Here is a 230,686-nt window from a genome sequence, read left to right as displayed (position 1 = left end):
TGCCCCCGGCCGGACTCCGCACGTTTATTCTGGTCGTCCTGATCCTGGCACCATCCAGCACACCGTCATCATGGGGGAACGAGTCATGCGGGAACCAGACGTTCAGGTACAACCCAATGCATTGGTCACCTACAGCCAGGTGATAGACCAGGAGTACGGCGTACTGAGCCAGATACAGGCGACGCTCGCCCAGGTCCAGATCCCCGACGGGGCGTTCGGCAAGCTGCCGAACTCCGCCGAACTGCTGGACGCGTACAGCGGCCACGCCACCGCCGAGCAGCAGAACTGCAGCGATCTGATGGACTGCCTGGACTACGCCACTGGCGGCCTGCAGACCACGGCGGTCAACTACAGCGGTACCGACGCCGACATGGCCGGGATGTTCGGGGGTGGGCAGTGAGGGCTCCCGACCCGAGCGGCAACGCCTACGGGTGGGCCGGCGCACAGCCGCCGGCGCCGCTGAAGCCGCTGCCGCAGATCCACGGCGACAACCCGGGCGTGATCGGCTCGTTCCTCGACGACGTGGTCAAGGGCGTCCTCGAAGCAACCGGGCTGCTCGACCAGCTCGACAAGGTGACCGGCCAGCCGCAGGCCCTGCTCACCGCCGCCCAGACCTGGCAGGACCAGGCCATGGCGCTGCGCGGTGTCGCCGAGGCACTGCGCCAGGGCGCCGGGCCGGTCTCCCAGCAGTGGCACGGCAGCGCCTCCAACGCGTTCGGCACCCACATGGGCCAGCTGGTCGCCGCCATCGACGCCACCGCCGACGACGCCGCCAACACCGCCCAGATCATCGGCTCGGCCGCGGCGGAGTGCCAGCTCGCCGAGGACACCGTGATCGGCATCATCCGCGAGGCCATCGAGTGGATCGGGATGACGGTGGCGGCGGGGTTCGTCGCGGACATCCTGACGCTGGGCCTGGCCTCGATCGTGGACGGGCTGGTGGCGGACGCGGAGATCACGGCGTTCGTGGCCCGGGTGACCAAGGTGTCGGAGGCGCTCGGGGCGAAGCTGAAGAAGCTCCAGGAGGCCATGAAGGAGCTGCGGGAGGCGGAGAAGATCGGCAAGGAGATCAAGGCGGCCAACGAGGCCCGCAAGGTGATCAAGAACATCCGCACCGGGGACCGGCAGCTCACCAAGCTCAAGAGCTACGGGAGTGCGTACAAGGGCGCCAACCTCGCGGGCCAGCTCTTGGTCAAGCCGATCAAGAGCGGCCTCGCCGCCCCGCTCCTCGGAGCCGTCACCGGCGTGCACCCCGACCTGAAGGGCGAGGCCGAGAAGCTGGCGGGCCAACTGGACGGCCCGCCGCCGGCCGACCCACCGGCGCCCTACCACGTGCCGGCCAGTCGGATCGAGCAGGCGTTCGGCTGAAGGTCCGTCCAAGGGTTCAGGCGCTGAGAAGAGAGAGCATGGCGAACGAGGCACGGAGGCAGCGGCTCCTCACGGAGATTGCGGCCCGCGAGGCGCAACGGGAGCAGGCGACGCGAGACCTGATCTCTCCGTGGCTCCAGCCGCAGGAGCGGGTGCGCGGTGCGATGGACGTCGAGTTGCACGGGCTGATCCCGATGCGCGTTCCTCGGCGCCTGCGGATCGCCAAGCCGGTACCGCCGGACGGCTGGGACACCGGTCTGGGCGATCAGGTGTTCCGGATCATCGCCATTGCGTTGTTCGGTCCGCGAGTTGTCGCCGTGCGGATTCTCTGGCAGTACCCGCACGGCCGACCGTTCAAGGGCGGGTGGGCAAGTCAGGCCGGAGTCTTCCTCCGCATGGTGCGCACCGGCCCGTCCAGGCACCGGTACCACGAGAACCACGAGGCATTCCTCGTCTTCACCGACCGCCGGGTCCTGGTGCTGCACCGCAAGAGCGGTGAGCGCTTGGGCGAGCTGGCCCTGCATCAGCTGGTCGTCGGTGAGCCCAAGGAACGCGAGTGGCGCCAGCCTGAGCGGGTCGACCTGAGCTTCACCGACGGCTCACTGCTCGCGCTGGACGCCGGGATCAGCGAGCGCAAGAAGCTCCGCGACCTGCTCGCCGGCCGAGCCTGACGCAGCGACCACGAAGGGGCCGCCCCCGCCGAAGCGGGAGCGGCCCCTTCACCACGTGGGTGGCCGGATCAGCAGCCGATCAGCCGCGCGCCCAGGTAGGACTTCACCTGGTCCAGCGAGACGCGCTCCTGCGCCATGGTGTCCCGCTCGCGGATGGTGACCGCGTTGTCCTCGAGGGTGTCGAAGTCGACGGTGACGCAGAACGGCGTGCCGATCTCGTCCTGGCGGCGGTAGCGCTTGCCGATCGCGCCCGCGTCGTCGAACTCGACGTTCCACGCCTGGCGCAGGTCGGCGGCGAGGCCGCGGGCCTTCGGCGAGAGGTCGGCGTTGCGCGACAGCGGGAGCACCGCGACCTTGACCGGGGCGAGCCGGGGGTCGAGCCGCATGCCGACGCGCTTCTCCATGACGCCCTTGGCGTTGGGCGCCTCGTCCTCGAAGTAGGCGTCGAGCAGGAAGGCCAGCATCGCGCGGTTGAGGCCCGCTGCCGGCTCGATGACGTACGGGAAGTACCGCTCGCCGGACTCCTGGTCGAAGTACTTGAGGTCCTGGCCGGAGGCCTCGCTGTGGGTCGCCAGGTCGTAGTCGGTCCGGTTGGCCACACCCTCCAGCTCGGAGAACTCGCTACCGCCGAAGTTGAAGCGGTACTCGATGTCGACCGTGCGCTTGGCGTAGTGCGAGAGCTTCTCCTTCGGGTGCTCGAAGTAGCGCATGTTCTCGGTGCGCAGGCCCAGGTCGGTGTACCAGTTCCAGCGCTGCTCGAGCCAGTACTCGTGCCAGGTCTCGTCCTCGCCCGGCTTGACGAAGAACTCCATCTCCATCTGCTCGAACTCGCGGGTGCGGAAGATGAAGTTGCCGGGCGTGATCTCGTTGCGGAAGCTCTTGCCGACCTGGGCGATGCCGAACGGCGGCTTCTTGCGCGAAGTGGTCTGGACGGCCTTGAAATTGGTGAAGATGCCCTGCGCGGTCTCCGGGCGCAGGTAGGCCAGGCCACCCGCGTCCTCGGTGACGCCCAGGTGCGTCTTCAGCATGCCCGAGAACTCCTTGGGCTCGGTGAAGGCGCCCTTGGTGCCGCAGTGCGGGCAGTTGATGTCGGCCAGGCCGTTGGCCGGCAGCTTGCCGTGCTTGGCCTCGTAGGCCTCCTCCAGGTGGTCGGCGCGGTAGCGCTTGTGGCAGGAGGTGCACTCGGTCAGCGGGTCGTTGAAGGTGGCGACGTGGCCGGAGGCCTCCCAGACCTCGCGGGCCAGGATCACCGAAGAGTCGAGCCCGACGACGTCCTCCCGAGCGGTGACCATCGCACGCCACCACTGGCGCTTGATGTTCTCCTTGAGCTCGACGCCCAGTGGCCCGTAGTCCCAGGCGGCACGCGTACCACCGTAGATCTCGCTGCAGGGATAGACGAAGCCACGGCGCTTGCTCAGGCTGACGATCGTTTCGATCTTGTCGGCGGCCACAGTGCTCTCTTCAGACGACGTCGCAACTCGGTACGACGGCACGGTCAAGGCGCGGCTGGTTGCACGCACCCGAATACCTCAGGTTACCGGGCGGGCGGGTGGCGGGTTCAAATCGATAATGTCCGCGCGCGTTCGAGGCGGCGAACAACCTCCCCCCTCCACCGTCGGAAGTTGACAATCATTTCCAATTAAGATGAGAATGGTTGTCATGATGCACCGCCCCCTCCGTACCTCCATAGCCCTGGCGGCCACCGCCACCGTCGGCGCGCTGCTGCTCACCGCCTGCGGTTTGGGCGGCACCGACAGCTCCGACGCCAAGGGCGCGAGCGGCAGGCTGGGCGTGGTCGCCTCCTTCTATCCGATGCAGTACCTGGCCGAGCAGATCGGCGGTGACCAGGTGAAGGTCACCGATCTGACGCCCGCCGGCACCGAGCCGCACGACCTGGAGCTCACCGCCAAGCAGGTGGGCACCGTCCAGAAGGCCGACGTCGTGCTCCACCTCAAGGGCCTGCAGCCCACCGTGGACAAGGCCGTCGCGCAGTCGCACAGCAAGCACGTGGTGGACGCCGCCGCGATCTCGCCGCTGGTCGACCACCACCTCGACGAGGGCACCGAGGAGACCGACAGCGCCGGGCACACCCACGAGCACCCGGGCCCGAGCGGCGACCCGCACCTCTGGCTGGACCCGACCCGCTACGCGGCCGTCGCCCAAGGGGTCGGCGCGGAGCTGGCCAAGGCCGACCCGGCACACGCCGCCACCTACCAGCGCAACACCGAGGAGTTGGTGGGCCGGCTCGGCGCCCTGGACCAGAGCTTCCGCAGCGGCCTGCAGAGCTGCACCGACACCTCGTTCGTCACCAGCCACGCCGCCTTCGGCTACCTCGCCGACCACTACGGGCTGCACCAGATCGCGATCAACGGGGTGGACCCGGAGTCCGAGCCGACACCGGCCCGGATGGCGCAGATCCAGCAGGCGGCCAAGGCCAACGGCGTCACCACGATCTTCTTCGAGACCCTGGTCAGCCCGAAGCTGGCGGACAGCGTCGCCAAGGACCTGAACCTGAGGACCGCGGTGCTCGACCCGCTGGAGGGCGTCAAGAAGGGCAGCGGCGACGACTACTTCTCGATCATGCAGCAGAACCTGACCAGCCTGCGGTCGGCGCTCGGCTGCGCGAGCTGACGGGACAGGAGGTCGGTGACGATGAACACCCCCGACGAGACGGTCCGGCCCGACGAGACGGTCCGGCCCGACGAGACGGTCCGGACCGACGACGTGATCCGGCTCCGCGGCGCGCACGCCGCGCTCGGCGGTCGTCCGGTGCTGCGCGGGGTCGACCTGCGCGTGGCCCCGGGCGAGGTGGTCGCGCTGCTCGGCGCCAACGGCTCGGGCAAGTCCACCACCGTGAAGGCGGTGGTCGGCTCGGTGCCGCTGACCGGCGGCGAGCGCGAGCTGTTCGGCACACCGGGGGCGCGGTTCCGCGCCTGGCACCGGATCGGCTACGTCCCGCAGCGCACCACGGCGGCCGGCGGGGTGCCGGCCACCGTGCGCGAGGTGGTCGCCACCGGGCGGCTGGCGCGGCACGGGCTGCTGCCGCTGCGGCGCCGGGACCGGGCCGCGGTGGACCGGGCGCTGGACGCCGTGGGCCTGCTCGACCGGGCCGGCGACTCGGTGGCGAACCTGTCCGGCGGGCAGCAGCAGCGGGTGCTGATCGCCCGCGCGCTGGTCGGCGGTCCGGAGCTGCTGATCATGGACGAGCCGATGGCCGGGGTGGACCTGGCCAGCCAGCGGGTGCTCGCCGACACGCTGCGCCACGAGGTGGCCAAGGGCGTGGCGGTCCTGCTGGTGCTGCACGAACTGGGACCGCTGGAGCCGCTGATCGACCGCGCGGTGCTGCTGCGGGACGGGCGGGTGTGGCACGACGGGCCACCGGCGACGGCGCCGCGGCCCGACGGCCACCACGACCACGACCGCCACGAGCACGCCGCCACTCCCCCGACCACCCATGACCTCTCCCAGCCTGGACTGTTGATATGACCGGCCTGACCGACATGCTGTCCTTCGACTTCATGCAGCGCGCGCTGCTCGCCGCCCTGCTGGTCGGCATCACCGCGCCGGCCGTCGGCGTCTACCTGGTCCAGCGCCGCCAGGCGCTGATGGGCGACGGCATCGGGCACGTGGCACTGACCGGCGTGGGCCTCGGCCTGGTCTTCCAGACCAGCCCGGTCTGGATGGCGGTGCTGGTCTGCGTGGTGGCCGCGGTAATCATGGAGCTGGTCCGCTCCCGCGGCAACCAGCGCGGTGACATCGCCCTGGCCATGCTCTTCTACGGCGGGATGGCCTGCGGCCGGCTGCTGATCAGCAAGGCACCGTCGGCCAGCGGGACCAGTGGCAGCCTGGACAGCTACCTCTGGGGCTCGATCCTGGCGGTGGACACCGGCGACCTGGTGACCATCGGGGTGCTCGGCGCGGTGGTCATCGCGGTCACCCTCGGGCTGCGGCGCCAGTTCTTCGCGGTCTGCCAGGACGAGGAGTTCGCCAAGGTCACCGGGGTGCCGGTGCGACTGCTCAACCTGCTGCTCGCGGTGATGGCCGCGGTCACCGTCACGGTGGCGATGCGGGTGGTGGGTCTGCTGCTGGTGAGCGCGCTGATGGTGGTGCCGGTCGCGGCCGCGCAGCTGCTGACCCGTTCGTTCCTGGGCACCCAGCTGCTGGCGATCGGGCTCGGCGTGCTGGTGTCACTCGGCGGGGTGGCCACCTCGTACCAGGCTGACGTGCCGCCAGGTTCCGCGATCGTGCTGCTGGCGATCGCCGTCTTCGCGGTGTTCAGCGTGCTGGCCGCACCGCTGGCCCGACGCCGACACCGCGGCGCCGGCACGAGCCACGACACGAGCGGCACCGGCACGAGCGACGACGCTGGTGCCGGGAGCCGCGAGGCCGCCCGCCCGGCGATTCCGGGGCCCGCGAAAGCCGCCGCACCGCACGACCCGGTCGGCAGTGCGAGGCTGGCACAATGAGGTGTGACCCGCCCCGACCTCCAGGAGGAGCACCGGTGACCACCGCAGGCCCGTCGCCACGCGCCCGATCCACCAGGCAGCGCGCAGCCGTCTCCGCGGCGCTGGACGAGATCGAGGACTTCCGCAGCGCGCAGGAACTGCACGACATGCTCAAGCACCGGGGCGATTCGGTGGGTCTGACCACCGTCTACCGCACGCTGCAGTCGCTCGCCGACGCCGGCGAGGTGGACGTGCTGCGCACGGCCGACGGCGAGGCCGTCTACCGGCGGTGCAGCAGCGGACACCACCACCACCTGGTCTGCCGGCTCTGCGGCAGCACGGTGGAGGTCGAGGGCCCGGCGGTCGAGCGCTGGGCCAACACGGTGGCGGCCGAGCACGGTTTCAGCGACATCGCGCACACCCTGGAGATCTTCGGGACCTGCGCCGAGTGCACGGCCAAGCAGCGGGCCGGCGCCTGATCCGGCCGCGCCGGGGCCCGGTCCGGTCCGCCGGCACCGGGCCCATCAGCTCCGGACCGCCGGACAGGCCCTGGCCTCAGGACCAGCCGCGCCACTGCCAGACGGCAGCCGGAAAGGCCGCCACCAGCAGGTCCAACCGCTCGGCCAGCGCGATGAGTTCCTCGTACGGACGGCGCCCGTCGGTCCAGCCGATCAGCCGGGCGCCGTCGATCCGCCAGCCGCAGTCGGCCGCAACGGTCAGCTGCTTGAGCCGGTCGGTGATCAGCAGCTCGCCGAACTCGTAGTCGGCACACACCCGTTCGACGTGCGCGCCGGGCCCGCCGCCCGGCAGCGGACGGCGCTGCCACAGGCCCGGCGGGATCGGCCAGGACCGCTCGCCGCGCCACTTGGCCGCCAGCCGACGCGGCGTCACGGCGGTGGCGGGCAGCGCCCGGGGCAGGTCGAGCGCGACGAGCGAGAAGTCGTGCAGCGCTCCGCCCCGGCTGGGCGCCGCCGGCGCCACCAGCAGGTGCGCCAGCACCGCGTCCCGGCCCGCCACCTGACCGCGCGCCAGGTCGTACAGCCGGTCGGTGCCGGAGCCGAGGGTGAACGGATAGCCCCGGGTGCCGAGGCCGACGTCAGCAGCCGTCGCCCGCCTGCGGTGCTCCCAGTGCGGGTCCTGCCGCAGGCGCCGGATGCTGCGCCGGACCTCGAACACCCGAAACGCCTCGCGGACCCGGGACGCTCAGCGCTGCGCCGGCAGGTCGGCGGCGCCCGGCAGCCCGTCCGACGGCTCACCCGGCAGCTCGTTGGGCAGCGCGCCGCCGAAGCGGCGGTCGCGCATCGCGTACTGCTCGCAGGCTCGCCACAGGTCACGGCGGTCGAAGTCCGGCCAGAGCACGTCCTGGAACACGAACTCGGCGTAAGCCGACTGCCAGAGCCAGAAGTTGGAGGTGCGCTGCTCGCCGCTGGGGCGCAGGAAGAGGTCCACGTCCGGCATGTCGGGGTGGTACATGTACTTGCCGAGGGTCTTCTCGTTGACCTTCTTCGGGTCCAGCTTGCCAGCCGCCACGTCGGCGGCGATCGCGGCGGCGGCGTCGGCGACCTCAGCCCGGCCGCCGTAGTTGACGCACATGTAGAGGGTGACCAGGTCGTTGCCCTTGGTCTGCTCCTCCGCGACCTGGAGCTCCTGGACCACGCTCTTCCAGAGCTTGGGCATCCGCCCGGCCCAGCGGATCCGCACGCCCAGCTCGTCCAGCTCGTCGCGGCGGCGGCGGATCACGTCCCGGTTGAAGTTCATCAGGAACTTCACCTCATCCGGGGAACGCTTCCAGTTCTCGGTGGAGAAGGCGTAGAGCGAGATGTTCCTGACGCCCAGCTCGATCGCGCCCTTCAGCACGTCCAGCACGACGCTCTCGCCGACCTTGTGGCCCTCGGTGCGGGGCAGTCCGCGCTCCTTGGCCCAACGGCCGTTGCCGTCCATGACGATGGCGACGTGCTCGGGGACCAGCTCTCCGGGGATCTTCGGCGGCCGGGCGCCGCTCGGGTGCGGGTCCGGGGTGCGGTAGGTCCGCTGCTTGCTGCCGCCGAAGAGCCGTCGCGCTGCCATGCTCACTTCTCCACGTATCTCATCGAGCGGATACCCCGCTCAAGGTGCCACTGCAGGTAGGCGGCGACCAGACCGCTGCCCTCCCGCCAGTACCGGGGTTCGCTGGCGTCCGCCGTCCGCCAGTCTCCGGAGAGCAGGGCACCGAGCAGAACCAGTGTCTCAGGGGAGGGTACGGCACAACCGGGCACGCGGCAGTCCGCGCAGAGCACGCCGCCGGCCTGCAGCGAGAAGAAGCGGTTCGGGCCGTCCAGGCCGCACTTGGCGCAGTCGGTGAAGCTGGCGCCGTAGCCGTTGACGGCCAGCGAGCGCAGCAGGAAGGCGTCCAGCACCAGGTGGGACTCGTGGGTGCCGGCGGCCAGCGTGCGCAGCGCGCCGATCAGCAGCAGGTACTGCTGGACGGCGGGCTCGCCCTCGTTCTCGGCGAAGCGCTCCGCCGTTTCCAGCATCGCGGTGCCGGCGGTGTAGCGGCCGTAGTCGGTGACGATGCCGCCGCCGTAGGGGGCGATGGTCTCCACCTGGGTGCACAGCGGCAGCGAGCGGCCGACCAGTTCGCTGCCCCGGCTGAAGAACTGCACGTCCACGTGGGAGAAGGGCTCCAGGCGGGCGCCGAACTTGGACTTGGTCTTGCGCACCCCCCGGGCCACCGCGCGGACCCTGCCGTGCTGGCGGGTGAGCAGCGTGATGATCCGGTCGGCCTCGCCGAGCTTCTGGGCGCGCAGCACGACGCCGTCGTCACGGATCAGACTCATTCCCCCATTGTCCCGCACGGCGCGGGCGTCCCGGACAGCCGGGCGCCGCACCGGGCACTCGGGGGGAGCCGATGCGGGCACGGCGGGCCCGGAGGGGGGAACGGGCCCGGCTCGGGCGCCCCGACGCACGAGGCGGGCGAGGAGCTGGGTCGGTGCGAGGTGCGAGGTCAGTGCGGGGTGCGGGCCGCCTCCAGCAGCCGGAGCACCACGTCGTCGGCCAGCCGCAGGCAGCGGCCCGCCGCGGCCAGCGCGGCCCGCTCCTGCGGCAGGTAGCGGCCGTCGGCCAGCGCGATCCTGGCCCCCTGCAGCACCAGCCGCTCGCGCCCCTGCTGGGCCAGGTGCGGGGCCAACGGCTCCAGCGCGGCGTGCAGTTCGATGGCCAGGCCGGCGCCGGGGCCGCGCAGTTCGAGCGGCTCGCCGCTGTCCAGGCCCGACAGCGCGGCGAGCGCGGCCAGCACCTGCGCCTCGCCGCAGTCCTCGAAGCCCGCGGACCGGACCAGCTCACAGGCCTCGGCCCGGGCGGCGGCCGAGCCGGTGCCGCCGGCCGCGAGCAGGGTGAGCGCGATGGAGTACTGCGCGTCCCGCAGCAGCCCGGTCAACCGCCCGCTGGTGGGCTGCTCCAGGCACTCGACGCCGTACCGGCCATGGCAGTTGGTGCACTGCACGGTGCTCAGCACCGGCCCGAGCGGCAGCACCGGGGTGCCGAACAACCGCAGCCACCGCCGACCGTGCTGCCGACGGTAGTTGCGGTCCCCGCCACAGCCCGGACAGAAGAACTCACCGAGCACATCCGTCCGCCACCGCGGACGAACACCCCACAACCGTGTCACGGCGCCAACTCCCCAGACCTGGCAGGCGGCCTGCACGACAACGGGCAGGTCACGCGACCGCAGGCGCCGGCCGTCCCACCGACCGCGCTTCCGGTGGGTCGATGGTGCCACGGTTGCCTGGCGGTGTCAGCACCCCGAACGAGTGCCGAGAGGAAAAAATGTGGCCCAGGACACAGCTGCTCGAAATGCGCCGACTACCAGCCGGTAACCTGGCGGATGTAGACACACTCGTGCCGGGGAACCACCAAAGAGACGAACATGCCCCCGGGCACCAGGGCATCCTGCCCCTTCGGCCCGTCGCCCTCGTAGCCGGTCCCGTCGAGGTAGAACGCCGAAGCGGCCCGGACCAGTTCGTCCGCCTTCTTCTCCACCTCGGCGATCAACGCCGCAGGTGCGCCGCCCGCCACGAACTCCTCACCGGGGCCGTACTCCCTAGCGCTGGCTCGCGTCGCGGCGCATCGCCTGGCGGAGATGGAGCGGCAGAAGAACGAGACGTTCGCGCTCGCCGCGCAGCATGACACCCTCGGCCCGCTGCACGGCTGGCTCACCATCTGGGCCGACGAGGTGGAGATCGAACGGCGCCCCGATCTCTACGAGCGGCGACTGAAGGCCGAGGAGCATCATCTGCTCCTCCTCTGGGCGCTCGATCCGCCCTATGGCACGGTGGCCTGCCGCCCGGCACGGGCGGCAGGCCACCGTGGAAGAACCCGGACGGCGGATATCAGCGCCGGCCGCTCCGGTTGACGGCGCTGATGATCGCCTTCAGCGAGGCGCGCACGGTGTTGGCGTCGATGCCGACGCCCCACAGCACCTGGCCGTCCACCGCGCACTCGACGTAGGCGGCGGCCTGGGCGTCGCCGCCCTCGCTCAGGGCGTGCTCGGCGTAGTCCAGGACGCGTACGTCCACGCCGATGCCGGCCAGCGCGTTGGTGAAGGCGGAGACCGGGCCGTTGCCGGAGCCGGTCAGCTCCACCTCGGCGCCGTTCAGCAGCGCCTGCACCGAGAGGGCGTCGCGACCGTCCTCGGTGGTCAGGCTCTGCTGCTCGCGCAGCGCGATCCGGCCCCACGGGTTCTCGGGGGTCGGCAGGTACTCGTCCTGGAAGACCGCCCAGATGTCGGCCGGGGTGACCTCGCCGCCCTCGGCGTCGGTCTTGGCCTGGATGATCTTCGAGAACTCGATCTGCATCCGGCGCGGCAGGTCCAGCTTGTGGTCGTTCTTCAGCACGTAGGCGATGCCGCCCTTGCCGGACTGCGAGTTGACCCGGATGACCGCCTCGTAGGAGCGGCCCACGTCCTTGGGGTCGATCGGCAGGTACGGCACGCCCCAGGTGTACTCGCCCACCGGGACGCCGGCCGCCTTGGCGTCGGCCTCCAGGGCGTCGAAGCCCTTCTTGATCGCGTCCTGGTGCGAGCCGGAGAACGAGGTGTACACCAGGTCGCCGGCGTAGGGGTGGCGCTCGGGGACGTTCATCTGGTTGCAGTACTCGTAGGTGCGGCGGATCTCGTCGATGTTGGAGAAGTCGATCATCGGGTCGACGCCCTGCGAGAACAGGTTCATCCCGACGTTGACCAGGTCCAGGTTGCCGGTGCGCTCGCCCTGGCCGAACAGGCAGCCCTCGACCCGGTCGGCGCCGGCCATCACGGCCAGCTCGGCCGAGGCGACCCCGGTGCCGCGGTCGTTGTGCGGGTGGGTGGAGAGCGCCACGAACTGCCGGCGGGACAGGTTGCGGGACATCCACTCGATCTTGTCCGCATACACGTTGGGCGTCGAACGCTCCACCGTGGTGGGCAGGTTGAGGATGATCTCGCGGTCCTCGGCGGGCTGCCAGACGTCCATCACGCCCTCGCAGACCTCCAGCGCGAAGTCCAGCTCGGTGTCGATGAAGATCTCCGGCGAGTACTGGTAGCCGAAGACCGTCTCGTCGCCCAGCAGCTTCTCGGCGTACTCCATCACCAGCCGGGTGCCGTCCACCGCGATCTGCTTGATGTCCTCCCGGCTGCCCTTGAAGACCACCCGGCGGAACAGCGGCGAGGTCGCGTTGTACAGGTGCACGGTGGCGCGCGGGGCGCCGACCAGCGACTCCACGGTGCGCTCGATCAGGTCCTCGCGGGCCTGGGTCAGCACCGAGATGGTGACGTCCTCGGGGATCGCGTCCTGCTCGATCAGCGAGCGGACGAAGTCGAAGTCGGTGGCCCCGGAGGACGGGAAGCCGACCTCGATCTCCTTGTACCCCATCGACACCAGCAGGTCGAACATCTTGCGCTTGCGGGCCGGCGACATCGGGTCGATCAGCGCCTGGTTGCCGTCGCGCAGGTCGGTGGAGAGCCAGCGGGGGGCCTTGCTGATCACCGTGTTCGGCCAGGTGCGGTCCGGCAGGTCGACCGCGCCGAACGGCAGGTAGCGCTCGAAGGGCATCCCGGACGGCTTCTGGCGCACCGTCCCCGCGGTGATCGGCGTGGGCCGGTCGACGAAGGGGCGGGCACGGAAAGCGCCGGTGACAGAAGGCTGCTCAGTCATGTGATGAGACTCTCGGCTTCTCTTCGAATGCGGGCGGGTCGGGGGCTCTGGTCACCCGACGGGCCGACTGGGTGCGGCGCTCCACGGTCCACGCGTGCGCACAGCACAGCCTCCGCGACGAGGGAGCCGGCCTTCAACGGTCTTACAGGCCCTCGCCGCGGCAGCTAAGAAGAAGCAGCCCGTAACGCATGATGGGGCCAGCGTAGCCGAGCGACCGGCGAGGCCGAAGCCGGCAGCGCGACATTTCCACTCCGTGAGACGGCACCTGCGTGACACCCGGTGTCTTTGCCCGGACGCTGGGTGCCATGACGCAGCCCAGCACTCCGATCTGCTCGATCGTGCCGCCCTATCTGCTGGACCGACTGGTCGAACTGGGCGACGAGGACGCCCGGCGCTCGCGCGAGACGGACGACGCCCTGCGCGCCACCCGCGCCGCGCTGCCCGCCGCCGCCCGGCCCGCCCCGGCCGGACGCCCCGGGCGGACCATCGCGAACGCCGGTCACCACACGGCGCTGCCCGGGCGCACGGTGCGCACCGAGGGCGGGCCACCGACCGCCGACCCCGCCGTCAACCGCGCCTACGACGGCCTGGGCGCCACCCTCGCGCTGCTCCTGGAGGTCTACGGCCGCCGCTCGCTGGACGGCGCCGGCCTGCCGCTGCACGCCACCGTGCACTTCGGCGAGGGGTACGACAACGCCTTCTGGGACGGCGGGCGGATGGTCTTCGGCGACGGTGACGGCGTGCTGTTCGACGACTTCACCGGCTGCCTGGAGGTGATCGGCCACGAACTGGCGCACGGGCTGGTCCAGTACGGCCCGGCGCTGGCCTACCACGGCCAGTCCGGGGCGCTCAACGAGTCGGTGGCGGACGTCTTCGGCTCGCTGGCCAAGCAGTACGCGCTGGGCCAGCAGGTCGCGGACGCCGACTGGCTGATCGGCGCGGGGCTGCTGGGCCCGGGGGTGCGCGGGGTGGCGCTGCGCTCGCTCAAGGCGCCGGGCACCGCCTACGACGACCCCAGACTCGGCCGCGACCCGCAGCCGGACTCGATGGACGGCTACCTGGAGACCACCGCGGACGAGGGCGGGGTGCACATCAACTCCGGTATCCCCAACCGGGCCTTCCACCTGCTCGCGGTCGAGCTCGGCGGCGCGGCGTGGGAGCGGGCCGGGCGGATCTGGTACGACGCCGTCACCGGCCCCGCGGTGCACCCGGACACCGACTTCGCCGGCTTCGCCCGGGCCACCCTGGCCGCCGCCCGGGCCCGGTTCGGCGAGGGGCCGGTGCCGGAGGCGGTGGCCGGCGCCTGGAAGCAGGTCGGCCTGGCGGTGGGCTGAGGGGGTTCGCCGGTGGGGCCAGTGCCGCCTCTTCTCGGGCCTGACGACACGCAGTTGAGGACTTCTCAGGAAAATCCCAGCATCGGCCAGCGGTGCGTAGCAGACTGGCGACCATGCGTATACAGGTGTGCAGGAGCGGCGGCTTCACCGGACAGGTTCTACGGGCCGAGCTGGACACCGCCACCCGGATCGACGCGCCGCACGTGCACGCGCTGGCCCGCGAGGCGGTGGCCGGCGCCTCCCGGGCACCCGGGTTCGGCGTGCCCGACGGCTACCACTACGAGATCAGCGTGGACGGCCGCACCGTGCACTGCGCGGACCCCCGACTGACCGACTCGCAGCGGGAGTTGATCTCGCTCATCCTGCACCAGGGCATCGAGCTGCCGCCGCTCTCCCCCGGTGGCGGCTGGTTCGCCGCCGGAGCCTGAGCGGCCTGCCACCGACTGCTGGCCGCTTGCCCCTTGCCCGCTTACCGCCCACCGGCGCGCGGTCGGCTACCGCCGACCCTCGAAGCGGACCGCGCCGCGACCGTGCGCGACGGCCCGGGAGACCGGCGAGTGGCCGACCAACTGCACCGGCAGACCGAAGAGTTCACACAGCTGCCCGAGCAGCGGCGCACCAGCGGCCGGCCCGTCGGCGACGGCCGCCGCACGGCAGAGTCCGGCCAGCGCGACACCCCGCCCGGGGTGGCCGGCCATGGTCGCGAGACGGATGCAGCGCCGCTCCCAGTCGGCCCGGCGCGCCGCCGCCCCGGCCGGCCAGTCGAGCCCGGCCGCCGCACCCTCGGGGGTGAGCACCGTGGCGCGGGTGCCGCCCGCCCGGTCCAGCAGGTGCCAGACCGGGGCCGCCAGCTCGACGGCGAGGTCCCGGGCGAACCGGCGGACCCGCCGCTCGCCGGCCGGCTCCGGCCATGGTCCGGGCCACAGTCCCGACCGCAGTCCCAGCCGCAGGCGCGGCGGATCCGGCAGCAGGGCCGTGCCGCCCGGACCGGTCGCCAGCAGATAGCCGCCGGTGCGCATCCGGGGCAGCACCGCGCGGACCTCTCCGGCCGGGACGGCGACACCCACGGCGTGGGTGATCACGGCATTCTGCATCCACTGATGATATTGAATTGTTCAGCTTTCCCAAATCTCTGCCCCATTTGGGCAAAGCATGGGTAAAGCGCTGGCGGTCAGAAGCCGAGCTTGCGCAGCTGCTTCGGGTCGCGCTGCCAGTCCTTGGCCACCTTGACGTGCAGGTCGAGGTAGACCGGCGTGCCGAGCAGCGCCTCGATGTGCTTGCGCGCGGTCGTCCCGACGTGCTTGAGCCGGGCCCCCTTCGCGCCGATCACGATGGCCTTCTGGCTCTGCCGCTCGATGTAGACGTTCGCGTGGATGTCCAGCAGCGGGCGGTCGGCCGGCCGGTCCTCGCGCGGGATCATCTCCTCGACCACCACGGCCAGCGAGTGCGGCAGCTCGTCGCGCACGCCCTCCAGGGCGGCCTCCCGGATCAGCTCGGCGACCATGATCTGCTCGGGCTCGTCGGTCAGGTCGCCGTCCGGGTAGAGCGGCTGGCCCTTGGGGAGCAGCTTGGTGAGCAGCTCGGCCACCAGGCCCACCTGCTTGTCGCCGACCGCCGAGACCGGGATGATCTCCGCCCACTCGATGCCGAGCTCGGCGCCGAGCTGGGAGATGGCGATCAGCTGCTCGGCCAGCCGCTTGGAGTCGACCAGGTCGGTCTTGGTGACGATGGCCACCTTGGGGGTCTTCTTGATCTCGGCCAGTTCCTTGGCGATGAACTTGTCGCCGGGGCCGAGCTTCTGGTCGGCGGGCAGGCAGAAGCCGATCACGTCCACCTCGGCCCAGGTGGAGCGGACCAGGTCGTTGAGCCGCTCGCCGAGCAGGGTGCGCGGTTTGTGCAGGCCGGGGGTGTCGACCAGGACGAGCTGCGCGTCCGGGCGGTGCACGATGCCGCGCACGGTGTGCCGGGTGGTCTGCGGGCGGTCGGAGGTGATCGCGACCTTCGTTCCCACCAGGGCGTTGGTCAGGGTCGACTTGCCCGCGTTGGGTCGGCCGACGAAGCACGCGAAGCCCGAACGGTAGGGGGCTGCCGGGGAGGAGGGGGTGTCGCTCATGGGGACCATTCTCCCTGATCGGCCGATCGCCCCCGGCCACCCCCGCCCGAGCGCCGCGTCGGACCCGGCAGCCGGGGCCCGCGGCGGCCGCAGGACGGGGTGGCCGCGGTCACTTGCGGCGCGACTGCAGCGCCCCGAGCAGGGTGAGGACCAGCAGCGCGATCGATCCGCCCAGCCAGTAGGGCGAGCCGGTCTCGTGCCAGCGCCCCATGCCCATCACCACGGCCAGCAGCGCCGCGAAGAATCCGAGTGCCCCGAGCATGACCCCACCCCCTCGGGCGAGATTATCTGCTTTTCCTACTTACGGGGCTCTGCTGGAGCTCTCGGGTGGCTCAGGCCTCGGCGCGGACCCGCAGGGTGCCGTCCGGCCCGGCGAGCAGCAGCGGCGTGCCCGCGCCACCGAGGTCGCCCACCACGGCCAGGTCGGCCGCCGCCGGGGCCGCCTCGGCCGTCACCACGGCCGCCGCCTCCAGCCCCTTGGCCCCGCTGGCCACCGCCATCGCCACGGCCGCCTGCACGGCGGTCAGCCGCAGCGACGCCAGCTCCACCGAGCCGGCCACGTAGGTGCGCCCGGTCTCGTCGCGCACCGCCGCGCCTTCGGCCACACCGTTGCGGGCCCGGGCGGAGCGGGCCAGCGTGATGATCTTCTGGTCTTCGGGATCAAGGTCAGTCATGCCGCCGAGCATAAGCGGCCACCCGCGGGGCCCCACGCCTCACCCCGCGGGGCGCCACGCGGCCCGGCCCGGAGGGCCGGCCGGCCGGGGTCAGACAGGTTCGCCCTGCTCCTGCTGGACCTGCGGCTGCGGCCCGACCGGCGCGGCCACCACCGTGCCGATCCGGTTGCGCCGCCCGGCCGAGCTCTCCGCGGTCAGCCGGATCGCGGTGATCGCGGCCGGCCCCGAAGGACCGTCCGGCGGCAGCGGGATCTCGCAGGCCGAGCCCGGGATCGGCACCCGGCCCAGGTGCTTGGCGAGCAGGCCGCCCACCGTCTCGACGTCCTCGTCCTCCAGCTCGATGCCGAACAGCTCGCCGAGGTCCTCCACCAGCAGGCGGGCGGTGATCCGGTAGGAGCCGTCGCCGAGGTCCTGCACCGGGGCGGTCTCCCGGTCGTACTCGTCGGTGATCTCGCCGACGATCTCCTCCAGGATGTCCTCGATGGTGACCAGGCCGGCGGTGCCGCCGTACTCGTCGATCACGATCGCCACGTGCGAGCGCATCTGCTGCATCTCGCGCAGCAGGTCGTCCACCGGCTTGCTGTCCGGGATGAAGACGGCCGGGCGCATCACGGTGTCCACCTGGTCGGCCTCCGCCTCCGGGTTGACGTGGGTGCGCCGGACCAGGTCCTTGAGGTAGACGATGCCGACCACGTCGTCCTCGTTGTCGCCGACCACCGGGATCCGCGAGAAGCCGGAGCGCAGTGCCAGGGTGAGGGTCTGGCGGACCGTCTTGTGCCGCTCGATCATCACCAGGTCGGTGCGCGGCACCATCACCTCGCGCACGATGGTGTCGCCCAGCTCGAAGACGGAGTGCACCATCCGGCGCTCGTCGTCCTCAATCAGGTCGTCCTTCTCGGCCAGGTCGACCAGCGCGCGCAGCTCCGCCTCGGAGGCGAAGGGGCCCTCGCGGTAGCCCTTGCCGGGGGTGAGCGCGTTGCCCAGCAGGATCAGCAGCCGCGGGATCGGGCCGAGGACCGCGGCCAGCGGCAGCAGCACGAAGGAGGCCGCGGTCGCGGTGGTCAGCGGGTGCTGGCGGCCGATGGTGCGCGGCGAGACGCCGACCGCGACGAACGAGACCAGCACCATCACGCCGAAAGCCAGCAGGATCGCCTGCCAGGCCTGGCTGAGGTTGCGCACGCAGACCACGGTGACCATGACCGCCGCCGCCATCTCGCTGGCCACCCGGATCAGGGTGGCCAGGTTGAGGTAGCGGATCGGGTCGGAGGCCAGGGTCAGCAGCCGGTCGGCGCCGCGCCGCCCGGCCCGCACGGCCTCCTCGGCCCGGAACCGGGAGACCCGGGAGATGCCGGCCTCCGCACAGGCGGCCAGCCAGCCCAGCATCACCAGCAGGAAGGACGCAACGAGAAAGCTCGTACTATCGCCACTCATACCGGATCAGTGCGTCGTCGGGGCCGGGGAGATCCCCGACAGCCCGCGACCGGCCCGCCAGTCGTCGAGGATCCGCTTCTGGAGGCCGAACATGGCCTGCTCCTCCTCCGGCTCCTCGTGGTCGTAGCCGAGCACGTGCAGCACCCCGTGGACGGTGAGCAGCTGCAGCTCCTCGTCCATCGAGTGCTTGGAGGGCGCGGCCAGGCCCTGCGCCTTGGCCACCTCGGGGCAGAGCACGATGTCGCCGAGCAGGCCCTGCGGCAGCTCCTCGCCCTCCTTGCCGGGGCGCAGTTCGTCCATCGGGAAGGACATCACATCGGTGGGACCGGGCAGGTCCATCCACTGGATGTGCAGCTGCTCCATCGCCTCGGCGTCCACGAGGATCACGGACAGTTCGGACAGCGGATGGATCCGCATCTTGTCGAGGGCGAAGCGGGCGACGTCGAGGATGGACTCCTCGTCGGCCTCCCAGCCGGACTCGTTGGCGATGTCGATGGACATGGAGCGGTGTCGACTCAGCTTTCGGTGCGATGGGGCTGTCGGGGGGTGCGGCTGCGGGGGCCGCGCGGGGCGCTCTTGCGCGAGGACTGGCCCTGGGCCTCGCGGCCCGGGTCCTCGCCGTTCTCGGCGTCCCAGCGCTCGTAGGCGTCCACGATCCGGCCGACCAGCTTGTGGCGGACCACGTCGGTGCTGGTCAGGATCGAGAAGTGGATGTCCGGGACGCCGGCCAGGATCTCCTGGACCACCTTGAGACCGCTGCGGGTACCGCCCGGCAGGTCGATCTGGCTGGTGTCACCGGTGACCACGACCCGGGAGTTGAAGCCAAGGCGGGTCAGGAACATCTTCATCTGCTCGGGCGAGGTGTTCTGCGCCTCGTCCAGGATGATGAAGGCGTCGTTCAGGGTCCGGCCGCGCATGTAGGCGAGCGGAGCGACCTCGATGGTGCCCGCCGCCATCAGCCGCGGGATCGAGTCGGGGTCCATCATGTCGTGCAGCGCGTCGTAGAGCGGACGCAGGTAGGGGTCGATCTTCTCGTAGAGGGTGCCGGGCAGGAACCCGAGCCGCTCGCCGGCCTCGACCGCCGGGCGGGTCAGGATGATCCGGTTGACCTCCTTGGCCTGCAGCGCCTGCACGGCCTTGGCCATCGCCAGATAGGTCTTGCCGGTACCGGCCGGCCCGATCCCGAAGGTGATCGTGTGCCGGTCGATGGCGTCGACGTAGTTCTTCTGGTTCACCGTCTTGGGGCGGATCGTGCGGCCCCGGTTGGAGAGGATGCTCGCGGTGAAGACCGCCGAGGGGCTCTCGGCCGCGCCGTCGGGGTCGGCGGCGGCGCTCTTCAGCATCGCGATGGACCGCTCCACGGAGTCCTCGGTCAGCGGCTGGCCGGTGCGCAGCACCAGCATCATCTCGCTGAACAGCTGCTTGACGAGGGCGATGTCGGCGCTGTCGCCGGTGGCGGTGACCTCGTTGCCCCGCACGTGGATGTCGGTCCGCGGGAACGAGCGCTCGATCACCCGCAGGAGGGAGTCGGTGGCACCGAGCAGGGTGACCATCGGGTGCTTCTCGGGGATCACGATCCGGGCGGTCGATCCGTCACCGTCGCGGGTGGCGGCCCTCGCGCCGTTCTGCGCGCCATGCTGTGCGGTGTCACTCATCGGTTCGCTCATGGGTCGGCGCTGAGGCCTGCCTCATCCCATCCGTCTCTCGGGGTGCCGCTCGGTCGGTTCCGGGGTCACCAGGGTACGCCGCGCAGGTGTTCGCTGTGACGCGGCCCGATCGATGGTGGGCCAGTTCCGCGAGGGACGCCAGCGCTTTTCGCCCCCCTGGGCGGCGCACCGCGGACGTCACCGTCGCGGCGGCACCGGCACCCGGGCGAGGTCCTCGGCGATCACCAGCTCGCCGTCGAAGTGCTCGCGGGCCTCGGCCAGGTGACCGGCCAGGTCCGGGTAGCGCTGCGAGAAGTGGGTCAGCACCAGGGTCCGCACACCCGCCGCGGCGGCCAGCCGCGCGGCCTGGGCGGCGGTCAGGTGGCCGTGCTCCTCGGCGAGCCGGGCGTCGGCGGTCAGGAAGGTCGCCTCGATCACCAGCAGGTCCGCGCCCTCGGCCAGCGCCTCGGCGCCCGGGCAGAGCCGGGTGTCCATCACGAAGGCGAAGCGCTGGCCGCGCCGCACCTCGCTGACCTCCGCCAGGGTGACCAGCCGCCCGTCCAGCTCGATCGCGCCCTCGCGCTGCAGCCGGCCCACCGCCGGACCGGCGATGCCGAGGGCGGCCAGCCGCTCGGGCAGCAGGCGGCGCCCGTCGGGCTCGGTCAGCCGGTAGCCGAAGGCCTCCACCGGGTGCGAGAGCCGCACCGCCTCCAGCGCGAACGGCGCGCCCTCGGCGGGCAGCGCGCCCGCCTCTTCGACCGGGTGCGGGCGCAGCTCGGCCGTCTCGTGGAACGCCGTTGCCCGGCGCAGCCGGTCGAAGAAGACCTGCCCGCCGGCCGGGTAGTAGGCGTGCACCGGGTGCGGGACCCGGTCCAGGTTGATCCGCTGGACCACCCCGGCCAGACCCAGGCTGTGGTCACCGTGGAAGTGGGTGACGCAGATCCGGGTCAGGTCGGTGGCCGAGACCCCGGCGTACTGCATCTGGCGCTGCGTGCCCTCCCCCGGGTCGAAGAGCAGTCCCTCGCCGTCCCAGCGCAGCAGGTAGCCGTTGTGGTTGCGGTGCCTGGTCGGCACCTGGCTGGCCGTGCCGAGGACGACGAGTTCGCGCTGCGACACCGTCAGACCATGCCCTCGCGCAGCGGCTTGCCGCCGAGCACGTGGACGTGGACGTGGAAGACGGTCTGACCGGCGCCGGCCCCGACGTTGGAGATCAGCCGGTAGTCGGCGAGCCCCTCGTCGGCGGCGACCGCGGCGGCCTCGGTGAGCAGCTCGGCGGCGACCTCCGGCTCGGCGGCGGCGAGCTCGGGGGCGTTCGGGTAGTGCGCGTACGGCATCACCAGCACGTGGGTGGGTGCCTGCGGGTTGATGTCCCGGATGGCGATGGTGCGCTCGGTCTTGCGGACCACGGTGGCCGGGATCTCACCCGCCACGATCTTGCAGAACAGGCAGTCCGCCTGCGGCTCGCCGGACATCCGGGGCTCCTTCGCACTACATCGTCGGCATCTGACGGTCTGACGGAACCGCAGCCTAGCCGAGCCGGCCGGCGTCCGCGGGCCCGGCGGGGGTCTCCCGCCGGGCCCGCGGACGGGCCTGGAGCGCTCAGAGCTCCGGCAGCGGCGGCGGCGTCCTGGCAGGCGTGGTCGCCAGGCTCTCCAGCGCGATCCGCACCGCCTCGGCCAGCTGCGGATCCTGCCCGGCCGCCCAGTGGTGCGGGGCGATCGGGACCTCGACGTCCGGGGTGACCCCGCGGTTCTCCAGGCCCCAGCCGTAGCCCTCCACCCAGGTCGCGTACTTGGGCTGGGTGACCGAGGTGCCGTCCACCAGGCCGTAGCGGCTGTCGATGCCGATCACCCCGCCCCAGGTCCGGGTGCCGACCACCGGGCCGATGCCGAGCGCCTGGATCGCGGCGTTGACGATGTCGCCGTCCGAGCCGGCGTGCTCGTCGGCCAGCGCCACCACCGGTCCGCGCGGCGCCTCGCCCGGGTAGGGCTCGGCGGTCGCCAGGCCGCGACCGCGGCCCCAGCCGATGATCCGTCGGGAGAGCTTCTCCAGGATCAGCTGCGAGGTGTGGCCGCCGCGGTTCTCCCGCAGGTCGACCAGCAGGCCCTCCTTGGCCAGCTCCACCCGCAGGTCGCGGTGGAGCTGGGCCCAGCCGGCGCTCATCATGTCCGGGATGTGCAGGTAGCCGAGCCGCCCTCCGGAGAGCCGGCGCACCTCCGCCCGGCGCCCGGCCACCCAGTCGTGGTAGCGCAGCGCCTCGTCGTCGGCGAGCGGGACGGCCACCGGGTGGCGCACCGTGCCGTCGGCCCGCTGGACGGTCAGCTCGACCGGCTGCCCGGCGGTGCCGGCCAGCAGCGCGGCGGGCCCGGTCACCGGGTCGACCGGGCGGCCGTCCACGGCGAGCAGCGCATCACCGGCCTTCACCGCGACGCCGGGGGCCATCAGCGGGGAGCGGGCCCTGGGGTCGGAGGACTCGCCGGGCAGCACCCGGGCGATCCGCCACACCTCGCCGTCGCGCACCAGGTCGGCGCCGAGCCGGCCCTGCGGCCGTGCGCCGGACGCGCCCCGCCCGGGCGGCGAGACGTAGGCGTGCGAGGTGCCGAGTTCGCCGACCACCTCCCAGAGCAGGTCGACCAGCTCGTCGTGCGAGCCCAGCCGCTCGACCAGCGGGCGGTAGCGCGCCAGCACCCCGGCCCAGTCGACCCCGCCGAGGTCGGCACGCCAGAAGTTGTCGCGCATCAGGCGGCCGTTCTCGTCGAACATCTGGCGCCACTCGGCGGCCGGGTCCACGGTGACCCGCAGCCGCGCCAGGTCCACCCGGGTCTCGTCCTCCTCGGCGGCCTTGTGGTCGGCCGGCACGATCCGCAGCTCGCCGCCGTCGAGCACGGCCAGCCGGTTGCCGTCCGCGCTGACCGCGAAGGTGTCCAGGCTGTCCAGCAACTGCTCGACCCGCAGCTTGGCCAGGTCGTAGCGCTCCAGCACCGGACCGGGGCGCTCGTCCTCGGGCGTGGCGGCGTCGTCACCGAGCTCGCCGACCACCTGGTAGCGGGTCCACAGCACGCCGTCCTTGGCCGCCCGCAGCTCGCCGAACCGGCCGCCCTCGACCGGGAACGGCACGATCCGGTCGGCCAGCCCCGCCAGGTCCACCACGGTGGTGGGCGCCGACGGGCCCTCGGCCGCCTCCGCGGCCGGCTGCCCGCCCGCCTCGGGCTGCCCGGTGGACGGCTCGGAGGTCTCGGCGCTCTCCTCCGCGCCGTCCACCGGGCGGCCACCGCGCCGGGGCCCGAACGGCGAGGGGGTGTCCGCGGCCAGCGTCAGCAGGTAGGGCCGGGCTCCGGTGGGGAAGCCCAGGTCGAAGCTGTGCGCGTCGTAGACCGGGTCGAAGTTGCGCATCGACAGGAAGGCGAGGTGCTTGCCGTCGGCGGTGAAGGCGGGCGAGGTGTCGATGAACCGCTGCGGGGTGGCCTCGGCGACCTCGCCCGAGGCGAGGTTCACCAGCATGATCTGGCGCAGCAGCCACGGGCCCAGGGTCGGCTGCGACCAGGCCAGCCAGCCCGAGTCCGGGGCGAAGGCCAGCCCGCTGACCTCGCCGTCCACGCTGCGGGCCAGCTCGCGCACCGCTCCGTCGGCCAGCGCGACCAGCAGCAGCCGACCGTCGTCCGCGGCGACGGCGGCGTGCCGGCCGTCCGGGGCGACCTGCAGGCCGAGCACCCGGCCCAGGCCGCCCGCCGCGTACCGGCGCCGCTCGGCCGCCAGCGCGTCCGGGGCGTACTCCAGCGCGTCGTCGCCCTCGGCATCGGTCACCCAGAGCGCGCCCTGCGGGCCGCCCGCCTCGGTGGGCGGGACCACCCGGGCCAGCCGGGCACGCGCCCCCGGGGTCTCGGCCAGCACCCGCGCCGGGCCCTCGCGGTGGGTCAGCCAGTGCACGGTGCCGCGCACCACCACGGCGGCGGCGCGCCCGGTGGCGTCCGGGGCGGCGGTCGACAGTTGCCCGGCCGCCGGCAGCGGGTAGGGGCGGCGGCCGGTGCGCGGGCCGGCCGGGTGCACCGCGAGGCGGCGCGGCCGGGCCACGCCGTCCAGCGCGTCCAGCAGCCACAGCTCACCGCCGCTGTGCCAGACGACCCGGGTGCCGTCGGTGGCGGCGTTGCGGGCGTAGAACGGGGCGCCGGGCGAGGGGTGGGTGTGGCGGCGCAGGTCCGAGCCGTCGGGGCGGCTGGAGTAGAGGTGGCCGCTGCCCTCGTGGTCGCTCAGGAAGGCGATCCGGTCGCCCACCCAGAGGGGGGACTCGATGTTGCCGTCCAGCTCGCTGTGCAGGCGGGTGAACTCCCCGCCCTCGGTGCCGATCCACAGCCGCCCGGCGGTGCCGCCGCGGTAGCGCTTCCAGCGGGCGGGCTCGGCGCTGTAGGCGGACAGCAGCAGGACCCGGTCGCCGGACGCCTCGTCGGGAGCGGCGTCCGGGGTCGCCTCGGGGGTCGGGGCGGCGGCCTCGAAGGCGAGGTGCCCGATCGGCCCGAAGGGCAGCCGGCGCGGCTGCCCGCCGTCCAGCGGGACGGCGAAGGCCCAGGCCTGACGGGCCGTCGCCTGGCCGGCGCTGGTGACCGCCACCGGCTCGCCCTGCGGGGTCCACCCCCGCAGCAGGGTCCGGGCGGTGTGGCCCCAGTGGGTCAGCCGCCGGGCCTCGCCGCCGTCGACGGGCGCGAGGTGGATCTCCGCCGCACCGTCGCGGGTGGAGGTCCAGGCGATCGAGCGGCCGTCCGGCGAGAAGCGCGGGTGGGAGACCGGGGAGCGGTCCGCGGTCAGCCGCCAGGCCCGGCCACCGTCCAGCGGGGCGAGCCAGATGTCGTCCTCGGCGACGAAGGTCACCAGGTCGCCGTGCAGGTGCGGGTGGCGCAGGTAGGCGCCGGCAGAGGTGCTCTCGGATTCCGTCACGGCGTCAGGTTATGCAGCTCCCGGCCGGTGCCACCAGCGATTCCCAGGAGGAACGGGATCAGGACCAGCGACCGGTGCCGCCCAGCAGCAGGGCGCCCGCCGCCACGCCCGCCGTGGAGGTGCGCAGCACCGAGGAACCCAGCCGGTAGGGGCGCGCGCCGCACTCCGCGAAGGCCGCCAGTTCCTCCGGGCTCACCCCGCCCTCCGGTCCGACGATCAGCACCAGGTCACCCTCGGCGGGCAGCGCGGCGGTGGCCAGCGGCTCGGCCCCCTCCTCGTGCAGCACGGCCGCGAACGCGGCGCCGGCCAGCAGCGGGGCCAGCTGGCGGGTCGTCATCGGCTCGCGCACCTCGGGAAAGCGCAGCCGGCGGGCCTGCTTGCCCGCTTCGCGCGCGGTGGAGCGCCACTTGGCCAGCGCCTTGGCGCCGCGCTCGCCCTTCCACTGGGTGATGCAGCGGGCGGCCGCCCACGGGATCACCACGTCGACGCCGACCTCGGTCATCGTCTCCACCGCCAGCTCGCCGCGGTCCCCCTTGGGCAGCGCCTGGACCACGGTGATCCGCGGCCGGGGCTCGGCCTCGGCGCGCACCTCGGTGAGCGTGACGTCGAGCGCGTCCTTGCCGTGCACGGCGGTCACCGTGCCGTGGCCGCCCAGGCCCAGACCGTCGGTCAGGGTGACCGCCTCGCCGGGCAGCAGGCGCTTGACGGCGGCCGCATGCCGGCCCTCCGGTCCGTCCAGGCGGATGGAGTGCCCGGCCGCGGCGGTGGCCAGCTGGGCGGTCTCGACGACGAAGACGGGTGCGGTCATGGCGCGCTTTCCTCGGTACGGGTCGGGCCTCGAAACGGGTCGGGGTGGGCCTGGATGCTCCGGGCCCACCCCTGTGCCGATGAAACTGGTGGCCGCTCAGCGGCCGTTGAAGGCGTCCTTCAGCCGGGAGAAGAGCCCCTGCTGACCGGGCGAGAACAGGCCCGAGGGCCGCTCCTCGCCGCGCAGCACCGCGAGGCGGCGCAGCAGGTCCTCCTGCTCGGGGTCGAGCTTGGTCGGCGTCTGGACCTCGACATGCACTATCAGGTCGCCCCGGCCTCCCCCGCGCAGGTGGGTGACGCCCCGTCCGTGCAGCGGGATCGACTGGCCGGACTGGGTGCCGGGCCGGATGTCGACCTCCTCCGGACCGTCCAGGGTCTGCAGCGGCACCTGGGTGCCGAGGGATGCGGCCGTCATCGGGATGGTGACGGTGCAGTGCAGGTCGTCGCCGCGACGCTGGAAGGTCGGGTGGTTGATCTCGGCGATCTCCACGTAGAGGTCACCGGCCGGACCACCACCGGGGCCGACCTCGCCCTCGCCGGCCAGCTGGATCCGGGTGCCGTTGTCGACACCGGCGGGGATCTTGACCGTCAGCGTGCGCCGGGCCCGGACCCGGCCGTCGCCCGCGCACTCCGGGCACGGGGTCGGCACCACGGTGCCGAAGCCCTGGCACTGCGGGCACGGGCGCGAGGTCATGACCTGGCCCAGGAAGGAACGGGTGACCTGGGAGACCTCGCCCTTGCCGCGGCACATGTCGCAGGTCTGGGCCGAGGTCCCGGGGGCCGCGCCCTCGCCGCTGCAGGTGGTGCAGGTGACGGCGGTGTCGACCTGGAGTTCCTTGGTGGTGCCGAAGGCGGCCTCCTCCAGGGTGATCTCCAGGCGGATCATCGCGTCCTGGCCGCGCCGGGTGCGCGAGCGCGGGCCGCGCTGGCCCGAGGCCGCGCCGAAGAAGGCGTCCATGATGTCGGAGAAGCCGAAGCCCGCCGCACCGCCGCCGAAGCCGCCCCCGCCGCCGCCCGGCGAGAGCGGGTCCCCGCCCAGGTCGTAGACCTGCCGCTTCTGCGGGTCGGAGAGCACCTCGTAAGCGGCGTTGATCTCCTTGAACCGCTCCTGCGTCTTCGGGTCCGGGTTGACGTCCGGGTGCAGTTCACGGGCAAGGCGCCGGAACGCCTTCTTGATCTCGTCCTGCCCCGCGTCCCGTCGGACGCCGAGTACCGCGTAGTAGTCCGTGGCCACCAAATACTCCGCTTGTTCCGCCTCTAGAAAAGTGCTGCTGGTACTGCCGCTGCGCCACCCAATGTACGCAGGGACCGGTTAGGACTCTGCCAGGATCTGCCCCACATACCGGGCGACCGCCCGCACCGCCCCCATGGTGCCGGGGTAATCCATTCGGGTGGGCCCGATCACGCCGAGCTTGGCGACGCTCTCGTCACCCGAGCCGTAGCCGACCGAGACGACCGAGGTGGAGTTCAGGCCCTCGTACTCGTTCTCCCGGCCGATCCGCACGGTCATCCCGGCCTCGTTGGTCTCACCGAGCAGGCGCAGCAGGACCATGTGCTCCTCCAGCGCCTCCAGCACCGGCTGGATGGTGAGCGGGAAGTCATGGCCGAAGCGGGTCAGGTTGGCCGTGCCGGCCAGCATGATCCGCTCCTCGTTCTGCTCCACCAGGGACTCGAAGAGCGTGGAGAGCACGGTGGAGACGATCGGCCGATCGGCCGGCTCGAAGGCCGCGGGCAGGTCCTCCACCAGGGACGGGACGTCGGGGAAGCGCCGGCCGCCGGCCCGGGCGTTGAGCCGGGCGCGCAGGTCGGCCAGGGTGCTCTCGCGCACCGGGCCCGGGCAGTCGACCATCCGCTGCTCGACCCGGCCGGTGTTGGTGATCAGCACCAGCATCACCTTGGCGGGCGCCAGCGCGACCAGCTCGATGTGCCGGACCGTGGAGCGGGTCAGCGAGGGGTACTGGACCACCGCGACCTGCCGGGTCAGCTGGGCCAGCAGCCGCACGGTCCGGGCGACCACGTCGTCCAGGTCGACCGCACCGTCCAGGAAGTGCCGGATCGCGCGCCGCTCGGGGGCGCTCATCGGCTTGACCTCGGCCAGCCGGTCGACGAAGAGCCGGTAGCCCTTGTCGGTCGGGATCCGGCCGGCGCTGGTGTGCGGCTGCTGGATGTAGCCGTCCTCTTCGAGGGTGGCCATGTCGTTGCGCACGGTGGCCGGCGAGACGCCGAGGTTGTGCCGCTCGACCAGCGCCTTGGAACCCACCGGCTCCTCGGTGCCGACGTAGTCCTGCACGATGGCACGCAGCACGGAGAGCTTGCGCTCGTCGAGCTGGCGGACCTCCAGGCCGCCCGGCTCGCCGCCGGGGCGCGCGGCGGCGGCGCCGGAGGCGCGCCCCGCGGCACGCGGCGGCGCGGACTTGGCCGCTGCCCGAGGGCCGGCGGCGGTGCGCTGCACTCTCGTGGCCTCGGTGGCCGCCGGCTCGCGGCCGCTCGGACGCGGATCGGAATCGGGTTCGTCGAACATGGCACGCACCTCCCTCTTCGCGCGTTGTCCAGGTACCAGGTCCTGCCCTGACAAGTACTGCCCGGTGATCGGCTTGGCACTCTGCCCAGACGAGTGCCAAAACCGTACCTGCCAGTGTAAGGCCCGGGTCCGATCGCAGGAACGCCCTGGCCCGGGATGCCGCGCGGATCACTCCGCATGACGTCCCGGTCCGCCGGGCACGACACGCCTGGTGCGAACGTCTCCGGACAGGGTGGTGCCCGGCGCCGGACGAAGTGGCAGCATCGATAGCAACTGAGACCTGAGCACCCGCAAGGACCGCTCGGGCGATGGAAAACCCGGTGGATACGTTGAAGGACCAAAGAGGAGCAGCCATGTCGGCGTCCGGCCCCCACACCCGCTTCGCTCCCGATCGTGGACTGACCGGGCGGATGGTCACCACGATGTTCCTGATCGGGCTGCTGTACGTCGGCTTCACGGGTGTGCTGATCGTCCTGCTGCGGGGCGCCTGGCCACTGATCGTCCTGCTCATGGGCGGTCTCTTCGTCGCGCAGTTCTGGTTCAGCGACAAGATCACCGAACGGGCGATGGGCGCCCACGCGGTCACCCCGGAGCAGTACCCGCAGCTGCACGGCACCATTGACCGGCTCTGCGCGCTGGCCGACATGCCCAAGCCGCGCGTCGCGGTGGCCGACAACGACATGCCCAACGCCTTCGCCACCGGGCGCAACCCGGAGAACGCCGTGGTCTGCGTCACCACCGGGCTGCTGCGCCGGCTGGAGCCGGAGGAGTTGGAGGGCGTGCTGGCGCACGAGCTCTCGCACGTGGCGCACCGGGACGTCGCGGTGATGACGGTGGCCGGCTTCCTCGGCGTGCTGGCCGGCGCGATCACCCGGATCGCGCTCTACAGCGGCATGATGAGCGGCGGCAACCGGAACAACAACAACAATGACAGCGCCGCGATCGCGATGATCCTCATCCCGCTGGTCAGCATGGTCGTCTACGCGATCAGCTTCCTGCTCACCCGGCTGCTCTCGCGCTACCGCGAGCTGGCCGCCGACCGGGCCGCCGCCCAGCTCACCGGCCGGCCCAGCGCGCTCGCCTCGGCGCTGACCAAGGTGACCGGGCAGATCGCCGCGATCCCGACCAAGGACCTGCGCCAGGCCCAGCCGTACAACGCGTTCTACTTCGCGCCCGCGCTGAGCGCCAAGGAGACCGCCTCGCAGCTGCTCTCCACCCACCCCAGCCTGGAGCAGCGCCTCGAGCAGCTGGGCAAGATCTCCGCCGAACTGGGACGCTGACCTCCGGTCACCCCGCCGCGCTCCCCGGCCCGCGCTGGGGAGCGCCCGCTTGGAAGGAACAACCCGTGGGATTCCTGGACTCGCTGCTCGGCCGGACCAAGCCGGTCAAGCCGGACCTCGACCAGCTCTTCGGTGTGCCCTCGGCCGCCCTGACCCTGGAGGCCGCCGCCGGCTTCACGCCCACCGGCCTCGGCTCGGTCTGCTTCGCCGCGGTCGAGGGCGGCGCGTTCGGCGAGGTGGAGCGCCAGGTGCGGGCCCTGCTGGACGCCGACACGCCGAACGGCGGCACCCCGGTCGAGGCCAGCCGCGACGAGTACGGCTACTCCTGGCTGCTGGCCCGGCACACCCCCGAGGAGCTGCCGGAGCTGGTCAACGACCTGCACGCGGTCAACAGCGAGCTGGAGGCCAACGGCTTCGGCCCGCAGCTGCTCTGCTCACTGGTCGGCTTCCGCAACGAGGCGGGGCAGTCGCTCGCGCTGGTCTACCTCTACAAGCGCGGCTCCTTCTACCCCTTCGCCCCGATGCCCGGCGGCGGCGAGCGGCGCAACAGCCCGCTGGAGCTCCAGGTGAAGGCGATGCTCGGCAACGACCTGCGGCTGGAGAACGACCTGAGCCGCTGGTTCCCGGTCTGGGGCGCGCCCGGCCTGTGAGGCTGACGGGCCGTCCGTCCCGGGGCCGCCCGAGGGCTTTCCTATAGTTCCTCCATGCGCAGCACTCAGTACGGTCCCGATCTCACCCCGCCCTGGAAGCGGCAGCAGCCCGCCCCCGAGGTGGCCGCCGAGCGGGAGCTGGTGGTCGAGGAGGTCGTCACCGGCTTCTGCGGCGCGGTGGTGCGCTGCGAGAAGACGGCCGAGGGCCCGACCGTGACCCTGGAAGACCGGTTCGGCAAGCACCGGGTCTTCCCGCTGGTGCCGCGCGGCTTCCTGCTGGACGGCCAGCTGGTCACCCTGGTCCGCCCGAGCGGGCCCGCGCCGGCCCGGGGGCCCGCTCGCACCGCCTCCGGCTCGGTCGCCGTCGCCGGGGTCCGGGCGCGGGTCGCCCGGGAGTCGCGGATCTACGTCGAGGGCCGGCACGACGCCGAACTGGTCGAGCGGGTCTGGGGCGACGACCTGCGGATCGAGGGCGTGGTGGTCGAGTACCTGGAGGGCATCGACGACCTGCCCGCCATCGTGGCCGAGTTCAGCCCGGGCCCGCAGCGGCGGCTCGGCGTGCTGGTGGACCACCTGCTACCCGGGACCAAGGAGCACCGGATCGCCTCGGCGGTCACCGGCGAGGCCGTCCTGGTGGTGGGCCACCCGTTCATCGACGTCTGGCAGGCCGTGAAGCCGGCCAGCGTGGGGATCCCCGGCTGGCCGGACGTGCCCTACGGGGAGGTCTGGAAGGAGGGCATCTGCCGCCGCCTGGGCTGGCCGGTGGACTCCCCGGCCGCCTGGAAGCGGATCCTGGCCTCGGTGAACTCGTACAAGGACCTGGAGCCGGCCCTGCTCGGCCGGGTCGAGCAGCTGATCGATTTCGTCACGGAGCCCGGGACCTAGCTAGAGCCTGTCCGATGGATGTTGTCGGACAGGCCCGAGCCCCCGCAGGGCCTCAGTCCACCAGGTCGCGCACCACCGCGTCGGCCAGCAGTCGCCCGCGCAGGGTCAGCGCGGCCCGTCCGGCGGCGAACGGCTCGGCGGCCAGCAGGCCGTCCGCCAGTGCCTGCTCGGCCGCGCGCAGCCCGGTGGCGGTGAGCAGGTCGAGCGGGCAGCCGTCGACCAGGCGCAGCTCCAGCAGGATCCGCTCGACCCGCTGGTCCTCGGCCGGCAGCACCTCGCGCCCCTGGGCCGGCGTGCGGCCCTCGGCGAGCGCCTGGGCGTAGGCGGCCGGGTGCTTGGCGTTCCACCAGCGCACGCCGCCCACGTGGCTGTGCGCGCCGGGGCCGGCGCCCCACCAGTCGCCGCCGGTCCAGTAGAGCTCGTTATGCCGGCAGCGGCCGGCCTCGGTGGTGGCCCAGTTGGAGACCTCGTACCAGGCGTAGCCCGCCTCGGCGAGCGCCTGCTCGGCGATCAGGTAGCGGTCGGCGTGCACGTCGTCGTCGACCATCGGCAGTTCGCCGCGCTTGATCCGGCCGGCCAGCCTGGTGCCTTCCTCGACGATCAGCGAGTAGGCGGAGACGTGATCGGGTCCGGCCCCGATCGCGGCGGCCAGCGAGGCCCGCCAGTCCTCGTCGGACTCCCCCGGCGTGCCGTAGATGAGGTCCAGGTTGACGTGCTCGAAGCCGGCCGCGCGGGCCTCGGCGACGCAGGCCTCCGGACGGCCGGGCGTGTGGTGGCGGTCCAGCACCTTGAGCACGTGCGGCCGGGCGCTCTGCATCCCGAAGGAGATGCGGTTGAAGCCGCCCTCGCGCAGCTCGGTCAGGTAGGCCGGGTCGACCGACTCGGGGTTGGCCTCGGTGGTCACCTCGGCGTCCGCGGCGAGCCCGAACTCCTCCCGGATCGCGCCCAGCATCGCCACCAGGTCACGGGCCGGCAGCAGGGTCGGCGTGCCGCCGCCGAGGAAGACGGTGCGCACCGGCAGGTCGACCGGGCCCAGCACCTTGCGGGCCAGCCGGATCTCGCCGATCAGGTTCTGCGCGTAGGTCTCCTGCGTGGCGACGGGGCCACGTCCGGCCTGCGCGTGCAGCTCGGTGGCGGTGTAGGTGTTGAAGTCGCAGTAGCCGCAGCGGGTGGCGCAGTACGGCACGTGCAGGTAGAAGCCGAAGGGCCGTTCGCCCAGCCCTGTCAGGGCGTGGGCGGGCAGCGAACCATCGGACGGCACGGGTTCGCCGTCGGGGAGTGCGGAGGGCATGCGTCCATTGTCCGGTACGGCGCGAGTGACCTGGCCGATCGGTCGCGCCGTACCGGTGTGATCATGCGACTCAGGCCTCGTTGGCGCCCGCGTACATCTGCGCGACGGCCTCGGCGTAGGTCCGCTCGACCACCGGGCGCTTGATCTTCAGGCTCGGGGTCAGCTCGCCGTGCTCGACGTCCAGGTCGCGCGGCAGGATGGTGAACTTCTTGACCGTCTGCCAGCGCTGCAGCTCACCGTTGAGCTTCTTCACGAAGCCCTCGATCAGCGTGTGCACCTCGGGCGAGCCGACCACCTCGGCGTAGCTGCGGCCCTTCTGGCCGTGCTCGGCGGCCCACTGCATGATCACCGGCTCGTCCAGTGCGATCAGCGCGGTGCAGAAGTTGCGGCCGTTGCCGATCACCAGGATGTTGCTGACGAAGGGGCAGAGCGCCTTGAACTTGCCCTCGACCTCGCTGGGCGCGACGTACTTGCCGCCGGAGGTCTTGAACATGTCCTTCTTGCGGTCGGTGATCCGCAGGTACCCGCCGGGGCCCAGCTCGCCGATGTCGCCGGTGTGGAACCAGCCGTCCGCCTCCAGCACCTCGGCGGTCCGCTCGGGGTCCTCGTGGTAGCCACGCATCACGCCGGGGCCGCGCAGCAGGATCTCGCCGTCCTCGGCGATCCGGACCTCGGTGCCGGGCAGCGGCAGGCCCACGGTGCCGATCCGGACGTCCTCGGCGGGGTTGACCGCCGAGCCGGCGCTGGTCTCGCTGAGCCCGTAGCCCTCCAGGATCGGCACGCCGGCACCCATGAAGAAGTAGCCGATCTCGGGGGCCAGCGCGGCGCTGCCGGAGACCGAGCCGCGCAGCCGGCCGCCGAAGGCCGTGCGGATCTTGGCGTAGACCAGTTTGTCGGCGATCGCGTGCTGCACCGACAGCGCCAGCGGAGCGCTGTCGCGGCCGGTGGCGATCCGGTTGTCCTGGGTGGTGCGGGCGTACTCGCGGGCCACCTTGGCCGCCCAGAGGAAGATCTTGTACTTGGCCCCGCCCTCTGCTCTGGCCCGGCCCGCGATGCCGTTGTAGACCTTCTCGAAGATCCGCGGCGCGGAGGCCATCAGGGTCGGCTTGATGACCGGGAGGTTGTGGATGATCCGGTCGACCCGGCCGTCCACCGCCATCACGTGGCCGGTGGCGATCTGGCCCGAGATCAGGGTCTTGCCGAAGACGTGCGAGAGCGGCAGCCACATGAACTGCACGTCCTCGGCGCGCAGCAGGCCGCTCTCCTGCTGCGCGATGCCCTCGTAGGCCCAGCAGTCGTGCACCAGGCGCACGCCCTTGGGGCGCCCGGTGGTGCCGGAGGTGTAGATCAGGGTGGCGAGCTGCTCGGGGTCCAGCGCGTCGACCGCCTCGCGGACCGCCTGCGGGTGCTCCTTGAGGTGGGCCGCGCCGCGCTCCTCCAGCTCGGCCAGGGTGAGCACTGTCAGGCCCTCGGCCTCGGGCCGCTCGGCCGGGGCATCGAAGAGGATCACCCAGGACAGCGCGGGCAGCTGCTCCCGCTGCTCGACCGCCTTGGCGAGCTGGGCGGCGTTCTCGGCGAAGAGCGCCCGGCTGCCGGAGTTGGCGAGGATGAAGCCGGTCTCGTCGGCGTTGGTGCTCGGGTAGACGGTGGTGGTGGCGGCGCCCGCACACATGTTGCCGAGGTCGGCCAGGATCCACTCGACCCGGGTCGAGGCGGCGATCGCGACCCGGTCCTCGGACTCGATGCCCAGGGACATCAGGCCGGCCGCGATGTGCTGCACCCGCACGGCGGTCTGCGCCCAGCTGAGCGAGCGCCACTGCTCGGCGCCCGGTGCACCGTCGGCCGCGTGCTCGTCGACCGGAACGGGGAACCGGTATGCCTCGTCGTCCGGGGTGGCCTCTACCCTACTGAGAAAGAGATGCGCCACTGAGGCCGGGCGCCCGGCGATCTTGTCGGAGCCGATGACGGACTGCGCTGAACTCAACGAGACCTCCGGGGGACCAGGTGGCCGAGGGTGGATTCCGTACGGGGGCTGAGGGGTGGACCACCCGACGGGCTTGGTGACCGGCGAGTAATTAACTGGCGGGTAACAAGACTGGCGACAGCCTAGGCCCAACAGGGCACCCCTGTTAAGAGGGCACGAATGTCTGACACGTCCCAAAGGCACCGGTGCAGCAAACCGGTGGTGGGCACCGGCCCGTTCACCGATGGGGGACGAGCGCAGCGACCCCGGCCCGGCCCCGGCCGGATCGAGTGATAACGCCGCAACCCTGCGGTGGGAAGGCAGAAAATGAGGGTACGAATCCTCCCGTCGACAACGAGAGTGTCCGAGTGCTGATCAGACTCCTGAGGGCCCACCTGAGGCCCTACACCAAACCCATCCTGCTCCTGGTCCTGCTCCAGCTGGTATCGACCGTCGCCACCCTGTACCTGCCCACCCTGAACGCCGACATCATCGACAGCGGGGTGATCAAGGGCGACACCGGCTACATCATGCGGATCGGCGGGGTGATGCTCGCGATCACCCTGGTCCAGATGATCGCCTCGGTCGGTGCCATGTACTTCGGTGCCCGCACCGCCATGCAGATCGGCCGCGACATGCGGGCCTCGGTCTTCGACCAGGTGCAGAGCTTCTCGGCCCGCGAGGTCGGCCAGTTCGGCGCGCCCTCGCTGATCACCCGCACCACCAACGACGTCCAGCAGATCCAGATGCTGGTGCTGACCTCCTTCACGCTGCTGGTCGCCGCGCCGATCATGTGCGTGGGCGGCATCGTCATGGCGCTCAACCAGGACGTCCCGCTCTCCAGCCTGCTGATCGTCGTGGTCCCGCTGCTCGGCCTGGTGATCTATCTGATCGTGCGCAAGCTGCGCCCGGCCTTCCGCGGCATGCAGGTGCGCATCGACGCGGTCAACCGGATCCTGCGCGAGCAGATCACCGGTATCCGGGTGATCCGCGCCTTCGTCAAGGACACCCACGAGCAGCAGCGGTTCGGCGGCGCCAACGACGAGTTGACCGACTTCTCGCTGCGCACCGGCCGGCTGCTGGCCTTCATGTTCCCCTCCGTGATGCTGGTGGTGAACATCTCCAGCATCGCCGTGCTCTGGTTCGGCGCGCACCGGATCGAGAGCGGCGGCATGCAGATCGGGGCCCTGACCGCCTTCCTGTCCTACCTGATGCAGATCCTGATGAGCGTCATGATGGCCACCTTCATGTTCATGATGGTGCCGCGGGCCGAGGTCTGCGCCGAGCGCATCATCGAGGTGCTCGACACCGATTCCAGCGTGGTGCCACCGACCGCACCGGTCACCGAGCTGCGTCAGCACGGCCACCTCGAACTGCGCGACGTCGACTTCCGCTTCCCGGGCGCCGAGGCCTCGGTGCTGCGCGGGATAGCGTTCATCGCCCGTCCCGGCGAGACCACCGCCGTGATCGGCAGCACCGGCAGCGGCAAGAGCACCCTGCTCAGCCTGATCCCCCGGCTGATCGACGCCACCGACGGACAGGTGCTGGTCAACGGCGTGGACGTGCGCGAGATCGCGCCGGCCACGATGGCCGAACTGGTCGGCCTGGTACCGCAGAAGCCCTATCTGTTCAGCGGCACGGTGGCCAGCAACCTGCGCTACGGCAAGCCCGACGCCAGCGACGAGGAGCTCTGGCACGCGCTGGAGACCGCCCAGGCCCGGGACTTCGTGGAGCGCCTGGAGGGCGGCCTCGACGCCCCGATCGCCCAGGGCGGCAGCAACGTCTCCGGCGGCCAGCGCCAGCGCCTGGCGATCGCCCGGGCCCTGGTCCGCAAGCCCCAGATCTACCTGTTCGACGACTCCTTCTCGGCGCTCGACTACAGCACCGACGCCAGGCTGCGCGCGGCACTGGCCCAGGAGACCGCCGACGCGACGGTGGTGATCGTCGCCCAGCGGGTGAGCACCATCCGCGACGCCGACCGGATCGTCGTCCTGGACGAGGGCGCGGTCGTCGGCACCGGGACGCACCACGAGCTGATGGCCGACAACCCGACATACCGGGAGATCGTGCTCTCCCAGCTCACCGAGCAGGAGGCGGCGTGACCACCGTGCAGAAGCCCGGCGGCACCGCCGAGCCGGGCAACGGGACGTCCTCGGCCTCCACGGAGGCGGCGGCCCGCCGGGGACCGGCCGGTCCGGGCCGCATGATGGCCGGTGGCGGCACCGAGAAGTCGATGAACTTCAAGGCCTCCAGCCGCCGGATGCTCGGCCTGCTCGCTCCGGAGCGGGCCTCGCTGATCGGCCTGCTGGTGCTCGGCACCCTCAGCGTGGGCTGCGCGGTGACCGGGCCCAAGGTGCTCGGCCACGCCACCGACCTGATCGTGGCCGGCGTGATGGGGCACACCTTCCGCTCGCCCCAGATGCTGCAGGCGGCCATCCAGCACGGCGGCAAGCAGGCCGACCTGCTGCGCTCGCTGCACTTCACGCCCGGCCAGGGCATCGACTTCGACGCCATCGGCACCGTGCTGCTCTGGGTGCTGCTGATCTACGTGTTCTCCTCGGTCTTCGGTGTGCTGCAGGGCCGGCTGGTGGCGCGCGCGATCAACCGCTCGGTCAACCGGCTGCGCGGCGACGTGGACGCCAAGCTCAGCCGGCTGCCGCTGAGCTACTTCGACAAGCAGCCGCGCGGCGAGGTGCTCAGCCGGGTCACCAACGACATCGACAACGTCGGCCAGTCGATGCAGCAGACCATGAGCCAGGTGATCAACTCCGTGCTCACCATCGTCGGCGTGCTGGCGATGATGTTCTGGATCTCCTGGCTGCTGGCCCTCATCGCGCTGATCTCGGTGCCGCTGTCGGTCCTGGTGGCCGCCCGGGTCGGCAAGAAGGCCCAGCCGCAGTTCGTCGCCCAGTGGAAGACCACCGGCAAGCTGAACGCGCACATCGAGGAGATGTACACCGGCCACGCGCTGGTGAAGGTCTTCGGCCGGCAGCACGAGGCCGCCGAGACCTTCCGGCAGGAGAACGAGGAGCTCTTCGCCTCCAGCTTCAGGGCGCAGTTCATCTCCGGCATCATCCAGCCCGCGATGATGTTCATCGGCAACATCAACTACGTGCTGGTGGCCGTGGTCGGCGGTCTGCGGGTGGCCAGCGGTGCGCTGACCATCGGTGACGTGCAGGCGTTCATCCAGTACTCGCGCCAGTTCAGCCAGCCGCTGGCCCAGGTGGCCAGCATGGCCAACCTGGTGCAGTCCGGCGTCGCCTCGGCCGAGCGGGTCTTCGAACTGCTCGACGCCGAGGAGCAGTCCGACGAGCCGCAGCAGCCGGAGCGGCCCGCCGAGCTGCGCGGGCTGGTCGCCTTCGAGGACGTGGCCTTCCGCTACACCGCCGAGAAGCCGCTGATCGAGGACCTCTCGCTGAAGGTGGAGCCCGGCCAGACGGTGGCCATCGTCGGTCCCACCGGGGCCGGCAAGACCACCCTGGTCAACCTGCTGATGCGGTTCTACGAGGTCAGCGGCGGACGGATCACGCTGGACGGCGTCGACATCGCGGCGATGTCGCGCGAGGAACTGCGTTCCGGGATCGGCATGGTGCTCCAGGACACCTGGCTGTTCGGCGGCTCGATCGCCGACAACATCGCCTACGGGTCCACCGACGCCACCCGCGAGCAGGTGATCGAGGCCGCGAAGGCGGCCCACGTCGACCGCTTCGTGCGCACCCTGCCCGAGGGGTACGAGACGGTCATCGACGACGAGGGCACCAACGTCAGCGCCGGCGAGAAGCAGCTCATCACGATTGCCCGGGCCTTCCTCGCCCAGCCCAGCATCCTGGTCCTGGACGAGGCCACCAGCTCGGTCGACACCCGTACCGAGGTGCTGATCCAGCGGGCCATGGCCCGGCTGCGCAGCGGGCGCACCAGCTTCGTCATCGCGCACCGGCTGTCCACCATCCGCGACGCGGACGTGATCCTGGTGATGGAGAACGGCGCGATCGTGGAGCAGGGCACCCACGACGAGCTGATCGCCGCCGAGGGGGCCTACGCCCGCCTCTACCAGGCGCAGTTCGCCCAGGCCGTCGCCGAGATGGACTGACGGACGGGCCGACCCAGGAGCACTGACCCGGCACACCGAAGGGGCCGCCGTCCGAGCGATCGGACGGCGGCCCCTTCGGCATCGGCGCCTCGGGCGGACCCGGCTACTTCTTGGCGTCCTTGGGGGCGTCGGCATCGGTGGACAGCGCGGCGATGAAGGCCTCCTGCGGGACCTCCACCCGGCCGACCATCTTCATCCGCTTCTTGCCCTCCTTCTGCTTCTCCAGCAGCTTCCGCTTACGGGAGATGTCACCGCCGTAGCACTTGGCGAGGACGTCCTTGCGGATCGCGCGGACCGTCTCACGGGCGATCACCCGGGAGCCGATCGCGGCCTGGATCGGCACCTCGAACTGCTGGCGCGGGATGAGCTTCTGCAGCTTGCCGGCCATCATGACGCCGTAGTTGTAGGCCTTGTCCTTGTGCACGATGGCGGAGAAGGCATCCACCGCGTCGCCGTGCAGCAGGATGTCGACCTTGACCAGGCTGGCGCTCTGCTCGCCGACGGGCTCGTAGTCGAACGAACCGTAGCCGCGGGTCTTGGACTTCAGCTGGTCGAAGAAGTCGAAGACGATCTCGGCCAGCGGCAGCGTGTAGCGCAGCTCGACCCGGTCCTCGGAGAGGTAGTCCATGCCCTGCAGGTTGCCGCGGCGGGCCTGGCAGAGCTCCATGATCGCGCCGACGAACTCGTTCGGGGCCAGGATGGTGCCGCGCACCACCGGCTCGTAGACCTCGGCGATCTTGCCGGTGGGGAACTCGCTCGGGTTGGTGACGGTGTGCTCGGTGCCGTCCTCCATCACCACCCGGTAGATCACGTTGGGGGCCGTGGAGATCAGGTCCAGGTTGAACTCGCGCTCCAGGCGCTCCCGGATGATCTCCAGGTGGAGCAGGCCGAGGAAGCCGCAGCGGTAGCCGAAGCCGAGCGCGACCGAGGTCTCCGGCTCGTAGACCAGCGCGGCGTCGTTGAGCCGCAGCTTGTCCAGTGCATCGCGCAGCAGCGGGTAGTCGGAGCCGTCCAGCGGGTAGAGGCCGGAGAAGACCATCGGGCGCGGGTCCTTGTAGCCGCCCAGCGGCTCGGTCGCCCCCTTGTGCATCGAGGTGATCGTGTCACCGACCTTGGACTGCCGCACGTCCTTCACGCCGGTGATGATGTAGCCCACCTCGCCGACGCCCAGGCCGTTGGCGACCTTGGGCTCGGGCGAGATGACGCCGATCTCCAGCAGCTCGTGGGTGGCGCCGGTGGACATCATCGCGATCCGCTCGCGCTTGGTCAGCTCACCGTCGACCACACGGACGTAGGTGACCACGCCGCGGTAGGAGTCGTAGACCGAGTCGAAGATCATCGCGCGGGCCGGGGCGTCCTTGACGCCGACCGGGGCGGGAATCTTCGCGACCACGTGGTCGAGCAGGTCCTCGACGCCCAGGCCGGTCTTGGCGCTGACCTTGAGGACATCCTCCGGGTCGCAGCCGATGATGTGCGCGAGTTCGGCCGCGTACTTCTCCGGCTGGGCGGCCGGCAGGTCGATCTTGTTGAGGACCGGGATGATCGTGAGGTCGTTCTCCAGGGCCAGGTAGAGGTTGGCCAGGGTCTGCGCCTCGATGCCCTGGGCCGCGTCCACCACCAGGATGGTGCCCTCGCACGCCGCCAGCGAACGGGACACCTCGTAGGTGAAGTCCACGTGGCCGGGGGTGTCGATCATGTTGAGGATGTGGGTCTTGCCCTCGTCGGCACCGCTGCGCGGGGCCCAGGGGAGGCGGACCGCCTGCGACTTGATGGTGATGCCGCGCTCGCGCTCGATGTCCATCCGGTCGAGGTACTGGGCACGCATCTGACGCGGGTCGACCACGCCGGTGATCTGCAGCATCCGGTCGGCGAGCGTCGACTTGCCGTGGTCGATGTGGGCGATGATGCAGAAGTTGCGGATCAGCGCCGGGTCGGTACGGCTGGGCTCTGGCACGTTCGTAGGGGTCGCGGGCACCTTGGTCCGATTCTCCGTTGGTCCGGTGGGCCGGACGCTGTCGTCCGATCCAGGAGCCCTGGGATGTCTCACTCACTACCAGGGTTCTGCCCATCTTCCCACGAGCGCGCCGTCGCACGCCGGTTTGGGGGGCGTGGCAGGGCCCTGGTAGCGTGGGGCGCTGCACCTCGCTTTTCGGCATGCCCTCTCAGCCTGGCGGAAGCGAAGGTCACACCCGTAGAACCCTCCGGCCCATGGGCCAGGGGTGCCCACAACACAGACAAGACTGAGGCTCCTTCGTGGCGAACATCAAGTCCCAGATCAAGCGCAACAAGACCAACGAGAAGGCGCGCCTGCGCAACAAGGCCGTCAAGTCCTCGCTGAAGACCGCGCTGCGCAAGGCCCGCGAGGCCGCTGCCGCCGGTGAGACCGAGAAGGCCGCCGTGCTGGCCCGCGAGGCCTCCAAGGCCCTCGACAAGGCCGTGAGCAAGGGCGTCATCCACAAGAACCAGGCCGCCAACAAGAAGTCGGCGATCACCAAGCAGGTCGTCGGCACCCAGGCCTGAGCCTCGCGCTCACCCTGGGGCCCGCCGCTGGGCGGGTCCGGCAGGACTTTCGCAGTACCCCTCGGGTGACCCCGGCCCTCTACCCGGAGCCCTGAGGCGCACAGACTCGTACCGCACGCGGCCTGCGTTCGCCACGCGGGTGCGGTGCACAGCTTGACCGGCAGGCGCCGTGGCTCGTCCCCTTCCCCGGGACGCCACGGCGCCTGTCGGCGTTCCCGGCGGTATTCGTTCGCGGCGCTCCTGCGTTCCCTGCGGTATTGCGTTCCAGCGCTCTTGCGTTCCCGGCGGATTTTCGGCGATATAGGGTCGAGCAACAGCCGCCCAGCCACGCTCCGTTCGGCCTCGTCACGCTCCGCCACGCCCTGGGGGACCGCCCATGTCGACACCGCCCTCGCACGCTGCGCCCGGCCACGACCGCCCGGGGCGACGGTTGCTGCGGCGGGCCCGGTGGGGGTTCGGCGGGGCGGTCCTGGCTTCGGTGGTCTGGACCGCAGCGGTCTGGACCGTGCCCTCGATGGTCAGACCGCCCTCCGCCGCGCTCCCGGCCGGGCGGTACCGGATCGCGGACAACCTCTGCGCAACGGCGCCGCTGAGCCAGTTCGGCCGGCTCTACCCCGTACAGAGCGGCGCCCCGTACCACTACACGACGCGGACCGGGGCGCTGGACGACATGTACTGCAGCGAGTACCTCAAGAAGACCGGCACCGACAGCGGCTACGTGACCCTCTACCTGGAGGTCCAGCTGCACCACGCGGTCAACCCGGCACCGGAGTTCGAGGCGCAGCGCGCCGGATTCGCGCAGCGTCGGTTCCAGCTGAGCGACGTCCCGCAACTGGGCAGCGAGGCCTTCGTCGCCTACCTGGACGATCAGAGCGGGGCGGACCGCACCCGGCACTACCTCACACAGACGCTCTACGTGCGCGATGGCGCGATGACGTGCTACCTGAACTGGTCCGGCTCCTACCAGGCGGCCACGGAGACACCACCGGACCGGGAGACGATCCGCGAGGCGCTGCTGATCGACACCCGGGACGCGCTGCGGGCACTGGGCGGCCAGGGCTGAAGCGACCGGGGTCGAAGCGGCCGGGGTCGGAGCGACCGGAGCTGCCTCCGGAGCTGCTTCCGGACGGCGGAGGGCCGCCCACCCCGCGGTACGGGCGGGAGGCGGCTCAGTACGGGCGGGAGCCGGACCGGGCGGCCCGGGCCACCGTGACCACGGCGCGTTCCAGGGCGTAGGCCGGGTCGTCCGAACCGCCCTTGACGGCGGCGTCGGCCTGGGCGATCGCGGTCAGCGCGAGGGCCACTCCATCGCCGGTCCAGCCGCGCATCTGCTGGCGGACCCGCTCCACCTTCCACGGGGGCATCCCCAGTTCGCGGGCCAGGTCGGCCGGACGCATCGAGCGGTCCGCGGTGGCGAGCCGGCCGATGCTGCGGACTCCGGACGCCAGCGCATAGGTGATCCCGGTCGGCGGCTGACCCACGGCCAGCGCCCAGCGCAGCCGCTCCAGCGCGTCGGCGGCGCGACCGGTCACGGCGAGGTCGGCGACCTCGAAGCCGGTGGCCTCGGCCCGGCCGCTGTAGTAGCGGGCCACCACCCGCTCGTCGATGGTGCCCTCGACGTCGGCGGTGAGCTGGCTGCACGCGGCGGCCAGCTCGCGCAGGTCCCCGCCGAGCGAGTCCAGCAGCGCCTGGCAGGCCTCCGGACTGGCGGAGCGCCCGAGGGTGCGGAACTCGCCGCGCACGAAGGCGATCCGCTCACTCGCCTTGGTCAGCTTGGCACAGGCCACCTCACGGGCCCCGGCCTTGCGGGCCGCGTCCAGCAGACCCTTGCCCTTGGCCCCGCCGGCATGGACCAGGATCATGATCACTTCGTCGACGGGCGCGTCGAGGTAGGCCTTGACCTCCTTGACCGACTCGGCCGCGAGGTCCTGCGCGGCCCGGACCACGATCACCTTGCGCTCGGCGAAGAGCGAGGGAGTGGTGAGCTCGGCCAGGCTCCCGGGCTGCAGCCCGCCCGGGGCGAGGTCGCGCACATCCGTGTCCGGGTCGGCCGCCTTCGCCGCGGCCACCACCTGGGCGACCGCACGGTCGAGCAGCAGCTCCTCCTGGCCGACCGCGAGGGTCAGCGGGGCGAGCAGGTCATCGGGTGCACTCTTCCTGGCCATCGCGTACCAGCATCCCACGCCCGACCGACAGCACCGGGCGCCCGGGCGGCGGCCGAAGGCGGGGCTGCGGCAGGGAGAATGGCTGTCGTGAGCTCTCCCCACGTCGACGACACCGATGCCCAGAACCACCGCCCGCTGACCCGTGGCCGACAGCTGCTGGTCCTCGCCGACCGCGACGCCGCCGAGGAGGTGGCACGGACCCTGCTCGAACGATGGCCCTCGCTGGGCCCCTTCGAGCTGGTCCGCGACGCCCTGGCCGGCGAGGACGACGCCGAGGACGCGCAGTGGCTGGTGGTCCTGGAGGAGCCCGCGCAGGCCTGGGACCCGGTGCTCGTGGCAGCGGTCGACGCGGTGGTGGCGGCCCACGACGGCTGGCGCGAGGAAGGCTGAGGGGGCGCGCGACCCCAGGGCGCGCGGCGGCCTCGGCGGCCGGGCGGGGGTGGGTGACCGCGCGCAGGGTGGCCGGGGTGTCGCCCAGCACCGCAATGTCACCGGCCCGGTCGGTGCGCAGCACGGTGCTGCCGAGCGCCCGCAGGCGGTCCACCGTGCGCACGGACGGGTGGCCGTACGGGTTGCCCTCCCCGACCGAGACCAGCGCCAGGCGTGGGTGCAGCGCGCGGGCCAACTCCCAGTCCTGGTTGGCCGAGCCGTGGTGCGCCACCTTGAGGACGTCCACCGGCCCCGGCCTGGCCCGGCTCAACAGCTCGGCCTGGGCGGCCGGTTCGAGGTCGCCGAGCAGCGCGAAGCGCAGCGCTCCCGCAGTGACCAGGAGGGCGACGCTCGCGTTGTTCGCCCCGGGCGTCTCGGGGCCGAGCCGCCCGGTCGGCCACAGCACGTCCCAGGACAGCTCCGGGCCGGCGCTGCGGTGCTCCCCCGGCGTGACCCGCAGCAACGGCACCCGGGCCTCGGCCGCCCAGCGGGAGACCCTGGCCACTTCGCCTTCCGGCAGGTCCACGGTGGTCGTCTCGACCGCCCCGACCGACCGGTGACGCAGCACTCCGGGCAGGCCCTCGCTGTGATCGGCGTGGAAGTGGGTCAGCAGGACCAGGGCGACCCGGGTGATGCCGAGGTCGCGCAGGCAGGCATCGGCCGCCGCCGGGTCCGGGCCCGCGTCGACGACCACCGCGGTGTCGGGCGCCCCGGCGGCGGGGCCGGCCGGAACCGGGAGGACGAGCAGGTCCCCCTGGCCCACCGAGCACATGACCAGCCGGGCGCCGACGGGCGGCCAACCGGTGGCGATCCGCACCAGCGCGGGCGGACGGAGCAGCAGGGCGACGAACCCGGCGACGAGCAGGGCGACCACCAGCGCCCGGGCAACCCGGACCAGCCGCCTGCTGCGGCGCACGGCAGGCGGCCCGACGCCGGGCGATCGGGCGTCGGCGAATCGGGCGTCGGCGAATCGGGGGTCGACTGCCAGAGCCTCGAATGACGGGGCGTCGGGTGACAGGGCGTCGAGCGACAGGGCGTCGGATGTCACGACCTCGGGCGGACGGGCAGCCGACCGGGCTCTCGACCACCGGCCCGCAGCGGACCCGCCCGCGCGCTCCTGCTCCCGCCGGCCGGGCGGCAGGAGCAGCGGCGCGGCGAAGCAGGCGGCCAGGACGGTGACCGCGAGGGTGACGGCGCCCAGCCAGCCCGGGGTCCAGGCCAACTCCGCGCCTGGCAGCGCCGCACCGTGCCGGGCCACCGCTGCCAGCCACTCGGTCGGCCATCCGGCCAGCTCGGCGAGGAAGCGGGCCAGGCCGGCCGAGAGCGGGGCACTGACCAGCGCGGCGAAACCGATCAACGTCGCCGGGGCGACGGCGAGTTCGGCGAGCAGGTTGCACGGGATGCCGACCAGGCTGACCCGCGGCGCGAGCAGTACCGTGGCCGGGGCGCAGAACGCCTGAGCGGCGGCGGCTGCGGCGATCCCGTCGGCGAGGTGGTGCGGCCAGCCCCGCTCGTGCAGCGCCGCGGCCCAGCGCCGACCGGCGGTGAGCAGGCCGAGGGTGGCCAGCGCCGACAGCAGGAACCCGTAGGACCGGGCCAGGAAAGGATCCACCAGTAGCAGGACCAGCACGGCGCCGGCCAGCGCCGGCACTGCCTGCCGGGGGCGCCCGAGGGCGAGCGCGAGCAGGCCGAGCAGACCGGTCGCGGCAGCCCGCAGCACGCTCGGATCCGGCCGGCAGAGGGTGACGAAAGCCACCGTGAGGACCGCGCCGAGCAGCGCCGAGACGCGCAGCGGGAGCCCGAGGAGGGCGGCCAGCCCACCGCGCTCGGCGGTACCCGCCCGGGCGGGCGCGCCGAGCAGCACGGCGAGCACGATGGAGAGGTTGGCCCCGCTGACCGCGGTGAGATGGACCAGGTCGGTGACGTGAAAGGCCTCGTCCAGCTCGTCCGGGATCCCGGAGGTGTCGCCGATCACGAGGCCCGGCAGCAGGGCGCGCGCATCCGGGGACAGGCCGGCGCAGGCCTGGCGCAGACCCGCCCGCAGGCGCCCGGCCAGCCGCTGCGCCCAGTTCGGCGGCGACAGTAGCCGTGGCGGGCCCTGGGCGATCAGGACGGCTCCGGTGTCCTGGCCGGTACGGGAGGCAGGCAGGACCCGGGCCTCCGCGGCGATCCGGGCGGACGGCAGCAGGCCCTGCCAAGCCGCGGTGTCGGGGTCCTGGACGATCACGACGACCGGGGTGCGGGTGCGCGTGCGGGTGGCAGCCGCCGGGGCGCCGACCTGGTCGACGGTCGCCTCGACGGTCAGCACCGGCCGCCCCGGGCTCGAACCGCGCGCCCGGGCGGTACGGGAGCGCGGGTCACCGGTGACGGTGAGGTCGACGCTGACCGCGCTGCGCGCCGCGGCGGGGCCCGGCCCGGCACCCGGGCCCCCGTCAACTTCCTTGCTGGCAGCCGATTTGAGCGCGAGCGCGGGGATCGGTCCGCGGTGCAGATCGGCGGTGTGCAGCACGGTGCAGGTAGTGGCTGCCGCACAGGTCAGCAGCACGGCTGCGGTCATCGCGACGGGCGAGCGCGGACGCCGACGGGGGTCTCGTTCGTGGTTCCGGTCGTGATCGTGGTCCTGGTCGCCGTCACCCGAGGGGCCTGGAGGCCGACGGTCGGGGAACGGACGGTCGGGAAGCGGGTGATCGGGCGGAGGGTGATCGGGCGGAGGGTGGCGGCGGTCACGGTGGCGGGCGACCAGCAGGAGCAGGGCGCCGCAGCCGGCGGCACAGGCGGCGGCGATCAGGAGTCCGGGGGCGGCGTGGGCATCGGCGCCGAGCAGCAGCGCGGTGACGCACCAGGCTGCGACGGTCGGCAGCAACAGGCGCAGGTCATGGGAGGGTGGCGACGGGGCCGCCGGGGACCGGCCGGCCGCGGTGCGAGGCTTGGACATCGGAGTCCCCCGAGGGTGGTGACGTGGCAGGTGCGGGGCTGCGGTGGAGAGCGTTCAGAGAGTGAGCAGCGGTTTGAGGTCGCTGAGCTTGCGCTCACCGATCCCGCTGATCTGACGCAGTTGCTCGACGGACCGGAACAGGCCGTGCGAGCTGCGGAAATCGAGGATGTGCCGGGCCAGGACCGGTCCGACGCCGGGCAGTGCGTCGAGCTGGTCCAAGGTCGCGCGGTTGAGGCTGACCGGCGACCTGGGCGCTGCCGACGGCTGGGCGGCGACCGGCGGGGCGGGTGCGCCGACCAGGACCTGCTCACCGTCGACCAGCACCCGGGCCAGGTTGAGCCCGTCGGTGTCGACCCCGGGCAGCGCGCCGCCGGCCGCCCGCAGCGCATCGGCCACCCGCGAGCCGCCCGTCAGGGTGCGGACGCCCGGGTGCGTGACGCGGCCGGCGATGTCGACCACGACGGGTGCGAGGGCAGGCGCACCACGCGCCGCACCACCGCTCGGCGGCGAGGCGGGCCCCGAGCCTGCGGCATCCGCCGGCTCGACCGGGGCAGCCGGGGCAGCCGGTTCCGACTGAGCCGCAGTCTCCGGGCCGGCCGGCTCGGGCGGGGCGCCCGGATCGGACTCGGCGACCGGGCGGGCCACTGGTCTGGCGGCGGCGACCGGGACGGCCACGGCCTGCGGGCGGCCGAGCCAGAAGTGCTGTACCGCATAGCCGACGGCGATCAGGAGCAGCAGCACCAGACCGAGCACCGCCTTGCGGTCGACCCAGAACAGGGACTGGAGAGCGCCGGGCAGGCGGGATCCGAACCGACTGGCACGGTAGGCGTGTTGGGCGGAGGGCACAGCGATCGGGTCGTGCGGGTCGAGCGCAGCAACCGTGCTCAGGGCGGCACGCACGGGGTCGGCCACAGGATCGGCCGCGCGGTCGGACCCAGGCGTGGACGCGGCCCGACGGCGACTGGTGCGGCGCCCGTACCCGTGCGGCCAGTCGTCCGGCAGACTCTTCGCCGCCCGGTCGGCGCCCCGAGCCGAGGCAGCCCCGGACAGTGCGGACGGAGGATCGACCATGGCCACGGAGCCCGCGCCTGGCGGGCCGAGCCCCGGTGCATCGCCCGGCGAGCCGAACGGCGCATCGGGTGACGACTGCGATGGCGGCTCAGGTGGCGACTGGGACGGCGACTCGGGTGGTGCGTCGAACGGCACCTCGGGCGGCGACTCGGATGACAGGAGGACCGCGAGCCGGCTCCGGGTGAGCTCGGCGGCCTCGTGACGGCGGATGGCGGCGGGAGCGATGAGAGCTTTCATGCCGCCGAACGTACGCAGACCCCGCACCACCCGCAGACTCGGCTCAGAATCTGTGGACAACCCCACCACTGTGGACAACTGACCGGCCGTCAGATCAGATCATCGCCACTCATCCCGTCAGATCAGCACACCGTACAAGCAGTGCTTCAGCCACCCACCGGCGCGACCACCACGGCCAGCAGCCCGGGCCCGACATGAGCGCCGATCACCGCCCCCACCTCCAGCACCTCCACCGCGCGCACCCCGGGCACCCGCTCCCGCAGCCGCTCCGCCAGCGGCTCCGCCCGCTCGGCAGCGGCGAGATGGTGGACGGTGATGTCCACCTCCCCCTGGCCGGCCTGCTCGACCGCGATCTCCTCCAGCCGCGCGATCGCCCGCGAGGCCGTCCGCACCTTCTCCAGCGGCTCGATCCGCCCGCCGGCGAGGTGCAGCAGCGGCTTCACCGCGAGCGCCGAGCCGAGCAGCGCGCGCGCCGTACCGATCCGGCCGCCGCGGCGCAGGTGCTCAAGGGTGTCGACGTAGAAGAAGCCCCGGGTGTCCGCAGCCTGACGGACAGCTGCCCCGGCGACCTCGGCCGGGGGCAGTCCCGCCTCGCGCGCCCGGGCGGCGGCCAGCACCGTATACCCCAGCGCCATCCCGACCAGTCGGCTGTCCACCACCTCGACCGGAATCGGCGCCCGGGCGGCGGCCAGCCGGGCCGCCTCGGCCGTGCCGGAGAGCTCGGCCGAGAGGTGGACCGACAGGACCGCCTCGGCGCCCCCCTCGGCCGCCGCGCGGTAGGCGGCGGCGAAGGTCTCCGGGTTGGGTCGCGAGGTGGTCAGTCGCTGCTTGGCGCGCAGCGCCTCGGCGACGTCCTTGGGGGTGATCTCGACGCCCTCGGTCAGGACCTCCTCCCCCAGCACCACGCTCAGCGGGACCACCGAGATTCCGTGCCGGTCGAGCGCCTGCTGCGGCAGGTAGGCCGTGGAATCGGTGACAAGAGCGAGGTCGGCGGGCATGTGCCGGAGGTTACTCCCCGAAGGCGACCGAGGACAGCCGGGCCCGGACGGCCCGGTCTCAGCCCACCGAGGAGCCGGGGTCGGCCTTGCGCAGCCGCTGGCCGAGCCGGCTCAGCGGCTCGCCCAGGTTCAGCGCCTCCTGAGCGCTGAGTCGCCCGACCCGTGCGGCGATCCCCGGCCGGGCGGCCCCGGCACCAGCCCCGGCACCGCTACCAGCACCGGCGAAGCCACCGGCCGCGGACCCCGAACCGGCAGCGGCAGCACCCGGAGCGGCGCCACCAGCAGCACCGGTACCCCGCTGCGCCACCCGGTCCCAGTGCCGCAGCGCCCCCGCCTCGCTCTCGCACTCCTCGCTCAGCCGGCTCAGCTCGTCGTCCGCGAAGCGCTGCATCCGGTCCTGCGCCGCCCAGCGGATCGACTCGGCGGAGTGCGTGATCCGGTCCGCCCGCTCGCACAGCTCGGGCAGCTTGGCCGCGATCCGGGACGACTCCGGTTCGCGCTCCAGCATGCGCAGTTCGGCGTCCAGCTCCTGCGCGTGCGCGTCCAGCCGGTCCAGCAGCCGCAGCGCCTCGGTGAGCTGCCCGTCGGAGCCGACGCCGCCCGCCAGGACCTCGCGGGTGCTGGTGAGCGAGGTGCGCAGCCCCAGGCGGGCCGCGGCGATCTCGCCCTGGGCGCCCGGCTTGGTGAAGGTCTTGGCCTTCAGCGTGACGTTCTCCACCGCCCGGCGGGCCTGCTGCTCGGTCCGCTCGACCTTCGCCGCCACCGCCTTCGTCGCCTTGACCGCGCCGACCACCACCAGCGTGACCACGGCGATCCCGAACAGCGAGAGCAGGATGACCAGTGCGCCGATCGCTTCCATCAGGGGTGCCGCCTTCCACCAGGGCGGGCTCGTACGGGCTCCGCGTCAGCTTCCACGGTAGCCGCCGCGGAGCGGGCGGAACCCGGTCGGCGGCCAAATCGCGGGGCAGATCAGGGTCGCTTCAGGGATGTCCCTGAGCGGGAAAGAGCGGCCCGGCCCGCCCCGTGAACGCACCGGGCCGACCATCCCGTGAACGCACCGGGCCGGCCGCCCCGTGAACGGAGCGGCCGGCCCGGTGGTCGGCGTGCGGAGGTCAGCCCGTGACGATGTTCACCAGCTTCGGCGCCCGCGCGATCACCTTGCGCACCGGCGCGTCCCCGATCGCGGCGACCACCGCGGGGTCGGCCAGCGCCAGCGCCTCCAGCTCGGCGTCCGAGATGGTCGGCGGCACCTCCAGGCGGGCCTTGACCTTGCCCTTGATCTGGACCACGCAGGTCACCGCCTCGTCGACCACGTAGGCCGGGTCGGCGACCGGGAAGTCGGCGAAGGCCAGCGAGTCGGTGTGGCCCAGCCGGTGCCACAGCTCCTCGGCGATGTGGGGCGCCAGCGGCGCGACCATCAGGACCAGCGACTCGGCCACCTCGCGCGGCGTCGAACCACGCTTGACCAGGTGGTTGTTCAGCTCGATCGCCTTGGCCACGGCGGTGTTGAAGCGCAGCCCGGCCAGGTCGCCGCGGATCCCGTCGATCGCCTTGTGCAGCGCCCGCAGGGTCGGCTCGTCGGCCGGCTCCTCGGCGACCACCAGCTCGCCGGTCTCCTCGGAGACCACGTTGCGCCACAGCCGCTGCAGGAAGCGGTAGGAGCCGACCACCGCACGCGGGTCCCACGGGCGGGAGACGTCCAGCGGACCCATCGACATCTCGTACAGGCGCAGCGTGTCGGCGCCGTACTCCTCGCAGATGGTGTCGGGCGCGATCGCGTTCTTCAGCGACTTGCCCATCTTGCCGGCCTCGCGGGTGACCGCCTCGCCCTGCCAGAACCAGCCGCCGTCGCGCTCCTCGACCTCGACCGCGGGCACCGGGAAGCCGCGCGCGTCACGGTAGACGTCGGCGGTGATCATGCCCTGGTTGAACAGCTTGTGGAACGGCTCGACCGAGGAGACGTGGCCCAGGTCGTGCAGCACCTTGTGCCAGAAGCGGGCGTACAGCAGGTGCAGCACCGCGTGCTCGGCGCCGCCCACGTACAGGTCGACACCGCCGGCCGGCTTCTGCTCGGTGGGGCCCAGCCAGTAGGCCTCGTTGGCCGGGTCGACCACCTTCGCGGCGTTGACCGGGTCGACGTAGCGCAGCTCGTACCAGCAGGAACCCGCCCAGTTGGGCATGGTGTTGGTCTCGCGGCGGTAGGTCCGCACGCCGTCGCCCAGGTCCAGCTCGACGGTGACCCAGTCCTCGTTGCGCGACAGCGGGGTCTTCGGGGTGCTGGCGGCGTCGTCGGGGTCGTAGGTGTGCGGCGAGTAGTCGTCCACCTCGGGGACCTCGACCGGCAGCATCGACTCGGGCAGCGCGTGCATCACGCCGTCCTCGTCGTAGACGATCGGGAACGGCTCGCCCCAGTACCGCTGACGGCTGAACAGCCAGTCGCGCAGGCGGTAGTTGACGGTGCCCTCGCCGATCCCGCGCTCGGTCAGCCAGGCGGTGACGGCGGCCTTGGCGTCGACCACCCGCAGGCCGTCCAGCGAGATGCCCTCGCCCGTCGAGTTGACGATCACCGAGTCGTAGGTGTCGAAGGCCTCGTCCCAGGCCGCCGGGTCCGCCCCGCGCCCGTCGGTCGGCTCGACGACGCAGGTCATCGGCAGCGAGAAGGCGCGCGCGAAGGCGAAGTCGCGCTGGTCGTGCGCGGGCACGGCCATGATCGCGCCGGTGCCGTAACCCATCAGCACGTAGTCGGCGATGAAGACCGGGATCGGCTTGCCGGTGACCGGGTTGGTCGCGTAGGCGCCGGTGAAGACACCGGTCTTGACCTTCGCGTCGACCTGGCGCTCGACGTCCGACTTGGCCGCGGCCATGGCCCGGTAGGCGGCGACGGCCTCGGCCGGGCTGTGCGCCTCGCCCTTCCAGTCGGCGTGCGTCTGGGCCGGCCAGGCGGCCGGGACGATCGAGTCGACCAGCTCGTGCTCGGGCGCCAGCACCATGTAGGTGGCGCCGAACAGGGTGTCGGGACGGGTGGTGAAGACGGTGATCGCCCGGTCCTGCGCGCCCCCGTTGTGCGCCTTGACCGGGAAGTCCACCCGGGCGCCCTCGGAGCGGCCGATCCAGTTGCGCTGCTGCAGCTTGATCGCCTCGGGCCAGTCCAGCTGGTCCAGGTCGGAGATCAGGCGGTCGCCGTAGGCGGTGATCCGCATCATCCACTGGCGCAGCTTGGACTTGAAGACCGGGAAGTTGCCGCGCTCGGAGCGGCCGTCGGCGGTGACCTCCTCGTTGGCCAGCACGGTGCCCAGCCCGGGGCACCAGTTGACCGGCACCTCCTTGCTGTACGCCAGGCGGTACTCGCCCAGCACCTCCTCGCGCTCCAGGCCGGACAGCTCGGACCAGGCGCGGCCGTCGGGGGTCGGGCGCGAGCCGTCGGCGAACCGGGCGATCAGCTCGGCGATCGGGCGGGCCTTCCCAGCCTCCTGGTCGTACCAGGAGTTGAAGATCTGCAGGAAGATCCACTGGGTCCAGCGGTAGTACTCCGGGTCGATCGTGGAGATCGACCGGCGGGAGTCGTGGCCCAGGCCCAGCCGGCGCAGCTGGGTGCGCATGTTGGTGATGGCCGCCTCGGTGGAGACCCGCGGGTGCACGCCGGTGGCCACCGCGTGCTGCTCGGCGGGCAGGCCGAAGGCGTCGTAGCCCAGCGTGTGCAGCACGTTGTGGCCGGTCATCCGCTGAAAGCGGGCGTAGACGTCGGTGGCGATGTACCCCAGCGGGTGGCCGACGTGCAGGCCGGCGCCGGAGGGGTACGGGAACATGTCCATGATGAAGCTGTGCGGCTTGGCGGCGACCTCGGCGGCACCGGCGGTCGCGGAGGCCAGCGGGCCGACCGGGTTGGGGGCGTTGAACGTCCCCTCCTTCTCCCAGCTGTCCTGCCAGCGGGCCTCGATGTCGGCGGCCAGGCTCGCGGTGTACCGGAACGGCTCGGTGGCCGCCGCGGTGGCGGCGGGGGTCGTCTCGCTCATGATCCTTCAGGCTCCATCGTGTCAGATCGCGAATCGTCAGCGGGGGTGCCGGGCACGGCGCGCAAGGCCCGGAGAAACAAAAAAGCCCCTCGACAGGAGGGGACGCCACGCTGACTCCGGCGTGGCCCGCTGGGCTCGGCCGGTCCTGGTCAGCGCGGCCGGCTAAGGAGCAGGCGCACGGTTCGCATGGCAGCAGGGTACCGCAGGCGTGCTCGGGGCGTGGTGCGCGCCCCGAGCACGGGGCGCTCAGGCCAGCCGCTCGTCGCGGATCGCGGCCCAGCGCAGCGAGTCGCGGATGCCCTCGGCGAGGCTGAGCTGCGGCTCCCAGCCGAGCAGCCGCTTGGCCCGGTCGCTGCGGGTGTAGGCGCCGGCCACGTCGCCGGGGCGGCTCTCGGTCTCGACCTTCGCCACCGGCGGGGTGACCACGCTGTTGAAGGCGTCGATCAGCTCGTTGACGGTGGTGCCGGTCCCGGTGCCGAGGTTGATCACCGAGGAGCGCTTGCCCTCCAGCGCCGCCTCGAACCCCTTCAGCGCCGCGACGTGCGCGGCCGCCAGGTCCCAGACGTGCACGTAGTCGCGGATGCCGGAGCCGTCGCGGGTCGGCCAGTGGGTGCCGGTGACCTGGAACGGCACGCCGGTCTCCTGCGCCTCGATCAGCTTGCCGAGCGCGTGGCTGGGCCGGCGCACCTGCAGGCCGGTCCGCAGCCGGGGGTCGGCGCCGATCGGGTTGAAGTAGCGCAGCGAGAGGATCCGGATCGGCTGGGTGGCGGCGATGTCGGCGAACATGCCCTCGCAGACGGCCTTGGTGCGCGCGTACGGGCTCTGCGGGGCGATGCCCGACTCCTCGTCGACGCTGAAGTCCTCGCCCGGCAGGTAGATCGACCCGGAGGAGGAGAAGATCATCTTCTCGCAGCCGTTGCGGATCAGGTGCCCGACGAAGTCCAGGCTCTTGGCCACGTTCGCCCGGTAGTACCCGATCGGGTCGCCCACCGAGTCCGGCACCACGATCAGCGCGGCGCAGTGCACGACCGCCTCGATCTCCGGGTGCTCGGCGAAGATCCGGTCCACCAGCGCGCCGTCCGCGATGTCGCCCTGGTAGAAGGCACGCCCCTCGGCGAACTCCTGACGGCCCGTCACCAGGCTGTCCAGGACGACGGGCGTGACACCGGCGTCCAGGCAGGCCGAGGCGACGGTGCTGCCGATGTACCCGGCGCCACCGGAGATCAGTACCTTCATGAGCTGCGAGCCTTCCCGTCCGTCCGCTGTTCCCCGGGAAGCCTAACCGAGCCCTTCCTGCCCGAACTCCGCCCAACGCCCGGGCACTGCCGGGGCGGCGCCCTGTCCGGGGCGCCCGTCCAGCTCCCGCAGCGCCCGGGCGACCACCTGCGACTGCATCCCGGCGGCCAGTCGGCGCGCCTGGTCGGCGGCCTCGGCCGCGCGCACGGCCTCGCCGGTGCGCTGCCAGGAGCCGGCCAGGCGGATCAGCAGCAGTGCCCGGGACCTGGCCCCGGCCGCACCGGCCACCGCCTCGGTCAGCATCGGCCGGGCCTGTTCGTGCTCGTCCAGGAAGAGGTACGCCCCGCCGACCAGGCCGAGCAGCTCGGCCCGCCGCCACCCGCCCTCCGCGCCGAGCAGGGCGAAGGCCTCCTCGGCCGCCGCCTCGGCACCCGCCCGCTGCCCGGACCGGGCGCGGGCCAGCGCCAGCCGGCCCAGCTGACGGGCCCGCTGGCGCTGCGAGAGCCGGTCGCCGACCGCCGCCAGCGCGCGGCCGAGCAGTGCGGCGGGGTCCAGGCCGCGACCGGCGCCCTGGTAGGTGACCTGGACCGCCAGGCTGCCGACCACGCTCATCGCCAGCCGGGGCCGCCCGGCCGCGTGGGCGGCCCGCAGCGCCGCGACGTACGAGCGCTGGGCCGCCGCCTCCTGCCCGAGGTCGGCGGCGGCCCAGCCGACCAGCCGGGCCAGCCGCCCGGCCGCGCCGTAGAGCGCCCGCCCCAGCCGCTCGTCGTCCGCGTAGCCGCCCAGCTCCAGCAACTTGCCCGCCATCGCCAGCTCGGCCCTGGCCGGCTCCAGCACCAGACCGCCGCCGCAGGCCTGGGCCAGCCGGCGCTTGCCGTGGTAGCCGAGCCGCAGATCGGTCAGCTGTCCGCCCGTGACGCGCAGCGCGCCCTCGCCGCCGGTCAGCGGCGGCGGCGGGCTCGACCAGTGCTCGACCGCCGCCGCCAGCTCCCCGCCGCGGAACAGGTCGGTGAGCCGGACCGGCGCGGCCTGCGCCCCCGCCTCGCGCAGCGCCAGCTGCGCGGTGTCCGCCGTCCACGGATCGGTCAGCAGCCGGGCCGACAGCACCTTGGCGCCCCGGTTGCTGCCCATCCGGCCCCACAGCTGCTCATAGGTCACCGCGATGCCCACCGCCCGGCTCAGCACCTCGCAGACCGTCAGATCGTGCGGGGCGCGCGGCACCATGCCGCGGTCCCGCCACTTGTACGGCGCGGTCAGGCTGATCGACAGGCCTGCGGGGAGCACCAGGTTGACCTCGCGCGCCAGCCGCTCCGGGCTCCAGGAGAGCTGGTGGAGTATCCGGGCGAGTTCTTCGTTGCGCTTGCGGACGAGGTCGGCCATGGCCCGACCGTAGCGGGCCGTGGCCGGGACTCGGGCGCTATCACACACAGGTCACCCTCCGTATTCAGAACCGCCGATTGGGTCAGACGATTCACCAGCCCAGGGCCGCACCCGCCGCAGCGCGTAACCAGAAGCGGTCACGGAGCGTAAGACAGCCGGAACCCGGCGTCCGCGTGCTCGGCTGCCCGTCACGCGGCTGGGAGATGAGAAGAGTGCCATGAGAAGAACGGTGATCCCCGTGCAGTCAGCCATCCTGCTCCCCCGCCCCGGCCTCGACGGGGCCGCTCCGCCCAGGCGCCGCCGGCGGATCGGCCGCCGCCGGGGCCTGGTGGCCGCCGCCGTGGTGCTCAACCAGCTCGCCTACGGGGCCATCTACTCCTGGAGCATCCTGTCGGCCGGGCTGCAGAATCCGGACAGCAGCTTCGCGCTCGGCCGCGGGGAGGCCGGGCTGCCGTTCGCCACCGCGCACGCGCTGGTCTTCCTGGGCACCGTGCTGGGCGGACTGCTGATGAGCAAGCGGCCACCGCGCGGGATCGCCCTGCTGGCCGGTCTGCTCTACTCCGGCGGCCTGCTGCTGGCGGGCTGCGCACACGGCCGGGCGGACTTCTGGCTGGTGCTGCTGGGCTACGGCGTGGTGAGCGGAGTGGGCCTCGGGCTCGGCTACATCGTGCCGACCACCCTGCTGCAGCGCTGGTTCCCCGGACACCGGGCGCTCGCCGCGGCGGTGGCAGCGGGCGGCTTCGGGCTGGGCTCGGTGCTCAGCGCGCCGCTCGCCCGGCTGCTGGTGGCGCACTACGCGGCCGACCCGGCGCGGGCGCTGCTGGTGCTCGGCGGGATCTTCCTGGTGACCACGCTCACCGGCGCCGCCTTCTTCCGCAATCCGCCGCGTCCGCTCGCCGTCCCGGCCCAGCACGGTCCGCTCGCCGCCCGTGACTACCGTCCGGCCCAGGCACTGCGCACCCGGCAGTGGTACCTGCTGACCCTGATCCTCTTCTTCAACACCGCGGCCGGGATCAGCATGCTCTCGGTGCTCGCCCCGGCGGCCCGCAGCCTGACCGGGCTGAGCCCGACGGCAGCCGCCGCCGTGACCGGCGCGCTCGGGGTGTTCAACACGGTCGGCCGGCCGATGTGGGCATGGCTGTCGGGGCGGACCGGGCTGACCGGTGCCTTCGTGCTGATGCTCGCCTCGCAAGGACTGTGCCTGGTCGCGCTCTCCCAGGTCAGCACCCCCGGGCTCTTCCTCCCGCTGGCGGCGCTGGTCTGCCTCTCCTTCGGCGGCGGCTTCGCCACGATGCCGGCCATGGCCTCGGAGTTCTTCGGGCTGACCCACGCGGGCGGGGTGTACGGGCTGATGCTGATCGGCTGGAGCCTCGCGGGGATCGCCGGACCGCTGGCGGTCTCCGAGCTGGCCGCGCGGGCCTCGTACGGGACGGCCTTCCTGGTGCTCGGCACGGTCACCGTGGCGGCGGCGCTGCTGCCCAGGTTCGCCCGGTCGCCGCGACGGGTCTGAGCCGGGCACCGGCTGACGGTCACCCGCGAAACGCCCGAGGGTCGCCTCCCGATGTGGAAGGCGACCCTCGGATCACTGTGGAGCTACGGGGAATTGAACCCCGGACCTCTTGCATGCCATGCAAGCGCTCTACCAACTGAGCTACAGCCCCGTATGCGATTTTCGTGGCGCATATTTTTGCCGCCCTGGTCTCCCGCGGCGACACGTCTTACTTTACACGGTCGACGGGATGGTTAACGAATCCGTTCCCCGCCCCGCCCCGGGGAGGCCGGGAGCGGGACGCGGGCGGGTCGGGAACGGACGGGAGATCGCCGCTGCGCCGGGGCCCGGTGCCGGTTCAGCCGAGGGCCGCCGCGCGGCGGGTGCGCGCGGCGAAGCCCGCCGCCACCACCGAGGAGGCCACCAGCACGGCGGTGGTGACGGCCAACGCGTGGCCGGAGACGGCAGCCGGGGCCGGGTAGTGCACCGAGCTCAGAAAGACCGTCCCGACCAGGGAGACGCCGACCACCTGCCCGAGTTGGACCATCGTGACCAGCACGCCGCTGGCGTCCGCCGCGTCCGCGGGTGCCACCCGGCTGAGCGCCCGGGCGAACAGCGGGCTGTAGGCGCAGCCCGATGCCGCCCCCACCACCACCAGCAGCGCTCCGCCGGCCAGGCCCAACTGCCCGCCCGAGCGCATCAGCTGGCCCACCGCCAGGTAGCCGAGCGCCACCACCAGCAGGGCGGCCACCGGCAGCGGCAGGTGCAGGCGCGCGGGCAGCCGCTGCCAGTGCAGGCCGCAGAGCCCGAAGCCGAGCGCGACCGGACCGAACAGCAGGCCCGCGCGGAGCGGGCTGTCTCCCAGGCCCGCCTGCAGGTGCAGCGCGAAGGAGAACATGAAGCCGGAGAAGTTGAGCATGACCACGAAGATCCCCACCGAGGCGGGCAGCAGACCCGCCGAGCGCAGCACCCGCCCGTGGATCAGCGGCTGGCCGCCGCGCGCCGCGATCCGGCGCTCGACCAGCACGAAGAGGGCGAAGGCGAGCACCGATGCGGCCATCGCCAGCCAGCTCCAGCGCGGCCAGCCGAGGTCGTGGCCGAGCACCAGCGGCACCACCAGCAGCCCGATCGCCAGCGCCAGCACCACCAGGCCCACCAGGTCGAGGCGGCGCTCGCGGTCCACCGGCAGCCGGGGCAGCGCCCAGTGCCCGGCCACCAGCAGCAGCACGCCGATCGGCACGTTCACCAGGAAGACCGGCCGCCAGCCCGAGCCGAAGAGGTCGGCGCTGACCAGCACCCCGCCCAGGATCTGGCCGACCACGGTGGCGCCGGCCAGGACGGCGGTGTAGATGCCCAGCGCCCGGGCCCGGGCCGCCCCGGTGAAGGTCTTCTGGATCAGGCTCATCACCTGGGGCACCATCAGCGCCGACCCGATCCCCTGGAGCACCCGGAAGGCGATCAGGCTGCCGGTGTCCTGGGCCAGGCCGCAGGCCAGCGAGGAGGCGGTGAAGACGGCCAGGCCGGCCTGGAAGAGCGGCCGGTGGCCGAACCGGGCGCCCAGCCGGGCACCGGTGATCAGCAGCACCGCGTACGCGATGGTGTAGCCGGCGATCACCAGTTGCAGGCCGGCGCCGGAGGCGTGCAGGTCGAGCCGGATGGTCGGGACCGCGACGTTGACGATCGCCACGTCCAGCACCGCCATGAACTGGCCGGTCAGGATGAGGGCGAGGAGCAGGCCCGAGCGGTCGCGGGCCGCGCCGGTCGGCTTCGGCCCCGAGGGGCGGCTCCGGGTCGGTCCCAGGGACTCGGCTGGTCCGGCGAGCTGAAGGTCCGTCATGGGGACCAGCCTGCCGGGGCGCTGGTACTGGTGGTTAGAGCCTGCTGATCCTGGTACCGGCACTACCTCCCAAAGCCCGCGGTGCTGCGTCAGGATGGGCGCATGACCGTGCTCGACAGCCCTCCCGTGAACGCCGCCGACCCCGGCCCCGCCCCCGGCAGCGGTCGGGCACACGCCCGCCGCACGGAGCTCGCGGCCTTCCTCAAAGCCTGTCGGGCCCGGGTCGCGCCGGGGGACGTCGGCCTGTCGCCCGGCCTGCGCCGCCGCACCCCGGGCCTGCGCCGCGAGGAGGTGGCGCAGCTCGCCGGCGTCGGGGTCACCTGGTACACGTGGTTGGAGCAGGGCCGCCCGATCAACGCCAGCGAGCAGGTGCTGTCGGCCATCGCGCGGGCCCTGCTCCTGGACGAGGTGCAGCGCGCGCACCTGTACCGGCTGGCCGGCCTGCCCGCGGACGACACCGTGGGCGCCTCCTGCCCCGCCACCGACCCGGCGCTGCAGAAGGTGCTGGACGCCCTGGCCCCGATGCCCGCCGCGATCAGCAACCGCGCGTACGACATCCTGGCCTACAACGCGGGCTACGACGCGCTCTTCCCCGGCGCCACCCGGTCGGTGGCCCCGCACGGCAGGCGCAACTCGATGTGGTGCGCGCTGACCGTGCCCGACTGCTGCAACCCCTTCGTCAACCGTGACGAGGAGCTGCCGCGGATGGTCGGGGTGATGCGGGCGGCCTACGCCTCGCACGTCGGCGAGCCGGGCTGGGAGCGCTGGGTGCGCGAGCTGTGCACGACCAGCTCCCGGTTCCGCGAGCTGTGGGCGACCCAGCAGGTGGCGCCGCCCACCACCACGCTGAAGGTGTTCCGGCACGCGGCGGTGGGCGAGATCCGGGTCCAGGCGGCGTACCTGACCATGCCGGGCTCCCCGGAGCTGTACCTGGTGGCCTACACCCCGGAGCGCCCGGTCGACCAGGAGCGGATGGCCTGGATCACGGCCAACCCCGGCGCGCCCGTCGTCGACCACCAGCACTGAGCGGTGCGCGCGGAAACGCTGAAGGGCCGGTACCTGGAGGTACCGGCCCTTCAGCGGTCTGTGGAGCTACGGGGAATTGAACCCCGGACCTCTTGCATGCCATGCAAGCGCTCTACCAACTGAGCTACAGCCCCGCGACACGCACGGCCCTCGCGGACCGCTGGTGCGGAGTGGAGCTACGGGGAATTGAACCCCGGACCTCTTGCATGCCATGCAAGCGCTCTACCAACTGAGCTACAGCCCCGCACTCCCAGGATTTCCCGCCTCCCTTCCGGGCGGCGTTCTCTCCTGCGAACGAGGAAGACTCTAGCTGGTCAGACCCGGAATGACGAAATCCCGCCGTCGCCCGCCCTCCGACTCAGGTGTCGTCGCCGATGACCGGCTCCGGCAGCGACCCCGCGTTGTGCTCCAGCAGCCGCCAGCCGCGCGCACCCGGTCCCAGTACCGACCAGGAGCAGTTGGACAGCCCGCCGAAGCACTCCCACTGACTCGGGTCCAGGCCCAGCAAATGGCCGAGCATGGTGCGGATGGTGCCGCCGTGGCTGACCACCACCAGGGTGCCGTCCTCGGGCAGCTTCTCGAAGGCCGCCAGCACCGGCGGGACCGCGCGGTCGGCGACCTCGGTGCTCAGCTCCCCGCCACCGCGCCGTACCGCCTCGCCGCGCCCGAAGGCCGCGTACTCCTCGGCGTAGCGCTCGCGGATCTCGGTGTGGGTCAGGCCCTGCCAGCTGCCCGCGTAGGTCTCCCGCAGGCCCTCGTGCAGTTGCGCGTCCAGCCCGGTGACCCGGGACAGCTCGGCCGCGGTGGCCGCCGCCCGCTGCAGGTCGGAGGAGATCAGCAGGTCGGGCCGCAGACCGGCGAGCAGCCGGGCCGCCCGCCTGGCCTGGTCCAGGCCGACCTCGGTCAGCGGGATGTCGGTGCTGCCCTGGAACCGGGACTCCAGGTTCCAGGAGGTCTGGCCGTGCCGCCAGAAGACGATCCGCGGTCCCCCCGCGCGGCTGGTCAGCTGAAGTCCTGGATGAAGTAGTCACCGGCGGCGACGGCGTTGCCGGCCTCGTCGGTGTCGGCGTCCTCCGGGCGGTTGCGGGTGGCCATCGCGTCCGCGGGCAGCGGCAGCTCCGGGCAGTCCTTCCAGAGGCGGTCCAGCGAGTAGAAAGAGCGCTCCTCGGAGTGCTGGACGTGGACCACGATGTCCAGGTAGTCGAGCAGGATCCAGCGGCCCTCGCGCTCGCCCTCGCGGCGCACCGGCTTGGCGTCCAGCTGCTCGCGCAGCGCGTCCTCGATCGCCTCGGCGATCGCCTTGACCTGGCGGTCGTTGGCCGCCGAGGCGATCAGGAAGGCGTCGGTGATCGACAGGACGTCACTGACGTCGAAGGCGATCACGTTCTGTGCGAGCTTGTCGGCCGCCGCCTGGGCGGCGACGGTGATCAGTTCCTGCGAGCGTTCGGTTGCGGTCACGGTGTTCTTCCGGTCGATGACATGAATTTCCTCATCCAGGATCTCACGCCGCCACGCGCGCCCCGGCCGGAGTTTCTCCGACCGGGGCCGGTGCCCGTGTCATCGCCGCGCAGGCCCGCTACTGCTTGGGCGGCTGGTAGTCCTTGCCCAGCACCACCACGAGGTCGGCGGTCTGCGCGGTGCTGACCTTCTTCACCACCGAGGTCGGCAGGCCCAGGCTGGTGGCCAGCGACTGCGCGGCCTGCGCCCGGCCGTCGTCGGTGTAGTCGATCTCGGTGGTGGCCTGCGGGCTCGGCGCGGTGGAGCCGCCGGGCACGAAGTTCAGTCCGGCGTCGACCACCTGGATCTGCGCGGCCTGGGCCGCGCTGCCACCGCTGCCGGTGGCGTCCACGATGCTGACCCGGGCCGGGCCGCTGGTGGCGGCCGCGGAGTGCACGGTGCCGCCGAGCACGTCCTTGACCACCGGGCCGGCCTTGCCCTGGTCCAGCGTGCCGTCCGGCTGCACCGGCAGGGTGGTGGTGGCGAGGTGCCCGGCCGCCGACTGCTGGGACAGCTCGACCAGCAGACCGGCCAGCGCCTTCTCCGGCAGTGAGGGGTCGAGCACGGCGCCCATCCGGTGCACGTCGTCGGTGGCGTCCGCGAGCGTGGTGGGCATGGTGGCGATCACCGCCGAGAGCACCTGGCCGAACCGGGCCAGCTGGGCGTCGCGGCTCTCGCCCGGCGCCTGGTAGGTGGCGTAGGCCACCGCGGCCTGCCCGCTCAGCGTGCGCTGGCTGCCCTGCTCGACCAGCGTCTTGCCGTCCGGGCCGGTGAGCTGCGCGTTGGTGTCCACCTTGATGCCGCCCAGCTGGGAGACGAGCAGCTGGAGGTAGGGGGTGTCCAGCCGCCAGGTGCCGGCCACCGGGGCGCCGAGCAGGTTGCTCAGCGCGTCGCGGGTGGCGGCCGGGCCGACCGAGTCCATCGCGCTGCCGAGCGGTGTGGTGGGCGTGTCCCCGCCGGTGGGCAGCTGCAGGGTGTCCGACATCAGCAGGATCGAGCCCTTGTGCCCGGCCGCGTCGTTGATCAGCATCGCGCTGCTCACCTTGCCCTGCAGGTCGCGCATGTGGACCACGACGACGTTGCGCGAACCGACCGCCGCGGCCGCCGACTGGGAGTTGCCCAGCGCACCCGTGTAGAAGAGGTAGCCCACCGTGCCGCCGCCCACCAGGGCCAGCGCGACCGCCCCGCCGATCAGCCGGTTGCGCAGCTTGCGGCGGCGCTCGTCGCGGCGCTCGGTGCGCGACTCGGCGAACTTCAGCCAGTCGATGACGTCCTCGGTCTCCTCCGCCTGCTCATCGACGAAGGTGAACTCGCCCGTCTGGTACGGGTCCTGGTCACCGGCGCGGGCCGGCTTGGCGGTGGCGCGGCGACCGCCGACCTGCTCCGAGGGCTCCTCGGGCGCCACCGCGACGGCACTGGGCGCGGCTGCTGCCGGCCGGGGGCGCGGCGGCGCGGGCACGGTCGGCGCGGGCGCCTGGACGGGCGCGGCGGGGGCCGGCGCAACCGGCGCCGGCTGGACGGGGGCCTGCGGCTGGTACGGCTGCTGGTAGGCCTGCTCCTGGTACGGCTGGGCGTACCCCTGCTGCTGCCCGTAGCCCGGCTGCCCGTACCCCTGCTGCTCGTACCCCGGCTGCTGGTAGACCGACGGCTCGTACGGCTGCTGGCCGCCGCCGTGTCCCGGCTGCTGGTACCCCTGCTGCTGGTAGGCCTGCTCCTGGTACGACTGGGCATACCCCTGCTGCTCGTACCCGGCGTACTGCTGCCCGCCGCCGCTGTAGCCCTGGTGCTGGTGGGCCTGCTGCTGGGCCTGCTGCTCGTACGGGTACGCCTGCTGCGGGTACTGCCCCGTGGACCACTCGCCGTCCTCGGGCCCGCCGTGGTCTGCCGTTCCGGTCACGCCGTCCTCACAAGGTCTTCCGCAAGCTCAGCCCGCGTCCAGGTAGAGCGCTCGCTTGTCGATGTAGCGCACCACGCCGTCGGGGACGAGGTACCAGACCGGCTCGCCCTTGGCCACCCGCTGCCGGCAGTCGGTGGAGGAGATCGCCAGCGCCGGCACCTCGACCAGCGAGACCCCGCCGGCCGGCAGCCCGGCGTCGCTCAGCGTGTGCCCCGGGCGGGTGCAGCCGATGAAGTGGGCCAGCGCGAAGAGCTCCTCGGCGTCGCGCCAGGACAGGATCTGGGCCAGCGCGTCGGCGCCGGTGATGAAGAAGAGATCGGCGTCCGGGTGCTGGTCGCGCAGCTCGCGCAGGGTGTCGACGGTGTAGGTGGCGCCGCCGCGGTCGATGTCGATCCGGCTGACCGAGAACTGCGGGTTCTCGGCGGTGGCGATCACCGTCATCAGGTACCGGTCCTCGGCCGAGGAGACGGCCGTACCGCTCTTCTGCCAGGGCTGCCCGGTCGGGACGAAGACCACCTCGTCCAGGTGGAAGGCGCTGGCCACCTCACTGGCCGCGACCAGGTGGCCGTGGTGGATCGGGTCGAAGGTACCGCCCATCACACCGAGCCGCTTGCGCCGCCGGGGCTCCACCGTCGGCCTGCTCTCTCCCATGCCGAGACACCTTACGCGACCTGTCCGGCGCCCGGTCGCGCCACCTGCGTCGTCCTACACCGAAGGGAGCGTCCCGTCGCCCGGGGCGCTCCCTTTGATCGCACGCGTCTGATCGCACGCGTGCGCCACTCAGCGGTCCCGGTTGAAGCGGGTCACCACGAAGAGCAGCAGGAAGAGGATGAACAGCGCGCTGCCACCGGTGAGCAGCGGGTTCAGGCTCTGGTGGTTGCTGCCCTCGGCGAGGCTGGTCAGGGCGGGCAGAGCGCTTGAGGTCATGATCGGCAAGGCCTTCTCGACTCGGTGGGTGGCCAGGACACGGGGTCCCGGCGAGCCGGGGCGGCCCGCGGGGTCATCGTACGGGGCCCGGGTGTGCAACCGCGCGGCGGCTCCCCGCGTCTGATGGCAGGTGAGGCGTGCCCGCGGTGGTGGCCGGGCGTCAGTTGTTGCGGCCGGCCCGGACCAGGATCCAGGCGAGCAGGCAGACGCCGACCATGGAGCCCAGCACGATCAGGCGCAGGAAGAGCCCCGGGCCGGGGCCGTTGGAGATCGCGGCCAGGTTCACCAGGTCGGCGTGAGACATCGGCGGACTCCTTGGGGAGGGTGGAGACGGTGGTGACAAATCGGGAAGCCAGCCTAGACCCGGTCCCCCGCGGGAGCACCCACCGCCCCCGGTGCGATGTCGCGCCGCCGTCGTACGCTGAGCCGGGGACGAGTACGCGCGAGCAGGCGTTCAGCAGTCGAAGCAGCGGGGGCCGGCGCACCGCCGGGACCGGCGTCGAGCAGGAGGTACTCAGCACATGACCGATTCCACCCAGCCCAGCGGCACCCCGGGATCCCCCAGCCGTCGCCGCCGGCGCTTTCCCGACATCTCCACCCGGGCCTGGGAGCACCCGGCCGACCGCTCGGCGCTGGTCGCGCTGCGCAAGCTCTCCGGTTTCGACGAGGTCCTGAAGAAGCTGGCCGGCCTGGTCTCCGAGCGCAGCATGCGGCTGATGTTCCTGGCCACCGCGGTCAAGACCTCCGAGCGCCAGTACCCCGAGCTGTTCGACATGGTCCGGGACGCGGCCTACGTGCTCGACCTGGAGCAGGTGCCCGACCTGTACGTGACGCAGGACCCCAACGTCAACGCGATGTGCATCGGGATGGACACCCCGGTGATCGTGGTGACCTCGGGCCTGGTGGAGCTGCTGGACGAGGAGGAGCTGCGCGCAGTGATCGGCCACGAGGTCGGGCACGCGATGTCCGGCCACGCGGTCTACCGCACGATGCTGCTGATCCTCACCAACCTGGCCGCCCGGGTGGGCTGGATCCCGCTGGGCAACCTGGCGATCACGGCGCTGATCACCGCGCTCAAGGAGTGGTTCCGCAAGGCCGAGATCTCCTGCGACCGGGCCGGCCTGCTGGCCGGTCAGGATCCGCAGGCGGCGATGCGCGGCCTGATGAAGCTGGCCGGCGGCCACAACCTCGCCGAGATGAACGTGGACGCCTTCCTGGAGCAGGCCGAGGAGTACGAGAAGGCCGGCGACCTGCGTGACAGCGTGCTGAAGCTGCTTCAGGTGCTGCCGCAGACGCACCCGTTCGCGGTGGTCCGGGTCGCCAAGCTCAAGCAGTGGTCGGAGAGCGAGGAGTACCGCTCGATCATGGCCGGTGCCTACCCGCGCCGTTCGGACGACCCGAACGCCTCGGTCGGCGACCAGTGGCGGGCGGCTGCCGACTCCTACGGCAAGTCGATCAAGGAGAGCAAGGACCCGCTCTTCAACCTGCTGCGCGACATCGCGGACGGCGCCGGCACGGTGGGCGGCAAGCTGCGCGACACCTTCACCGGTGCCCGCAGCAGTGGCGAGCGCGGCCCGCAGGACGAGGAGCCGCGCGACCAGGACTGACCGGGGCTACTCCGTCCCCACCCAGTGGTACACCGTGACGCCGCCGCCGCGCGCCACGCTCCGGTAGCCGGCCCGGGTCAGCTGGGCGATCGCGTCCAGCTCCTGGGCCACCGGCGTGGGGAAGCCGTTCGGCCGGTCGAAGGCGGCCACCCAGTCGGCCACCGGCCGGCCGGCCGGGCCCTGCTGCCCCGGGTAGGTCAGGTAGGGGAAGAGCGAGACCTCGCAGCGCCCGGTCAGCTGCGGGGCCAGCTGGTTGCTGGCGGCCACCGACGCACCGTCGGGGATCACCGCCAGCGTCTCGCGGACGGCGACCACCGTCGGGCTCGGCCCCGACAGGTCGGGGATCGGCGCGGCCAGCAGCGCCAGTGCCAGCGCCGCGCCCGGCACCAGGCCGGCCAGCCCCGCGACCAGCCGCCCCGGGCCACGGGCCCTGATCCGGCGCAGCCCGTCCACCATCGCCAGGAAGAGGATCGGCATCAGCACCGCGTTGTACTGGTCGACGGCGTGCCAGTACACCGGGGCCGGGCTCCAGAACCGGCCAGCCAGCGGCAGCACCAGCACCAGAGCGAGCGGCGACCGCAGCGCCACGAAGAGCGTGGGCAGCAGCAGCAGGCCCACCGTGTGCCACTTGTCCATCGGCAGCAGCAGCCGGATCAGCGGGTCGCCGCCGTCCCAGCGCCCGTTGGCCGCGTAGTCGTAGACGCCGTGCACGTTGGCGGCGGGGATCAGCACCAGCACGATCAGCGCGGTGCCGAGCGCGGCCACCGCCACGGCGGCCGCGCCGAGCAGCCGGCGGCGGCCGAGCAGGAACACCAGGACGCCGATCCCGGCCAGCACCAGCCCCTGGTCCTCCTTGACCAGCATCAGCGGCAGCCCCCAGCAGACCGCCGCCCGCCACCGCCCTCGGGCCAGCGCGGCCACCGACCAGGCGATCAACGGCAGCGCGAGCGCCACCTCGTGGAAGTCGAACTCGTCCAACTGCCAGAGTCCCCAGGACAGTCCGTAGGCCAGCCCGACCGCCACCGCCGCCCGACCGCCGAGCACCGACTGGGCCAGCGCGGTGACCGGCAGCACCGAGCACCCGAGCAGCAGCGCCTGGACGACCAGCAGGGTGACCGGCGTCGGGAACACCCGGTAGATCGGGGCCAGCACCGCGAGCAGCGGGCTGAAGTGGTCGCCGAGCTGGCTGTAGCCGGTGCCCTTGAGGGTGGCGACCGGCGCGTGCAGGCCCGCGTAGGCGCGCACCACCTGCTCGAAGATCCCGAGGTCGAACCCGGAGGTCTCCATCCGCCACTGCCGCGGAACGGCGAGCGCCAGCTGGAAGAGCGTGACCGGAAGGGCTACCAGCCACGGGAGCAGCCGCTCGCCGCGCAGCGGGCGCGGGCGGTGCACGAACGGGGCACTGCGGATCGGGGCCGGGTGGGGCGTCAGCTGAAAGGTGGTCACCTCGGCGACGCTAGGAAAGTGCCGCTGAGGGAATCCTGAACGGAGCTGAGGATTCTTTCAGTTGGGATGAACCGGACAGTTCGGACGGCGCCTCGGTGACGGCGCCGGTCAGCTCTTCGACGCGGCCATGACGGCGCAGTTCTGCCAGGCCGGGGCGGAACGGTCGGCCGGGTCGACGACCGCGGGACCCGCGGTGCCCGTGCCGGCGTTGCCGACCGGCAGCGGCTGCAGGTACTCCGCCTGCGCCGCCCCGCAGGAGCTCGGCCCGGCCTGCACGACCGAGTCGGCCAGGGTGAGCTGGCCGGCCGCGATGTCGGTGCGGCTCAGATCGAAGCGCAGCTCGCGGCGGACCGTGTAGAGGCTGACCGGCCCGCTGCTCTCCGCACCGGCCGGGCGCACCGCGTAGACCAGCGTGTGGTCACTGGTGAGCTCCAGGGTGCCGCTGTCCGCCTCGGTCACCCGGACCGTGCCGGCCACCTTGACGGTGTCCGAGGCCAGCGCGGTGCGCATTGGGTCGAAGCGGACCATCCAGCCGGTCGCCGCGTGGTGCTGGTCGTCGCTGGGAGCGGTCAGGCTCTGGTCGAACTGGCTCTGCTCGGTGGGCGCCAGCAGCGCGCGCACCGGCGTCGTCTCGCCCTGCACCAGTACCGCCGGGGCCAGCTCGGAGGCCTCCAGGTAGCGCCGGACGAGGTCCACCGCCGCGCTGACCTGGGCCTGGCCGAAGTGCGCGGTGGAGCTGCCGGCGGCAGGCAGGCCGAAGCCCGCACTGCCGTCCGCATAGCCCGCCGTGGCCGCGAGGGAGCCGAACGGGCTGCTCGGGTCGGCCGCCGCGACGATGCCCGCGGCCGGGGTGAGCACGGTGAGCTCGCTGGTCAGCTCGGCGCCGGAGCCGCCGACCGCCTCGTGCTGCGGCGAGGTGATGCCGAAGTAGACGGCGGCGGTGAAGGCCAGCACCAGGAGCATCAGCAAGGTCAGCGCCTGGCGCGGCAGCGAGCCGAACGGACCCGGGCCGAGCCGGCGCCGGATCGCGTTCGCGGCGCCGCCGTTCAGGCGCTCGCTGGCCGAGAGTTCGGTGATCCGGGCAGCCCTGACGAAGGACTCGTCGAACACGACGGATCGGTATTCGTCATCGCTTCCGGAACCGCCCTCGGGCGCACCCTCCGGAGGCTCACCCGGGTCACCCATGACTCAAGGGTAGAGCGCGCGGCGGGCCCGATACGAGGCCCGGGAACGCAACGTGTCCGAGCGGTGACCTGCGACGGCCCGGCGCCGCGTGAGGTCAGCCGGCCGGCAGCGACATCGCCGCCGCGCTCGGCTGCACGCCGGCTCCGGCCGTGGGCGGCGGCGGGGTGGCCGACTGGTTGGTGCCGACCTCGGGCCGTCGCACCGGCGCCTGGCCGGTGCCCCGGTAGACCGCCGCGACGGCGACGGCCACCAGGCTGACGCCCATCACGATCACCAGCACCCAGGCCAGCGGCCGGTGCCAGCGCTGCTGCGCGATCTGGCCCCGCCCGCCGCCCCGCGGACCGTATCCGGGCCAGCGCACCGCCCGGCGGCGCCCGACACCCCGGTGCGAACCGACCCAGGGGTCGGTGTAGATCCGGTCGTCCTCCAGGCCCAGCGGATGCGGGCGCAGCTCCAGCGGCAGCCCGTCGAAGCGGTCGGCGGCGTAGTCGGTGCCGCGGCCCGCGCCGCCCGGCTCCGGCTCGCTGCGCGCCTCGGCGGCGGCCAGCTGGCGCTCACGGGCGGTCGGTTCGTGGACGGCGGCGGATCTGACGAAGGCCTCGTCAAGTACCACGGTGGCGAACTCGTCGTCCGTTCCACCGTGGTCGGCGCCGTCGGAATACGGCGAGCCCCCCAGATCCTCAGCCACGGAATCAGCGTATTACCGGGCGCGCGATTTGTCTGTGGCTCCCGGCACTTGAGCTGACCTGAGTCGGCCGATCAGCCGCCGACAGTCCGGGTGGCCTCGCCGCGCACATGACCGTCACCGGTGACGATGTACTTGGTCGAGGTCAGCTCCGGCAGGCCCATCGGTCCCCGGGCGTGCAGCTTCTGGGTGGAGATGCCGATCTCGGCGCCGAAACCGAACTCACCCCCGTCGGTGAACCGGGTGGAGGCGTTGACCGCGACGGCGGCCGCGTCCACCAGTTGGGTGAAGCGGCGCGCGGCGCTCTGCGAGGTGGTCACGATCGCCTCGGTGTGCCCCGAGGACCAGCGGCGGATGTGCTCGACGGCGGCGTCCAGCGAGGGGACCACGGCGGCGGCCAGGTCCAGCGACAGGTACTCGGCCGCCCAGTCCTCGTCGGTGGCCGGCAGCACGGTCGCGGGCGAGTCGGCGGCCAGCTTCAGCACCGCCTCGTCGCCGTGCACGGTCACCCCCGCCCCGGCCAGGGCGGCCAGCGCGAGCGGCAGGAACTCCTCGGCCACGTCCTGGTGGACCAGCAGGGTCTCCGCGGAGTTGCAGACGCTGACCCGCTGCGCCTTGGAGTTGAGCAGGATGCCCACCGCCATCGCGAGGTCGGTGTCCGCGTCCACGTAGACGTGGCAGTTGCCGGTGCCGGTCTCGATCACCGGCACGGTGGAGCCCTCCACCACGGTCTTGATCAGTGAGGCACCGCCGCGCGGGATCAGCACGTCGACCAGGCCCCGGGCACGCATCAGCTCGGTCACCGACTCACGGCTCTCGCCGGGGACCAGCTGGATCACGTCGGCCGGCAGTCCGGCGGCGGCGACCGCCTCGCGCAGCACCGCGACCAGCGCGGTGTTGGAGCGGTAGGCGGAGGCCGAGCCGCGCAGCAGCACCGCGTTGCCGGACTTCAGGCAGAGCGCGGCGGCGTCCACCGTGACGTTCGGGCGGGCCTCGTAGATGATGCCGACCACGCCGAGCGGGACCCGGACCTGGCGCACATCCAGGCCGTTCGGCAGCGTGTAGCCGCGCACCACCTCGCCGACCGGGTCGGGCAGGCCGACCACGTCGCACACGTCGGCGGCGATCGCGGCGATCCGCTGCTCGGTCAGGGTGAGCCGGTCGATCACCGACTCGGCGGTGCCGGCCGCCCTGGCCCGCTCGACGTCCTCGGCGTTGGCCGCGGTGATCTCACCGGCCCTGGCGATCAGCGCGTCGGCGATCGCCAGCAGCGCGGCGTCCTTGGCCGAGCGCGGCAGCGGGGCGAGTGCGGCGGCGGCCGTACGGGCGCGGCGCGCGGTGGCGAGGACAGGGCTGTCGATGGTCATGCCCTGAAGGGTAGCGACTGGACGGCCCCGCCAGGGTGCCCCCGTCACCCAGTGAGACGGACCCCTGCCGGCGGACCCACTCAGTAGGGATGCACCCCGCCCAGCTGCGCGGTGGGCTCGCCGAAGCCCTCGGCGACCCGCTGGTGGTAGGTGGCCCGGTCGACCACCTCCAGGCCGACGATCTCCCAGGGCGGCAGCTTGGCGCTGGCCTTGTGCTCGCCCCACAGCCGCAGCGCGATGGCCGCCGCGTCGTGCAGGTCGCGGGCCTGCTCCCAGTAGCGGATCTCGGCGTGGTCGGCGGCGTAGCGGGCCGTCAGGAAGAACGAGTGGTCGTGCGCGAGCCGCTCCAGGCCCGCCCGCAGGCCGGCCAGCGCCGTCACCTCGCCGGCCACGCTGAGCACCACGTGCCAGAGCCGGCCCTGCTCGACGGGCTCGGCGCCGCCGGTCGCCGGGTGGAGCCGGCGGACGGTGGCGCCGCCCTCCCCGGTCGGCTCGGGTAGCGTTCGGTCGCCCCTGCGTGCCACCGGCGGCCTCCTGTTCGACGCTGGATTGTCCCCGGCCCCGCCGCGACCGGACGGGCCGTCAACCGCGCAGCACCACCAGATCGTCCCGGTGGACGACCTCGCGCTCGTAGGCGGCACCGAGCTCCTGGGCCAGGTCCCGGGTCGACCGGCCGAGCAGGCGCGGCAACTCCCTCGCATCAAAGTTGACCAGGCCACGGGCGACGATGTGGCCGTTTTCGGCAAGAAGGTCGACCGGATCACCCGCGGCGAACTCGCCGTCCACCTTGGTGACGCCCGCCGGGAGCAGCGACTTGCCGCCCTCCACCACCGCGCGCACCGCGCCCTCGTCCAGGTGCAGGGCGCCGCGCGGGCTGCTGGCGTGGGCCAGCCAGAGCAGCCGGTCGGCGGTGCGCGAACCGGTGCGGGTGAAGAGCGTGCCGGTGGGGCGCCCGGCCAGCGCGTCGGCGGCGTGCCGGGCAGCGGTGAGCACCACCGGGATCCCGGCGCCGGTGGCGATCCGGGCCGCCTCGACCTTGGTCACCATGCCGCCGGTGCCGACCCCGGCCTTGCCGGCGCTGCCGATCTCGACACCGGCGAGGTCCTGCGGGCCGCGCACCTCGGCGATCCGCCGGGTGCCGGGCCTGCCGGGGTCGCCGTCGTAGAGGCCGTCCACGTCGGAGAGCAGGATCAGCAGGTCGGCCCGGACCAGGTGGGCCACCAGGGCGGCCAGCCGGTCGTTGTCGCCGAACTTGATCTCGGCGGTGGCCACCGTGTCGTTCTCGTTGACCACCGGGACCGCGCCCATCGCCAGCAACTGGTCCAGGGTGCGGTAGGCGTTGCGGTAGTGCGCGCGGCGGCTGGCGTCCTCCGCGGTGAGCAGCACCTGGCCCACCCGCAGGCCGTAGCGGGCGAAGGAGGCGGTGTAGCGCGCCACCAGCAGGCCCTGGCCGACACTGGCGGCGGCCTGCTGACGGGCCAGGTCCCCCGGCCGCTTGGCCAGTCCCAGCGGCGCCAGGCCCGCCGCGATCGCTCCGGAGGAGACCAGCACCACCTCGGGCGCCGTGGGTCCGGTGAGCGTCTTGGCCAGCGCGTCGACCAGCGCGTCCACCCGGTCCGCGTCCAGCCCGCCGGCCGCGGTGGTGAGCGAGGAGGAGCCGACCTTGACGACGATCCGCCGTGCCGACAGGACGTCCTGACGCAGCATCGGATCCGGCTGGGGTGTCGATTCGGTCATGTGTCAATCCTCGCTGCGCCGGTCCGGTCCTCCGCGCAATCTACGCGAAAGGCCGGACCGGACCGAAGCGGGTTTCACCCGGTGGACCAGCCGTCGGGACTACTCGTCCTCGTCGTCGCCGCCGTCGATCGCCGACGGGCGGCCGGAGGAGAGCGCCTCGAAGGCGAGGAACTCGTCCTCGGCGGCGTCCCGGCCCTTGGCCTTCTCGCGGCGGCGGTCGACCGCCGGGCGCGGGGTCTCGAAGCGGTGGTCCTCGCCGCGGCGGCCGAGCATCTCGGCGCCGGCGGCCATGGTCGGCTCCCAGTCGAAGACGACCGCGTTCTCGTCGGGACCGATGATGACGGTGTCACCCTCGTGGGCGCCGACCTTCCACAGCTGGTCCTCGACACCGAGGCGGGCGAGCCGGTCGGCCAGGTAGCCGACGGCCTCGTCGTTGCTGAAGTCGGTCTGGCGCACCCAGCGCTCCGGCTTGACGCCGCGCACCCGGAAGGCGCCGTCCTCCTCGGTGACGGTGAAGCCCGCGTCGTCCACGGCCTTGGGCCGCAGCACGATCCGGGTCGACTCCTCGACCGGCTTGGCGGCCCGCGCCTCGGCGACGATCCCGGCCAGCGCGAAGCTCAGCTCGCGCAGCCCGGAGCGGGAGGCGGCGGAGACCTCGAAGACGCGGTAGCCGCGCTCCTCCAGCGAGGCACGGGTCAGGTCGGCGATGTCCTGGCCGTCCGGGACGTCGACCTTGTTCAGCGCCACCAGCCGCGGCCGGTCCTCCAGGCCGCCGTACTGCGCGAGCTCGGCCTCGATGGTCTCCAGGTCGGTGAGCGGGTCGCGGCCGGGCTCCAGGGTCGCGCAGTCCAGCACGTGCACCAGCACCGAGCAGCGCTCGACGTGGCGCAGGAACTCCAGGCCCAGGCCCTTGCCCTGGCTGGCGCCGGGGATCAGCCCGGGCACGTCGGCGATGGTGTAGACGTTGTCACCGGCGGTGACCACACCGAGGTTGGGGATCAGCGTGGTGAACGGGTAGTCCGCGATCTTCGGCTTGGCGGCGGAGAGCACCGAGATCAGCGAGGACTTGCCCGCGCTCGGGTAGCCGACCAGGGCGACGTCGGCGACGGACTTGAGCTCCATCACGATGTCGCGGACCTCGCCCGGCTCACCGAGCAGGGCGAAACCGGGAGCCTTGCGGCGGGCCGAGGCCAGCGCCGAGTTGCCCAGGCCGCCGCGGCCGCCGGCGGCCGCGATGAAGCTGGTGCCGTGGCCGACCAGGTCGGCGAGCACGTTGCCCTGCCGGTCGAGCACCACGGTGCCGTCCGGCACCGGCAGCACGATGCTCTCGCCGGTGGCCCCGGTCCGGTGGCCGCCCGCGCCCGGCTTGCCGTTCTGGGCCTTGCGCTTGGGCGAGTGGTGGTACTCGAGCAGGGTGGTCACGTTGGCGTCGACCACGAGGGTGACGCTGCCGCCCTCCCCGCCGTTTCCGCCGTCCGGTCCGCCGAGCGGCTTGAACTTCTCCCGGTGCACGGAGGCGCAGCCGTGGCCCCCGTTACCCGCGGCGACGTGCAGTTCGACGCGGTCCACGAAGGTGGTCATGGGGTGTGCCTCCAGTTAGCGACAGGGTGGAGAAAAGCGTGCAGGGTGGACCGGAGAGACCCGATCCACCCTGCACAGGATCCAGCGGAAGAGCTGGATCAGGCCTCGACGGCCACGATGTTGACGACCTTGCGGCCGCGACGGGTACCGAACTGAACCGCACCGGCGGTCAGCGCGAACAGGGTGTCGTCGCCACCGCGACCGACGCCCGCACCCGGGTGGAAGTGGGTGCCGCGCTGGCGGACGAGGATCTCGCCGGCGCTGACGACCTGGCCGCCGAAGCGCTTCACGCCGAGGCGCTGGGCGTTCGAGTCACGACCGTTGCGGGTAGAGCTTGCGCCCTTCTTGTGTGCCATCTCGCTATCCCCTTACTTACTTCGCGGTGTCGATGCTGGTGATGCGGATGGCGGTGTGGCGCTGGCGGTGACCCTGGCGCCGACGGTAGCCGGTCTTGTTCTTGTACCGAAGGATGACAATCTTGTCGCCCTTGGTGTGGTCGACGACCTCGGCGTGAACCTTCACACCGGCCAGCACCCACGGGTCGGAGGTGACGGCCTCGCCGTCGACGACCAGGATGGTCGAGAGCTCCACCGAGTCACCCGGCTTGACGTCAACACGGTCGATCTCCAGCACGTCGCCCACGGCGACCTTGTGCTGGCGGCCGCCGGCGCGAACGATCGCGTACATGCGGTACCTGCTTTCCTTGCTCGGTGCGGAACTCTCGATGCCAGCCACTGGGTATGGACACAGCGGCCTCCCCCACCCTTCTCGCGAACGAATTCGTGAACGAGGCGGGAGGTGATGTGCTCGGGAGCGTGGCGTAGACACGCCGAAGGTCAAGAATACGGACCGCGAGCCCGCTGGGCAAACCGGCCGTACGGGACGCGGGGTGACCATGGCCACCCCGCGTCCTGGGTCACTCCGCCGCCGAATCACCCTCGGCAGCGGCTGCCTTCTTGGCCGCCGCGCTGGTCCGCTTGGTCGCGGTCTTGCGGGCGGTGGTCTTCTTGGCCGCCGTCGCCGTCGTCTTCTTGGCGGCGGTGGTCTTCTTGGCCGTAGTGGTCTTCTTGGCGGCGGCCTTGCGGGGAGCGCGCTTCTTCGGCGCGGCCTCCTCCTCGGCGGCCGGCTCGGCACCCTCGGCCGGGGCCTCGTCGGACGCGGCCTGCTCGACGGGCGCCTGCTCGGCCTCGACGGCCTCCTCGGCGGCCTCGGTGAGCTGCTCGGCCACCACCGGGGCGGCGGCGGCCAGCGCGGCCTCCACGACGGCCTCGGCGCGCGACTGCAGCACCACGATCTCGGCCTCGCCCGGCGTACCGGCCGACGCGGTCGCCTTGCGCACCGCCCGGCGGCGGGTGCGCCCGGCGGCCGGGGCGGCGGCGGCCGGGATCTCCACCAGGCTGGGCTGCTCGGCGGCCGGAGCCTCGGCGACCGGCTCGGCGGCCTCGGCCTCGGGGGCCTCGACGACCGCGGCCTCGGCAGCCGGGGCCTCCGGAGCGACCAGCTCGAACTCCTCGTGCTCGTGCTCGGCGGCCGCCTGGTCCTCGACCAGGAACGGCTGCGGCTCCTCGGGCCCGGCCCCGCCCTTGCCACGGCGACGGCGCTTGCTCGTGCTCTCTCCCGAGGTGCCCACCGGGCCGCCGCCACCGGCGGGGGCGGTCGGCTGCTCCATGTGGACGATCACGCCGCGCCCGTTGCAGTGCACGCAGGACTCGGAGAAGGACTCCAGCAGGCCCTGGCCGACCCGCTTGCGGGTCATCTGCACCAGGCCCAGCGAGGTGACCTCGGCCACCTGGTGCTTGGTCCGGTCCCGGCCCAGGCACTCCAGCAGGCGGCGCAGCACCAGGTCGCGGTTGGACTCCAGCACCATGTCGATGAAGTCGATCACGATGATGCCGCCGAGGTCGCGCAGCCGCAGCTGGCGGACGATCTCCTCGGCCGCCTCGATGTTGTTGCGGGTGACGGTCTCCTCGAGGTTGCCGCCCTGGCCGACGAACTTGCCGGTGTTGACGTCGACCACGACCATCGCCTCGGTCCGGTCGATCACCAGCGAACCGCCGCTGGGCAGCCAGACCTTGCGGTCCAGCGCCTTCATCAGCTGCTCGTCGATCCGGTAGGTGGCGAAGACGTCGACGTTGGACGTCCACTTCTGCAGCCGGTCCACCAGGTCGGGGGCCACGCCGCCGACGTACTCGTGGATGGTGTTCCACGCGTCGTTGCCGGAGACGATGACCTTGCTGAAGTCCTCGTTGAAGATGTCGCGGACCACCCGGACGGTCATGTCCGGCTCGCCGTAGAGCAGGGTCGGCGCGTTGCCGCCGGCCGCCTTCTTCTGGATCTCCTCCCACTGCTGCTGCAGACGCTGCACGTCGCGGGTGAGCTCCTCCTCGCTCGCGCCCTCGGCGGCGGTGCGCACGATGACGCCCGCGTCGTCCGGCACGATCTTCTTGAGGATCTGCTTCAGGCGGGCGCGCTCGTTCTCCGGCAGCTTGCGGCTGATCCCGGTCATCGAGCCCTCGGGCACGTAGACCAGGTAGCGGCCGGGCAGCGAGATCTGGCTGGTCAGGCGGGCGCCCTTGTGGCCGATCGGGTCCTTGGAGACCTGCACCAGCACGGACTGGCCGGACTTGAGCACCGACTCGATCCGGCGCGGACCGCTGTGGCCGAGCTGGCCGAAGTTGACCTCACCGGCGTAGAGCACCGCGTTGCGGCCCTTGCCGATGTCGACGAAAGCGGCCTCCATCGACGGCAGCACGTTCTGGACCTTGCCCAGGTAGACGTTGCCGACGTAGGAGGTGGCCTGCTCCTTGTTGACGTAGTGCTCGACCAGGACGCCGTCCTCCAGGACGCCGATCTGGGTGCGCTCGCCGTTCTGGCGGACCACCATCACGCGCTCGACCGACTCACGGCGGGCCAGGAACTCGGCCTCGGTGATGATCGGCACCCGGCGGCGGCCCAGCTCGCGGCCCTCGCGGCGGCGCTGCTTCTTGGCCTCCAGGCGGGTGGAGCCCTTGATGGACTGCACCTCGTCCGGGTCGAAGGACGGTTCGGTGGAGCGACGGCGCGGCTCGCGCACCTTCACGACCGTGCGGACACCGTCCTCGTCGGCGGTCTCGGCGACCTCGACCCCGGTGTCCCCGCTGCGGCGGCGACGGCGGCGACGGCGGCGGGAGGAGGCCAGGCCACCGGCCAGGTCGTCCTCGTCGTCCTCGTCCTGCTCAGCGCCCTCGGCGAGCTCGGCAGCTGCGGCAGGTCCGGCAGCCGCGGCGGGCTCGGCGACGGCGGCCGCGGCGGACTGCTCGTTCTCCTGGCCCTCGGTCTCGAACTCCTCGGCCTCCCCGCGACGGCGGCGACGGCCACCCCGACGGCGGCGGCGGGAGGACGGACGGCCGTCCTCCTCCCAGTCGCTCTCCTGCTCGGGGCCCTGGGCGGGCGCGGCGGTGGCCTCGAGGTCAGCGGCCGCGGGGGCCGGAGCCTGCGCGGGGGTCTCCACGGCGGCCGGGCGCGGCGGGGTGGCGGTGACCGCAGCGACCGCGGCCCTGCGGCTCTGCGCGGTCGAGCGGCCGGAGGCACCGGTGCCGATCCGGACCGGCTGGCGGCCCCCGCGGCGGCGGCGGCCGACGCCGCTGTACTCGTACTCGTCGTCTTCGGTGGACGCGGCGGGCGCGGCGGCGGCCACCGGCTCGGCGGGCGCCGGGGCCTGCGCGGCGGCCGGCTGCTGCGCAGTGGCGGGGGCCACGTAGGCGGTGGGCTCCTGGAAGACCGGAGCCTGGAAGACCGCGGTCGCCGGGCGCACGGCGCGACGGCGGGCCCGGGGGGCCTCGGTGTGCTGCTCGGCCTCGGGGGCCGGGGCGGCGGGCTGCTCCTCGGCGGCCGGCTCCTCCTCGGCCGCGGGCTCCTCCTCGACCGGGGCTTCCTCGGCGGCAGCGGGGGTCGCGACCGGCGCCTCGACGCGCTTACGGGTCCGGCGCGCCCGCACCGGCTTCTCCGCCAGCGGCTCCTCGACGACCGGCGCCTCAGCGGCCGGGGCCTCCTCGGCGGGGGTCTCCTCGGCGGCAGCGGGGCTGGCCACCGGCGCCTCGGCCCGCTTACGGGTGCGACGCGCCCGCACCGGCTTCTCCGCCACCGGCTCCTCGGCCACCGGCGCCTCAGCGGCCGGAGCCTCCTCGGCGGCGGCCGGGCTGGCCACCGGCGCCTCGACGCGCTTACGGGTCCGGCGCGCCCGCACCGGCGCCTCGGCCTGCACGGGCTCGGCGGCGGGGGCGGACGCGGTCACGGCCTCGACCGGGATGACCGTCTCGGCACTCTCGGAGGCCGCTCCCTGCGGGGTGCCGGCCGGGCGCGACACGGCGCGGCGCCGGCGGCGCGGCGGCGCGGCGTCGCCGCTCGGCTCGCCGCTGTTCTGTGCTGCTTCGTCTCGCTGTGATTCGTTGTTCTCAGGCATGCGGGTGGATCTCCCGTCAGGCCCCCGGGCTCCGCATCCAGGCACGGCCGGGCACCGGTGGCCGGCCCGGGGCGCTTCGGCGCCCAGGCCGACTCTCCACGGTGCCGCCGTGCGAACGCGAGGCCGCACAGGGGCTCGTAGTCTCGCTCGGCGCCCCGCACGGTGCGGGGTGTCGAAAAGTCTTCTGGTCTGGCCAGTGTTCTCAGGTTTTCCCAAGCTGCGCGGCCCCACAACCCAGGGTGGCTCCCGGGGCGGGCCCCACCGGCCCGAAGGCGGCGTGGTTCTCCTGGGGCCCGCCGACCCGGCGGGTCGAGGGGCCACCACAGAAGTGGCCTGTGCGCGACGACGCTCGCTCCCCTGGGGAGCCGCGGGGGCCTGGAGCGCGCAGCACCGGGCGGTTAATCCGGTCCTCGCCTCCGCCCGCTAGGCGGACGCTGCGGACTGCGGCTCAACGGCCGCCTCAGTAAGGACGGCCGGGGCCGCAGCGCGGTCGAGCGCCAGCGGGTCGGTCACCGTGCCGATCTCCTCGTCGAGCGGCCCCTGCGCCAGCCTGGTCACCTCTGCGGGGACCGGCAGCGCCAGGTCAGCCGTCGCCCGGAGACCGGACAAAACGTCGTCTGGTCGTACGGCGGGTGTGGCGTGTCGTACTACCAGGCGCAGTATCGCACAGGCCTGACCGGTACGAACATCGGAGGTGGCCGTGGATTCCCCGAGCGGACCAACGCCGACCTGCGCCGGAACCAGTTCCAGCCGGGCGACGGCCTCGCGCGCGTCGAAGACCCTTAGCCCATTCTTCGTCTGGCGTTGCACCTCGACCCGCTCGGCCGCCAGGAACAGCTCCACCGCCCGGCCCGCGTCCTCCTCGGTCACCTGCGGCAACCGCAGCTCCCAGAGGGAGGCCTCCAGCCGCTCCACGAAGTTCGGGGTGCGCACCTCGACGGCGTCCACGATGTCCAGCCCGGTCGGCAGCGACTCGTCCAGCTGGGCGCGCAGCGCCTGCGGGTCCCGGAAGTCGGCCAGGCCGATCTCCAGATACTCCGCCTCACTGGCCACCCCGGTCGGGGCGGCATTGGCGTAGGACACCTTGGGATGCGGGGTGAACCCGGCCGAGTACGCCATCGGAACGGCGGATCGGCGCAGGGCCCGCTCGAAGGCGCGCTGGAAGTCGCGGTGGCTGGTGAAGCGCAGACGGCCCCGCTTGGTGTAGCGCAGTCGAATGCGCTGCACCGTCGGCGCGGGAGGCGGACCGTCGGGCGTGCGGCGTGCCAGGGTCGCTCAGTCCTTCGGGAGAAGTCGCGTCCGGGGCCGGCGGCCCGATACAGCTGGGCCACCGGGATGGACTCTGTCAAGGAGCAAGGGTACGCGCCCGTACCCACCCCTCGCGTCGCAGCTCAGCCCGGTGGCCCTGGTACCGCTCGATCGGGACTACTTCAGCACCGTCAGGGGCAGCAGCTTCTTGCCCGTCGGACCGATTTGGATGGTCGTGTCCATCTGAGGACAGACACCGCAGTCGAAGCACGGGGTCCAGCGGCAGTCGTCGACCTCGACCTCCTCCAACGCGTCCTGCCAGTCCTCCCAGAGCCAGTCCTTGTCGAGGCCGCTGTCCAGGTGGTCCCAGGGCAGGACCTCCTCGTAGCCGCGCTCGCGGGTGGTGTACCAGGCGACGTCGACGCCGGTGCCGGCCAGGCCCTTCTCGGCGGCCTGCATCCAGCGGTCGAAGGAGAAGTGCTCGCGCCAGCCGTCGAACCGGCCGCCGTCCTCGTAGACCGCGCGGATGATCCTGCCGGTGCGGCGGTCACCGCGGGAGAGCAGGCCCTCGACGATGCCGGGCTTGCCGTCGTGGTAGCGGAAGCCGATGTTCTTGCCGTACTTGCGGTCCTGGCGGATCGCGTCGCGCAGCTTGGCGAGCCGGGCGTCGGTGTCCTCCGCGGACAGCTGGGGGGCCCACTGGAAGGGGGTGTGCGGCTTGGGGACGAAACCGCCGATGGAGACCGTGCAGCGGATGTCGTTCTGCCCGGTGACCTCGCGGCCCTTCTGGATGACGTTCTTCGCCATCTCGGCGATCTGCAGCACGTCCTCGTCGGTCTCCGTCGGGAGGCCGACCATGAAGTACAGCTTCACCTGGCGCCAGCCGTTGCCGTAGGCCGCGGCGACGGTGCGGATCAGGTCCTCCTCCGACACCATCTTGTTGATCACCTTGCGGATCCGCTCACTGCCGCCCTCGGGGGCGAAGGTGAGGCCGGAACGCCGGCCGTTGCGGGTCAGCTCGTTGGCCAGGTCGATGTTGAAGGCGTCCACCCGGGTGGAGGGCAGCGACAGGCCGATCTTGTCCTCGGTGTACCGGTCGGCCAGGCCCTTGGCGATGTCGCCGATCTCGGTGTGGTCGGCCGAGGAGAGCGAGAGCAGGCCGACCTCCTCGAAGCCGGTCGCCTTCAGCCCGCGCTCCACCATCTCGCCGATGCCGGTGATGCTTCGCTCCCGCACGGGGCGCGTGATCATGCCGGCCTGGCAGAAGCGGCAGCCGCGGGTGCAGCCGCGGAAGATCTCCACGGACATCCGCTCGTGCACCGTCTCGGCGAGCGGGACCAGCGGCTGCTTGGGGTAGGGCCACTCGTCCAGGTCCATCACGGTGTGCTTGGAGACCCGCCACGGCACGCCGGGGGCGTTGGGGACCACGCGGGCGATCCGGCCGTCCGGCAGGTACTCGACGTCGTAGAACCGCGGCACGTAGACCCCGCCGGTCCTGGCAAGGCGCAGCAGCAGCTCCTCGCGGCCGCCGGGGCGGCCCTCGGCCTTCCAGGCCCGGATGATCTCGGTGATGTCGAGCACGGCCTGCTCACCGTCGCCGACCACCGCGCAGTCGATGAAGTCCGCGATCGGCTCGGGGTTGAACGCGGCGTGGCCGCCGGCCAGCACGATCGGGTCCTCGTCGGTGCGGTCGGCCGCGTCCAGCGGGATGCCGGCCAGGTCCAGCGCGGCCAGCATGTTCGTGTAGCCGAGCTCGGTGGAGAACGAGAGCCCGAACACGTCGAAGGCCTTGACCGGGCGGTGCGCGTCCACCGTGAACTGCGGGACCTGGTGCTCGCGCATCAGGGCCTCCAGGTCGGGCCAGACGCTGTAGGTCCGCTCGGCCAGCACGCCCTCGCGCTCGTTCAGCACCTCGTAGAGGATCATGACGCCCTGGTTGGGCAGCCCGACCTCGTACGCGTCCGGGTACATCAGCGCCCAGCGGACGTCGCAGGAGTCCCACTCCTTGACGGTCGAGTTGAGCTCGCCGCCGACGTACTGGATCGGCTTCTGGACGTGCGGGAGGAGGGCCTCCAGGCGTGGGAAGACCGATTCGACTGGCATGCGGCGAAACCCTTTGGCTTGACGGAGGGGGTGACCCTCAAGGGTAGCGTGACCGGAGGGCAGAACCTGCTGGCCCGGGTGGTGGTCACCACCGCCCGGGCCGCGCCTCACATCGCTATCGGCCGCTGGGTGCGGACCGCCTGGAGCAGCCCGATGGCGATCCAGCCCGCGAACATCGAGGAACCGCCGTAGCTGACGAAGGGCAGCGGGATGCCGGCCACCGGCATGATGCCCAGCGTCATGCCGATGTTCTCGAAGGACTGGAAGGCGAACCAGGCGATCACGCCGCCCGCCACCACGGTGCCGAACAGGTCGGTGGCCTGGCGGGCGATCCGGCAGGCGCGCCACAGGATCACCCCGACCAGCAGGATGATCGCCAGGCCCCCGACGAAGCCCAGCTCCTCCCCCGCGACCGTGAAGACGAAGTCGGTCTGCTGCTCGGGGACGAACTGCCCTATCGTCTGGGTGCCGTGGAACAGGCCCTTGCCGGTCAGGCCGCCGGAGCCGATCGCGATCCGGGCCTGCGCGGTGTTGTAGCCCACACCCGAGGGGTCCAGCGCCGGGTTGGCGAAGGCGGCGAAGCGGTCGATCTGGTACTTGCTCAGCACGTGCAGCTTCCAGACGGCCGCGGCGCCTAGCCCGCCGGTGGCCAGCAGACCGAAGATCCACCGGTTGGCCACCCCGGAGGCCAGCAGGATGCCCAGGATGGTCACCACCATCACCATGACCGAGCCGAGGTCGGGCATCAGCAGCACGATGCAGATCGGCAGCCCGCCCAGCGCCAGCGCCTGGAGCACGGTGCGCCCCGGCGGTATCGCCCGCTCCCCGGTGTCCACCCGGGAGGAGAGCACCAGCGCCATCCCGAGCACGATGGCCAGCTTGGCGAACTCGGCCGGCTGGATAGAGAAGCCCCCGCCGAACTGGATCCAGGAGTGCGCGCCGTTGATCGTCGAGCCCAGCGGGCTGAGCGTGGCCAGCAGCATCAGGATGGAGAGCGCGTAGAGGACCGGCACCGCGGCGCGGATCCGGTGGTGCCCTATCGCGATGGCGCCGGCACAGAGCACCACGCCGATCACCAGGTTGGTCAGGTGCCGGTAGAGGAAGTACTGCGGATCGCCGTGGGTCAGCGAGTCGCGCCCCCGGGTCGCCGACCACACCAGCATCGAGCTGCCCAGTGACAGCGCGAGCGCGGCCAGGATTATCACCCAGTCCAGCCGGCGCAGCGGGGCGTCCTTGGCCAGCGCCCGGGCCAGCGGGCCGCGCTGCGGCGAGAACCGCAGCTGGCGGTAGGAGCTGTAGGAGGAGGTCATGCCCGGCTCCTTCCGACGCCGCGCTGCGCGGGCTCCAGCGCGTACAGGTCGGTGTAGACGGCCGACCGGGCCGGCACCGGCGGGATGTCGGCGTAGGCCACCGACTTGAGGATCGCGGTGCCGTCCGGGTTGAACTTGGGCAGGTCGGTCTGCGGGGTGGGCAGCAGCGCCTTGCCCGGGTCGACGTTGCCCTTGTCGTCCACGCCGTACAGCGCCTGGTAGATCCGGCGGACCGCGTCACCCGAGCCGCCCGAGCCGGTGCCGCCCTGGCTGATCGTCATGACCACCGCGTAGTCCTTGCTGTAGGTGGTCAGCCAGGAGGTGGTCTGCTTGCCGTAGACCTCGGCGGTACCGGTCTTGGCGTGCAGCTGGATCTTGTCCTGCGGCCAGCCCGCGCCGGTGAACTTCCAGGCCGCGGTGCCCTCGGTGATGACACCGGCGGTGGCCTGGTCGATGTACTGCAGGGTCTTGTCGTCGTCCGGCAGCTTGCCGTCCACGTGCGGGTCGATGTTGCGCACCAGCTGGCCGCTGGGGGTGACGACGGCCTTGGCCACGGTGGGCCGGTAGAGCGTGCCGCCGTTGGCGATCGCCGAGTAGATGGTGGCCATCTGGATCGGGGTGACCAGCGTGTCGCCCTGGCCGATCGCGTAGTTGACCGAGTCACCGGCGCGCAGCACGTTGCCGTCCACGCAGTTCTCGCGGGCGATCTGGGTGGCGTAGTCGGTGCCGCCGCCGGCCGCCTGCTTGCACCAGGCGTCCTTGTTGGCGTTGAAGAAGTCGGTCTTCCACTGCCGGTCCGGCACCCGGCCCGGGACCTCGGCCGGCAGGTCGATGCCGGTCTTGGCGCCGAGGCCGAACTGGTGGGCCGTCTTGTAGAACCAGTCGGCGGGGTCGGCCTTGGGCTTGGTGCCGCCGTCCTTCATCCACTGGTCGTAGGACAGGCCGTAGAAGACGGTGTCGCAGGAGATCTCCAGTGCCTTCTCCAGCGAGATGTCACCGGCCGACTCGCCCTCGAAGTTCTTGAACTCCCGGCCGCCGATGGTCAGGCTCGACGGGCACGGGTAGTGGCCGTCCAGCGAGTAGCCGGCCTGGACGGCGGCGCTGGTGGAGACCACCTTGAAGGTCGAGCCGGGCGCCGACTGGCCCTGGATGGCCCGGTTGAGCAGCGGGTAGTTGCTGTCCTGGCCGGTCAGACCGGCGTAGTCCTTGGCGGAGATGCCGCCCACCCAGAGGTTGGGGTCGTAGGTCGGGGCGCTGGCCATCGCGATGATCCGGCCGGTGTGCACGTCCATCACTATGGCCGCGCCGGAGTCGGCCACGAAGTTCTGGTTGGTCACCGTGTCGTAGGTGTTGCGGGCGTCCTTCATCGCCTGCACCAGGTTGTCCTCGACCACCTTCTGCACCCGGGCGTCCAGGCTGGTCACCACATTGTCGCCGGGCTGGGCGGGGGTGGTGCCGGCGCTGCCGATCACCCGGCCGAGGTTGTCCACCTCCAGGCGGTCGACGCCGGTGGCACCGCGCAGGTCGTTGTCGTAGACCGACTCCAGACCGGCCCGGCCGATCTGGTCGCTGGGCAGGTACTTGCTCTTGCCGCTCTGGTTCGCGGTCTTGGTGACCTCGTCGTCGGTGACCGGCGACAGGTAGCCGAGCACCTGGGCCATGTTGGCGCCGTCCGGGCCCGGGTACTGGCGCACGGCGGTGGGCTGGGCGGTGATGCCGGGGAAGTCCTCGCGGCGTTCCATTATCTGCATCGCCTGCTGGGTGGTGGCCTGGTCGGTCACCGGGATCGGCTGGTAGGGCGAGCCGTTCCAGCAGGGCTGCGGGGTCTTGGCGTCGCAGAGCCTGACCTTGTCCTGGACGTCCTTGGGGTTCATCCCGAGCACCTGGGCCAGCTTGGTCAGCGCCGCCTTGCCGTGGTCCTTCTGCTCCAGCAGCGAGGTGCGGCTGACCGAGACCACGAGCTTGGTCTGGTTGCCGGCCAGCACCCGGCCGTCGGCGTCCAGGATCTCGCCGCGGATCGCCGGTGAGACCACCTCGCGGATGTGGTTGTTGGAGGCCTGGGCGGTGTACTGGCTGCCGTTGCGGATCTGCAGGAACCACAGCCGCCCGCCGAGGGTGGCGAGCAGCGAGAGGACCAGGATCTGCAGGACGACCAGACGGATCGTCACCCGGCGGGTGCGACCGGTCTCCGGGATGTTGCTCACCTCGAGGACTCCCCGCTTGAGAGGTGGTCGGTAGGGGGCCGGCCGGCTATCAGGACTTGGCCCGGATCTTGCGGCTGCTGCTCGGCAGTCCCGAGGCCTCCCGGGTGGTGCGGTAGCGCGCGATGGTGCCCAGGCCCGGCCCGGTCACCTCGCCGCCCGGCCCCGACGGGTCCGCCCAGCGGGCCAGCAGCATCACCGCGGGCACCACGAAGGGGGCCAGCAGCAGGTCGTACAGGAGCGCGGTGCCCATCAGCGAAGGCAGCCCGACGTGCCGGGCGGCGGTGTCGCCGACCAGCGCGCCGACCGCCGCGTACAGCAGCGTGGAGACGATCGCGGCACCGGCCACCACCAGCAGCGGCACCAGCACCGAGCGAGGCCGGCCCGGCTCGGCGCGCAGCAGCCCGGCCGCGTAGCCGATCAGGCAGAGCACCAGCGCGTAGCGGCCGATCGCGTGGTCGGAGGGCGGCGCCAGGTCGGCCAGCAGCCCGGCGGCGAAGCCGGTCAGGCAGCCGCCGGAGGGGCCGAAGACCAGGCCGAGACCGACCACCACGAGCAGCAGCAGGTCCGGGGTGGCCCCGGGCAGCTGCAGCCGTCCCAGCACGCTGACCTGCAGCAGCAGGGCGAGCAGGACCAGGACGGCGGAGAGCAGGGCGCGCTTGATGACCATCGGTCAGTTCCCCCCGGTCGGCGAGTCGGACGGCTGCTGCGGGGCGCCGGAGGGCTGCGCCGCGGGCGCGGCCGGCGGCTGGGCGGGGGCCGCGGGGGTGGGGCTCGGCGGGGCCGGCGGCAGCACCGAGTCCCTGGGGTCGGTGCGCGGCGGCACCACGACCACCCCGACCAGGTCCAGCCGGGTGAACGAGACGAACGGGTCGACCAGCACGGTCTTGGTCAGCTCGCCCGGCGTGGCCTGCACCTGGGTGACGGTGCCCACCGGCACGCCCGGCACGAACGGACGGCCGTTCTGCGAGCCGAAGGTGACCAGCCGGTCGCCCGGCTTGACCTGCGCCTTGCCGTTGAGCAGCTGGACCTTCATCGGACCCTGGCCCTGCCCGGCCGCGAAGCCGATCTCGCCGCTGCCCTCCATCCGGGTGCCGGCGGTGAAGCCGGGATCGGTGGCGAGCAGCACCGTGGCAGTGGTCGGGGCGACCGTGGTGACCCGGCCGACCAGGCCCTGACCGTTGATCACGGTCATGTCCCGCTGCAGGCCGTCGTCGCTGCCCGCGTCGATGGTGATGGTCCAGGAGAAGCCCTGGGCCGCGCCGATGGCGATCACCTGCGCGGCCTTGATGGTGTATCCGCCGGACCCGGCGGTGCGCAGCATGTCGTCCAGCTGCTTGGTCCGCCCGGTGGCGGTGTCCGAGGAGGCCAGCTTCTGGCGCAGCTCGGTGTTCTCGGCGCCGATCTGGTCCAGCCGCTGCTGCTCGGTGCCCGAGTCGCGGATCGCCCGCACCGTGCGGGCTATCGGATCGACGGCCCCCGCGGCGCCGCGCTCCGCCGGACCGAACAGGTCGGCGGCGGTGCGGCGGGCGCCGTTCAGCGGGGAGCTCTCACCGCCCTTGATGTCCACGGTGATCAGCGCGAAGGCTACGGCCACCAGCAGGACGAGCAGCAGTCGGCTCTCTCGTGTGTCCCTCACGGCGACGAGGCTGCCCCTTCTGAATGTGTCGGGTCTGACAGGGTGTCTAACGACGCGGCTGCGCGTCCAGTACCTGCTGCAGGGCCTCGAACTCCTCGACGCAGCGGCCCGAACCGAGCGCCACCGAGTCCAGCGGGTTCTCCGCGATGTGGATCGGCATCCCGGTCTCCCGGCGCAGCCGCTCGTCCAGCCCGCGCAGCAGCGCACCGCCGCCGGTCAGCACCACGCCGCGGTCCATCACGTCGCCCGCCAGCTCCGGCGGGCACTGGTCCAGGGTGGTCTTGACGGCGTCGATGATCGAGTTGACCGGTTCGTCGATGGCCTCGCGGACCTCGGCGGCGGAGATCACCACGGTCTTCGGCAGGCCGCTGACCAGGTCCCGGCCGCGGATCTCGGCGTGCTCGTCCTTCTCGTTCTCCGAGCCCCAGGCCGAGCCGATGCTCATCTTGATCTGCTCGGCACTGCGCTCGCCGAGGAGCAGCGAGTACTCCTTCTTGATGTGCTGGACGATCGCGTTGTCCAGCTCGTCGCCGGCCACCCGGATCGACTGCGCGGTGACAATGCCGCCCAGCGAGATGACCGCGACCTCGGTGGTGCCGCCGCCGATGTCCACCACCATGTTGCCGGTGGCCTCGTGGACCGGCAGACCGGCGCCGATCGCGGCGGCCATCGGCTCCTCGATGATGTGGACCTGGCGGGCGCCGGCCAGGTGACTGGCCTCCACCACGGCGCGGCGCTCCACGCCGGTGATGCCGCTGGGCACGCAGACCACGACCCGCGGGCGGACCAGGTAGCGGCGGCGGTGGATCTTCTGGATGAAGTACCGCAGCATCCGCTGGGTGATCTCGAAGTCGGCGATCACGCCGTCCTTGAGCGGGCGGATGGCGATGATGTTGCCGGGCGTGCGCCCGATCATCTTCTTCGCCTCGGACCCGACCGCCAGGATGCCGCCGGTGTTGGTGTTGACCGCCACGACTGACGGCTCGTTCAGGACGATCCCCTTGCCCCTGACGTACACCAGCGTGTTGGCAGTGCCGAGGTCGATCGCCAGGTCACGGCCGATGAACGACAGATTGTTGGCCATGGAGTGTGGAACGCCTTCCCGAACTGGATGTCATGGGCAGGGAGTTGAGCCTCACACGAGGCCCGCACAGCAGCGCGCGAACCGCGCGCGCCGGGCCGTTCGGGCCCGTAGGGTGCCTCCATCGTAGCCACGCCCGGCGAGCTGGTCGGCGGGATGGGCATGGCGTCCATTCTCCGTCGCAGGATCGGTTCTCCCCGGATTGGGACGCCGTGTCGGACTATTCAGTTCCATATTTGAGGATCAGATTCCCACGGTTGGCTGAGCCTGAGCGGCTCGGCCGACCGCGGGCCGCCCCGATGCCGGGTCAGGCGTGGGCGGGAAAGAAGATCTTGATCTCGCGCTCGGCCGAAGCCTCCGAGTCCGAGGCATGGATCAGGTTCTCCCGGGTGATCGTGGCGAAGTCACCGCGGATGGTGCCGGGGCCCGCGGCCAGCGGGTCGGTGGCGCCGGCCAGCGCGCGCACGCCCGGGACCACGTTCTCGCCCTCGACGATCAGGGCGAGCGAGGGGCCGGAGGTCATGAACTCGAGCAGCGGCTCGTAGAACGGACGGCCGACGTGCTCGGCGTAGTGCGTCTCCAGCGTCGCCCGGTCGAAGGTGCGCAGCTCGACGGCGGCCAGTCGCCAGCCCGCCTTGCGCTCGATCCGGCTGATGATCTCGCCGGTCAGACCACGGCGGACGGCGTCGGGCTTGAGCAGGACGAGAGTGCGCTGGGTCACGGTGCGGCTCCAGAGGTTTCGGGGCTGAATGGTGTATGCCACTGCCCAGAGGTTACCTTGCGTGAACAGCGGGTCGGTGACCGCCACCGCGCGGGGGCAACCGGCGGCCGCCGACCGTTCTAGGCGGTGGCGCCGACGGTCGTGCGGCCCTCGCGCTCCGCCTTGATGACATCGATCTTGCGGCCGTAGTGCACCGAGCACCACCACAGGCCCGCGAAGATCACGCCCAGCGCGTACATCGTCGGCAGCAGCAGCCCGGCCGCGATCAGGCCCAGTTGGAGCGCCCAGCCGACGGCCACCGCGCCGCGGCGGGTGATCATGCCGCACAGCAGCACGCAGCAGAGCATCACCGCCCCGCTGACACCCCAGATCACGGCGGTCGAGACGTCCGTCATCTTCATCGCGACGCAGGCCGCGAAGAGCACCACGAAGACCTCGCCGATGAGCGTGGACGCACAGAGCGTACGCATCGTCACTTCCTCCCGAGCAGCAGGCGGGCCTCGCCCACGGTGATCACCGAGCCGGTGATCAGCACGCCGGAGCCGGTGAGATCGCCCTCCGCCTCGGCCAGCGCCACGGCGGCGTCGATCGCGTCGTCCAGCCGGGGCTCCACCTGCACCCGGTCCTCGCCGAAGATCTCCACGGCCTGGGCCGCGAGGTCGTCCACCGGCATCGCCCGGTGGGTGGTGTTCTGGGTGATGACCACCTCGGCCAGGATCGGCTCGAAGGCCTCCAGCAGGCCGGTGACGTCCTTGTCGCCGCTGGTGGCGATCACCCCGACGAGCCGGTTGAAGGCGAAGGCCTCGCCGACCGCGGCAGCGGTGACCCGCGCGCCGGCCGGGTTGTGCGCGGCGTCCAGCAGGATGGTGGGGCTGCGCCGGACGACCTCCAGGCGCCCGGGCGAGCTGACACCGGAGAAGGCGTGGCGCACCTTGTCGGCGTCCAGCTGGCCCTCGCGGGCCGCGCCGATGCCGAAGAACGCCTCCACCGCGGCCAGTGCGAGGGCCGCGTTGTGCGCCTGGTGCTCGCCGTGCAGCGGGATGAAGATGTCGCTGTACTCGCCCCCGCCGAGGCCGCGCAGGGTGATCAGCTGGCCGCCGACCGCGACCTCGCGGCTCAGCACCCCGAACTCCATGCCCTCGCGGGCCACCGTGGCGCCGACCTCGACCGAGCGGGCCAGGATCGCCTCGGCGGCGTCCAGCGGCTGCTGGGCGACCACCGCGAGGGAGTCGGGCTTGATGATCCCGGCCTTCTCGGTGGCGATCTGACCGGTGGTGTCCCCCAGGAACTTGGTGTGGTCCAGCGAGACCGGGGTGAGCACGGAGACGGCCGCGTCGATCACGTTGGTGGCGTCCCAGGTGCCGCCCATGCCGACCTCGACCACGGCCACGTCCACCGGCGCGTCGGCGAAGGCCGCGTACGCCATGGCGGTGAGCACCTCGAAGAAGGAGAGCGCGACGGGCTGCCGCTCGTCCACCATCCTGATGTAGGGCTCGATGTCGTTGTACGTCTCGACGAACTTCTCGACGCTGATCGGCTGCCCGTCCAGGCTGATCCGCTCCGTCACCGACTCCACGTGCGGGCTGGTGTAGCGCCCGGTGCGCAGCTCGAAGGCGTTCAGCAGCTGCTCGACCATCCGGGCCGTGGACGTCTTGCCGTTGGTACCGGTGATGTGGATGGACGGGTAGGCGCGCTGCGGCTCACCGAGGATGTCCATCAGGGCCGAGATCCGGTCCAGCGAGGGTTCGAGCTTGTTCTCCGGCCAGCGCCGGGAGAGTTCGGCCTCGACCTCCTGCAGGCCGGTCGGCTGGTCGCCGGCCTCCGCGTTGCTGGGACGGCTGGTGTACGGGTTCGGCCCGGCGGAGCTGGTCACCCGCCCAGTGTACGAGCGCGAGGCCCGCCCGCCCGCCGCGGGGCCGCCGGTGCGCCGCGGCGCTGGTGGCGCGTCCTCGGGCCGGCGGCGCGCTCAGCTGCGCGGACGGGTCAGACCGCGGCCGGTACCGGGCTCTGCCGCAGCCGCAGCTCGGCGAGCACTTCGTCGACCTCGTCCTCGGGGAGCAGCGGCAGCATCATGGCGACCGCCTGGAGCAGGCCGCCGAGCAGGAAGGTGGTGTCCGGGGTGGCGGCCACCAGCGCCCGCACCGCGGCCACCTGCCCGCCGCGCACCGCCTCGATCAGCCGCGCCGCGTCCGCCGACTCCTCGTCCACCAGCACCCCGATCTCGCCCTGCGGCGCCCGGCGGGCCAGCGAGCGCAGCACCCGGTCGCCGACCTCGGGGGCGTAGGCCTTGCGCACCGCCTCGGCCGCGACCCAGGCGAGCAGGGTGACCACCTCGCGTTCGGCCTGGTCGTCCAGCAACCGGTCCAGGGCCGTGTCGAAGGCGACCTGGTTGCCGTGCCGGAACGCGAGCAGCAATGTCGCGGCCCGTCCCTTTGCCTCCTCGACCCGCTGCGCAGGAAGTTCGCCGGCCAACTTGTGCGCTGTCACCATGCCCTGCCTTCCCTTCACGAGTGCCCGTACTCGGAACTTCAGCACACCGTATACGGGACGCCTTCGCAGGTCACCGGACCTGGCCGCAAGAAGTGGCAGAAGAACGGAAAAAGCCGGTCACGGGATTAAAGCAATCAGAAATTCCTCGCCCGATTACAAACCGAAACGCCACTGGCCGCACCCCGGTTGGGGGTGCGGCCAGTGGCGTGGTAGGGCGGGTGCGGCTGTCGGTCAGGCCTTGGGCAGGCCGGCCAGCTGCGCGGTGATGCGGGCGATGTCGGCCTCGGCCGCCTGCTGGCGGGCCCGGATCTTCACCACCACGTCCTCCGGCGCCTTGGCCAGGAAGCCCTCGTTGCCGAGCTTGGCGGCGGTCTGGGTGCGCTCCTTCTCGGCGACCGCGAGGTCCTTCTCCAGGCGCTTGCGCTCGGCGGCCACGTCGATGGTGCCGGACAGGTCCAGCGAGACCGTGGCACCGGCCACCGGCAGCGAGGCGGTGGCCGCGAAGCCGTCCTCGGGCCGGGTCAGGCGCAGCAGCGAGCGGATCGCGTCCTCGTGCGCCCCCAGCACCGTGCCGCCCAACTCCAGCTCGGCCGGGACCTTCTGGCCCGGCTTCAGGCCCTGGTCGGAGCGGAACCGGCGGACCTCGGTGACCACCTGCTGGACGGTGGCGATCTCCGCCTCGGCGGCGGCGTCGCGGAAACCGCTGTCCTTGGGCCACTCGGCGATCACCAGCGACTCGGCACCGGTCAGCGAAGTCCACAGCGTGTCGGTGACGAACGGGACGATCGGGTGCAGCAGTCGCAGGGTCACGTCCAGCACCTCGCCCAGCACCCGGCGCGCGGCGTCGGCCTGCGGACCGCCCTTGGCCAGGGTGGTCTTGGAGAGCTCGACGTACCAGTCGAAGACCTCGTCCCAGGCGAAGTGGAAGAGCGCGTCGGAGAGCTTGGCGAACTGGTAGTCGTCGTAGAGCGCGTCGACCTGGGCGACGGTCTCGTTCAACCGGGACAGGATCCAGCGGTCGGCCGCGGTCATCTCCTCGGAGGCCGGCAGCGGGCCCTCGACGGTGGCGCCGTTCATCAGCGCGAACCGGGTGGCGTTCCAGATCTTGTTGCAGAAGTTGCGCGAGCCCTTGACCCAGTCCTCGCCGATCGGCACGTCCGCGCCGGGGTTGGCGCCGCTGGCCAGGGTGAAGCGGACGGCATCGGCGCCGAACTCGTCCATCCAGTCCAGCGGGTCGACCGCGTTCGGGTTCGACTTGGACATCTTCTTGCCGAACTGGTCACGGACCAGACCGGTGAGCGCGATGGTGTGGAACGGCGCCTGGCCGTCCATCGCGTACAGGCCGAACATCATCATCCGGGCGACCCAGAAGAAGATGATGTCGTGGCCGGTGAGCAGCACGTCGGTCGGGTAGAACTTCTCCAGGTCCGGCGTCTGCTCGGGCCAGCCCAGGGTGGAGAAGGGCCACAGGCCGCTGGAGAACCAGGTGTCCAGCACGTCCTGGTCCTGGGTCCAGCCCTCGCCGGTGGGCGGCTGCTCGTCGGGGCCGACGCAGACGACCTCGCCGTCCGGGCCGTACCAGACCGGGATCCGGTGACCCCACCAGAGCTGGCGCGAGATGCACCAGTCGTACATGTTGTCGACCCAGTCGAAGTAGCGGCGCTCCATCTCCTTCGGGTGGATCTGGACCCGGCCGTCACGGACCGCGTCGCCGGCCGCCTGGGCCAGCGGCTCGACCTTGACCCACCACTGCAGCGACAGCCGCGGCTCGACGATGGTGTGGCAGCGCGAGCAGTGGCCCACCGCGTGCATGTAGGGGCGCTTCTCGGCGACGATGCGCCCCTGCTCGCGCAGCTCGCCGACCACGGCCGAGCGCGCCTCCAGGCGGTCCAGGCCGAGGAAGGGGCCGTGCACGGTGATCGCGCCGTGCTCGTCCATCACGGTCAGGTTGGGCAGGTTGTGCCGCTGGCCGATGGCGAAGTCGTTGGGGTCGTGCGCCGGGGTCACCTTGACCGCGCCGGTGCCGAACTCCGGGTCGACGTGCGCGTCGGCGACCACCGGGATGCGGCGGTCGGTCAGCGGCAGCGCGATGGTGCGCCCGATCAGGTGCCGGTAGCGCTCGTCGTCCGGGTGGACGGCCACCGCGGTGTCGCCCAGCATGGTCTCGGCGCGGGTGGTGGCCACCACGATCGAGTCGTCGCCGTCGCCGTAGCGGATCGAGACCAGCTCGCCGGGGCTGTCCTCGTGCTCGACCTCGATGTCGGAGAGCGCGGTCAGGCAGCGCGGGCACCAGTTGATGATGCGCTCGGCGCGGTAGATCAGGCCGTCGTCGAAGAGCTTCTTGAAGATGGTCTGGACGGCGCGCGAGAGGCCCTCGTCCATGGTGAAGCGCTCCCGCGACCAGTCCACGCCGTCGCCGAGGCGGCGCATCTGACCCAGGATCTTGCCGCCGTAGTTCTCCTTCCACTCCCACACCTTCTCGACGAAGGCCTCGCGGCCCAGGTCGTGGCGGGACTGGCCGGAGGCGGCGAGCTGCTGCTCCACCCGGTTCTGGGTGGCGATGCCGGCGTGGTCCATGCCCGGCAGCCAAAGGGCCTCGTAGCCCTGCATCCGCTTACGGCGCGTCAGGGCGTCCATCAGGGTGTGCTGGAAGGCGTGGCCCAGGTGCAGCGCGCCGGTCACGTTCGGCGGCGGGATCACGATCGTGTAGGGGGGCTTGTCGCTCTTGGCGTCGGCGGTGAAGTAACCGCGCGATACCCAGCGCTCGTACAGCTCGCCCTCTACCTCGCCGGGAGCGTAGGTGGTCGGGAGGGCTGCGGCGTTGTCCACGGACACGTCCGTGGAGTTGCCCTCGGACGTGTCGTCGGTGGGGCGCTGGTTCGTCTTGTCGGTCACGACGCACAGTTTACGGAACCGGAGGTAATGCCCTGTGCCCGCGCGCTGTGCGATAGCGTGCCGGTGCTCGGACACACGGTCGGCCGAGCCCGGCGAGGCCGGTGGAGCACGGGTGTTGCGCCGCACGGGCGGCGGGGGAGCGAGAGCGCATGTACGGCCAGGGTCAGCCGCAGTATCCGCCGCCGGGGCAGCCGCAGTATCCGCCGCCGGGCCAGCCGCAGCCCGGCTACGGCCAGCCGGCGTACGGGCAGCCGCAGCCCCAGCCCGGGTACGGTCAGCCACAGCCCGGCTACGGCCAGCCACAGCCTGGGTACGGGCAGCCCCAGCCGGGGTACGGCGTCCCGCCGCAGCAGCCCTACCCGCCGCAGCCGCAGGCCGGTTGGGGCCAGCAGCCGCAGTACGCGGGGGGCTACCCGCCGGCGCCCAAGAAGGGCAAGGGCGGTGTGGTGGTCGGCGTGGTGGTCGGCGTCCTGGTGCTGGGCGGTGGCGGTTTCGCCGCCTACAAGTTCCTGGGCTCCGCCGCGGCCGGCAGCTACAAGCTCTCCGCCCCGCAGACGCTGGCCGGCGGCTACACCCAGAAGAGCGCCAAGAGCGCGCCGGCGGACCCCGCCAAGAGCGCGAGCCTGGGCAGTGACATCACCGCCATGTCGGCCAGCTACGCCAATGACGCCGATCCGGGCGACACCATCACGGTCGGCGGCGACTACGGCAAGCTGGGCGACCCGGACAAGGCGATCTCCAACTTCTCCAGCCAGATGACGCAGAGCGGCGCCACCTGGACCACGCCGCTGACCAGCTACTCGGGCGGCAGCAACAAGGACGACGCGACGCTCAAGTGCGGAGTCCTGGACTTCAAGATCCCCGGTGCCCCGGACGCCGGCGGCCAGTCGGTCTGCATCTGGGCCAGCCACTCCACCATCGCCAGCGTGAGCTTCACGAAGCTGAGCGGGATCAAGGTGGTGGCCCTCCCGCCGGCCGACGCCGCCAAGAAGGCCGAGGCCATCCACGACGCCATGGTGGTGGCGAAGTAGCCCCCGGGGCTGACAGCGCCGCAACGCCCAGGGGGCCCGCGACCGGTTCGGTCGCGGGCCCCCTGGCGTTACCGCCGCCGGGCGGTGGGAGGTCAGGCGCTCTTGTCGCGGCGCTCGCGCTTGATCATGTCGCGCGGGACCAGGGTCGGGATCGCGTGCTTGGAGACCACGTCGCCGGTGACCACCACGCGGGCGACGTCCTGACGCGAGGGGACCTCGTACATCACGGACATCAGCACCTCCTCCATGATGGCCCGCAGCCCACGCGCGCCGGTGCCGCGCAGGATCGCCTGGTCGGCGATCGCCTCCAGCGCGTCACGGCTGAACTCCAGCTCCACGCCGTCCAGTTCGAAGAGCTTGCGGTACTGCTTGACCAGCGCGTTCTTCGGCTCGGTGAGGATCTGCAGCAGCGCCTCGCGGTCCAGGTTGTGGACGCTGGTGATCACCGGCAGCCGGCCGATGAACTCCGGGATCATGCCGAACTTGACCAGGTCCTCCGGCATCACCTGGCGGAAGTGGTCGCTGGCGTCGCTCTCCCGCTTGGAGCGGATGTTGGCGCCGAAGCCGATGCCCTTGCCGCCGGCCCGGCCCTCGATGATCCGCTCCAGGCCGGCGAACGCACCGCCCACGATGAACAGCACGTTGGTGGTGTCGATCTGGATGAACTCCTGGTGCGGGTGCTTGCGGCCGCCCTGCGGCGGGACCGAGGCGGTGGTCCCCTCCAGGATCTTCAGCAGCGCCTGCTGGACGCCCTCGCCCGAGACGTCGCGGGTGATCGACGGGTTCTCGCTCTTGCGGGCGACCTTGTCGATCTCGTCGATGTAGATGATCCCGGTCTCGGCCTTCTTGACGTCGTAGTCGGCCGCCTGGATCAGCTTGAGCAGGATGTTCTCGACGTCCTCACCGACGTAGCCGGCCTCGGTGAGGGCGGTGGCGTCGGCGATGGCGAACGGCACGTTCAGCATCCGGGCCAGGGTCTGCGCGAGCAGCGTCTTGCCGGAGCCGGTGGGGCCGAGCAGCAGGATGTTGGACTTGGCCAGCTCGATGGCGTCCTCGCGGCCGCTGCCGCGCCCCGCCTCGCCGGCCTGCACCCGCTTGTAGTGGTTGTAGACCGCCACCGAGAGGGCCTTCTTGGCGAGGTCCTGGCCGACCACGTACTGGTCCAGGAACTCGTAGATCTCGCGGGGCTTCGGAAGCTCCTCGAAGCGCACCTCGGAGGACTCGGCGAGTTCCTCCTCGATGATCTCGTTGCACAGGTCGATGCACTCGTCGCAGATGTACACGCCTGGGCCGGCGATGAGCTTCTTCACCTGCTTCTGCGACTTGCCGCAGAACGAGCACTTGAGCAGGTCGCCACCGTCTCCGATGCGTGCCACGAGGTGCTTCCCCTTCGCCAGGGGCCCCGCGGGGGTCCGGGGCCTGGTGCTGTGGACCGCGGCCGCCACAGGCGGCGGCAGGTCTCGGTACCGACGGTACTCTGCCACCTCGCAGAATCCGTCGTCTTCGACAGCTCTGCCCTACGCCCTGGGCGAATTGATACCGAACAGATGCCGGCGGGCCGAGCAGGTTCTGTGGGCCGGAGCCCGGGCGGGCGGAGCGTACTCACCGGTACGCTCCGCCCGGATCCGCGGTGGGACTCAGTCGGTGAGCGAGGCCTTGCGCGTCGAGATGATCTGGTCGATCAGCCCGTACTCCAGGGCCTCCTCGGCGGTGAGGATCTTGTCGCGCTCGATGTCCTCGCGGACCTGCTCGATCGCCTTGTTGGAGTGCTTGGAGAGCATCTCCTCCAGCTGCTCGCGCATCCGGAAGATCTCCTTGGCCTGGATCTCCAGGTCGGAGACCTGGCCGCGGCCGGTCTCGGTGTACGGCTGGTGGATCAGGATGCGGGCGTTGGGCAGCGCCATCCGCTTGCCGGGGGTGCCGGCGGCGAGCAGCACGGCCGCGGCGGAGGCCGCCTGGCCCATGCAGACGGTCTGGATGTCCGGCTTCACGTACTGCATGGTGTCGTAGATCGCGGTGAGCGCGGTGAACGAGCCGCCGGGCGAGTTGATGTACATCTGGATCTCGCGGTCCGGGTCCATCGACTCCAGGCAGAGCAGCTGGGCCATGATGTCGTTCGCCGAGACGTCGTCCACCTGGGAGCCCAGGAAGATGATGCGCTCCTCGAAGAGCTTGGCGTACGGGTCGTACTCGCGGATGCCCTGCGAGGTGCGCTCGACGAAACGCGGAACGATGTAGCGGCCTTCTGCGCGGGCGCCCTGGTACTCGCCGCGGGGGGTGTAAAGGGGGTTCATTGCGGGTCCGTCCTCCGGAAGCGTGCCGACGTGTCTGGGATGCGGGGCAAGGGCGCTCAGGCGCCGGTGCCACCGCCGCCGGGGACGTCCGCGGCGCTGTGCATGATGTCGTCGATCAGGCCGTACTCCTTGGCCTGCTCGGCGGTGAACCAGCGGTCGCGGTCGGAGTCCTTGGTGATCTGCTCGAAGGTCTGGCCGCTGTGGCTGGCGATCAGCTCGGACATCCGCTGCTTGGTGCGCAGCAGCTGCTCGGCCTGGATCCTGATGTCGGTGGCCGAGCCGCCGAGGCCCGCGGAGGGCTGGTGCATCAGGATGTTGGCGTTCGGCAGCGAGAACCGCTTGCCCGGAGTGCCGGCGGTGAGCAGGAACTGGCCCATCGAGGCCGCCATGCCCATCGCGATGGTGACCACGTCGTTCTTGATGTACTGCATGGTGTCGTAGATCGCCATGCCGGCCGTGATCGAGCCGCCCGGGGAGTTGATGTAGAGGTAGATGTCCTTGTCCGGCTCGGCGGCCAGGAGCAGCAGCTGGGCGGTGATCTTGTTGGCGATCTCGTCGTCCACCTGCTGGCCGAGGAAAATGATGCGCTCGTTGAGCAGCCGGTTGTAGACCTGGTCGCCCAGTCCGCCGAGCACGTCACCACCGGCGGCGCGCGGCGTCATGAGGCCAGGCATCTGCATCTGCGGGAACGTCACTTAGCCACCTGCTCAGTCGATTCGGACGGCCCATCTGGTTCGACCGTCGCTACGTCACATACGGGGTCCGGGGCTGGGCTTCCTGGGCATGGACCCACGTCAGGCCACCCCGCCCGCGCTGTTGAAAGCTTGCTTTCGTCGACCCTAACGCGCAGGCGAGGCCCGACCATCCCCCACGCTGAACTGTTCGCTGTGAGCGCAGGGTAGCGGCCCGGGAAGCCGGTGAAGACGAACGGGCCCGGACGCACAGCGGCGTCCGGGCCCGTTACCGGGGGTCTGGCAGGATCAGGCCTGCTCGGTGCCCTCGTCCTCGACAGCGGCGGCGGCCTCGGACTCGGCGGCCTCGACCGTCTCGTCCTCCTCGTCGAAGTCGATGACCTTGCCGGTGGTGTCGGTGACCTTGGCGGCCTCGACGACCAGCGCCAGCGCCTTGCCGCGGGCGACCTCACCGACGAGCAGCGAGACCTGGTTGCCCTGGACGACCTGCTGGGCGAACTGGTCCGGGGTCAGGCCGGAGCCGGCGGCGCGGCGGATCAGGTGCTCGGTGAGCTCCTCCTGGTTCACGCCCACCTCCTCCTTGGCCACGATCTCGTCCAGCACGAACTGGGTCTTGATGCCCTTCTTCGCCTGGTCCTCGGTCTCCTGGTCGAACTCCTCGCGGGTCTTGCCCTGCGCGGCGAGGTAGCCCTCGAGGTTCTGGCCGATCGGCTCCAGCTGGTGGTGCTCGAGGTTGTGCTTGCGGGTCTCGACCTCGTCCGCGAGCAGCTTGGCCGGGTACTCGATCTCGATCTTCTCGAGCAGAGCGTCCAGCACGCGCTCCTGGGCCTGGGTGGCCTGGTCGAACTCCTTCATCCGCTCAAGGCGCTTGCGCGAGTCACCGCGCAGCTCCTCCAGGGTGTCGAACTCGCTGGCCAGCTGGGCGAACTCGTCGTCCAGCGCGGGCAGCTCCTTCTCCTGGACAGTGGTGACCGTGACGGTCACCTCGGAGCTCTTGCCGGCCTGGGTGCCGCCCTTGAGCTCGGTGTCGAAGGTCTTCGACTCGCCGGCGGACAGGCCGATGACGGCCTCGTCGATGCCGTCGAGCAGACGACCGGAGCCGATCTCGTAGCTCACGCCGGTGGCGGTGCCGTCCTCGGGGACCTCACCGTCGACCTTGGCCTCGAGGTCGATCACCACGATGTCACCGGCAGCGGCGGCGCGCTCGACGTCCTTGACCGAGGAGAAGCGCTCGCGCAGCTGCTCCAGGGACTTCTCGATGTCCTCGTCGGTGACCTCGATCGGGTCGACCTCGACGGAGATCTCGGAGAACTCCGGCAGGGTGATCTCCGGACGGATGTCGACCTCGGCGGTGAAGGTCAGACCGGCGGCGGCCAGGTCCTCCACGCCCTTGATGTCGGTGATGTCGGGCTGGCCGAGGACCTCGATCTTGCCCTCGTCGACGGCCTGCGTGTAGAAGCGCGGCAGCGCGTCGTTCACGGCCTCCTCGAGAACCGCGGCACGGCCGAAGCGCTGGTCGATGACCCGGGCCGGAATCTTGCCCTTGCGGAAGCCGGGAACCGTGACCTGCTGGTTGATCTTCTTGTACGCCGCGTCGAGGCTGGGCTTGAGCTCCTCGAAGGGCACCTCGACGGTGAGTCGAACCCGGGTCGGGTTCAGAGTCTCGACGGCGCTCTTCACGGTTGGGTCTCCTATGGGGCTTGCGGTCGGCTTGTCTGCATCCGGACCGTGCCCTCACGGGCCGCGGGCCGGGCAGACGGGTGATGAGCCACCTGGTGCGGCATCTCCCGTATGGGGTGGACGGCGAGCGGCCCGTCCCCGGCTGGTTCGCGCGGGAAGGGGCGGTGGCTCTTCCGCCAGCGGCCCATCCTACCGGTACCACAAAGCCACATCGCAGATGGCCGTGATCGATGGCCCTGATCGAGACCATGAGCAGTGATGGTCGGGGTGACCGGATTCGAACCGACGGCCTTCCGCTCCCAAAGCGGACGCGCTACCAAACTGCGCCACACCCCGCACTTCGCGAGAGGAAGCGTACACGCCGAGCCTGCTCCGCTCGGCGATATTCCGGGTGGTGGGCACGGGGCGAGTGGCGCTGCGGATGTCACGTGCGCGCGGGCCGCCCGACCAGGTACGCTGATCCCCGTCCACCTCGGCCAGTCGGCCGGGTGCGGACGCGTATGCGGGCGTAGCTCAATGGTAGAGCCCTAGTCTTCCAAACTAGTCACGCGAGTTCGATTCTCGTCGCCCGCTCCGACCCAAAGGCCCCGGCTTTCGCGAGCCGGGGCCTTTGGCATGCCCGGGCAGGCATGCCCGGGTGCGACTCAGGAGGAGGGCGGGTGGACGCCGAGCAGCGGCTGGCGGTCATACAGCGCGGCGTGGTGCGGGAAATGGCGCGTTACGGGCGGGAGTTCACCGTGGACGGCACCCTGGTGCACGGCCCGGACGGCACCGCCGTGGCGTTGCGCGAGCACCCGGGCCAGGGCGGCGGCCACGTCGACCTGGGCTTCGTGCTGCACCTGGGCAGCGCCGAGGCGCCGGTGCTCTGGGACTGCACGGCGGGCCTGGGCACCACGGAGGAGGAGAAGCTCGACAGCGCGGTGCGGATGTGGGCCTCGACCACGGCCGCCGCGGTGGTCGAGTTCCTGGAGCGGCAGGGTCGGCACGGCGACCACCTGCAGTTGCCGGCGCTGCCGGGCTGGCAGGCGGTGCAGGGCCCGGCCACCGTCTTCGGCTTCCGGAGCGCGCAGTTGTCCGGCTGGCTGGGCGAGCGGGAGCTGCTGGCCGAGCTCGCGCCGTCGCTGGCCGGGGAGTTGACCGACGAGCGGCTCAACGGCGTGAAGCTTTTCTTCGGCGGCCGGGCCGGCGACGAGGTCGCCGAGGTCCGGGTGAACGGCACCGTGGCGCACGAGGCCTCCCGGGTGCTGGGCAGCCTGGACTGGCCGCGCGCCGAACGGTTCTGCTGGGCGCGGCTGTTCGTCCTGCTGGCAGCCGACGGGCAGGAGGACGCGGTGGGCCGCCCGGCCGAGGACCCGCTGCTGTTGCCGGAGGCATACCCGCGGGCGCACGCCCCGGCCGCCGCCGGCCTGGTGGCACGGCGGCGTGCGGCGATCGGCCGTTGGTGGCGGGCCAGGCGCGCCGGGAGTTGACCCGCCGACCCGTCCGCCCGGTCTGCCCGTTCGGCTCCGGACGGCTGCCCGGGCGTCAGGTCCCGATGTTGGAGAGCGTCTTGGCCACCTGGCTCAGGAAGTCCTGAATCGGCTTGGCGGCGGTGGACTGGTTCAGCATGAACCCGAACAGCGCGGCGAGGATCGCGTGCGGCACCTTGATCTGCTTGTTGCGGATGAAGATGATGAGAATGATGCCGAACAGGACCAGCGCGGAGACGGAGAGTGCCACCCGGACTCACTTCCTCGTGTCGTGGCGGAACGGACCCCGGCCTGTCCGACGGTCCCGAGACGCAACCCGCCGCCACCTCCGTTCCCCCGAGATCCGGCCAGTCCCGCCCCGACTCAGTGTGGTCGACCGTGCCGACTGCGTAAAGGACTTGCCGCTGACCCGTGGCCAACATTCTGCGATGTGAGACGAGTTTCCGCCGGACGAGACGATAGCCCACCGAAGTTGACGGAGCGTCGGTGCCCTCTCCCGACTGGGCCGTTCGTCCACCGAACACCCGCCGGCCGGGCCGAACCGAATTGGCCGAAGATCACCGTTGATCGTTGACAGCACCGCCGCCGCTGCTCCCGCCCGCGCAGCCGTGCGGCGGTCCGGATTCGGCTGGTTCACGCCCGCCAGAGCAGCAGCACGGCCCGGTCGTCGTTGATGTCCTTGGCCACCGTCTCGATCAGCCGCACCGCCGCGCCCACGGTCCCGCTGCCCAACTGACCGCCGGCCACCAGCCGGTCGGCCTCCCCCATCAGCCGGTCCATGCCCTCGGACAGGTCCCGCCCCGGCGCCTCGACCATGCCGTCGGTGCACAGCATCAGCACGTCGCCCGGGCCGAGGCGGCCGCGCACGCCCTCGAACTTGGCGCCGTCGTAGAGGCCGAGCAACGGCCCCTCGGTGGCCTCCTTGACCTCCCAGCGCCCGGCCCCGGCCAGCCGCTGCATGCCCGGCAGGTGGCCGGCGGAGAGCAGTTCGTACTCCCCGGAGTCCAGGTCCAGGGCCAGGTGGACGGCGCTGGCGAAGCCCTCGTCCCAGTCCTGGCGCAGCAGGTAGCCGTTGGCGGCGGGCAGGAACTCGTGCGGGGGCAGCGACCCGAGCAGGCCGCCGAAGGCGCCGGAGAGCAGCAGCGCCCGTGAGCCGGCGTCCATGCCCTTGCCCGAGACGTCGGCCAGCACCACCTCAAGCATCCGCCGCCCGGCGCCGGTGCGGGCCGCGACGACGAAGTCGCCGGAGAAGGACTGGCCGCCCGCGGGGCGCAGCGCCATGTCCGCGTGCCAGCCGTCGGGCAGGTTCGGCAGCCGGCTCTGCACCTTGAGCCGCTCGCGCAGGTCGAAGAGCATCGAGCCGCCGCCGCGCCAGGGCACGCCGACCCGGCTGCGGAACTGGGCCAGCAGCAGCCCGGCCACCCCGACCGCGCCGACCACCAGGGCCGCGCCGGGCGTGACGCCGAAGACGTAGGCGTCGGGGTGCCGGCTGGCCGCCCGCTCGCCGGTGTGGATCACCGACTCGGTGGACAGGCCCAGCGCGGCGGTGGCGTAGAGCAGCACCAGCGAGACCGGCCGCAGCAGCAGCGCACCGACGAGGATCGGCAGCACCAGCGCGGTCGGCGGGACCCAGGCCGGGATCCAGACGTTGAACGCGACCAGCAGCGGGACCAGCAGGAGCAGCACCGCGAAGGCGAGCCAGTCGGCGGCGTCGCCGCGGAAGTAGTCCACCCCGGTCCGGCGCAGGGTGCGGCGGGCCCGGTAGAGGCGCTTGCGCAACCGGGCCGTCAGCGGGTCCGCGGCCGTGGTCGCGGCGGTCCCCGTCGCACTCGTCTGGGGCGATGTGCCCGGCGTGGTGCCAGCCATGGGGCTTGACCCTATCCAGCGTTGACGGCCCACGTCGACGGGCGGTCGGCCACGAGCTGCGCGGGCGCTCGATTTCGGCTGCCCAGGCGCTTGCTTTCGGCCGGGAGGTGAGCCCGCGCGGGGGCTCACCCCGGTGGCAAGCGAGGCGGCCAAGGGCGCATTGCCGCACTGTGCGCCGGGGCGTGCGGGTCTCCGCCAGCGCGCCGTCCGAGAATCGGCTCGCCCCGTCCGGGCCCGGGTGATAGCTGTGGCATATGACACAGCCTGCCGACGCCCACGAAGCGCTCAGCCTGCGACCGCTCGCCCCGGCCGACTGGGATGCCTGGTACGACGCGCTGGAGGTGGCCTTCGGCGAGACCGAGTCGCCCGAGCGCCGGGCGCTGTGGCGGGCGCTGACCGAGGTGGACCGCTCGCTCGGGGTCTGGGACGGCAGCACGGCGGTCGGCTCGGCCGGCGCCTTCTCGTTCCGGATGGCGGTGCCGGGCGGCGCGCTGCTGCCCACGGCCGGGGTCACCATGGTCGGCGTACTGCCCACCCACCGCCGGCGCGGGGTGCTCACCGCGCTGATGCGCCACCAGCTGGACGAGGTGCACGAGCGCGGCGAGTCGCTCGCGGCGCTGACCGCCTCGCAGCCGGCGATCTACGGCCGGTACGGCTACGGCCTGGCCACCTGGCAGCTCGCGGTGCGGATCGACCGGGCCCGGGTGCGGGTGGAGCGCGCCGAGGCGAAGGACGACCGGATCCGGCTGCGGCTGACCGACCCGGCGCGCTCCTCGGCGGCCTGCGAGCGGCTGTACGCCCGGCGGGTGCCGCTGCGCCCGGGGATGCTGGCCCGCGGTCCCGGCTGGGAGCGGGTGGCGCTGTTGGACGCCCCGTCCGAGCGGGAGGGGCACACCGCGCTGCAGTGCGTGCTGGCCGAGGACCGGCGGGACGGCGAACTGCTCGGCTACGCGCGCTATTCGGTGCGCGCGGCCTGGCAGCACGCGGGGCCGGCCGGGCAGGTGCGGGTGCGCGAGGTCACCGCCGCCGTCCCGGAGGCGGCGGCCGCGCTCTGGGGCTACCTGCTGGATCTCGACCTGACCGAGACGGTGGAGGCGGCGAACCTGCCGGTGGACGACCCGCTGCTGCACCTGGCCTCCGACCCGCGCCGGCTCAGCTCCCAGCTCTCGGACTCGCTCTTCGTGCGCCTGGTGGAGGTCGGCGACGCGCTCGGCTCGCGGCAGTACTCGGCACCGGTGGACGTGGTGCTGGCGGTCGCGGACGAGTTCTGCCCGTGGAACGCCGGGCACTGGCGGCTGCGCAGTGCCGGGCGGCAGGCCGGGGCGGTCTGCGAGCCGACCGACGCACCGGCGGATCTGGCGCTCTCGGTGCGGGAGTTGGGCTCGGCCTATCTGGGCGGCCGGACGCTGGCGGCGCTGGCCGCGGCCGGCCTGGTGCGCGAGCTGCGCCCCGGCGCGCTGGCCGAGGCGTCCGCGGCCTTCGCCTGGGACGTGGCGCCCTGGCTGCCGCACGGGTTCTGACGACCCGTGCGGCAGGCGGGGCAGCGGCTCAGCCCTGCGGGTGCCCCTCGGGAATGGGCGGCAGCTCGCCGGTGACCTCGTAGCGGGTCAGCATCTCGATCCGGCGGGTGTGCCGCTCCTCGTTGCTGTACGGGGTGCTGAGGAAGACCTCGACGAAGCGGGTCGCCTCGGCCTCGGTGTGCATCCGGCCGCCGACGCTGATCACGTTGGCGTTGTTGTGCTCGCGGCCGAGCGCGGCGGTCTGCTCGCTCCAGGCCAGCACGGCGCGCACGCCCTTGACCTTGTTGGCGGCGATCTGCTCGCCGTTGCCCGAGCCGCCGATCACGACGCCGAGCGCCTCGGGGTCGGCCGCGGTGCGCTCGGCGGCGCGCAGGCAGAACGGCGGGTAGTCGTCCACCGCGTCGTAGATGTGCGGGCCGCAGTCGACCGGCTCGTGGCCGGCCTCCTTGAGCCACGCGACAAGGTGGTTCTTCAGTTCGAATCCGGCATGGTCGGAACCCAGGTACACGCGCATGGGGAGAAGTCTGGCATGCGCGTGCCCCCGGGGCGCCGAAGGGCGGGTACGACGTCAGGTCCGCACCCGCGGGTCAGGAGCGGCGCCCGCCCAGCAGCCGCCAGCCCAGCGGCAGCGCGCCCATCGCCAGCAGCACCTTCAGGCCGTCGCCCAGCAGGTAGGGGTAGAGGCCCAGGTCGGCGGCCCTGGCCAGGGACACGTGCAGCGAGGCGGCCAGCGCCCACCGCGTAGATCGCCAGGTTGCCCAGCACCATCACCCCGGCCACCCGCAGCGGCGTGCGGTCGCCGCCGCGCCGGGCCAGCAGACCGGTGAGGGCGGCGGCCAGCACGAACCCGAGGACGTAGCCCAGGGTCGGCAGCACCCAGCCCGAGCTGTGCTCGGCGAACCAGGGCAGCCCCGAGGCGCCGGCCAGCAGGTAGAGGGCGAGCGAGGCCGCGCCGCGCCGGGCACCGAGCGCGGTGCCGACCAGCAGCGCGGCGAAGGTCTGGCCGGTGACCGGCACCGGCGAGCCCGGCACCGGCAGCGAGAGCTGGGCGGCCAGCCCGGTCAGCGCGGCACCGCCGGCCACCAGGCCCAGCTCGCGCAGGGCGGCGCCGAGCCGGCTGTCGGCGGCGGGCAGCAGGTCGGCCAGCACGGCGCGGGACGGTATCGCGGTGGCGAGGGCCATCGGGGACTCCTTCGTCAGTGGTCGTCGTCGTAGTCGAACGGTTCCTCAGCGGAACGGCTGTACGAACGTATCCCATCACTGTGCGTCACCATTCGTTCCGGATGGTGAGCCCTTCGGGAAGCTCCTTGGCGCCGACCCCCCTCCAACCGGATAGTGAGATGGGTAGTCCGGTTACCGAACGTCTGGATCGCTCGATGCCCACTCCCACCGCCCCGCCGGCGGCCCCCACCGCCCCCGCGGCGACGGCCCCCGCCGGCAGTCCGCAGCTGAGCCACGGCCTGAAGCAGCGTCACCTCTCGATGATCGCGCTCGGCGGCGTGATCGGGGCGGGGCTCTTCGTGGGCTCCGGCGCCGGCATCGCCGCCGCCGGGCCCGCGGTGATCCTCGCCTTCACCCTCTCCGGCCTCCTGGTCATGCTGATCATGCGGATGCTCGGCGAGATGTCGGCCGCCCACCCGGCCTCCGGCTCCTTCTCGGTGCACGCCGAGCGGGAGATCGGCCCCTGGGCCGGGGTCACCGCCGGCTGGATGTACTGGGTGATGCTCTGCTGCGGGGTGGCCGCCGAGGCCACCGCGGCCGGCTCGATCATGAACTCCTGGCTGCCCTCGGTGCCCGGCTGGGCCTGGGTCGGCGTCTTCATGGCCTTCTTCTGCGCCAGCAACCTGACCGCGGTGAAGAACTTCGGCGAGTTCGAGTTCTGGTTCGCCGCGATCAAGATCGCCGCCATCGTGGCCTTCCTGGTGCTCGGCGTGCTCGGCGTCTGCGGTGTGCTGGGCGGCGGTGCGCCCGGCGCGAGCAACCTGACCGGGCACGGCGGCTTCCTGCCCAACGGCGGTAGCGGCCTGGTCGCGGGCCTGCTCGCCTCGGTCTTCGCCTACGGCGGCCTGGAGACGGTGACCATCGCGGCGGCCGAGTCCGACGACCCGCGGCGCAACGTGGCCAACGCGGTGCGCACCGCGGTGTGGCGGATCGCGATCTTCTACATCGGTTCGATGGCCCTGGTGGTCACCCTGGTGCCGTGGAACGACCCCGACGTGGTCAAGCTGGGCCCGTACGTGACGGTGCTGCAGTTCCTGCACGTGCCCGGCGCCGCCCAGGTGATGCAGGGCGTGGTGCTGATCGCGCTGCTGAGCGCGATGAACGCGAACATCTACGGCTCCTCCCGGATGGCCTTCTCGCTGGTCTCGCGCGGCCAGGGCCCGCGCGCACTGGCGAAGGTGAGCGGCGGCGTGCCGCGGCTGGCGGTGCTGGCCTCCTGCGCCTTCGGCTTCGCCGCCGTGCTGGCCGGCTACTGGTGGCCCGACACCGTCTTCAGCTGGCTGATGAACACCACCGGCGTGGCGATCCTGGTGGTCTGGGTCTTCATCGCGGTGGCCCAGCTGCGGATGCGCAAGCGGCTGGAGCGCGAGAGCCCCGAGCTGCTGACGGTGCGGATGTGGGGCTACCCCTACCTGACCTGGATCGCGCTCGCTGCGGTGGTCGGGGTGCTGGCGCTGATGACCACCACGCCCGCCGACCGCGCCCAGCTGTACGCGGCCGGGGTGCTGGTGGCGGTGCTCAGCGGTGCGGGCTACTTGCGCCAGCGCCGGGTGGCCGCGCGCGCCTGACGAGGGCTCCGGGAGCGGGTCCGGGACGCGCAGAACCGGCCGGACCCGCCCGCGCGGGCGCGTGAAAGGATGCCCCGGGGCAGGACCTGCCCCGCCACCTGCACAGCACCGTGCGAGCCGGACAAAGGAGTACCGCAGTGCCGGGCAAGAACCTCAGCCGGGACGAAGCGCACGCGCGCGCCGGCATCCTCAGCGTGGACGGCTACGAGGTTCGCCTCGACGTCAGCGGCGCACCGGACGTCGCCAACGCGACCTTCCGTTCCCTCACCACGATCCGCTTCCGCTGCGCCGAACCGGGCGCCGGCAGCTTCGCCGACCTGCTCGCGCCGAACGTGCGCGCCGTCACCCTCAACGGCCGCGCGCTCGACCCGGCCGTGGTCTTCGACGGTGCCCGGGTGGCGCTGGACGACCTGGCGGCCGAGAACCTGCTGGTGGTGGACGCCGACTGTGCCTACAGCCGCACCGGCGAAGGCCTGCACCGGTTCACCGACCCGGCCGACGGCGAGACCTACCTCTACACCCACTACGAGCCCGCCGAGGCCCGCCGGGTGTTCGCCAACTTCGAGCAGCCCGACCTCAAGGCGCCCTACCTCTTCACCGTGACCGCCCCGGCGGGGTGGGACGTCTACGCGAACGCCGCCGAGCGCGAGGTCACGGAGCACGAGAGCGCCGAGGGCAGCGTCAGGACCTGGCACTTCCTTCCGACCAAGCCGATCTCCACCTACCTGACCGCGGTGGTGGCCGGCCCGTACCACGTGGCGCGCGACCACTGGAGCCGTGAACTGGCCGACGGCAGCACCCTGGAGATCCCGCTCGCGGCCACCTGCCGCAAGTCGCTGGCGCCGTACTTCGACGCCGAGGAGATCTTCACGGTCACCAAGCAGGGCCTGGACTTCTTCCACGACGAGTTCGACTACCCGTACCCGTTCGGCAAGTACGACCAGTGCTTCGTGCCGGAGTACAACATCGGCGCGATGGAGAACCCGGGCTGCGTGACCTTCCGCGAGGACTTCGTGTTCCGCTCCAAGGTCACCGAGGCCGCCTACGAGGGCCGGGCCAACGTCATCCTGCACGAGATGGCGCACATGTGGTTCGGCGACCTGGTCACCATGAAGTGGTGGGACGACCTGTGGCTGAAGGAGTCCTTCGCGGACTTCATGGGCTCCTTCGCGGCGCACGAGGCCACCAAGTACCAGGCCGCCTGGGTGACCTTCGCCAACCAGCGCAAGGCCTGGGCCTACCGCCAGGACCAGTACCCGACGACCCACCCGATCACCGCGGACATCCGCGACGTCGAGGACGCCAAGCTCAACTTCGACGGCATCACCTACGCCAAGGGCGCCTCCGTCCTCAAGCAGCTGGTCGCCTACGCCGGACGGGAGGCGTTCTTCGAGGGCGCCCGGCGCTACTTCCAGGAGCACGCCTTCGGCAACACCGTGCTGGGCGACCTGCTCAAGGTGCTGGCCGTCACCTCGGGCCGCGGCGAGCAGGCGATGGCCGAGTGGTCCAGCGCCTGGCTGCAGACCGCGGGCGTCAACGCGCTCACCCCGCAGCTGACCGTGGACGCCGAGGGCCGGATCACCGAGCTGGCCGTGCTCCAGGACGGCACGACGCTGCGCCCGCACCGGATCGCCGTCGGCCTCTACGACCGCGAGCCGGACGGCACCCTGCTGCGCACCGCACGGGTCGAGCTGGACATCACCGAGGCCCGCACCGTGGTGGCGGAGCTGGCCGGCCGGCCGCGCCCGGCGCTGGTCCTGGTCAACGACGACGACCTGACCTACTGCAAGATCCGCTTCGACGCGGACTCGCTGGCCACGCTGCGCGGCTCGCTCGGCGACATCCAGGACACCCTCGCGCGCGCGCTGGCCTGGTCGGCCTGCTGGAACCTGACCCGGGACGCGCTGCTGCCGGCCCGCGACTACCTGGACCTGGTGCTGCGCTTCGCCGGCCGCGAGTCGGACATCGGAGTGCTGCAGACGCTGCACGCCCAGGCCAAGGGCGCCCTCGACCTCTTCGTCGACCCCGGCCACCGCGCCGAGAGCGCACGGCAGTTGGCCGACTGCGCGGTGCGCGAGCTGCGTGCCTCCGCGCCCGGCAGCGACCACCAGCTCGCCTGGGCCCGGTTCGTGGCGACCACCGCGCAGGACGAGGAGCAGCTGGCCCTGCTGGAGGGCCTGCTGGCCGGCACCGCCCGGATCGACGGGCTGGAGGTGGACCAGGACCTGCGCTGGTCGCTGTGGATCGCGCTGGCCGCCGCGGGGCGGGCCGACGCCGGGCAGCTGGCCGCCGAGCTGCGGCGGGACAACACCGCCAGCGGCAACCAGAAGGCCACCCAGGCGCTGGCCGCCCGGCCGCTGCCCGAGGCCAAGGCCGCGGCCTGGTCGGCGGTGGTCGACGACGACTCGCTGCCCAACGCGATGGTCAGCGCGCAGACCGCCGGCTTCGCCCAGGCCGGGCAGCGCGAGCTGATCGCGCCGTACGCGGCGCGGTACTTCGAGCTGCTGGAGACCATCTGGGCCGAGCGCAGCATCGAGATCGCGATGCGCTTCGTGGGGGGCTTCTTCCCGCGGCTGCAGACCGACGACGCCACGCTCGCCGCCACCGACACCTGGCTGGCGGACCACCAGGACGCGGCGCCGGCGCTGCGCCGGCTGGTGCTGGAGTCCCGCGACGAACTCGCCCGCGCGCTGCGCACGCAGGCCGCCGACCGGGTCTGACGAGGTCAACGCCGAGCGGCCCGCTCCCCTGCTGGGGGGCGGGCCGCTCGGCGTTCGGCGTGGGTCGGGCGCTACTTGAGGGTGGCCGAGGTGAGACCGGCCTGCACCTGGCGCTGGAAGGAGAGGTAGACCACCAGCACCGGCAGCATCGCGATCGTCATGCCGGCGAAGAGCGCCGGGAAGTCGCTGGCGTAGCCGGTCTGCTGGGCCAGGTTCAGCAGACCCTGGGTCAGCATCGAGCGGTCCGGGTCGCCACCGTGCTGCTGCTGCATCAGGGTCACCGGCAGCAGGTACTGGTTCCACTGGCCGAGCACGTTGAAGATGCCGACGCTGATCAGGCCGGACTTCGCCATCGGCACCATGACCTGGAAGAAGGCCCGGGTGTGCGAGCAGCCGTCGATCATCGCCGCCTCGTGCACGGCGGTGGGCAGCGAGCTGAAGAAGGAGTACAGGAAGAAGACGGTGAACGGCAGCGAGTAGGCGACGTACACCAGGATCAGGCCCAGGTAGCTGTTCAGGCCGAGCAGCGGGCTGATGTCACCGAGGTTCTTCACCATGAAGAAGAGCGGCACCAGGGCCAGGTAGACCGGGAACATGGCGCCGGCCACGAAGAAGTAGTAGATGGTCCGGTTGCCCGGGAACTCGTAGCGGGCCAGCACGTAGGCCGCCATCGCGCCGAGCAGCATCGTCAGGGTGATCGAACCCACGAGCACGATCAGGGTGTTGAGGAAGTAGTTGGCGATGCCCTTGTCCCAGGCGTGGGCGAAGGCGTCGAACCGCCAGTGCGAGGGCCAGCTCCAGGCGCTGCCGCCGATCTGCGCGTTGGTCTTGAAGGAGCTGATCACGATCCAGACCAGCGGGGCGATGATCATCAGGGCCCACAGGGCCAGGAAGCCGTGCGAGAAGACGTTGAGCACGCCTCCGCCGTCGGCGAACCGCCCTTCCTTGGACGGTCGCCCGGCGCCCGGGGCGCCGCCGCGCTGGGCCGGGACCTTGGTGCCGGTCTCGTCAGTCTTGGTGGTCATGGCTGGCCCCGCTCAGAACTCGATCCGCTCGCGCCGGGTGACCCGCAGCGAGACGACGGACAGGATCATGGTGATGAAGAAGATCACCACACCCATGGCGCAGGCGTAGCCGGCCTTGCCGAAGGTGATGAAGTTGCGCATCAGGTAGGTCGCCATGACCTCGGAGTGGTTATCGGGACCACCGCCGTAGTAGGCGCCGGGCGTCATGGTGGAGACCAGTGCGAAGGCGTCCATGGCGGCGATGGCCAGGTACACCCACGCGGTCTGCACGGTCTCCCAGAGCAGCGGGAGGGTGATCTTCAGGAAGGTCTGGGTGCGCTTGGCGCCGTCCAGCAGCGCCGCCTCGTAGATGTCCTTGGGGATGTTCTGCATCGCCGCCGAGAAGAGCACCAGGTAGAACCCGACGCCCGACCAGATCAGCACCCCCACGATGCACCACAGGGTCATGTCGGGGTCGGAGAGCCACTGCCAGGGGTGGTTGGCGTCCTCCAGGCCCAGCTTGACCAGCACGCCGTTGAGCAGGCCGCCGTCGTCGGTGCGGTAGACCGCCTGGAAGAGCACCGAGAGGATGGCCACCGACAGGACCTGCGGGAAGAAGAAGACCACCTTGTAGAAGGCCGCGCCGCGCACGCCCTGCACACCGCCGGTGCCGCCCCGGCCGCCGACGTTGAGCATGAAGGCGAAGAACAGCGCCAGCACGATGGTGGCGATCGGCAACACGATCAGCAGGAGCATGTTGTGCTCCAGCGCGGTGAGGAAGACGCTGTCGCCGAACAGCTTGGTGTAGTTCTGCAGGCCGATGAAGTGCATCGTCTGCGAGGCCCCGGACCAGTCGGTCAGGGAGTAGCCGAAGGTCTGCAGGTACGGCCAGATGACCAGCACCACGTAGAGCACGACCGGGATGATGAGGAACCCCACGATGAAGGGGTACTTGCGGTGACGCATGCGCCTGCTCCTGTCCGCCACAGCCTGTGTCAGACAGGCTTTGGTACCGCGGGTATCGCCTGAGAGCGTCCGAAGCACCGGGGTCCGCGCGGCGAACCCCGGTGTCCGTGGACGTCTCTCGCCGGCCCGACGACCGCTCGGGCCGGCGGGACCGTCAGACCTTCTTGGAGGTCGCCGCCTTGGCCGCGGCGATCCACTGCTGCGGGGTCATCCGGCTGTTGACCAGCTCGTTGGTGGCGTTCTGCAGCGCCAGGTCGAAGGCGGTCTGCAGGTCCGGGTAGGTGAAGTTGAAGGTGTTGGCGCCGGCCGCGGTGACCGCCGTCGCCGAGGACTTCGTACCCGGCTTGAGCACCACGTCGGGGCCGATGCCGTCCTTCAGCACGGTGAGCGAGTTGGCCGCCGCGGCGAACTTGCCCGAGGCCTCCTTGGTCAGCATGATCCGCAGGAACTCCAGGCCGCCGGCCTGGTTCTTGGCCTTGCTCGGCACGATGAACGGCTCGCCCGCGCCGGCGCGCACCGCGACCTGCGGGAGCTTGTCGCCGTTCTGCGAGGGCACCGGCAGGAAGGCCATGTCGAAGTCGGCCGGGGTGATCTTGATCATCTCGTTCTCGAGCCAGGACCCGCACGGGATGAAGGCGGCCTTGCCCTGGCACCACGCGGTCTGCGACTCGGTGTGGGTCATGCCGTTGGTGCCGGGGAGCAGGTAGTCCTTCTGCATGATCTCGAAGAACGCGCTGACGCCCGCGAGCGCCGCCGGGTCGTCCCACGCGGTCGGGTCGAGCGCGTCGATCCGCTTCACCAGGTCCAGGCCGCCCTGCTTGGCGATCAGGTCCAGGATCAGGTAGTTGGCGTAGTACGGGTACTTGCCCTGGTGGCAGAAGGGCGAGATGCCGGCGGCCTTGATGGTGCCGCAGAGGGTGATGAAGTCGTCCCAGGTCTTGGGCGGGGTCCAGCCCTTCTCCTGGAAGAGCTTGTTGGAGTACCACAGGCCGTAGACGGTGTAGACGTAGTTCAGCGAGTACATCTTGCCGTCGATGGTGCCCTGCTCGATGGTGCCCGGCAGCAGCACGTCGCGGACCTTCTTCGACGTGTCGTCCCGGTAGGGCGCGTCGAGCAGCACCGTGAGGTCGGTGAGCTGGCTCGCCTTCTCCAGCACGTCGATCTTCATCTGCTGGGCGCCCGAGTCGTCGATGACGTCCGGCGGGTTGCCCGCGTTGAAGCGCGGCTGGAGCTTGCCGCTGATCTCCTGGGTGGCCAGGTGGGTGATGTTGGCCCCGGTGTAGGTGGCCTTGTAGATGCCCTCGATCGCCTTGGCGTAGTCGTCGCCGTAGCCGCCGTTGAAGATCACGACGTCCAGCGGGTCGCTCGACTTGACCCCGAAGGGGTTGGTGGCGGAGCCGGTGGCCGTGGCGCCGCCACCGCTACCGCTGCTACTGCCGCCACCGGCGGCGCAGGCAGCCAGCAGGGGGCCGCCTGCGACCGCCATGACGGTGACGGCGGCCGCGCGCTTGAAGATGTCGCGGCGGTTGTACTCAGTTGCAGAGCCCATGTGTGCCCTAACCCCTCAGTGTCCAGATGGAGCGACGGTGCGTTGAACTCCGCGTCGGGCCACAGTGGTTGGCCGCGCGGACAAAGATTTCGGGTCGACCGACGATCGCGTTGCCAGATCTGACGGATCGTCAACCTGCTTCCCTCGACCGTGCCTTAACCGTGCCTCGCGGCGAAGGTGCCGGTCAGAAGGGGGTTTTGTCGATGCGCAAAGGTATAGTCCACTGTTCACCCGGCGGCAATAGTCTCCCCATTGGTAACGGCCCGCAGCGCTCAAAGCGTTGTCGGCGGTGCAGCATGTGCAATGTTCAGGGAGCCTGCATATTTGCGCCACGCGCCGTCCGAAGCACCGTTGATCACGACATTAGCGTCGTTTTGCTCGTTTGAACATAGAAACGAGCAGCTTTGCGCATCGCGGCTTGGTGTTCCGCGCACCTCGGGCGGGAGGCGCGGGGGGCTCGGCAACGGCTCTCCCGCTCGGCGACGGCTCACCCGCTCGGTCCTCGGTTCCGGCCCGCCGCTCACGTTCCTTCCCGCCGATCAGCGGGTTCGAACCAACTGCCCCGGAAACGACAGGGGCCGCGCCCCTCCCGAAGGAGGAGCGCGGCCCGCTGCCTACGTGCAGACGGCTACCGTCAGCCGATCAGGCTGCGCAGCACGTACTGCAGGATGCCGCCGTTGCGGTAGTAGTCCGCCTCGCCGGGGGTGTCGATGCGCACGACCGCGTCGAACTCGATCTCGCCCGCCTTGACCTTGACGGTCTTGGGGGTGCGGCCCTCGTTCAGCTCGGTCACGCCGGTGATGGCGAAGGTCTCCTCGCCGGTCAGGCCCAGGCTGTCGGCGTTCTGGCCGGCCGGGAACTGCAGCGGCAGCACGCCCATGCCGATCAGGTTGGAGCGGTGGATGCGCTCGTAGGACTCGGCGATGACGGCCTTGACGCCGAGCAGCGCGGTGCCCTTGGCGGCCCAGTCACGGGACGAGCCGGAGCCGTACTCCTTGCCGGCCAGGACGACCAGCGCGGTGCCGGCGGCCTGGTAGTTCTGCGCGGCGTCGTAGATGAACGCCACCGGCGCGTCGGCCTGGGTGAAGTCGCGGGTGTAGCCGCCCTCGGTGCCCGGCGCGATCTGGTTGCGCAGGCGGATGTTGGCGAAGGTGCCGCGGATCATCACCTCGTGGTTGCCACGGCGCGAGCCGTACGAGTTGAAGTCGCGCTTCTCCACGCCGTGCTCGGTGAGGTACTGAGCGGCGGGCGTACCGGCCTTGATGTTGCCGGCCGGGGAGATGTGGTCGGTGGTGACCGAGTCGCCCAGCTTGGCCAGCACGCGGGCGCCGGCGATGTCGCCCACCGGGCTCGGGGTCTTGGCCATGCCCTCGAAGTACGGGGGCTTGCGGACGTAGGTGGACTCGGCGTCCCACTCGAAGGTGTTGCCGGTCGGGATCGGCAGCGACTGCCAGCGGTGGTCACCGGCGAAGACGTCCGCGTAGTCCTTGGCGAACATGTCCTGGTCGATGGAGCCGGCGACGGTCTCCTCGATCTCCAGCTCGGTCGGCCAGATGTCGGCGAGGAAGACGTCGTTGCCGTCCGCGTCCTTGCCGAGCGCGTCGCGGGTGATGTCGACGTTCATGTTGCCGGCCAGGGCGTAGGCGACCACCAGCGGCGGGGAGGCCAGGTAGTTCATCTTGACGTCCGGGTTGATCCGGCCCTCGAAGTTGCGGTTGCCGGAGAGGACCGAGACCACCGCGAGGTCGGACTCGTTGACGGCGGCCGAGACCTCCTCGGGCAGCGGGCCCGAGTTGCCGATGCAGGTGACGCAGCCGTAGCCGACCAGGTTGAAGCCCAGCTTCTCCATGTACGGGAGCAGGCCGGCCTTCTCGTAGTAGTCCATGACGACCTTGGACCCGGGGGCCAGGGTGGTCTTGACCCAGGGCTTGACCTGCAGGCCCTTCTCCACGGCCTTCTTCGCCAGCAGGGCGGCGCCCAGCATGACGGAGGGGTTGGAGGTGTTGGTGCAGGAGGTGATCGAGGCGATCACGACCGCGCCGTTGTCCAGCTCGTAGGTCGTCCCGTCCGGGGCGGTCACCGGGGTGGGCTTGGAGGCCTGGGCGGCGTAGGACGGCAGCACCTCGGCGAACTTCGCGGCGGCCTCGGCGAGGATCACGCGGTCCTGCGGGCGCTTCGGGCCGGCGATCGAGGGGACGACCGTGGCCAGGTCCAGCTCCAGGTACTCGGAGTAGACCGGCTCGTGCGACGGGTCGTGCCACAGGCCCTGGGCCTTGGCGTAGGCCTCGACCAGGGCGAGCTGCTGCTCGTCGCGGCCGGTGAGCTTGAGGTAGTTGATGGTCTCGGCGTCGATCGGGAAGATCGCGCAGGTCGAGCCGAACTCCGGCGACATGTTGCCGATGGTGGCGCGGTTGGCCAGCGGGATCGCGGTGACGCCGGCGCCGTAGAACTCGACGAACTTGCCGACCACACCGTGCTTGCGCAGCATCTCGGTGATGGTGAGCACCAGGTCGGTGGCGGTGGCGCCGGCCGGCAGCTGGCCGTTGAGCTTGAAGCCGACCACGCGCGGGATCAGCATGGAGACCGGCTGGCCGAGCATGGCCGCCTCGGCCTCGATGCCGCCGACGCCCCAGCCCAGCACGCCCAGGCCGTTGACCATGGTGGTGTGCGAGTCGGTGCCGACGCAGGTGTCGGGGTAGGCCTGGCCGCCGCGGACCATGATGGTGCGGGCCAGGTGCTCGATGTTCACCTGGTGGACGATGCCGGTGCCCGGCGGGACGACCTTGAACTCGTCGAACGCGGTCTGGCCCCAGCGCAGGAACTGGTAGCGCTCCTTGTTGCGGCCGTACTCGATCTCGACGTTCTGGGTGAAGGCGTCCTTGGTGCCGAACTTGTCGGCGATGACCGAGTGGTCGATGACCAGCTCGGCCGGGGCCAGCGGGTTGATCTTGGCCGGGTCGCCGCCCAGCTCCTTGACGGCCTCACGCATGGTGGCGAGGTCCACGACGCACGGCACACCGGTGAAGTCCTGCATGATCACGCGGGCCGGCGTGAACTGGATCTCCTCGCTCGGCTCGGCGTTCTGGTCCCAGTTGCCGAGGGCGCGGATGTGGTCGGCGGTGATGTTCGCGCCGTCCTCGGTGCGCAGCAGGTTCTCCAGCAGCACCTTGAGGCTGTAGGGCAGCCGCTCGGAACCCTCGACGGCGGAGAGCTTGAAGATCTCGTACGACTCGTCGCCCACCTGCAGCGAGCTGCGGGCGTCGAAGCTGTTCGCGGACACGACTGACTCCTTCTAGGTGCTTCGTGCTAGGTGCTTCCTGCGGCTGCATGGGCTCGGGTGGACCACGCGCTGAAGCCCGGATCGCCTCTCGGCAGTTATCTTGACGTCAAGATAAAGCATAGTGCGAAGTTATCTCGATGTCGAGATAAACCATAGTGCATGGGTGGACACGGAGCGCCCTCAGGCACCCCCTTGGCGCGTCCGCGTTCCGGTGCCCACCGGCGCGGTTGGACGCACGCCCGGGGTCGCACGAACGGCTACGGTAGCCCCCATGATCGTTGTCGATGCCTCCGCCCTGGTGCTCGCGCTGGCGGAGAAGGGTGAGCGCGGCACCGCGGCCCGGGCCGCACTCGCGGCGGATCCGCAGTGGGCCGCGCCGGAGCACCTGTTGATCGAGGTGATGCAGTCGCTCCGGGGCCGCTACCTGGCCGGGGAGAACACGGCCGAGCAGGTCGCCCAGGTGGCGGCCGAGCTGCCCGCGATCGCGTTCCGCAAGGTGGAGCTGGCGCCGCTGCTGGGCCGGATCTGGGAGTTGAAGGACAACCTGACGCCCGACGACGCCGCCTACGTCGCGGTCGCCGAGCTGCTCGGGGCGCCGCTGGTCACCGCGGACCTGCGGCTGAGCCGGGCCAGCGGGCCGCGCTGCGAGATCCGGGGGATCACCGCGCCGGCGGCCGCGAAGCCGGCCGCCGGCGGGTAGGCAGCGGTCAGGGCCAGGGGCGCCCGGAGCAGGCAGGGGCGCCCCCGCTCAGTCGCCCAGAGTGGCGACCAGCACCGCCTTGATCGTGTGCAGGCGGTTCTCCGCCTGGTCGAAGACGATCGAGTGCGGCGACTCGAAGAGCTCGTCCGTGCACTCCAGCTCGGCCAGGCCGGTGCTCTCGAACAGCTGCCGGCCGACCGCCGTCCCCAGGTCGTGGAAGGCCGGCAGGCAGTGCAGGAACTTGACCTGCGGGTTGCCGGTGGCCCGGACGGTGTCCATCGAGACCTGGTACGGCAGCAACTGCTCGATCCGCTCGGCCCAGACCTCCTTGGGCTCACCCATCGACACCCAGACGTCCGTGTAGAGGAAGTCGGCGCCGGCCACGCCCGCCGCCACGTCCTCGGTGAGGGTGATCCGGGCGCCGCTCACCGCCGCGAGGCGCTCGGCAGAGGCACGGACCTCCGCGCCCGGCCAGTACGCCTCGGGGGCGACGATGCGGATGTCCAGGCCCAGCAGCGCGCCGGTGACGAGGAGCGAGTTGCCCATGTTGTAGCGGGCGTCGCCCAGGTAGGCGAGCGTCACCTCGGTCAGCGGCTTGTCGCTGTGCTCCTGCACGGTGAGCAGGTCGGCCAGCATCTGGGTGGGGTGCCACTCGTCGGTCAGGCCGTTCCAGACCGGGACTCCGGCGTGCGCGGCCAGCTCCTCGACGATCGCCTGGCCGTGCCCCCGGTACTCGATGCCGTCGAACATCCGGCCCAGCACCCGGGCGGTGTCCCTGACCGACTCCTTGTGGCCGATCTGCGAACCGGACGGGTCCAGGTAGGTGGTGGCGGCACCCTGGTCGGCGGCGGCGACCTCGAAGGCACAGCGCGTCCTGGTCGAGGTCTTCTCGAAGATCAGCGCGATGTGCTTGCCGCGCAGCCGCTGCTCCTCGGTGCCGGCGTACTTGGCAGCCTTGAGCTGGGCGGCGAGGTCGAGCAGGAACCGGAACTCCTGGGCCGTGAAGTCGAGTTCCTTGAGGAAGTGCCGGTTCCTGAGGTTGCGGGCCATGCCGGACTCCTGGAATGACGGGACGGGTGGCAGACGAGGACTTGGCAATAGTATACGAATACTCGAATTTATATGCAGCAAGGTCCGTCGTACCGCCCGGAATCGGGCCGGCCCGCCATCCGGAGGGGGTGACGGGCCGGCCTTCCACTACAGCCGCGGGTCCACCGGCTCCGACTCCAGCGCGAGGACGGCGAACACCGGCTCGTGCACCCGCCAGAGCGGCTCGCCGCCCGCCAGCCGGTCCAGCGCCTCCAGGCCCAGCGCGTACTCGCGCAGGGCGAGCGAGCGCTTGTGGCCCAGCGCCCGCTGGCGCAGCGCATCGAGGTGCTCGGTGTAGTCCGGACCGTAGATCAGCCGCAGGTACTCCCGGCCGCGGACCTTCAGCCCCGGCTGCACCAGGCCGCCGGGCCGCCCCTCCCCCGGCGCGGTGCGCACCAGCGAGGCGAGCGGCTTGACCACCATGCCCTCGCCGCCGGCCCCGGTGAGCTCCTCCCACCAGGCGATGCCGGCGGCGATCGAGGCCTCGTCCGTGGTGTCCACCAGGAGGCGGCCGGTGGCCCGCAGCAGCGGCTCGGGCTGAGCCGTGCCGTCCGTGTGCTGCCGCGCCTGCTGCCCGGCCCTGGCCTGGTCGGCCACCCACTGCTCGTCGGCCGCGACCAGGCGGTCGATCCAGGCGAGGTGCTCGTCGTGCGGGCGGACCGCGAGGTTGGCCCCCTCGGCGGCCAGCACCTGGAAGGGCGCGAGCCGGACCCCGGAGAGCCCCTCGGTGGGCCAGCAGTAGCGACGGTAGGCGGCGCTGAACGCCTCCGCGTCCGTCACCCGGCGCCGATGACGCTCGGTCAGCTCGGCCAGCCCGTCGATGCCGCGGGCCCCGGTGCGCTCCAACGCGGCCAGCACCTCGGGCAGCGCCGACCGCGCCGCGGCACCCACCGCCGCGTACTGGCGGCGCAGCAGCTCGACCGCCTTCAGCGACCAGGGCAGCAGCTCGGTGTCGAGCAGCAGCCAGTCGGTGGCCAGCTCGGCGAAGAGGCCGGAGCGCTCGGCGGCCGCCCGCACCCGGTCCAGCAGCGCCTCGGTCAGCTGCTCGTCCCCGAGGAAGGCGCGCCCCGTCCTGGTCCAGATCGCGCCCGGCCCGACCAGGCCGAACCGCTTCTCCAGCGCCTGCGGATCGCGGGCCACCAGCAGCACGGCACGCGAGCCCATGTGCTTCTCCTCGCAGAGCACCTGGCTCACGCCGTCCGCCCGGTAGGCGAAGAAGGCCTCCTCGGGGTGCTCCAGGTAGCCCTCGCGGCGCGAGGTGGCACTCGGCGCCATGGTGGGCGGCAGGTAGCTGAGCAGCCGCGGGTCGAGGGCGAAGCGGCTCATCACCTCCAGTGCGGCGGCGGCGTTCTCCTCGCGGACCGAGACCCGCCCGTGCAGCGAGGTCTCCACCACCCGGCGGCCCGCCACGTCGGCGAGGTCCAGCGGACGGCCCTCCCGGGCGCCCGGGGCATCGGTGATCAACGGCCGCACCGGCGCGTACCACTCCTGCTCCGCCGGGACGGCGACCAGCTCGCGCTCGGGGTAGCGCAGCGCGGTGAGGCTGCCGCCGAAGACGCAGCCGGTGTCCAGGCAGATGGTGTTGTTGAGGAAGCTCGCCGTCGGCACCGGGGTGTGGCCGTAGACCACCAGCGCCTTGCCCCGGTACTCCTCCGCCCACGGGTAGCGGACCGGCAGGCCGAACTCGTCGGTCTCACCGGTGGTCTCACCGTAGAGCGCGTGCGAGCGGACCCGGCCCGAGTTGCGGCCGTGGTACTTCTCCGGCAGACCCGCGTGGCAGACCACCAGTCGGCCACCGTCCAGCAGGTAGTGGCTGACCAGGTCGCGCATGAAAGCCCGGACCTCGGCGCGGAACTCCTCCGGCTCGGCGGCCAGCTGGTCCAGCGACTCCTGGAGGCCGTGCGCGACGGTGACCTGACGCCCGGCCATCGCACGGCCGAGCTTGTTCTCGTGGTTGCCCGGCACGCAGAGTGCGTGGCCGGCCGCCACCATGCCCATCACCAGGCGCAGCACGCCCGGGGTGTCGGGCCCGCGGTCGACCAGGTCGCCGACGAAGACGGCCGTGCGGCCCTCGGGGTGCTCGGCGTCGACCGGGCGGCCCTGGTCGTCGCGGGTGAGGCGGTAGCCGAGCCGGGTGAGCAGGGTCTCCAGCTCGGCGCGGCAACCGTGGATGTCACCGACCAGGTCGAACGGGCCGGTGCGTTCGCGCAGGTCGTTCCACCGCTTCTCCAGCACGATCTCGGCGGCTGCCACCTCGGCCACCCCGCGCAGGTGGTGCACCTTGCGGAAGCCCTCGCGCTCCAGCCCGCCGAGCGAGCGGCGCAGCTCGCGGTGCTGGCGCGGGATGACGTGCCCGCCGAAGTCGCGATCCGGGCGGGAACGGTTGCGCTCGGCGCAGATGCCGGGCGGCACGTCCAGGACGATCGCGATCGGCAGCACGTCGTGCTCGCGGGCGAGCGCGACCAGCTGCTTGCGCGCGGCCGGCTGCACGTTGGTCGCATCGACCACGGTCAGGCGGCCGGCGGCCAGCCGCTTGCCGACGATGAAGTGCAGCAGCTCGAAGGCGTCGGCGGAGGCGGACTGGTCGTTCTCGTCGTCCGAGACCAGGCCGCGGCAGTAGTCGGAGGAGATCACCTGGGTGGGCGCGAAGTGCTCGCGCGCGAAGGTGGACTTGCCCGACCCGCTGGTACCGATCAGCACGACGAGGGAGAGGTCGGTGACGGGCAGGCGCCGGGGCTTGGCGGCGCCGTCAGGGGTGTGCTGCGTCTCGTCGGTCATCGGTTCGCGCTCCTCTCGGGGTGCGGGACGGTGTCACTGGGCTCGGTGTCACTGGGCTCGGTGCCACGGCGGAACAGGGCGAGCTGGGTGGGCGGGCCCACCTCCGGGTCGTCCGGGCCCACCGGCCGGACAACCACCGTGTACCCGTAGTTCGTCGCGACCCGCTCGGCCCAGGAGCGGAACGCGCTGCGGTCCCACTCGAAGCGGTGGTCGGCGTGCCGGTGGTGCCCCGCCGGGAGGGTCTCCCAGCGGACGTTGTACTCGGCGTTGGGCGTGGTGACGATCACGGTCGCCGGGCGGGCCGCACCGAACACCGCGTGTTCGAGCGCCGGGAGCCTCGGCAGGTCCAGGTGCTCGATGACCTCGCAGAGCACGGCGGCGTCATAGCCCTTGAGCCGGGCATCGGTGTAGGTCAGCGCACCCTGGACGAGTTGCACCCGGGCGGCCTGACGCTCCGGCAGCCGGTCCAGGCGCAGCTTTCGGGTGGCGGCCGCCAGCGCGGTCACGGAGACGTCGACCCCGAGGATCTCGGTGATCTGCCGCTCCTTGAGCAGCGCTCCGACCAACTCGCCCTGACCGCAGCCGAGGTCGAGCACCCGGGCCGCGCCCTCCTGGCGCAGCAGCTCGATGATCGCCTCCCGGCGCCGGCGCGCCAGCGGAACGGGCTTCGCCTCCTCGGCGACGTCCTCGGCGGGCTCGCCGGCCGCCCCGGCCGCTGCACCCTCCTCGACCGCCTCGGCCGCCCCGGCCGCTGCACCCTCCTCGACCGTGGCCGGTGCGAGGGCCACCGCGTTGTCCAGTTCCTCGGCCTCGCGGTCGTCGGCCTCGGCCAGCCGGGCCAGCTCCAGGCGACGCATCGCCTCCGTGGCCAGCGACCAACGCCGGTGCAGGTAGCGGCGGGTGATCAGGGCGCGCTCCGGGTGGTCCCCGAGCCAGCCCTCGCCCGCGGCGAGCAGTTTGTCGACCTCGTCGGGCGCCACCCAGTAGTGCTTCGCCCCGTCCAGCACCGGCAGCAGCACGTAGAGCTGCTGCAGCACGTCCGCCAGCACCAGGGTGCCGGTCAGCTCCAGGCGCTGGTAGCGCGAGTCGCCCCAGGCGGGAAACGCCTCGTCCAGCGGGATCGCGGACGCCTCGACCTGCCAGCCGAGCGGCTCGAAGAGCCGGTTCACCAGCGGGAGCCGCTCGTCCGGCCGGCTCTCCCCGCCGCCCACCGCCACCGCCGGCAGCAGCACGGTCAGCTGCCGTGGCTGCTCGGCCAGACCGGGCCGCAGCTCGCAGACGCCCTTCATCGCCGTGCGGAAGACCGTGCGCAGCGCCACCGCGAGCAGCGAGGAGGCCGCGTACGGGCGGTCGTTGACGTACTGCGAGAGGGCGAAGTCCGGGGAACCGGCCCGCCCCCTGCCCCGGCTGCGCCGGACCAGCGTGATCGGGTCGATGTCCAGGAGAAGGGCGGCTGTGCACCGCTGCTCGCTTGCCTCGGGGTAGAAGACGTGCGCCTCGCCGTGGGACGTACTGAAGCGCTGCGCCTTCTCGGGGTGCTTGTGCAGCAGAAAGCCCAGATCGGTGGCCGGGTGCTCGGCAGTGCCTGTGGTGGAGATCGAGATGAACACCTGCTCGAGTATTCCTCTTCCGTCCGGCCCCGAGCACATGGTTTTGTGCTGGCCCCGGCTGGTCGGGCGGGCCGTGCCGAGCCGGCCGGCAGGCCCCGCGCAGCCGCGCGCGAGCCGCCGCGCCCGTCCGCTGCATGGTCGGTTTCGGCAGGGCTGGCCGGAATTGGTTACCGTGCACGGTGTGACTGCTGAAACGACCTCCTCCCGCCTCCGTGGTGCCACCGCGGTCGGCCTGGCGACCATCGCCGCCGACGGCACCGTTCTGGACACCTGGTTCCCCGCCCCCACGCTGACCGACGAGCCCGGCCCGTCGGGTACCGAACGACTGACGGCCGAGCAGGCCGAGGCCGAGCTCGGCGCGGGTGCCGGCGCCGCACTGCGGACCGACGCCCGCCGCGGGGTCGAGGTCGTCGCGGTGCGCACCACGATCGGCTCGCTCGACGAGAAGCCGCTGGACACGCACGACGTCTACCTTCGTCTGCACCTGCTGAGCCACCGTCTGGTCCAGCCGCACGGGCAGAGCCTGGACGGCATCTTCGGGCTGCTGGCGAACGTGGCCTGGACGAGCATCGGCCCGGTGCCGGTGGACTCGGTCGAGCGGGCCCGGCTCGCCGTCCGCGCCGAGGGCGGTGCGCTGGCCGTCTACGGGATCGACAAGTTCCCCCGGATGACCGACTACGTCGCGCCGAGCGGCGTGCGGATCGCGCATGCCGACCGTGTCCGCCTGGGCGCCCACCTGGCCTCCGGCACCACGGTGATGCACGAGGGCTTCGTGAACTTCAACGGCGGGACCCTCGGCACCTCGATGGTCGAGGGCCGGATCAGCGCCGGCGTCGTGGTCGGCGACCACAGCGACATCGGCGGTGGCGCCTCGATCATGGGCACCCTCTCGGGCGGCGGCAAGCAGGTCGTCTCGGTGGGCGAGCGCTGCCTGCTCGGCGCCAACGCGGGCATCGGCATCTCGCTGGGCAACGACTGCGTGGTCGAGGCCGGCCTGTACGTCACCGCCGGCACCCGGGTCACCCTGCCGGACGGCACGGTCGCCAAGGCGGTCGAGCTCTCCGGCCAGGACAACCTGCTGTTCCGCCGCAACTCGCAGTCCGGCGCGGTCGAGGTGATCGCCCGCTCCGGTTCGTGGGGCGGCCTGAACGCCGATCTCCACGCGCACAACTGACCTCCCAGCAGACGAGGTCGAGCAGGTCGGCGCGGTGCCAGCGCGCCACCGCGACCGCACCGCGGTCCGGTCCACCGACAGCTCCTGCGGCCCCGGCCGTGCCACTCGGCACGGCCGGGGCCGCCGTGTTGACGGGGTCGGGCGGCGAGCGTGCGGGACCGAGGCGGTCAGGAGCGGCCCCGGCACTAGCCCAGGCGAGGGGGCAGGGCAAGCCCGGATCACTCGGGAGACTGAGCCGGGGCCGGAGGTGGACCTCATCGGGTGGTCGGCGGTGACCGGCCGCGCCGAGCCGTCGTTGCACTGACGGGGTGACACACCCCCGCGGAGCCCGGTCGCATCGTCATGGCCGCCGCCCGACGCATCAGATCGCACTCCCGAGCTGGAGGGTCCCCTCATGTCCGAGCCCAGGTACGAGGCGCCCTCCCCCGGCCTTCGGCCGGGGGAACCCCCATCACCGGCACCGCAGCCCACCGCGCCGGCCCCGGTGGCCAAGAGCCTGCTCGACCAGCTGCAGGAACTCCTCGCCTCGGTCAACGCCGATCTGGCCGACCTCGCCGGCCAGGGAGCCGAGCCCGGCCCGGCCCTCGGCTCCGCCCTGGGTGCGCAGAACGCGGACTTCGCGGCCGCTCTGGAGCCCTCCGGCGCCCTCGCCGCGGACCGCCCGGGCTCGGCCGAGGCCCCTTGCGACCTGCGGGTCGGCGACCGGTAGCCCGCCGCGGGCGGCGTCGGACGAGTCGGCGGCGGAGCCAGCGTGATCACCAGCCGGGGCTCGTCGTCGGCCGAGCCGCCGCCCCGATCACCGGCCGCCGGCTCGCCCGACGCCGGTTCGTCGCCACCGGGATCGTCACCGCCCGGTCCGGCCTCGGCCTCACCCGTGAGCGCTCCGCCAGTGGGCGGCTCCTCCTCGGCCGCGCTCTCGTCGCCCGGCGGCCCCTCGAGCCGACCGATCGGCACGCCCATCGGCACCCGCCGCGGCACCCTGCCCAGCGACCGCCCCGACGGCGGGCCGACCGGGCCGGGCGAGGGAGCGGCTCGTGGGCCGGTGCCCGCGCGCCGATCACCATCGGGCTCGCCGTCGACCACCGGGCCGTCCTCGTGGGCGAGTCGGCGCAGCACCCGGAGCAGTTCGATGACCAGGGAGCGGCACTCGGCGCTGGCGTCGAGCCCGTCGATCGCCAGCCAGTAGGCCCCCTGCGCCACCGAGTCGCTGGAGCCGGCGATGGCGATCAACGCCTCCGCCGTCTCGACCAGCAGCAGCCGCAACTGCTCCAGCGGCGGCCCGAGTTCACCGACCCGGCTGAGCCGGTCGGCCCGGCTGGCCGCGGCCTGGCCCGCCGGCTCCACAGGGTCGGCCGCGGCTTCGAGCAGACCGACGGCATGCCGGCCGGCGCGGGCGAGCAGACGGGCGACGTCGGCCACCTCGCCGACCGGATGACCGCAGATCCGCTCCGCCAGCGCCTGGGTGAGCGCCGCCCCCTGCCAGGCCTCGGACAGCACCCCCGGCACCGTGCGGGCCTCGGCGAGCGCGCGGCGGGTGGTCTTGATCAAGCGCAGTGCGTCCATGGCGGCGGCCTGCCCTTCGCTCCGGTGTGGGCCTCGGGCCGCTCCGCTGAACGGCCCGTCAGGAGTCGAGGGTGCGTCCGAAACCCGGCCCGTGCAGCCGACCACCGCAGAACTGTGGACAACCCCGGGACTGTGGACAACCGTGCGGCACGATCATCGGATCACGGGAGCCGCGATCGGCCGGGCTCACTCGTCCGGCGCCGCCGGGAACCGCAGCTCGTTGCGGTCGATCTTGGCGTCCAGCGCCGCCAGCGGGTCCACCCCGACGGCCGCGCAGAACTGCAGCAGGTAGGCGAGCACATCGGCCACCTCGTCCCGCACCCGGTGCGCGTCCTTCGGGTCGTCCATCACGGCGGCGGCCTGCTCGGGGGTGAGCCACTGGAAGATCTCCAGGAGCTCCCCCGCCTCCACGCTGAGCGCCGCCGCCAGGTTCTTCGGCGTGTGGAACGGCTGCCAGCGGCGCGCGGCGGCGAACTCCGCCAGGCGTGCGGTGAGTTCGCTGAGCGTGGGCACGTCGGCCGGCGGCTGGGGATCTTCGGGTGCGGTCACCGGTCCAGGTCTACCGCATCCTCGGCCCCCGGCGCCGCCGCACCCCCGGGCTGGGGCGGCACCCGGTGCGCCGGCGACCGCAGCACGCTGTGCCCGCTGGTCGGATCGCGCCGGCACTCCACCAGCTCGATCCCGTCGACCGACTGGGCCGCCGCCGGGTCCTGCACCGCCGCCAGCAGCCGGAGGTGCTCCTTGTCGCACATCTCCCGGGCCAGCCGCAGCAGGGAGGCCGTCTGCTCGGTCGCGAGACCGGCGCCCACGTCCTCGGCGAGCACCGCCAACTGCCGTCTGGCCCACGGCACCTCGATGGCCGGGTCGACGTCCAGCACGTCGGCCCCGGTGAGCAGCACGGCCGCGAAGGCGAGCACCCGCAGCATCCCGTCCGAGGCCTGGTCCGCGCCGGTGCGCCCGAGCACGCCCTCGTCGAAGACCGCGAGCAGCCGCTCCTGCACCTGGGTGCCGCGCCGCGCCACGTCCAGCCCGAGCAGCGGGTGCGGAGCCGCGGCCTGCACCGCCTTCAGCAGCCGGCCGTACCGGCGCGGGCACTCGCCCTGCAGCCGGGCCAGCACCGCCGACACGTTGGCGGCGCTCGGCAGCAGCCGGGCCTGCGGATCGGGCCGCGCCCAGCCGCGCATCAGCGCGGGGACGGGGTGCACCGGGAAGACCTCGCGCAGGGCGGTGAGCATCTGCTCGGCCGCGGCCAGCACCTTGCGCTCGCCCGCGGAGGAGCCGGCCACCCGCAGCGGGAGCTGGGCGGTGATCAGGCTGCCGCTGGGGAACGGCGCCCGGATGTCGCCCTGCCGGCTGTCGTTGTGCCAGCTGACGTTGACCCGGCCGCCGGCCACGTCCTGCTCGCCGGTCTCCATCAGGGTCCGGCCGTCGCAGGCCAGCCACTCGCGGGCCACCCGGACCCGTACGTCGGTGCGGATGACCAGTTCCAGGCGGATCGGGCCGGCGCAGGAGCGCACGGTGCAGCCGAGGATGATCGCATTGCGCCCGTGCGGGACGCAGCCGAGCAACCCGCCGCGGATCGGGGCGGCGAGCGGTCCGCCGGCACCGCCGATCCCGTCCAGCGAGGGCCGGACCTCCTCGCCGTGGGCCAGCCGGGAGAGCACCGCGAGGGCGTCCAGCGCATTCGACTTGCCGACGCCCGAGGGGCCGTGCAGCACGGTGAGCGGGGCGAGCGGGAGGGTGGCGCGGCGGTAGGACTTGAAGGAGGTGAGGCGCAGTTCCTCGACGGTGGGCCGCAGCGTCGGGCGGGCCTGGGGCCTGGCTCCGGCGGTCGCGGCGGCCGAGGGCTCGGTGGGCGGGGTGGCGGTGCGGCGCTGAACGACTTCGCTGGTCACCGAGCCGACCCTACGGACGGAACGTCGGAGCGCGGGACGCAGAAACGTGCCTGCGCCCGTCGATTCATCCCATCGGGGAGTGCCCTTGGACCCGGAAGTCGACGACGCCGACGCCCGGTCCACCCGGCCGCACCTGGCGGCCCGGGATCAGTCGGCCCGCCGGTACCGCGCGACCCGGACCGAACCGGTCACCGGGACCGGGTCGGGCAGCCGCGCGAGCGCGTCGGCCAGGCGCTGCGGATCGGTGTGCCAGGCGTTGGGCCCCATGCCGACCACGGCCGCCGCCGCCGCGTGCCCGAGCCGCAGCTCGAACTCCACCTCCTCGCCGGCCACCGGGACCAGCCAGGGGCTGAGCTTCTGGTCGATCCGCCGGTCCTTCTCCTCGTCGACCGAGAGCAGGCCCAGCGCCGCCACCAGCTCCCGCAGGTGGCGCGGGGTGGGCGAGACCAGCAGCAGGCTGCCACCCGGGCGCAGCACCCGGTGGATCTCGGCACCGTTGCGGGGCGCGAAGACGTTGAGCACCAGGTCGGCGCAGCCGTCGGCCAGCGGCAGCGGGCGCCAGGCGTCGCAGACCACGGCGCCGGCCCCGGGGTGCGCCTTGGCCGCACGGCGCAGGGCGAACTTGGAGATGTCCAGCGCCGCGCCGGCGGCTCCGGGCAGCGCGTCGAGCACCTGGGCGAGGTAGTACCCGGTGCCCGCGCCCAGGTCCACCACCAGGCGCTCCGGCCCGTCGGCGGAGGCGGCAGCCGACCCGGCGACGGACGAGCCGGCGACGGACGAGCTGAGGGCCGCGGCGGCCAGCGCCCGCGCGATCGGCCGGTAGTGCCCGGCGGCGAGGAAGTCGGCCCGGGCGGCGACCATCTCGGCGGTGTCCCCGGTGCCGGTGTGCGCGTCGCCGGGCAGCAGGCTGACGTAGCCCTGCTTGGCCACGTCGAAGGCGTGGCCGCCCGCGCAGCGCAGGGTGCGCCCGGCCTCGTCGAACGCGAGGCCGAGGGCACAGTGGGGGCAGGTCAGGTACCGCTCGATGTCCCGGAGCACCGACCTACCTTAGACCCCCGCCCCCGGCTGCTCCTGCGTCACTCCGTGTCGTCGTCGCCGTCCTCCCCCGGCACCCCTTCGCCGGCCGCCTCGTCGACCACCCAGCCGCCCAGCCGCTCGGCCACCCCGTCGATGCCCAGCCGGCCCTCGCGGATCGCCCGGGCCAGGCTGCGCACCTCCCGGGCGGTGGTGGCGACGTGGCAGCCGCTGGCCACCAGGTAGGCGTAGGCGACCGCGGTGGCGAACAGTTCGTTGGTCCGCTCCAGGGCCGGGACCCGGATCAGCTGGTGCATCAGGGCGGCGGCGCGGTCCTGCGGCTCGGGGTAGACGGCGATGTCGAAGATCTCCGCCTGGTGCCGCGCGACGGCCGCCAGCAACGAGCCGTAGTCGGTCACCTGTGGGTCCCCGGGGGTGTACTGCTCAGCGGTCATGAGCAGCCAGGACAGGTCGACCTCCAGCCTCAACGACGGCCGCCAGGCCGCTCGCCCGCCGCACCGTGCTCGCCGAACTCGGCGAGGAACTCGTTCTCGAACTCCTTCATGAACTGGGCCGCCGCGTCCACGAACGTCAGTCCGGTCTCGCCCATGTCCTGCTGGACGAGTCGCTCGATGTACTGGTTCATGCTGATCCCCTGCTGCTCCGCCCGTTCCCGGGCCATCTCGGCGGTGGTGGCGTCCACCCGCACGTTGAGCTGCTTCTTACCCATGCCCTCGAAGCTAGCGCTGTTGTGCTAGCTCGACAAGGGCGCGGACCGGGCCAACTCGCGCGCCCCCGGCCCGAGTCGCGAGCCGCCCGTTCTGCTCGGACGGTGGAGGGTATGACTCTCTTCCCGAACGACATCCTCCCCGGTCCGCTGCAGCAGTTGGCACGGGCCGCCTGGCAGGCGCTGCTGCTGGCGGGGCTCGCGGCGGCGGTGCTCGGTGTGCTGGTGCTGGCCTGGCCGCACGCGACGCTGGTCGTCGTCGGCGTGCTCTTCGGGCTGTTCCTCCTGGTCAGCGGGTTGGTTCAGCTTGCCGCCGCCTTCGGTACGCACACCGCGACGGCCCTGCGGGTGATGGCCTTCATCAGCGGCGCGCTGTCGATCGTGCTGGGCCTGTTCTGCTTCCGCGGCACGCTGGAGTCGATCCTGCTGCTGGGCCTGTGGATCGGCATCGGCTGGCTGTTCCGCGGGATCACCCAGATCATGGCGGCGGCCTCCGACCCCGGTACGCCGGCCCGCGGCTGGCTGATCCTGCTGGGCGCGATCAACGCGCTGGCCGGGATCGTGCTGGTCAGCTGGCCGATCCGGTCGGTCACCGTGCTGACGGTGGTCGCCGGCTGCTGGCTGCTGGCGGTCGGGCTGGTGGAGATCGCCACCGCGCTGCGGATGCGCCACCTGGGCAAGCGGATCGCCGCCGGCTGAGCAGGCCCGGGCCCGGCCGGAGCGGCGGGCGAACAGACGGGGCCCGTCCGGCGCAATCCGCCGAACGGGCCCCGTCAACGGCTCAGGCCAGGTCCCCGCCCACGGGCTCCAGGATCGCCACGCACTCGAAGTGGTGCGTCATCGGGAACAGGTCGAACGCGCGCAGCGAGACGGGCCGGTAGCCGCCCTCGGCGAAGAACGCCAGGTCGCGCGCGAGGGCGGCCGGGTCGCAGGCCACGTACGCGATCCGGCGGGCCTCCAGACCGACCAGGTGCTGCACGGTCTCGCGCCCGGCGCCGGCCCGCGGCGGGTCGAGCACGATCAGGTCGGTGCTGGTGATCCCGGTGCGCGGCAGCAGGGTCTCCACCTTGTCGCACTCGATCTGCACGTTCTCCAGCTCGGCCAGGTTGTGCCGGGCGTCCTGCACCGCCTGCTTCGAGGACTCGATGCCGAGCACCGCGCCGTCCTCGCCGACCCGGTCGGCCAGCGCGCCGGCGAAGAGCCCGACGCCGCAGTAAAGGTCGAGCGCGTTCTCGCCCCACTGCGGGTCGAGGCCGGTCAGCACCGCGTCGACCAGGGTGTCCGGGGCCTCGGGGTGGATCTGCCAGAAGCCGCCGTTGGTGACCCGCCAGGTCCGCCCGGCCGCCCGCTCGCGCACGAAGTTGCGCCCGTGCACCCGGTGCAGCAGCTCCTGCTCGTCGATCCGGGTGATCGAGACGGGCTTGTCCAGCTCGACCAGCGGCAGCTGCTCGCCCGGCAGCGGGCGCAGGATCAGCTGGCGGTCCGAGGAGCCGGAGGCGGCGATCGCCTCCACCGCGGCGAGACCGGTCCAGTCCCGGGCCTCGATGCCCAGCTCGGTCACGCCGGGCGCGGCGATCAGGCAGCGGTCGATCAGCTGGACCTCGTGCGAGCGGTGCTTGCGCAGCCCGACCTGGCCGCTCTCGCCGTCCACGGCGTACTGCACCCGGGTCCGCCAGGCCGGCACCTCGCCGGCCTGCAGCTTGCCGCCCACCGGCTCCACACTGCCGTCCCAGCCGGCCTCGGCCGGGGTGAGGCCGGCCAGCTTGGCCAGCTGCTCGGTCAGCACCTGGACCTTGAGCTTGCGCTGGCCGCCCGGGCTGACGTGCTGCCAGTCGCAGCCGCCGCAGCGGCCGGGGCCGGAGAACGGGCAGGGCGCCTCGATCCGGTCCTTGGCGGGCTGCAGGATCTCCACGGCGTCGGCGCGCAGGAAGCGCGACTTGGTGGTGCCCTCGGTGACCTCGACGATCGCCCGCTCGCCGGGCAGCGCGTGCCGCACGAAGAGCACCCGGCCCTCGTGCCGCGCCACGCAGTGGCCGCCGCCGTGCGCGACCGCGCCGATCTCGACCTCGTAGCGCTCGCCGACCAGCGGGTCGCCGCCCGGGCCCTTGGGCACGCGCGGCGCGGCGGGCCGAGCGGTGCGCGTCGGCCGCTGCGCGCGGGGGGCGCGCGCCTGCTTGGCGCCACCCTCCTTCGCGCCGCGCTCCTTGGCGCCGCCCTGCTTCGACGCACCGGCGGCCTTCTTCGCCGCCCCGCCGCCCGAGGCCTTCACCGCCCCGGTCCGCACCTGGCCGACCGGCGCCGGGCTCGGCCGACCGCCGGCCTGCCCCTCGCGCGGCTCACGCGGCGGCTCGCCCGGGGCCAGCGGCGCGGTCTGCGCCGTGTAGCCCTCACGGTCGGTGGCGGCCGGGCGTGCCGCCTTGGCCCCCCAGCGCGGCCGGGCGACCTGGCCGACCTTGCCGGCCTGCCCAGCCTTGCCGGCCTTGCCGGACTTGCCAGACTTGCCCGAGGAGCGGGGCGGGGTGTTGCGACTCACGAAGTGGTGTCCTTGCTGGGCTCGGCGGAATTCTGGGCCGCGTCGAGGAGCCCGACCGAACCGGGGCCCTCGACCGCGACGGGTGAAGCGGTGGTGTCGGCACCGCGGTCCTGGACCGGACCGGGGTTCTCGACGGAACCCGACGGTACCGTGCGCCGCCGCGGTTCGCCGCGCCGGACGTCCCCCGGGGCCGACCAGCTGCGCGGCGCCCGGCGCCGCTCGGCGGACTCCAGCTGCCAGGGCACCGAGGTCACCATCACCCCGGGCCGGAAGAGCAGCCGCCCCTTGAGCCGCAGTGCGCTCTGGTTGTGCAGCAGGTGCTCGTACCAGTGCCCGACCACGTACTCGGGGATGTGCACGCTCACCACCGCGCCCGGGGTGGCCCGGCGCAGGTGCTTGACGTACGCCAGCACCGGACCGGTGACGTCCCGGTACGGCGACTCCAGCACCCGCAGCGGCACGTCCACCTCGCGGGCCAGCCACTCCTCGCGCAGCGCCCGGGTGTCGGCCGGGTCGACGTCGACGGTGACCGCCTCCAGCGTGTCGGGCTGGGTCAGCCCGGCGTAGGCCAGCGCCCGCAGGGCCGGGTTGTGCAGCCGGGAGACCAGCACGATGGCGTGGATCCGGGTCGGCAGCACAGCGGCCTCGGCCCGCGGACCGGGGGTCAGCTCCTCGGCCACCCGGTCGTAGTGCCGGCGGATCGCCTTCATCAGCACGTAGAGCACCGCCATGGTGGCGATCGCGATCCAGGCGTGGCCGATCTTGGTGACCAGCACCACCAGCAGCACGGCCGCGGTCATCACCAGGCCGAAGGCGTTGATCGCCCGCGAGCGGAGCATCCGGCGCCGGGCCCTGGGGTCGGTCTCGGTGCGCAGCAGCCGGGTCCAGTGCCGGATCATGCCGGACTGGCTCATGTTGAAGGAGACGAAGACTCCGACTATGTACAGCTGGATCAGCCGGTTCGGGTCGGCGCCGAAGGCGGCGATGAAGACGATGGCGACGGCGGCCAGCAGGATGATGCCGTTGGAGAAGGCCAGCCGGTCACCGCGGGTGTGCAGCTGGCGCGGCAGGTAGCGGTCCTGGGCCAGGATCGAGCCGAGCACCGGGAAGCCGTTGAAGGCGGTGTTGGCGGCCAGCACCAGGATCAGGCCGGTGACGGCGGCGATCAGATAGAAGCCCGGGGTGAAGTTGGCGAAGACCGCCTCGGAGATCTGCGCCAGCGCCGTCTTCTGGTGGTAGCCGGCGGGGGCGCCGAGCAGCTGCCGGGCCGGGTCCTCGGCCATCTGGGTGCCGGTCAGATGGGCCAGGTAGATGATCCCCATGAACATGGTGACGGCGACCGTGGCCATCAGCAGCAGCGTGGTGGCGGCGTTCTTGCTCTTGGGTGCCCGGAAGGCCGGCACGCCGTTGCTGATCGCCTCGACCCCGGTGAGCGCGGCGCATCCCGAGGAGAAGGCGCGCAGCAGCAGGAAGACCAGCGCGAAGCCGGTCACCGCCTCGTTGCCCGCGGTGGGCTGCAGTTGGAAGCCGGCGCTCTCGGCGTGCATCGTGGCGCCGAAGACCAGGTGGCGCACCACCCCGTAGAGCACCATGCCGAGCACGCCGGCCATGAAGGCGTAGGTGGGGATGGCGAAGGCGGTGCCGGACTCCCGCACGCCGCGCAGGTTCATCGCCATCAGCAACAGCACCAGGGTGACGCTGAGCAGCAGCTCATGGCCGCGCAGCGCGGGTAACGCGGAGACCACGTTCGCCACGCCCGAGGTGGTCGAGACGGCCACGGTCAGCACGTAGTCGACCATCAGTGCGCTCGCCACCACCAGCCCCGCGCTCTGGCCGTGGTTGACGGTGGCGACCTCGTAGTCGCCGCCGCCGCTCGGGTAGGCGTGCACGTTCTGCCGGTAGGAGGCGACCACGGCGAGCATCACCATCGCCACCACCAGGCCGATCTGCCAGGAGAAGCGGATCGCCGAGACGCCCGCCAGGGAGAGGGTGAGCAGGATCTCCTCGGGGGCGTAGGCGACCGAGGAGAGTGCGTCCGAAGCGAACACCGGCAGCGCGATGCGCTTGGGCAACAGCGTCTCGCCGAGCTTGTCGCTGCGCAGTGCGCGGCCGATCAGGATGCGTTTGGGGACCTCGGTCAGACTGGGCACGTTAAGAAATCGTAAGGGCTCTTGCCGCCCCGGTGTAGCGCACCTCACGCCCGTCGCGACCTAGTCCGATGAACCGGATAGCGTGTCGAATGACGAACTTACGGGCAACACTCCGGTTGCCGAGCCGCTCCCGCCCGACGGGTGCGGCCCCCACTCGCCCCCGGTCGCCGGGCACGGAAGGATGATGAACGGTGTTTGCGCAGGTCAAGACCCCAACGGACCGGGTGAGGTAAGAGCACCGTGCACATCGTCATCATGGGTTGCGGGCGCGTCGGTTCCGCCCTTGCCAGAGCCCTGGAGAAGCAGGGCCACTCGGTGGCCGTCGTCGACCAGGACCCCACCGCGTTCCGCCGCCTGGGCGCCGGGTTCCGCGGGCGCCGGGTGACCGGTGTCGGCTTCGACCAGGACACCCTGCGCGAGGCCGGGATCGAGGAGGCCGGGGCCTTCGCCGCCGTCAGCAGCGGCGACAACTCCAACATCATCGCGGCCCGGGTCGCCCGGGAGAACTTCGGCGTGGAGCACGTCGCGGCCCGGATCTACGACCCCCGCCGCGCCGAGGTCTACCAGCGCCTGGGCATCCCGACCGTGGCCACCGTGCGGTGGACGGCCGACCAGATGCTGCGACGGCTGCTGCCCACCGGCGCCGAGCCGCTGTGGCAGGACCCGAGCGGCACCGTCCAGCTGGCCGAGGTGGCCTTCGCCCCGTCCTGGATCGGTCACCGGTTCACGGAGCTGGAGGAGGCGGCCGGCGCCCGGGTGGCGTACATCACCCGGCTCGGCGAGGGCGTGCTGCCCACCGCCCAGATGGTGGTGCAGGAAGGCGACCTGGTGCACATGATGCTGCGCCGGGCGGATCAAGCGGCGGTCGAGGCCGCGTTCGCCAAGGGTCCGGAGGAGGGTCACTGATGCGGGTAGCGATTGCGGGAGCGGGTGCGGTCGGCCGGTCGATCGCCGGCGAGCTGCTGGAGAACGGCCACGAGGTGCTGCTCGTGGACAAGAACCCCAACTCCATCTCGGTGGAGCGGGTGCCGATGGCGGAGTGGCTGCTGGCCGACGCCTGCGAGATCACCGCGCTGGACGAGGCTGCGCTCCAGCAGTGCCACGTGGTGATCGCGGCCACCGGCGACGACAAGGTCAACCTGGTGGTCTCGCTGCTGGCGAAGACCGAGTACGGGGTGCCCCGGGTGGTCGCGCGGGTGAACAACCCGAAGAACGAGTGGCTCTTCAACGAGTCCTGGGGCGTGGACGTGGCGGTCTCCACGCCGCGCCTGATGTCCGCGCTGGTCGAGGAGGCGGTGAGCGTCGGCGACCTGGTCCGGCTGATGCGCTTCAGCCAGGGCAACGCCAACCTCGTCGAGCTGACCCTGGCGCCGGACACCGAGCTGGTCGGCACCCGGGTCGGGGACGTCAGCTGGCCGACCGACACCGCGCTGGTGACGATCATCCGCGAGGGCCGGGTGCTGGTGCCGGCCCGCGACGACACCCTGGAGTCCGGGGACGAGCTGCTCTTCGTGGCCGCGCAGGAGCGCGAGGAGGAGCTGGAGGCGCTGCTCTCGGCGGGCTCCGGCGCGCAGTAGGGCGCGGACGCACGCGAGGGCCCGCCTCCCCCGATCGGGAGGCGGGCCCTCGCGCTGTGCGGTCCGTGCCCTGCGGTCAGGAATCCTCGGGCTGCTCGGCCTTGATCGGCGGCGGCGCGGTGAGCAGGATCCGCCAGGTCACGTACATCGCCAGCAGCATCGGCGGGATGCCGAGCGCCACCTTGAGCCAGCCCAGCAGGTTGATGTTGTCGGTGAAGTAGAGCGGGAAGAGGATCACCGGCTTGATGCCCATGATCACCGCCCAGGCCCAGGTGGCCTTGGTATAGGCGGCCAGCCGGCCGGGGTTCTGGGTCCGCCAGGTGAACATCTCGCCCGTCACCGGGCCCAGGGTCAGGCCGATCAGCGGCCAGCGGACCAGTGCGGAGACCGCCAGGCCCAGGGCGTAGCCGACGTTCCACAGCAGCCCGGGCAGGTAGAAGTTCTCCGCCTTGCCGGTCTTCATCGAGATGTACGCGCCGATGGCCACCCCGAAGACGCCGCTGAAGGCGTGCTGGATGGTCTCCCGGCGCAGCAGCCGGATCACCACGAAGACGCCGCTCAGCGCGAGCGCGCCCCAGGCGGCGGTGGAGACCTGGTGGGTCAGGTTGTAGGTGACGATGAAGGCCAGGCCCGGCAGGGTCATGTCGATCATGCCGCGGACGCCGCCGAAGGCCTGGATGATCGAGTCCGCGGCCTCCTTGCGGGCGGCCTCGTCCTGGGCGGCCCGCTCGCGGGCCTCCTCCTCGGTCAGCGCCTCGTCGGGCGAGACCCCCGGGGGGAACTGCTGGTTCTCAGTGATCAGTGTGTGCGGGGCGGCGTGGTCGCCGCCGGGCGGATTGGTCACTGGTGATCGCTCCCCTGTCCCACCGGACGCAGCTCGTAGCGAGGGTTGAAGAGCACGCGGCGCCCGCGTGCGTGGCTGATCCGGCCGCTGGCGGTGAGCCGGCGGCCCGGCTCTATCCCGTTGATCGAGCGGCGCCCGAGCCAGACCACGTCCAGCGCGTCCGTCCCGTCGAAGAGCTCGGCCTCCAGCGCCGGCACGCCGGCCCGCGGGCGGAGCGTGACGGTGCGCAGGGTGCCCGCCACGGTGACCACGTCGCGGTCGCCGCAGTCGGCGATCGGCGTGCAGCCGCACACCACGGAGTCCTGGCGCAGCTCCTCGGCCTGGAGCTCCTCCGTACTGGAGGTGAGCCGGGTGAACATCCGGCGCAGGCGGCCCTGCGGCTGGTCGCTGCTGTTACCACTCATGATGAAAGGCTACCGGCTGGACCCCCGCCACCGGGGCCCCGTGACACGTTCGCCTCAGGGTTCGAAGCGGTATCCCATGCCGGCCTCGGTGATGAAGTGGCGCGGGTGCGACGGATCCACCTCCAGCTTGCGGCGCAGCTGGGCCAGGTAGACCCGCAGGTAGTTGGTCTCGGTGCGGTACGCCGGGCCCCAGACCTCCTGCAGCAGCTGGGTCTGGCTGACCAGCCGGCCGGCGTTGCGCACCAGCACCTCGAGCAGGTGCCACTCGGTGGGCGTGAGGCGGATGTCGGTGCCGTCCCGGTTGACCTTCTTGGCCGCCAGGTCGACGGTGAACGCCTCCGTCGTCACCAGGGAGTCGTCCTCACCGGCCACCGGCTCGGCCCGGCGCACGGCCGCGCGCATCCGGGCCAGCAGCTCGTCCATGCCGAACGGCTTGGTGACGTAGTCGTCCGCCCCCGCGTCCAGCGCCTCGACCTTCTCGTCGGAGGCGTGCCGGGCCGACAGGACGATGATCGGCACCCGGGTCCAGCCGCGCAGACCCTTGATCACCTCGACCCCGTCCATGTCGGGCAGGCCGAGGTCGAGCACCACCACGTCGGGATGGCGGGCGGCGGCCAGTTCGAGGGCGCTGGCACCGTCATGGGCCGCGTCGACCTCGTACTTGCGGGCCTTGAGGTTGATCACCAGGGCGCGGACGATCTGCGGTTCGTCGTCCACGACGAGGACCCGGGTCATGCGAGCTCCGTCTTTCGGGGGGCCAGGGAAGAGGTGGTCAGCGGGGGTTGGGCGGGCGGATCGGGCGCCTGATCGGAGCCGGTGGAGCCGTCCCCCGGCTCGGGCGGATGTTCGACGGCGGGCAGCGAGACCACCATGGTCAGTCCACCGCCCGGGGTGTCCTCGGCCGTGATGGTGCCGCCCATCGCCTCGACGAAGCCGCGGGCCACGGCGAGGCCGAGCCCGACGCCCGCGCCGCGCGGGGCGTCGCCGTAGCGCTGGAAGGGCGCGAAGATCTTCTCCTTGGCCTCCTCGGGGACCCCGCGCCCCCGGTCGACCACGCGAAGCTCGACTCTTCCCGCCGCGCCGGCCGCCCCGAGGCCGGCCGGCGCGGGCTCCAGCACATCGGCCTTGACCAGCACCTTCACGTCCGGCGGGCTGTACTTCACGGCGTTCTCGATCAGGTTGGCCAGCGCCCGTTCCAGCAGCCCGGCATCGGCCGGCACCATCGGCAGGGTCTCCGGCACGTCCAGGCGCACCGACTCCAGCGGGACCCCGCCGAGCGCGAAGGGCACCACCTCGTCCAGGTCCACCTCCTGGATCAGCGGGGTGACCGTGCCGGTCTGCAGCCGGCTCATGTCCAGCAGGTTGTTGATCAGGTGGTCCAGCCGGTCGGCACCCGCCTCGATGCCCGCGAGCAGCTCCCGCTCGTCCGCCTCGTCCCACTGGACGTCCTCGGCCCGCAGCGAGGAGACGTTGGCCTTGATCCCGGCCAGCGGGGTGCGCAGGTCGTGCGAGACGGCGGCCAGCAGCGCGGTGCGGATCCGGTTGCCCTCGGCCTGGCGGCGGGCGGCGGCGGCCTCCTTGGCCAGCCGGCGGCGCTCCAGCAGGACGGAGGCCTGGGCGGCGAAGGCGCCGAGCAGCCGACGGTCCGCGGCCGGCAGGACGCGACCGGAGAGCACCAGCGCGAGGTTCTCGCCCAGCGGCACGTCCGCGTCCCCGTCCTCCGGGCGGCTCGGCGGCTGGGAGCCGCTGGCGGCCGTGCAGGTCCACGGCTCGTGCTCGTCCAGGCGCTCCAGCAGCGCCACCGCGTCCTGCTGGAAGGTCTCCCTGACCTGGTCGAGCAGGGCGCTCAGGCCCTCACCGGTGGGTGCCCGCAGCACGGTGCCGGCCAGCGCGCTGAGCGTCTGGGCCTCGGCCTGGCTGCGCGCCGCCTCGTGGGTGCGCCGGGCGGCCAGGTCCACCACCGTGGCCACCGCGATGCCCACCGCCGTGAAGATGCCCACCGCCAGGATGTTCTGCGGATCCGAGATGGTCAGGGTGTGGGTCGGCGGGGTGAAGTAGTAGTTGAGCGCGGTGGAGCTGACCACCGCGGAGGCGATCGCCGGGAAGAGGCCGCCGACCAGCGCCGCCGAGATCGTCACCGAGAAGAAGAGGAGCATGTCGGTGGGCAGCCCGGTGTCGCGCACCTGGGTCAGCAGCACGGCCAGCAGCGGCGGACCGGCCACGCCGATCAGCCAGCCGCTGATGGCGCGGGGACGGCCGAGATCGGTCACCTTGCGCAGCGGCAACCGCCGGCCGCGACCGTGCGCCACGTGCTCGTGGGTGACGATGTGCACGTCGATGTCGCCCGAGTCGCGGGCCACCGTGGAGCCGACACCGGGACCGTAGACGTACTGCCAGGCCTTGCGGCGGCTGGAGCCGAGCACGATCTGGGTCGCGTTCACCCCGCGGGCGAAGTCCAGCATGGCGTGCGCCGGGTCGTCGCCCAGCACGGTGTGGAAGCTGCCGCCCAGGCTCTCCACCAGCGCGCGCTGCTCGATCAGCGCCTGCGGGGAGCCGCCGGTCGCCAGGCCGTCGGAACGCGTGATGTGCACGGCGAGCAGCTCGCTGCCCGAGCCCTTGGCGGCGATCCGCGCGGCCCGGCGGATCAGCGTGGCGCCCTCGGGGCCACCGGTCAGGCCGACCACGATCCGCTCGCGGGCCTGCCAGGTGCTGTCTATCCCCTGCTCGGCGCGGTAGGTCTGCAGGTACTCGTCCACCCGGTCGGCGGTCCACAGCAGCGCCAGCTCGCGCAGCGCGGTCAGGTTGCCGGGGCGGAAGTAGTTGGAGAGCGCCGCGTTGATCTTCTCCGGCGCGTAGACGTTGCCGTGGGCCAGCCGCCGGCGCAGCGCCTGCGGGGACATGTCGACCAGCTCGATCTGGTCGGCCCGGCGGACCACCTCGTCGGGCACCGTCTCACGCTGGCGCACGCCCGTGATGCCCTCGACCACGTCACCCAGCGACTCCAGGTGCTGGATGTTGACGGTGGATATCACGTCGATGCCGGCTGCGAGCAGCTCCTCGACGTCCTGCCAGCGCTTGGCGTTACGGCTGCCCGGGACGTTGGTATGAGCCAGCTCGTCCACCAGGGCCACCTGCGGCTTGCGGGCCAGCAGCGCGTCCAGGTCGAGCTCGGTGAACTCGGCGCCCCGGTGCTCCATCACCCGCCGCTGCACGGCCTCCAGGCCGTTCAGCAGCTCCGCGGTGTTGGACCGGTTGTGGTGCTCGACGAATCCGACCACCACGTCCGTGCCGCGGGCCAGCCGCCGGTGCGCCTCGCAGAGCATCGCGTACGTCTTCCCCACCCCGGGGGCCGCCCCGAGGTAGATCCGCAGCCTTCCGCGTGCCATGCGTCCCATTCTTGATCGTGCCCACGCCCGGGACCACCCCCGGACGCCTGTTCGCGCAGTCGAGACTACGGGGTGAGGCGGCGCTCGCCTTCGATCAGGCTGGTCGGAAGGTAGATTTAGCGGCATCTTGACGACCTATGGGGGCTCTCGCCAACGCGTTCGACGACCGGCCCGCACCCGGGGTTCACTCCACGATGTGGCCGTCGCGCAGCTCGATCACCCGGTCGGCCAGCTCCATCAGCTGGGGGTCGTGGGTCGCCACCAGGACCGTCACGCCCTCGCTGCGCACCACGGCGCGCAGCAGCTCCATCACCGAGCGGCCGGTCTCCGAGTCGAGCTGACCGGTCGGCTCGTCCGCGATGATCAGAGCCGGCTCGTTCGCCAGCGCCCGGGCGATCGCCACCCGCTGCTGCTGCCCGCCGGACATCTCGGTGGGCCGCTGCTCCGCGTGGTCGGCCAGCCCCACCAGTGCGAGCAGCGTGGCCACCCGCTCCTCGCGCTGGGCCGTCGGGACCTTGCGCAGACGCATCGGCACCCCGACGTTCTCCGCCGCGGTCAGGATCGGGATCAGTCCGAAGGACTGGAAGACGAAGCCGATCCGGTCGCGTCGCAGCCCGAGGCGGCCGGGCTCGTCCAGCTCGGCGAGGTTCTCGCCGTCCAGCGTGATCCGGCCCGAGGTCGGACCGTCCAGGCCGCCGACCAGGTTGAGCAGGGTGGTCTTGCCGGAGCCGGAGCGGCCACGGAGCGCGGTGAGCTCGCCGCGCCGAACACTGAACGAGACACCGCGCAGCGCGTGCACGGCGGTGTCACCACTGCCGAAACTGCGCCAGACGTCCTCGACCTCGATCATGGGCGCGAGCGTGGTGCTCATCTGCTGCTGACTCACAGTGCGGTCCCCTCCCGTTCCGCCGGCATCCGGCAGTCACCTGGATCAGTACGGTAACCCCGAACAGGTGATCCGCGGGGGGTTCGGAGCCGAGGATTTCCCTTATGGGCCGCCCAGGGCGGCAGCGGGCTCTCTCACGCGGCAAGCGCGGCCGGGCGGAATTGGTCATGAACGCGAAAAAGCCCCGCACCCGGTCTCCCGGGGCGGGGCTTTCTCTGAATGATTGTTCGGCGGCGTCCTACTCTCCCACAGGGTCCCCCCTGCAGTACCATCGGCGCTGTGAGGCTTAGCTTCCGGGTTCGGAATGTAACCGGGCGTTTCCCTCACGCTATGACCACCGAAACACTATGAAACTGTCGACCGCAACCCGCCCGTTCTTTCCCTGGCGGGGGTCGTTGTTTCAGAACAACACAGTGGACGCGAGCAACTGAGGACAAGCCCTCGGCCTATTAGTACCGGTCAGCTCCACCCCTTACAGGGCTTCCACATCCGGCCTATCAACCCAGTCGTCTACTGGGAGCCTTACCCTCTCAAGGAGGTGGGAGTGCTCATCTCGAAGCAGGCTTCCCGCTTAGATGCTTTCAGCGGTTATCCCTCCCGAACGTAGCCAACCAGCCATGCCCTTGGCAGGACAACTGGCACACCAGAGGTTCGTCCGTCCCGGTCCTCTCGTACTAGGGACAGCCCTTCTCAACACTCCTACGCGCACAGCGGATAGGGACCGAACTGTCTCACGACGTTCTAAACCCAGCTCGCGTACCGCTTTAATGGGCGAACAGCCCAACCCTTGGGACCTACTCCAGCCCCAGGATGCGACGAGCCGACATCGAGGTGCCAAACCATCCCGTCGATATGGACTCTTGGGGAAGATCAGCCTGTTATCCCCGGGGTACCTTTTATCCGTTGAGCGACGGCGCTTCCACAAGCCACCGCCGGATCACTAGTCCCTGCTTTCGCACCTGCTCGACCCGTCGGTCTCACAGTCAAGCTCCCTTGTGCACTTACACTCAACACCTGATTGCCAACCAGGCTGAGGGAACCTTTGGGCGCCTCCGTTACTCTTTAGGAGGCAACCGCCCCAGTTAAACTACCCACCAGACACTGTCCCTGATCCGGATCACGGACCCAGGTTAGACATCCAGCACGACCAGAGTGGTATTTCAACGTCGACTCCACAACAACTGGCGTTGCCGCTTCAAAGTCTCCCACCTATCCTACACAAGCCGAACCGAACACCAATATCAAGCTATAGTAAAGGTCCCGGGGTCTTTCCGTCCTGCTGCGCGAAACGAGCATCTTTACTCGTAATGCAATTTCACCGGGCCTATGGTTGAGACAGTCGAGAAGTCGTTACGCCATTCGTGCAGGTCGGAACTTACCCGACAAGGAATTTCGCTACCTTAGGATGGTTATAGTTACCACCGCCGTTTACTGGCGCTTAAGTTCTCAGCTTCGCCCCGACGAATCAGAGCTAACCGGTCCCCTTAACGTTCCAGCACCGGGCAGGCGTCAGTCCGTATACATCGCCTTACGGCTTCGCACGGACCTGTGTTTTTAGTAAACAGTCGCTTCTCGCTGGTCTCTGCGGCCGGCCCCAGCTCGGGCAGCAAGTGCCTCCACCAGTTCCGGCCCCCCTTCTCCCGAAGTTACGGGGGCATTTTGCCGAGTTCCTTAACCATAGTTCACCCGAACGCCTCGGTATTCTCTACCTGACCACCTGAGTCGGTTTGGGGTACGGGCCGCCATGAAACTCGCTAGAGGCTTTTCTCGACAGCATAGGATCATCCACTTCACCACAATCGGCTCGGCATCAGGTCTCAGACTATGTGCAAGGCGGATTTGCCTACCTTGCGTCCTACACCCTTACCCCGGGACAACCACCGCCCGGGCTGGACTACCTTCCTGCGTCACCCCATCGCTCACCTAATACCCTGTTGGATCAGCGGCTCCACCACGTCCCATTGTCCGAAGACTCCGGGCCGGCTTCACGGCTTTAGCATTCAGAGGTTCAGCGTTGGCGCTTCAAAGCGGGTACGGGAATATCAACCCGTTGTCCATCGACTACGCCTGTCGGCCTCGCCTTAGGTCCCGACTTACCCTGGGCAGATCAGCTTGACCCAGGAACCCTTGGTCAATCGGCGCAAGAGTTTCCCACTCTTGTATCGCTACTCATGCCTGCATTCTCACTCGTATACCGTCCACGACTGGATTCCTCCGCCGCTTCACCCGGCACACGACGCTCCCCTACCCATCCACAGCGCCGTTGGGCGTATTCTGTGAATGACACGACTTCGGTGGTGTGCTTGAGCCCCGCTACATTGTCGGCGCGGAATCACTTGACCAGTGAGCTATTACGCACTCTTTCAAGGGTGGCTGCTTCTAAGCCAACCTCCTGGTTGTCTCTGCGACTCCACATCCTTTCCCACTTAGCACACGCTTAGGGACCTTAGTCGGTGTTCTGGGCTGTTTCCCTCTCGACCATGGAGCTTATCCCCCACAGTCTCACTGCCACGCTCTCACTTACCGGCATTCGGAGTTTGGCTAAGGTCAGTAACCCGGTAAGGCCCATCGCCTATCCAGTGCTCTACCTCCGGCAAGAAACACGTGACGCTGCACCTAAATGCATTTCGGGGAGAACCAGCTATCACGGAGTTTGATTGGCCTTTCACCCCTAACCACAGGTCATCCCCCAGGTTTTCAACCCTGGTGGGTTCGGTCCTCCACGCGGTCTTACCCGCGCTTCAACCTGCCCATGGCTAGATCACTCCGCTTCGGGTCTTGGGCATGCAACTCAACCGCCCTATTCGGACTCGCTTTCGCTACGGCTACCCCACACGGGTTAACCTCGCTACACACCGCAAACTCGCAGGCTCATTCTTCAAAAGGCACGCAGTCACGGCTGATCAGCAAGCTGACCAACGACGCTCCCACGGCTTGTAGGCACACGGTTTCAGGTACTATTTCACTCCGCTCCCGCGGTACTTTTCACCATTCCCTCACGGTACTATCCGCTATCGGTCACTAGGGAATATTTAGGCTTAGCGGGTGGTCCCGCCAGATTCACACGGAATTTCTCGGGCTCCGTGCTACTTGGGAGAAGCTCAAGTGAGCCGTACAAGTTTCGTCTACGGGGGTCTTACCCTCTACGCCGGACCTTTCGCATGTCCTTCGACTACCCATACGGTTTCTGACTCACCCGATCGCCGGCAGACGACCGAAGAACTTTCCCACGACCCCGAAGTGGCAACCCCTGCCGGGTCTCACACCACAACGGTTTAGCCTCATCCGGTTTCGCTCGCCACTACTCCCGGAATCACGGTTGTTTTCTCTTCCTGCGGGTACTGAGATGTTTCACTTCCCCGCGTTCCCTCCACATACCCTATGTGTTCAGGTATGGGTGACAGCCCATGACGACTGCCGGGTTTCCCCATTCGGACACCCCCGGATCAAAGCTCGGTTGACAGCTCCCCGGGGCCTATCGCGGCCTCCCACGTCCTTCATCGGTTCCTAGTGCCAAGGCATCCACCGTGCGCCCTTAAAAACTTGGCCACAGATGCTCGCGTCCACTGTGCAGTTCTCAAACAACGACCAGACACCCACCTACACAACCCGGCAAACACCAGGTCGGTCCGTGGGACCGGCACTGAGACAACGATTACTCGTTCCCTCAGGACCCAACAACGTGCCCGACACACCAGATCACCCGTAACCGTTCCACGCCGAAGCAGTACTAGGAAACAACCAACCCTGTGTGCCGAATAGTCAACGTTCCACCCATGAGCAACCGTGCGAGACATTCGCTCGCATCCGGCCATGTGCTCCTTAGAAAGGAGGTGATCCAGCCGCACCTTCCGGTACGGCTACCTTGTTACGACTTCGTCCCAATCGCTGGTCCCACCTTCGACGGCTCCCTCCCAAGGGTTAGGCCACCGGCTTCGGGTGTTACCGACTTTCGTGACGTGACGGGCGGTGTGTACAAGGCCCGGGAACGTATTCACCGCAGCATGCTGATCTGCGATTACTAGCAACTCCAACTTCATGGGGTCGAGTTGCAGACCCCAATCCGAACTGAGGCCGGCTTTTTGGGATTCGCTCCACCTCACGGTATCGCAGCCCTTTGTACCGACCATTGTAGCACGTGTGCAGCCCAAGACATAAGGGGCATGATGATTTGACGTCGTCCCCACCTTCCTCCGAGTTGACCCCGGCAGTCTCCTGTGAGTCCCCATCACCCCGAAAGGCATGCTGGCAACACAGAACAAGGGTTGCGCTCGTTGCGGGACTTAACCCAACATCTCACGACACGAGCTGACGACAACCATGCACCACCTGTATACCGACCACAAGGGGGCGACTATCTCTAGCCGTTTCCGGTATATGTCAAGCCTTGGTAAGGTTCTTCGCGTTGCGTCGAATTAAGCCACATGCTCCGCTGCTTGTGCGGGCCCCCGTCAATTCCTTTGAGTTTTAGCCTTGCGGCCGTACTCCCCAGGCGGGGAACTTAATGCGTTAGCTGCGGCACCGACGACGTGGAATGTCGCCAACACCTAGTTCCCAACGTTTACGGCGTGGACTACCAGGGTATCTAATCCTGTTCGCTCCCCACGCTTTCGCTCCTCAGCGTCAGTAATGGCCCAGAGATCCGCCTTCGCCACCGGTGTTCCTCCTGATATCTGCGCATTTCACCGCTACACCAGGAATTCCGATCTCCCCTACCACACTCTAGCCTGCCCGTATCGAATGCAGACCCGGGGTTAAGCCCCGGGCTTTCACATCCGACGCGACAGGCCGCCTACGAGCTCTTTACGCCCAATAATTCCGGACAACGCTCGCACCCTACGTATTACCGCGGCTGCTGGCACGTAGTTAGCCGGTGCTTCTTCTGCAGGTACCGTCACTTGCGCTTCTTCCCTGCTGAAAGAGGTTTACAACCCGAAGGCCGTCATCCCTCACGCGGCGTCGCTGCATCAGGCTTTCGCCCATTGTGCAATATTCCCCACTGCTGCCTCCCGTAGGAGTCTGGGCCGTGTCTCAGTCCCAGTGTGGCCGGTCGCCCTCTCAGGCCGGCTACCCGTCGTCGCCTTGGTAGGCCATTACCCCACCAACAAGCTGATAGGCCGCGGGCTCATCCTGCACCGCCGGAGCTTTCCACCAACCCCCATGCAGAGGAAGGTCGTATCCGGTATTAGACCCCGTTTCCAGGGCTTGTCCCAGAGTGCAGGGCAGATTGCCCACGTGTTACTCACCCGTTCGCCACTGATCCACCCCGAAGGGCTTCACCGTTCGACTTGCATGTGTTAAGCACGCCGCCAGCGTTCGTCCTGAGCCAGGATCAAACTCTCCGTGAATGTCTGCTCGGCAGTGCTTAATTAAAAGCACGAGCAACACCCGCGTCGAGCGGCACGACAACCACCGGAATAGGGTGGCCTCGCGCACTGCGTCCTCGCTAGTGTTTTACTTCAAAAGGAATCTCCAACCCCGATCAGTGATCGAGGCCGGGGATGTCAACATATCTGGCGTTGACTTTTGGCACGCTGTTGAGTTCTCAAGGAACGGACGCTTCCTTTGCAGCCACTTCCGTGGCCCCTCCGGGCGCTTCGTTCTTTCGTGTTTCCAGCTTATCAGATCCGGCTCAGTGCCTTTTCCGCTTCGCTTTCCGCATTTCGCTTCAGGCCTTTCGGCTTTCCACTGTCCCCGACTCTACCAGAGTTTCAGTTTCGCTATTTCCTTCGAAAAGGACGTGCGAAACCGCCAAGCTGTTCGTCCGGGGGTTTCGCCTCCGAACCGCTCCTGCGGTCGGGGCAACTCGGAGAACATTACGCACCAGCGGCTCCGGAGTCAAACCGGCCCCGGGCAGCCGAGCTGCCCGGGGCCGGTCAGGCGCGGGTGATGCCCGCGATCGAAGGCGAGGTCAGACCTCGACCACGACCGGCAGGATCATCGGCCGGCGGCGGTAGTTGTCCGCCACCCACTTGCCGATGGTGCGGCGCACCAGCTGCTGCACCTGGCGCACCTCCAGCACGCCGTTGTCGGCGGACTTGCGCAGCGCCTCCTCCAGCTTCTGGACGACCGGGCCGAAGGCGTTGTCGTCGATGCCGGAGCCGCGGGCCTGGATGGTCGGGCCGCTGACGATCTTCCCGCTGGTGGAGTCCACCACGACGAAGACCGAGATGAAGCCCTCCTCGCCGAGGATCCGGCGGTCCTTCAGCGAGGACTCGGTGATGTCGCCGACCGAGGACCCGTCGACGTACACGTACCCGGCCTGCACCTTGCCGACGATCTTCGCGACGCCGTCGACCAGGTCGACCACCACGCCGTCCTCGGCGATCACGGTGCGGTTCTTCGGCACGCCGGTCTTGATGCCGAGATCGGCGCAGGCGCGCAGGTGGCGCCATTCGCCGTGCACCGGCATCAGGTTCTTCGGGCGGCAGATGTTGAAGAAGTAGAGCAGCTCACCGGCCGAGGCGTGGCCGGAGACGTGCACCTTGGCGTTGCCCTTGTGCACGACGTTGGCGCCCCAGCGGGTCAGGCCGTTGATGACCCGGTAGATCGCGGTCTCGTTGCCCGGGATGAGCGAGGAGGCCAGGATCACGGTGTCGCCCTCGACGATCCGGATCTGGTGGTCGCGGTTGGCCATCCGGGACAGCGCGGCCATCGGCTCGCCCTGCGAACCGGTGCAGACCAGCACGACCTCCTTGTCCGGGAGGTCGTCGAGCTGCTTGACGTCCACGATCAGGTTGCCGGGGACCTTCAGGTACCCGAGGTCGCGGGCGATGCCCATGTTGCGGACCATCGAGCGGCCGACGAAGGCGACCTTCCGCTTGTACTCGTGCGCGGCGTCCAGCACCTGCTGGATGCGGTGCACGTGACTGGCGAAGGAGGCGACGATGATGCGCTTGTCCGCATTGGCGAAGACGTTGCGCAGCGCGGCGGAGATGTCGCGCTCGTGCGGGATGAAGCCGGGGACCTCGGCGTTGGTGGAGTCCACCAGCAGCAGGTCCATGCCCTCCTCGGCCAGCTTGGCGAAGGCCGGCAGGTCGGTCAGGCGGCCGTCCAGCGGGAGCTGGTCCATCTTGAAGTCACCGGTGGCGACGACCATCCCGGCGGGCGTGCGGACGGCGACCGCGAGCGCGTCCGGGATGGAGTGGTTGACCGCGATGAACTCGCAGTCGAAGGGGCCGATCTGCTCGCGCTGGCCTTCGACGACCTCCAGCACGTAGGGCCGGATCCGGTGCTCGGCGAGCTTGGCCTCGATCAGGGCCAGGGTCAGCTTCGAGCCGATCAGCGGGATGTCCGGGTTCTCCCGGAGCAGGTACGGGACCGCGCCGATGTGGTCCTCGTGGCCGTGGGTCAGCACGATGCCGTCGACCTTGTCGAGGCGGTCCCGGATCGAGGAGAAGTCCGGGAGGATCAGGTCGATGCCCGGCTGCTCGTCCTCGGGGAAGAGCACCCCGCAGTCGATGATGAGCAGCCGTCCGGCGTGCTCCAGCACGGTCATGTTGCGACCGATCTCCCCGAGGCCGCCGAGCGGGGTGATCCGGATCGCGTTCGGCGCGAGCGCGGGGGGCGCGCCGAGGTCAGGGTGAGGGTGGCTCAAAAGACTCTCCTTCGCGCCGCGCGCCACATGCCCGGGGGTCTCCCGGCGACATATGGCGCGCGGCTTGTACTAGCTACCTGTCAGGTCGATCCGCCCGTCACCGAGCGGCTGGCTTGCTGCGCCTCGCGCCTGCTCCGGTCCAGCGGCGGATCCCCGGGTGCGGCAACGGGGGTCCGGCGAGCCGGGGGCGCGCACGTCTCTTTGCTACAGGTGTACCCCGCCTGCGGCGAGATCCTGCTTCAATTGCGCGATCTCCTCGGGTGTGGCGTCGACCAGCGGCAGCCGGACCGGGCCGGCCGGGTGTCCCTGCAGGTTCAGCGCCGCCTTGGAGAGGATCAGGCCCTGGGTGCGGAACATCCCGGTGAAGACCGGCAGCAGGCTCTGGTGGATGGCGGTGGCCTCGGCCACCCGGCCCGCGGTGTGGGCCTCGATCATCGCGCGCAGCTGCTCGGAGACCACGTGGCCGACCACGCTCACCACGCCGACCGCGCCGACGGAGAGCAGCGGCAGGTTGAGCATGTCGTCACCGGAGTACCAGGCGAGGCCGGAGCGGGCGATCGCCCAGGCCGCGGCGCCCAGGTCGCCCTTGGCGTCCTTGTTGGCGACGATCCGCGGGTGCTCGCCGAGCCGGACCAGCGTCTCGTGGCTCAGCGCGACGCCGCTCCGACCCGGGATGTCGTAGAGCATCACCGGCAGCCCGGTGGCGTCGGCCACCGCGACGCTGTGCCGGTACAGGCCCTCCTGCGGGGGCTTGCTGTAGTACGGGGTGACCACCAGCAGACCGTGGGCGCCGGCGGCCTCGGCCTGCCGGGCCAGCTCCACGCTGTGCGCCGTGTCATTGGTGCCGACGCCCGAGATCACCTGGGCCCGGTCGCCGACCGCCGCCACCACGGCCCGCACGAGCTCCGCCTTCTCGGCGTCGCTGGTGGTCGGCGACTCGCCGGTGGTGCCGTTGAGCACCAGTCCGTCGTTGCCGGAGTCCACCAGGTGGGTCGCCAGGCGCTGGGCGCCGTCGAGGTCGAGCTCACCATCGGGGGTGAACGGGGTCACCATCGCGGTCAGAACCCGGCCGAAGGGCGCGGTGGCGAGGGCAGCTGTCGGTGTGGAGGTCGGAGCCATGGGTCCAAAAATACTCGTAGCCGATAAGGAGGCCGTGACTCCGGTCCAAGGTTCGGACAGCGGGAGCCCGGAGAGCCGGCCTGAAATCCGGACACATCATAGGATTCCGGCGCCACCCGCTCGGGGGTTCAAGTGGCGCCGGAATCCGTGCCCTGAGCCTAGGGAGCGCCCGAATCGGTCGCAATCCAGACATGCCGGGCCAATGCGTCCATATGCCTATCCGGCCAGGTCAGGGCGCGACCCGACCGTGCTCGTTGAAGGCCGCATGGGTGAGCGGCATCAGCTCGGCCCAGATCGCCTCCATCCGCTCGGCCACCATCTCGATCTCCCGCTGCGGGAAGCTCGGCACCTTGGCGTTCTCCGCCTTGGTGCGCAGCGAGAGGAAGTGCATCAGCGAACGGGCGTTGCAGGTCGCGTACATGGAGGAGAACAGGCCCACCGGCAGCACCGCGCGGGCCACCTCACGGGCCACGCCGGCGGCCAGCATCTCCTGGTACTCGGCGTAGGCCTGGGTGTAGGAGCGCTCCATCGCCGTGGTCACCGTCTTGTGCTGCTCGGCGGTGCCCTCGACGAACTCGTACCGGCCGGGGCGGCCCTGCTGGACCAGCTTGCGCTCCTGGCCCGGGACGTAGAAGACCGGCTGCAGCTCGCGGTAGCGCCCGCTCTCCTCGTTGTAGGACCAGCCGCTGCGGTGGCGGTGGAACTCGCGGAAGACGAAGATCGGCGCGCTGATGAAGAAGGTCATCGAGTTGTGCTCGAACGGGGTGCCGTGCCGGTCGCGCATCAGGAAGTTGATCAGGCCCGTGGACTTCGCCGGGTCCTGCGCCAGCGACTCCAGGGACTGCTCGCCCTTGGTCGAGACGCGGGCCGCCCAGAGCACGTCGGTGTCGGTGGCGGCGCTGCGGACCAGCTCCACCGTGACGTCGCTGCGGAACGTGGGGGTGGCCGCTGCTTCGTCGGTCACGGGTTACTCCTCAACTTGATGGCGTGGTGCATGGTCTTGCGGGCCCGCGGAGTGTCCCCGGCATCCGCGTACGCGACGGCGAGGCGGAACCAGACCCGCCAGTCGCCCGGCTCGGCCTCGGCCTCGGCCCGTCGCTTGGCGAACACCTCGTCGGCCGAGGCGCGGTCGATCCGTCCGCCGGAGGTGCGGCGCAGCTCGTCCACCGGCAGGCCGCCCTCGGCCTCCAACTCGCGCGACATCGCCTCGGTGGTGCGCCCGAACCTGACCGTCTGGCGCAGGAACCACACGCCGATGCCCGGGATGATGAACGCGCAGATCCCGATGCCGATGCCGAACGGCTTTCCGGTGGCGATGAGTTGGACGCCCTCGCCGACGCAGACCAGCGCGGTCAGCAGCAGCACGGCGGCGAGGATGAAGAAGCCGGTACGGGAGGTCATTCGCGGTTCACCGGCTCACAGGTCGAGGAAGTTTTCGAGACCCAGGGTCCGCCCCGGGGTCTGCCCGACCCGGCGCACCCCGAGCAGGATGCCGGGCATGAAGCAGCTGTGGTGCAGCGAGTCGTGACGGATCGTCAGGGTCTCGCCGGTGTCCCCGAAGAGCACCTCCTGGTGGGCCAGCAGGCCGCGCAGCCGCACCGCGTGCACCGGCACCCCGTCGACGTCCGCACCGCGGGCACCGGGCAGCCCGTGGGTGGTCGGGTCCGACTGCCGCGGCAGGCCGGCCGCGTCCCGGGCGGCGGCGATCAGCTGCGCGGTGCGGGTGGCGGTGCCCGAGGGGGCGTCGGCCTTGCGGTCGTGGTGCAGCTCGACCACCTCGACGGACTCGAAGTACTTCGCCGCCTGCTGGGCGAAGTGCATGGTGAGCACCGCGCCGATGGAGAAGTTGGGGGCGATCAGCAGCCCGACCTCGGGCAGCCGGGCGAGCCAGTGGTCCACCTCGGCGAGCCGTGCCTCGTCCCAGCCGGTGGTGCCGGTGACCACGTGGATGCCGTTGTGCAGGCAGAAGTCGAGGTTGCGCATCACCGAGTCGGGGTGGGTCAGCTCGACGGCCACCTCGGCGCCGCTCTCCACCAGGGTCTCCAGCTTGGAGCCCCGGCCGAGCGCGGCGACCAGCTCCAGGTCCTCGGCGGCCTCGACGGCCTTGACGGCCTCCGAGCCGATCCGGCCGGTGGCGCCGATCACGGCGACGCGCAGGGTCATGAGCTGTCCTTTCAGAGCAGGGGGCGTTGGTCAGACGAGGTCGGCGAGCCTGGCCGCGCGCTTGTCGGCGATCGGCCCGATCAGCGCCAGCGAGGGCCGGTGGGCGCCCAGCACGTCCTGGGCCACCTCCTGGACGTCCTCCAGGGTGACGCCCGCGATCTTCTCCAGCATCTCGTCCACCGACAGGTGGTGGCCGTAGGCCAGCTCGGCCTTGCCGATCCGGTTCATCAGCGAACCGGTGTCCTCCATGCCGAGCACGGTGGAGCCGGAGATCTGGCCGATCGCGCGGCGCAGCTCCTCCTCGGTGATCCCCTCGTCGACCACCTTGGCCAGCTCGGTGCGGCAGATCCGCAGCACCTCCTCGACCCGCTTGGGCTGGCAGCCGGCGTAGATGCCGAACAGGCCGCTGTCCGCGTAGGAGGAGGAGTAGGAGTAGACCGAGTAGGCCAGGCCGCGCTTCTCGCGGACCTCCTGGAAGAGCCGCGAGCTCATGCCGCCGCCGAGCGCGGAGTTGAGCACGCCCATCGCCCAGCGCCGCTCGTCGTGCCGCGGCAGTCCGGGCACCCCGAGCACCAGGTGGGCCTGCTCGGTGGACCGGTTGAGCACCTCGACCCGTCCCGCGGTGCGCATCGCCCGCAGGCCGCGGCGGGCCTCGGCGGGCGCCGCGTCGGACTTGGCGAGCAGGCCGGCGAAGGCCCGCTCGACCTGCTTGACCACCGTGCGGTGGTCCAGGTTGCCGGCGGCGGCCACCACCAGGTGCTCGGGCTTGTAGCGGCGCTTGAAGAAGCCGGCGATCTGCTCGCGGGTCAGCGCCTTGACGGTCTCCTGGGTGCCCAGGATCGGACGGCCCAGCGGGGCGTCGCCGTAGATCACCTTGGCGAACAGGTCGTGCACCACGTCGCCCGGGTCGTCCTCGGCCATCGCCATCTCCTCGAGGATGACGCCGCGTTCGGCCTCCACGTCCTCGGGGCGGATCAGCGAGCCGGTGAGCATGTCGCAGACCACGTCTATGGCGAGCGGCAGGTCGGTGTCGAGCACCCGCGCGTAGTAGCAGGTGTTCTCCTTCGCGGTGAAGGCGTTCATCTCGCCGCCGACCGCGTCCAGGGCGGCCGAGATCTCCAGCGCGCTGCGCTTCTCGGTGCCCTTGAAGAGCAGGTGCTCCAGGTAGTGGGTGGCGCCGTTCAGCACCGGGGTCTCGTCCCGGGAGCCGACACCGACCCAGATGCCGAAGGTCGCCGAGCGCACGGTCGGCAGCGTCTCGGTGACGACCCGCAGGCCACCGGGAAGGACGGTACGGCGCACCGTGCCGGCGCCGTCCACGCCCTTCAGCAGGGTGCGGGTGGTACCGGGGCGCTGCGTGGTCGCCGAGGCCTGGGCCACGAAGGGTTCCTCTCAAACACGGGACAACAGGGTGCGGCCCGTACGCTCCGAGTCCGGAACGTACGGGCCGCGGTGTTTCACAGCTGGTGGTGCGTCACTCGGCGGCGGCGGTCTCGCCGCCCTCCTCGCCCTCGATGACCGGGATCAGCGAGAGCTTGCCGCGCGGGTCGATCTCGGCGATCTCGACCTGCACCTTGGCGCCGACGCCGAGCACGTCCTCGACGTTCTCCACGCGCTTGCCACCGGCGAGCTTGCGGATCTGCGAGATGTGCAGCAGGCCGTCCTTGCCCGGCATGAGCGAGACGAACGCGCCGAACGTCGTGGTCTTCACCACGGTGCCCAGGTAGCGCTCGCCGACCTCCGGCATGGTCGGGTTGGCGATCTGGTTGATCGTCGTACGGGCAGCCTCCGCCGAGGGACCGTCGACCGCACCGATGTAGATGGTGCCGTCGTCCTCGATGGTGATGTCCGCGCCGGTGTCCTCCTGGATCTGGTTGATCATCTTGCCCTTGGGGCCGATGACCTCACCGATCTTGTCCACCGGGATCTTGATGGTGATGATGCGCGGCGCGTTCGGCGACATCGCGTCGGGCGCGTCGATCGCCTCGTTCATCACGTCCAGGATGTGCAGACGCGCGTCCTTGGCCTGCTTGAGCGCGGCGGCCAGCACGGAGGCCGGGATGCCGGTCAGCTTGGTGTCCAGCTGCAGGGCGGTGATGAAGTTGCGGGTACCGGCGACCTTGAAGTCCATGTCGCCGTACGCGTCCTCGGCACCCAGGATGTCGGTCAGCGCGACGTAGTGCGTCTCACCGTCGATCTCCTGCGAGATGAGGCCCATGGCGATACCGGCGACGGCGGCCTTCAGCGGCACACCGGCGTTCAGCAGCGACATGGTCGAGGCGCAGACCGAGCCCATCGAGGTGGAGCCGTTGGAGCCCAGCGCCTCGGAGACCTGGCGGATCGCGTAGGGGAACTCCTCGCGGGTCGGCAGCACGGGCAGGATCGCCCGCTCGGCCAGCGCGCCGTGGCCGATCTCGCGGCGCTTGGGCGAGCCCACGCGGCCGGTCTCGCCGACCGAGTACGGCGGGAAGTTGTAGTTGTGCATGTAGCGGCGACGCGTCTCCGGGGAGAGCGTGTCGAGCTGCTGCTCCATGCGGAGCATGTTGAGGGTGGTGACGCCCAGGATCTGGGTCTCGCCACGCTCGAACAGGGCCGAGCCGTGCACCCGCGGGATGGCCTCGACCTCGGCGGCCAGGGTGCGGATGTCGGTGACACCGCGGCCGTCGATGCGGACCTTGTCCTTGATGACGCGCTCGCGCACGATCTTCTTGGTCAGCGCGTTGTAGGCGGCGCTGATCTCCTTCTCGCGGCCCTCGAACTCCGGGAGCAGCTTCTCGGCGGCGACCGCCTTGACGCGGTCCAGCTCGTTCTGGCGCTCCTGCTTGCCCGCGATGGTCAGCGCCTTGGACAGCTCGCCCTTGACGGCGGCGGTCAGCGCGGCCAGCACGTCGTCCTGGTAGTCCAGGAAGACCGGGAACTCGCCGGTGGGCTTGGCGGCCTGGGCAGCCAGCTTGGACTGCGCGGCGCACAGCACCTTGATGAACGGCTTGGCGGCCTCGAGGCCGGCGGCGACGATCTCCTCGGAGGGGGCCTCGGCGCCCTCGGAGACCAGCTGGATCGTCTTGGCGGTGGCCTCGGCCTCCACCATCATGATCGCGACGTCGCCGTCCGGCAGCGCGCGGCCGGCGACGACCATGTCGAACACGGCCTCCTCCAGCTCGCTGTGGGTCGGGAACGCCACCCACTGGCCGCGGATCAGCGCGACGCGGACGCCGCCGATCGGGCCGGTGAAGGGCAGGCCGGCCAGCTGGGTGGAGGCGGAGGCGGCGTTGATGGCGACCACGTCGTACAGGTGGTCGGGGTTGAGCGCCATCACCGTGACGACGACCTGGATCTCGTTGCGCAGGCCCTTGACGAAGGACGGGCGCAGCGGGCGGTCGATCAGGCGGCAGGTCAGGATGGCGTCCTCGGAGGGGCGGCCCTCACGACGGAAGAACGAGCCGGGGATCCGGCCCGCGGCGTACATCCGCTCCTCGACGTCGACCGTCAGCGGGAAGAAGTCGAAGTGCTCCTTCGGCTGCTTGGAGGCGCTGGTGGCCGACAGCACCATGGTGTCGTCGTCCAGGTAGGCCACGGCGGAGCCGGCGGCCTGACGGGCCAGGCGGCCGGTCTCGAAGCGGATGGTACGGGTGCCGAAGGAACCGTTGTCGATCACGGCCTCGGCGTAGAACACGTTCTCTTCCACCTGGAAGATCTCCTCTTTCGTACGTCTCCGGGAGAGCGTCCCCGCGCTTGCCTGCCGGTGGCCCTGACCTGCCGGGCCGGTCTTCGATCGAAGCCCCCGGGTCGTCCGCTCATTCGGACTCCCGGCGGCCACTACCGAGGACCGGCGCCTCTCGGCTGCCAGGCCGCTCAGCGGTGGGCGTCTGGACGCTCTCCTGGATGCGGGCGGCTTCCGTTTGAAGCCTTCGGCCCGCAAGGGGGTCGTGCTGCTCGGGGTGAAGCGCGTGGTCGCGCCACCACCCGGCATGCCCACAACCCTACGGTGCGAATCTCGGCCGCTTTGGGAGGCGGACCGGAAATTCTGGCGCCCTGCGTCTGTCGTCGAGGTCCGCAGAGCGTCTGGAGCTCGGCGGGACGTCGTCGGAAGCAGACGGCCTACAGGGGGATGGTACGCGCGAGGGGCGGCTCCCCGTGTGGGGAGCCGCCCCGGGCGGCGGTCTTAGCGGGCGCCACCGGCGGCACCGCGGCGGATGCCCAGGCGGTCGACGAGCGTACGGAAGCGCTCGATGTCCTTCTTGGCCAGGTACTGCAGGAGGCGGCGGCGCTGGCCGACCAGGATCAGCAGGCCACGACGGCTGTGGTGGTCGTGCTTGTGGAACTTGAGGTGCTCGGTCAGGTCCGAGATCCGGCGCGAAAGCATGGCGACCTGAACCTCGGGGGAGCCCGTGTCGCCCTCCTTCTGGCCGAACTCGGCGAAGATCTGCTTCTTGACGGCGGCGTCGAGGGCCACGGCAACTCCTTCTGGGGTGTCCGAGTGATCCTGGTCTACTGCACAGGATCTTTTGGAACTCGGAAGCCCCAGGGTACCAGCCGGTCAGCTCACGCCGCGGACGAGGGTGTAGATGCCGAGCACAGCCAGGGTCAGCGGGACCAGCGACATCAGCAGCAGGCTGTCCACCATGTCCAGCAGTCGGCCCCAGAAGGGTGACACGCCCAGCCGCGGCACCACCAGGGCGATCGCGATCAGCAGCGTGGCGCCGAGTGCGACCGAGCCGCCCAGCCAGATGGTGCGCAGGTCGACGGCGGTGGTGCTGGTGGCCTTGAGGATGTACAGCGGGGTGTGCAGCGACAGGCCCAGGATCAGCAGGCCCAGACCCAGCAGGCCGGCGATGGTCAGGCTGAAGACCTGCGCGGTGTAGCGGAACAGGCGGGCCCGCAGCATCGTCGAGATGCCCAGCGTCAGCGCCAGCACCTGCGGGAACATCCGGTCGCTGAAGCCCAGCACGGTGCAGGCCCCGATGATCACCGCGGCGCAGCCGCCGACCAGGCCGACCAGCACCTCGTGGCCGCGGCGCGCCTGGTGGGCGATCCGCTCGTACTGCACGGCCTCGGCCCGGCTGTTCTCCTCGGCGGCCCGGCTGCCGCGGGTGCGGGTCTGGCCGGGGGCGCTGAAGCCGACCGGGAGCCGGGCGAAGCGGGCCGAGAGGGCCGGCAGGAAGCCGATCGCGGCGAATGCCGCGACACCGGCCACGGCGGCGATGTGGTCGGCGGAGGTGCCCGGCATCAGCACGGCGGCGAAGGTGGCCAGGCTGCCGGCGGCGGAGAGCACCGCGGCGGCCACGAAGACCGAGTCCTTCTCGGGGAGCAGGCCGATCAGCAGCACCGAGACCACCAGCATGGTCACGCAGCCGACCAGGAACTGCAGGCGGCCCGGCCCGTCGTACTTGTGCGCGACGCCGAGGATGCCGCTGCCGGCGATCAGCGCGTGCGGCAGGGCGCCGATGCCCAGGGTGAGGGCCGCCATGTGGTCCTTGTAGACCCGGGCGCGCACACCGGCGAAGGCGACCAGCACCACGGTGGCCACACCGGAGAGCACCCCGGGCAGGCCGTGCATGTCGTGGGTCAGGTCGGAGAACCACAGGGCGAAGCCGAGCAGCACGATCAGCAGACCGGCGCCGATCAGGCCGAAGGCCCGCATCAGGTCCGGGCTCCAGAACCGGCGGTCGGCCTCGACGGCGCTGGCGATCGCGTCGGCCACGTCGTCGTAGACGGCCGGCGGCAGCGACTCGGCGAACGGGCGCAGACTCAGCAGGTCGCCGTCGCGCACCTGTTGGGCGGCCAGCGGCAGGCCGCTGTCCAGCACCGTGCCGTCGCGGCGCACCAGGTGGAAACCGGTGGGGGCACCGTCGGCCTGGGTCTGGCCGGAGAGCCGCAGCACCTCGGGATAGACGTCGGCGAGCGGCACGTCCTCCGGCAGGGCCACATCGATCCGGCTGTCCGGCGCCACCACGGTGACCCGACAGAATCCGGTCGCTGCGTTCGAACTCACCGGTGCTCCCCCTTGCTCACTGTCCTTCATCAACCGTGCGCCGCGTCCACCGGAGTTGGCGCTGCGTCACCCTACCGCCCGGCGGAGCGTCACCGTCCCGCACCCCGGCCGCCCCCGCCCGACGCCTGCCGCGCGGCAGCAGGACCCGGCCCTGGCTCGGCGCCCGGTCGGGCTCGGTAGGATCTGCCCCTGCGCAGGGTGCGTGCCGGGGGCGGGATGGATCGCCGCGGCGGCGCCCCGGTCCGCGTCGGGGGCAGGGCAGTCACAGGGGCGCCTCCTTCGGGACCCTTCGAGTCGCGTGAGGCTGGTGCGGTTGTAGATGAGTGTCGTGACGGTCAAGCGTCCGCCCCGGGCGTATCCGCCCGTGGTCCAGGACGAGCCCGTGGAGCTGGTCAATCCGCCCGAACTGCCCCGCGGGGGCGGCGACGACTGGGTGATGAGCCTGCTGCCGCTGCTCGGCATGGGCGGCTCGGCGGCCTTCCTGTTCAGTCCGGGTGCGGCCCCGATGATGAAGGTCATGGGCATGCTGATGGTGGCCTCCACCGCCGGCATGGGCATCGCCCAACTGGTCAAGGCCCGCAAGGGCGGCGGCGCGGGGCTGGCCGACGAGCGGCGCGACTACCTGAAGTACCTGCAGCAGATGCGCCGTCAGGTCCGCCGCACCGCCGAGCGCCAGCGCGGCGCGCAGCTCTACCTGCACCCGGAGCCGGACCAGCTGTGGTCGATCGTGGCCGAGGGCCGCCGGCTGTGGGAACGCCGGCCCAGCGACCCGGACTTCGCCCAGATCCGGCTGGGCCGCGGCGCGCAGCAGCTGGCCACTCCCCTGGTGGCCCCGCAGACCGCGCCGATGGACGAGCTGGAGCCGCTGTCGGCCGACGCGATGCGCAACTTCCTGCAGGCGCACGGCACCCTGCAGGACCTACCGCTGTCGGTCTCGCTGCGCGCCTTCTACCACATCACCGTCTGCGGCGACCCGGACGCGGTGTACGCCAACGTGCGGGCGATGATCGCCCAGTTGACCACCCTGCACTCCCCCGACGACCTGATGCTCGGCGTCGCGGCCGCCCCCGGCGCGCTGGACGAGTGGGAGTGGGTCAAGTGGCTGCCGCACACCCAGCACCGCAAGCAGAGCGACGGCGCGGGCTCGCGCCGGCTGATCGCGGCGGGCCTGGGCGAGCTGGAGCTGCTGCTGGAGGACGAGCTGTCGGGCCGCCAGCGGTTCAGCCGCGACGCCGTGCCGACCTCGGACCAGCCGCACCTGGTGGTGGTCCTGGACGGCGCCGCGGTGCCCCAGGACTCGCTGCTGGCCTCGGTGGACGGGGTGCACGGGGTGACCGTGATCGAGGTGGTCCCGGGTGACCTGGACGAGCCGACCGGGCACCTGGTGGTCACCGTCGGCGCCGAGGAACTGCTGCTGGAGTCGGCCTCCGGGGCCTCCTACTCGGGCCGCCCCGACGCCCTGAGCGCCTGGCAGTCCGAGGCACTGGCCCGGCAGCTGGCGCCGTACCGGATCTCGGCCGGCGGCGACGACGAGCCGCTGCTGTCCAACCTGGACTTCACCGACCTGATGGGCGTGGGCGACGCCGGCTCGGTGGACACCGCCCGCACCTGGCGACCGCGTCCCCAGCACGAGAAGCTGCGGGTGCCGATCGGGGTGGGGGCCGGCGGCGAGCTGGTCCACCTGGACATCAAGGAGGCCGCGCTGGAGGGCATGGGCCCGCACGGCCTGTGCGTGGGCGCCACCGGTTCCGGCAAGTCGGAGCTGCTGCGCACCCTGGTGCTGGGCCTGGCGATGACGCACTCCTCCGAGACGCTGAACTTCGTGCTCGCCGACTTCAAGGGCGGCGCGACCTTCGCGGGCATGGCCGACATGCCGCACACCTCCGCGGTGATCACCAACCTGGAGGGCGAGCTCACCCTGGTGGACCGCATGCGCGATGCGATCGAGGGCGAGCTGAACCGCCGCCAGGAGCTGCTGCGCTCGGCCGGCAACTACGCCAACCTCAACGAGTACGAGCGGGCCCGGGCGGCCGGCGCGGCGCTGGACCCGCTGCCCTCGCTGGTGCTGATCATCGACGAGTTCTCCGAACTCCTCACCGCCAAGCCCGACTTCATCGACATGTTCATCCAGATCGGCCGGATCGGCCGATCCCTCGGGGTGCACCTGCTGCTGGCCTCGCAGCGCCTGGAGGAGGGCAAGCTGCGCGGTCTGGACACCTTCCTGTCCTACCGGATCGGTCTGCGCACCTTCTCGGCCGCCGAGTCGCGGGCGGCGATCGGCGTGCCGGACGCGTATCACCTGCCGCCGGTGCCCGGCGTCGGCTACCTCAAGTTCGGCACCGACGTGATGGACCGCTTCAAGGCCGCCTACGTCTCGGGGCCCTACCGGGCGCCGGGCCAGCAGCGGGCCAGCGGCCGGATCTCCACCGTGCAGCCGGTGCTCTTCACCGCGGCCGAGGTGCCGGTGATCGAGACGGTGGTGCAGGAGGTGGTGCCCGAGCCGGAGCAGCTGGACGACGCGCTGGTGGACACCGTGCTCGACGTGATCGTGCAGCGGATGGTCGGGCAGGGCCCGCCGGCCCACCAGGTCTGGCTGCCGCCGCTGGACGAGGCACCGAGCATGGACCAGCTGGTGCCGCCGCTCCAGGCCACTCCCGAACGCGGCCTGACCTCACCGGAGTTCGGGGCGCTGGGCCGACTCGTGGTGCCGGTGGGAATCGTGGACCGGCCGCGCGAGCAGCGGCGCGACGTGCTCTACCAGGACTACTCCGGCGCGGCCGGCCACGGTCTGGTGGTCGGTGGTCCGCGCTCGGGCAAGTCGACCATGATCCGCAGCATGGTGGCGGGCTTCGCGCTCACCCACACCCCGGTGGAGACCCAGTTCTACCTGCTGGACTTCGGCGGCGGCGGCTTCCAGTCGCTGCAGGACCTGCCGCACGTCGGCGGGGTGGCCGGGCGCCTGGACACCGACAAGGTGCGCCGGATGGTCAGCGAGGTGCACGGGGTGCTGAACCGGCGCGAGGAGCTGTTCCGCGCCACCGGCATCGACTCGATCGGCACCTACCGCACCCGCCGGGCCGCCGGCCAGCTGCCGGACGAACAGTTCGGCGACGTCTTCCTGGTGGTCGACGGCTGGCTCACCTTCCGCCAGGAGTACGAGATCCTGGAGCCGGTGGTCACCGACATCGTGGCCCGCGGTCTGGGCTACGGCGTGCACGTGGTGCTGACCGCCGCCCGCTACGCCGAGGTCCGCCCGGCCCTCAAGGACGCCCTGCAGAACCGCACCGAGCTGCGGCTGGGCGATCCGATGGAGTCGGAGATCGACCGCAAGGTGGCGCAGAACGTGCCCAACGGCGCCCCGGGCCGCGGCCTGACCAGCGGCAAGCTGCACTTCCTGAGCGGCCTGCCGCGCCTGGACGGCTCCTGCTCGGTCGACGACCTGGTGACCGGTGTCACCGGACTGGTGGAGGCGGTCAACGCCGCCTGGAGCGGCCCGCGGGCGCCGCAGGTGCGGATGCTGCCGGCCGTGCTGGACGGCTACTCGCTGCCCAAGGGCTTCGAGCAGCCCGAGCGCGGCATCGCCTTCGCCCTGGACGAGGTCGAGATGGCGCCGGTCTTCGTCAACTTCGAGACCGACCCGCTCTTCATCGTCTTCGGTGAGAGCGAGTCCGGGAAGTCGGCGCTGCTGCGGATGCTGATCAAGCAGATCACCGAGCGCTACACCCCCGAGCAGGCCGGCATCGTGATCGGCGACTACCGGCGCGCACTGCTGGGCGCGGTGCCGCCGGAGTACCTGGTGGAGTACGCCGCCGCCCAGCCGGCGATGACCGCGATCGTGGACATGCTGCGCGGGGCCTGCGCGCGCCGCCTGCCCGGCCCGGACGTGACCGCCGACCAGCTGCGCAACCGCAGCTGGTACAGCGGCAAGGACATGTTCGTGATCGTGGACGACTACGAGCTGGTCGCCACCTCCTCGGGCAACCCGATGGCGGCGCTGGCCGAGTTCCTGCCGTTCGCCCGCGACATCGGCCTGCGCGTGATCATCGCGCGCAACGCGGGTGGTGCGGGGCGCTCGCTCTTCGAGCCGGTGATGCAGCGGATGCGCGAGCTGGGCGGGCAGGGCGTCATGCTCTCCGGCAACCGGGACGAGGGCGCACTGCTGGGCACCGTCAAGCCGCAGGCGCTGCCGCCGGGCCGCGGCATGTTCGTGTCGCGGCGGATCACCAGCGGACAGATGGTGCAGACGGGCTGGCTGCCGCAGCAGCAGTGAGGTGACCGGGGCGGCCCGCCAGGCCGTCACCGACAGTGGTCGAGGGGTCGGGTGCGCGCAGTCGCCACCCGGCCCCTCGGCGTTTGCCCTGTCCAGCAGCCGGAAAGTTATCGAGGTTTTTTCGCCGCCGAGCTGCGGTTCTCGTGGTGGCCGCGATCCGGTCCGCAACGCCGCCGCGATACCCGGGAGTGCCTGGACCACTGGCGACTGTTGCCGATGGCAACCTTCGAATCAATCCTCGCAATCCGAGTTCACCTTTGATTCATACGCCGTTGGCCAAAGGTAACAAGTCGGACATCAATCCTGGGCGCCCACCGCGGGCCACAGATGTGGATGCCTATGCGGATTACCGCAACGGATTCCGAAGGTCAACCGCCATTGACGCAAGCTATACGCCCCCGCACCATGGCGATCCAAGGGAGCCAGTAGACCAAACCCCCAGGCAGGGGCCTCGAAGACGTCGCGGAGGCGATACCGCTCCCCACCCCAGCACCGCACAGGACCGCGCACCGCCGCGCTGAGCCGATCGGACCCGCCATGACCGACACGCTTCGCCCACCCGCCGCCACCCCCACGGTGACGGTCAGTACCGCCGAGGCCTCCCGAGGGCTGCAGCGCTCGCTCGGCGTCGTGGGCGGAACGCTGCTCACGCTCTCCTGCGTCACGCCCGCCTCCTCGCTCTTCGTCATCGTGCCGCTGCTGTTCAACTCGCTCGGCACCGCGACCGCGCTGACCATCGGCATCGGCGCGGTCATCTGCGTGGCGGTGGCGTTCTGCTACTCCGAGCTGGGCACCCTGATCCCCAGCGCGGGCGGCGAGTACGCGATGGTGGGCACGCTGGCCGGCCGGTTCGCCGGCTGGCTGGTCTTCATCCAGTCGCTGATCGTGGTGATGATCGTCCCCTCGGTGATCGCCATCGGGACGGCCGCCTATCTGGCCCCGATCGTGCACGTCAGCGGCCCGGTGGCCGGCGCCGCGGTGATGCTGGCCGCCACCGTGGCCGGCCTGCTGGACCTGCGGGCCAACGCCTGGATCACCGGCATCTTCCTGGTCCTGGAGGTGATCGCGGCCGGCGTCGTCTCCGTCCTCGGCTTCGCGCACAGCCAGCGCGGGGCGGGCAGCCTGTTCCACGGCGTGCTGGCCGACGCCCACGGCGCCACCAGCGCGGTGGGCCTGGGCGGGATGATGGCCGCGATGGGCACCGCGCTCTTCGTCACCCAGGGCTTCAGCACCGCGATCTACCTCTCCGAGGAGCTGGAGAACCCGCGCCGCAACGTGGCCCGCACGGTGCTGTGGACGCTCGGCCTGTCGGCGGTGGTCATCATGGCCCCGGTCGTCGCGATCACCCTGGGCGCGCCCGACCTGGCCACGCTGACCGGCGGCGACATCTCCGGCATGGTGGCCGGCTGGAGCGACTCGGCGCTCGGCACCTTCATCAGCCTGTGCATCGCGCTGGCCATCATCAACGCCGGCATCGTCATGGTGATCCAGAACTCCCGGGTGCTGTTCGCCTCCGGCCGCGACCGGGCCTGGCCGGAGCCGATCAACAAGGCCTTCGGCACGCTGAACCGCTTCAACGCCCCGTGGGTCTCCACCCTCGCGGTCGGCGTCCCCGGCGCGGTGCTGTGCTTCGTCCCCGGCGAGACGCTGAGCAACATCACCGGCGTCGCGGTCGCCGCGCTCTACCTGCTGGTCGCCGTCGCCGCGCTGTTCTCCCGCAGGGGCGCGCACAAGCACACCCCCGCCTGGCGCCAGCCGCTGTGGCCGGTGCTGCCCGTGCTGCTGATCGTCGCCCTCGGCTACACGCTGACCCAGCTGGACACCCACGCGCTGATCTGGACCGGCGTGATCACCGCCGCCGCCTCGCTCTACTGGGTCTTCTACCTGCGCCCGCGCCAGGCGACCCGCTGGGTGATCACCCTGCCGGAGGACGAGCAGGTCTGAGCCCACCGGCCCCGCGCACGACGAAGCGGCCCGGACGCCCCGCTGGGGGGTGTCCGGGCCGCTTGCGGCTGTTCCGGGCTTGGTCCGGGCGGTCGGGGCTGCCGACCGGCCGCTCAGCCCTGCTGCTGGCGCCGGTGGTCGCGCAGCACCACGAAGCCGCCGAAGAGCAGCGCCACCAGCAGGACCGCGCCGCCGAGCACGTAGGTGGCGGTGCGCCGGTCGCGGTCGGCCTGGGTCTCGCCCAGGCCGAGCGGCTGGGGCAGGATCGGCGAGCCGGCCAGCTGGACCGCCGGATCGGGCACCGGGTCGTTGGTCGGCGGGTCGGTGTCGGTGACCGCCTTGACCGGGTCGACCACTCCCCAGCCGAGGTACTTGTCGGGGGTGCGCTGGGTGCGCTGCGCGGTCTGCTCGATCCGGGCGCGGATCTGCCGGGCCGTCCAGTCCTTGTGCTCGCCGCGCAGCAGCGCGGCCACCCCGGCCACGTACGGGGCGGCGAAGCTGGTGCCGTTGTCCACGCACTGGCCGCCGCCCGGGACGGTGGAGAGCATGTCCACGCCGGGGGCGGCGACCTTCACGAAGTCGCCGTACTCGGAGAAGGAGGCGCGCTCGTTGTTGCGGTCGGAGGCGCCCACCGCGAGCACCGTGGGGTAGGCGGCCGGATAGGTCGCACCCTCCTGGCCGTCGTTGCCGGAGGCCGCGACCACCACCACGTTGTGCGCCTCGGCGAGGTCGATCGCGCTCTTGAGGGCGCCGCTGCCGGCGAAGTCGGCGTCCCCGTTGGTGCCGCGGACGTCCTGCGAGATGTTGATGACCTGGGCGTTGGCGTTGACCGCGTCCACGACCGCCTGGGCCAGGGTGTCCACGTTGCCGCTGCCCGCGTCGTCGTTCTGCCGGATCGACAGGATCTGGGAGCCGGGCGCCAGGCCCACGAAGCCGACGCCGTCACGGTGCGCGGCGGCGATGATGCCGGCCACCTTGGTGCCGTGGCCGACCGTGTCGGTGGTCGACCCCCCGGCCACCGGCTGGTTGTTGTTGTTCTTGTCCAGCAGCAGCGTGGGACCGGCCTGGACCTTGCCGGCCAGCTGCGGGTTCTGGTTGTCCACGCCGGTGTCGATCACCGCGACCAGCACCCCGCTGCCGGTGACCGTGTTGTTCTGCCAGAGCTGGTCGAGCAGCACCCGCTGCAGCGCCCACGGGGTGCCCGGCACGTCCTTGGCCGGGAAGGTGCAGTCACCGGCCGCTGCGATGCTCAACGGCGACCAGTGGCTCCCCGGCGGATCCGCCGCCACCGCGGGCGCGGCTGCCGTCCCGCCCAGCACACCGAGCACCGCGCCGACCGCCGCGATCCGGCTCAGCCTTCGCCCCAACGCCACCTGGCACCCCTCGACTCGCGTGTTCCGCCCACGTGTCCTGCCGCGTGTCCGGCCCGTCCTCACGGGCCCGCTCCCGGGCCGGCTGCGGCCCGGACACGCGATGGGGGCGGGCGTCCACGGACACCCGCCCCACCTGCTGCGCTTTCGCTCCGCACCGCGCGCGGCGGTGCGGAGCGGTCCGGCCGGGGGCGACTGGGCCGACCCCGGCCGATGGATCAGTTGTGCCAGATCGCGGCGTTGGCCGACTCGGTCTGGGTGTAGCTCTGGTGAGCGTTGTCCAGCGCCGCGGCGATCTGGTTCAGCGTGGTGTGCAGGTCGTTCGCCTTCGAGTCCCAGATGGCCTGGCGGGCGTCGTAGCCCTCCTTGGCCGCACCGGTCCAGGAGCTGGCGATCCGGGTGACACCGGCCTTGAGGTCGTCCAGCTGCTGCTGGACCCGCGTGGCGGTGGCACGGACCTCGGAGCCCGCGTTCTGGATGGTGCTGAAATCGACCTTGATGTGTCCGTCAGCCATGATGGCTCCCTTTCAAGAAGAGGTGGGTCGGGGCGCCCCTCCGGGACGGCCCCGGCTGATGCGCTGCCGCGCAGCTGCGTGCCGGCCAGGCCGGCGGAGCGTCAGGCGCCCTGGACGCCGCTGAGCGAGGAGCGCTGGTCCTCTTCGGTGGCCGAGTACTTCGAGGTGGTGGCGTCGATCGCCTGTCGGATCTCGTCCAGCACCTTGTTGAGCGCGGTCGCGTCCTCGTTCCACCGCTCCTGCAGCTGGTGGTAGGCGGTCGCAGCCGCACCCTGCCAGCCGCCGGCGATCGACTCGACCAGCGCGTTGAGCTTCGAAAGCTCCCCCTGGATCTGCGAGTTGACCTCGGTGATCTTGCCCGAGAAGGCCCGCATCTCCTCAGCGGTCGTCGTGAACTGACCAGCCATAATCCACCGTCCCCCATGAGACAGACTCATTCCGGCTGTGCGGTCACCCTGCCCACCCGGACGACACCACGGTGTGATGCTTCGCAGCACTGTAGCCAACAGCGCCGACAGTCCCAACATCGGGAGCCGTTTGGTTACCAACCCATGACGATCCGCCGGACGTTGGCGCAACCGGCACTGACCTGCAATCAACTGCCGTGGTCAGGAGGTCTGCTCCTGGAGCGCGGCCTTGGTGTTGAGCGCCGGGCCCGCCGGGATCAGGTCCGACCAGGCCCTGGGCACCAGCACCGGCGTCGTGTCCTTGTAACCGAGCCTGGCCTGCGCCTCGTTGACCTGCTGCTGGCTGTCGGACGGCGGGCTCGCGGAGGGCGCCGGGGTCGGTGACGCACCGGAGGCGGGGCCGTCGTTGCCGGCCGGCACGAAGTAGCGCAGCCCGGTCTCGGTGACCAGGTAGTCGCTGCCGGAGCCCTGGGCGGAGGCGTCCACCGCGCGGTAGAACAGCCCGTGCCCCGGGCTGACGTAGGCGCTGGCCGAGCCGGGCACGAAGGCCGCGGGGAAGTCGGTGCCGGCCCACACGCTCCGCTGCGCCGTGCCGCCGTTCATCCCTTCGAGGGTGGAGCAGATCACCGGACGGGCGGCGGCCGGGTCGCCGCCGTTGACCGGGGCGACCGGCTTGGCCGTCGGCCAGTCGGACACCTTGGCCATCGGACCCGAGGTGTCGAAGTCGCGGCCGTAGCGGGCGTTGTCGGCCGGGGTGATCTCGGTGACGGTCGGGTTGCCCTGGTCGTAGGCGTAGCCGGTGATCGGGGCCTGTCGGATCAACTCGGCCTCGAAGGGGGTCACCTGGTAGAGCCGGTCGGTGCCGACCACGTAGTAGGTCCCCTGCGAGCTGACCAGCCGGCCCACGTAGTTCAGGCTGGAGTCGGAGAGCTGCACGCTGGAGCGGGTCTTGGCGGCGGTCATCCCCGGCACCTGCGGGAAGCCGATCGCGCTGCCCTGCAGATCCAGCGTGCCCAGCCAGTCGTCGGTGACCTGCTCCGGCTTGGCCTGGTTGCCGAAGAGCGCGATCCGCAGCGCCCGCAGGTCGGAGTCCGACATGCCCGGGGTGCCGATCACGTGTCCGCGGCCCGCCGAGTCCACCAGGTACTGGGTGCCCGGTGCGCCGTTCTTCTGCACCGCCTGGACCCAGAGCGACTGACTCGCGTTCAGCATCCGGTCGGGCCGCGCCAGGGTGGCCGCGTCCGCGCCGGCCGTCACGAAGACGCCCTGGTTGGGGTGGGAGTCGTCGGAGCCGGGCCGGTCGCAGACCGACCACTTCTTGGCCGTGCCCGCGTCCGCGGCGCTCGGCAGCTTGTCGGGGGCGTACGGAATGCCGATCGTCGGGCCGTGCGCCTTGTAGTTGTCGATCGCCGAGTCGGCGACGATGACCACGCTGGAGTCGGCCGGCAGCACCAGCTTCGCCGAGGACATGTTGAGCACCGGGTGCAGCATCTTGGTGCCGTCGGCGCTGGTCAGCACGACGTAACGGGTCGTCGAGTCCTTGCCGAGGATGACGTTCTTGCCGTTGTCCCAGCCCTGCGGGGCGGTCGGCTTGATCAGGCCCCAGAGCCCGAATCCGGCCACCGCCACCACCGCCATCACCAGCGAGGGGAGCACCGCGCGGATCGGGCGCGGTGCGTCCTCGTCGCTTCCACCACCGGCCGGCTGCAGGAAGGCGCCCACGGTGCGCTTTCGCGCGAAGGTGTAGGCGTTCAACTCGTCCCTGCGTGATGCCATCGTGCTTGGCCCTCCCCTGTTACGGCCGCCCGCTCGCCTCCGGTCCCTGGCGACCCTCTACGATGCGGCAGACGTGAGTACGGTACGGGTACTGTTCAGCACCCGGCCAACCGGGCCGTGACAGCGAATCAGAGAGGGTCACGCGGGGGAATGCCAAGCCAGACCGCGCAAGGGCGACGCAGGGCGGCACGGGGCAGGGGGAACCGCCCGAGCGGCACGACTCCCCCGCAGCCCACCGGAGTCCAGGAGAACGGTGGTGGTGGCCCGGCGCCCGTGCCGGTGCGGGTGCACCCGCGCCCCGGGCTGCTGGGCGGCCGGCTGCGGCTGCAGCAACTGGTGCTGATCGAGGTCGCCGCGGCGCTGGTCGCGGTCGGCTGGACGGTGAACCGCGCGACGGCCGGCGCCCTCGCGGTGCCGGCCGTGCTGCTGCTGGTGCTGGCCGTGGTGCCGGTGCGCGGGCGCACCCTGCCCGAGGCGCTGCGGATCCGCTCGGCCCACCGCGCCCGCCGCCGCGAGGCACCGAACCTGCTGCCGCCGGCCGGCAGCGACCCGGGCCTCGCGCCCGCGCTGGAACTGGAACCGGCGCTGCGCACCTACACCCACGCCACCGAGACCGACGTCGGCGCGGGCCGCCCGGTGCGCCGCGAGACCGGCATGATCGGCGACGGCACCTTCCTCACCTCGGTGCTGCTGGTGCAGGCCAAGGACCAGCCGCTGCGCCCGATGCGCACCGCGCTGCCGCTGCCGCTGGACATCGTCTGCTCGGCGCTGCAGGTGGACGACATCGCGCTGGAGTCGGTCCAGGTGCTCCAGCACACCCAGCCCGCCCCGGCCCCGCACCTGCCCGAGCAGGCCCTGGCCACCCGCGCCTACCAGGAGCTCGCGGACGGGCTGAGCACCCCCGCACTGCGCCTGACCTGGGTCGCCCTCAAGCTCGACCCGGAGCGCGCGGCCACCGCCGTGCTGGCCCGCGGCGGCGGCGAGGAGGGCGCCCGCAAGGCGCTGCAGCGGGTCACCGACCAGCTGGCCGGCCGGCTCAACGGAGCCGGCTTCACCGCCACCGCGCTGGACGAGCGCCAGCTGATCGGCGCGCTGTCCATCGCCACCTGCGCCAACCCGCTGGCCACGGCCGGCCGTCAGGGCACCGGCAGCGGTGGCGGCGGCACCCGCCGCACCCAGGAGAGCAGCCGGTTCTGGCGGGTCGACGACCGCTTCCACACCACCTACTGGATCTCCAAGTGGCCCCAGCTCAGCCGCTCGGCGGGCACGGGCGCCGGGGTCTCGGCCCCCGACCTGGTCAACCTGGCCACCGGCACGCCCGCGCTGGCCAGCGTGTTCAGCCTGACCGCCCGGGCCGGTACCGGCGACGCGGCGGCGATCAGCGGCCACGTCCGGGTGGTGGCCCGCAGCGAGGCCGACGTCGCCCAGTTCGGCCGGCTGCTGGAGCAGCGCGCGCAGAGCGCCGGCCTGGGCCTGTCCCGGCTGGACCAGGAGCAGGCGCCCGGCCTGCTCGCCACCCTGCCTCTGGGGGGATGTGCCTGATGGCCTACCAGACCTACTCCGGCCAGACCCGGCCGCAGCCCGCCGACCGCAGCACGCCGCTGGCCCGGATCCGGGCCGGCTTCGGCCTGCGCGGCCCGCGCCGTGAGCAGCACGTGCTCGGCCCCGAGCAGTTGGCCGCGCTCTCCTTCCCGGTCGGCGACGACGGTGTGGTGATCGGCGAGGACCCGCACCGCCAGGCCGCGGTGCTCGGCCTGTTCCGGCCCACCGCCTACGACGTGGTGCTGGTCGGCGGGGTGTGGACGGCGCAGGTGATCGCGCTGCGGGCCGCCGCCACCGGCGCCCGGGTCGCGGTGGAGACCGCCCGGCCCCAGCTCTGGGCACAGCTGGCGCAGGCCGCCGGCGGCGGACAGCCGTGCGTGACCGTGCACCAGATCGGCCGGCTCGGCGCGCAGGGCGCCTCCGTCTCGGCGCCGGTCCTGGTGGTGCGCGACCTCGGGCCGCGCCCGCCGCGCAGCCGCCTGTCGGCCACCCCCTGGCAGTCCACGCTGACCCTGCTGCCGTTCCTGGGCCCGAACGCGGCCCGGGTGCTCAACGCGGCCGACCTGGTCGGTGTCCAGCGCATCTCCCCGCCGGAGGCCGAACTGATCGGCCGGGTGCTCTCGTTCAGCGGTCAGGACGTGGCCGCGCTGCCGCAGCTGGGCGACGACCTCACGCTCTGGGCCACCAGGATGCACCGCCAGTACGTGCGCACCGAGCCGGGCTCGGCCGAGCACCAGCTGCTGGGACCGCCCCGCCGGGTGGACTGAGCGGTACCCGGTCGGCGGTCGGCCCGCCGCGGCGCCGTCACCCTTGCCGGTGACGCCGCCGCGGGGCCGTGCCCGCACGGTTGCGCCGACGGCTGAGCCCCCATCAGGTCCAACGAGTCGCGACGGCGCAGTCAACCTGGCGACCCGCAGGTTCTAGTCTTGTGCCTACGGCACCGCGACCAGCGGCGGCGAACACGAGGGAGCCCAAGGTGAGCAGCGATCGGGACGGCGTCTACGTCGGCGACAACGCGGCGGCGGAGGACGACGACGACTGGTCCGACGCCCCCGACTACACTCCCCCGTCCTGGTACACGCAGGGCGAGGCGGCACCGGCGGCCGAGCCGCAGCCCGCGCCCGCCGCGACCGGTGAACCGCTGAGCCCCGCTGCGCCGATCCCCGCGCAGGCCGGGCCGGGCGGCGCGGCCGAGGCCCCGCCGGCGGCCGTACCTCCGGCCGTTGTGCCCGCCCCTGCCCCGGCCCCGGTGGACCAGGTGGCGCCGGTCGCCGCACCGGTGGCCGCCGCACCGCCGGCCACCGGCGAGCCGGCACCGGTTGCCCAGCCGGCACCGGCCCCCCAGCCGACGCCGTCCGCCGCGGGCGGTGCCCCGGGCGTGCCCGGTCACCCCGGTGCGCCCGCCTGGCCGGGCGCCGAGCAGCAGGCGTACCAGGCCGGCCCGCCGCAGAGCGGCGTCCCGGGTCAGCCCGGCGGCCAGCAGCCCGCCACCGCACAGCCCGCGCAGGCGTACCCCGCCGCCTACCCCCCTGGCGGGTACCCGCCCCACCTGCAGCAGGGTCAGCCGGTACCGCCCGTGCAGCAGCAGCCGGTCCCGGAGGCCGTGCCGCCGGGCGTGCCGGGCGCTCCGGCGGTCGGCGCGCCGTGGGGCCAGCCGCCGGCGGTCGCGCAGCACCCCGCCACCGCTCAGCCCGGCGTGCCGCAGGCGGGTCCGGTCGACCCGCGCCAGGGCGGCTGGCCGCACTCCGGCCCGGCCGCGCCCGGACCCACCGCGGGCCAGCAGCCCTACCCCGCGCCGGTGGCCTACCCGCACCAGCAGGCCGTGCCGCAGGCGCCCGCCGCCTTCCAGCAGCCCGGCGGCCAGCAGCCGACCGCGCAGGGTGCCCCGCTCGGCTACACCGCGGCCGTGGAGCTCTCCTCCGACCGGCTGCTGCGCAACCAGCCCAAGCAGCAGCGCCAGGCGCCGCGGCTGAAGTTCGGCGGCAAGGCCGCGCAGGCCGAGCGCGAGCGCAAGCTGGGGATCATCCGCACCCCGGTGCTGAGCTGCTACCGGATCGCCGTGATCAGCCTCAAGGGCGGCGTCGGCAAGACCACGACCACCACCTCGCTCGGGGCCACGCTGGCCAGCGAGCGCCAGGACAAGGTGATCGCGATCGACGCCAACCCCGACGCCGGCACCCTGGGCCGCCGGATCAAGCGGCAGACCGGGGCGACCATCCGCGACCTGGTGACGGCCATCCCGCACCTGCGCAGTTACATGGACATCCGCCAGTACACCTCGCAGGACCTCAACAGCGGCCTGGAGATCCTGGCGAACGACGTCGACCCGGCGGTCTCCACCACCTTCAACGACTCCGACTACCGCCAGGTGATCGACGTGCTGGGCCGCCAGTACCCGATCATCCTGACCGACTCCGGCACCGGCCTGCTGTACAGCGCGATGCGCGGAGTGCTCGACCTGGCCGATCAGCTGATCATCGTCGCGACCCCGAGCGTGGACGGCGCCAGCAGCGCCAGCACCACCCTCGACTGGCTCTCCGCACACGGCTACGCCGATCTCGTCCAGCGCAGCATCACCGTGGTCTCCGGGGTCCGCGAGACCAGCAAGATGATCCGGATCGAGGACATCGTCGCGCACTTCCAGACCCGCTGCCGCGGCGTCGTGGTGGTGCCGTTCGACGAGAGCCTGGCGGCCGGGGCCGAGGTCAACCTGGACATGATGCGGCCCAAGGTCCGTGAGGCCTACTTCGATCTGGCCACCCTGGTCGGCGAGGACATCATCCGGGCCCAGCAGGCCGCGGCGAACGGCGGCTGGCAGCAACAGCAGCAGGCGCCCGGCGCGCCGCAGCAGGGGTGGCCCGGCCAGCCCGGACCGGCCCAGCAGCCGTACGGTGCCCCCGGGCCGGAGGCCGGTCAGCCCTGGGGCGCGCCGCAGGGCGGCGGCCCGGCCGGCGGGCAGCCCTGGGCGCCGCAGCCCGGCCAGCAGGGGTACGGCTACCCGGCGCCGGGCGGCCCGCAGGCGGCCCCGCCGCAGGGGTACGGCTACCCGCCGGCACCCGGGCCGGTCAACCCCGGGCAGCAGCAGCCGGGCCCGTGGCCCCCGGCCGCGCCGCAGCCCGGCCCCACCGATCCGGCGCAGCAGCCCCCGCAGCCCGGCTACGGCTACCCGCCGCCACCGCCCCAGCAGTGACCGCACGCGACTGCGCCCGCCCCCGGAGTCCGGGGGCGGGCGCAGTAGCGTCGCGGTGACGGCTCGTCACTCCGTCGCGGTCAGCTCCCTGGCCTGCTTCACGTCGGCGGCCATCCGGTCGAGCAGCGCCTCGACGGTGTCGAACTTCTCCATCCCGCGCAGGAAGGCGAGGAAGTCGACGGCCACGTGCAGCCCGTACAGGTCCAGGCCGACCCGGTCGATCGCGTAGGCCTCGACGGTGCGGTGGGTGCCGTCGAAGGTGGGGTTGGTGCCCACCGAGATGGCCGCCGGCATCCGCTCGCCGTCGGCCGTCAGCCAGCCCGCGTACACCCCGTCGGCCGGGACGGCGCTGTGCGGCACCACGTCCACGTTGGCGGTCGGGTAGCCCAGGTCGCGCCCGCGCTGCGCGCCGCGCACCACGATGCCCTCGACCCGGTGCGGCCGGCCGAGCACCTCGGCCACCGCGCCCATCTCACCGGCCGCGACCAGCCGGCGGGCCAGCGTGGAGGAGAACGGCTCGCCGCCGCCGGCCGCACCGCGCACCTGGAGGTCGACCACCTCGACCTCGAAGTCGGCCTGCTGCCCCAGCTCGGCCAGCAGCGCGACGTTGCCGGCCGCCTTGTGCCCGAACCGGAAGTTCGGCCCCTCGATCACCAGCCGCGCGTGCAGCGCGTCCACCAGCACCTGCTGGACGAAGGCCTGCGGCGACTCCTTGGAGAACTCCGCGGTGAACGGCAGCACCAGCACCGCGTCCACGCCGAGGGTCGCCATCAGCTCGGCCCGGCGCGGGTGCGGGGCCAGCAGCGGCGGGTGGCTGCCGGGGCGCACCACCTCGCTCGGGTGCGGGTCGAAGGTCACCACGACGGCCTTGGCGCCCAGCTCACGCGCCCGGGCGACCGCCCGGTTGATGATCAGCTGGTGCCCCAGGTGCACCCCGTCGAACGAGCCGATGGTGACGACGCTGCGTCCCCAGTCGCCGGGAATCTCCTCCAGGCCACGCCAGCGCTGCACCCTGACCGCTCCTCTTCTCAACAGCTCAAACCCGAACCCCTATAGCGTGCCATGCGCCGCTCCGCGCTCCGGCACCGGAACACCCGCTGCGCGCGGCAGCGCGGCGATGACCGGCCGCACGGCCGTACGCTCGGCCTCGGCCGCCGCGTACTGCGGGTCGCGGCCCTGCGCGAGCAGCACGCGCATCCGGGCCAGCAGCGGACCGCCGGCGGGCGGGTGCGAGTCGGCGGGCCACTCCGCGAGCAACTGGGCGAAGTCGGCGGCCCGGCCCGCGCAGCCCACCAGCAGGGCGTCCCAGCGCTCCGGGCCGCCGGTGCCCTGGGCCCAGGCGTCGGCGATCCGGCGCACCATGGCCCGGGCCCGCTGCGGGTCCTGGCGGGCGGTGGTGTTGGCCAGCCGCTCCAGGGCGGGGGCCAGCACCGCCGGATCCCGCTCGGTGACCAGCAGCCGGTCCAGGAACTCGCCGCGCAGCAGCTCACCGGCCGCCGGGCCCGGCGCCGGCCCGTCCGCGTGCGCATCCGCCCGGGCCGCCGGTGCCGCGGCCCCCGGGGTGGCCAGCACCAGCGCGAAGGCCCGCCGGACCGGCGCCGGCCGCTCGCCTGGCGGCGCGCCCAGCAGCGCGGTGAGGTCGCCCCGGGCGGCCGTCCCCAGCGCGAGCCGCCGGTTGAGGTACTCGGCCACCAGCTCGGCCCGCTCGGGCCGGGCCCGCAGCAGCCGCCCGGCCAGCCGGGTGGCCGGGTCGGGCAGCGAACCCGGGGCCGCCACCGCGCCGGCCCCGGGCGCGGCGTCCGCGAGCACCCGCAGCACGGCGGCAGCGGAGCCGCCGGGCAGCGCCAGCCGCGCCTCGAACGCGTCGAGCACGGCGGCCGCGTCGGTGGCCAGCGCCACCGCGAGGGCTGCCGGCGGAACGAACGGATCGTCGGCCGCGTACGCGCGCAGCGCGCCTGCCAGATGGCGGGCGCGGGTGACCGGATCGCGGACCAGCAGCGCGAGGGCGGCGCCGTGCAGGCCCGGCTCCGCCTCCCGGGCGAGCAGGGTCAGTGCGGCGTGGCGCAGCAGCTCGACCCCCGCGCCGGTGGCGTACGGCGCGGTGCGCAGCGCGTGCACGGCGGCGGCCACGTGGCGCTCGGGACGCGGGTCGTGGCTCCAGCGGTCGACCGCGCGGCAGAGCGCGGAGGGCTCCTCCACGGCGAGCACGGTCAGCAGTGCGTCGGCGCGCGGGTGCGCGACCGCCACCAGGGCCTCCGTCAACTCGTCGACGGCGAGGGCCCGGTGGGCGTAGAGCAGGTCGTGGGCGAGGTCGGCGACGGTACCGCCGGGGCGGGCCGGCAGCCCGTGGCCGTCCTCGAACCAGCGGCACAGCAGGGGGAAGGCCCACGCCCCCGAGGCGGCGAGGCGGGCGGCGGCCGAGGCGAGGAAGCCCTGCTCGGGGCCGTCCGCCCGGCTGAGCGTGCGCAGCAGCGCCCAGTGGCAGTCGGCGGGCAGCGCGAGGGAGTCCCAGAACTCCGGCCCGAACCGGGCCAGTTCGACGGGCGCCGGGCCGTCCGGCGCTCCCCGGCCCAGGGCCGCGAAGCCGCCGGCGCTCGCGGCGGCCTGCGCGATCCGCTGCGCCATCCGCTGGAGCAGCTCCTGGTGCGCCGCCGGCTCGGGGCTGGCGCGCAGCGCGGTGACCAGCAGGCGGGCCGCCCACCAGCGCCGCTCCCGGTCGAGCTCCGCCGTCGGGGCCGTCGCGCCGGCCGGGCCTTCGGGCGCCCCCGCGGCGCTCAGCGCGTCCCAGAGCCGGTGCAGCCAAGGGTCCAGCCCCGCCGCTCCCCGGCTCTCCCCGAGGGCGCGCAGCGCCGCCTCCACCGCGCCGACCCGGTGCCGGGGCATCGGGCGCCGCACGCCGCCTTCCTCGCCGTCGGCCAGCAGCAGCCGCAGCGCGGCGTCCAGGTCCAGATGGGTGCCCTGCAGCCAGTCCGCCAGCTTCGCGTGGGCCAGCCAGTAGCCGTCACCGGCCGGGACGAAGAGCCCCTCGCCCAGCACCGCGCGGGCCCAGCCGCCGGGCGGGAAGAGCTCCTCGAACGCGGACCGCCCCAGGCCGCCCTGGCCCGCGCCGAGCATCCGGCGGGCGGCCTCGTGCACCCGCCCGGCCACCACGGCAGCCAGCCGGCGCACCCGCCCCGGCGCGACGAGCGGTGCGGCTGCCCGCAGCGCACTCCCCTTGCGGTGCGAGGCGGGCCGGTCCCCCTCCCGGGCCAAGTGCTCGGCGATCCGCAGGCAGCGCAGGTCGAGCCAGCCCTGGCAGAGCTCGGCCGCGCTCGCCCCCGCCGGATCCACCCCCGCGGCCCGCAGCTCCCCCGCCATCCGGAGCAGCAGCGGGTCCACCGCCCGCTGCGTCCAGACTCCCTGGGCCGTCGTCAGTCCGTAGTGCTGGACGGCGAGTTCCAGCGCCGCACCGGACCATGGGCGCAGCCGGTGCAGCCGCACCGACTCGGGGCCGCCGCCGAGCCCGGCGCTGCCCACGAGCCCGGCCTCGACCTGCGGCCCGTACCGCTCCCAGCTCTCCGGCCGGCAGGCCACCAGCAGCCGCACCCGGGCGGCCACCAGCCACTCGATCGTCGCCGCCCACCAGGCGGCGCCGAGCACCCCGGGCGCCTCCTCGGGCCCGTCGAGCACCACCAGCAGCGGGCGCCCGGCGGCCGCGCAGACCTGGGCCACCGCCGCCTCGTCGACCGGTGCGGCCGACCGCGCCTGCTCCCGTTCCCGCGTGGCGAGAGCGGCCAGCGCACGGCCCAGGGGCGCTCGCAGGCAGCGGTCGGTGGCCCGCAGATCCGCACCGCGCAGCCAGAGGGTGGGCAGCGGCCGGGCGCCCGCCGACCGGCGCACCGCGAGGGCCGCCAGCTCGGTGCTCGCGCCGCTGCCGGGCTCACCGACCAGGACGGTCAGCACCGCCGCCGGCTCCTCGCCGGCCAGGCCGTCCGCGCGCTCCACCCGCTCCGCGGCCAGCTCGCCGATCCGCCCCGGGCCGGCGCAGGCCGCCGCCAGCTGGCGGACGGTCAGCCCGAGGGCGCCGCCCAGGTTGAGCGAGTGGCCGTAGGCCGGTGCGGCCACCGCGTTGCGGGCGAGCAGGTCGACGAGGGCCGGCGGACCCAGCGAGCGGGCGGTGGCGAGCGGGATCGCGCCGGTCAGCCCGTCCGGCAGCCCGCGCAGGCCCGGCGCCAGCAGGCCGAGCACCACCCGGGTGACGGGGTCCAGCACCGGCAGGCCGGGAACCGGTGCGAGGCCCGGCGGCAGTTCGAGCAGCAGCACCCCGGCCAGCACCCGGGCCGGCGCCGCTCCCGCGGTCAGCGCGGCCGCCGTGCCGTGCAGCACGCCCGTCACGGCGGGCGCCCCGGGGACGAGGACGTGCTCCCCCGGCTCGGCGAGCGGCCCGGTCGCGGGCTGCGGCCCGGCCTCGGCCACCGGCAGCGGCCCTCCCGAGGCCTCCGGGCCGTCCCGCGCCACCGTCAGCCAGGCCAGGCCCAGTTCGGGACAGCGCGTCAGCGTCCCCGTCCCGACCTCGTGCCAGGTTCCGGCGGCCGTGCGGACCCGCAGGCCCGCGCCGTCGGCCGGCTGCTCGGCGACCACCTCGTCGGCGGTCAGCACCGTGCCGCGTGCATCGGCCCAGAACCCGTAGCCGAGCGGGCGCCCGGCGTCCGTGCTGATCGCGACCAGCGCCCCGTCCGGGTCCGCCGGCCCGCCGCCCCGCAGATCACCCGCCATCGTGCTGCCCTCCCCGGCGGCCCCGGTGGGCACCCGTTCGGGCCCGTCACCGCTGCCGTGCTCGCCGCGAGGAGCCTGCCCGGGTGGTGGGCCGAGCGACCCCGGCCACACCGTTCACCACGGGCTTTCACCTCGCGCGCTCGCCCGTTCGGGTGAGCACAGCCTGGGCATGCGCAGACCGGGCAAGCGCAGAGGCGGGTGAGCCCAGCAGGGCTCCGGCGTCTCCGGCGTCAGCCGACGAAGACCGCCACCGGCTTGGCCTGCCCGCCCTGCTCCTCCACCAGGGCGAGGAACTGCTCGCCCGGCCCGAAGACCGCGATCGGCCCGTCCACCCCGAGCCCCGGCGCGGGCAGCCGCACACCCGTCGACAGCCGGCGCGCGTCCTCCTCGCCGACGTCCCAGCGCGGGAAGGCGGCAGCCGCGGCCTCGCCGATCGGCAGCACCGTGAGCTGCTCCTCCAACTGCTCCAGGGTGTGCGCCGACTCCACCGAGTACGGCCCGACCTTGGTGCGGCGCAGCGCCGTCAGGTGACCGCCGACGCCCAGCGCGCCGCCCAGGTCGCGGGCCAGCGCCCGGATGTACGTCCCGGAGGAGCACTCCACGGTGACGTCCAGGTCGAGCACCGGCGTGCCGTCCTCGGCCACCGCCTCGCGCAGCTCGTGGACGGTGAACGAGTGCACGGTGGTCGGCCGGGCCGGCAGCTCGAAGTCCTCGCCCTCCCGCACCCGGTGGTAGGAGCGCTTGCCGTCGATCTTGATCGCGCTGACCTTGGACGGCACCTGCATGATCTCGCCGGTCAGCACCGCGATCTGCTCGTCGATCGCCTCCCGGGAGACCGCACCGGCCGGCACCGAGGCGGTGACCTCGCCCTCCCGGTCGTCGGTGATGGTGGTCTGGCCGAGCCGGATGGTCGCCTCGTAGGTCTTGGCGGTGAGCATCAGGTGCCCGAGCAGCCGGGTGGCGCGCTCGACGCCGATCACCAGCACTCCGGTGGCCATCGGGTCCAGGGTGCCGGCGTGGCCGACCTTCCGGGTCCCGGCGAGCCGGCGCAGCCGGGCGACCACGCCGTGCGAGGTGATGCCTTCGGGCTTGTCCACGATGACCAGGCCGTCGGGGCCGGTGCTCTTGCGCTTCATCAGTTCTTTCTCTGCACAGTTTGCCAACCATGGTTGCGGGGCCCCGCAACGCCTGCGGACCCCGTGTGACGCACCCGGCCGGTACGGCCCGGCCGGTGCGCCGCGCCGTGCCGCGCCGCCTCAGCGCACCGCCCGCGCCAGCGCCGCCCGGAACCGGGCCACCGCGCCCGGCGCGTCCCCCCGCACCGAGAAGCCGGCCGCGAACGCGTGCCCGCCGCCGCCCAGCTCGCCGCAGGCCGCGGCGACGTCGACCGCGCCCTTGGCGCGGCAGGAGCCGCGCAGCGTCCCGTCGGGATCCTGCTTGAGCACCAGCGCGACCTCCGCCTCGGCGGGCTTGCGCAGCACGTCGATCAGGCCCTCGATCTCCTCCACCGGAACGCTGAACAGTGCCAGGTCCTGGTAGGGCACCCAGGTCCACACCAGTCCCAGCCCGCCCGCGGCCTCGGGCTCGTAGACCGCGCGGTCCAGCGCGGCGGCCAGCACCTTGAGGTAGCCGAACGAGGTGGTGTCCCAGAGCTGGCGGGAGATCAGGTCCTGCCGGATCCCGGTGGCCAGCAGCCGCCCGGCCAGCTCATGGGTGGCCGGTGTGGTGCCGGCGTACTTGAACGAGCCGGTGTCGGTGGCCACCCCGGTGTACAGGCAGGTGGCGATGGACTGGTCCAGCCGGACCCCGAGCCGCCGCAGCAGTTCGTCGACCAGCACCGCGGTGGCCGGCGCGCTCGGATCGATGATCCGGTGGCTGCCGAAGCCGGGATTGGAGGCGTGGTGGTCCAGCACCACCAGGTGCCGCGCGGCGAACGCCTTCTCCCGCAGCAGCCCGAGCCGCCCCTCGGAGGCGACGTCGAAGCAGAGCACCAGCTCCGGCCGGTCCGGCACCTCGGCGGCCGGCACGATCAGCTCCTGACCGGGCAGGAAGGAGAGCGACTCCGCGATCACCTGCGGGTCGTCACCGAAGGAGACCCGCACCCGGTGGCCGAGCGCGCGCAGGCCGAGTCCGGCCGCCAGGGCCGAGCCGAGCGCGTCACCGTCGGGGGTGATGTGGCAGATCAGGTCGATCACCGGGCTCTGCTCGACGAGGGCCACGATCCGCCGCCACTCCCGCTCGAAGCCGAGCGGTGTCTCCTCGCGAGGCGCCGGAAGCACCGCGAGGGCGTCCTCCACCGGATGGGTGGAGAACGCCCTCGCCGAACCGGCCGCCGCCGGCTCACCTGCCATGACTACTCGTCCTCGTCCGCGTCGTCGCGCTCGGCGGCCCGCTTGTACGGGTCGGCGTCACCGGCGTACTGCGCGCCGGCCGCGGCGGAACGCACCGCCGCGTCGGAGCTGCGGACCCGGTCCAGCAGGTCGTCGATGGTGCGCGCGGTGTCCGGCAGCGCGTCCGCGACGAAGGTCAGCGACGGGGTGAAGCGCACCCCGGTCTGCTTGCCGACCTCGGAGCGGAGCACGCCCTTGGCACTCTCCAGCGCAGCCGCCGTCGCCTCCCGCTCGGTCTCGTCGCCGAAGACCGTGTAGAAGACGGTGGCCTCCCGCAGGTCGCCGGTGACGCGGGTGTCGGTGATGGTCACGAAGCCCAGGCGCGGGTCCTTGATCCGCCGTTCCAGGGTCTCCGCGACGACCACCTGGATTCGGTCGGCGAGCTTGCGCGCCCTTGCGGTGTCGGTCACGTTGCCTCCTCGTGCAGTGGGCACGGTACGTGGCGCGCCGCAGCGCCCCGCGGGGCCCACGCCCCAACGTACCGGCCCGCGCCCAGCCTTGTGGGCGCTCTCGGTCCTCGTCGGTGTGATGGTGGCGACTTCCCGGGGTCGGTCGTCGGCCATCCGCCGCTCTCAATCATCGTCGTCGCCGTAGTAACGCCTGCGGGCAGCCAGCAGCTGCACCTCGGGGCGGCCGGCGACCAGCCGCTCGCAACTGTCCAGGATCTCGGTGACAAAACGGTGCTCGCCGGAGACCACCGCCAGGCCGATCTCGGCCCGGCGGTGCAGATCCTGGTTTCCGACTTCCGCGGCGCAGACGCTGTACTTGCGCTGCAGTTCGGCCACGATGGGCCGCACGATCGAGCGCTTCTCCTTGAGCGAGTGGACGTCGCCCAGGAGCAGGTCGAAGGTGAGTGTTCCCACGAACATGTGTGACAGGTCTCGCCGACCTGGGGGCCTCGTAGGACCCCCGTGCGATCACGGGGGCTGATGCCGAGGACCCTACACAGCGAGACCGGGGCCGGTCGACGGGAATTCCCGCCGACCGGCCCCGGCTACCGAGCAGCCTTAGGAGCGCGGCTTCTCGCGCATCTCGAAGGTCTCGATGACGTCGTCCACCTTGATGTCGTTGAACGACCCCAGGGTGACACCGGCCTCGAAGCCCTCGCGGACCTCGGTCGCGTCGTCCTTGAAGCGGCGCAGACCCTCGATGGTGAGGCTCTCCGCCACGACCTTGCCGTCGCGGATGAGGCGGGCCTTGGCGTTGCGGCGCAGCAGGCCCTCGCGGACGATGACACCCGCGATGTTGCCGAACTTGGAGCTGCGGAAGACCTCGCGGATCTCCGCGGAGCCGAGGCGCACCTCCTCGTACTCCGGCTTGAGCAGGCCCTTGAGCGCCGCCTCGATCTCCTCGATCGCCTGGTAGATGACCGAGTAGTACCGGACGTCGACGCCCTCGCGCTCGGCCGCCGTGCGAGCACGGCCCTCGGCGCGGACGTTGAAGCCGATGATGATGGCGTCCGAGCCCATCGCCAGGTCCACGTCGGACTCGGTGATCGCACCCACACCGCGGTGCAGGATGCGCAGCTCGACCTCGTCGCCCACGTCCAGCTTGACCAGCGCGTCCTCAAGGGCCTCCACCGAACCGGAGACGTCACCCTTGATGATCAGGTTGAGCTGCTGGATGCCGCCGGCCGCGATCGCCTGGTCCAGGTTCTCCAGGGAGATCCGCAGCGGACGCTTGGCGAACATGGCGTTGCGGTCACGGGCCGAGCGCTTCTCGGCGATCTGGCGCGCGGTGCGGTCGTCGTCGACAACGATGAAGCTGTCGCCGGCGCGCGGCACCGAGGTCAGACCGAGCAGCAGAACCGGACGGGACGGGCCCGCCTCGGCGACGTTCTTGCCGTTCTCGTCCAGCATGGCGCGGACGCGGCCGTGGGCGTCACCGACGGCGATCGAGTCACCGACGCGGAGCGTACCGCGCTGGACCAGGACGGTCGCCATGGCGCCGCGACCCTTGTCCAGGTGCGCCTCGATGGCGATACCCTGCGCGTCCTGCTCAGGGTTGGCCCGCAGGTCCAGCGAGGCGTCCGCGGTCAGGACCACGGCCTCCAGCAGCTGGTCGATGTTCAGGCCCTGGCGCGCGGAGATGTCGACGAACATCGTGTCGCCGCCGTACTCCTCGGCCACCAGACCGAACTCGGTCAGCTGACCGCGGACCTTGGTCGGGTCGGCACCCTCGACGTCGATCTTGTTGACCGCGACCACGATCGGCACACCGGCGGCCTTGGCGTGGTTGAGCGCCTCGACCGTCTGCGGCATGACACCGTCGTTGGCCGCGACCACCAGGATCGCGATGTCGGTGGACTTGGCACCACGGGCACGCATGGCGGAGAAGGCCTCGTGACCGGGGGTGTCGAGGAAGGTGATCTTGCGCTCCTCCCCGTTCACCTCCGCCGACACCTGGTACGCACCGATGTGCTGGGTGATGCCACCGGCCTCGCCGGCCACCACGTTGCTCTTGCGGATCGCGTCGAGCAGGCGGGTCTTACCGTGGTCGACGTGACCCATGACGGTCACCACCGGCGGACGCGGCATGAGCTCGTCCTCGTCGCCCTCGTCGGCACCGAACTCGATGTCGAAGGACTCCAGCAGCTCACGGTCCTCGTCGTCCCGGCTGACGATCTCCAGGATGAAGCCCATCTCGCCGGCCAGCAGCTCGAGGGTGGCGTCCGCGACCGACTGGGTCGCGGTGACCATCTCACCGAGGTTGAACATCACCGAGACGAGCGCGGCCGGGTTGGCGTTGATCTTCTCCGCGAAGTCCATCAGCGAGGCACCGCGCGACAGGCGGACGGTCTGTCCGTTGCCGCGGGGCAGCATCACACCGCCGACGGACGGGGCCTGCATGGCCTCGTACTCCTGGCGACGCTGACGCTTCGACTTGCGGCCACGGGCCGGACGACCGCCCGGGCCACGACCGAAGGCACCCTGCGTGCCACCACGGGCACCCGGGCCGCCGGGACGGCCGCCGAAGCCACCGGGACGGGCACCGCCGCCACCGAAGCCGCCACCACCGGCACCGCCACCCGGACGGGGGCCGCCGAAGCCGCCGCCACCGGCCGGACGCGAGCCCGGACCGGCCGGACGACCGGCGAAGCCGGGACGGGCGCCGCCACCGGCACCCGGGCCGCCAGGACGACCGCCGGGGCCACCGGGGCCACGGCCGCCGGGGCCCGGACGCGGGCCGGTGCCCGGGCCGGGACGCTGCGGCATCATGCCGGGGTTCGGACGGGGCATGCCGGACGGGCTCGGCCCGCCGGGACGCGGACCGGCCGGACGGGGCATCCCGTCGGGACGCGGCGCACCGGCGCCGGGGGCACCGGCGGGACGCGGACGGTCGCCGCCCGGACGCTGCGGGCGGTCGCCCGGAGCACCGGCGGGACGCGGACGGTCGCCACCGGGACGCTGCGGGCGGTCGCCCGGAGCACCGGCGGGACGCGGACGGTCGCCACCGGGACGCGGGGCACCGGCGCCGGGGGCACCGGCCGGACGCGGGCGGTCGCCCTGCGCACCCTGACGGCGCTCGCCGGGACGCGCCATGCCGGTCGCGCTGCCCGAGGTGAAGGGGTTGTTGCCCGGACGCGGACCCGCGGGACGCGGGCCGGGACGGGCGCCACTGCCGGCCGCGGAGCCGCTGGGACGCGGAGCCGGGGCGGGAGCGGCGGGACGCTCGGCGGCCTCGCCACCGGCCGGAGCCGGCGAGGAGAACTCGGCCGCCGGAGCAGCCGGAGCGGCGGGACGCGCCGCCGGGCGCGGGCCCGGGGTCGGGGCGCCGGCCGGACGCGGTGCGGCTGCCGGGGCGGGGGCCGCCGGAGCAGCCGGGGCCGCCGCCGCAGCGGGGGTCGGACGGGGGCCGGGGGTCGCGGCGGGGCGCGGACCCGGCGTGGGGGCTCCCGGCTTGGGTGCGGCCGAGGCGGCACCGCCGGGGGTGGGCGCCGCGGGCTTCCGCGGGCCAGGCTTAGCGGAGGAACCACCGGAGGGCGGCGTCGCTCCCAAAGCGTCAGTCAACTTGCGCACAACCGGCGCCTCGATCGTCGAGGACGCCGAACGGACGAACTCACCGAGCTCGGTGAGCTTGGCCATGACGGCCTTGCTCTCCAAGCCAAGCTCCTTGGCGAGTTCGTATACCCGGACCTTAGCCACTTCGCTCCTGTCTATAAGTCCGGGGTAGTTGTCCGCCGGACCGTCGCTACTTCATGGGCGTACTCATCGCGTACTCATCGAGTGCTCATCGCAATCTCGACCTACTTCCATCTCGCGAGGTACCTGACTGGTGGCGCGGTGCACCGAGGTGCGCGCGCCGTGCTCTGTACGGTGGTTCTCCCCCGTGTCCACGGGGGTGGTGCCCTGCGCTCCGACCGGGGCCCAAGCCTTGCTGGTCAGGGCGCCGCAACACTGTTCGCCCGGGCCTCGAGCCACTCCCGCAGCGCTTCCGTGTCGAGCGTCTCCTGGAGCCGGAAGGCCCTCGGGAACGCCCGGCGGCGGACCGCCAGGTCGAGACAGGCCGGATCGGGGTGCAGATACGCGCCCCGGCCGGGCAGCGAACCCTGAGGATCGGGGACGCAGCCGCCCTCGATCGCCCTGATTCGCAACAGCTCTTGCTTGGCCGCTCGCTTGCGGCAGCCCACGCAGGTGCGTTCAGGGCATGCGCGGACACGCGTCCGGCCGGACACCATCAAGTCTACCCCTCCGCAGGGACTGACCGCGGCCCCGTCGATCAGGACGGGGCCGCTGCACGTGATTGACAACACCGCTACTCGGCGGCGGATTCCCCGCCAGGCTCGGCACCGGCGGTCTCGGTGTCCGGGCGGATGTCGATCCGCCAGCCGGTCAGACGGGCGGCCAGGCGGGCGTTCTGCCCCTCCTTGCCGATCGCCAGCGACAGCTGGTAGTCGGGCACGATCACCCGGGCGGAGCGCTGGGCGTAGTCCACGATCTCGACCTTCGTCACCCGCGCGGGCGACAGGGCGCTGGCCACCATCTCGGCCGGGTCCTCGGACCAGTCCACGATGTCGATCTTCTCGCCGTGCAGCTCGGCCATCACGTTGCGCACCCGGCCGCCCATCGGGCCGATGCAGGCGCCCTTGGCGTTCAGGCCGGCCCGGCGCGAGAAGACGGCGATCTTGGTGCGGTGACCGGCCTCACGGGCGATCGCCGCGATCTCGACGCTGCCGTCGGCGATCTCCGGGACCTCCAGCGCGAAGAGCTTGCGCACCAGGTTGGGGTGGGTGCGCGAGAGCGTCACCGAGGCGCCGCGCACACCGCGGCGCACCGCCACCACGTAGCTGCGCAGCCGGGTGCCGTGCTTGTACTCCTCGCCGGGGACCTGCTCCTGCGGGGGCAGGATGGCCTCCAGCTTGCCGATGTCGACCAGCACGTTCTTCGGGTCGCTGCCCTGCTGGACGACACCGGTGACGATGTCGCCCTCCTTGCCCGCGTACTCGCCGAAGGTCTGGTCGTCGGCGGCGTCCCGCAGACGCTGCAGGATCACCTGCTTGGCCGTGCTGGCGGCGATCCGGCCGAAGCCGCTCGGGGTGTCGTCGAACTCCTTGGGCTCGACGCCCTCCTCCAGCTCGCTCGCGTCCTCAAGCGCCCACACGGTCACATGGCCGGTCTTGCGGTTCAGCTCGACGCGGGCGCGGCGGCGCGAGCCCTCGGTCCGGTGGTACGCGATGAGGAGCGCCGACTCGATCGACTCGACCAACAGGTCGAACGGGATGTTCTTCTCGGTCACCAGCCCACGCAGGGCACTCATGTCGATGTCCACGGCTACGCCTCCTCTGCTCTGCTCTTCTTACTCACTGCTCGTCGCGGTCGGCGTGCGCGTCGGCTTCGGTGCCGTCGCCCTCCGCGGACTCCGCGTCGTCCGTCTCCTCGAGCTCCGCGTCGTCGGCGAGCAGCTGCTCGTCCTCCTTGCGGTTGAACTCCACCTGGATCCGGGCCTTGGCGACCTCGGTGAACTCCAGACGGCGCTCCTTGGCGCGGCCACGGCCCTTGACCGGCTGCACCTCGACCAGCGCGCCGTCCTCGTCGCCCGACAGGATGCGGGCGACGATCTCGCCGCCCTCGACGAGCTGGACCTTCACCAGGCGGCCGGTGTTGCGGCGCCAGTGGCGGGGCTCGGTGAGCGGGCGGTCGACGCCCGGGGAACCGACCTCCAGCAGGTACGCGGCGCTGCCCATCAGGTCGCTCTCGTCGAGCGCCTGACCCACCTCGCGGCTGAACTCGGCGATCGCGTCCAGATCCACACCGCCGTCCGCGTCCACGTCGATCTGCACCTGGCGGCGGCTGCCTGCCTGGGTCACCTTGACTTCCTCAAGGTCCAGACCGGCGCGCTCGGCCAGCGGTGCCAACAGGGCACGCAACCGATCGGTGGGGGTGGTGCTCATCCGGGTGACTCCTCGGCCGCGTCTGCTGTTGTCAGAAGGTCGTAACTCGACCCAAAGCCTATCGGGTCGACCCCCGAACCGCCGATTCCGACCAGGCCGGGCGCCGGGACGGGAGCCCGCGGCAGCGCGGGGGCGCGCCCCCGCGCTCGGCGGCGCGGCGGCGGACGGTACGGTCGAGCGGGGCGGGCACAACTCTTTCACCTGACGGATACGCGCTGGTTCCCACATCAGTCATGGCCGCGGGGGCGTTCGGCGACTTCCCGCACGAACCTCCTGGAGCGCGTCGATGCAGTCCCCCAGCCGACGGACCTTCCTGGCCTCCGGGGCCCTGGCCGTCGCCGGGCTCCTGACCGCCTGCACCTCCTCGGGCGGCAGGTCCGACGGGTCCGGCGGACCGGGTCGCGGGAGTGCCAAGCCCGACCCCGACCTGGCGCTGCGCACCAAGGCGGTCGCCGCCACCGACGCGCTGCTCGCCCAGTACGCGTCCGTCACGGGGGCCGGCGGCGGATCCGGCTCGCCGGTGGCCCAGTTGCGCACCGAGGTGGCGGCCCAGCGGTCCGCGCTGGCCGCCGGGCTGCCGGCCGGCGCCGCCTCGCCCTCCGGCAGCGCCGCTGCCGCCCCGCCCGGTTCGTCCGCCCCGGGTGCCGGCGCATCGGCCGGCGGCGCATCGGGCGGCCCCGGTACGCCGACCGGCCAGGCGGCGCTGGCCGCAGCCGAGTGGAGCACCGCGCAGGCCCGGCTGACCGACCTGGCAGCCGCCTCCCCCGAGCTGGCCCGGCTGCTGGCCTCGGTCTCGGCGGCGGGCGCACTGCACGCGGTCGAGCTGGGCAACCAGGCCCCCTTCGCGGCGAGTGCGCCGCCGTCGGCCTCCCCCGCCGACCCCCCGTCCGCGGGCGGTTCCCCGGGCACCGCGGGCGGCGTGCCGTCGGGCACCGCCTCCCCCGGGGTCGCCGCGTCCGACAAGGCCTCAGCCGGTGCCGCCACACCCGGTGCCGGCTCGGCGGCCCTCCCCGCCGGAGCGGTCACGGCGCTCCAGGCGGCACTGGCCGGCGAGCACAGCGCCGTCTACGCCTTCGGGGTGATCGCGGCCAGGATCGCGCCCGGCGCCAAGCGCGACGACGCCCGCTCCTGCTACGCCGCCCACCAGGCCCGCCGGGACGCCTGGCAGCGCCTGCTGACCGGCGCCGGCGCGAACCCGACCGCGGCTGCACCCGGCTACCAGCTCCCGTTCGCCGTCACCGACGCCGGCTCGGCCGCCCGGCTGGCCGCCGAGATCGAGACCCGGCTGACGGCCGTCTACGCCGATCTGGTGGCGGCCGGCTCCGGTGCGCTGCGGCTGGACGCGGCCACCGCGCTGCGTGCCTGCACCCTGCAGGCCAACCACTGGGGCGCCACTCCCGGGGCACTGCCCGGCCTGCCCGCCCCGGCCTCCGGCGCGGCGTCGGGCCCGCCGCCGAGCCGCTGACCAGCGCGGCTCCCCGGTCACGAGCAGCGCTGGGCGGACAATGGACGGGTAGCACCAGGGGGAGTCGAAGCGGAAGGCCAGCATGTCGCCAGCAGCAGGGAAGTGCACCGTACCGGACCGACTGCGGATGAGCGTGCTGGCCCGTCAGGGCGAGGCCGGCGCCGCCTGGCTGACGGCGCTGCCGGAGCGCGTCGCCCGCCAGCTGGAGCGCTGGGAGCTGACCCTGGACCGGGTCGCCGAGCCCGGCGGCCGGCTCAGCCTGATCGGCTACGTGCGGCGCGCGGACAACACGCCCGCGGTGCTCAAGGCCGGCCTGGTCACCGCCGAGACCGCCCAGGAGCCCGCCGCACTCGCCCACTGGGCCGGCCGTGGCGCGGTGCTGCTGCTGGACGCCGACCCGCCCGAGGGCTTCCTGCTGCTGGAACGCCTGCACGGGGAGATCCCGCTGCGCTCGCTGGCCGAGGCGAAGGCGATGCTGGAGGCCTGCGGCCTGCTCCAGCGGCTGTGGAGCGACCCCGGCCCGCAGCACCCGTTCGGCTCGGTGGCCGAGCATGTCGCCGTCCGGTCCAGCTGGATGGCCGAACATCCGGCGCTGGCAGCGGAGTTGGACGCCGGCCCGCTGCTGGAGGCGGCGCTGCGCACCGCCGCCGAGCTGCTGGGCTCCAGCGAGGAGACCTTCCTGCTGCACGGCGACTTCCACCACGGCAATGTGATGGCCGCCGACCGTGCGCCCTGGCTGGCCATCGACCCGCAACCGCTGGTCGGCGAACGCGCCTTCGACCTGGCCTGGCTGGCCCAGGACCGCAAGGAGACGCTGGCCGCCGCGCCCGGCCCCGAGGCCGCGGTGCGCAGGCGCCTGCACCAGCTGTCCGAGGCGGTGGAGGTGGACCTGGAGCGGCTGCGCGGCTGGGCGCTCTTCCGCAGCGTCGCGGCCGGCCTCGCCTCGCTGGCGGCCGGCGACCGGGCGGGGGCCGAGCTCTACCTGGAGTTCGCGGGGCGGCTGTAGGTCAGGCCCGGCCGGCCGCGTCGGTCCGGTCCAGCAGCGGCAGCCGGGCGCCCATCACGGCGTACGGCCGGTCGGTGTTGGGGAACCGCACCGCGCGGGCCAGGTCGCGGTAGCCCAGCGAGCGGTAGAGCCGGCGGGCGGGGGTCTCGGCGTCGATCGCCGACAGGATGCTGCGCGGCAGGCCGGAGCGCTCGCACAGGCTGCGGATCAAGGTGCTGCCCAGGCCCTGCCCCTGGTACTCGGGCAGCACGTGCAGTTCGGTGACGGCGAAGACGCCGTCCAGCCAGTCGCCGTGCCCGCGGGCCTCCAGGTAGGGCTCGATCACCGTGCTCCACCAGTGCTCGCGCAGGTTGGGCATGCCGTAGCCGAAGCCGACCAGCCGGCCCGCGCGCAGCGCGCCGAGCGCGATCACCCCGGGCTGCAGGGCGTGCCGCCCCACGATGTGCAGCCGCACCGCGATCTCCGAAGGCGACAGCCCGAAGGCCGCCGCCTGCACCTCCAGCGCGTACGGCGCCCAGGCCGCCAGGTCGATCGGCTGGACGGTCACCTCGGTCAGCTGCTCCATGGCCGGGAGGTTACTCCCTCCCAGCGATCACCGAGGCGAACACCGCAGACTCGTGGGCAGCAGCCGGGCTGCCTCAGAAGAGCACCGACATGAAGGCCCCGACCTCGCGGAAGCCGACCCGGTGGTAGGCGGCCCTGGCCGGCAGGTTGTAGTCGTTGACGTAGAGGCTGACCACCGGGGCGACCTCGCGCAGCGCGATCTCCAGGACGGCGGCCATGCCGCTCTCGGAGAGCCGCCGGCCGCGGTGCGCCGGCGCGACCCAGACCCCCTGGATCTGGCAGGCCCCCTCGGTCACCGCACCGATCTCGGCCTTGAAGACCACTTCGCCCTGCTCCGAGATCCGTGCGAACGAGCGGCCGCCGCTCACCAGTTCGGCCACCCGGGCCTGGTAGAGCAGACCGCCGTCACCGGCCAGCGGGGAGACCCCGACCTCCTCGGTGAACATCGCCACGCAGGCCGGCATCAGCAAGTCGATCTCGTCCTTGCGGACCCGCCGCACCAGCGGGTCGGGCGCGACCTCGGCGGCGGGCTCGGTGGTGGCCAGCAGCGGCTGACGGGCCCGCACCTCGCGGGCCGGGCCCCAGCTGGGCTGCAGCAGCTCCCAGAGCGCGGCCGTCGGCCCTGCGGGGCCGACGATCGAGGAGCAGCGCCGCCCCTGGCGGCGGGCCCGCTCGGCGAAGGCCCGCACGGCCTGCGGTCCGGCGTTGATCGGCACCAGGTTGGCCCCGGCGTAGCAGAGCGACGCAAGGCGCCCGTCCGGGCCGAACCAGCCCCACATCTCGCCGCCGAGCCGCCACGGGTCGAGGCCGACCGCCTCGACCCGGGTGGCCACGAAGGCGTTGGCGACCGGGTCCCGGCGCAGCACCTCCAGGGTGTCGGCGAGATCGGGACCCTCCAGCACCCGAGTCGACTCACCCGGCCTGCGGCCGGGCGGACCCCCATGACCGCGGGCGGCCTGCTTCGCGCCGGGGAGCATCACACCTCGATCGAGCACAGCGCCTCATCCACCGTCATTCGGCGGCGATCACGGTGGGGGCACCGGAGGCGACGCCGTCGGCCTGCATCTGCTCGGCCAGCTTGAGGGCCTCCTCGATCAGGGTCTCGACGATCTTCGACTCGGGCACGGTCTTGATCACCTCGCCCTTCACGAAGATCTGCCCCTTGCCGTTGCCCGAGGCCACCCCCAGATCCGCCTCGCGCGCCTCACCCGGACCGTTCACCACACAGCCCATCACCGCCACCCGCAGCGGCACCTCCATGCCCTCGAGCCCGGCGGTGACCTCCTCCGCGAGCTTGTACACATCCACCTGCGCCCGACCGCACGACGGACACGAAACGATCTCCAACCCGCGCTGACGCAGGTTCAACGACTCCAGGATCTGGATCCCGACCTTGATCTCCTCCACCGGCGGCGCCGACAGCGAGACCCGGATCGTGTCCCCGATCCCCTCCGCCAGCAGCGCACCGAACGCCACCGCCGACTTGATCGTCCCCTGGAACGCCGGACCCGCCTCCGTCACACCCAGGTGCAGCGGATAGTCGCACGCCGCCGCCAACTGCCGGTACGCATTGATCATCACCACCGGGTCGTTGTGCTTCACCGAGATCTTGATGTCCCGGAAGTCGTGCTCCTCGAACAGCGAGCACTCCCACAACGCCGACTCCACCAACGCCTCCGGCGTCGCCTTGCCGTACTTCTCCAGCAGCCGCTTGTCCAGCGAACCCGCGTTCACACCGATCCGGATCGGCACACCCGCCGACTTCGCCGCCCGCGCGATCTCACCGACCTTGTCGTCGAAAGCCTTGATGTTGCCCGGGTTCACCCGCACCGCCGCACAACCCGCATCGATCGCCGCGAACACGTACTTCGGCTGGAAGTGGATGTCCGCGATCACCGGGATCTGCGACTTCCTCGCGATGATCGGCAGCGCGTCCGCGTCGTCCTGCGAGGGCACCGCCACCCGCACGATCTGACACCCCGAAGCGGTCAGCTGCGCGATCTGCTGCAGCGTCGCGTTCACGTCCGAGGTCAGCGTCGTGGTCATCGACTGCACCGACACCGGCGCGTCACCACCGACCGGAACGTTGCCGACCATGATCTGACGCGAGACGCGGCGGGTGGCGAGCGGCTTGAGCGGCAGGGACGGAATACCGAGCGAGATCGCGGTCATGTGCGCAGGGTTCCCCGGAGTAGAGGTGACGGACGCCGGGTGCGCAGTCGCGCACCCGGCGTCCAACGGTACGGCACCCCGGGGGGCGCGCACGCACACCCCCTGAGCGGGGCTAGCTGATCTTCACCGGGTTGATCACGTCGGCGATCAGCACCAGCAGCGTGAAGCCGATGAAGATGCTGGCCACCACGTAGGCCAGCGGCATCAGCTTGGCCACGTCGAACGGTCCGGGGTCGGGCCGCTTGAAGAGCTTGGCGGCGCGCCGGCGGACCGACTCCCACACCGCCCCGGCCACGTGCCCGCCGTCCAGCGGCAGCAGCGGCAGCATGTTGAACAGGAAGAGCGAGAGGTTGATCCCGGCCAGCAGGTTGACCATGAAGGCGATCCGCTGCGAGGCCGGCATGTGCAGCGCGAAGACCTCGCCACCGACCCGGGCCGCCCCGACCATGCCGACCGGGGAGTCGGCCTGGCGCGGGGTGCCCTTGACCACCGAGTCCCACAGCGGCGGGATCTTGCCGGGCAGTGCCACCAGCGAGTGGACGCCGGTGTCGGCCATGTCGGACATCTTGCTGAGGCTCTCGCCGAAGCCCAGCTGGACCACGCCGGTGGTCGGGCTGATGCCGAGGAAGCCGGCCGTCACCGGCTTGGCGCCCGGCACCGGGTCGCCGTACTTGTCGAGCTTGGCGAGCTGGTTCTGGGTGATCTGCGCGGTCAGCGTCAGCTGCTGGCCGCCGCGCTTGACCACGATCGGCACGGTCCTGCCGTAGGAGTCGCGGATGTCCGAGGAGAGCTGCTGGTAGCTGTGGATCGCCTGGCCGTCGAAGGAGACGATGCTGTCGCCCGCCTTCAGCCCGGCCGCCGCGGCCGGCGAGGGGGGCGCGTCCTTGCTGCAGGTGTCGCTCGCCTGGGTGGCCGGCACCACGCACTGCGAGACCGAGCCGACGATCGGCAGCGACTTGGGCACGCCGAAGCCCATCATGGTGATCAGGAAGAGCGCGAACGCCAGGATCAGGTTCATGAAGGGCCCGGCGAACATCACGATGATCCGCTGCCAGGGCTTGCGGGTGTAGAAGAGCCGGTTGTCGTCGCCCGGCTGCAGCTCCTCGTAGGAGGCCTCGCGGGCGTCCTCGATCATCGAGCGCCAGGGCGAGCTGCTGCGCTTGGTGATCTTCCCGTCGGCCCCCGGCGGGAACATCCCGATCATCCGGATGTACCCGCCCAGCGGGATCGCCTTGAAGCCGTACTCGGTCTCGCCCTTCTTGCGGGACCAGACGGTCGGCCCGAAGCCGACCATGTACTGCGGCACCCGGATCTTGAAGAGCTTGGCCGTCGACAGGTGGCCCAGCTCGTGCCAGGCGATCGAGAAGAGCAGCCCGACGAAAAAGACCACGATGCCCAGCACCGTCATCACTGCAGTCACCGCTGGTCCTCCGTCACATCGCTCCCATTACCGGCCCCGGCGCGCAGCGTAACGCCCGGTTCTTAACCCGCCGCCAGCTCCCGGGCCCTGGCCCGCGCCCAGCCCTCCGCTTCCAGGACGTCCTCGATCGTCAGGGAAGTTCCCCGACCGGCGCCGTCGTGCTCGGCGACCACCTTGGCGACCGTGTCGACGATCGCGGTGAAGGCGAGCGAGCCGTGCAGGAAGGCGTCCACGCACTCCTCGTTGGCCGCGTTGAAGACGGCCGGCGCCGTTCCGCCGAGCGTACCCACCTCACGGGCCAGCGCCACCGCCGGGAAGGCCTCGTCGTCCAGCGGGAAGAACTCCCAGGTGGCGGCCTTGGTCCAGTCGCAGCCGGGGGCCGCGTCCGGGATCCGCTCGGGCCAGCCGAGGCCGAGCGCGATCGGCATCCGCATGTCCGGCGGGCTGGCCTGGGCCAGCGTTGACCCGTCCGTGAACTCCACCATCGAGTGGACCACCGACTGCGGATGCACCACCACGTCGATGCGCTCGAAGGGGATGTCGTAGAGCAGGTGCGCCTCGATCACCTCCAGGCCCTTGTTGACCAGGGTGGCCGAGTTGATCGTCACCACCGGGCCCATCGCCCAGGTCGGGTGGGCCAGCGCGTCCTTCGGGGTGACCCCGGCCAACTGCTCACGGGTACGGCCGCGGAACGGGCCGCCGCTCGCGGTGACCACCAGGCGGCGCACCTCGCGCGGGGTGCCGGCGCTCAGCGCCTGGAAGAGCGCGGCGTGCTCGGAGTCGACCGGCACGATCTGCCCCGGCGCGGCCACCGCCTTGACCAGCGGGCCGCCGACGATCAGCGACTCCTTGTTCGCCAGCACCAGCACCCGCCCGGCGCGCAGCGCGGCCAGCGTCGGCGCCAGGCCGATCGAACCGGTGATGCCGTTCAGCACCGAGTGGCAGGGCAGCTGGGCCAGCTCGGTGGCAGCGTCCGGGCCGGCCAGCACGGTCGGCAGCGGACGCCCGGCGGCCCGCTCGGCCAGTGCGGCGCGCAGCGCCGGCTCGGCCTCGGGACGGGCCACCGCCACGGTGTGCACGCCCAGCCGCAGGGCCTGCTCGGCGAGCAGCTCGACCTGCCCGCCGGCCGCGGAGAGCGCGACCACCTTGAACCGGTCCGGGTTGCGGAGCACGATGTCGATGGCCTGGGTGCCGATCGAGCCGGTGGAGCCGAGCAGGACCAGCTCCCGTGGGCCTGACGGGTCGTCGACGACCGGAGTGAAGCGCAGCTGCGGGTGGGCGAGCGAGTTCATGGGCTCCATTGTGGCGTGCCGCCGCGCACCGGCCTACCGCTGCCCCGCACCCGATCCGGACGGCGCTACGGCCGCGCCCCCGGCTCCACGCGGGAGCCGGGGGCGCGACCTCGGTACGACGCGACCGTCAGAGGTCCAGGCCGGTGAGCACCAGGACCTTCTCGAAGGTGAAGTCGTCCATCGCGTACTTGACACCCTCGCGGCCCACGCCCGAGTCCTTCACGCCGCCGTACGGCATCTGGTCGGCGCGGTAGGAGGGGGCGTCGCCGATGACCACGCCGCCCACCTGCAGCTCGCGGTGGGCCCGGAAGGCGGTCTGCACGTCGTGCGTGAAGACGCCCGCCTGCAGGCCGAAGGCCGAGTCGTTGACGGCCGCGAAGGCCTCCTCGGTGGAGTCCACCCGGTGCAGCGACAGGACCGGGCCGAAGACCTCGGCGGTGGCCAGGATCGCGTCGGCGGGCAGCTCGGCCAGCACGGTCGGGGCGTACGCCGCGCCCTCGCGGGTGCCGCCGGTGAGCACCTTGGCCCCCTTGGCGACGGCGTCGGCCACCCACTCCTCGACCCGCTTGGCCGCGTTCACGTCCACCAGCGGGCCCACGTCGGTGGCGTCCGCGGCCGGGTCGCCGGTCACCTGCGCCTCGACCTTGGCGACCACCTTGTCGACCAGCGCGTCGTACACCGTCGCGTCCGCGATCACCCGCTGCACCGAGATGCAGGACTGGCCGCCCTGGTAGTTGGCGAAGGTCGCGATCCGGGTGGCGGCCCACTCCAGGTCGGCCTCCGAGGACCAGTCGGCGAGCACCACGGCGGCGGCGTTGCCGCCGAGCTCCAGGGTGACGTGCTTGCGCGGCACCGAGTCCATGATCTGGTAGCCGACCTTGTCCGAACCGGTGAAGGAGATCACCGGCAGGCGGGGGTCCTGGACCAGCGCGGGCATCTTGGCGTTCTCCACCGGCAGCACGCTCCAGGAGCCGGCCGGCAGCTCGGTCTCGGCCAGCAGCTCGCCCAGCAGCAGGGCGGAGAGCGGGGTGGCCGGGGCCGGCTTGAGGATGATCGGGGCGCCGACCGCGATCGCCGGGGCGACCTTGTGGGCCACCAGGTTGAGCGGGAAGTTGAACGGGGCGATGCCGAGCACCACACCGCGCGGGAAGCGGCGCACCACCGCGTAGCGGCCCACTCCGCCCGGGTCGGTGTCCAGCCGCATGGTCTCGCCGTTGGTGCGGCGCGCCTCCTCGGCGGCCCAGCGGAAGACCGAGGCGGCCCGGCCGACCTCGCCGCGCGCCCACTTGATCGGCTTGCCGTTCTCGGCGGTGATCAGCCGGGCGATCTCCTCGGTGCGCTCGGTCAGCCGACGGGCCACGTGGTCGAGCGCGGTGGCCCGCACGTGCGCCGGGGTGGCCGCGAAGACCGGCAGCGCGGCGACGGCGGCCTCGACGGCCTGCTCCACCTGCGCGTCGGTGGGGATGCCGACCGTGCCGACCAGGCTGTCGTCGAACGGGTGGCGGACCTCGAACTCGGTCTCGCCGGTCTCCTGGCGGCCGGCCAGCCAGAATGCGTGGGTCGTGGTCACGGTGCTACCGGCCTCTCCTGTCGGTGAATCGTTCGCCCCAACGGTAGGCGGACAACCGTTCACAGCGGATTGGCCAAGGTGGAGCGGTCGCCGATGCGCTTTACGCCTCGCCGGTGCGCCGTGCGCCTCCTGGACCTCTCAGTCCTCGCCGGAGCGCAGCGCCAGCCAGAGCTCCATCCGCACGTCGGTGTCGTCCAGCGAGCGGCCGAGCAGCTCCTCCACCCGGCGCATCCGGTAGCGCAGGGTGTGCCGGTGCACGCCGAGGTCGGCGGCGGCGGCGTCCCACTGGCCGTGCCGGGAGAGCCAGGCGCGCAGCGAGGCCACCAGGTCACCGCGGGCGGTGCGGTCGTGCTCGCGCAGCGGGCGCAGCAGGCCCTCGGCGAAGGCGGCCACCGCGTCCTCGCCGAGCAGCGGCAGCAGCGAGCCCGCGCCGACCTCCTCGTGGCCCACCGAGCGGCGACCGCCGCGCAGTGCCACCGCCAGCGCCCGCTCGGCCTGCGCGTAGGCGCCGCCGGCCTCATCGATCGCGGCCGGGGCCGAGACGCCCAGCGCCAGGCCCTCGTGCTCCTCCACCGCGCCCAGGCAGGCCCGGTGCACCGCGCCGCCGTCCATCGCGAGCAGCACCAGCCGCTCGCCGTGCGCGACGCCCTCCTTGCCGTCCTTGCCCTCCCGGCCGGCGGGCTCGCGGGCCACCAGCAGCTTCTCGCCGGCCCGGCCGCCGGCCTGCTCGGCACGCTCGGCCAGCTCGGTCAGGTCGTGCACCGGGGTCTCGCCCTCGGCCCGCTCGGCGCCGGGGGCGGCGCCGGCCACCAGCACCCGTATGGTGCCCTCCGGCAGACCGCCGAACAGGCCCGCGGCGACCTGCCGGGCGGTGCCCACCTGCCCGGCCAGCACCAGGCGCAGCAGCGCGGCGCCCATCCGCTCCTCGGCGTGCCGCAGCTCGCGCGAGCGCTCCAGGGTCAGCGTCAGCAGGGCGACCGCGGCGTTCAGCACATAGCGCTCGGTGGGGGTGATCCGGTCCTCGGTGCCCACCGCGAGGAAGCCGCGGGCCCGCCGGTCGGCACCCAGCGACTGGACCACCACGAAGTCCTCGTCGGCGGTGTCGAAGCCGGGTGCGCGGCCCTGCAGCGCGGCGCTCGCCGGGGCCGGGCGGCGGCGCAGCCGGTCCACCTCGGAGGCCAGCCGGGCCGCCCGGCGGGCCGCCCAGTCCGGGGCCACCACCGAGAGCGCGCCCGAGCTGTCGTAGAGCGCGGCCCAGCCGCCGAGCCGGGCCGCGAGTCTGCGCACCACCGCGGCCGTGCCGTTCTGGCCCAGCGCTGCCCGGGTCAGCTCCTCCTGGGCCTCGAAGCTGGTGGTCACCGCCTCGTACTGCTCGGCCGCCAGCGCCGCCGAGACCGCCTTGCTGATCGCGATGAACGGGGTCGGCTCCGGCACCCGCAGCAGCGGCAGCCCCCGCTGGGCGGCCGCCTCCACCAGCGGCTGCGGCACCTCGGTGTGCGACAGGCCCACCCCCAGGCCCAGACCCACCACCCCCGCGTCGGCCAACCGGTGGACGTAGGACTGCAGGCTCTTGGTGCTGGTCCCCAGCTTGATCCCGGTGGTGAGCAGCAGCTCGCCACCTTCGAGGAACGGCGTGGGGTCGTCCAGCTCACTGGTGTGCACCCAGCGGACCGGCCGCTCCAGGTGGTCCGCGCCGGCGAGGACCGTGAGATGGAGCGAGGAGTTGCGCACGACGGAGGCGAGTGTGGGGGGCATGGCACCTTCGATGGGACGACCCGGCGGCCACGTTGCGACCGGGCGGCGGCGGGAGCTTCGCTCTGCTGGAACGCTTTCATTATGGACGCTGCGGACAAGCCGTGACGCCGAATCCACCGCCGCGTAGCTAACCGAATGCCTGTCGAACGACCGCCCTGCGACCGCACCGCCCGCCTGACCGCCCGTCAGGCCCGCAGATCCACCAGGAGCGGCGGCACCTGCTCCCCGCCCACCGTGGTCAGCGAGACCACCGCGTGCCCGGTCGGCAGCGCGTGTGCCAGGTCCGAGGGCGACCAGCGCTCGCGCTCCACCTCCCGAGTGGTCACGCTCTCGGTCTGCGCGGTGGTCCCCGACAGCGCCTTGCGGGCCAGCCGCCCGGCCTTGCGCAGCATCCCGCCCGAGGTGTCCGGGGCCAGCGTCACCGCCCGCTCGCGCACCAGTACCGTGCCCCAGGCCTCGGAGAACAGCTTCCCGTCCCACGGCGCGATCCCCGGGAAGGCCATCCGGCACCCCACCGCCCCGAACAACGGCACCCGCAGCGCCTCCGGCAGGTCGACCAGACTGCGCAGCAGCAGCACCGCACCCGCGTTGGCCCCCGGCAGCCGGCGCAGCCCCTGCACCGCGCCCGCGTCCAGTGCCGCCGAGGCGTCGTCCACCACCAGACCCGCGAAGAGCGAGCGGTCCTCGCGGGCCACCGCGGCCTGCAGGAACTGCCCCACCACCAGCCGCGACAGGATCCGGGCCGCCTCCGGGTGCCCGCGCTCGGGCAGCTTCACCCGCACCCGCAGCGGGTGCTCCAGCGCCCGCATCGCGAAGGCCGGCCGGGCCCCCGACCCCGCGGTCTCGAAGCAGCCGGCGAAGGCCGGCCGGTCCAGCAGCGCCAGCCGGTCGGCCAGCAGCGCCCCCGGATCGTCCACCTTGCCGTGCCGGCTGCGCCGGTGCTGCACGTCCGGCTCGTGCAGCGCCCACAGCTCCTTGGCCCGCAGCCGCTCGACCAGGCCCGACCAGCCCTCCTCGTCCCCACCGAGCAGCGCCCGCAGCTCACGCACCCCCGGGTAGCGCCCGTACCCCGCGTGGAACGGCCCGATCACCTGCTGCAGCGCCATCCGCGCGCTCTGCTCCCGCGCCGAGAGCTCGTCCGGCAGCAGCGCATCCGCCAGCCGGGCCGCCGCCACGTCCGGTTCCCGCGCCGCCCCGTACAGGTCCAGCCCGTACGCCGACCCCGGATCGCCCGGCGCGATCACCACGTCGTACCCCGCGTCCGGCCCCAGCTCGGCCTCGGCCGCACCGACCACCACCACGCAGGCCGTGCGGGCCAGCGCCTGCAGACACAGCGCCTCCGCCACCGGCCTGGCCAGCCGGCTCGTCTTCCCCGTCCCCGCCGGCCCCACCGCCAGCAGCGAGGTCGCCAGCACCTCCTGGTCCAGCGCGAACCCCGCCCCCCGGTGCGTCGCCGGGTTCTTCGGCACCTCCTGCGCCACCCCCAACCGCACCTGCCCCACCAACAGATCGTGCTCGGCCACCCGCACCGGCAGGTCCCGCGCCTCCGACGGATGCGCACAGGCCCCCGCCCCCCGCACCGCCACCTGCTCCCCGAACGCCCCCACCAACCCCGGCTGCCCCACAACCTCCCGCCACACCCGATGGATCCGCACATAGTCGACATCACTGACCCGCCCGGCCCTGGTGTCCTCCTCCACCGCCCCCAACGCCTCCCCGAGCCCCCCCACCCGCAACTGCCCCCAGGGGTCGATGTCCGGTTCCTCCTGCGCCGGGGCCCCGTGGGGCGTCCCGTCGTCGGTCACAGCCTTGGACAGCACCGGGAGAAGGTTGCGCCGAAAACCTTGGGGCGACAGAAAGCGCCGGTACACCTCGGGCCAGCGGCCCATGCGGCCGAAAAGGACGATGAAGAGGATCACCAGAAGCAGGTTTATCAACGTCTCGACCACGCTGAACTGGTCGGGCGAGAGCGGGTGGAACCAGCCGAGATAGCCGATGGTGTACATCACGGCGGGCGTGCCGTAGCGATAGGCGAGGAGGCAGGTCACCAGGTTGGCTGCGGCCCGAAGGAGAAGGGGCCCAACGGGCTGTGGCGGGCTGTCCTCGTCCTTGGTCACGGCAGACGGCAGATATCCGAAGCGGTAGATGCCCGGCTTGGCCGGCGGGCGCTGCTCGGCGATCCAGGTGGTGAGGCTGCTGCGCGCCGGGCGATGGGTCGGCTGGCTCGGCAGCAGGCTCGGTCCGTGGGTCGGGCTTCCCTCCGGCACCAGGTCCACCCGCCGCCCGTATGCGCCGTCCAGTCCCATTGCGGCCCCGCTCCCTTGCCCCGACCTGCCCGGCTGAGTGTTACCCATGCCGCCCGGCGGGCGACACCCCGCGCTCAATGTAGTGGAGGGGCGGCCGGGGCCACGGTTCTTCCGCCGGGTGGGCGGTGCTGGCCGGGCAGGACAAGTCGGACGGCCCAGTGCTCCCCACTGGCGCATGCCGGGCGCGTCGGGGCGGCCGTAGCCTGCGAGGAACAGCCGTCCAGAAACAACGCCGACTGGAGATACCCCATGAGCGCCGCACCGCTGCTCCCGCAGGAGCGCCGACTGGTCACCGCGATCCCCGGCCCGAAGTCGCAGGAGCTGCAGGCCCGCAAGCTGGGCGCGGTGGCGGCCGGAGTGGGCACCACCCTGCCCGTCTACGTCGCGCGCGCCGGTGGCGGCGTGCTGCAGGACGTCGACGGCAACAGCCTGATCGACTTCGGCTCCGGCATCGCCGTGGTCAACGTCGGCAACAGCGCCGAGGCCGTGGTGGACAAGGCCGGCGAGCAGCTGGCCGCCTTCACCCACACCTGTTTCATGGTGACCCCGTACGAGGGCTACGTGGCGGTCGCCGAGCAGCTGAACGCGCTCACCCCGGGCGACCACGACAAGCGCACCGCGCTGTTCAACTCGGGTGCCGAGGCGGTGGAGAACGCGGTGAAGATCGCCCGCGCGTACACCAAGCGCACCGCCGTGGTGGTCTTCGACCACGGCTACCACGGCCGGACCAACCTGACCATGGGCATGACGGCGAAGAACGTGCCGTACAAGCAGGGCTTCGGGCCGTTCGCGCCGGAGGTCTACCGAGTGCCGGTCGCCTACCCCTACCGCTGGCTGACCGGTACGGAGAACTGCGCCGCCGAGGCGGCCGCCCAGGCGATCGACATGATCAACAAGCAGATCGGCGCCGACAACGTCGCGGCGATCGTGATCGAGCCGATCCAGGGCGAGGGCGGCTTCATCGAGCCGGCCAAGGGCTTCCTGCCGGCCATCGTGGAGTACGCGAAGGCCAACGGGATCGTCTTCGTCGCGGACGAGATCCAGACCGGCTTCTGCCGCACCGGCCAGTGGTTCGCCTGTGAGGACGAGGGCATCGTCCCGGACCTGATCACCACCGCCAAGGGCATCGCCGGCGGCCTGCCGCTGGCCGCGGTGACCGGCCGCGCCGAGATCATGGACGCCGCGCCGACCGGCGGCCTGGGCGGCACCTACGGCGGCAACCCGGTGGCCTGCGCCGCCGCGCTGGGCGCGATCGAGACCATGAAGACGCTGGACCTGAACGCCAAGGCGCAGCGGATCGGCGAGGTCATGCTCGGGCGCCTGCGGACGATGCAGGAGAAGTTCGAGGTCATCGGGGACGTCCGCGGCCGCGGCGCGATGATCGCGATCGAGCTGGTGCAGCCGGGCTCCAAGGAGCCCAACCCGCAGGCCGCCGCCGCCCTGGCGAAGGCCTGCCACGCCGAGGGCCTGGTGGTGCTGACCGCCGGCACCTACGGCAACGTGCTGCGCTTCCTGCCGCCGCTGGTGATGCCCGAGCACCTGCTCGTCGAGGGCCTGGACATCATCGAGAACGCCTTCGGCACCATCTGAGCCGGCGTCAACTCCGCTGTACCGGTGCGCCCAGGCCCTCGTCGGCCCGGGCGCACCGGCGCACGGACGCTTGGCCGGCGGTGCAGGTTGCGCCGGTTCCGGTGAAGATGCTGTGCAATCCCGGGGAAGCCCGATCCGCTCGGAATCGGCTTGACGTAGTGTCGAGACAGATGGACAACGAGCCTCGTCCAGCAGTCGGCGTGCCGACCCGCGAGGACAACTCGGCGCCCCCGTCGGCGCCGCCACAGGACCGATCGACCGGCCGTCCGGCCCACACCCCCCGGGGCGCACGGAGCGGCGATCACCCCAGCCGCCCCGGGGCTCTCCCCCCCGCTCCGGGGCGGCTCCTGGCTGTCCCGATCCGCCCACGGCGCGCCGTCGACGCGGCCCTGGCCAGGGCGCGCGAGAGCCTGGCGACCCCACTGCTGCTCGGCCTGCTGCTGGCCCTGGTCTCCTGGCAGGTCGCGGCCGCGGGGCCGCTGCTCGGCCTGGACCGCTGGGTGCGGCGATCGGTGGCGCAGCTGCGCGACACGCTGCACAGCGGCGCCCTGGACTGGTGCGCCCACCTGCTGTCCGACCTCGGCAGCACGGTGCCGGCCATTCCCGTGCTGCTCGGCGCCGGCGGGCTGGCCGCCTGGCGGTCCCGGCGCGCCGGGGTGCGGCGCTGGTGGCTGCCGCTGCTGGTCGCGCCGCTCGCCGCACTGCTGATCCCGCTGCTGGTGGTGCCGGCCAAGGACTACTTCGCCCGTCCGGGGCCGCTCGAGCAGCCGCTGAGCCCGGGGTCGTGGGGCTGGTACCCGTCGGGTCACACCACCACGGCCGGCGTGAGCTACGGGGTCGGCGCCCTGCTGGTCGGCCGCACGCTGTCGGCGGCGGCCCGGCGGATGCTCCACACGGCCACCGTGCTGCTCGGGTTCGGCGTGGGGATCGGGCTGATCTGGTGCGTCTACCACTGGTTCCTGGACGTGCTGGCCGGGTGGTGCCTGTCCCTGCTGGTCCTCTGGTGCCTGACCAGGTGGCTGCCGCGGGCCCCGGCCCCACGGCCGCCCGCCGATCCGGGCGGAGCCGGCTCGGCGAGAAACTGAGCCTGGCTCACCATGTGGCTGGCTCGCTACCGGGGCCGGGCGCTACCCTGGGCCCACTTCCCCCGCCGAGGAGCCCGCGCATGACCAGCTCGCCCACCGACCACTCCCCCCTCGGCGACGCACCTGTGGACACCGCACCCGCGGACGCCACCGCTGTGGACGGCGCACCCGCGGACGGCGTGGCCGAGCTGGCCGACGAGCTGACCCGGGCGATGAAGCGGATCAGGCACCGCACCGTGCACCGCCTGGAGCCCTACGGCCTGACCCCCGGCCAGGGCCGCGCGCTGCGGGTGCTGGCCCACGCCGAGCAGTGCGAGACCCCCGGCCGCGCAATGCGGCTGAGCGAGCTGGCCGACCGGCTGAACGTGGCCCCGCGCTCGGCCACCACCGTGGTGGACGCGCTGGAGCAGGGCGCGCTGGTCGAGCGGGTGCCCGATCCGGTGGACCGGCGCTCGGTCGGTCTGGTGCTGACGGCGGCCGGACGCGCGGCGGTGGAGCGGGTCGCGCAGGTCCGCCACGAGGTCGCCGAGGAGTACTTCAGCGAGGCCGATCCGGCGGACGTGGCCGCGATGCTGCGGGTGCTCAGGGCCGCGGAAGCGGCACACGCCCAGGCGCCGGCTCGCTCGTCCGCCCCCGAGCCGCACTCCCCGCTCCGCTCCGGGTCCCCCGCCCCGCCGGCCGGCGCAGCGCCGCCGCCAGTCGACGCACGGCCGAGGCCGGCAGCGCACTGAGCGCGATCCCCGCGATCACCAGCAGCGCCGCGGCGCCGGCCAGCGGGGTGATCGCCTCGCCGAGCAGCAGCCAGGCCGAGGACATCCCGAAGACCGGCACCAGCAGCGAGTACGGCGCCACCGCGCCCGCGTCGTAGGTGCGCAGCAGGAAGCCCCAGGCGCCGAAGCCGAAGAGGGTGGCGAGCAGGCCGACGTAGGCGACCGTCCCCAGGCCGGCCGGGGTGATCGAGGCCAGCGCGTGCAGGTCGGTCCTCGGCCCCTCGACCAGCAGGGAGAGTGCGAGCAGCGGCAGCGGGGGCACCGCGCTGACCCAGACCATCCAGCGCAGCAGGTCCGGCGGCGCCGCCTTGCGGGTGAGCACGTTGGACAGCCCCCAGGCGATCGCCGCCGCGATGACCAGGGCGAAGGACCGCACCGGCCCGCCCAGTCCGTTGTCGACCGCGGCCAGCGCGATGCCCACCGTCGCCAGCGCCAGCCCGGCGACCCGCCGCGGTCCGGGGCGTTCGCGCAGCATCCCGGCCGCGAAGAGCGCGGTGAAGACGGCCTGGCTCTGCAGGACCAGCGAGGACAGACCGGCCGGCATCCCCTCGTGCATGCCGAGGAAGAGCGAGCCGAACTTCAGCACACCGAGCACGAAGCCGACGGCCAGCACCCAGCGCCAGGCGACCCTGGGCGGCCCGACGAAGAAGACCGCCGGCACCGCGACCACGGTGAACCGCAGGGCGCAGAAGAGCAGCGGCGGGAAGCTCTTCAGGCCGACGTCGATCAGCACGAAGTTCAGGCCCCAGACGGCGGCGACCAGCACGGCCAGGGCGATGTGACGGGGCTTCATGACGCCGGTGGCGCCGGGCGTACTCACAGTGGCGGACATGCCCCGAGGATGTCCCAGCAGGACTCTTCAGCACCAGCGAAGAATTCTGAAGCGAACCGTTCAGCACTGCTAATGCGTGGCGGATAATCGGGCCCATGATGGATCTCGGAAGGCTCCGCGCCCTGCACGCGGTCGCGGTGCACGGCTCGGTCGGCAGAGCGGCGGCGGCGCTCGGGTTCACCTCCTCGGCGGTCTCCCAGCAGATCTCCAAGCTGGAGCGGGAGACCCGCACGGTGCTGCTGGAGCGCCAGGGCCGCGGGGTCGTGCTCACCGACGCCGCCCAGGAGCTGGCCGGTACCGCGCGACGGGTGCTGGCCCTGGTGGAGCAGGCCGAGGTGACGCTGGAGCAGCAGCGCGGCCAGGCGATCGGCCAGCTGCGGGTGGCGTCCTTCGCCACCGGCGCGCGCGGGCTGCTGCCCGGGGTCCTGGCCGAACTGCGGGTGAGCTGCCCGGAGCTGGAGATCCGGCTGCTGGAGACGGATCCCTACCTGGCGGCCGAGCTGGTGGCGCGCGGCGAGGTGGACCTGGCGCTGGTGCAGGACTGGCCCTCCGTCCCGCTGCCGGTCCCCGAGGGCCTGTCCCGGCTGGATCTGGGCCTGGATCCGGTGGACCTGCTGCTGCGCGCCGAGGACCCACTGGCCGAGCTCGCCGAGGTCCCGGTGGCCCGGCTGATCGGTCAGCGATGGACCAGTGTGCCGCCGGGGAACATCTGCTACGACTGGCTGGTGCGCACCATGCGCGAGGCCGGCGAGGAGCCCGATGTGCTCTACCAGGTCGGTGAGTTCGAGACCCAGATCGCGCTGATCGCGGCCGGTCTCGGGCTGGGGCTCGTCCCGCGGCTCGGGCGCGGTCCGCTGCCGGCCGGCGTGGTGGCCCGCCCGGTGGTGCCGCGGCCTACCCGGCGGGTCTTCACGCTCTGGCGCACCCAGGCCTCGCGACGCCCCGCGATCACCGCCGCGCTGGAGGCGCTGCGGCGCCGCTGGCCGCTGCGGGAGGCGGCGCAGGAACCGGGCAAGGCGGCCGGCTGACGTCACGGCGGTCGGAACCGACGCCGGCCGGAGGTGGCGTCAGATCACGGTGCCGATGGTCAACGGCAGCCCCAGGTGGGTCTCGGCCAGCGCACGGAAGCCCGCACCGTCGGCGAGGTGGATCTGGCGGAACTCGGGGGTGTCGATCAGGTCGAGCGCTTCCTCGGAGAAGCCGCCCGCGCTCAGCCAGAGGCCGTGCCCGGCCGACTCCTCCGCGACGGCCTCTGCCAGGGTGCGGACCTCGCCGGCACCCACCTCACCCGGGCGCCGCGAGGCGCAGACCACCCAGCGGCCGGGCAGCGCGCTGTCCGGGGCGCCGGTCCCGGTGGCCACCAGGCCGGAACGCCCGCGCAGCCGCACGCTCCAGTCACGCAGGCCACCGCGGGTCAGCACCTCACGGACCAGCACCACGAACTCGCCCGGCGACAGGTCGCCCACCGCGGGCACCGCCGCACCGGCCGTGGCGCACGGCTGGACGGCCGCCCTGGCATACGGGTCGGGGGTGACCGCCGCGCCCAGCTCGCGCAGCCGCACCAGCGCCTCGTCCTGCTCGGCCGCCGCGTAGACGCCGGGGTCGCCCTCCTCCTCGGCCGGCTCGGCGTCCACCACCAGCCGGGTGCGGGCCAGCGCGTCCCGGTCCGCGTCGACGGTGAGCAGGCAGGTCGGGGCCGGCTCGCGCAGCCACCCGTTGAGCACCACCCCGGACAGGATGCCGTCGGTGTCCACCGCGTCGGCTGCCTGCAGGGCCCGCAGCGCCAGCCGGGAGACCAGGCGCAGGTAGTCCGCGGCGCGGTCGGCGGGCGCGCGCGGCACCGGGTCGATCTCGCCGTCGGTGGTCAGCCGGTAGCCGTCCAGCGAGGGGACCAGGCCGAGCGGCGGCAGGTCCAGGTCGAGAACAACGGTCCGGGTCAGTGGCCGGAACACCGCCCGGCAGGGGGCGGGCAGTTCGGGGGTGGTGGCCTCGGCAGCGGCCAGCGCCCGCTCCAGCAGCGACTCGACGGCAGCCGGCTCGGCCTCCCGGTAGGCCCGCCGGCACTCCTCCAGGCTGTCGTTGTACTCCTGCACCGCACGGGCCCTGGCCTGCTCGGCCTCCTCGTGGGCGAGCCGGGAGGCGGCCTCGTTCGGGTCGACGGCGGCTGCCCGTTCGGACCGCCAGCGCCGCAGCGCACGCTGGTGGGTGAGCCTGGCCTGGGCCAGCTCGCGCTGGTAGCCGGAGTCCAGCAGCCGGCGCGCCACCGTGGCGTCCGGGTCGGCGGCGACGGGCTCGGGCGGCGCGAAGTCCGCCCAGCGCGGCTCGCGCTCGGCCGGCTCCCCGGCCCCGCCCTCGGGGTAGGGCCGCGGCTCGTAACTGCGCCGCTGGCTCTCGAAGTCCATCGCACTGACCGGCAGCGCGAGCCGGACGAGCAGCTCGTTCAGACGCTGCTGCTCGGCGCGGACGGTGGCCGTCCGATGGTGCGTCAGCTCGGCGGCGCGCACGTGCGCAGCCACCGCGGGATCGATCCCCCCGGCGCCCAGGGCGTCACCGCCGCGGGCGGGCGCACCCGGCCCGCCCGCGGCGTCGGCGCCGGACCCGCCGCCCGCGACGCCACCGCCGGGCTGGAACTGCTGGGGGACCGTCTCGTCGGGGCCACCGGTCGAGCCGCCGAACACCGAGGCCAAGAAGCCCGAACGGGCGCCGAGGGCACGGTCGACGTCCGAATGGCGCTTGGTCGAATCCTGCATCGGCGGTCGGTCCCCCGTGCTCGTCCGGCGCTTCTGCGATGGCCGGGCAACTGCGCTGGCGGGGCATGCCCGTGGTGGCGGCATACCCCCCACGAGCATTCTCCACCGCCCGGCGCCCAGATGGTCGGGGTGTCCTCGGTTGGTCCCGGGGTGTCCTCAGTTGGTCATCGTGTTGGTGAGGTGCATGCCGATGTAGCCGACGTAGATCCGGCCGCTGCCCGAGCAGTCGTCCAGGTAGTGCAGGCGGGGCGCCGTCCGGCCGCCGCCGATCCGCAGATGGGCGCCCATGAAGGCACGTCCACTGGGATCCACCGACGGCGGCACGGCGAACATCCGCTCCCGGCGCATCTTGCTGTGGCTGCAGACCGTGCGCGACTCGTTGCGAACGGCCTTGCGCGGCGGGAAGTGGCTGCCCCCGACCGGCGCGTGCTCGCACCACTGCTTGAAGTCCCCGCGGGCCGCGCCGTGCACGGCCACGGTGGCGTACTCCTGCAGCGCGGTCAGCCCCTCCCAGGTGAGCCTGACCCAGTTGCCGCCGACCGTGTGCGCGTCCAGCGCCATGGTCTCCTTCTCGTCCCCGGTGAAGCTCAGCAGCGGGAACTCGCCCATCCGGTAGAGCAGTTCGGTGAAAGTGCCGGGACCGTCCGGGCCCGCCGCGAGCAGCCCGGCCGGATCGGGCACGGCCTCGCCCGGCGGGCAGAGCATGCTGCCCAACGCCCGCAGCTGGGCGCTGACCCGGCGCAGCGCGGTGCCCTGCAACTCGTTCTCCGTGCGCAGGTGCAGCTCGCGCCGGTGCGAGCGGTGCAGGCTGTGCCGCACCCGCTGCAGCTCCTCCGCCCGCACTTGCTGGGTGTCCGTCAGCTCGGTCACCAGCTCGGTGAGTTCGGCGGTGAGCCGGGCGGCCGGGCCGGCGCCGCAGCGGGGGGCGGCCTCCGCCGGGGCGCTCGGGCGCAGTCGCAGCACCGGCACCCGGGCCAGCGGCTCGGGCAACGGGGCGAGGTCGGCCAGCCGCCTGGGCTCCCGGGCCAGCAGCGCGGCCGCGCGGCGCGGCTCACCCTCGATCCGGTGGCGGGGCAGCACGAGGTGCCGCTGACTGTCCCGCCGGGAGGCCGGGTCGACCTCGGGCAGGTAGGTCCGGACGGCACCGCCGTAGACGGCGTGGAACTCCAGGGCGGTGTTGAACGCGACCCGGGCGCCCGAGTCCAGCACGTAGCAGACGGCGAGCCCTGCCACCTTGCCGAGCAACGGCTCCAGTTGCTCGGCCGCCCAGTCCCGCGGATCGCGGTCGGCGGGCACGCTGGCGACCACGATCGGCAGCCGGCGGGCCGGATCGCACAGCTCGTCGATCAGCTCGTCGACCTCGGCGGCGGTGATGATCCGGGGCTGCGTGCGGACCTCGACCGCGCCGTCCAGCGCGTCGATCAGCGGGAGCAGGCTGTGGACCAGCTCGGGGACCGGAACGCCGCTCGGGGTGCGCAGCCCGGGCGCGGCCGCCGACTGCTCGGCCTCCAGGCGGATCCAGCTGGCACCGCCGTCCTCGGTGGCCACGGTGATGGTGAGCTGGTGGGTGCCGTGTGCGGCGGGGGTGCGCAGCCGGCGGCGGGCGTAGCGGCCGGGCGGGGCGCCGGGCGGACCGGCGGGCAGCGGGCCGGCGTCCCGGTCGAGGAGGACGCGCTCGCCGAGGCGGTGCCGAACGGCGGCCGGCGCGGGGCCGGGGGAACTCCCGGGCGGGGCGCCGATCAGCTGGGGCGCGCTCGCGGGCGGATCCGAGGGCAGACCGGGCGAGAGGCCCGGGGGGAGACCTGGCAGCGGGCCCGGCAGGTCTCCTGGCGGGCGGTCGAGCGAGGGGGGCGGGAGCGACTCGGACAGGGGGTCGAGCCGGGGGTCGGGCGGTGGGGCCGGCGGGGGCTCGGCATGGCCCTCGTACTTGAGCCAGGCGCCCAGGCACTGGTCCACCAACGCGACCGCGTCGGTATGGGACTGGCGGGTGGTCACCGTCATCCGGTAGGGCGTGGCATGGCCCGGCTGGAGCGGTCCGGGGCGGGGGGCTGCGGCCGCTGGTGGCGCGGCACGGTCGATGCTCATGGGTGGTGCCTCCGTGGTGCGCTGGTGGGGTCTGACGGTCCTCCATCGATGGGGTGATGTCTGGCTCCGGCCGGCGGGCGCCGACCAAGTCCTTGCCGGGAGAACGCCGCGGCCCGGAGCTGGAGTTCCAGTTCCGGGCCGCGTTCATTCGTTCGAGTGTCAATTGCCCGTCACCTGATGGCCATCACAGCGGGTGTTGTATAAGAGGGTCCGCCAGTAGGGGGCCGGGTGAAGGAGCGCCCGCCGCGTCAGCGGCTGATGTCCGCAGTGGGCCGAGTCTGGGCGGCGCCGACGAGGGAGTCCATGCGGAGCATCGGCGACTGAGGAGAAGCCGTCCAGGCGAGAGTCCGGGCGTCGCGACGCCGGCCCCCTACTGGCGGACCCTCTAAGCCGCGGAGCCATGCAAGGTGGCCGGAAAACGCGGTCGTCACGCGCTGCTGAGCCGCTGCGCCCCGCCGATCCGGCAGGCCGGCACCGCGGACACATCGGGCGGCGGCGCCGGAACCGCCAGTGGACAGCCCTGCGCCACCTGGTAGTTGGCCAGGATCACCAGGGGCTCACTGCCGTGGTTGTAGCCGATGTGCACCTGCTGGGGCAGCTCGACCAAGGGCTCCCCGGGCCGGGTGATCTCCACCGTGCCGTCCTGCAGCACCCGCGTGAGGGTCCCGGAGAGGACGACCGCCTGCACCAGCGCCGGATGGTAGTGCCAGCCGGTGTTCTCGCCCGGCGGGATGGTGATGGTACGGATCACGGCCATCGGGATCTGCTCCTGTGACTCGGCGGTCATCTCAGGCTACTGACCGTCAGCCGTGCGAGAGGCCGATTCCGTGGGCTTTGGCCGAAAGAACATGCGACTGGGTCGATTACCGACAGAATCGTCCGCTCAGCTGCTCATCGGACTGATCAGAGGCCGTCCGACCACGGCACCTCGATGCGGAAGCACCCCGCGGGCATCGCCGTCGCGGTGCCGCCGCTGGCCTCCGCCAGCCAGGCGTGGAAGCCCGCGAGCTCCGGCTCGGGCACCCCCACCTCGATGCGCACCCCCGCCGCCTCGTAGTGCAGTTCGCGCACCGCGTAGCCGGCCGCCCGCAGTTCGTTCTCCAGCCGACCGGCCCTGGTGTGGTCGGCCGCCACCTCCAGCAGCGCCACCGGCCGGCGCTCGACCAGCCCGACCTCGTCCAGCGCCGCCGACACCACTCCCCCGTAGGCACGTACCAGGCCGCCCGCACCCAGCAGCACCCCGCCGAAGTAGCGGGTCACCACCGCGACCGTGTCGGTGACGCCGCGACGGCGCAGCACCTCCAGCATCGGCACACCCGCGGTGCCGGCCGGCTCGCCGTCGTCGCTGGAGCGCTCACGGCGCAGCTCCGCACCGACCACGAAGGCCGTGCAGTTGTGCCGGGCGTCCCAGTACCGCTTGCGGATCCCCGCGATGAACTCCTGCGCCGCCGCCTCGTCGCCGACCCGGGCGAGATGGCAGATGAACCGGGAGCGCTTCACCTCGATCTCGTGGCTGCCGTCCGCGCGGATGGTCAGGTCGGGCTTGGCAGCGGGCTGTGACATGGCGCGGCGGGTCTCCGACCGGTGAGCAGGCGAACGGGCGTCCGGCCAGCCTAACCAGCCCGGTGCCCGGGGCGACGCTGCCCCGGGCACCGGAGCAGGGGCGGCACCGGCGCAGCGCGCGGGTCAGCGACCGCTCAGCGCGTCCAACTGCCCGCGGTCCAGGCCGGTCAGCGCGGTGACCTCGGCCAGGTCCACCGCACCGCAGTCCAGGCCGCGCAGCAGGTAGCCGCTCAGCGCCTTGGCCGTGGCGGGCTCGTCCATCACGTCGCCACCGGCCTTGGCGACGTACGCCGCCAGACGGGCAGCGGCGGCGGCCAGCCCCTCGCGGTAGAAGGCGTAGACCGCCGCGTACCGGGTCGGCAGGTGGGCCGGGTGCATGTCCCAGCCCTGGTAGTAGGCGCGGGCCAGTGAGCGCCGGACCAGCGTGTGGTGCAGTCGCCAGGCGGCGGCCACCTGCTCGTGCGACCCGGTCGGGATCACGTTGGTGGAACCGTCCGACAGCCGGACCCCGGTACCGGCCGCGGCCACCTGCATGACGGCCTTCGCGTGGTCGGCCACCGGGTGGTCCATGCTCTGGTAGGCGGCGCTCACACCGCAGGAGGCGCTGTAGTCGAAGGTGCCGTAGTGCAGGCCGGTGGCCCGGCCCTCGGCCGCCTCGATCAGCAGCGCGACGGTGGCCCGGCCGTCGGGGCCCAGGATCGCCTGGGTGGTCTCGATCTGGATCTCGAATCCGATCCGCCCCGCGGGCAGCCCGGCCCGCCGCTCGAAGTCCTCCAGCAGCCGGACCAGGGCCGTCACCTGTGCCGGGTAGGTCACCTTGGGCAGGGTGAGGACCAGGCCCGCCGGCAGCTCGCGCCCGTCCTCCAGCAGGGTGGCCAGGAAGAGCTCCAGGGTGCGGATGCCCCGGTCGCGGACCGCGGCCTCCATACACTTGATCCGGATCCCGAGGTACGGCGGCGCGGTGCCGTCGGCCACCGCCGCGCTGACCAGCCGGGCCGCGCGCACCGCCGCGGCGTCCTCCTCCGCGTCCGGGCGCGGGCCGTAGCCGTCCTCGAAATCGATCCGCAGGTCCTCGACCGGCTCGCGCTGCAGCTTGGCCCGGACCCTGGCGTGCACCTCGGTGATCAGCTCGTCGGTCGGCAGCCCGAGCGCCTCGGCCAGCTCGGCCGGCGTCCCGGCGTGGGTGTCCAGCACCTCCAGTGCCTGACGGCCCCACTCGGCCACGGTGTCGGCGGCGAAGACGTCGGCCGGGACGTAGACGGTGTGGACCGGCTGGCGGCTGGCGGGCTCGCCCGGGTAGCGGGCGGCGAGTTCGGCGTCGACCGGGCCGAGGAGCGCGTCCACGGCGGCGCGGGCGGCGGCGGAGAAGGTCAGGCTCTCCACGGGTGCGTCGGCTGCGGTGGCACCGCCCGGCTCGGCCTGCGACATCAGGGCTCCTCCACACTGAAAGCTTTCAACAATTTGTTGATGCGTGTGAAGGTAGCCGCGGCCGCCACCGGGCGTCAATGGTCGCCCGGTGGGTGGACTGTTCGCGCTGCTCGCCCTCGCGGCGGCCGGGGCCTGGCCGGAGAGGTCCAGGGGTGACTACTCGCGACCGAGCGTCGCGTAGCGGTCCCGCAGCTCCGGCAGGATCCGGCGGATCTCGCTCTGACTCACCGGGGCGCCCGGGCGCTTGCCGCTGACGCCGTACTGCGTGAAGAGGAAGTCGGCCAGCCGGCCCTCGTCGGGCTCGTGCCCGTACGCGTCCTGGTAGGCGACCAGGGCCTCGACGGCCAGATCCACCGTCAACTGCTGGGCGTGCGAGGCCGGCTCACCCTCGGGGGCTTGGGCCTGGGCGGGATTCGGGGCGGCGGCACCGGCAGGGGCCTCCGGCCGGTTCTGGGCGCGGACCCTCGGGGCGAAGACGTCCATCGCGGGCTCCGGAGCGGGGGCCACCGGGACCGGGAACTCCTCCACCGGGGCCTCCGCCACCGGCAGCGGCTCGGCCTCGGCCACCACGGGCGCGGTCGCCGGAACGGCGGTCTCGCCGGCGTGCGCATGCTCGGACCGGCCGTCGGCCTGCGGCTCGACGCGCTGCTGGGCCTGGGCGGGAGCCGGCTGCGGTTCGGGCTGGGGCTGCTGATGTTGGGTCTGCTGGGGCTGTGGCTGCCGCTGCTGAGGGGGCATCTGCTGCGCCACCGGCTCCTGCGACCGCTGCTGCGGCGGGCGCGGTGCCTGCTGCTGAGGCTGCTGCTGGAGGTGCGGCTGTGCCGGCCGGGGCTGAGCGCCTGCCGGCGCCTTGAACCACGGGGACCGCTGCCCGGCGGGACGCGCCGCGTCCGGAATCGTCTCGGCGACGGGGTGCGGAGCAGCCTCCTGCTGCCCGACCGCCGCGCGGATGTCCCGCAGTGCGGTCACCGGCCGGGCCGGCCGCGCCGGGGCTTCGGCCCCCGCCGGAGACGCCGCGGCCTCCTGTGGATCCTGCGCGTTCTGCCCGTCCCGCCAACGTGCGGCGGCCAGCTTCGCGAGCGTGGGCACCGCAACTGCCGCCGACACCGGCGGAACCTCCACCGATGCCTGCCCCACCGCCCGCTCCGCGGTCGGCGTCGCGGTGGCAGCGGCAGCGGCAGCCGGCACGACAGGCGGATCGATCCGGTCCAGCAGACCAACGTCCAGCGGCACGCCGTACTTGGCCAGCTTGAGCGGCAGCAGCGCCTGGATCGGCGCCGAACGCCGCCAGCCCCGGCCGTACCGGAAGCGCAGCTGCGCGCGGTAGACCAGACGATTCTGCTCCAGCCGCACGACCTCGTCGTAGGACCGGAGCTCCCAGAGCTTCATCCGTCGCCAGAGCCGGAAGGTCGGCACCGGCGAGAGTATCCAGCGCATCAGCCGGACGGATTCCATATGGCGGTCGGCCGAGATGGCCGCAATGCGCCCGACCGCGTGCCGCGAGGCCTCGACCACCACGACGAAGAGCACGGGGATCACCGCGTGCATGCCCATCCCGAGCGGATCGCCCCAGGAAGCCGCCGCGTTGAACGCGATGGTGGCCACCGTGAGCAGCCAGGCCGTCTGACGCAGCAGCGGGAACGGTATGCGCAGCCAGGTCAGCACCAGGTCGAGCGCGAGCAGCACCACGATGCCGGCGTCCACGCCGATCGGGAACGCGTAGGCGAAGTTGCCGAAGCCCTTGTGCAGGGCCAACTCACGCACTGCCGAGTACGACCCGGCAAAGCCGATGCCGGAGATCAGACAGGCGCCGACCGCCACCAAGCCAAGCAGCACGCGGTGCGCGCGGGTAAGGGATGGACGTGCCATTCGTTGATCAACCCCTGGGTCGTGACTCGAGCCATCGGGATCCTACTCGGACACACGTTCAGCCCTGTGCGCGGCACTCCCCCTGGCCTGAAGAACGCTGCCAGGAGAACAGGCCCGGGCAAAATGACGATGAACGCGAAGAAGCCCCCTTCCCGAAGGAAGGGGGCTTTCTTGGAATGATTGTTCGGCGGCGTCCTACTCTCCCACAGGGTCCCCCCTGCAGTACCATCGGCGCTGTGAGGCTTAGCTTCCGGGTTCGGAATGTAACCGGGCGTTTCCCTCACGCTATGACCACCGAAACACTATGAAACTGTCGACCGCAACCCGCCCGTTCTTTCTCTGGCGGGGGTCGTTGTTTCAGAACAACACAGTGGACGCGAGCAACTGAGGACAAGCCCTCGGCCTATTAGTACCGGTCAGCTCCACCCCTTACAGGGCTTCCACATCCGGCCTATCAACCCAGTCGTCTACTGGGAGCCTTACCCTCTCAAGGAGGTGGGAGTGCTCATCTCGAAGCAGGCTTCCCGCTTAGATGCTTTCAGCGGTTATCCCTCCCGAACGTAGCCAACCAGCCATGCCCTTGGCAGGACAACTGGCACACCAGAGGTTCGTCCGTCCCGGTCCTCTCGTACTAGGGACAGCCCTTCTCAACACTCCTACGCGCACAGCGGATAGGGACCGAACTGTCTCACGACGTTCTAAACCCAGCTCGCGTACCGCTTTAATGGGCGAACAGCCCAACCCTTGGGACCTACTCCAGCCCCAGGATGCGACGAGCCGACATCGAGGTGCCAAACCATCCCGTCGATATGGACTCTTGGGGAAGATCAGCCTGTTATCCCCGGGGTACCTTTTATCCGTTGAGCGACGGCGCTTCCACAAGCCACCGCCGGATCACTAGTCCCTGCTTTCGCACCTGCTCGACCCGTCGGTCTCACAGTCAAGCTCCCTTGTGCACTTACACTCAACACCTGATTGCCAACCAGGCTGAGGGAACCTTTGGGCGCCTCCGTTACTCTTTAGGAGGCAACCGCCCCAGTTAAACTACCCACCAGACACTGTCCCTGATCCGGATCACGGACCCAGGTTAGACATCCAGCACGACCAGAGTGGTATTTCAACGTCGACTCCACAACAACTGGCGTTGCCGCTTCAAAGTCTCCCACCTATCCTACACAAGCCGAACCGAACACCAATATCAAGCTATAGTAAAGGTCCCGGGGTCTTTCCGTCCTGCTGCGCGAAACGAGCATCTTTACTCGTAATGCAATTTCACCGGGCCTATGGTTGAGACAGTCGAGAAGTCGTTACGCCATTCGTGCAGGTCGGAACTTACCCGACAAGGAATTTCGCTACCTTAGGATGGTTATAGTTACCACCGCCGTTTACTGGCGCTTAAGTTCTCAGCTTCGCCCCGACGAATCAGAGCTAACCGGTCCCCTTAACGTTCCAGCACCGGGCAGGCGTCAGTCCGTATACATCGCCTTACGGCTTCGCACGGACCTGTGTTTTTAGTAAACAGTCGCTTCTCGCTGGTCTCTGCGGCCGGCCCCAGCTCGGGCAGCAAGTGCCTCCACCAGTTCCGGCCCCCTTCTCCCGAAGTTACGGGGGCATTTTGCCGAGTTCCTTAACCATAGTTCACCCGAACGCCTCGGTATTCTCTACCTGACCACCTGAGTCGGTTTGGGGTACGGGCCGCCATGAAACTCGCTAGAGGCTTTTCTCGACAGCATAGGATCATCCACTTCACCACAATCGGCTCGGCATCAGGTCTCAGCCTTAATGAGTGACGGATTTGCCTATCACTCGGCCTACACCCTTACCCCGGGACAACCACCGCCCGGGCTGGACTACCTTCCTGCGTCACCCCATCGCTCACCTAATACCCTGTTGGATCAGCGGCTCCACCACGTCCCATTGTCCGAAGACTCCGGGCCGGCTTCACGGCTTTAGCATTCAGAGGTTCAGCGTTGGCGCTTCAAAGCGGGTACGGGAATATCAACCCGTTGTCCATCGACTACGCCTGTCGGCCTCGCCTTAGGTCCCGACTTACCCTGGGCAGATCAGCTTGACCCAGGAACCCTTGGTCAATCGGCGCAAGAGTTTCCCACTCTTGTATCGCTACTCATGCCTGCATTCTCACTCGTATACCGTCCACGACTGGATTCCTCCGCCGCTTCACCCGGCACACGACGCTCCCCTACCCATCCACAGCGCCGTTGGGCGTATTCTGTGAATGACACGACTTCGGTGGTGTGCTTGAGCCCCGCTACATTGTCGGCGCGGAATCACTTGACCAGTGAGCTATTACGCACTCTTTCAAGGGTGGCTGCTTCTAAGCCAACCTCCTGGTTGTCTCTGCGACTCCACATCCTTTCCCACTTAGCACACGCTTAGGGACCTTAGTCGGTGTTCTGGGCTGTTTCCCTCTCGACCATGGAGCTTATCCCCCACAGTCTCACTGCCACGCTCTCACTTACCGGCATTCGGAGTTTGGCTAAGGTCAGTAACCCGGTAAGGCCCATCGCCTATCCAGTGCTCTACCTCCGGCAAGAAACACGTGACGCTGCACCTAAATGCATTTCGGGGAGAACCAGCTATCACGGAGTTTGATTGGCCTTTCACCCCTAACCACAGGTCATCCCCCAGGTTTTCAACCCTGGTGGGTTCGGTCCTCCACGCGGTCTTACCCGCGCTTCAACCTGCCCATGGCTAGATCACTCCGCTTCGGGTCTTGGGCATGCAACTCAACCGCCCTATTCGGACTCGCTTTCGCTACGGCTACCCCACACGGGTTAACCTCGCTACACACCGCAAACTCGCAGGCTCATTCTTCAAAAGGCACGCAGTCACGGCTGATCAGCAAGCTGACCAACGACGCTCCCACGGCTTGTAGGCACACGGTTTCAGGTACTATTTCACTCCGCTCCCGCGGTACTTTTCACCATTCCCTCACGGTACTATCCGCTATCGGTCACTAGGGAATATTTAGGCTTAGCGGGTGGTCCCGCCAGATTCACACGGAATTTCTCGGGCTCCGTGCTACTTGGGAGAAGCTCAAGTGAGCCGTACAAGTTTCGTCTACGGGGGTCTTACCCTCTACGCCGGACCTTTCGCATGTCCTTCGACTACCCATACGGTTTCTGACTCACCCGATCGCCGGCAGACGACCGAAGAACTTTCCCACGACCCCGAAGTGGCAACCCCTGCCGGGTCTCACACCACAACGGTTTAGCCTCATCCGGTTTCGCTCGCCACTACTCCCGGAATCACGGTTGTTTTCTCTTCCTGCGGGTACTGAGATGTTTCACTTCCCCGCGTTCCCTCCACATACCCTATGTGTTCAGGTATGGGTGACAGCCCATGACGACTGCCGGGTTTCCCCATTCGGACACCCCCGGATCAAAGCTCGGTTGACAGCTCCCCGGGGCCTATCGCGGCCTCCCACGTCCTTCATCGGTTCCTAGTGCCAAGGCATCCACCGTGCGCCCTTAAAAACTTGGCCACAGATGCTCGCGTCCACTGTGCAGTTCTCAAACAACGACCAGACACCCACCTACACAACCAAGCAAAAACCCGGCGTGTCCGTGGGACCGGCACTGAGACAACGATTACTCGTTCCCTCAGGACCCAACAACGTGCCCGCCACACCAGATCACCCGTAACCGTTCCACGCCGAAGCAGTACTAGGAAACAACCAACCCTGTGTGCCGAATAGTCAACGTTCCACCCATGAGCAACCGTGCGAGACATTCGCTCGCATCCGGCCATGTGCTCCTTAGAAAGGAGGTGATCCAGCCGCACCTTCCGGTACGGCTACCTTGTTACGACTTCGTCCCAATCGCTGGTCCCACCTTCGACGGCTCCCTCCCAAGGGTTAGGCCACCGGCTTCGGGTGTTACCGACTTTCGTGACGTGACGGGCGGTGTGTACAAGGCCCGGGAACGTATTCACCGCAGCATGCTGATCTGCGATTACTAGCAACTCCAACTTCATGGGGTCGAGTTGCAGACCCCAATCCGAACTGAGGCCGGCTTTTTGGGATTCGCTCCACCTCACGGTATCGCAGCCCTTTGTACCGACCATTGTAGCACGTGTGCAGCCCAAGACATAAGGGGCATGATGATTTGACGTCGTCCCCACCTTCCTCCGAGTTGACCCCGGCAGTCTCCTGTGAGTCCCCATCACCCCGAAAGGCATGCTGGCAACACAGAACAAGGGTTGCGCTCGTTGCGGGACTTAACCCAACATCTCACGACACGAGCTGACGACAACCATGCACCACCTGTATACCGACCACAAGGGGGCGACTATCTCTAGCCGTTTCCGGTATATGTCAAGCCTTGGTAAGGTTCTTCGCGTTGCGTCGAATTAAGCCACATGCTCCGCTGCTTGTGCGGGCCCCCGTCAATTCCTTTGAGTTTTAGCCTTGCGGCCGTACTCCCCAGGCGGGGAACTTAATGCGTTAGCTGCGGCACCGACGACGTGGAATGTCGCCAACACCTAGTTCCCAACGTTTACGGCGTGGACTACCAGGGTATCTAATCCTGTTCGCTCCCCACGCTTTCGCTCCTCAGCGTCAGTAATGGCCCAGAGATCCGCCTTCGCCACCGGTGTTCCTCCTGATATCTGCGCATTTCACCGCTACACCAGGAATTCCGATCTCCCCTACCACACTCTAGCCTGCCCGTATCGAATGCAGACCCGGGGTTAAGCCCCGGGCTTTCACATCCGACGCGACAGGCCGCCTACGAGCTCTTTACGCCCAATAATTCCGGACAACGCTCGCACCCTACGTATTACCGCGGCTGCTGGCACGTAGTTAGCCGGTGCTTCTTCTGCAGGTACCGTCACTTGCGCTTCTTCCCTGCTGAAAGAGGTTTACAACCCGAAGGCCGTCATCCCTCACGCGGCGTCGCTGCATCAGGCTTTCGCCCATTGTGCAATATTCCCCACTGCTGCCTCCCGTAGGAGTCTGGGCCGTGTCTCAGTCCCAGTGTGGCCGGTCGCCCTCTCAGGCCGGCTACCCGTCGTCGCCTTGGTAGGCCATTACCCCACCAACAAGCTGATAGGCCGCGGGCTCATCCTGCACCGCCGGAGCTTTCCACCAACCCCCATGCAGAGGAAGGTCGTATCCGGTATTAGACCCCGTTTCCAGGGCTTGTCCCAGAGTGCAGGGCAGATTGCCCACGTGTTACTCACCCGTTCGCCACTGATCCACCCCGAAGGGCTTCACCGTTCGACTTGCATGTGTTAAGCACGCCGCCAGCGTTCGTCCTGAGCCAGGATCAAACTCTCCGTGAATGTCTGCTCGGCAGTGCTTAATTAAAAGCACGAGCAACACCCGCGTCGAGCGGCACGACAACCACCGGAATAGGGTGGCCTCGCGCACTGCGTCCTCGCTAGTGTTTTACTTCAAAAGGAATCTCCAACCCCGATCAGTGATCGAGGCCGGGGATGTCAACATATCTGGCGTTGACTTTTGGCACGCTGTTGAGTTCTCAAGGAACGGACGCTTCCTTTGCAGCCACTTCCGTGGCCCCTCCGGGCGCTTCGTTCTTTCTTCTCTTCGAGCTTATCAGACCCGCCTCTCGGCGTTTCCCGACTCGCTCTCGGTGTTTCCAACCTTACCAGGTCTTCCGCACCGCTCGGCCTCAAGAGGCCTTCGCCGTAACCGACCTGACGGCCTGTCCGACGTGTTGAACTTTAGCCCAGCCCCGCTCCGAAAAGCGAATCCGGCCCACTCACTGAAATACCGGCACGACAAAGAAAGCCAGCCGCATAAGCGTGCGAAAAAGCGACGCGTCAACGACCGACGTTCATGTCGGAAATGGTGTTCCAGGAGAGTGGCCGCCCCGGGACCGTCCGCGCCGATGCGTGTCCGGTGCTCCCTGCCGAGCGACTAGGACACGCTACGCCCTCCGGGGCCGCCATGCAAACGCCGGTTGAACGGCTCCGGCCGGTCCTCCCACAGGGGAGAGACCGGCCGGAGCCGCATGGGGGAACAGGGTGAGCGCTGCCCCGCTCAGCTGTTGGTCGGGAAGCCGAGGTTGATCCCCCCGTGCGAGGGGTCGAGCCAGCGCTGGGTCACCGCCTTGCCGCGGGTGAAGAACTGCACCCCGTCCGCCCCGTACGCGTGCGCGTCACCGAAGAGGGAGGCCTTCCAGCCGCCGAAGGAGTAGTAGGCCACCGGCACCGGGATCGGCACGTTGATCCCGACCATGCCGACCTCCACCTCGTGCTGGAAGCGCCGGGCCGCGCCGCCGTCGTTGGTGAAGATGGCGGTGCCGTTGCCGTACGGGTTGGCGTTGATCAGTTCCAGGCCCTCCTCGTAGGAGGAGACCCGGACCACCGAGAGCACCGGGCCGAAGATCTCGTCGTTGTAGACAGACATGCCCGGCTTGACGTGGTCGAAGAGCGTGGGGCCCAGCCAGAAGCCGTCGGCGGTGTCCTGCCCGTTCACGTCCTGTCCGGTGACCGGGTGGGTCCGACCGTCCACGGCCAGCTCCGCGCCGTCGGCCAGGCCCGACTCGAGGTAGGAGGTCACCTTGTCGCGGTGCTGGCCGGTGACCAGCGGGCCCATCTCGCTGTCGCCGTTGCAGCCGGGTCCGACCTTGAGGGTCGCGATCCGCTGCCTGATCTTCTCGACCAGCTCGTCACCGATCGGGTCGACCGCGACCAGCACCGAGACCGCCATGCAGCGCTCGCCGGCCGCGCCGAAGCCGGCGTTCACGGCCGCGTCCGCGCTGAGGTCGAGGTCGGCGTCGGGCAGCACCAGCATGTGGTTCTTCGCGCCGCCCAGGGCCTGTACCCGCTTGCCGTACCGGGTGCCGGTCTCGTAGACGTAGCGGGCGATCGGGGTGGAGCCGACGAAGCTGACGGACTTGACGTCCGGGTGCTCGAGCAGGCGGTCGACCGCGACCTTGTCACCGTGCACGACGTTGAAGACGCCGTCCGGCAGACCGGCCTCCTGCCAGAGGCCGGCGATGAAGTTCGCCGCCGACGGGTCCTTCTCGGACGGCTTGAGGACCACGGTGTTGCCCGCCGCGATCGCGATCGCGAAGAACCACATCGGCACCATCGCCGGGAAGTTGAAGGGCGAGATGATGGCGACCGGGCCCAGCGGCTGACGGATCGAGTAGACGTCGATGCCGGTGGAGGCCTGCTCGGTGAAGCCGCCCTTGAGCAGCTGCGGGATCCCGCAGGCGTACTCGACCACCTCCTGGCCACGGGCCAGCTCGCCGAGCGCGTCCGAGTGCACCTTGCCGTGCTCGGCGACGATGATCGCGGCCAGCTCGTCCTTGCGCGCGTTGAACAGCTCGCGGAAGGCGAAGAGCACCGCGGTCCGCTTGGCGATCGAGGCGTGGCGCCAGTCGGCGAAGGCCCCGGCGGCAGCGGCGACCGCCTGGTCGACCTCGGCGATGCCCGCGAAGTCCACCTGGCCGGAGACCCGCCCGGTGGCCGGGTCGTACAGGTCGCCGCGGCGGGGTGCGGTGCCCGCGGTCGGCACCGCCGCGCCGCCGATCCAGTGGATGACGTGCTTGTCCATGCCGGCCGGACGCCCGGTGTTCTCGGCGCTCTCAGTGGGCTTGCTCACGGTTCGTCTGCCTCCAAGTCACGGGCGGTCTGCCTGCCGCCGGATCCGCGCGCCGGCCGTGCGCTCAGGGGTGCGGCCGGCCGTCGGGGTCGCGGGGCTACCGCGCTCGGGCTCCAGTCTGGTCGTCGCCCGGTAGCCGCTCAACGAGCACACTGACGGTCATCACCCGGTTGGCCTTACACCTCGTCGCCACCAGAGCGGCCCATCGGGCGCCGGACACCTCACCGGTGCTCCCGGGGCCCGTCGAGCCCGGCCGCGGCCTCGTGCAACGCCAGCTCCAGGGCCATCGGATCGGTGAGCCGCCCCGAGCCGTCGGGCGCGACCAGCCACTGCAGCCCGGGCCCGCGCCGGGCAGGGTGCGGCACCACCACCCAGCTGCCCTCGCCCGCGCCGCGCAGCCCGGTGCCGACCCAGCGCGCGGCGGTACCGACCGGGACGAGGAAGGCGAGGCTGTCGTCCCCGGGGTCGAAGAGCACCGGCCCGCTGCGGACGGCCCTCCCCCGGCCACCGACCGGGGGTGCTCCGCCGAGCAGGCGCAGTGCCGGGCGGCCGAGTGTCCCGGGAGCCGAGAGCACGTCCCAGCGGCGGCCGGCCGGGAGCAGCGCGAGGCCGGCCGCGCTCTGCTCCCACTCCCGCCGGCATGCCTCGGGGTCGGGTGCGGCGGCGGCCAGCCAGGTCACGGCGGCGGCGATGGGTCCATTGGTCTCCATGGCCCGTCCTCTGCTCGGTTCGCACGGCGGCCCTGGGCGGCCGACGTTCTGCGAGGAGAGACGGGTCCGGGGTCGGACTCTTACACCGGTTGGCCCGACGCACCCGGAGTCGGCTCAGTCCCGGTCGCCGAAGACGGTCCGGTGCCAGTCCTTCCTGGCCACCGCCGTGGTGTCGAACATGACGTGCTTGACCTGGGTGTACTCGTCCAGCGAGTACTGCGACATGTCCTTGCCGTAGCCGGATGCCTTGTACCCGCCGTGCGGCATCTCACTGATGATCGGGATGTGGTCGTTGACCCAGACGCAGCCCGCCGCGATCTCCCGGGTGGCCCGCAGTGCGCGGTGCACGTCCCGGGTCCAGGCGGAGGCGGCCAGCCCGTACGGCGTGTCGTTGGCCAGCCGCAGCGCCTCGTCGTCGGTGTCGAACGGGAGCACCACCAGCACCGGTCCGAAGATCTCGCCCTGCACCACCTCGCTCTCCTGGGCGGCGCCGGTGATCAGGGTCGGCCGGTAGTAGGCGCCCCGGGTCAGGTCGGTGCCGTCGTGGCCGGTGTCCGGCGCAGCGCCGCCGGTGACGACGGTGGCGCCGTAGCCGCGTGCCCGTTCGACGAATGCGGCCACCCGGTCGCGATGGGTGTAGGAGACCAGCGGGCCGAGGTCGGTGCGCGGATCGCGCGGATCGCCCAGCCGGACGGCGGCGAACAGCTCGGCGACACCGGCCACGAAGGCGTCGTAGAGCGGGCGTTGGACATAGGCGCGGGTCGCGGCGGTGCAGTCCTGGCCGCTGTTGATCAGCGCGCCGGCCACCGCCCCGTGCACGGCGGCCTCCAGGTCGGCGTCCGCGAAGACCACGAACGGCGCCTTGCCGCCCAGTTCGAGGTGGGTCCGCTTGGCGGTGGCGGCGGCCAGTTCGGCCACTCGCCTGCCGACCGGGGTGGAGCCGGTGAAGGAGACCATCGCCACGTCCGGGTGCCCGGCCAGCCGCTCGCCGACGTCGCGGCCCGCGCCGGTGACAACGTTGACCACACCGTCGGGCAGCCCGGCCGCGGTGGCGGCGCGGGCGAACATCAGCGCGGTGAGCGGGGTGAGCTCGGCGGGCTTGAGCACCACGGTGTTGCCCGCCGCGATGGCCGGCAGGATCTTCCAGGCCGCCATCTGCAGCGGGTAGTTCCACGGTGCGATCGAGCCGACCACGCCGATCGCCTCGCGCCGCACGTAGGAGGTGTGGTCGCCGGAGTACTCGCCGGCGGCCCTGCCCTCCAGGTTGCGGGCGGCGCCGGCGAAGAAGGCCGTGTTGTCGATGGTCCCCGGGACGTCGAACTCGCTGCTGAGCTTGATCGGCTTGCCGGTCTGGGCGGTCTCGACGTGGGCGAACTCCTCGGCCTGCTCGGCCAGCAGGGTGCTGAGGCGCAGCAGCACCTCGGACCGGGCACCGGGCGTGGCCCGTGACCAGTCGGGCAGGGCGGCGGTGGCGGCGGCCACGGCGGTGTCGACGTCGGCGACCGAGGCGAGCCGCACCTGCGCGACCGTGCTGCCGTCGGCGGGGTTGACCACCTCGAACGGCTCCTCGCCGGTGCCCGCGCTCAGCTTGCCGTCGATGTACTGGGCACCGTCCGCGAAGTCGCTCAGGTCCATGTGTCGGCTCTCCTCCATAGGTCCATTCCATCGGCTCCGGTCCGCCGACGATGCCCCTCGGCCGGGAGGCCGGGCAAGGCTCACTCCGACAGCCGAGCCGCCAAGGGGCTTACACAGTGCCAGGGCCGGTTGGCGGCAACAGGTCGTCACGGGGCTGCATGATTCACCTGACACCTTGCTCCCCTCGCCAGTTCCCCCGCCGCCGCCACGCCCAGCCAGGAGGTCCACCGTGCTGCCCACCGTCGCCCGTGTGCTCGATCTGGACGTGATGCGCCGCGGCCTGCCGCAGGTGGTGGCCGGGGCCGACCGGCTGGAGCGGCCGGTGCGCTGGGTGCACGTCAGCGAGCTGCCGGACGTGGCCGGCATGCTGCAGGGCGGCGAGCTGGTCCTGACCACCGGCATCGCGCTGCCCGAGGACCGCGAGGGGCTGGCCCGCTACGTCCGGGAACTGGTCGAGATCGGTGTGGCCGGGCTGGTGGTGGAGTTCGGCCGCCGCTACTTCGACACCCTGCCGCGCGCCCTGGTGCACGCCGCCGAGCAACGCGGTCTGCCGCTGATCGTGCTGCGCCGGGAGCTGCGCTTCGTGGCGGTGACCGAGGCGGTGCACGCGCTGGTGGTGAACGCGCAGTTGGAGCAGTTGCGCGCCTCCGAGGCGGTGCACCAGGTCTTCAACGAGCTGGCGGTGGAGGGGGCCGAACCGGCCGAGGTGCTGCGCCAGATCGCCCGGATGGCGGGGGCGCCGGTGGTGCTGGAGAACCTGAGCCACCAGGTGCTGGCGCACGATCCGGCCGGGCGGACCGAGGACGAGCTGCTGGACCGCTGGGAACGCCGCTCCCGCGCGGTGCGGCCGGCCGGTCGCACCGGCCACGACCCGCGCAGCGGCTGGCTGGTGACGGCGGTGGGCGCCCGGGGCGAGGACTGGGGCCGGCTGGTGCTGGTCGAGGAGCCGGGCGCGCTGCCCGACCAGGAGGCGCACCCCTGCACCATGCTGCTGGAGCGCGGTGCGGCGACGCTCGCGCTCAACCGGCTGCTGGTGCGCGACCGGGAGAGCCTGGAGCGGCAGACCCACCGCACGCTGCTCGCCGGGATCCTGACCCACGCGCTGACGGTCAGCGAGGTCGCGCTGCGGGCGCAGGCGCTGGGCGTGCCGCTGGAGGGCCGGCGACTGGTCGGGGTGGTGCTGCGCCGGCGCGGCGGCCCGCTGCCCGCCGCGCTGGAGGCCCAGGCCCGGCTGCGGGACTTCACCGAGCTCGCGGCCACCGCGGCGCGCGCCAGCCGGCTCCCGGCGCTGGTCGGCACGCTGGACGACGAGGGCGTGGGGCTGCTGATCGCGCTCGGCTCGCAGCAGGACGAGCACGCCGCGCTGGAGGCCTTCGCGGCGGCGCTGCGGCGGTTGGTGACCGACGGCGGCAAGGAGACGGCCGCGCCGGTGGTGGCGGTGGGCTCCTCGGTCGGCTCGGTGCGCGACGCCCGGCGCACGCTGATGGAGGCCACCCAGGTCGCGGATGCGGCGCTGCACGACGCACCGGGCGCGCGGGCTGCCTCGTACTACCGGCTGCCGGACGTGCGGCTGCGCGGGCTGCTGCACCTGCTGCGCGACGACGCCCGCCTGCAGACCTATGTGGAGCGCGAGCTGGGGCCGCTGCTGGCCCACGACGCTGAGCACGGCTCGCAGTTGGTGCAACTGCTGCGGGTCTACCTGGAGCAGGGGCGGAACAAGTCGGCCGCGGCAGATGCGGCGCATCTGTCGCGGCCGAGCTTCTACGACCGGCTGCACAAGGTGGAACGGATCCTGGCGGTGGACCTGGACCAGGTGGAGTCCTGTCTGTCGCTGCACGTCGCCCTGCTGGCGCTGGACGCGGTGCGGCGCTGACTTCCGGGCGGGCGGCCGGCCTGCCCGCCGTGCGGATCAGCCCACGTGGGCGTCGGCCACCGCGAGCGCCTCGTCGAGCAGCGCGAGGCCGGCCCTGGTCTCCTCGACGCTGACGGTGCACGGCGGCGCGACGTGCAGGCGGTTCATGTTGAAGAACGGCCACAGCCCGCGCTTCTTGCAGGCCGCCACGAACTCGGCCATCGGCGTGTTGGCCGCGCCGCTCGCGTTGTACGGAACCAGCGGCTCGCGGGTGGCCCGGTCGCGCACCAGGTCCAGTGCCCAGAAGACGCCCAGACCGCGCACCTCGCCGATCGAGGGGTGGCGTTCCGCCAGCTCGCGCAGGCCGGGGCCGAGCACGTTCTCGCCGATGTGCTTGGCGTTCTCGACGATGCCCTCCTCGGCCATCACGTTGATGGTGGCCACGGCGGAGGCGCAGGCGAGCGGGTGGCCGGAGTAGGTCAGGCCGCCGGGGAAGGGTCGCTCGGCGAAGGTGGCGGCGATCTCGGCGCTGATCGCCACCCCGCCCAGCGGGACGTAGCCGGAGTTGACGCCCTTGGCGAAGGTCAGCAGGTCCGGGACGATGCCCCAGTGGTCGGCGGCGAACCACTTGCCGGTGCGGCCGAAGCCGGCCATCACCTCGTCCAGGATGAAGACGATCCCGTGGCGGTCGCAGATCTCCCGCACCCCTGCGAGGTAGCCGGGCGGCGGCACCAGGATGCCGGCGGTGCCGACCACCGGCTCCAGGATGATCGCGGCGACCGTGGCCGGGCCCTCGAAGGCGAGGGTCTGCTCCAGGTGGGCGAGCGCGCGCTCGCACTCCTGCGCCTCGTTCTCGGCGTGGAAGGCGGAGCGGTACAGGTGCGGTCCCCAGAAGTGCACGATCCCGGAGGTACCGGTCTCGCTGGGCCAGCGGCGCGGGTCGCCGGTCAGGGCGATCGCGTTGGCGGTGGCACCGTGGTACGAGCGGTAGGTGGCCAGGACCTTCTGCCGGCCGGTATGCAGCCGCGCCATCCGCACGGCGTTCTCCACCGCCTCGGCACCGCCGTTGGTGAAGAAGATCTTGTCGAGGTCGCCGGGAGTGCGCTCGGCGATCAGCCGGGCGGCCTCGCTGCGCGCCTCGACCGCGAAGCCCGGCGCCAGCGTGCAGAGCTTGCCCGCCTGCTCCTGGATCGCGGCGACCACCTTGGGGTGCTGGTGGCCGATGTTGGTGTTCACCATCTGGGAGGCGAAGTCGAGGTAGCGGTTGCCCTCGTAGTCCCAGAAGTACGAGCCCTCGGCGCCGGCCACCGGGAGGGGGTCGATCAGGGCCTGGGCGGACCACGAGTGGAAGACGTGCGCGCGGTCGGCGGCCTTGACGGCCTGCCCGGCGGCGGGATCGGCGGTGGGGATGCTCATGCCCGCCAGCGTAGGGAGCGGGCCCGCCGACGGGGAGCGGCATCTTGTCAGGTGGTCACCGGGAACGGCGACAGGGTGGAAAGCCACAAGCAGGCCCGGGGAACACCCCGGGCCCGCTTGGAGGAAGAACCGATCAGAGCGCGGTCATACAGCGCTCAATGGTCATGACCCGCTAGAGCGCGGTCATACAGCGCTCAACGGTCATGACCCGCTAGAGCGCGGTCATGACGTGCTTGATCCGGGTGTAGTCCTCGAACCCGTACGCCGACAGGTCCTTGCCGTACCCGGACTTCTTGAAGCCACCGTGCGGCATCTCGGCGACCAGCGGGATGTGGGTGTTGATCCAGACGCAGCCGAAGTCCAGCCGGCGCGACATCCGCATCGCGCGCGCGTGGTCCTTGGTCCACACCGAGGAGGCCAGCGCGAACTCCACACCGTTGGCGTAGCCGACGGCCTGGTCCTCGTCGGTGAACTTCTGCACGGTGATGACCGGGCCGAAGACCTCGTTCTGGATGATCTCGTCGTCCTGCTGCAGGCCCGAGACGACGGTCGGGGCGTAGAAGTAGCCGACCTCGCCGACCTGGTGGCCACCGGTCTCGACCTTGGCGTGCGACGGCAGCCGCTCGATGAAGCCGGCCACCTGCTGGAGCTGGTTGGCGTTGTTCAGCGGGCCGTAGAGCACGTCCTCGTCGTCGATCCCCCCGGTCTTCGTCTCGGCGGCGGCCTTGGCCAGCGCGGTGACGAAGGCGTCGTGGATGGACTCGTGCACCAGCACCCGGGTGGCCGCGGTGCAGTCCTGGCCGGCGTTGAAGAAGCCGGCCACCGAGATGCCCTCGACGGCCTCGGCGATGTCGGCGTCCTCGAAGACCACCACCGGCGCCTTGCCACCGAGCTCCAGGTGGACCCGCTTGACGTCCTTGGCGGCGCTGCCGGCCACCTGGATGCCCGCGCGCACCGAGCCGGTGATCGAGGCCATCGCCGGGGTGTGGTGCTCGACCATCAGGCGCCCGGTCTCGCGGTCGCCGCAGATCACGTTGAAGACGCCGGCCGGCAGCTCCAGCTCGGCCAGGATGCCGCCGATGATCTCGGCGAGCAGCACGGTGGAGGCCGGGGTGGTGTCGGAGGGCTTGAGCACCACGGTGTTGCCGGCCGCGATCGCCGGCGCGAACTTCCAGACGGCCATCATCATCGGGTAGTTCCACGGCGCGACCTGGGCACAGACGCCGACCGGCTCGCGGCGGACGATCGAGGTCATCCCGTCCATGTACTCGCCCGCGGCCTTGCCCTCCAGCAGGCGGGCGGCGCCGGCGAAGAAGCGGATCTGGTCGGCCATCGGGCCGATCTCCTCGGACTTGGTCAGCCCGCGCGGCTTGCCGGTGTTGCGACACTCGGCGTCCACCAGCTCGTCCGCGCGCGCCTCGACGGCGTCGGCGATCTTCAGCAGCAGCTTCTGCCGGGTGGAGGGGGTGGCGTCGCGCCAGGTCTCGAAGGCCGCGGCGGCCGAGGCCATCGCGGCGTCGACGTCGGCCGCGCCGGACAGCGGGGAGGTCGCGTACGCCTGGCCGTTGGTGGGGTCGACGATCTGCAGGGTGCGGCCGTCCGCCGCGTCGACGAACTGGCCGTTGATGTAGTTGCGCAGCGTACGAAGGTCGCTCACGACTCTCTCCTCGGGTTGCGGTCGGCGCGGTGGCGGCCGATCCGTCGGGGGGCTGTGCCGGTGGACCGGGCGCGGGTGTCGCCGCCCGGCACCGCCGGTGGGATCCCGGAAGCCGGGTCCGGTGGTCCGCACGGTGGGCCGGTGGTCCACTGGTGGGGAGCGTACGCCCAAGGGGGTGGCGCGCGCGTGACCCCGCCAGAGTAGCCGCAACCTTGCCGGTATCGACATAGGGGCGCATCAATCGCAATGAAATCCGCGCCGTTTTCAGATCACGGCAACGAAATCAGCAGTAGGACCACTTGCGTGCACACCGGCGATCGGGCACAGTGGCCACGTGGCCAACCGCGACCGGAACAGCAGCGTTCCCCTCGACTCCGTCTCCAAGGCGATCATCGAGCAGCTGCAGGAGGACGGCCGCCGTGCGTACGCGACCATCGGCAAGGCCGTCGGCCTCTCCGAGGCCGCCGTCCGGCAGCGGGTCCAGAAGCTGCTCGACCAGGGCGTGATGCAGATCGTCGCCGTCACCGACCCGCTGACCGTCGGATTCACCCGACAGGCGATGGTCGGGATCACCGTCGAAGGTGACATCGAGCCGATCGCCGACGCGCTGGCCGCCATGGACGAGGTCGACTACGTGGTCTGCACCGCGGGCTCGTTCGACCTGCTGGCCGAGCTGGTGTGCGAGGACGACGAGCACCTGCTCGAAATGATCAACAAGCGAATCCGTGCGCTTCCCGGCGTGCGGAGGACCGAGAGCTTCGTTTACCTGAAGCTCCGGAAACAGACCTACACCTGGGGCACCCGATGAGCGCCGACCCGGCACCGAAGGACCTTTCGAAGACCGCCTACGACCACCTGTGGATGCACTTCACCCGCATGTCGTCGTACGAGAACTCGCCCGTGCCGACCATCGTCAAGGGCGAGGGCACCTACATCTGGGACGCCAACGGCAAGAAGTACCTCGACGGCCTCGCGGGCCTGTTCGTGGTGCAGGCCGGCCACGGCCGCGAGGAGCTGGCCGAGGCCGCCGCCAAGCAGGCCAAGGAGCTGGCCTTCTTCCCCGTGTGGAGCTACGCCCACCCGAAGGCCGTCGAGCTGGCCGAGCGGCTGGCCAACTACGCGCCGGGCGACCTGAACAAGGTCTTCTTCTCCACCGGTGGCGGCGAGGCCGTCGAGACCGCCTGGAAGCTCGCCAAGCAGTACTTCAAGCTGACCGGCAAGCCGACCAAGTACAAGGTCATCTCCCGTGCGGTCGCCTACCACGGCACCCCGCAGGGCGCCCTGTCGATCACCGGCCTGCCGGGCCTCAAGGCCCCGTTCGAGCCGCTGGTGCCGGGCACCCACAAGGCGCCGAACACCAACATCTACCGCGCCCCCGCCTTCCTGGCCGGCCCCGACGGCACCGTCGACCCGGAGGCCTACGGCCGCTGGTGCGCCGACGAGATCGAGGTCGCGATCCTCAACGAGGGCGCCGAGACCGTCGCCGCCGTCTTCGTCGAGCCGGTGCAGAACGCCGGCGGCTGCTTCCCGCCGCCGCCCGGGTACTTCCAGCGGCTGCGCGAGATCTGCGACCGGCACGACGTGCTGCTCGTCTCGGACGAGGTCATCTGCGCCTTCGGCCGCCTGGGCACCATGTTCGGCGCCGACAAGTTCGGCTACCAGCCCGACATGATCACCTGCGCCAAGGGCATGACCTCGGGCTACTCCCCGATCGGCGCCACGATCATCTCGGACCGCCTGGCCGAGCCGTTCTACAAGGGTGACAACACCTTCCTGCACGGCTACACCTTCGGCGGCCACCCGGTCTCCTCGGCGGTCGCGCTGGCCAACCTCGACATCTTCGAGCGCGAGGGCCTCAACCAGCACGTGCTCGACAACGAGTCGAAGTTCCTCGGCACCCTGAACAAGCTGCGGGACCTGCCGATCGTCGGCGACGTGCGCGGCAACGGGTACTTCTACGGCATCGAGCTGGTGAAGGACAAGGTCACCAAGGAGTCGTTCAACGACGAAGAGGTGGAGCGCGTGCTCTA

Annotated in this window: 173 protein-coding genes, 5 tRNA genes, 6 rRNA genes and 3 pseudogenes (1 of these 187 cut by a window edge); 46 read left to right on the top strand and 141 right to left on the bottom strand. The window is 71.8% G+C overall.

Going from position 1 to position 230,686, the window contains the following annotated elements:
- Positions 1-121 precede the first annotated feature (121 nt).
- The 3 genes from OG500_RS26275 to OG500_RS26265 are packed head-to-tail and all read left to right on the top strand — an operon-like array spanning position 122 to position 2,039.
- Positions 122-400 carry a hypothetical protein gene (locus OG500_RS26275; RefSeq protein ID WP_327069327.1) on the top strand — a complete coding sequence of 93 codons (279 nt, stop codon included), beginning with the start codon at positions 122-124 and terminating at the stop codon, positions 398-400.
- Positions 397-1,368 carry a WXG100 family type VII secretion target gene (locus tag OG500_RS26270; RefSeq protein ID WP_329583823.1) on the top strand — a complete coding sequence of 324 codons (972 nt, stop codon included), beginning with the start codon at positions 397-399 and terminating at the stop codon, positions 1,366-1,368. The genes OG500_RS26275 and OG500_RS26270 overlap by 4 nt, the downstream gene beginning before the upstream one ends.
- Before the next feature lie 38 nt (positions 1,369-1,406).
- Positions 1,407-2,039, top strand: coding sequence for a hypothetical protein (locus tag OG500_RS26265; RefSeq protein ID WP_329583821.1), 633 nt, complete (start codon positions 1,407-1,409; stop codon positions 2,037-2,039).
- Between the two features lie 68 nt (positions 2,040-2,107).
- Here OG500_RS26265 and OG500_RS26260 read toward each other — a convergent pair whose 3' ends face one another.
- On the bottom strand, positions 2,108-3,490 hold the full coding sequence (locus tag OG500_RS26260; protein ID WP_327069324.1) for a glycine--tRNA ligase: 1,383 nt from the start codon (positions 3,488-3,490) through the stop codon (positions 2,108-2,110).
- Between the two features lie 208 nt (positions 3,491-3,698).
- Here OG500_RS26260 and OG500_RS26255 point away from each other — a divergent pair, with 208 nt between their 5' ends.
- Genes OG500_RS26255 through OG500_RS26240 form a run of 4 tightly spaced genes read left to right on the top strand, consistent with a single transcriptional unit; the run spans position 3,699 to position 6,963 of the window.
- Positions 3,699-4,670, top strand: a complete 972-nt coding sequence (locus tag OG500_RS26255; protein WP_329583820.1) for a metal ABC transporter solute-binding protein, Zn/Mn family — start codon at positions 3,699-3,701, stop codon at positions 4,668-4,670.
- Between the two features lie 21 nt (positions 4,671-4,691).
- Positions 4,692-5,525, top strand: coding sequence for a metal ABC transporter ATP-binding protein (locus tag OG500_RS26250; protein ID WP_329583819.1), 834 nt, complete (start codon positions 4,692-4,694; stop codon positions 5,523-5,525).
- Positions 5,522-6,505, top strand: a complete 984-nt coding sequence (locus OG500_RS26245; RefSeq protein WP_329583817.1) for a metal ABC transporter permease — start codon at positions 5,522-5,524, stop codon at positions 6,503-6,505. Before OG500_RS26250 ends, OG500_RS26245 begins: the two co-directional genes overlap by 4 nt.
- Positions 6,506-6,540: 35 nt before the next feature.
- Positions 6,541-6,963: a Fur family transcriptional regulator gene (locus tag OG500_RS26240; protein WP_327069320.1), complete on the top strand. Its 423-nt coding sequence runs from the start codon at positions 6,541-6,543 to the stop codon at positions 6,961-6,963.
- Positions 6,964-7,039: 76 nt separating this feature from the next.
- Here the strand turns inward: OG500_RS26240 and OG500_RS26235 are convergent, their stop codons facing one another.
- The 5 genes from OG500_RS26235 to OG500_RS26215 form a co-directional block, all read right to left on the bottom strand.
- Positions 7,040-7,660: a hypothetical protein gene (locus OG500_RS26235; RefSeq protein ID WP_329583814.1), complete on the bottom strand. Its 621-nt coding sequence runs from the start codon at positions 7,658-7,660 to the stop codon at positions 7,040-7,042.
- 27 nt (positions 7,661-7,687) lie between these two features.
- Positions 7,688-8,551, bottom strand: a complete 864-nt coding sequence (locus tag OG500_RS26230) for an isoprenyl transferase (protein WP_327069318.1) — start codon at positions 8,549-8,551, stop codon at positions 7,688-7,690.
- A 2-nt stretch (positions 8,552-8,553) separates the two neighbouring features.
- Positions 8,554-9,300: a DNA repair protein RecO gene (gene recO, locus OG500_RS26225; RefSeq protein ID WP_327069317.1), complete on the bottom strand. Its 747-nt coding sequence runs from the start codon at positions 9,298-9,300 to the stop codon at positions 8,554-8,556.
- Between the two features lie 167 nt (positions 9,301-9,467).
- A complete protein-coding gene (locus OG500_RS26220; protein ID WP_442789231.1) occupies positions 9,468-10,130 on the bottom strand; it encodes a TerB family tellurite resistance protein in 663 nt (220 codons plus the stop codon).
- 194 nt (positions 10,131-10,324) lie between these two features.
- Complete coding sequence (locus tag OG500_RS26215) at positions 10,325-10,537, bottom strand: hypothetical protein (RefSeq protein WP_329583811.1); 213 nt, start codon at positions 10,535-10,537, stop codon at positions 10,325-10,327.
- A gap of 64 nt (positions 10,538-10,601) precedes the next feature.
- Here OG500_RS26215 and OG500_RS26210 point away from each other — a divergent pair, with 64 nt between their 5' ends.
- Positions 10,602-10,874 carry a hypothetical protein gene (locus tag OG500_RS26210; RefSeq protein ID WP_327069314.1) on the top strand — a complete coding sequence of 91 codons (273 nt, stop codon included), beginning with the start codon at positions 10,602-10,604 and terminating at the stop codon, positions 10,872-10,874.
- Here OG500_RS26210 and leuA read toward each other — a convergent pair.
- The gene (leuA, locus tag OG500_RS26205) at positions 10,852-12,648 is read right to left on the bottom strand and encodes a 2-isopropylmalate synthase (RefSeq protein ID WP_327069313.1); all 1,797 of its coding nucleotides are present in this window, start codon (positions 12,646-12,648) and stop codon (positions 10,852-10,854) included. The genes OG500_RS26210 and leuA overlap by 23 nt on opposite strands.
- A 305-nt stretch (positions 12,649-12,953) precedes the next feature.
- On the opposite strand from leuA, the gene OG500_RS26200 reads away from it, so the two are divergent.
- Positions 12,954-13,982: a M4 family metallopeptidase gene (locus tag OG500_RS26200; protein ID WP_327069312.1), complete on the top strand. Its 1,029-nt coding sequence runs from the start codon at positions 12,954-12,956 to the stop codon at positions 13,980-13,982.
- 113 nt (positions 13,983-14,095) lie between these two features.
- Positions 14,096-14,410, top strand: coding sequence for a protealysin inhibitor emfourin (locus OG500_RS26195; protein ID WP_329583808.1), 315 nt, complete (start codon positions 14,096-14,098; stop codon positions 14,408-14,410).
- A 66-nt stretch (positions 14,411-14,476) separates the two neighbouring features.
- Here the strand turns inward: OG500_RS26195 and OG500_RS26190 are convergent, their stop codons facing one another.
- From OG500_RS26190 to hrcA, 13 genes are all read right to left on the bottom strand, one after another.
- Positions 14,477-15,076 carry a hypothetical protein gene (locus OG500_RS26190; RefSeq protein ID WP_327069310.1) on the bottom strand — a complete coding sequence of 200 codons (600 nt, stop codon included), beginning with the start codon at positions 15,074-15,076 and terminating at the stop codon, positions 14,477-14,479.
- Positions 15,077-15,153: 77 nt separating this feature from the next.
- Entirely contained in the window at positions 15,154-16,104 is a 951-nt protein-coding gene (era, locus tag OG500_RS26185; RefSeq protein WP_327069309.1) for a GTPase Era, read from the bottom strand.
- A gap of 100 nt (positions 16,105-16,204) precedes the next feature.
- Positions 16,205-16,357 carry a hypothetical protein gene (locus tag OG500_RS26180; protein WP_327069308.1) on the bottom strand — a complete coding sequence of 51 codons (153 nt, stop codon included), beginning with the start codon at positions 16,355-16,357 and terminating at the stop codon, positions 16,205-16,207.
- A gap of 70 nt (positions 16,358-16,427) precedes the next feature.
- Entirely contained in the window at positions 16,428-16,781 is a 354-nt protein-coding gene (locus tag OG500_RS26175; protein ID WP_327069307.1) for a cytidine deaminase, read from the bottom strand.
- A 78-nt stretch (positions 16,782-16,859) separates the two neighbouring features.
- Positions 16,860-18,200 (bottom strand): hemolysin family protein, encoded by a 1,341-nt coding sequence (locus OG500_RS26170; protein WP_327069306.1) that lies wholly within the window; start codon positions 18,198-18,200, stop codon positions 16,860-16,862.
- Positions 18,201-18,206: 6 nt separating this feature from the next.
- Positions 18,207-18,701: an rRNA maturation RNase YbeY gene (ybeY, locus tag OG500_RS26165; protein ID WP_327069305.1), complete on the bottom strand. Its 495-nt coding sequence runs from the start codon at positions 18,699-18,701 to the stop codon at positions 18,207-18,209.
- A gap of 14 nt (positions 18,702-18,715) precedes the next feature.
- Entirely contained in the window at positions 18,716-19,753 is a 1,038-nt protein-coding gene (locus tag OG500_RS26160; protein WP_327071696.1) for a PhoH family protein, read from the bottom strand.
- Between the two features lie 291 nt (positions 19,754-20,044).
- Positions 20,045-20,962, bottom strand: a complete 918-nt coding sequence (locus OG500_RS26155) for a ribonuclease Z (protein ID WP_329583804.1) — start codon at positions 20,960-20,962, stop codon at positions 20,045-20,047.
- A gap of 2 nt (positions 20,963-20,964) precedes the next feature.
- A complete protein-coding gene (locus tag OG500_RS26150) occupies positions 20,965-21,318 on the bottom strand; it encodes an HIT domain-containing protein (protein WP_327069303.1) in 354 nt (117 codons plus the stop codon).
- A gap of 127 nt (positions 21,319-21,445) precedes the next feature.
- Entirely contained in the window at positions 21,446-24,775 is a 3,330-nt protein-coding gene (locus OG500_RS26145) for a S41 family peptidase (protein WP_329583801.1), read from the bottom strand.
- Positions 24,776-24,833: 58 nt separating this feature from the next.
- Positions 24,834-25,583 (bottom strand): 16S rRNA (uracil(1498)-N(3))-methyltransferase, encoded by a 750-nt coding sequence (locus OG500_RS26140; protein ID WP_329583799.1) that lies wholly within the window; start codon positions 25,581-25,583, stop codon positions 24,834-24,836.
- A 96-nt stretch (positions 25,584-25,679) separates the two neighbouring features.
- Positions 25,680-26,816 (bottom strand): molecular chaperone DnaJ, encoded by a 1,137-nt coding sequence (gene dnaJ / locus OG500_RS26135; RefSeq protein ID WP_327069300.1) that lies wholly within the window; start codon positions 26,814-26,816, stop codon positions 25,680-25,682.
- Between the two features lie 78 nt (positions 26,817-26,894).
- On the bottom strand, positions 26,895-28,103 hold the full coding sequence (gene hrcA / locus OG500_RS26130; protein WP_327069299.1) for a heat-inducible transcriptional repressor HrcA: 1,209 nt from the start codon (positions 28,101-28,103) through the stop codon (positions 26,895-26,897).
- Between the two features lie 353 nt (positions 28,104-28,456).
- Between hrcA and htpX the strand changes: the two genes are divergently transcribed.
- The 3 genes from htpX to OG500_RS26115 all read left to right on the top strand — a co-directional run bounded on the left by htpX (position 28,457) and on the right by OG500_RS26115 (position 30,918).
- Entirely contained in the window at positions 28,457-29,383 is a 927-nt protein-coding gene (gene htpX / locus OG500_RS26125; RefSeq protein WP_327069298.1) for a zinc metalloprotease HtpX, read from the top strand.
- A 65-nt stretch (positions 29,384-29,448) separates the two neighbouring features.
- Positions 29,449-30,033, top strand: a complete 585-nt coding sequence (pspAB, locus tag OG500_RS26120) for a PspA-associated protein PspAB (protein WP_327069297.1) — start codon at positions 29,449-29,451, stop codon at positions 30,031-30,033.
- Positions 30,034-30,087: 54 nt separating this feature from the next.
- Positions 30,088-30,918, top strand: coding sequence for a DUF3097 domain-containing protein (locus OG500_RS26115; protein ID WP_329583793.1), 831 nt, complete (start codon positions 30,088-30,090; stop codon positions 30,916-30,918).
- A gap of 52 nt (positions 30,919-30,970) precedes the next feature.
- Here the strand turns inward: OG500_RS26115 and hemW are convergent, their stop codons facing one another.
- Entirely contained in the window at positions 30,971-32,209 is a 1,239-nt protein-coding gene (gene hemW, locus OG500_RS26110; protein WP_327069295.1) for a radical SAM family heme chaperone HemW, read from the bottom strand.
- A 70-nt stretch (positions 32,210-32,279) separates the two neighbouring features.
- Positions 32,280-34,193 carry an AMP-dependent synthetase/ligase gene (locus OG500_RS26105; protein ID WP_327069294.1) on the bottom strand — a complete coding sequence of 638 codons (1,914 nt, stop codon included), beginning with the start codon at positions 34,191-34,193 and terminating at the stop codon, positions 32,280-32,282.
- A 347-nt stretch (positions 34,194-34,540) separates the two neighbouring features.
- On the opposite strand from OG500_RS26105, the gene OG500_RS26100 reads away from it, so the two are divergent.
- Positions 34,541-36,274, top strand: a complete 1,734-nt coding sequence (locus OG500_RS26100; RefSeq protein WP_329583788.1) for an ABC transporter ATP-binding protein — start codon at positions 34,541-34,543, stop codon at positions 36,272-36,274.
- Positions 36,271-38,262, top strand: coding sequence for an ABC transporter ATP-binding protein (locus tag OG500_RS26095; RefSeq protein WP_442789230.1), 1,992 nt, complete (start codon positions 36,271-36,273; stop codon positions 38,260-38,262). Before OG500_RS26100 ends, OG500_RS26095 begins: the two co-directional genes overlap by 4 nt.
- 103 nt (positions 38,263-38,365) lie before the next feature.
- On the opposite strand, the gene lepA is transcribed toward OG500_RS26095, so the two are convergent.
- Positions 38,366-40,237: a translation elongation factor 4 gene (lepA, locus tag OG500_RS26090; protein WP_327069292.1), complete on the bottom strand. Its 1,872-nt coding sequence runs from the start codon at positions 40,235-40,237 to the stop codon at positions 38,366-38,368.
- A gap of 278 nt (positions 40,238-40,515) precedes the next feature.
- Here lepA and rpsT point away from each other — a divergent pair, with 278 nt between their 5' ends.
- The gene (gene rpsT / locus OG500_RS26085) at positions 40,516-40,782 is read left to right on the top strand and encodes a 30S ribosomal protein S20 (protein WP_327069291.1); all 267 of its coding nucleotides are present in this window, start codon (positions 40,516-40,518) and stop codon (positions 40,780-40,782) included.
- 514 nt (positions 40,783-41,296) lie between these two features.
- Positions 41,297-41,845: a hypothetical protein gene (locus tag OG500_RS26080; RefSeq protein ID WP_327069289.1), complete on the top strand. Its 549-nt coding sequence runs from the start codon at positions 41,297-41,299 to the stop codon at positions 41,843-41,845.
- Positions 41,846-41,951: 106 nt separating this feature from the next.
- Here OG500_RS26080 and holA read toward each other — a convergent pair whose 3' ends face one another.
- The 8 genes from holA to OG500_RS26040 all read right to left on the bottom strand — a co-directional run bounded on the left by holA (position 41,952) and on the right by OG500_RS26040 (position 55,246).
- On the bottom strand, positions 41,952-42,947 hold the full coding sequence (gene holA / locus OG500_RS26075; RefSeq protein WP_327069288.1) for a DNA polymerase III subunit delta: 996 nt from the start codon (positions 42,945-42,947) through the stop codon (positions 41,952-41,954).
- Entirely contained in the window at positions 42,922-45,933 is a 3,012-nt protein-coding gene (locus tag OG500_RS26070; RefSeq protein ID WP_329583782.1) for a ComEC/Rec2 family competence protein, read from the bottom strand. Before OG500_RS26070 ends, holA begins: the two co-directional genes overlap by 26 nt.
- A gap of 432 nt (positions 45,934-46,365) precedes the next feature.
- Complete coding sequence (locus OG500_RS26065) at positions 46,366-47,211, bottom strand: ComEA family DNA-binding protein (protein WP_329583779.1); 846 nt, start codon at positions 47,209-47,211, stop codon at positions 46,366-46,368.
- 554 nt (positions 47,212-47,765) lie between these two features.
- Positions 47,766-48,617 carry a DegV family protein gene (locus OG500_RS26060; RefSeq protein WP_329583776.1) on the bottom strand — a complete coding sequence of 284 codons (852 nt, stop codon included), beginning with the start codon at positions 48,615-48,617 and terminating at the stop codon, positions 47,766-47,768.
- A 58-nt stretch (positions 48,618-48,675) separates the two neighbouring features.
- Positions 48,676-49,476, bottom strand: coding sequence for a hypothetical protein (locus OG500_RS26055; RefSeq protein WP_329583773.1), 801 nt, complete (start codon positions 49,474-49,476; stop codon positions 48,676-48,678).
- 253 nt (positions 49,477-49,729) lie between these two features.
- On the bottom strand, positions 49,730-52,630 hold the full coding sequence (gene leuS, locus OG500_RS26050; protein WP_329583770.1) for a leucine--tRNA ligase: 2,901 nt from the start codon (positions 52,628-52,630) through the stop codon (positions 49,730-49,732).
- Positions 52,631-52,876: 246 nt separating this feature from the next.
- Positions 52,877-53,866 (bottom strand): UDP-glucose 4-epimerase GalE, encoded by a 990-nt coding sequence (gene galE / locus OG500_RS26045; RefSeq protein ID WP_327069235.1) that lies wholly within the window; start codon positions 53,864-53,866, stop codon positions 52,877-52,879.
- Positions 53,867-53,908: 42 nt separating this feature from the next.
- Positions 53,909-55,246, bottom strand: a complete 1,338-nt coding sequence (locus tag OG500_RS26040; protein WP_327069234.1) for a hypothetical protein — start codon at positions 55,244-55,246, stop codon at positions 53,909-53,911.
- 238 nt (positions 55,247-55,484) lie between these two features.
- Here OG500_RS26040 and OG500_RS26035 point away from each other — a divergent pair, with 238 nt between their 5' ends.
- A complete protein-coding gene (locus OG500_RS26035) occupies positions 55,485-56,756 on the top strand; it encodes an MFS transporter (RefSeq protein ID WP_327069233.1) in 1,272 nt (423 codons plus the stop codon).
- A gap of 78 nt (positions 56,757-56,834) precedes the next feature.
- On the opposite strand, the gene OG500_RS26030 is transcribed toward OG500_RS26035, so the two are convergent.
- Both OG500_RS26030 and OG500_RS26025 read right to left on the bottom strand, forming a co-directional pair.
- Positions 56,835-56,907: transfer RNA gene (locus OG500_RS26030), tRNA-Ala, on the bottom strand.
- Positions 56,908-57,093: 186 nt separating this feature from the next.
- Positions 57,094-58,572, bottom strand: a complete 1,479-nt coding sequence (locus OG500_RS26025) for an MFS transporter (RefSeq protein ID WP_327069232.1) — start codon at positions 58,570-58,572, stop codon at positions 57,094-57,096.
- Positions 58,573-58,674: 102 nt separating this feature from the next.
- Between OG500_RS26025 and OG500_RS26020 the strand changes: the two genes are divergently transcribed.
- Positions 58,675-59,598, top strand: coding sequence for a helix-turn-helix transcriptional regulator (locus OG500_RS26020; RefSeq protein ID WP_329583765.1), 924 nt, complete (start codon positions 58,675-58,677; stop codon positions 59,596-59,598).
- 61 nt (positions 59,599-59,659) lie between these two features.
- Here OG500_RS26020 and OG500_RS26015 read toward each other — a convergent pair.
- From OG500_RS26015 to OG500_RS25980, 8 genes are all read right to left on the bottom strand, one after another.
- Positions 59,660-59,732: transfer RNA gene (locus OG500_RS26015), tRNA-Ala, on the bottom strand.
- A gap of 37 nt (positions 59,733-59,769) precedes the next feature.
- Positions 59,770-59,842: transfer RNA gene (locus OG500_RS26010), tRNA-Ala, on the bottom strand.
- Positions 59,843-59,956: 114 nt separating this feature from the next.
- Complete coding sequence (locus OG500_RS26005; protein WP_327071693.1) at positions 59,957-60,604, bottom strand: histidine phosphatase family protein; 648 nt, start codon at positions 60,602-60,604, stop codon at positions 59,957-59,959.
- Positions 60,601-61,056 (bottom strand): ribosome silencing factor, encoded by a 456-nt coding sequence (rsfS, locus tag OG500_RS26000; protein ID WP_327069230.1) that lies wholly within the window; start codon positions 61,054-61,056, stop codon positions 60,601-60,603. The genes OG500_RS26005 and rsfS overlap by 4 nt, the downstream gene beginning before the upstream one ends.
- A 118-nt stretch (positions 61,057-61,174) precedes the next feature.
- Positions 61,175-62,992: an LCP family protein gene (locus tag OG500_RS25995; RefSeq protein WP_329583762.1), complete on the bottom strand. Its 1,818-nt coding sequence runs from the start codon at positions 62,990-62,992 to the stop codon at positions 61,175-61,177.
- A 27-nt stretch (positions 62,993-63,019) separates the two neighbouring features.
- The gene (gene nadD, locus OG500_RS25990) at positions 63,020-63,643 is read right to left on the bottom strand and encodes a nicotinate-nucleotide adenylyltransferase (RefSeq protein ID WP_327069228.1); all 624 of its coding nucleotides are present in this window, start codon (positions 63,641-63,643) and stop codon (positions 63,020-63,022) included.
- A 129-nt stretch (positions 63,644-63,772) separates the two neighbouring features.
- Entirely contained in the window at positions 63,773-63,919 is a 147-nt protein-coding gene (locus OG500_RS25985; RefSeq protein WP_327069227.1) for a hypothetical protein, read from the bottom strand.
- A 160-nt stretch (positions 63,920-64,079) separates the two neighbouring features.
- Positions 64,080-64,223: a hypothetical protein gene (locus OG500_RS25980; RefSeq protein WP_327069226.1), complete on the bottom strand. Its 144-nt coding sequence runs from the start codon at positions 64,221-64,223 to the stop codon at positions 64,080-64,082.
- A 217-nt stretch (positions 64,224-64,440) separates the two neighbouring features.
- Between OG500_RS25980 and OG500_RS25975 the strand changes: the two genes are divergently transcribed.
- Positions 64,441-65,526, top strand: coding sequence for a M48 family metallopeptidase (locus OG500_RS25975; RefSeq protein WP_327069225.1), 1,086 nt, complete (start codon positions 64,441-64,443; stop codon positions 65,524-65,526).
- Between the two features lie 6 nt (positions 65,527-65,532).
- On the opposite strand, the gene OG500_RS25970 is transcribed toward OG500_RS25975, so the two are convergent.
- From OG500_RS25970 to OG500_RS25865, 22 genes are all read right to left on the bottom strand, one after another.
- On the bottom strand, positions 65,533-66,972 hold the full coding sequence (locus OG500_RS25970; RefSeq protein ID WP_329583756.1) for a DUF2079 domain-containing protein: 1,440 nt from the start codon (positions 66,970-66,972) through the stop codon (positions 65,533-65,535).
- A 108-nt stretch (positions 66,973-67,080) separates the two neighbouring features.
- Positions 67,081-68,157, bottom strand: a complete 1,077-nt coding sequence (locus OG500_RS25965) for an SCO2583 family membrane protein (protein ID WP_442907061.1) — start codon at positions 68,155-68,157, stop codon at positions 67,081-67,083.
- Positions 68,158-68,251: 94 nt separating this feature from the next.
- Positions 68,252-68,845 (bottom strand): SCO2584 family spore wall biosynthesis protein, encoded by a 594-nt coding sequence (locus tag OG500_RS25960; RefSeq protein ID WP_327069222.1) that lies wholly within the window; start codon positions 68,843-68,845, stop codon positions 68,252-68,254.
- Positions 68,846-68,916: 71 nt separating this feature from the next.
- Positions 68,917-70,257: a glutamate-5-semialdehyde dehydrogenase gene (locus OG500_RS25955; protein ID WP_329583749.1), complete on the bottom strand. Its 1,341-nt coding sequence runs from the start codon at positions 70,255-70,257 to the stop codon at positions 68,917-68,919.
- A gap of 32 nt (positions 70,258-70,289) precedes the next feature.
- The gene (locus tag OG500_RS25950) at positions 70,290-70,733 is read right to left on the bottom strand and encodes a hypothetical protein (protein ID WP_329583746.1); all 444 of its coding nucleotides are present in this window, start codon (positions 70,731-70,733) and stop codon (positions 70,290-70,292) included.
- Positions 70,734-70,791: 58 nt separating this feature from the next.
- A complete protein-coding gene (proB, locus tag OG500_RS25945) occupies positions 70,792-71,916 on the bottom strand; it encodes a glutamate 5-kinase (RefSeq protein ID WP_329587752.1) in 1,125 nt (374 codons plus the stop codon).
- A 129-nt stretch (positions 71,917-72,045) separates the two neighbouring features.
- A complete protein-coding gene (obgE, locus tag OG500_RS25940) occupies positions 72,046-73,527 on the bottom strand; it encodes a GTPase ObgE (RefSeq protein ID WP_329583743.1) in 1,482 nt (493 codons plus the stop codon).
- Positions 73,528-73,625: 98 nt separating this feature from the next.
- A complete protein-coding gene (rpmA, locus tag OG500_RS25935) occupies positions 73,626-73,883 on the bottom strand; it encodes a 50S ribosomal protein L27 (protein WP_030309712.1) in 258 nt (85 codons plus the stop codon).
- A 16-nt stretch (positions 73,884-73,899) separates the two neighbouring features.
- The gene (gene rplU, locus OG500_RS25930; RefSeq protein ID WP_327069218.1) at positions 73,900-74,214 is read right to left on the bottom strand and encodes a 50S ribosomal protein L21; all 315 of its coding nucleotides are present in this window, start codon (positions 74,212-74,214) and stop codon (positions 73,900-73,902) included.
- A 229-nt stretch (positions 74,215-74,443) separates the two neighbouring features.
- The gene (locus OG500_RS25925; RefSeq protein ID WP_329583738.1) at positions 74,444-77,968 is read right to left on the bottom strand and encodes an Rne/Rng family ribonuclease; all 3,525 of its coding nucleotides are present in this window, start codon (positions 77,966-77,968) and stop codon (positions 74,444-74,446) included.
- Positions 77,969-78,391: 423 nt separating this feature from the next.
- Positions 78,392-79,195: a TIGR03936 family radical SAM-associated protein gene (locus OG500_RS25920; protein WP_327069216.1), complete on the bottom strand. Its 804-nt coding sequence runs from the start codon at positions 79,193-79,195 to the stop codon at positions 78,392-78,394.
- 198 nt (positions 79,196-79,393) lie between these two features.
- Positions 79,394-81,319 (bottom strand): TIGR03960 family B12-binding radical SAM protein, encoded by a 1,926-nt coding sequence (locus OG500_RS25915; protein ID WP_329583735.1) that lies wholly within the window; start codon positions 81,317-81,319, stop codon positions 79,394-79,396.
- A 107-nt stretch (positions 81,320-81,426) separates the two neighbouring features.
- Positions 81,427-82,629: a rod shape-determining protein RodA gene (gene rodA, locus OG500_RS25910; protein WP_327069214.1), complete on the bottom strand. Its 1,203-nt coding sequence runs from the start codon at positions 82,627-82,629 to the stop codon at positions 81,427-81,429.
- Positions 82,626-84,833: a penicillin-binding protein 2 gene (gene mrdA, locus OG500_RS25905; RefSeq protein ID WP_329583732.1), complete on the bottom strand. Its 2,208-nt coding sequence runs from the start codon at positions 84,831-84,833 to the stop codon at positions 82,626-82,628. Before mrdA ends, rodA begins: the two co-directional genes overlap by 4 nt.
- A 49-nt stretch (positions 84,834-84,882) precedes the next feature.
- On the bottom strand, positions 84,883-85,500 hold the full coding sequence (gene mreD / locus OG500_RS25900; RefSeq protein WP_327069212.1) for a rod shape-determining protein MreD: 618 nt from the start codon (positions 85,498-85,500) through the stop codon (positions 84,883-84,885).
- 3 nt (positions 85,501-85,503) lie between these two features.
- The gene (mreC, locus tag OG500_RS25895; protein ID WP_327069211.1) at positions 85,504-86,469 is read right to left on the bottom strand and encodes a rod shape-determining protein MreC; all 966 of its coding nucleotides are present in this window, start codon (positions 86,467-86,469) and stop codon (positions 85,504-85,506) included.
- A 46-nt stretch (positions 86,470-86,515) separates the two neighbouring features.
- Complete coding sequence (locus OG500_RS25890) at positions 86,516-87,541, bottom strand: rod shape-determining protein (RefSeq protein WP_281404108.1); 1,026 nt, start codon at positions 87,539-87,541, stop codon at positions 86,516-86,518.
- Positions 87,542-87,857: 316 nt separating this feature from the next.
- A complete protein-coding gene (ndk, locus tag OG500_RS25885; RefSeq protein ID WP_327069210.1) occupies positions 87,858-88,271 on the bottom strand; it encodes a nucleoside-diphosphate kinase in 414 nt (137 codons plus the stop codon).
- Positions 88,272-88,390: 119 nt separating this feature from the next.
- Positions 88,391-88,741, bottom strand: a complete 351-nt coding sequence (locus tag OG500_RS25880) for a DUF4233 domain-containing protein (protein WP_327069209.1) — start codon at positions 88,739-88,741, stop codon at positions 88,391-88,393.
- Positions 88,742-88,743: 2 nt separating this feature from the next.
- The gene (gene folC / locus OG500_RS25875; RefSeq protein WP_442789228.1) at positions 88,744-90,144 is read right to left on the bottom strand and encodes a bifunctional tetrahydrofolate synthase/dihydrofolate synthase; all 1,401 of its coding nucleotides are present in this window, start codon (positions 90,142-90,144) and stop codon (positions 88,744-88,746) included.
- Between the two features lie 110 nt (positions 90,145-90,254).
- On the bottom strand, positions 90,255-90,761 hold the full coding sequence (locus tag OG500_RS25870) for a hypothetical protein (RefSeq protein WP_327069208.1): 507 nt from the start codon (positions 90,759-90,761) through the stop codon (positions 90,255-90,257).
- 231 nt (positions 90,762-90,992) lie between these two features.
- Positions 90,993-93,656, bottom strand: a complete 2,664-nt coding sequence (locus OG500_RS25865) for a valine--tRNA ligase (protein ID WP_442789227.1) — start codon at positions 93,654-93,656, stop codon at positions 90,993-90,995.
- 149 nt (positions 93,657-93,805) lie between these two features.
- Here OG500_RS25865 and OG500_RS25860 point away from each other — a divergent pair, with 149 nt between their 5' ends.
- Positions 93,806-94,687 (top strand): hypothetical protein, encoded by an 882-nt coding sequence (locus OG500_RS25860; RefSeq protein ID WP_327069207.1) that lies wholly within the window; start codon positions 93,806-93,808, stop codon positions 94,685-94,687.
- A 92-nt stretch (positions 94,688-94,779) separates the two neighbouring features.
- Here OG500_RS25860 and clpX read toward each other — a convergent pair whose 3' ends face one another.
- From clpX to OG500_RS25835, 5 genes are all read right to left on the bottom strand, one after another.
- The gene (clpX, locus tag OG500_RS25855; RefSeq protein ID WP_327069206.1) at positions 94,780-96,063 is read right to left on the bottom strand and encodes an ATP-dependent Clp protease ATP-binding subunit ClpX; all 1,284 of its coding nucleotides are present in this window, start codon (positions 96,061-96,063) and stop codon (positions 94,780-94,782) included.
- Positions 96,064-96,324: 261 nt separating this feature from the next.
- A complete protein-coding gene (locus OG500_RS25850) occupies positions 96,325-96,981 on the bottom strand; it encodes an ATP-dependent Clp protease proteolytic subunit (protein ID WP_327069205.1) in 657 nt (218 codons plus the stop codon).
- A 56-nt stretch (positions 96,982-97,037) separates the two neighbouring features.
- Entirely contained in the window at positions 97,038-97,655 is a 618-nt protein-coding gene (locus OG500_RS25845; protein WP_442789363.1) for an ATP-dependent Clp protease proteolytic subunit, read from the bottom strand.
- Positions 97,656-97,961: 306 nt separating this feature from the next.
- Positions 97,962-99,353 (bottom strand): trigger factor, encoded by a 1,392-nt coding sequence (gene tig / locus OG500_RS25840; RefSeq protein WP_327069203.1) that lies wholly within the window; start codon positions 99,351-99,353, stop codon positions 97,962-97,964.
- Positions 99,354-99,612: 259 nt separating this feature from the next.
- A tRNA-Pro gene (locus OG500_RS25835) sits at positions 99,613-99,689 on the bottom strand.
- Between the two features lie 166 nt (positions 99,690-99,855).
- On the opposite strand from OG500_RS25835, the gene OG500_RS25830 reads away from it, so the two are divergent.
- A tRNA-Gly gene (locus OG500_RS25830) sits at positions 99,856-99,926 on the top strand.
- A gap of 86 nt (positions 99,927-100,012) precedes the next feature.
- Positions 100,013-100,822 (top strand): DUF6348 family protein, encoded by an 810-nt coding sequence (locus OG500_RS25825; protein WP_329583723.1) that lies wholly within the window; start codon positions 100,013-100,015, stop codon positions 100,820-100,822.
- A gap of 55 nt (positions 100,823-100,877) precedes the next feature.
- Here the strand turns inward: OG500_RS25825 and OG500_RS25820 are convergent, their stop codons facing one another.
- Together OG500_RS25820 and OG500_RS25815 are read right to left on the bottom strand one after the other, a co-directional pair.
- The gene (locus tag OG500_RS25820) at positions 100,878-101,072 is read right to left on the bottom strand and encodes a hypothetical protein (protein ID WP_327069201.1); all 195 of its coding nucleotides are present in this window, start codon (positions 101,070-101,072) and stop codon (positions 100,878-100,880) included.
- Positions 101,073-101,455: 383 nt separating this feature from the next.
- Positions 101,456-102,688, bottom strand: a complete 1,233-nt coding sequence (locus tag OG500_RS25815; RefSeq protein ID WP_327069200.1) for a PP2C family protein-serine/threonine phosphatase — start codon at positions 102,686-102,688, stop codon at positions 101,456-101,458.
- Between the two features lie 254 nt (positions 102,689-102,942).
- On the opposite strand from OG500_RS25815, the gene OG500_RS25810 reads away from it, so the two are divergent.
- Positions 102,943-104,208 (top strand): GNAT family N-acetyltransferase, encoded by a 1,266-nt coding sequence (locus tag OG500_RS25810; protein ID WP_327069199.1) that lies wholly within the window; start codon positions 102,943-102,945, stop codon positions 104,206-104,208.
- Positions 104,209-104,236: 28 nt separating this feature from the next.
- Here the strand turns inward: OG500_RS25810 and OG500_RS25805 are convergent, their stop codons facing one another.
- Positions 104,237-104,722: a ribose-5-phosphate isomerase gene (locus tag OG500_RS25805; protein WP_327069198.1), complete on the bottom strand. Its 486-nt coding sequence runs from the start codon at positions 104,720-104,722 to the stop codon at positions 104,237-104,239.
- A 73-nt stretch (positions 104,723-104,795) separates the two neighbouring features.
- A pseudogene (locus tag OG500_RS25800) lies at positions 104,796-105,390 on the bottom strand (biotin transporter BioY).
- Positions 105,391-105,584: 194 nt separating this feature from the next.
- Between OG500_RS25800 and OG500_RS25795 the strand changes: the two are divergent.
- Positions 105,585-106,997: an amino acid permease gene (locus tag OG500_RS25795; RefSeq protein WP_442907060.1), complete on the top strand. Its 1,413-nt coding sequence runs from the start codon at positions 105,585-105,587 to the stop codon at positions 106,995-106,997.
- A gap of 137 nt (positions 106,998-107,134) precedes the next feature.
- A complete protein-coding gene (gene pepN / locus OG500_RS25790) occupies positions 107,135-109,717 on the top strand; it encodes an aminopeptidase N (protein WP_329583718.1) in 2,583 nt (860 codons plus the stop codon).
- Between the two features lie 71 nt (positions 109,718-109,788).
- On the opposite strand, the gene OG500_RS25785 is transcribed toward pepN, so the two are convergent.
- The 4 genes from OG500_RS25785 to acnA form a co-directional block, all read right to left on the bottom strand.
- Positions 109,789-110,742 (bottom strand): carbohydrate ABC transporter permease, encoded by a 954-nt coding sequence (locus OG500_RS25785; RefSeq protein WP_327069195.1) that lies wholly within the window; start codon positions 110,740-110,742, stop codon positions 109,789-109,791.
- 12 nt (positions 110,743-110,754) lie between these two features.
- Positions 110,755-111,687, bottom strand: coding sequence for a carbohydrate ABC transporter permease (locus tag OG500_RS25780; RefSeq protein ID WP_327069194.1), 933 nt, complete (start codon positions 111,685-111,687; stop codon positions 110,755-110,757).
- A 154-nt stretch (positions 111,688-111,841) separates the two neighbouring features.
- Positions 111,842-113,236, bottom strand: a complete 1,395-nt coding sequence (gene ngcE, locus OG500_RS25775; protein ID WP_327069193.1) for an N-acetylglucosamine/diacetylchitobiose ABC transporter substrate-binding protein — start codon at positions 113,234-113,236, stop codon at positions 111,842-111,844.
- A 634-nt stretch (positions 113,237-113,870) separates the two neighbouring features.
- Complete coding sequence (acnA, locus tag OG500_RS25770; RefSeq protein ID WP_327069192.1) at positions 113,871-116,516, bottom strand: aconitate hydratase AcnA; 2,646 nt, start codon at positions 116,514-116,516, stop codon at positions 113,871-113,873.
- Between the two features lie 271 nt (positions 116,517-116,787).
- Between acnA and OG500_RS25765 the strand changes: the two genes are divergently transcribed.
- The gene (locus OG500_RS25765) at positions 116,788-117,216 is read left to right on the top strand and encodes a type II toxin-antitoxin system VapC family toxin (RefSeq protein WP_327069191.1); all 429 of its coding nucleotides are present in this window, start codon (positions 116,788-116,790) and stop codon (positions 117,214-117,216) included.
- Between the two features lie 48 nt (positions 117,217-117,264).
- On the opposite strand, the gene argF is transcribed toward OG500_RS25765, so the two are convergent.
- The 3 genes from argF to OG500_RS25750 form a co-directional block, all read right to left on the bottom strand.
- Positions 117,265-118,266 (bottom strand): ornithine carbamoyltransferase, encoded by a 1,002-nt coding sequence (argF, locus tag OG500_RS25760; protein ID WP_329583712.1) that lies wholly within the window; start codon positions 118,264-118,266, stop codon positions 117,265-117,267.
- A 147-nt stretch (positions 118,267-118,413) separates the two neighbouring features.
- Positions 118,414-121,083, bottom strand: coding sequence for a polynucleotide kinase-phosphatase (locus OG500_RS25755; RefSeq protein ID WP_329583709.1), 2,670 nt, complete (start codon positions 121,081-121,083; stop codon positions 118,414-118,416).
- Positions 121,080-122,693, bottom strand: coding sequence for a 3' terminal RNA ribose 2'-O-methyltransferase Hen1 (locus OG500_RS25750; protein ID WP_329583706.1), 1,614 nt, complete (start codon positions 122,691-122,693; stop codon positions 121,080-121,082). Before OG500_RS25750 ends, OG500_RS25755 begins: the two co-directional genes overlap by 4 nt.
- A 181-nt stretch (positions 122,694-122,874) precedes the next feature.
- Here OG500_RS25750 and dapD point away from each other — a divergent pair, with 181 nt between their 5' ends.
- Complete coding sequence (gene dapD / locus OG500_RS25745; protein WP_327069187.1) at positions 122,875-123,867, top strand: 2,3,4,5-tetrahydropyridine-2,6-dicarboxylate N-succinyltransferase; 993 nt, start codon at positions 122,875-122,877, stop codon at positions 123,865-123,867.
- Between the two features lie 394 nt (positions 123,868-124,261).
- The gene (locus OG500_RS25740; protein ID WP_329583703.1) at positions 124,262-124,576 is read left to right on the top strand and encodes a hypothetical protein; all 315 of its coding nucleotides are present in this window, start codon (positions 124,262-124,264) and stop codon (positions 124,574-124,576) included.
- A gap of 419 nt (positions 124,577-124,995) precedes the next feature.
- On the opposite strand, the pseudogene OG500_RS38225 reads toward OG500_RS25740, so the two are convergent.
- From OG500_RS38225 to OG500_RS25715, 6 genes and pseudogenes are all read right to left on the bottom strand, one after another.
- Positions 124,996-125,430: pseudogene (locus OG500_RS38225) on the bottom strand (DUF6099 family protein); the annotation flags it as partial.
- A gap of 186 nt (positions 125,431-125,616) precedes the next feature.
- Positions 125,617-125,979, bottom strand: coding sequence for a nucleotide pyrophosphohydrolase (locus OG500_RS25735; RefSeq protein ID WP_442907058.1), 363 nt, complete (start codon positions 125,977-125,979; stop codon positions 125,617-125,619).
- Complete coding sequence (locus tag OG500_RS25730) at positions 125,976-127,325, bottom strand: AAA family ATPase (protein WP_327069185.1); 1,350 nt, start codon at positions 127,323-127,325, stop codon at positions 125,976-125,978. The genes OG500_RS25735 and OG500_RS25730 overlap by 4 nt, the downstream gene beginning before the upstream one ends.
- A gap of 147 nt (positions 127,326-127,472) precedes the next feature.
- Entirely contained in the window at positions 127,473-128,363 is an 891-nt protein-coding gene (locus tag OG500_RS25725) for a putative RNA methyltransferase (protein ID WP_327069184.1), read from the bottom strand.
- Positions 128,364-128,401: 38 nt separating this feature from the next.
- Complete coding sequence (locus OG500_RS25720) at positions 128,402-128,827, bottom strand: fic family toxin-antitoxin system, toxin component (protein WP_327069183.1); 426 nt, start codon at positions 128,825-128,827, stop codon at positions 128,402-128,404.
- On the bottom strand, positions 128,824-129,069 hold the full coding sequence (locus OG500_RS25715; protein WP_327069182.1) for a toxin-antitoxin system HicB family antitoxin: 246 nt from the start codon (positions 129,067-129,069) through the stop codon (positions 128,824-128,826). Before OG500_RS25715 ends, OG500_RS25720 begins: the two co-directional genes overlap by 4 nt.
- A 111-nt stretch (positions 129,070-129,180) precedes the next feature.
- On the opposite strand from OG500_RS25715, the gene OG500_RS25710 reads away from it, so the two are divergent.
- The gene (locus OG500_RS25710; RefSeq protein ID WP_329583697.1) at positions 129,181-129,765 is read left to right on the top strand and encodes an HdeD family acid-resistance protein; all 585 of its coding nucleotides are present in this window, start codon (positions 129,181-129,183) and stop codon (positions 129,763-129,765) included.
- Positions 129,766-129,847: 82 nt separating this feature from the next.
- Here OG500_RS25710 and OG500_RS25705 read toward each other — a convergent pair whose 3' ends face one another.
- Together OG500_RS25705 and OG500_RS25700 are read right to left on the bottom strand one after the other, a co-directional pair.
- Positions 129,848-131,179 (bottom strand): class I SAM-dependent RNA methyltransferase, encoded by a 1,332-nt coding sequence (locus OG500_RS25705; RefSeq protein WP_327071687.1) that lies wholly within the window; start codon positions 131,177-131,179, stop codon positions 129,848-129,850.
- A gap of 416 nt (positions 131,180-131,595) precedes the next feature.
- The gene (locus tag OG500_RS25700; protein WP_329583695.1) at positions 131,596-133,749 is read right to left on the bottom strand and encodes an APC family permease; all 2,154 of its coding nucleotides are present in this window, start codon (positions 133,747-133,749) and stop codon (positions 131,596-131,598) included.
- A 240-nt stretch (positions 133,750-133,989) separates the two neighbouring features.
- Between OG500_RS25700 and OG500_RS25695 the strand changes: the two genes are divergently transcribed.
- Together OG500_RS25695 and OG500_RS25690 are read left to right on the top strand one after the other, a co-directional pair.
- Positions 133,990-134,655, top strand: coding sequence for a potassium channel family protein (locus OG500_RS25695; RefSeq protein ID WP_327069179.1), 666 nt, complete (start codon positions 133,990-133,992; stop codon positions 134,653-134,655).
- Positions 134,655-135,326 (top strand): potassium channel family protein, encoded by a 672-nt coding sequence (locus OG500_RS25690; RefSeq protein WP_327069178.1) that lies wholly within the window; start codon positions 134,655-134,657, stop codon positions 135,324-135,326. The genes OG500_RS25695 and OG500_RS25690 overlap by 1 nt, the downstream gene beginning before the upstream one ends.
- Before the next feature lie 76 nt (positions 135,327-135,402).
- Here the strand turns inward: OG500_RS25690 and OG500_RS25685 are convergent, their stop codons facing one another.
- The 17 genes from OG500_RS25685 to eccD all read right to left on the bottom strand — a co-directional run bounded on the left by OG500_RS25685 (position 135,403) and on the right by eccD (position 157,717).
- A complete protein-coding gene (locus tag OG500_RS25685) occupies positions 135,403-136,170 on the bottom strand; it encodes a DUF3159 domain-containing protein (protein WP_327069177.1) in 768 nt (255 codons plus the stop codon).
- Positions 136,167-136,574 carry an OB-fold nucleic acid binding domain-containing protein gene (locus OG500_RS25680; RefSeq protein ID WP_327069176.1) on the bottom strand — a complete coding sequence of 136 codons (408 nt, stop codon included), beginning with the start codon at positions 136,572-136,574 and terminating at the stop codon, positions 136,167-136,169. Before OG500_RS25680 ends, OG500_RS25685 begins: the two co-directional genes overlap by 4 nt.
- A 54-nt stretch (positions 136,575-136,628) precedes the next feature.
- On the bottom strand, positions 136,629-137,309 hold the full coding sequence (locus OG500_RS25675) for a response regulator (RefSeq protein WP_327069175.1): 681 nt from the start codon (positions 137,307-137,309) through the stop codon (positions 136,629-136,631).
- On the bottom strand, positions 137,306-139,960 hold the full coding sequence (locus OG500_RS25670; RefSeq protein WP_327069174.1) for a sensor histidine kinase KdpD: 2,655 nt from the start codon (positions 139,958-139,960) through the stop codon (positions 137,306-137,308). Before OG500_RS25670 ends, OG500_RS25675 begins: the two co-directional genes overlap by 4 nt.
- 184 nt (positions 139,961-140,144) lie before the next feature.
- Complete coding sequence (locus tag OG500_RS25665) at positions 140,145-140,831, bottom strand: ABC transporter ATP-binding protein (protein ID WP_329587741.1); 687 nt, start codon at positions 140,829-140,831, stop codon at positions 140,145-140,147.
- A 240-nt stretch (positions 140,832-141,071) separates the two neighbouring features.
- Positions 141,072-141,188 (bottom strand): 5S ribosomal RNA (gene rrf / locus OG500_RS25660).
- Between the two features lie 87 nt (positions 141,189-141,275).
- Positions 141,276-144,395 (bottom strand): 23S ribosomal RNA (locus OG500_RS25655).
- A gap of 277 nt (positions 144,396-144,672) precedes the next feature.
- Positions 144,673-146,194, bottom strand: a 16S ribosomal RNA gene (locus tag OG500_RS25650).
- Together the 16S, 23S and 5S rRNA genes form the textbook arrangement of a ribosomal RNA operon.
- A gap of 563 nt (positions 146,195-146,757) precedes the next feature.
- Positions 146,758-148,443 (bottom strand): ribonuclease J, encoded by a 1,686-nt coding sequence (locus OG500_RS25645; protein WP_327069172.1) that lies wholly within the window; start codon positions 148,441-148,443, stop codon positions 146,758-146,760.
- 204 nt (positions 148,444-148,647) lie between these two features.
- Positions 148,648-149,562, bottom strand: a complete 915-nt coding sequence (dapA, locus tag OG500_RS25640) for a 4-hydroxy-tetrahydrodipicolinate synthase (RefSeq protein ID WP_327069171.1) — start codon at positions 149,560-149,562, stop codon at positions 148,648-148,650.
- Positions 149,563-149,791: 229 nt separating this feature from the next.
- Positions 149,792-150,526, bottom strand: coding sequence for an FAD-dependent thymidylate synthase (gene thyX, locus OG500_RS25635; RefSeq protein ID WP_327069170.1), 735 nt, complete (start codon positions 150,524-150,526; stop codon positions 149,792-149,794).
- Entirely contained in the window at positions 150,523-150,963 is a 441-nt protein-coding gene (locus OG500_RS25630) for a tetratricopeptide repeat protein (protein ID WP_327069169.1), read from the bottom strand. The genes thyX and OG500_RS25630 overlap by 4 nt, the downstream gene beginning before the upstream one ends.
- A 15-nt stretch (positions 150,964-150,978) precedes the next feature.
- Complete coding sequence (dapB, locus tag OG500_RS25625) at positions 150,979-151,725, bottom strand: 4-hydroxy-tetrahydrodipicolinate reductase (protein ID WP_327069168.1); 747 nt, start codon at positions 151,723-151,725, stop codon at positions 150,979-150,981.
- 30 nt (positions 151,726-151,755) lie between these two features.
- Positions 151,756-153,105 (bottom strand): M16 family metallopeptidase, encoded by a 1,350-nt coding sequence (locus tag OG500_RS25620; RefSeq protein ID WP_327069167.1) that lies wholly within the window; start codon positions 153,103-153,105, stop codon positions 151,756-151,758.
- A 94-nt stretch (positions 153,106-153,199) separates the two neighbouring features.
- Entirely contained in the window at positions 153,200-155,410 is a 2,211-nt protein-coding gene (locus tag OG500_RS25615) for a polyribonucleotide nucleotidyltransferase (RefSeq protein WP_327069166.1), read from the bottom strand.
- 477 nt (positions 155,411-155,887) lie between these two features.
- On the bottom strand, positions 155,888-156,178 hold the full coding sequence (gene rpsO, locus OG500_RS25610; protein ID WP_184935315.1) for a 30S ribosomal protein S15: 291 nt from the start codon (positions 156,176-156,178) through the stop codon (positions 155,888-155,890).
- An 84-nt stretch (positions 156,179-156,262) separates the two neighbouring features.
- The gene (gene eccD, locus OG500_RS25605) at positions 156,263-157,717 is read right to left on the bottom strand and encodes a type VII secretion integral membrane protein EccD (protein ID WP_329583688.1); all 1,455 of its coding nucleotides are present in this window, start codon (positions 157,715-157,717) and stop codon (positions 156,263-156,265) included.
- 319 nt (positions 157,718-158,036) lie between these two features.
- On the opposite strand from eccD, the gene eccCa reads away from it, so the two are divergent.
- Positions 158,037-161,987 carry a type VII secretion protein EccCa gene (eccCa, locus tag OG500_RS25600; protein WP_329583685.1) on the top strand — a complete coding sequence of 1,317 codons (3,951 nt, stop codon included), beginning with the start codon at positions 158,037-158,039 and terminating at the stop codon, positions 161,985-161,987.
- 537 nt (positions 161,988-162,524) lie between these two features.
- On the top strand, positions 162,525-163,931 hold the full coding sequence (locus OG500_RS25595) for an APC family permease (RefSeq protein ID WP_329583683.1): 1,407 nt from the start codon (positions 162,525-162,527) through the stop codon (positions 163,929-163,931).
- Between the two features lie 113 nt (positions 163,932-164,044).
- On the opposite strand, the gene mycP is transcribed toward OG500_RS25595, so the two are convergent.
- The 4 genes from mycP to eccB form a co-directional block, all read right to left on the bottom strand.
- On the bottom strand, positions 164,045-165,298 hold the full coding sequence (mycP, locus tag OG500_RS25590) for a type VII secretion-associated serine protease mycosin (RefSeq protein WP_442789362.1): 1,254 nt from the start codon (positions 165,296-165,298) through the stop codon (positions 164,045-164,047).
- Positions 165,299-165,519: 221 nt separating this feature from the next.
- On the bottom strand, positions 165,520-165,816 hold the full coding sequence (locus OG500_RS25585) for a WXG100 family type VII secretion target (protein ID WP_327069160.1): 297 nt from the start codon (positions 165,814-165,816) through the stop codon (positions 165,520-165,522).
- A gap of 101 nt (positions 165,817-165,917) precedes the next feature.
- Positions 165,918-166,223, bottom strand: coding sequence for a WXG100 family type VII secretion target (locus OG500_RS25580; protein ID WP_327069159.1), 306 nt, complete (start codon positions 166,221-166,223; stop codon positions 165,918-165,920).
- A 201-nt stretch (positions 166,224-166,424) separates the two neighbouring features.
- Positions 166,425-167,999 carry a type VII secretion protein EccB gene (eccB, locus tag OG500_RS25575; RefSeq protein WP_327069158.1) on the bottom strand — a complete coding sequence of 525 codons (1,575 nt, stop codon included), beginning with the start codon at positions 167,997-167,999 and terminating at the stop codon, positions 166,425-166,427.
- Positions 168,000-168,272: 273 nt separating this feature from the next.
- Here eccB and eccE point away from each other — a divergent pair, with 273 nt between their 5' ends.
- The 3 genes from eccE (at position 168,273) to OG500_RS25560 (ending at position 172,731) form a co-directional block, all read left to right on the top strand.
- Complete coding sequence (gene eccE, locus OG500_RS25570; protein WP_327069157.1) at positions 168,273-169,541, top strand: type VII secretion protein EccE; 1,269 nt, start codon at positions 168,273-168,275, stop codon at positions 169,539-169,541.
- Complete coding sequence (locus OG500_RS25565) at positions 169,541-170,308, top strand: hypothetical protein (protein WP_327069155.1); 768 nt, start codon at positions 169,541-169,543, stop codon at positions 170,306-170,308. Before eccE ends, OG500_RS25565 begins: the two co-directional genes overlap by 1 nt.
- A 209-nt stretch (positions 170,309-170,517) precedes the next feature.
- Positions 170,518-172,731: a nucleotide-binding protein gene (locus OG500_RS25560; protein WP_329583678.1), complete on the top strand. Its 2,214-nt coding sequence runs from the start codon at positions 170,518-170,520 to the stop codon at positions 172,729-172,731.
- Between the two features lie 66 nt (positions 172,732-172,797).
- Here OG500_RS25560 and OG500_RS25555 read toward each other — a convergent pair whose 3' ends face one another.
- The 10 genes from OG500_RS25555 to rimP all read right to left on the bottom strand — a co-directional run bounded on the left by OG500_RS25555 (position 172,798) and on the right by rimP (position 186,267).
- A complete protein-coding gene (locus OG500_RS25555; protein ID WP_327069153.1) occupies positions 172,798-173,742 on the bottom strand; it encodes a bifunctional riboflavin kinase/FAD synthetase in 945 nt (314 codons plus the stop codon).
- 39 nt (positions 173,743-173,781) lie between these two features.
- Positions 173,782-177,486: a serine protease gene (locus tag OG500_RS25550; RefSeq protein ID WP_329583673.1), complete on the bottom strand. Its 3,705-nt coding sequence runs from the start codon at positions 177,484-177,486 to the stop codon at positions 173,782-173,784.
- Between the two features lie 230 nt (positions 177,487-177,716).
- The gene (truB, locus tag OG500_RS25545) at positions 177,717-178,622 is read right to left on the bottom strand and encodes a tRNA pseudouridine(55) synthase TruB (protein ID WP_327069151.1); all 906 of its coding nucleotides are present in this window, start codon (positions 178,620-178,622) and stop codon (positions 177,717-177,719) included.
- Between the two features lie 120 nt (positions 178,623-178,742).
- Positions 178,743-179,837 carry a DHH family phosphoesterase gene (locus OG500_RS25540; protein WP_327069150.1) on the bottom strand — a complete coding sequence of 365 codons (1,095 nt, stop codon included), beginning with the start codon at positions 179,835-179,837 and terminating at the stop codon, positions 178,743-178,745.
- A gap of 2 nt (positions 179,838-179,839) precedes the next feature.
- Complete coding sequence (rbfA, locus tag OG500_RS25535; protein WP_327069149.1) at positions 179,840-180,286, bottom strand: 30S ribosome-binding factor RbfA; 447 nt, start codon at positions 180,284-180,286, stop codon at positions 179,840-179,842.
- A gap of 162 nt (positions 180,287-180,448) precedes the next feature.
- Entirely contained in the window at positions 180,449-180,745 is a 297-nt protein-coding gene (locus tag OG500_RS25530; RefSeq protein WP_184935330.1) for a DUF503 domain-containing protein, read from the bottom strand.
- A 138-nt stretch (positions 180,746-180,883) separates the two neighbouring features.
- Positions 180,884-184,021, bottom strand: a complete 3,138-nt coding sequence (infB, locus tag OG500_RS25525; protein WP_327069148.1) for a translation initiation factor IF-2 — start codon at positions 184,019-184,021, stop codon at positions 180,884-180,886.
- Positions 184,022-184,257: 236 nt separating this feature from the next.
- The gene (locus OG500_RS25520; RefSeq protein ID WP_329587738.1) at positions 184,258-184,551 is read right to left on the bottom strand and encodes a YlxR family protein; all 294 of its coding nucleotides are present in this window, start codon (positions 184,549-184,551) and stop codon (positions 184,258-184,260) included.
- Between the two features lie 80 nt (positions 184,552-184,631).
- On the bottom strand, positions 184,632-185,645 hold the full coding sequence (nusA, locus tag OG500_RS25515; protein ID WP_327069147.1) for a transcription termination factor NusA: 1,014 nt from the start codon (positions 185,643-185,645) through the stop codon (positions 184,632-184,634).
- 31 nt (positions 185,646-185,676) lie between these two features.
- Entirely contained in the window at positions 185,677-186,267 is a 591-nt protein-coding gene (gene rimP, locus OG500_RS25510; protein WP_327069146.1) for a ribosome maturation factor RimP, read from the bottom strand.
- A gap of 286 nt (positions 186,268-186,553) precedes the next feature.
- Here rimP and OG500_RS25505 point away from each other — a divergent pair, with 286 nt between their 5' ends.
- A complete protein-coding gene (locus OG500_RS25505; RefSeq protein WP_329583664.1) occupies positions 186,554-187,732 on the top strand; it encodes a ferritin-like domain-containing protein in 1,179 nt (392 codons plus the stop codon).
- An 82-nt stretch (positions 187,733-187,814) separates the two neighbouring features.
- On the top strand, positions 187,815-188,738 hold the full coding sequence (locus OG500_RS25500) for an aminoglycoside phosphotransferase family protein (RefSeq protein WP_327069144.1): 924 nt from the start codon (positions 187,815-187,817) through the stop codon (positions 188,736-188,738).
- 1 nt (position 188,739) lies between these two features.
- On the opposite strand, the gene OG500_RS25495 is transcribed toward OG500_RS25500, so the two are convergent.
- The 8 genes from OG500_RS25495 to OG500_RS25460 form a co-directional block, all read right to left on the bottom strand.
- Positions 188,740-189,303 (bottom strand): GNAT family N-acetyltransferase, encoded by a 564-nt coding sequence (locus tag OG500_RS25495; protein WP_327069143.1) that lies wholly within the window; start codon positions 189,301-189,303, stop codon positions 188,740-188,742.
- Between the two features lie 73 nt (positions 189,304-189,376).
- Positions 189,377-190,204 carry a GNAT family N-acetyltransferase gene (locus OG500_RS25490; protein WP_327069142.1) on the bottom strand — a complete coding sequence of 276 codons (828 nt, stop codon included), beginning with the start codon at positions 190,202-190,204 and terminating at the stop codon, positions 189,377-189,379.
- 109 nt (positions 190,205-190,313) lie between these two features.
- Complete coding sequence (gene ispG / locus OG500_RS25485; RefSeq protein WP_327069141.1) at positions 190,314-191,474, bottom strand: flavodoxin-dependent (E)-4-hydroxy-3-methylbut-2-enyl-diphosphate synthase; 1,161 nt, start codon at positions 191,472-191,474, stop codon at positions 190,314-190,316.
- A 112-nt stretch (positions 191,475-191,586) separates the two neighbouring features.
- A complete protein-coding gene (locus tag OG500_RS25480) occupies positions 191,587-192,894 on the bottom strand; it encodes a M50 family metallopeptidase (protein ID WP_327069140.1) in 1,308 nt (435 codons plus the stop codon).
- Between the two features lie 62 nt (positions 192,895-192,956).
- Entirely contained in the window at positions 192,957-194,186 is a 1,230-nt protein-coding gene (gene dxr, locus OG500_RS25475; RefSeq protein WP_327069139.1) for a 1-deoxy-D-xylulose-5-phosphate reductoisomerase, read from the bottom strand.
- 127 nt (positions 194,187-194,313) lie between these two features.
- The gene (locus tag OG500_RS25470) at positions 194,314-195,756 is read right to left on the bottom strand and encodes an aldehyde dehydrogenase family protein (protein ID WP_327069138.1); all 1,443 of its coding nucleotides are present in this window, start codon (positions 195,754-195,756) and stop codon (positions 194,314-194,316) included.
- A gap of 138 nt (positions 195,757-195,894) precedes the next feature.
- Positions 195,895-197,511 (bottom strand): PucR family transcriptional regulator, encoded by a 1,617-nt coding sequence (locus OG500_RS25465; protein WP_327069137.1) that lies wholly within the window; start codon positions 197,509-197,511, stop codon positions 195,895-195,897.
- Between the two features lie 185 nt (positions 197,512-197,696).
- Complete coding sequence (locus OG500_RS25460; protein WP_329583655.1) at positions 197,697-199,817, bottom strand: ATP-binding protein; 2,121 nt, start codon at positions 199,815-199,817, stop codon at positions 197,697-197,699.
- Positions 199,818-200,066: 249 nt separating this feature from the next.
- Between OG500_RS25460 and gabT the strand changes: the two genes are divergently transcribed.
- The 3 genes and pseudogenes from gabT to OG500_RS25445 all read left to right on the top strand — a co-directional run.
- Positions 200,067-201,407, top strand: a complete 1,341-nt coding sequence (gene gabT / locus OG500_RS25455) for a 4-aminobutyrate--2-oxoglutarate transaminase (protein ID WP_327069135.1) — start codon at positions 200,067-200,069, stop codon at positions 201,405-201,407.
- A gap of 170 nt (positions 201,408-201,577) precedes the next feature.
- Positions 201,578-202,492: a phosphatase PAP2 family protein gene (locus tag OG500_RS25450; protein ID WP_329583652.1), complete on the top strand. Its 915-nt coding sequence runs from the start codon at positions 201,578-201,580 to the stop codon at positions 202,490-202,492.
- Positions 202,493-202,572: 80 nt separating this feature from the next.
- Positions 202,573-202,938: pseudogene (locus tag OG500_RS25445) on the top strand (MarR family winged helix-turn-helix transcriptional regulator); the annotation flags it as partial.
- A 136-nt stretch (positions 202,939-203,074) separates the two neighbouring features.
- Here OG500_RS25445 and OG500_RS25440 read toward each other — a convergent pair.
- Entirely contained in the window at positions 203,075-204,055 is a 981-nt protein-coding gene (locus OG500_RS25440) for an EamA family transporter (RefSeq protein ID WP_327071685.1), read from the bottom strand.
- A 134-nt stretch (positions 204,056-204,189) separates the two neighbouring features.
- On the opposite strand from OG500_RS25440, the gene OG500_RS25435 reads away from it, so the two are divergent.
- Entirely contained in the window at positions 204,190-205,122 is a 933-nt protein-coding gene (locus OG500_RS25435) for a LysR family transcriptional regulator (RefSeq protein WP_327069133.1), read from the top strand.
- Between the two features lie 39 nt (positions 205,123-205,161).
- Here OG500_RS25435 and OG500_RS25430 read toward each other — a convergent pair whose 3' ends face one another.
- The 12 genes from OG500_RS25430 to OG500_RS25375 form a co-directional block, all read right to left on the bottom strand.
- Complete coding sequence (locus tag OG500_RS25430; RefSeq protein WP_327069132.1) at positions 205,162-206,844, bottom strand: restriction endonuclease; 1,683 nt, start codon at positions 206,842-206,844, stop codon at positions 205,162-205,164.
- A gap of 156 nt (positions 206,845-207,000) precedes the next feature.
- Positions 207,001-208,929, bottom strand: a complete 1,929-nt coding sequence (locus OG500_RS25425; RefSeq protein WP_327069131.1) for a hypothetical protein — start codon at positions 208,927-208,929, stop codon at positions 207,001-207,003.
- Between the two features lie 427 nt (positions 208,930-209,356).
- Positions 209,357-209,716 (bottom strand): cupin domain-containing protein, encoded by a 360-nt coding sequence (locus OG500_RS25420; protein WP_327069130.1) that lies wholly within the window; start codon positions 209,714-209,716, stop codon positions 209,357-209,359.
- Between the two features lie 116 nt (positions 209,717-209,832).
- On the bottom strand, positions 209,833-210,492 hold the full coding sequence (locus OG500_RS25415; RefSeq protein WP_327069129.1) for a YigZ family protein: 660 nt from the start codon (positions 210,490-210,492) through the stop codon (positions 209,833-209,835).
- A 123-nt stretch (positions 210,493-210,615) separates the two neighbouring features.
- Positions 210,616-211,920 carry a DUF6986 family protein gene (locus OG500_RS25410; RefSeq protein WP_327069128.1) on the bottom strand — a complete coding sequence of 435 codons (1,305 nt, stop codon included), beginning with the start codon at positions 211,918-211,920 and terminating at the stop codon, positions 210,616-210,618.
- Positions 211,921-212,076: 156 nt separating this feature from the next.
- On the bottom strand, positions 212,077-213,789 hold the full coding sequence (locus tag OG500_RS25405) for a DUF2637 domain-containing protein (RefSeq protein ID WP_327069127.1): 1,713 nt from the start codon (positions 213,787-213,789) through the stop codon (positions 212,077-212,079).
- Between the two features lie 182 nt (positions 213,790-213,971).
- Positions 213,972-214,088, bottom strand: a 5S ribosomal RNA gene (gene rrf, locus OG500_RS25400).
- Between the two features lie 87 nt (positions 214,089-214,175).
- A 23S ribosomal RNA gene (locus OG500_RS25395) occupies positions 214,176-217,294 on the bottom strand.
- Positions 217,295-217,571: 277 nt separating this feature from the next.
- Positions 217,572-219,093: ribosomal RNA gene (locus tag OG500_RS25390) — 16S ribosomal RNA — on the bottom strand.
- A 721-nt stretch (positions 219,094-219,814) separates the two neighbouring features.
- Positions 219,815-221,338, bottom strand: a complete 1,524-nt coding sequence (locus OG500_RS25385) for a CoA-acylating methylmalonate-semialdehyde dehydrogenase (protein WP_329587733.1) — start codon at positions 221,336-221,338, stop codon at positions 219,815-219,817.
- A 269-nt stretch (positions 221,339-221,607) separates the two neighbouring features.
- Positions 221,608-222,096 carry a hypothetical protein gene (locus tag OG500_RS25380; RefSeq protein WP_327069126.1) on the bottom strand — a complete coding sequence of 163 codons (489 nt, stop codon included), beginning with the start codon at positions 222,094-222,096 and terminating at the stop codon, positions 221,608-221,610.
- Between the two features lie 114 nt (positions 222,097-222,210).
- Positions 222,211-223,731 carry a gamma-aminobutyraldehyde dehydrogenase gene (locus OG500_RS25375; RefSeq protein ID WP_327069125.1) on the bottom strand — a complete coding sequence of 507 codons (1,521 nt, stop codon included), beginning with the start codon at positions 223,729-223,731 and terminating at the stop codon, positions 222,211-222,213.
- Positions 223,732-223,960: 229 nt separating this feature from the next.
- Between OG500_RS25375 and OG500_RS25370 the strand changes: the two genes are divergently transcribed.
- Positions 223,961-225,604, top strand: coding sequence for a PucR family transcriptional regulator (locus OG500_RS25370; RefSeq protein WP_329583646.1), 1,644 nt, complete (start codon positions 223,961-223,963; stop codon positions 225,602-225,604).
- 36 nt (positions 225,605-225,640) lie between these two features.
- On the opposite strand, the gene OG500_RS25365 is transcribed toward OG500_RS25370, so the two are convergent.
- Both OG500_RS25365 and OG500_RS25360 read right to left on the bottom strand, forming a co-directional pair.
- Positions 225,641-226,999 carry an aspartate aminotransferase family protein gene (locus OG500_RS25365; RefSeq protein WP_329583643.1) on the bottom strand — a complete coding sequence of 453 codons (1,359 nt, stop codon included), beginning with the start codon at positions 226,997-226,999 and terminating at the stop codon, positions 225,641-225,643.
- A gap of 211 nt (positions 227,000-227,210) precedes the next feature.
- A complete protein-coding gene (locus tag OG500_RS25360; RefSeq protein ID WP_327069121.1) occupies positions 227,211-228,656 on the bottom strand; it encodes a gamma-aminobutyraldehyde dehydrogenase in 1,446 nt (481 codons plus the stop codon).
- Positions 228,657-228,990: 334 nt separating this feature from the next.
- Between OG500_RS25360 and OG500_RS25355 the strand changes: the two genes are divergently transcribed.
- Entirely contained in the window at positions 228,991-229,464 is a 474-nt protein-coding gene (locus OG500_RS25355) for an Lrp/AsnC family transcriptional regulator (protein WP_035846077.1), read from the top strand.
- Positions 229,461-230,686, top strand: the 5' portion of a protein-coding gene (locus OG500_RS25350; protein ID WP_327069120.1) for an aspartate aminotransferase family protein. It continues 169 nt past the right edge of the window; 1,226 of the gene's 1,395 nt are visible here — the first part of the coding sequence; its start codon is at positions 229,461-229,463; its stop codon lies off the right edge, out of view. Before OG500_RS25355 ends, OG500_RS25350 begins: the two co-directional genes overlap by 4 nt.

Origin of the sequence: Kitasatospora sp. NBC_01250 (assembly GCF_036226465.1) — a bacterium.
Lineage (GTDB): Bacteria > Actinomycetota > Actinomycetes > Streptomycetales > Streptomycetaceae > Kitasatospora.
The sequence above is the reverse complement of the archived record's forward strand: the minus strand, read 5'-3'. Positions and strand labels throughout refer to the sequence as shown.

Coding starts and splice junctions, on each gene's coding strand:
- OG500_RS26265 (WP_329583821.1), top strand. CDS start 1,407: ATGGCGAACGAGGCACGGAGGCAGCGGCTCCTCACGGAGATTGCGGCC.
- OG500_RS26255 (WP_329583820.1), top strand. CDS start 3,699: ATGATGCACCGCCCCCTCCGTACCTCCATAGCCCTGGCGGCCACCGCC.
- OG500_RS26250 (WP_329583819.1), top strand. CDS start 4,692: ATGAACACCCCCGACGAGACGGTCCGGCCCGACGAGACGGTCCGGCCC.
- OG500_RS26245 (WP_329583817.1), top strand. CDS start 5,522: ATGACCGGCCTGACCGACATGCTGTCCTTCGACTTCATGCAGCGCGCG.
- OG500_RS26230 (WP_327069318.1), bottom strand. CDS start 8,551: ATGGCAGCGCGACGGCTCTTCGGCGGCAGCAAGCAGCGGACCTACCGC.
- recO (WP_327069317.1), bottom strand. CDS start 9,300: ATGAGTCTGATCCGTGACGACGGCGTCGTGCTGCGCGCCCAGAAGCTC.
- OG500_RS26210 (WP_327069314.1), top strand. CDS start 10,602: ATGGAGCGGCAGAAGAACGAGACGTTCGCGCTCGCCGCGCAGCATGAC.
- leuA (WP_327069313.1), bottom strand. CDS start 12,648: ATGACTGAGCAGCCTTCTGTCACCGGCGCTTTCCGTGCCCGCCCCTTC.
- OG500_RS26200 (WP_327069312.1), top strand. CDS start 12,954: ATGACGCAGCCCAGCACTCCGATCTGCTCGATCGTGCCGCCCTATCTG.
- OG500_RS26195 (WP_329583808.1), top strand. CDS start 14,096: ATGCGTATACAGGTGTGCAGGAGCGGCGGCTTCACCGGACAGGTTCTA.
- OG500_RS26190 (WP_327069310.1), bottom strand. CDS start 15,076: ATGCAGAATGCCGTGATCACCCACGCCGTGGGTGTCGCCGTCCCGGCC.
- era (WP_327069309.1), bottom strand. CDS start 16,104: ATGGTCCCCATGAGCGACACCCCCTCCTCCCCGGCAGCCCCCTACCGT.
- OG500_RS26180 (WP_327069308.1), bottom strand. CDS start 16,357: ATGCTCGGGGCACTCGGATTCTTCGCGGCGCTGCTGGCCGTGGTGATG.
- OG500_RS26175 (WP_327069307.1), bottom strand. CDS start 16,781: ATGCTCGGCGGCATGACTGACCTTGATCCCGAAGACCAGAAGATCATC.
- OG500_RS26170 (WP_327069306.1), bottom strand. CDS start 18,200: ATGAGTGGCGATAGTACGAGCTTTCTCGTTGCGTCCTTCCTGCTGGTG.
- ybeY (WP_327069305.1), bottom strand. CDS start 18,701: ATGTCCATCGACATCGCCAACGAGTCCGGCTGGGAGGCCGACGAGGAG.
- OG500_RS26160 (WP_327071696.1), bottom strand. CDS start 19,753: ATGGTCACCCTGCTCGGTGCCACCGACTCCCTCCTGCGGGTGATCGAG.
- OG500_RS26150 (WP_327069303.1), bottom strand. CDS start 21,318: ATGTCCGGCGAGCCGCAGGCGGACTGCCTGTTCTGCAAGATCGTGGCG.
- OG500_RS26140 (WP_329583799.1), bottom strand. CDS start 25,583: ATGACCGCACCCGTCTTCGTCGTCGAGACCGCCCAGCTGGCCACCGCC.
- hrcA (WP_327069299.1), bottom strand. CDS start 28,103: ATGTTCGACGAACCCGATTCCGATCCGCGTCCGAGCGGCCGCGAGCCG.
- htpX (WP_327069298.1), top strand. CDS start 28,457: ATGTCGGCGTCCGGCCCCCACACCCGCTTCGCTCCCGATCGTGGACTG.
- OG500_RS26115 (WP_329583793.1), top strand. CDS start 30,088: ATGCGCAGCACTCAGTACGGTCCCGATCTCACCCCGCCCTGGAAGCGG.
- hemW (WP_327069295.1), bottom strand. CDS start 32,209: ATGCCCTCCGCACTCCCCGACGGCGAACCCGTGCCGTCCGATGGTTCG.
- OG500_RS26080 (WP_327069289.1), top strand. CDS start 41,297: ATGGTCAGACCGCCCTCCGCCGCGCTCCCGGCCGGGCGGTACCGGATC.
- holA (WP_327069288.1), bottom strand. CDS start 42,947: ATGGCCAGGAAGAGTGCACCCGATGACCTGCTCGCCCCGCTGACCCTC.
- OG500_RS26070 (WP_329583782.1), bottom strand. CDS start 45,933: ATGACCGCAGCCGTGCTGCTGACCTGTGCGGCAGCCACTACCTGCACC.
- OG500_RS26060 (WP_329583776.1), bottom strand. CDS start 48,617: ATGCCCGCCGACCTCGCTCTTGTCACCGATTCCACGGCCTACCTGCCG.
- OG500_RS26055 (WP_329583773.1), bottom strand. CDS start 49,476: ATGGAAGCGATCGGCGCACTGGTCATCCTGCTCTCGCTGTTCGGGATC.
- leuS (WP_329583770.1), bottom strand. CDS start 52,630: ATGAGCGAGACGACCCCCGCCGCCACCGCGGCGGCCACCGAGCCGTTC.
- galE (WP_327069235.1), bottom strand. CDS start 53,866: ATGAAGGTACTGATCTCCGGTGGCGCCGGGTACATCGGCAGCACCGTC.
- OG500_RS26040 (WP_327069234.1), bottom strand. CDS start 55,246: ATGGCCGACCTCGTCCGCAAGCGCAACGAAGAACTCGCCCGGATACTC.
- OG500_RS26025 (WP_327069232.1), bottom strand. CDS start 58,572: ATGACGGACCTTCAGCTCGCCGGACCAGCCGAGTCCCTGGGACCGACC.
- OG500_RS26020 (WP_329583765.1), top strand. CDS start 58,675: ATGACCGTGCTCGACAGCCCTCCCGTGAACGCCGCCGACCCCGGCCCC.
- nadD (WP_327069228.1), bottom strand. CDS start 63,643: ATGGGAGAGAGCAGGCCGACGGTGGAGCCCCGGCGGCGCAAGCGGCTC.
- OG500_RS25985 (WP_327069227.1), bottom strand. CDS start 63,919: ATGACCTCAAGCGCTCTGCCCGCCCTGACCAGCCTCGCCGAGGGCAGC.
- OG500_RS25980 (WP_327069226.1), bottom strand. CDS start 64,223: ATGTCTCACGCCGACCTGGTGAACCTGGCCGCGATCTCCAACGGCCCC.
- OG500_RS25975 (WP_327069225.1), top strand. CDS start 64,441: ATGACCGATTCCACCCAGCCCAGCGGCACCCCGGGATCCCCCAGCCGT.
- OG500_RS25965 (WP_442907061.1), bottom strand. CDS start 68,157: ATGGGTGACCCGGGTGAGCCTCCGGAGGGTGCGCCCGAGGGCGGTTCC.
- proB (WP_329587752.1), bottom strand. CDS start 71,916: ATGCTGCGTCAGGACGTCCTGTCGGCACGGCGGATCGTCGTCAAGGTC.
- obgE (WP_329583743.1), bottom strand. CDS start 73,527: ATGACCACCTTCGTGGACCGCGTCGAACTGCACGTCGCCGCGGGTAAC.
- rpmA (WP_030309712.1), bottom strand. CDS start 73,883: ATGGCACACAAGAAGGGCGCAAGCTCTACCCGCAACGGTCGTGACTCG.
- rplU (WP_327069218.1), bottom strand. CDS start 74,214: ATGTACGCGATCGTTCGCGCCGGCGGCCGCCAGCACAAGGTCGCCGTG.
- OG500_RS25925 (WP_329583738.1), bottom strand. CDS start 77,968: ATGCCTGAGAACAACGAATCACAGCGAGACGAAGCAGCACAGAACAGC.
- OG500_RS25915 (WP_329583735.1), bottom strand. CDS start 81,319: ATGCCAGTCGAATCGGTCTTCCCACGCCTGGAGGCCCTCCTCCCGCAC.
- rodA (WP_327069214.1), bottom strand. CDS start 82,629: ATGACCTCCTCCTACAGCTCCTACCGCCAGCTGCGGTTCTCGCCGCAG.
- mreD (WP_327069212.1), bottom strand. CDS start 85,500: ATGGTCATCAAGCGCGCCCTGCTCTCCGCCGTCCTGGTCCTGCTCGCC.
- OG500_RS25880 (WP_327069209.1), bottom strand. CDS start 88,741: ATGCGTACGCTCTGTGCGTCCACGCTCATCGGCGAGGTCTTCGTGGTG.
- OG500_RS25870 (WP_327069208.1), bottom strand. CDS start 90,761: ATGGTGACAGCGCACAAGTTGGCCGGCGAACTTCCTGCGCAGCGGGTC.
- OG500_RS25860 (WP_327069207.1), top strand. CDS start 93,806: ATGTACGGCCAGGGTCAGCCGCAGTATCCGCCGCCGGGGCAGCCGCAG.
- OG500_RS25850 (WP_327069205.1), bottom strand. CDS start 96,981: ATGAACCCCCTTTACACCCCCCGCGGCGAGTACCAGGGCGCCCGCGCA.
- OG500_RS25845 (WP_442789363.1), bottom strand. CDS start 97,655: ATGCCTGGCCTCATGACGCCGCGCGCCGCCGGTGGTGACGTGCTCGGC.
- OG500_RS25815 (WP_327069200.1), bottom strand. CDS start 102,688: ATGGCTGGCACCACGCCGGGCACATCGCCCCAGACGAGTGCGACGGGG.
- OG500_RS25810 (WP_327069199.1), top strand. CDS start 102,943: ATGACACAGCCTGCCGACGCCCACGAAGCGCTCAGCCTGCGACCGCTC.
- OG500_RS25805 (WP_327069198.1), bottom strand. CDS start 104,722: ATGCGCGTGTACCTGGGTTCCGACCATGCCGGATTCGAACTGAAGAAC.
- OG500_RS25795 (WP_442907060.1), top strand. CDS start 105,585: ATGCCCACTCCCACCGCCCCGCCGGCGGCCCCCACCGCCCCCGCGGCG.
- OG500_RS25785 (WP_327069195.1), bottom strand. CDS start 110,742: ATGACCACCAAGACTGACGAGACCGGCACCAAGGTCCCGGCCCAGCGC.
- OG500_RS25780 (WP_327069194.1), bottom strand. CDS start 111,687: ATGCGTCACCGCAAGTACCCCTTCATCGTGGGGTTCCTCATCATCCCG.
- ngcE (WP_327069193.1), bottom strand. CDS start 113,236: ATGGGCTCTGCAACTGAGTACAACCGCCGCGACATCTTCAAGCGCGCG.
- OG500_RS25765 (WP_327069191.1), top strand. CDS start 116,788: ATGATCGTTGTCGATGCCTCCGCCCTGGTGCTCGCGCTGGCGGAGAAG.
- argF (WP_329583712.1), bottom strand. CDS start 118,266: ATGGCCCGCAACCTCAGGAACCGGCACTTCCTCAAGGAACTCGACTTC.
- OG500_RS25755 (WP_329583709.1), bottom strand. CDS start 121,083: ATGACCGACGAGACGCAGCACACCCCTGACGGCGCCGCCAAGCCCCGG.
- OG500_RS25740 (WP_329583703.1), top strand. CDS start 124,262: ATGTCCGAGCCCAGGTACGAGGCGCCCTCCCCCGGCCTTCGGCCGGGG.
- OG500_RS25715 (WP_327069182.1), bottom strand. CDS start 129,069: ATGGGTAAGAAGCAGCTCAACGTGCGGGTGGACGCCACCACCGCCGAG.
- OG500_RS25710 (WP_329583697.1), top strand. CDS start 129,181: ATGACTCTCTTCCCGAACGACATCCTCCCCGGTCCGCTGCAGCAGTTG.
- OG500_RS25690 (WP_327069178.1), top strand. CDS start 134,655: ATGCGGGTAGCGATTGCGGGAGCGGGTGCGGTCGGCCGGTCGATCGCC.
- OG500_RS25680 (WP_327069176.1), bottom strand. CDS start 136,574: ATGAGTGGTAACAGCAGCGACCAGCCGCAGGGCCGCCTGCGCCGGATG.
- OG500_RS25675 (WP_327069175.1), bottom strand. CDS start 137,309: ATGACCCGGGTCCTCGTCGTGGACGACGAACCGCAGATCGTCCGCGCC.
- OG500_RS25670 (WP_327069174.1), bottom strand. CDS start 139,960: ATGGCACGCGGAAGGCTGCGGATCTACCTCGGGGCGGCCCCCGGGGTG.
- OG500_RS25665 (WP_329587741.1), bottom strand. CDS start 140,831: ATGAGCACCACGCTCGCGCCCATGATCGAGGTCGAGGACGTCTGGCGC.
- dapA (WP_327069171.1), bottom strand. CDS start 149,562: ATGGCTCCGACCTCCACACCGACAGCTGCCCTCGCCACCGCGCCCTTC.
- OG500_RS25630 (WP_327069169.1), bottom strand. CDS start 150,963: ATGACCTCCCGTACCGGCTTCTTCATCCTCGCCGCCGTGCTGCTGCTG.
- dapB (WP_327069168.1), bottom strand. CDS start 151,725: ATGACCCTGCGCGTCGCCGTGATCGGCGCCACCGGCCGGATCGGCTCG.
- eccCa (WP_329583685.1), top strand. CDS start 158,037: ATGAGTGTCGTGACGGTCAAGCGTCCGCCCCGGGCGTATCCGCCCGTG.
- OG500_RS25595 (WP_329583683.1), top strand. CDS start 162,525: ATGACCGACACGCTTCGCCCACCCGCCGCCACCCCCACGGTGACGGTC.
- OG500_RS25585 (WP_327069160.1), bottom strand. CDS start 165,816: ATGGCTGACGGACACATCAAGGTCGATTTCAGCACCATCCAGAACGCG.
- OG500_RS25580 (WP_327069159.1), bottom strand. CDS start 166,223: ATGGCTGGTCAGTTCACGACGACCGCTGAGGAGATGCGGGCCTTCTCG.
- eccB (WP_327069158.1), bottom strand. CDS start 167,999: ATGGCATCACGCAGGGACGAGTTGAACGCCTACACCTTCGCGCGAAAG.
- OG500_RS25565 (WP_327069155.1), top strand. CDS start 169,541: ATGGCCTACCAGACCTACTCCGGCCAGACCCGGCCGCAGCCCGCCGAC.
- OG500_RS25550 (WP_329583673.1), bottom strand. CDS start 177,486: ATGGCGGGTGATCTGCGGGGCGGCGGGCCGGCGGACCCGGACGGGGCG.
- truB (WP_327069151.1), bottom strand. CDS start 178,622: ATGAAGCGCAAGAGCACCGGCCCCGACGGCCTGGTCATCGTGGACAAG.
- OG500_RS25540 (WP_327069150.1), bottom strand. CDS start 179,837: ATGGCAGGTGAGCCGGCGGCGGCCGGTTCGGCGAGGGCGTTCTCCACC.
- OG500_RS25530 (WP_184935330.1), bottom strand. CDS start 180,745: ATGTTCGTGGGAACACTCACCTTCGACCTGCTCCTGGGCGACGTCCAC.
- rimP (WP_327069146.1), bottom strand. CDS start 186,267: ATGAGCACCACCCCCACCGATCGGTTGCGTGCCCTGTTGGCACCGCTG.
- OG500_RS25505 (WP_329583664.1), top strand. CDS start 186,554: ATGCAGTCCCCCAGCCGACGGACCTTCCTGGCCTCCGGGGCCCTGGCC.
- OG500_RS25500 (WP_327069144.1), top strand. CDS start 187,815: ATGTCGCCAGCAGCAGGGAAGTGCACCGTACCGGACCGACTGCGGATG.
- OG500_RS25495 (WP_327069143.1), bottom strand. CDS start 189,303: ATGGAGCAGCTGACCGAGGTGACCGTCCAGCCGATCGACCTGGCGGCC.
- ispG (WP_327069141.1), bottom strand. CDS start 191,474: ATGACCGCGATCTCGCTCGGTATTCCGTCCCTGCCGCTCAAGCCGCTC.
- dxr (WP_327069139.1), bottom strand. CDS start 194,186: ATGAACTCGCTCGCCCACCCGCAGCTGCGCTTCACTCCGGTCGTCGAC.
- OG500_RS25465 (WP_327069137.1), bottom strand. CDS start 197,511: ATGCCCCCCACACTCGCCTCCGTCGTGCGCAACTCCTCGCTCCATCTC.
- OG500_RS25460 (WP_329583655.1), bottom strand. CDS start 199,817: ATGGGACTGGACGGCGCATACGGGCGGCGGGTGGACCTGGTGCCGGAG.
- gabT (WP_327069135.1), top strand. CDS start 200,067: ATGAGCGCCGCACCGCTGCTCCCGCAGGAGCGCCGACTGGTCACCGCG.
- OG500_RS25450 (WP_329583652.1), top strand. CDS start 201,578: ATGGACAACGAGCCTCGTCCAGCAGTCGGCGTGCCGACCCGCGAGGAC.
- OG500_RS25440 (WP_327071685.1), bottom strand. CDS start 204,055: ATGAAGCCCCGTCACATCGCCCTGGCCGTGCTGGTCGCCGCCGTCTGG.
- OG500_RS25435 (WP_327069133.1), top strand. CDS start 204,190: ATGATGGATCTCGGAAGGCTCCGCGCCCTGCACGCGGTCGCGGTGCAC.
- OG500_RS25430 (WP_327069132.1), bottom strand. CDS start 206,844: ATGCAGGATTCGACCAAGCGCCATTCGGACGTCGACCGTGCCCTCGGC.
- OG500_RS25425 (WP_327069131.1), bottom strand. CDS start 208,929: ATGAGCATCGACCGTGCCGCGCCACCAGCGGCCGCAGCCCCCCGCCCC.
- OG500_RS25420 (WP_327069130.1), bottom strand. CDS start 209,716: ATGACCGCCGAGTCACAGGAGCAGATCCCGATGGCCGTGATCCGTACC.
- OG500_RS25415 (WP_327069129.1), bottom strand. CDS start 210,492: ATGTCACAGCCCGCTGCCAAGCCCGACCTGACCATCCGCGCGGACGGC.
- OG500_RS25410 (WP_327069128.1), bottom strand. CDS start 211,920: ATGTCGCAGGCCGAGCCGGGCGGTGCCACCGCAGCCGACGCACCCGTG.
- OG500_RS25405 (WP_327069127.1), bottom strand. CDS start 213,789: ATGGCACGTCCATCCCTTACCCGCGCGCACCGCGTGCTGCTTGGCTTG.
- OG500_RS25385 (WP_329587733.1), bottom strand. CDS start 221,338: ATGGACAAGCACGTCATCCACTGGATCGGCGGCGCGGCGGTGCCGACC.
- OG500_RS25380 (WP_327069126.1), bottom strand. CDS start 222,096: ATGGAGACCAATGGACCCATCGCCGCCGCCGTGACCTGGCTGGCCGCC.
- OG500_RS25375 (WP_327069125.1), bottom strand. CDS start 223,731: ATGGACCTGAGCGACTTCGCGGACGGTGCCCAGTACATCGACGGCAAG.
- OG500_RS25365 (WP_329583643.1), bottom strand. CDS start 226,999: ATGAGCATCCCCACCGCCGATCCCGCCGCCGGGCAGGCCGTCAAGGCC.